We start from the raw sequence: 220,672 nt of genomic DNA on the forward strand, positions 1-220,672 counted from the left end.
ATCGGGGTGAAGTCACAGTCCGAGGAGATAAAGCACATCACGTCGATGTCTTTGGTGTACATCACATCCATCGCATCGATCACCAGCGCGATATCGGAGGCGTTCTTGCCCTTGGTCAGGTCATACTGCTGCACCGGCTGGATGGCGTGTTCGTGCAGCAGCTCTTCCCAGCCCCTGAGTGTGGGTGATTTCCAGTTGCCATAGGCCTTGCGGATGGTGACCACACCGTATTTGGCGACCTCGCTCAGGACATCTTCGAACTTGCCCGCGGGCGCATTGTCGGCGTCGATGAAAAGCGCAATTTTCTGCTTTGTTTCGTCCATTTTTCATCCATGGAATTATCGAGTAGGCGAAGATACTTGTGTCAAATTTATACTCTGACTCCAGCTATCTTTCTATTGATGTGTGGTATTTTTTGATTCCTTTAAAGTCCTTATTACTTCAGCTAGGAGTGCATCTAGATATTGAGAGTTGTTCACCTGCGTATAAGTCGGTAGTGACTCTGATTTTCTGATTGTTTGATGTATTAAATTGTCTGAAATTTTTCTGCAGCCATTCTCTAGATGTTGAAATACGGCTTTGAGCGATTTTCCTTGGTAATTTGAAGCAATCTCTTTGAATGTTCTAAATCCTAGGATGGGTGGGATGTGGTCTATTAATATCCGTTGTAGTGCTCCGAGGGCAATATAGTTTTTGTTTTGATAGTTTGAATTTATCTCTTCACATATTCTGATGAGCCGTGAAAGATCAAAGTCTATGTGTTTTATAACTTTTAATTCGCGTATTCTGTCGCTGCTTATGTAATACTGAGAAAATGCAATATGGCTCTCGTCGGAACTAAATAGGCTTTCGGATTGATGTTGTAAGAAAAAGTCGTCTATTGGGGCGGCGTCGGGTCTTTCAAACCTGGTGCTGGCTTCCCTGAAATTTTCGAACCTGAGTAGGTCTTCGGACGGAATAACCCATGCGTCATTTTTGGCTTGAAAGTCTGAGGTGTAGCCACTAAGTAGGCTTGACTGCGATATATAATATATAGCAGTGTTAATTTTTTCTCTTGAAAAATCTAATGATTTGCTGATGAATTCCAGTGAAATTCTTTCATCTTGATCATTGAAGTAAATGTTCTTTAGGAGCTGGAAAACTTTTTCGCAAACGTCAAAAATTTGTTCTATTTCGCCAGAATTTTTGTCAATTATTGATAGGGCGCGTAGGTTGATATGATAATTTTCTGCCCTTCGTTCAATGTAGCCACCGGATTCTAGTTGATCAATTTCATCCAAGTGTTGGTGGTTTTTGGCTCTAAATTGTTTTGCTTTTATACCTTCTGTGATTGTAGGTGTGGTTTTTAGAAGCTTAGAAAGTAAATCTATTTTCTGCTTTTCCATATTCTCAGGTGAAGTGCTATTTTTTATTGACAGTAGAGCGTTAGTTTTTTGCGCGCAGGCCAAACAGCTTTATCCAGAAAAACTGGGGTCAATGCAATATTTGGTGTTTGGGTCCTTTGAGGCTATGTACGCCATAACTTTACTCTGACCCCAGCAGTATTTCTGACCCCAGTATTTCTTTAGCCCAACTTGCTATCAACAAGCTTCCCATTTTTGAAAACGTAGGTTCCATTTTTGGAAGACATTTTGCCTTCACAGTTGGGGCAAGGTTCTTTTGAGGAAATTGCTCCATTAATAGTAATATCCATTGGGCCAATATTCGGAGTCATTTTCCCCTCAATGCCGCAATTTTCACATGTCAATGCTACAGAGGGCACATTTTTAGATTTTGTTGTGATGAACCCCCTAGCCTCTGGAATAACATAGTGACCTAAACAAGGCTGACCTCGACTAGTCGAAACTTCTCGATAGGTGTTGGTTACCCCACCGATAAATGCAAGAATCTCATCGAAGTCTTGACCATCCTTAAAACCTATCCAGTAATTCCCGTTATCGTACCAATATTCCTTTCCGGCAACACAAATGGCTCGTATATGTGCCGCATCTTCACCGTATAATTTTCGATATCGCTCGGCCTCATTTAGTTTATTACCACTAAGATCTGAGTGAAGAGCAAATACTACCGACCTTACTTTTTCAATGGTGTGATGCTTCTCTTTGCCATCTTCACCTTTTAAGCCAGGACGATAACTAAAATTCTGAGCTAAGTTTTTTGCGCTATCATGCGCCATTTTTAGCTCGGTAGCATTTAAAGTTGTTTTTACTTCGATGGTATAGAGAACAGATTCTATTGGAAAAATGCCAACTTTTTCATCCATCAGAATTGGGGGCAAGATGGCCTTATTATATAAAATAATGTCTATTTGGCCCGATAGTTTCCCACTATAGCTATCTATTATCTGCCCTGTGCCAACTCCGACGTCAGCTGGTAATAATGGTGTAAATAGCTGGCTAACTAATAATTCAAGAACTGTGCCCTTTACTCCTTGGTGTGAGAACCCTGCAGCTGCATTTGCTTGAGATATGGCAGATACAACTTTGGATCTTAGTAAGTCCTGGTACTGATTTTTTACAGCCATGTCCAAATTTCCGATAAGGGCTGCCCCCCGGAGGGCCGAAGGCCCGGAGCAAACTGCTTGGCTTTGTAAGAACTATTACTTGAAAAGGTTCTTAAACGTTGACTTAAGCTCCTTTTCCAACTCATTTTTGGCTAGTTCAACACCTTTTTCTTCAGCAATATCTAAGACTGAATCATAATCATTCGACTCACCACACTCGGAGCATTCGATCATATCTCCAGATTGATACTCTTTGCCTTCTTCAACCTTTAATGCCGCATCACAAAACAAGCAAACTACTTCAATAGTGTAATTTTTATCCATTGTCGGAACCCATTTTAAGGATGCTAATTATTAGACCTGCGATAGCAATAACAGAACCCAAGAGTAAAAAAAGGCCTTTATGATCTTCGATGTAGTCTGAAATTTTTTTGGGCAAAAGTCGGTTTTTACGCAACTCTTCTGATTTTCTTTTAGAAGTGGCAACGCCCATTCCCTTTTTAGTTAGCTTTAGCCCATTATGGCGACCGCTTCCAAGGTACGCATGCTCAAGCCATTCTCTAGAATAGCAACGGTCAACTATTTTTTTCAGCTCATCTATAGAAGGCTGCAATCCATATCTATCATAGAGTTCTTCAAGCAATTTATGGTCTACATCGAAGCGAACATGATCATGCCTATTCCCGCTCTCTTCGCAACACTCAAGAATATGTATTAGTAATTTATATTCATTCATAAATTGCCGATTTGCCGAATTTCAACGCTTGAATCAGCCGATGCGTTAGCGGTCGGCTGTATTTACTTGTTAGCAATTTCTCGCTTCATGTTCAATTTATGATTCATCAAAGTTTTCTTAACTAGATCCATCGCATAATTTTCGGGCATATCGTAATCAACTAAGGACGATGCCATTTCCTCTAATGAATAGTTACCCGACTCAATCATGTTAAGTATTTTTATTCTGGCCTTTTTGTCGAAATCGATATTTTTGAGGTTACGAGATTTGAAATGAACTTCCGACTCAAGATCTCTAATACGATGGGTCAGGCTTCGAGTATTATTAAGAATCTCAGACAAAATGTCTTGCTCTGACCGAGGAGGAACAACCTCTTCTGGAGGATTGTCATTCAACGCTTTTTGAAATTTCTCATTGAATTGAAGCCAGTATGTTTCAAATACTTGACTCAAAATTCGCTCATCTAGGGACTTTTCATCTAAACAGTCGTTGATTGTTCTGGTCAACTCCCAAACGCTACTTTTATCGGGGGTAGTGTGATTGAATTGGCCTAGAGGGTCTTGTAAGTCTTCGGGATTGAGGTCAATGAGAAATGTACAAACTCTATTTGTTGTTAGTCCTTTAGCCAGCGCCCCGGTTTCAAATAGTATCCAAGGCTTATTCTTATTCTCTTGCGTTAGGCAAACCACACCGACAGAAACATCTTTTAACTTGTCACTAATTTCAGAAAACCAAATTGCACCACGGTCGATGTCTCTTGTAGAAATCCAAGGCTGAGAAGCTTGGATTACACATTTAAGCCAGTCGCTCATTAATTCAGCGACGGCTTTACTTCTTTTCCCTGACCAGCTTACAAAAATTTTCATATACTCTCGATTCTAAAAACTTTCGGATTGCTAACAATTTTATTCAAAAACGTGTGCAGATGTGAGTGTCTAGATTTAGGAGCTCATATCCAAATATACACACAACCGTGTTATCGAGGTGGAAGTGACGGCTTCGCCAAGTCCTCTAATATAAAAAAAGCGGGCTTTCGCCCGCTTCAATACCTCTCTTCCTGTGAGCGACTCTTCATTGTAGTAAATCCCTTTCTACAGTCGATGCATAGTCAGTGCCTTACCACTGCAGCGCACCGCCAGTCTGGTATTCGATTACCCGCGTTTCGAAGAAGTTCTTCTCCTTGCGCAGGTCCATGATTTCGGACATCCAGGGGAAGGGGTTCTGGGCGCCGGGGAACTGTTCTTTCAGGCCGAGCTGGCTCAAACGGCGGTTGGCGATGAAGTGGAGGTATTCCTCCATCATGGCCGCGTTCATGCCGAGTACGCCGCGGGGCATGGTGTCGCGGGCGTAGGCGACTTCGAGTTCCATACCTTCCAGGATCATCTGGGTCACTTCCTGTTTGAACGCTTCGGTCCACAGGTGCGGGTTTTCCAGTTTGATCTGGTTGATGACGTCGATGCCGAAGTTCAGGTGCATGGACTCGTCGCGCAGGATGTACTGGAACTGCTCGGCAACGCCGGTCATTTTGTTGCGGCGGCCCATGGACAGGATCTGGGTGAAGCCACAGTAGAAGAAGATGCCTTCGGTCACCGCGTAGAACGCGATCAGGTTGCGCAGCAGTTCCTGGTCGGTTTCTACTGTGCCGGTTTTGAAGGTGGGATCGCCGATGGACTGGGTGTGCGACAGGCTCCACGCGGCTTTCTTGGCGACGCTCGGTACTTCGCGGTACATGTTGAAGACTTCGCCTTCGTCCATGCCCAGGGACTCTACACAGTACTGGTAGGCGTGGGTGTGGATGGCTTCTTCAAACGACTGGCGCAGGATGTACTGGCGGCATTCCGGGTTGGTGATGTGGCGGTAGATGGCCAGTACCAGGTTGTTGGCTACCAGGGAATCGGCGGTGGAGAAGTAACCCAGGGAGTATTCCACGATGCGACGCTCGTCCTCGGTCAGACCATTGGGGTCTTTCCACATGGACACGTCTTTGTTCATGTTTACTTCTTGCGGCATCCAGTGGTTGGCGCAGCCGTCGAGGTATTTCTGCCAGGCCCAGTCGTATTTGAACGGTACCAGCTGGTTGAGGTCGGCGCGGCAGTTGATGATGCGCTTTTCGTCCACCTGGATACGGGCGGCGCCCATTTCCAGTTCTTCGAGGCCCGGGGCCGGGTCCAGGTCGGCAACGGCGGCGCGCGCGGCTTCTACGGCGGAAGAGGGCGCTGCGGCAGTTGCTGAGGATCTGGAATCTGCATTTTCCTGGCTCTGGGCCGCGGTCGGTGCCGGGGCACTGCTGGCGCTGCCTGATTCATAGGCTGCGCCGGGTTCGGTGACTGCCTGCTGCTCGGATTGCAGTGCGCCCGGCACCGGTTGCGGTTCGGTGGTTTTGGCTTTTGGTGCTTCGAAATCGTCCCAGCTGAGCATGACTTCCCCTTATCTTTCCTGAGCAATTCCCGTGCCGTTTGTAGCGGCTGGGGATCTTCAATCTGTGTGTCGTGCGACCTGCGCCCGGACCGGGCCGTGACGCTGCGTGAGCGTTTCGGGTCCGGCGCCGGGGCGGCGCTTATGGTCTTGGTGCGCGAGTGCTGTTTGTGAAAAACAGGCTCGTGCGGTTGCTCTCCCCCGAGAGTCTTTTGGGTTCGTGCCGAGAGCCTTGGAGGCTCTCGGTTCGCCTGCGGGGCAGGCTCCTACATCTTTACCGGCTTATTGGCAGGCTTCGCAGTCTGGGTCGTCCAGGGAGCAGGCCTGGGGCACTGCGGCCGGGACTGGTTCTTGTTGAACCGAGGCTTGCGGAGCAGCCGGGGCGGCGCTGGCGGCGGGGGCGCCGCCAGAGCTCACTGCGTTCAGGGTGCCACTGGTCACGGTGGATTTTTCCGTGGTGGTGGCGGCCAGGGCGCGCAAGTAGTAGGTGGTTTTCAGGCCGCGGTACCACGCCATGCGGTAGGTCAGGTCCAGTTTCTTGCCGTTGGCGCCGGCGATGTAGAGGTTCAGGGACTGGGCCTGATCGATCCACTTCTGGCGGCGGCTGGCGGCGTCCACGATCCAGCGCGGCTCCACTTCAAACGCGGTGGCGTACTTGGCTTTCAGGTCTTCCGGGATGCGGTCGATCTTCTGCACCGAGCCCTCGTAGTACTTGAGGTCGTTGACCATCACTTTGTCCCACAGGCCACGGGCTTTCAGGTCGTGTACCAGGTAGGGGTTCACCACGGTGAATTCGCCAGACAGGTTCGATTTCACGTACAGGTTCTGGTACGTGGGCTCGATGGACTGGGACACGCCGGTAATGTTGGCGATGGTCGCGGTCGGGGCGATGGCCATCACGTTGGAGTTGCGCATGCCCTGGCTGGCGACTTTCTCGCGCACTAGGCTCCAGTCGAGGGTGCTGCTGGTGTCCTGATCGATAAACTGCTCGCCGCGGTTCTTGGCCAGAATTTCGATGGAGTCGATTGGCAGTATGCCCTGGCTCCACAGGGAGCCTTTGTAGCTGCTGTAAGCGCCGCGCTCGGCCGCCAGATCACTGGAGGTGGAGATGGCGTAGTAGCTGATCGCTTCCATGGTGATGTCGGCGAACTGTACGGCTTCATCGCTGGAGTAGGAGATGCCGGCTTTGTACAGCGCGTCCTGGAAGCCCATCAGGCCCAGGCCTACGGGGCGGTGGCGCATGTTGGACTGGCGCGCGGTTTCCACCGAGTAGTAGTTGATGTCGATGACGTTATCGAGCATGCGCACGGCGGTTTTCACGGTACTTTCCAGCTTGCCCATGTCGAGCTTGCCGTCTTCACCAATGTGCTGGGACAGGTTCACGGAGCCCAGGTTGCACACGGCGATTTCGTCGTTGGCCTTGGTGTTCAGGGTGATCTCGGTGCACAGGTTGGAGCTGTGTACCACGCCGGCGTGCTGCTGCGGGCTGCGCAGGTTGCAGGCGTCCTTGAAGGTGATCCAGGGGTGGCCGGTTTCAAACAGCATGCCCAGCATCTTGCGCCACAGGTCTACCGCGCGCACTTTTTTGTGCAGCTTCAGTTTGCCTTCGGCCACCAGTTGTTCGTAGTGGTTGTAACGCTCTTCGAATTTGTCGCCGAACAGGTCGTGCAGGTCCGGGGTATCGGCCGGAGAGAACAGGGTCCACTCCTTGTCTTCGAATACGCGCTTCATGAACAGGTCGGGCACCCAGTTGGCGGTGTTCATGTCGTGGGTGCGGCGGCGGTCGTCACCGGTGTTCTTGCGCAGCTCAAGGAATTCCTCGATGTCCAGGTGCCAGGTTTCCAGGTACGCACACACGGCGCCTTTGCGCTTGCCGCCCTGGTTGACCGCTACCGCGGTATCGTTGGCCACTTTCAGGAAGGGCACAACACCCTGGGATTTGCCGTTGGTGCCCTTGATGTAAGAACCCAGCGAGCGCACCGGCGTCCAGTCGTTGCCCAGGCCGCCGGCCCATTTGGACAGCATGGCGTTGTCCTGGATGGCACCGTAGATGCCGTGCAGGTCGTCCGGCACGGTGGTCAGGTAGCAGGAGGACAGCTGCGGGCGCAGGGTACCGGCGTTGAACAGGGTCGGGGTGGAACTCATGTAGTCGAAAGAGCTCAGCAGGTTGTAGAACTCAATCGCGCGGCCGTTCGGGTCTTCTTCGTTGATGGCGAGGCCCATGGCCACGCGCATGAAGAAAATCTGCGGCAGTTCGAAACGGATTTCGTCGGAGTGGAGGAAGTAGCGGTCGTACAGGGTCTGCAGGCCGAGATAGGTGAACTGGTGATCGCACTCGGGTTTGATGGCGTCGCCCAGGCGCTCCAGGTCGAAGCTGGCCAGGGCCGGGTCGAGCAGTTCCAGCGCGATACCTTTTTCCACATAGGCGGCCAGCGCCGGCTTGTAGAAGGTTTCCATTTCTTTCTGGGTGGCGGACTCGGCCACACCGAGGAAGCGCAGGGCTTCGGCGCGCAGTTTGTCGAGCAGCAGGAAGGCGGTGGCGTAGGTGTAGTTGGGCTCCTGTTCCACCAGGGTGCGCGCGGTGATCACCAGTGCGGTGTTGATGTCGGTTTCAGACACACCGTCGTACAGGTTTTTCAGGGCTTCGCGCAGGATCAGTTCGCCGTCGACGTCGGTCAGGCCTTCACAGGCTTCGCGCACGATGGTGCGCAGGCGCTCCATGTCCAGCGCTACCAGGGAGCCGTCTTCCCGTTTTACCCGAATAGAGGGGACGCGAATGCTCGGATGGGCATCGGCGGGTTCGGTGCCGGCGGTTTTCTGCTTTTCTTTCTCGGCGCGCAGGCGGGCGTGCTCTTCGCGGTAGAGTACGTAGTCGCGGGCGATCTTGTGTTCGCCGGCGCGCATCAGTTCCAGCTCTACCTGGTCCTGGATTTCCTCGATGTGGATGGTGCCGCCGGAAGGCATGCGGCGCTTGAAGGTGGCGCTGATCTGGGCAACCAGATCGGCCACGCGCTCGCGGATACGGCGGGAAGCGGCGGCGGTGCCGCCTTCAACGGCGAGGAAGGCTTTGGTAACGGCTACGGAGATTTTGCTGTCGTCGTAGGGGACAACAGTGCCGTTGCGTTTGATCACGCGGATCTGACCGGGGGCAGTGGCAGCCAGGGTGGTGTTGCTGCTGGCCTGGTCTGTTACCGAATCCTTGGTAGTGCCATTTGGCACAGACTGGGGGCGCCCTGTCTCTGTGTGCATGAATTTCTCCGTAGTTCTGTGTGCGCGTCGAGTGTGACTTGCCTGGTTTTTGCGTTGGTCTTTTGGATGTGTCGGCTTGTGGCCGGAAAATATCTGCGCTCGCTTACCAGTGCCGGGCCTTCCTGCTTTCCCGGGGTTCTTCAGACAACAGACACAAGCAGCGGCGGCGGTGCCGGGGCGCCGCTCGGGTAACTCTTGTTGGGGTACTGCTTGATACTGCGTCTGAAACTCAGGGGCACCCTGTTGCCGGATTGCCTGTGGATATGCCCGGCGCGCCGCCGGCAAGCACTTATCCACCGCTCCGGTGCCCTGACACGGGCTGTGTACAGGTCTGGCCTAGTTGGTGCGATAGCGGTCGGACACAATATCTTGTGGTGGGTCCTGGGCGCCCTGCGCCGCTTTCCCTAGAAGATGTTGGGGGCTGATTCGCCCTCAAACCCAATATATTGGGGTCCGATCTCGAATGACCAACAAGATAATGCGATTGGGAGGCTAATTCAAGGCGGATAACTTCGGGGTTACTTGTGGATAATTTGTGGGTAGGCGGTGCGGCGCGGTTTATTCCCGGCCTGCAGCGCCCGCCGTTACTGGGCGGGTATGAAAAGTGATCAGATTGGACGACCGCGCGGTTTTTCTAAGAATATTTTTTAATAGTAACGAGGCCCCAAATTAAGCGTGGCAATAATAATTTGGGCCTGGTTATTCCCTGTGCAAAGAGGTACCGACAGGTCGAAATTTGCGCGGCATTCGTGGTCAAAAAAGAGGCGCCGGTAGTATTCCGGCGCCTCTTCGCGCTGCTCGGACAATAACGGTCAGTTACTGTTGTCCAGCAGGAACTCCATCAGGGCTTTCTGTGCGTGCAGGCGGTTTTCCGCTTCGTCCCACACCACGGAGATGGATTCGTCTTCCAGCAGTTCACCACTCACTTCCTCGCCGCGGTGAGCGGGCAGGCAGTGCATGAAAACCGCGTCGCGGTTGGCGTGGCTCATTAGTTCGTGGTTCACCAGGTAGCCCGCAAACGCCTTCATGCGAATCCGCTGTTCGTCTTCCTGGCCCATGGAGGCCCACACGTCGGTGGCAACCCAGTCGGCACCGCGCACGGCATCTTCCGGTTTGCGCACCACGGTAACGCGGTTGCCGGCGGCGGCGACGATGGCCGGGTCCGGATCGTAGCCCTCGGGGCAGGCGATGCGCAGTTCGAAATCAAACTGGCGCGCGGCGCTGATGTAGGAGTTGCACATGTTATTGCCGTCACCCACCCAGGCCACCACCTTGCCCTCCGGGCTGCCGCGATGCTCGAAATACGTCTGCAGGTCCGCCAGCAGCTGGCAGGGGTGGTAGCTGTCGGACAGGGCGTTGATCACCGGCACCTTGCTGAACTCGGCGAAGCGCTCGAGGATCTCGTGGCCGAAGGTGCGGATCATGACCATGTCCACCATGCGCGAGATGACGCGCGCGCTGTCTTCAACCGGCTCGCCGCGGCCCAGTTGGGTGTCGCGCGGCGACAGGAACAGGGCGTGGCCGCCCATCTGTGCCATGCCGGCCTCAAAAGACACCCGGGTGCGGGTGGAGGCTTTTTCGAAGATCATCCCCAGCACCTTGTTGCGGAAAGGCTCGCTGGTAACGCCCTGGTTGCGCAGGGCTTTAAGTTCGATGGCGCGCTCGATGACCGCGCGCAGCTCTTCCTTGCTCAGATCAAGCAGGGTGAGAAAGTGTCTGACTGCCATAGGGGTTCCTCCGTAAATCAGGCGTCCTGTGGGGCAAAGTTGCGCACCAGTTTGGCGACGGTGGTGGCGATCTGGCGGCACTCGTCGTCCGTCAGGGTCAGCGGCGGCAACAGACGCACGACATTGCCGGCGGTGACATTGATCAGCATGCCCTCGGCGCGGGCCTGGTCCACCAGTTCCGCGCAGGGGCGATCCAGTTCGATACCCACCAGCAGGCCGAGGCCGCGCACGTCTTTTACCTGGGCGCAGCCCTCCAGCTCGCTTTTCAGCTGAGCCAGCAGGTCGCTGCCGAGCTTTTCCGCGCGCTCCAGCAGCCAGTGGCTCTCGAGGGTCTCCATTACGGCGAGGCCGGCGCTGCACGCCAGCGGATTGCCGCCGAAGGTGGAGCCGTGGCTGCCGGCGGTGAACAGTTCCGCCGCTTTGCCGCGGGCCAGGCAGGCGCCGATGGGCACGCCGTTGCCGAGGCCTTTGGCGGTGGTCACCACGTCCGGCAGCAGGTCGCCGAAGTGCTGGTAGGCGAACATTTTGCCGGTGCGGCCGTTGGCGGTCTGGATTTCGTCCAGCATCAGGAACCAGTCCTGCTGGTCGCACAGGGCGCGCAGGCGCGGCAGGTAGTCGGCGTCGGGAATGCGGATGCCGCCTTCACCCTGCACGGGTTCCACCAGAATGGCGACGATGTCGTTGTGCTCGGCGGCGAGTTTTTCGATGGCCGCCACGTCGTTATACGGCACCCGCAGGAAACCTTCCGTCAGGGGGGCAAAACCGATCTGCACCTTGGGGTTGCCAGTGGCGGTGAGGGTGGCGAGGGTACGGCCGTGGAATGCCCCCTCGGTCACGACAATTTTCGGGACGGCGAAGCCGCGCTCGTTGCCCAGCCGGCGCGCCAGTTTAATGGCCGCCTCATTGGCTTCCGCGCCGGAATTGGAGAAGAACACGTTGTCCATGCCGGACAGCGCCACAAGCTTCTCCGCTAGCTTTTCCTGGGGCGGGAGGTTGTACAGATTGGAGGTGTGCAGCAGGGTGTTGGCCTGTTGCTCGATGGCCTCGGTGACCGCCGGGTGGCAGTGGCCTAGGCCGCACACGGCGATACCGGAGAGTGCGTCGAGATAACGTCGGCCCGCATCGTCCCACACGTAATTGCCTTCACCTCTGACCAGGGTCAGGGTTCTGTTACCGTAGTTCTGCATAAGTGCGGGAGTGGCCACTGCGATATCTCCTCTGTCGGTGGGCCAAAGTAAGGGAAACCGCAGAAAATGCGTCGAAGACACACTCTGGCAGCAATTTCCCCGGAAAGCCGGCAATACTAGCACAGCCGCGCTACGGCACCACCAGTGCATTTGCGGGACGTGCGCGAAAAGGGGAATCGGGTACAATGCGCGCATTCAAGACGGCATGACGCCGGCTGAGGCCCGCGTCGGACATTTCCCAACCCGAGGTTAGCTTCCACTATGGATACTCTGGAAAACATCAAACAGCAGATCGCGGACAACGACATTCTGCTTTATATGAAAGGCAGCCCCAACGCGCCCCAGTGTGGCTTCTCCATGCGCGCCTCCCAGGCGATCATGGCCTGCGGCCAGCGCTTTGCCTACGTTGACATTCTGGCTAACCCGGACATCCGTCAGGAGCTGCCGAAGTACGCCAACTGGCCGACCTTCCCGCAGCTGTGGGTGAAGGGCGAGCTGATCGGCGGCTGCGACATCATCATGGAAATGTATGAAAACGGCGAGCTGAAGACCCTGATCGAAGAAGCGGCCAAAGGCGCGGAGCAGGGCGAGTAATCGTTGCTGTTACCCGGGGCTCGTTTCCGGGGCACAAAAAAACCGCGAGTTTTCGCGGTTTTTTTGTGCCCGGAATTAATCACCGGACTGTCTGTAGGAGCCTGCTTGCAGGCGAACCGGATTCTGCACCATTGGTTCGCCTGCAAGCAGGCTCCTACAAAATAAGGGCTATTCCTCGGAAGCTTTTTCCATCTGCGACTGCAGATAGTTCTGGATGCCCACCTTGTCGATCAGGCCCAGCTGGGTTTCCAGCCAGTCCACATGTTCCTCTTCGGAATCGAGAATGCGCTGCAGCAGTTCGCGGCTGCCGTAGTCGCGCACGGATTCGCAGTAGGCGATGCCGTCGCGCAGTTCCGGGATGGCCTTCTGCTCCAGCTTGAGATCGCACTTGAGCATTTCCTCGGTGTTTTCTCCGATCAGCAGTTTGCCCAGGTGTTGCAGATTGGGGATACCCTCGAGAAACAGAATCCGCTCGATCAGCCAGTCGGCATGCTTCATCTCGTCGATGGACTCGTGGTATTCCTTGTCGGCCAGCTCTTTCAGGCCCCAGTCCTTGAACATGCGCGAGTGCAGGAAGTACTGGTTGATGGCAATCAGTTCATTGCCCAGTGCTTTGTTCAGGTGCTCGATGACTTTGGGATCGCCTTTCATTGTTTTCTCCTTTCACCCCGGGGACACCCTGGGAACATTGTCTGAAACGGTCTGAGTACCGGTTGCGATTTGCGAAAATGCGAGTTGCGTGCCGGGCGTCTCAAACGATTCTCGACGTCCCTGTCTGCCCACAATTGTAGGGCCACAAATGGCTGGCGAGGTGAGTTTGCGTTGCGCTCTGTGGCAAGTCAAGGTTGCCGTGCCACTTATTTTGCAGGCAAAAAAGCACGAAAATTAACGGGAAAAAGGCCGAAAACTACAACGAGAATGATTGCCATTTGATTTGTTTGCGCGGTCGCAGACTGTAAGCAAAAAATGAAATTCTTTTGCCGCAACGAATTCATAAGGTGGGGAGAGCTGCTAAGAGGTGTGTATAAAGAACGGCGACAAAATTCATTTACTCCAGTGCCCGGCGCATGACTGACAGCTGTTTTTGGATGGTGGCGATATCAAATCTGTCGTCGATGCAATTTTCGCAGTCTTCCGCCAGTCGCTTGACCAAGGCGCTCAATGCTCTGCAGTCCTCCCGGCGGGAGCAGATTTCCGCCAGCTCAATGAGCGCGCCGATCAGGTGGCGCATAACGACGCCACTGGAGCGTCCGTACTCGCGGATTTCATCCAGTGCGGCCGCCAGCACGTCGGTGAAGTCCAGTTCATTGACCACCAGCCGCAATTGTTCCTGGTCATCGTGAAAACAGTTGGGCAGCTGTGGCCGTTGCAGCACAACGCCCATACCGTCCACCAGTCTGTCGATACAGGCGTAGGCGGTAAACGGATCGTTGATGCCGGGAGACAGCGCGCGCACCGCGATCTGCGCAAGCTGGCGAACAGAAAAAATGATGTCCTGCTCCGCGGTTGCCTGGGGGCCCAGAGTAATTGCGCTGAGAATTGCCCTGGCGATGTCCTGGCTGTCGAGATTGCGGGGTGGATCGTAAACCCGCGCGACGATACTCCAGTGGAAGGCAAAAATTCCCGGATGGCACAACAGCTGAATACGGCACTCGTGCTTGGTTGCCCAGTCGATCAGTGCCTGGCGGTCGATGATCTGCACATAGCCTTCTTTCTGTGTGCGCACACAGAGGCTGTCGTCGCCGAGTTGCAGTGTGCGCAGGTCGCAGCGGCTGTTGCGGCGATTTCTCGCTTCTTCGCGGGGGTAAATAGACTCAAGCGCAGAGCGGAACTCGCGGTTGATGTGATAGGTGATGTTGTCCACCTGGATGGATTGGGCAACGTTGTGGATGAAATAAATCAGAAAGGCGATACATCCGAGCGCCAGCAGCAGGGCAACCGTTACGGTCAAGGTGTGGCGATGTTCCGTGGTGTCTGACCCGATGCCGCGCATGCTCATCAGCGCATACACAAAGGTGCTGAGAAAAATGCCAAGGGAGGCCTGAGTGCCGCGGTCGCGGATGAAGTTGCGCACCAGGCGCGGGCCAAACTGGTTGGAGGCCAGGGTGAGGGCGACGGTGGTGATGGAAAACACCGTGCCGGCCACGGTGATGGTGGAGCTGGCAATGGCGCCCAGCAGGGCGCGCGCACTATCCGGGTCGCGCAGTCTGAGCCAGCCAAAGCCGGGCAGGTGGTCGATCTCCCATATGCGGTCGGCGGCGAGCAGACCCTGCGCCAGTAGCAGGGCGACAATCATCATCAGCGCCGGGACCACCCAGAAGCTGGCGCGGAGGCGTTCAGACAAATGCAGCAGCTGGTGTTTCATGGTCGGGATGTCAGGCTCGCGCAATCAGGGCCAATAAAAGCCTAGTCGGTCACGCGGAGAATGATCTGCAATCGGAGGAAAAGTTTATACGTCGGCGGACGGCGGTCCGGAAGAGTGGGGTGTCAGGGAGGGGGGCTACGTTGCGGGAGGGCTCGCTGTTGGCAGGTATCGAAGGCTAGCCGCCATAGCCCCTTGAAGCTGGAATCAGCCGGCGGAATAAAAGAGCGCGCTGTTGGCTGTGGCCATTACGCCGCCTGCCATGGTCTCGTCGATGATTTCCTGGGTCAGTTCTGCACAGCGACCGCACTGTGAGGATACGCCCAGATGACGGCGCAGGGCTTTGACCGAGGTGGAGCCGTCGTACACGGCCTCTTTGATCTGGCTGTCAGTGATGCCTTTACAGATACATACGTACATCGCGGTGACCCTGGCGCAAAAACAATCAACTCTTGAACGGATGTGGATCTTATTGGTAATGAGAATGTGTGTCAATAAGATTATGCGATCGCTCAAAATTTATTCTAGCCGGCGGTGCACAGTCTGGTAGGGGGGATTGGGGCTTTCGGCTGACTGAAGAGTCGGCACCGCTTTGGCTGGGCGGGAGAGAAACGCGCCGCAGGTGGTGAGGAGCGCCAGCTATTGGATTTATATAAAAATTTAATGGGACTGGCATAAAGCCCTGTGTAAGATAGCGGCCCACTATCAATCTTTAATCAATTTATAGCCATTGGTTATAAATTGACCATTTCCATAACGTTATACCCATCTCACTGAGGAGGTTCTCATGGCTGTATTAGTAGGCAAGCCCGCTCCGGATTTCACTGCGGCCGCGGTACTGGGCAACGGCGAGATCGTTGACACCTTCAACCTGGCCGAGGCAATCAAAGGCAAGAAGGCTGTGGTCTTCTTTTACCCGCTGGACTTCACCTTTGTATGTCCTTCTGAGTTGATCGCATTCGACCACCGCTTTGAAGAGTTCAAAAAGCGCGGTGTTGAGGTGATCGGTGTTTCCATCGACTCCCAGTTCTCTCACAACGCCTGGCGCAACACCCCGGTAAACGACGGTGGTATCGGCCCGGTTAAGTACACTCTGGTTGCCGACGTAAAACACGAAATCTGCCAGGCCTACGACGTTGAGTCCGAAGGCGGTGTCGCTTTCCGCGGCTCCTTCCTGATCGACGAAGAAGGTGTTGTGCGTCACCAGGTGGTCAACGATCTGCCGCTGGGCCGCAACGTTGACGAGATGCTGCGCATGGTTGACGCGCTGGCGTTCCACCAGGAGCACGGCGAAGTCTGCCCGGCTGGCTGGCAGGAAGGTGACAAGGGCATGAACGCCTCTCCGGCGGGTGTGGCTGCGTACCTGAGCGAGAATGCCGACAAGCTGTAAGTCTTGTTGCGAGCGCTACGCTGACCGGGAAGCCATGCGGCTTCCTCGGTCAAAGAAAACCGCCTTACGGCGGTTTTTTTTCGCCCGCAAATCGCCGCGTTCCGGAATCAGCCCGGGCAAACCCGGTGATACCGGTTGAAAAATCGGCTAATGTGCGCGTTTGTTCCAGTTTTATTACAATCCCGGCCAAGTCGGTGCGGTGGTCGTTTGATCCGTCCGATCAACCGGTGACGTTGTGAGAGGATTGAGGCGATGGCAAGTAAGGGTGCCGCCCGAGAATTTTTGTGCGGGCTGCTAGTCTTACATACAGGTTTTCCCACAACATCCGATAGCGTTTTTCACGGGGCTCCGGTCTGACCCGGGTTCGGGGGACGTCGTTGTCGCGGTGGTCTGCAGTACGGCATATGGTGTATTTCAAGGTGATTCAGGGCGTATCCAACCGTATTCGGGACATGTTCCAGCCTGTTGCTGGCGGACTGCTGCCGCCACTGGTGTTGCTGGTGCTGCTCTCCGTCGCACATACCGTGACCGCTGCGGACGCGACGGCAGGGGATAAGTCCGCGCGTGAGGGCGGCAAGTCCGTCAGCCGGAGCGTTGAGTCCAGTGCCCGCGAGTTTGATCGTTACTTCCGCCAGATACTGAAACAACACGGCATTCCCGGCGCCGCCTATGTGATCGTGGACCGCGACCAGGTGGTGGCGATGGATACCTTTGGTGTCCGCGTGAAGGGCAAGCAAGAAGCGGTCACCAACCATACCGTGTTCCGGCTGGCGTCGGTGTCCAAAACCTTTGCCGCCAGTATGGCCGCGGTGCTTGAGCACGAGCACAAGTTCAGCTGGGGCGACAAGGTCGTACGCTATGTGCCGGAACTCAGCTTCAAGACCCCGGCGCTGTCGATGAAGTTGCAGGTGCAGCACCTGCTGAGTCACTCTTCGGGGCTGACGCCCAACGCCTACGACAACTACCTGGAAGACAACCGGCCTCTGTCCAAGATCCTGCCGATGTTTTCCACCATCGACCCCAACTGCGAACCGGGCCAGTGCTACGGCTACCAGAATGTATTGTTCAGCCTGATTGAAGAGGTCATCCAGAAGGCCACCGGCGTGCCTTACAGCCGGCAGCTGAAAGACCGCTTTTTTGTCCCCTTGCAGATGGAGGACGCCTCCCTCGGCTGGGAAGCGTTTATGGCGGCGAGCAATCGCGCCGCGCCCCATGTACAGACCGGCAACGGCTGGCGCCCGGTAAAAGTAGAGAAAGAATACTATCTGGCGGCACCCGCGGCCGGAGTGAATGCCAGTATCAGCGACATGGCCCAGTGGCTGAAGGCGCAGATGGGATACTACCCCGAGGTGCTGTCGCGGGAGGTGATCAGCGACCTGACCACCGAGCGGGTGGAAACCCGCCGCCATATGCGGCACCGTATCTGGCGTGACTATATTGACCACGCCGGTTATGGACTCGGCTGGCGGCTCTACACCGTGGGTGACGATCGCATCGTGTTCCACGGCGGCTGGGTGGCGGGCTTCCGCGCGGCCGTTGCCTACTCAGAAAAACGCAAGGTGGGCATCGCGATCCTGATGAATGCGGAGTCCCGCGTTATTTCGGATCTCACCGGCAATTTCATCGCCGATATCACCGGCCGGGGCAAGCTGGTACACGCCATCGCCGCGGCGAAAAAGTAATCCCGCCGTTTCTTCCCCCAAATCCGTGTGCAGTCAATCACCGGCCGGCGCTTGAAAAGGTGCCGGCCGGCCCAATATCCCCAGTCTTGACGTTGATCTGATTTAGGGGAGAACTGACCCATGACTGTAGAGGCGCATAAAGAACGCCACGGTTTCCAGACCGAAGCCAAACAGCTGCTGCACTTGATGATCCACTCGCTCTACTCCAACAAGGAGATTTTCCTGCGCGAGCTGGTTTCCAACGCATCCGACGCCGCCGACAAGCTGCGTTTTGAGGCGCTCTCCAAGCCTGAGTTGCTGGAAGAGGACCCGGACCTGCGCATCCGTATCGAATTCGACAAGGATGCCCGCACCCTCAGCATCACCGACAACGGCATCGGCATGAGCCGCGATGAAGTGATTGAGAACCTCGGCACCATCGCCCGCTCCGGCACCGCCAATTTCATGCAGAACCTCTCCGGCGACCAGAAGAAAGACGCGCATCTGATCGGCCAGTTTGGGGTGGGTTTCTACTCCGCGTTTATCGTCGCCGACAAGGTGGACGTGTTCACCCGCCGCGCCGGGCTCGACGCCAGCCAGGGCGTGCATTGGGAGTGCAGCGGCGAGGCCGAGTACTCGGTGGAAAATGTGGAGTGGCCGAACCGCGGTACCCGCGTGGTGCTGCACTTGAAGGACGAGGCCCAGGAATACGCCGACGGCTGGCGCCTGCGCTCCATCATCAAGAAGTACTCCGACCATATCGCCATCCCGGTGGAGATGCTGAAAGAAGAGCACAACTTCGGTGAGGATGCGGACAAGAAAGAGGACAAGGCCCCGGAATTTGAAGCGGTCAATGCCGCCCAGGCCCTGTGGACCCGTCCGCGCTCGGAGCTGAAGTCCGAGGAGTACAAGGAGTTCTACAAGCACATCTCCCACGACTTCGACGATCCGCTCACCTGGAGCCACAATCGCGTCGAAGGCAAGCTGGATTACACCAGCCTGCTGTATATCCCTGCGCGCGCGCCGTTCGATCTGTACCAGCGCGACGCCGCCCGCGGCCTCAAACTGTATGTGCAGCGCACGTTCATCATGGACGACGCGGAGCAGTTCCTGCCGCTGTACCTGCGCTTCGTCAAAGGGGTGCTGGACTCCAACGATCTGCCGCTGAACGTCTCCCGCGAGATCCTGCAGAAAGACCAGAATACCGACGCCATCAAGAGCGCGCTCACCAAGCGTGTGCTGGACATGCTCGACAAGCTGGCGAGCAAGGATGCGGACGAATACCAGAAGTTCTGGGATCTGTTTGGTTCTGTGATGAAAGAGGGGCCGGCGGAAGATTTCGCCAACCGCGAGAAAATCGCCAAGCTGCTGCGCTTCTCCTCCACCCACACCGACAACGCCAAGCAGGACCAGTCGCTGGAAGCGTACGTTGGCCGCATGAAAGACGGCCAGAAGCATATTTATTACGTGTGCGCGGACAATTTCGCCACCGCTAAGTCCTCACCTTATCTCGAGGTCTTCCGCAAGAAGGGCATCGAGGTATTACTGCTCACCGACCAGGTGGACGAGTGGTTTGTCGGCCATATGCGCGAATTTGACGGCAAGCAGTTCCAGGACGTGGCCAAGGGCGCGCTGGATCTGGGCGATGCAGAAAATGCCGACGACAAGGCCGAGCGCGAAAAAGTCGAGAAAGAGGCTGGCGCTCTGGTAGAGCGGGTCAAAGAAGTGCTGGCGAGCCGCGTGGAAGAGGTGCGCGCGACCACCCGTCTGGTGGATTCTCCCGCCTGTCTCGTGGCCAGCGACAACGATATGGGCCTGCAGATGCGCCGTATCCTGGAGCAGGCCGGTCAGACCCTGCCGGATGCAAAGCCGATCTTTGAATTGAACCCCAACCATCCGCTGGTGCAGCGCCTGGATCAGGAGCAGGACGAGGACCGCTTTGCGGATCTCACCAACATCCTGCTGGATCAGGCCAATCTGGCGGCAGGCAACCAGCTGGAGGATCCGGCGGACTATGTGCGCCGTTTGAATGCACTGCTGCTGGAGCTCAATCGCTGAGTTTCCCGCGTTCGCACCGGCCGGGCACAGCGCCCGGCCGGTGCTGCCCCCTGATTGTCTTTCCCATCCCTCCTGCGCGGCAGACCCAACGCACTGCGCTATATTTGCTAATTGATTATCTGCTAACCACTTTTTTGCGCGAAATGACGCTGAAACGGTGACAAATCACGGTGAACTTGGCAAAAACGATCAAATTTCTCCTCGGTCGTTGGGTGCCGGCATCCGCCTCCGTATAATCCCCCGCTGCAAAGCAAGAATCACAGAGCGTTATGACCCAGAAAGAAGTAACTTCAAGCGCCCCTGAATCCCGCTACACCGTTGCGGTACTTGGTGGCGGCAGCTTCGGTACGGCGATTGCCAATATCGTCGCTGGTAACGGCCACGATACCCGGCAGTGGATGCGCGACGCGGAACGCGCCGAAGCCTGTATGGCCAATCGGGAAAACCAGTGCTACTTGCCGGGCGTTGCCCTCGATCCCGGGCTCAGGGTCACCAGTGACCTGGAGGCGGCCGTGTGCGGTTGCCAGATCGTGTTTGTCGCCATTCCCAGCGGGTCCTTCCGCGAGGTAATGCACCGTGCGGCACCCGTACTGGCACCCGGAACCATGCTGATTTCCCTGACCAAGGGCGTAGAGCACGACCGCTTTCATCTGATGAGCGATATCCTGCGGGAGGAAACCGAGGGCATGCGCGTGGGGGTGCTGAGCGGCCCCAATTTTGCCAAGGAGATCGTCGCCGGCCACTACACCGCCACCGTGATTGCGAGCGAAGACGAGTCTCTCTGTACCACCATCCAGAAAGTACTGCACTCGGAGACCTTTCGCGTCTATTCCAGCAACGATGTGTTCGGCGTGGAGCTGGCGGGGGCGTTGAAAAACATTTACGCGATTGTCACCGGTATGGCGGTCGCACTGGGGCGTGGCCAGAATACAATCAGCCTTCTGATCACCCGCGCACTTGCGGAAATGATGCGTTTTGCCGAAGCAGTGGGCGCAGATCCCATGACCTTTATCGGTCTTGCCGGCGTTGGCGACCTGATCCTCACTTGCTCGTCGGACCTGAGCCGCAACTACCGGGTGGGTTACCTGGTGGGCAAGGGCAAAAAACTGGATGACGCGGTGGCGGAGATCGGCCAGGTGGCCGAGGGCGTAAACACCGTTCGTCTGATTAAGGCGAAAGCGGACGAACTGGGCGTTTACATGCCCTTGGTTTCCGCAATTCACGCCATATTATTTGAAGGTACCCCGATCCCCACGGTCATTCGTGAACTGATGTCCGGGGCGCAGACCTTTGATGTGGCTTATTCGGCCAAACCCTGAGTGGATTTCCCGAGTGGAACCCCTGAATACGGAACTACCGATGGATAACGAACAAATAAAGCGCAACCTGACGTCGACCGATCACTGGCTGCGGCTGGTGTTCATGGTGATGTTTGTCATACTGCTGGAAGTGGCCGGGGTCGTAATGCTGGCGACCATCGTCCTGCAATTTCTTTTCGCGATTGTATCTGGCGGGCCGAACGACAACCTTCGCCAGCTCGGCAATCAGATTGCATCCTATATTTACCAGACCCTGCAGTTCCTGATTTACAACACGGAAGAAAAGCCTTTCCCGTTTTCGGAGTGGCCGCAGGACTGAAACGATACCGGACTACGGTGCTTCCTGATTGCCGGCCCGAGTGGCCGGCTGTCTTTGGTGTTGTATTTAACGTCGACTTTAACAATGGTGCCCAACAACGGACTGGTGAATGCCCATGAGCAATGAAGAACTGAAACGAAACCTGACCTCTACCAACCAATGGCTGCGCCTGGTTTATATGGTGCTGTTTGCGGTGCTGCTGGAAGTTGCCGGCTTTGTCATGCTGGCTGTGATTATTGCCCAATTCCTGTTCGCCATTTTCAGCGGGGGGCCAACGACAATCTGCGCCGTCTCGGCGACCAGATTTCCACTTTTATCTACCAGAGCCTGCAGTTTCTTATCTACAACACCGAGGAGAAGCCTTTTCCCTTCTCTGAGTGGCCGGAGTCTGAGGAGGAAGATCTCTCCTCTTATGAAAGCGCGGAGGAAATCGATGGCGAAGTGATCGGCAGTGACGATGTAGAGGTTACTGCGGAGTTTGAGGAAGTGGACGAAGCGCCGTCTGCCAGAGCTGAGCAGAAACCGCAGGAAAAGGCGGAAGAAAAGCCAGCGGAGAAAAGAAAGCCCAAGGCGGCGAAGTCCGGGGATGAAAGTGCGGAAGATGAAACCGTCATTGAACTCGGCAGTGACACCTCCGCAGATGTCGAAAAAAACACCGGCGACAAATAATCCCGGAGCGTGTCCACGAAGTCTGGCAGTCAGGATTTGACGGGAGAAAGTAGTGCTGTTGCTTGTCATGCGTCACGGCCACGCCGAGCCGTTCAGTAAGAGTGATGAAACCCGCGCACTCACGGAAGAAGGGCGCAAAGAAGTGGCCGCGGTGTGCGAGCAGCGCGCCTCGGAGCTGGCACAGGTGAAAACAATCTGGGCCAGCCCCTTCGTGCGCACCCGCCAGACGGCGAAGATCGTAGCGGAAACCTTCGAGCGCGAGGTGGAGATCCAGGAGGTATTGACCGGTGATACCCCGCTGGATGAACTGCTGGATGCACTGGCGGATGCGGATGAAGACCTCTTTCCACTGCTGCTGGTCAGCCATCAGCCGCTGGTGGGCAGCCTCGTCAACGGTCTGTGTGGCACCGGCGATGAGCATCCCATGGGTACCTCGAGTATCGCCTGTCTCAGTGCCGATGTGTGGGCCCGCGATTGTGCCGAACTCGAATGGTTGCAACATAAGCCATAGTCGGGCGTGAAGTGCGTTGTATTGGCCGTGGAAAAACGGCCATTGAGTCTGGCGCCTGCCGCCATTGAGCCGCGGTTTCCGGGCTGTCAGCATGAAGGGCCGATTTAGCGGAAGCTGCTGCCATGAGCCCATCCCCCCGAGAAATCATCCTGGATATTCAGGGCAACACCATCGCTGCGCGCCAGTGGGGCAATCCCGGTGGCGTGCCGGTCCTGGCGTTACATGGATGGCTGGACAACTGCGCCAGCTTCGATGCCATGGCGCCCCATCTGCTGAGTCAGAATCAGAGCCTCAATCTGGTTGCGGTGGATATGGCCGGGCACGGCCAGAGCTACCACCGTCACCGGGATGCCAACTACACCGTATGGACGGAAATTGAGGATGTGCTGGGCATGGCAGATGCCCTCGGTTGGCAGCGCTTTTCCGTACTGGCGCACTCCCGTGGTGCGGTAATCGGTACCATTGCCGCCGCCACTTTTCCCGAGCGTATAAACCGCCTCGCCCTGATTGACGGTCTTGTGCCGCCACCCACCACAGATTCCGAAGCCCCGGAAACCCTGCGCAAAGGCATTGAGCAGCGCGCGCGCTACCGCGACCGCCGCACCAAGGTATTTGCATCGCTGGATGTGGCCACGGCGGCACGCAAGAACGGCCTGTTCAAATTGAGCGACAGCGCGGCTCGCGCGCTGGTGGAGCGGGGCGTGCGTCCGTGTGAAGGCGGCTACACCTGGAGCAATGACCCGCAACTGCTGGCGAGTTCGCTGGCGAAACTGAATGAGGCGCAGGTGATGGCGTTTCTGTCCCGCGCCACCATGCCCATTCGTCTCGCATTGGGCAAAGAAGGTATTCAGGGCATGATCGAGCGTATCCGTCCCATTGCCGAACGCATACCGAATATAGAAATCCATGAATTTCCCGGTGGGCACCATCTGCACATGGAGGAGAGTGCGGAGACCATTGCCCGGTGGTTTCTGCCGTTTCTTGAAGCGAAAATCTAACCGGACTATCGTCGGCCGAAAAGCCAGGGGGGGGAGGGCGTAGCACTCTCGTCTCGTTGGCCGGCCGATTGACGCTGTGTGTTTTTTTCAATATTAAGACGTGGCGAAATCGTTCAGCCTGGCAATGATGACCGGCGTAATGGAGGCCCGGGAGCACCCCTGTGTGCCGCTGCACCTCGATGCACCGGTATTTCGCCGATAGCATCGAACTGGATCTAGACGATCTGGTTTGATTCAGCTCTATAACATCTCCCGGTACGGCGACCCCATGCAAAACCCCATCTACATCGGCAACTGGCTGCTCGACGTTCACGAGGGAACGCTGGTGGACGGCGACGTCGCACGACGGCTGGATCACACGCCGCTGCAGCTGCTGTTGTGCCTGATTCGCCACGCCGGAGAGGATGTCTCCAAGCAGCAGTTGCTCGACGAAGTGTGGCCCCGCAAGGTGGTGACGGAAGATGCGATTTCCGTGGCGATCAGCCAGGTCCGCAAGGCGCTGGGAGACAATGCGCGGCGTCCCGCATATATCAAGACTTTGCCTGGGTATGGCTATCGCCTGATTGCGGCCGTTGCCGAGGCCCCCTCACCACGCCAGCCCCGCACCGGTTGGCACTGGCGTGTGCCGGTGTTGCTGTCGCTGTTGCTGGGCGTCACGCTGGCTGCTTCCTGGTGGCTGATATCCGGCAAGGTGACGTCAACCCCCATGCCGGTGGAGACTGCTGGAAGCTCGGCGCCGCCGGTGATCGCCGTGCTGCCCATCGGCAATCCGGGCGGAGATGCCGACAGCGCGGCACTGGCCGAGGGGTTCGCCGAATACCTGGTCGCCGGGTTGGCGCGTCACACCGGTATCCGGGTCATTTCCCACACGTCTTCTATGGTCTACCGCGACACCGGCAAGAAGCTGCCGGAAATCGCCGAGGAACTTCATGCCAGTGCGCTGGTGGAAGGCAGCGTAGTGCGACGTGGGGAGCAGATCGAGTTCTCGCTCAGGCTGATCGATTCGGCCAGCGATCATCTGCGGTGGTCGAAGGTTTTGTTAATGGACAAAGCCGGGCGCAATGCCCTGGCGAACACTGCAGAGGAGGTTGCCACGCAGCTGGCGGCTGCCGTTGCTGGTGAGAAGGCATCGCTACAGGAGGCTGGGAGGGCGCCATACCTGCCGCCGGAAAAGGCCCTGGAGCACTATCAGCTTGGGCGCTACCTCCTGTTGCAGGCGGAGCCCGAGTATGGGCGACGGGCCGTCACTGCCTTCGAGCAGGCCCTGGTCGCGGCGCCGGACTTCGCTCCGGCCTATGTGGGGCTGGCCCAGGCGCGGATACGCAGCCTGGGCGATGATAGCGAAGTGCGGCGTGCTCTGCCGGAGCTGCGGCAGCTGCTGGAAAAGGCTTTGCAACTGAACCCGGTACTTGCTGATGCGCATCTGGAGCTCGCTAACCTGGTGTTCCTCTACGAGTGGGATTTCCCCAGCGCTGAACGTCATTTCAAGAGTGCCCTGGCGAGCAATCCCAGCCACGGTCTGGCCCACTTCCACTACTCGCAGTTCTTGTTGGCCATGGGGCGTTTTGACGAGTCGATGCACGAGGTGCGCGCCTACCGGACTCTGGACCCTTTTTCCTACTCGGTGCCCTCGGTGGCCTGGATCTACAACATGATGGGCGCTTATCCGCAGGCACTGGCCGAACTGGACAAGCGGATGCCGCTGCAGAAACCCTCTCTGGTGCACCTGTGGTCGCGGCAGGCGATTCTGGAGAATATGGGCCGGGAGGAAGAGTCCTTCCGGGCGTATCTGCAGGTGTTGGCAGAAATGGACTACGGCGAGCGGGAACTGGCCGCCGCCGAGCGGGCCTTCGCGGAGAGCGGTCTCCGTGGCTTCTACCGCTGGCTGGCGTTTGAGAAACGGGAGCTGCGCAATATCGGCCAGTATCAGGCACCCCTTTCCCTTGCCCGTTACGCGGTGGCAGCCGGCGAGCAGGAGCGCGCCCTGGAGTGGCTGCAACAGGCGCTGCAGGCCCGGCAGCTGGAGCTGCTGTGGGTTGCGGTCGATCCCAAATACGCACCACTGCGGGGCCGGCCGGAATTCACCGCGCTGCTGCGCCAAATAGGGCTGCCCCAGGGCGGCTCTTACCCCTCGAACCACCCCTGAAACCACCCCGGGTGCCGCGCCCTCCCGTCCCCGCGGCACCTGCAAACACTGCTTCTAACTTATTGATTCCATTGACATTTGGAACTCCTTGGAACGCCTTGGGCCGATTTCAGGACGCCCACGGTACCTATCCCTAGTCTCTGCTCCCGATTGCAACTGAACCCGGTGCCAGCCTTGCCCCAGCGGGCCTGGTCCGGGTTTCCAAACGGGAACGACTGATGCTCAAAAACATTCTGATGGCACTCGCCCTGGCAGCCAGCGGGCTGCTGCAGGCGGAGACCGACAGTGCCCTGGCCTGGCAGTTCGAGGCGCCGGATATGGTGATCGGCAAGCCGGTGCTGGACGGGGACACCATTTACACCTCCGCCGGTAAACACCTCTTCGCGCTGGACAAGTCCGGACACAAACGCTGGCAGTACGATGCGGGTGCGGCAATCGCCGCGGCAGTGGCCCTCGCCGGCGAGCGAATACTGCTGCACGCGGACAACGGTGTGCACGCCCTGGACCGGCACGGCCGCCGGCTGTGGTTCTTTGCCGCGCAAGACGCCGAAGCCACCACCGACGGAACCAGTTGGGGCTGGGGCGAGGGCCGGTTCTCCCGCACCTGGGCCTGGTACCGCTCGGCACCGCTGGTGGTGGGGGAGCGGATTTTTGTCGGCATCGGTGGCGGCGTGCAGGCGCTGTCTCTCAGCGACGGTAAACCGCTGTGGCGCCAGGAAACCGGGGTAGTGCATACGGACCCGGTGCACCACGAGGGAATTGTCATCGTCGGCAGTTGGGACAACCACCTCTACGGACTGGATGCGCAGAGCGGCGACATTGCGTGGCAGTTTGTCGGCAGGCTGCCCCAGGGCGCCATGGCCGGCTGGGACGGCTGGCCGGGCTTCAACCTGACACCGCAGCTGCACGGGGGGCGCGTCTATGTGGGCAGCCGCGGTGCTTATTTTTATTCCATTGATGCCCGCACCGGCGTCGAGCAGTGGAGCAGCAAGTACGCCAACTCCTGGATCGGTTCCCCCGCCACGATCAGCGGCGGCACCGTGTATTTCGGCCTGTCCGACGGCCTCGGTGTGATGGGCCAGGATCTCAACAATGGGCATCTGAAATTCTTTGCCCCCACCAACCACCTTGTATTCGCGCAGCCGGCCATTGCCGGCCGGGAACTGGTTGTCGGCACTCTGGCCGGTGAACTGTTCGCCGTCGACCTCGAGACTGGCGCGCGCCGCGCCCTGTTCCAGTCCACTCGCAGCCGGGCCAATCAGGCGATCTACGTGCGCCCTGAAGGGGGTATTCGCATGGACGAAGAGGCGGAGAAAGACGGCAGTCATGCCGGCAGCGTTGCCTACATGCGGCGCATGCTCTCGGGTCTGGACGCCATCCTCAATCTCACTACCGATGGTTCATACGTTTATGCAGGTACCGCCGGAGGCAAGCTGTACGCGGTTCGCCTGTAACACGACGAAGCCTCCTTCTTCACTCAGCAGATAAAAGCAAAACAACCAAAAAAGCACCATAAGGAGCTCATGCGATGTATGACAATAAAAAAAGACTGTTGCCGGCAGCGATCAGCTGTGCTGTCGCGGTTTCTGTAACGGCCTCTTACGGCGTCCAGGCGCAAGAGGAGAGCTACGATGCGTCACTCGAAGAAATAACGGTCGTCGGCTTCCGCAAAAGTGTGATGGACTCCATCAGCACCAAGCGCGATGCCAAGTCCGTAGTAGAGGTCATCTCTGCTGAGGATATCGGCAAACTGCCGGATTCCTCCATCGCCGAAGCCATCTCGCGCTTGCCGGGCCTGGCCACCCAGCGCCTGGATGGCCGGGCCAGCCGTGTGACTATCCGCGGCTTCGGTGAGAACGAGAGCGCCACTACCTTCAACGGTCGCGAACAGGTATCCATCGGCGACAACCGCGGTGTGGAGTTCGACCTCTATCCCTCTGAGATCATGAGCGGTGTCACCGTGCACAAAACCCCAACGGCCAACATCGAGGCCGAAGGGATCGCCGGTGTGATCGATATGCAGACCGTCAAGCCACTCGAGCGCGGCGAGCGCGTGGTCAAGTTCAACGGCCAGCTGGAGCAGACCGGCTTCGACAAGCTGAATCCCGATGGTGAAGATCAGGGGCACCGCGCCACCATTTCCTATATCGACCAGTTTGCCGACGACACCATCGGTGTGGCCTTCGCTTACAACACCATGAGTTCTCCGAACCAGGAAGAGCGCTGGCACGCCTGGGGCTACCAGAATGTCGATGCCGACGGCCAGTCCTATTCCGTCATGACGGGCGCCAAGCCCCTGGTCCGCTCCTCGGTGCTGGAGCGCGACAGCGCGATGCTGGTAGTGGAATTGCGACCGAATGAAAAGCTGCAGACTACCTTTGATGCGCTGTACGTGGACTTCTCCGATCAGAAAATCCTGCGCGGTTTCGATATTCCCGTTTACATCGCAACCGAGGGAATCGCCAACGAAATCGACCCAGAGAGTGGCTTTATCACTTCTGGAACCTTCGTGGATATGAAACCGCTGGTTCGTAACGAAGACGAACACCGTGAAGCTGAACTGAACTCCTTCGGCTTCAACCTCAAGTACGATGTCAGCGAAGAGCTACAGCTCGAGTTCGATGCCAGTCAGTCCAACGTCAAGCGCGAAATCTGGAGCTTCGAAAGCTATGCCGGCACCGGTCGCGGAGACAGCCAGGGATTGCGCGATACCGTGACCTACAATATGGGCGCCGGAAATTCGGGTGCCATTTTTGAGCATGAGCTCGACTATGGCGATTATGACTTGATCCAATTGGGCGGCCCACTGAGCTGGGGTGGGGCGCTGAACGACAGGTATGACCTTGTCGGTACTGAGTGGGAAAACACCGCGCAAGACGGCTTTATCAATGCGCCGGAAGTCGACGACGAGTTGACCTCGCTGAAACTGGCCGCCTCTCAGCTTATGGATGTCGGAATCGTAAACGAAATCAGCTATGGCGTTTCCTACCGTGAGCGGGAAAAAAACAGACGCACCAAAGGCTACTATGTGACCCTGGATGCGTTCCCGGGCCGGCTGGTCGTTCCGGAAGAATACCGCCTGGGCACTGCCTCCCTGGACTTTATCGGCATGGGAGACGTTATTGCCTATGATGCCGCTGGCCTACTGGCGGATGGTTACTACGACCTGACCACCGAATCGGATATCAACCTCAACCATGTAACCGACTCCTACTCCGTTAACGAAACGGTTACTGCCGCGTTTGCGCAGGCAGAATTTGAAACAGAGGTTGGCGGTCTGTCGCTGGCCGGTAATGCCGGCCTGCGCTATGTCTATACCGAACAGCGCTCCAAGGGCTTTGCCGGTCAGGTAATCGACGGACGTGTCGTCGCCGAACCCACGGACATCAGCCACGACTACAGCCACCTCCTGCCGAGCCTGAATCTGTCGTTGGCTCTCGATGAGCAGCAGACCGTGCGCTTCGGGGCCGCCAAAACCATTTCCCGTCCGCGCATGGATCAAATGAACGCGTCGCTCAGCGTTGGCTACAGAGATGTAGCGGATGCCAATGGTAACTACTGGGGCATCAGTGGAGGCAACCCGTTGCTGGAACCTAAGGAGGCTGTGGGGGTAGACCTTTCCTACGAAAACTACTTCAGTGACGAGGGTTACTTCTCCGTGGCCCTGTTCTGGAAGGACCTGGACCAGTGGGTCTTCAACGGCACCTATGAAGTGGACCTGGTCGGCGTCGCCGATCCTCTCACCGGTATGGTTCCGGAGAATTCCAGGGCTAGCGGCAGTGGTAGCGTAAATGGTGGCGGCGGCACCCTGCAGGGCTATGAGGTTTCCCTGACCCTGCCGTTCAATATCTTCAGCGAGAGCCTGGATGGTTTCGGCCTGCTGGCCAGCCACACCGGTGTCAGCTCCGATATCAAAGATCAGAATGGCAACGACTTTCAGCTGCCGGGACTGTCCGACAGTATCCAAAACCTGACGCTGTACTACGAAAACTACGGTTTTTCGGCACGTACCAGCCTGCGCAAACGCTCCGACTTCAACGGTGAGGTCTACGGTATTGGCTTTGAATCCACCCAGGTCGACGTGCTGGGTGAAACCATCGTCGACGCGCAGATCGGCTATGACTTTGCCGACGCTGGCATCGGTGGTCTGGAGGGTTTGTCCGTATTCCTGCAGGGCGTAAACCTGACCGAGGAACCGTTCACCACACTGAGCGGCGACAATGAACTGCAGGTTCGCGACTACCAGAGCTACGGCCGCACCTATCTGTTGGGCGTCAGTTACGAGTTCTGACGAGCAGCGAGGTAGCGGATGTGCCCCGCTGGATCGGCGGGGCACATCCCTTTCAACAGAAAGGGAAAAACAGCAATGCTTTATTTTCTAAAGATCGCTCTCCTGCTGCCGGCGGTCGGCAGAGGAATAACTACATGATCAGGTTGGACGCCGGCCGCCAGATCCTGTGCCGGGCGGATTTCCCGACGCTGTTGTCGGGATTGACCGCCAGAGAACAGACCGGCCATTGAAAGGATGTAGTTGTGAAGACTCATGCTCCGCTGAGAGCGTTGGCAATGTTCGAGCAGCTGCTCGCCGGCGATTCTTTCAGGTCCATAGGCGCCAAGTACGGCTTGTGCCCCGAACGCGTGCGTCAGATCGTCAACCAGGTGCGCTGGCAACTGGTGCACCGGGAGTGGCCCTGCGGGGAAAATGGAGGTGACGCCTGCTGGAAGATACCAAGTATGCGCAAGCAAAAGCACTACTGGATTGCCAGGGCAAAAGAACTGCGATTGGAATACGCGAACGAGGTGAGGCAAAAGGATGCCTATGAAATACAGGTAGATACGCCCGTTTTTCGTGAGGGAAAAACCTACTAATAAGCTCTTCTTCGCATGAAAAATATGAGTTCACCGCGCAATGCAAATGGCTGTATTCCAAAATGATAATAAGGACTGATCATGAATTTGAGTAACACCGCAACCATGTTGCGGCTCTCCGTTGCCCTCGTCCTGCTGCTCGGTTGCGGACAATTGGCGACGCAGGCGATGGCGCAGACTGCGGGGAAAGCGCCGTTGGAATTTTCCTGGGACAATGCCAGCGTCTACTTCCTGTTCGTAGACCGTTTTCGCAATGGCGACCCAGGCAACGACCAGAACTACAACCGCAAGACCGACTACGGTTCGGCGCAGAAGAACGCTGCCACATTTCACGGCGGTGACATCGCCGGGGTGATCGAAAAACTTGAGGACGGTTATTTCCAACGTCTGGGGGTCAGTGCCATTTGGGTTACCGGCGTCTACGAGCAGATGCATGGCTGGGTCGGCGGTGGCAGTCGCAACGATTTTCCTCACTACGGCTACCACGGCTACTACCCCATGGACTTCACCTCCATGGACCGAAACTTCGGCACTGTCGAGGAGTTTCGTCGCTTCGTGGATCTGGCTCACGGGCAGGGCATCCGTGTCATTATGGATGCCGGTCTCAACCACCCCGGCTACAACACCCTGCTAGACGCGGTGCAGTTCGGGTTTGGTGATGTGGGGCTCGACGAGGCCAGCGCCCGCGAACATCGCGAGGGCTTCGATTATCTGGAACTGTTCCAGCTGTCAGAAAAACACCAGCGCGACCGCTGGTGGGGTGACGACTGGACACGCGCGCCGGACGAGGTAGACAAGGACCTGCTGACCGAAAGCATCTACGGCCTGCCGGACTTTCGCACTGAAAGCACGCAACCGGTGGCCATCCCCGACTTCCTGCGTCGCAAGTGGCAGCAAGAGGGTGACGCCACGCCCTGGGTCAACCCAAGCGCTGTGCCCTACCGCCGCGATCAGCCACTGGCGCCAGCCGACTATGTCATCCAGTGGCTCGCCGCCTGGGTGCGGGAGTTTGGCATCGACGGCTTCCGCTGCGATGTGATCGACAATGTAGACGCGCAGCGCTGGCAACAGTTGCATCAGGCCGCGAACGCCGCGTTGAGTCAGTGGCGGCGCACGCACCCCGAATCGCCCGCGTCACAATGGCGCGACGACTTCTGGATGACGGGCGATGTCTGGGACTCGGATATCCGCTTCTATCCCCAATATGCCGAGTTGGGTTTCGATTCCATCGTCAATTTCACCTTTCCCAAGAGTGGCGACCTGAGCCGTATCGGTGACATCTGGCAGCAGTACGCAGATCAGCTCAACAACCGTGCCGACTGGTCGACATTGAGCTTTCTGAATAACACCTACAAGCGCGACACCAACCCGGCCGATAGTATCGACCTGGGTACCAGCCTGTTGCTGGCACCCGGCGCGGTACAGATTTTTTACGGCGATGAAGTGGCGCGCAAAGCCGACGACTTGGGCGATATTTCCGATCCCATTCAAAACTACCGCTCCGATTACAACTGGGACAACCAGGATCAGGCAGTGCTGGCGCACTGGCAGAAGCTCGGCCAGTTCCGTCGCCGGCACCTGGCGATAGGTGCCGGTGCGCAGATTCGTATCGCGCAACAGACCTTCGTGCGGGTGCATGCGGCCAGCGGTGACAAGGTAATTATCAAACTCAGCGACCGGGCGCACGACAAGGTCGCCGTCGGCGACACCTTCGCCGACGGCACGCGCCTGCGCAATGCTTACACAGGAGAAGTGCAGCCAGTGCGCGATGGTTACGCCAAATTCCGTGTATTGAACCGCGTGCTGCTGCTGGAAGCACTCCCGAGTAACACTCTGGGAATCGAAGAAAATACATTGAACATCTGACATGTTCTGGAAAAAGAGAATCAATAGATGCACTGTGAAATGACGAAAATTTGGCTGCTTGCGCTTTTGTTTGCGATTGTTAATGTGCCCAGAGTTTACGCCGAGGATGCACTGACATATCTCAACCGCAATGGAGTGGACCCGGAAAGTTACATCATCCAGAAATTTGATCGCAGCGATGTTGTCCTGCTGGCGGAAGATCACGCGGTGCAGAACAATCTGCTGTTCGTGCAAGGGCTGATTCCCAAGCTCTATGATGCCGGCGTTCGCAATCTCGGCATGGAGTTTGGGGCCTGGGAGGATCAGGAAACGCTCGATGCTCTGCTCTCTGCGCCGGCCTACGACCCGCAGGCGGCCCGTGATTTGATGTACTCATACAATGTCGCCTGGCCTTATCGGGAATATCAGGATATGTACCGGGCCGCGTGGGCATTCAACAGAGGGCTACCGGAAGGCGCAGAACCATTCAGGATCCTGAATCTCAGTTACCGGTATGACTGGCGCCACTTCGGTGTTGGTGACGCGAGAACCCCGGAGAATATGAATGCAGTCTTCGCGAAGGGGACGCCCGATATGTATAGGGCGGAGGTAATTGAAAGAGAAGTGCTTGAAAAGAACCAGAAAATACTCGTTCTTACCGGCACCGTTCACGCGTTCAGCAGATTCGAGATGCCGGTGTTTAACTCCTGGAGTGACCATTTTTGTGATGTCGTAACGTGGACACTCGGCAATCGTTTGTTTCAAAAGTATCCGGATAGGGTGCTTTCTATCGCACTTCACCAGCCATTTCCCGCCAGGGCAAATAGCGGCAGGCGCCTGGTATCTCCAGCCAATGGAAAAATCGAACGGCTGATGCACGCGTTGGGAGGTGGCCCAATGGGCTTTGACCTGGACTCTCCGGTGGGTGCACTGACCGATAGCAGCAGTTATTCGATATGTGATGCGGGGTTTACCCTCAGGAAGCTGTTCGACGGCTATATCTATCTCGCGCCGCTTGCTGATCTTGAGGGGGCAACCGTAGACCCGGAATTCTTCACCGGGCGAGACTGGGAGGATATCCGGCAACAGCTTCCCGATCCCGACTTCCGCGGGGAAACAGCATCACTCGATGCACTGAAAAAACATATCCACGATTATGTGAATCTGAAATGGAGATATGGTGACGTGTTGTCGGAGCACTGAACCGATAGCGCCAGCTTCAGAGACGAATTAAGCGCGCGGGATGCTGCTTTGGCGCGAGGGAGCCACGATTGATCACGGCGATCGGGTTCAGAACGGTACCCGCTTCGAGTAGCTCGCTTTCTGCATGTCCCGCACTTCCACGGAAATTTCCGGCACTTCCGGTGCGGATTTGCACAGGCTGTTGAAAATGGCCGCGCTCAGCGCCTCTTTCTGCTCGGTGGTGCGGCCTTCCAGTATTCGCACTTCTGCATGGATAAACGAATTTCCACCACCTTCATCATTGCCGAGCGCGAAATCCCGATAGGGTACGGCGCGCGTTTTTATCGCGCTGGCGTTGAATAGCCCGGTGTCGCTCATGGCCCGCTGGCCATTTCTCACCAGGGTTGCGATGGAAATGGCCTCTTCCAGTTGCTGGGAGTATTCGATTACCAGATGGGGCATCGCCGTGCTCTCCTCGCTGCGGTTATCGGATCAGGGACAAAAACTCGGTTCTGGTGGCCTGCTGGCTGCGGAAGGAGCCGAGCATGGCGGAGGTCTTCATCACCGAGTTCTGTTTTTCCACCCCGCGCATCATCATGCACATGTGCTTCGCTTCAATGATCACACCAACACCGGCAGCGCCGGTGACCCGCTGGATGGTTTCGGCAATTTCTACCGTTAGCTGTTCCTGGATCTGCAAGCGGCGGGCAAACATGTCTACAATGCGCGCCACCTTTGACAGGCCCAGCACCTTGCCGTCGGGAATATAGGCGACATGCGCCTTGCCGATAAACGGCAGCAGGTGGTGCTCGCACAGGGAATAGAGTTCGATATCCTTGACCAGCACCATTTCGCTGCAGTCAGACGGGAAGAGCGCGTCGTTGACGATTTCTTCCACCGTCTGCTGGTAGCCGCGGGTGAGATACTGCATGGCCTTGGCGGCGCGCAGGGGGGTATCTTTCAGCCCCGGGCGCTCCGGGTTTTCGCCAATGGCTTCAATGATGTGTGCGTAGTGTTCTTTCATCAGTATGCTTCCAACGTCTCGCCCACAGAGGTGCCGCGCCGTGTGGCTGCGGAGGGCCGATGTTCAGGGGCTCCAGAGGGTGCGCTACCCTAAGCCTTTGTGCTGCGGTAGTAAAGTGGCAAAGAACCAGGTGCCAGTAATTAAGGAATTTCGCCAATGATAGAGAAACGTGAGTCCACTTTGCAGGATTTGCACACAGTGTTGGACTACATCCGCTGGGGCACCAGCCGCTTTAATGAATCAAAGCTTTGGTTCGGTCATGGAACCGACAATGCCTGGGACGAAGCTGTCTTGCTGGTCACTCACGCGCTGTACCTGCCGGTAGACAGCAAGCCGGACATTCTCGCCGCGCGCCTGACCATGGATGAGCGCAACCGGGTGATGGATATGCTGGAAAAACGCATCAACCAGCGCCTGCCGGCCCCCTATATCACCAATGAGGCATGGTTCTGTGACATGCCGTTTTATGTGGATGAGCGGGTGCTGGTGCCGCGTTCCCCCATCGGCGAGCTGATCCGCCAGCGCTTTGAGCCGTGGCTTGTCGAGGAGCCGCTGGCGATTCTGGATCTGTGCTGTGGCAGCGGCTGTATCGGTATCGCCTGTGCAGAGACTTTTCCGGATGCGCGGGTGGATGTCAGCGATATTTCCGCGGATGCCATTGAGGTGGCGCAAATCAATATCAACCGTCACGATCTGAACGAGCAGGTGCGGGCGGTGCAGTCAGACCTGTTTGCCGGGCTCGCGGGCTGCAGCTACGACCTGATTGTCAGCAACCCACCCTATGTGGATGCGCGGGATCTGGCGGAGATGCCTGCGGAATATCACGCCGAACCGGGGCTGGCACTGGGGTCCGGTGACGATGGCCTCGATTTCACCCGCCGCTTGCTGTTGGAAGCGCCGGATTATCTGCAGCCCGAGGGAATTCTGATTTGCGAGGTGGGAAACAGCTGGCTGGCGCTGGAGGAAGCGTATCCGCAGGTGCCGTTTGTGTGGCCCGAACTCGAGGATGGCGGTCATGGGGTCTTTATGCTGACCCGTGAAGACCTGCTGGCCTGTCGTCCGTTTTTTGAAAAGGGTGCCGGTTGATCGTTCAACCGGACTGCCGCGCCCGGAATCCTGCGAGCCTGCTGCGGCATATTCCTCTATAATGCGCGGCTTTCATCGACAAATATCGCTGAAAGAAATCGAATAATTCACTGGGGTAGGGAATTCCGGATATGTCGGGCAACACATTTGGCAAGCTGTTCTGTGTCACCACTTTTGGCGAGAGCCACGGCCCGGCGCTGGGCTGCATCGTCGACGGTTGCCCGCCCGGGCTGGAAATCTCCGCGGAGGAAATCCAGCTGGAGCTGGACCGCCGCAAGCCGGGTACTTCCCGCTACACCACCCAGCGTCGCGAGGCGGATGAAGTCAAAATTCTTTCCGGTGTGTTTGAGGGCAAGACCACCGGTACGCCCATCGGTCTGCTGATCGAGAACACCGACCAGCGCTCCAAGGATTACGCGAATATCGCCGAGCAGATCCGCCCGGCCCATGCCGATTACACCTACTGGGCCAAGTACGGCCTGCGGGATTATCGCGGCGGTGGCCGCTCGTCGGCGCGCGAGACGGCCATGCGCGTTGCGGCCGGCGCTATTGCCAAAAAGTGGCTGAAGCAGCAGTTCGGGATCGAGGTTCGCGGCTATCTGTCGCAGCTCGGTCCGATCAAGGTGGAGACGCTCGACTGGTCCCAGGTCGATCAGAACCCCTTCTTCTGCCCGGATGAAAGCAAGGTGCCGGAGATGGAGGCGTATATGCAGGCCCTGATCAAGGAGGGCAACTCCATCGGTGCGCGTATCTCCGTACACGCCAGTGGTGTCCCCGCTGGTCTCGGCGAGCCGATTTTCGACCGCCTGGATGCGGATCTTGCCCATGCGCTGATGAGCATTAACGCGGTAAAAGGCGTGGAGATCGGTGCGGGCTTCGCGTCGGTGGAGCAGAAGGGCACCGAACACCGGGATGAGATTACCGCAGATGGCTTCCAGTCCAACAATGCCGGTGGAATTTTGGGTGGTATCTCCAGCGGCCAGGAGATCATTGCGCATATCGCGCTGAAGCCCACGTCCAGCCTGCGTATTCCCGGTAAAAGCCTGGATATCAACGGCAACCCGATTGAAGTGGTCACCACCGGCCGCCACGATCCCTGTGTCGGCATCCGCGCAACGCCGATTGCCGAGGCGATGATGGCGATCGTGCTGATGGATCATGTGCTGCGCCAGCGGGGGCAGAATGGGGATGTGGAATTTGGTCTGAAGATTCCGGCGGGTGAGCCAGCCTGATTTCCGGCCAGGCCGGTAGATACAAAAAAGGCGGAGCGTTTGCGCGCTCCGCCTTTTTTATTGACTGCCGCCTGAGAATCAGAGGTGCAGGTTCAGGCCCAGGTAGGGGCCCTTGATTTCCAGATCGCTCTGCAATGCATCCAGTTCTTTCACATCCAGGGTCATGGAGCGGTAACCGGCCTCAATGGCAAAGTCCAGCGCGGGTACGAAGTCCCAGCGGATTTTGGCGGTGAGGTCGGTGTGGCGGTCGCCTTTGTAGCTGGTGCCGTTGCCCTGAGCGATGATGGACCAGCCGGTGAAGGGCAGGTCGAAGCGGGCTACGCCGTAGACCATGGGCAGAACGCCGGAGAGTTCGATGGTTTCAGATTGCGTATCGCCGCAGGGGGTTGAGGGAACAGTGGGAATGCATACGATCCCGCCCTGACCGGTCGCGTTAAATTCACCATCATACATGCGGGCGGTTAAGCCCAAATCCAAATTCACCCAGTTGTCGAGAATCTCATAGTACAGGGTGGCGTCGGTGTGAGTCAGGCTCATGTTCGCACTCACGGTGGAATACGCTCGGAACGTCTCATCGTCGAAGGTAACTTCGTCAGTGATCTCTGTAGAGCCATTGGTTTCAATCTTGCTGTGTGCCAACAGGATGTTCGGGATCAGCGGGATCGGGTGTTCCAGTGCAGCCTGAATAAAGGTGACGTTATCTTCGGCGAGGGCAAACTCGTCCACATTGAAGTTGTTGACACCGATGGTGCCGCTATAGGCCGGCTTCCAGGCACCCAGGGTGGCATCAAAACCGAGAATAGTGTCGGCGCTGGCACCGGCGGAGGCCAGGGCGGCGCAGAAGGCCAGGGTTATTTTTTTCATTGGAGTCTCTCCCATTGGATTTTGCGACGCATTCTACCGGGTTTACATGAAGTTTCCCTGACCAGTTGGCGATTTTGAGATTTTTTTACTCTGCATCTGACTGACCATTACACCTCGGTCAGAGCCCCCGCGCCTCCTTGAACAGCAGTTGCTGCAGCGCGTTGGCGGCGTTGCTCAGGGTGCGGTTGCGGTGGTAGATGATGCCGAGGTTGCGCACGATGCTCAGTTGCGGCATGGGCAGCTCGGCGAGGGTCTCGTCCACCAGGGTTTTCGGCAGTACGCTCCAGCCGAGGCCGACGCCCGCCATCATCTTGATGGTCTCGAGGAAGTTGGTGGCGAGTTTGGCGGTGAGCTTGAGGCCGTGGGCGTCGAACTCGCGCTTGATCAGTCGCCCGGTATAGGTGTTCATGTCCGGCAGGATGGCCGGGTACTGGGCGAGAGCCGGCAGGTCGAGTTCGGGCATCTGCGCCAGCGGATGATCCGGGGCGGCCACCACTACACAGGGGTCGGGCCAGATGATCTGGGCGTTGAGGCTGGGATAGTCCTTCAGCGCCAGGGTCACCACGGCGAGTTCGTATTCGCCGGCCATCAGGGCCTCGTAGGCCTGCTCGGAATCGAGGAAGTCGATATCCAGGGCGACGTCCGGGTAGCGGGTGCTGAAATCCTTCAATACCGGCGGCAGGTGGTGCAGACCCACGTGGTGACTGGTGGCAATGCGCAGGCTGCCGCCGATGGTTTCGCCGAGGCTCCTGAGTTCCCGCTCCGCGTCGCTCACCTCGTTGAGAATATGGCGGGCGCGCGGCAGCAGGGCGCGGCCGGCGTTGGTGAGCTGGAGTTTGCGGCCGATGCGGTCGAACAGGGGGGCGCCCAGTTGCTGCTCAAGGGAGGCGAGGCGCTTGCTCACCGCGGGCTGGGTCAGATGCAGCTGCTCCGCGGCTTCCGACACGGAGCCCTGTTCTGCGATGGCGAGGAAGGCTCTAAGCCACTGAATTTCCATGGTATTTGCCTACCTTGTTGGCGTATTCCAAAAACGAATGCGCCATATAATAAATATAAATTGATGTTATTCAATGCCCCCCCTAGACTCCCGCATGTTATCCATAGAGGAGATGGGGCTATGGGCCACCCTGAAAATAAGAAGCAGACGCTCTACGACAAGCTCTGGCAAGACCACCTTGTCAAAAGCCGCGACGACGGCACCGCACTGATTTACATCGACCGTCACCTGATTCACGAGGTGACCTCACCACAGGCATTCGAAGGCCTGCGCCTGGCGGGCCGCAAGCCCTGGCGTACGGATTCCGTGGTGGCCACCCCGGACCACAACGTGCCGTCCGACGCTGCAGAGCGCGCCGGAGGTATCGAAGGTATCCAGGACGAAGTGTCCCGTATCCAGGTCAAGACCCTGGACGAGAACTGCAAGGATTTCGGCATCGTCGAGTTCGGTATCAACGATCCCGGTCAGGGCATTGTGCACGTGATCGGCCCTGAGACCGGCGTGACCCTGCCGGGTATGACGGTGGTGTGTGGCGATTCCCATACCTCTACCCACGGCGCGCTGGGCGCACTGGCCCACGGTATCGGCACCTCCGAGGTGGAGCACGTGATGGCCACCCAGTGCCTGATCCAGAAAAAGATGAAGAACATGCTGGTGCGCGTGGACGGTGAACTCGGCCCGGGCGTGACCGCGAAAGATGTGGTACTGGCAATCATCGGCAAGATTGGCACCGCCGGCGGCACCGGTTATGCCATCGAGTTCGGTGGTTCCGCGATCCGCGCTATGTCCATGGAAGGTCGCATGACCATCTGCAACATGGCCATCGAGGGCGGTGCCCGTGCCGGCATGGTGGCGGTGGACCAGATCACCCTGGACTACGTGAAAGGCAAACCCTACGCGCCCAAGGGCGAGCAGTGGGATCGCGCGGTGGAAAACTGGAGCCGGTTGCACTCGGACGACGGCGCGCACTTCGATGCGATCGTCGAGCTGAAAGCGGAAGAGATTGAGCCGCAGGTGAGCTGGGGTACGTCACCAGAGATGGTGGTGCCGGTAAACGCTGTAGTGCCCAATCCTGCGGACGAGAGCGATGCCACCAAAAAAGCCGGTATCGAGCGCGCGCTGGAATACATGGGGCTGAGCGCTGGCCAGAAGATTACCGACATCAATCTGGACCGCGTATTTATTGGCTCCTGCACCAACTCCCGTATCGAGGACCTGCGCGCGGCGGCGGAAGTGGCCAAGGGCCACAAGAAAGCCGACAGCGTGAAGCAGGTACTGGTGGTGCCCGGTTCCCAGTCTGTGAAAGCGCAGGCAGAGAAAGAAGGGCTCGACAAGGTATTTATCGAGGCGGGCTTCGAGTGGCGCGAGCCCTCCTGCTCCATGTGCCTGGCGATGAATGCGGACAAACTCGGCGCCGGTGAGCACTGTGCCTCCACGTCCAACCGCAACTTTGAAGGCCGTCAGGGTTACGGCGGCCGCACCCATCTGGTGAGCCCGAGTATGGCGGCGGCGGCGGCGATTGCCGGTCATTTTGTGGATGTGCGTGAATTTGGGGGGGTGAAATGAAAGCGTTTACTCGGGTAACCGGCGTTGTCGCGCCGATGGACCGCGCCAATGTGGACACGGATCTGATCATTCCCAAGCAGTTCCTGAAATCCATCAAGCGCACCGGCTTCGGCCCGAACCTGTTCGACGAGCTGCGCTACCTCGATGAGGGGCAACCCGGTCAGGATTGCAGTCAGCGTCCGCTGAACCCGGATTTCCCGCTGAACTTTCCGCGCTACAAGGGTGCCTCCATTCTGCTGGCGCGCAAGAATTTCGGCTGCGGTTCCAGCCGTGAGCACGCGCCCTGGGCGCTGGACGATTACGGCTTCCGCGCGGTGATTGCGCCGAGTTTTGCGGATATTTTCTTCAACAACTGTTTCAAGAACGGCCTGTTGCCGATCGTTGTTGACGAAGACACCGTCGAGCAGTTGTTCCAGGAGATGTACGCGGACGAAGGCTACCAGCTGACCATCGATCTGGAGAAACAGCAGATTATCAAACCTGACGGTGAAACCATTGCGTTTGAGGTGGATGAGTTCCGCAAACACTGCCTGCTGAACGGCCTCGATGATATCGGTCTCACTCTCGAGGATGCGGACGATATTCGCGCGTACGAAGCCAAACGCCGCGAACAGGCGCCCTGGTTGTTTGACGCGGTGAAGTGATCGCGCAAAGGAATAAAAGGAATACAGGAAACGCTGATGAGCAAGAAAATCATGATCCTTCCGGGCGACGGTATCGGCCCGGAAATTGTCGAGCAGGCAGTAGCGGTGCTGAAAACCGCCGATGAAAAGTTTGGCCTGGGCCTCGAATTTAGCGAAGGCCTGATCGGTGGTGCGTCTATCGACGCCCACGGTGAGCCGCTGACCGATGCCGAGCTGAAAAAGGCCGGCGAGTGCGATGCGGTGCTGCTGGGTGCGGTGGGTGGCCCCAAGTGGGACAAACTGGATCGCGCCATTCGCCCGGAAAAAGGCCTGCTGAAAATCCGCAGCGGTCTCGGCCTCTACGCCAACCTGCGCCCGGCCATTCTGTATCCGCAGCTGGCCGATGCTTCCTCGCTGAAACCGGAAGTGGTTTCCGGTCTCGACATCCTGATCGTGCGCGAACTTACCGGCGGTATTTATTTCGGTGAGCCGCGCGGTATTCGCACGCTGGAAAACGGCGAAAAGCAGGGCTTCAACACATACGTATATAAAGAGTCCGAAATCGAGCGCATCGCCCGCACCGCGTTTGAAGCGGCGCAGAAGCGCGGCGGCAAGCTGTGTTCCGTGGACAAGGCCAACGTGCTGGAAGTCACCGTGCTGTGGCGCGAGGTACTGGATCGCCTGGCACCGGAATATCCGGATGTGGAGCTTTCGCATATGTACGTGGACAACGCGGCGATGCAGCTGGTGCGCGCGCCCAAACAGTTCGACGTGATGGTGACCGGCAATATGTTCGGCGACATCCTGTCCGACGCCGCCGCCATGCTCACCGGCTCCATTGGCATGTTGCCTTCCGCGTCGCTGAACGAAAGCGGCTTCGGTCTGTACGAACCCTGCCACGGCAGTGCGCCGGACATCGCCGGGCAGGGTATTGCCAACCCGCTCGCTACCATTCTTTCTGCGGCAATGATGCTGCGTTACTCGCTGGATATGGGTGACGTTGCAGATGCGATCGAGGCGGCGGTGAGCAAGGTGCTGGATCAGGGGCTGCGCACCGCCGACATCTACACCGAAGGCTGCAAAAAAGTCTCCACCGCCGAAATGGGTGCCGCCGTCGTCGCCGCCCTCTGAGAGGCCTCATTAATTACGTCATCCCGGTCTCTTTATTCATGCGGCGCGGCCGCTCCGGGATCCAGTAAACAAACAGATTCAACAGGGTAAAGAAATGAACAAAGTAGGATTCGTAGGCTGGCGCGGTATGGTCGGCTCCGTTTTGATGGGCCGCATGCTGGAAGAAAACGACTTCGCGCACATCGCCGAGCCGGTATTTTTCTCCACCTCCAATGCCGGCGGCGCTGCGCCGGATATCGGCAAGGAAGTTGCGCCGTTAAAAGACGCCTACGATCTGGAAGCGCTGGCGGAGCTGGATGCGATCGTCAGCTGTCAGGGCGGTGACTACACCAAGGAAGTCTTCGGTAAATTGCGTGAAAGTGGCTGGAACGGTTACTGGATCGACGCCGCCTCCAGTCTGCGCATGGCGGACGACGCCATCATTGTACTGGACCCGGTGAACCGCGATGTCATCGACCGCGGCATCGAGTCCGGCGTGAAAAACTACGTCGGTGGCAACTGCACCGTCAGCCTGATGCTGATGGGCCTGGGCGGCCTGTTCAAGGCGGGCCTGGTGGAGTGGGTCAGCTCCATGACGTATCAGGCGGCCAGCGGCGCCGGCGCCAAGAACATGCGCGAGCTGATTTCCCAGATGGGTGCGATCCGCGACGGCGTGGCCGCGGAACTGGCGGACCCCGCCAGCGCGATTCTGGATATCGACCGCAAGGTGGTGGAAACCATGCGCGGCGGTGACTTCCCCACCGCGGAGTTCGGTGCACCGCTCGCCGGCAGTCTGCTGCCGTGGATCGACACCCAGCTGGAAAATGGCCAGAGCCGCGAGGAGTGGAAGGCGCAGGTGGAGGCCAACAAGATTCTCGGCACCAGCGCTACTGTGCCGGTGGACGGTACCTGTGTACGCATTGGCGCCATGCGCTGCCACAGCCAGGCGTTTACCGTGAAGCTGAAAAAAGATGTGCCGCTGGCAGAAATCGAACAGTTGATCGCCTCTGCCAACGACTGGGTCAAAGTCGTGCCGAACGACCGCGCCATCACCGTGAAAGAGCTGACTCCCACCGCGGTAACCGGCAAGCTGGATATTCCGGTGGGCCGCCTGCGCAAGCTGAGCATGGGGGGGGAGTACCTGAACGCATTCACCGTAGGTGATCAGCTGCTGTGGGGCGCCGCCGAACCGCTGCGTCGCGTACTGCTGATCCTGCTCGGCAAGCTGTAAGTCACCTTAAAAATCTACTGCGCGTGCGTCTGGCGGCACCCGGCGGTGCTCAGAATGCTCATGTATTACTCATACATTCCGTTTCTTGCGCTCCGGCGGGTACCACCAGACACCCGCTCGCGACGATTTTAAAGGCGCCTTGAGACTTTATAGCGCGCAATTCGCTGCCCCTGGCTGGGGGCGGCTTCCCTCCGTCCGCGTCACGCGTATAATCCCCGCATTTTTCACGCTGCTGAATTTATCGCCGAACTGGCGTAAAAGCAGACGAACCACCCAATGAGTACAGATATGACTGAATCCAACCGGGAACTGGTGATCCTTGGCGTCGGCAGTGCGCCGTTTGATGCATTGCTGGAAATCCTCGAGGAGCGCAATACCGTTACGCCCGCGCAGCTGAAGCTGGTCGTGGGCGATGAAGCGGAGGCCGACCCGCAGGTTTTTGCCAATCGCAGTATTCCGGTCGTGCCGCTGAAGGACTTTGTATTCACTCCGGAGCAGGTAGTGCTGCTGCTGACCGGCGGTGATGCGGCGATGGCTGCAATGGGCAAGGCGGAAGAGGCCGGCGCCTGGGTGGTGGATGCCGCCGGTATCAGTCGCGGCGATGAATCCGTTGCGCTGATTCATCCGCTGCTGAATGCGGAGGCGCTTCAAGCGGTGGAGCGCAGGGTGGTTGCGGTGCCGGGTGCCGCTGCGGCGATGGTTGCTGAGGCGTTGTTTCCGCTGAGGTCACAGCTGAAGTCTGTTGAAGTGGTGCTGAATCAGCCGGTATCGGCCCTCGGAAAATCCTGTGTGGACGCCACCGCGGCGCAGACCGCGCGCCTGTTCAATGGCCAGGAGCCGGATGTGGATGAAACTACCGGGCAGCGACTGGCGTTCAATCACCTGAGTTCTGCAGAAGCTCTGCTGGAAAGTGGTCACAGTGTCAGCGAGCTGGCGCTGGTGTTGGAACTGCGCCGCCTGCTTGGCGACTCCATAGCGATCGACACCACCATCAATACGGCGTCGGTATTTCACGGCCAGTTGGCGAACCTGAGTGTGCAACTGGAAGCGCCGGTGGAACTCGCCACGGTGCGCGGCCTGCTGGCCAATGGTGCACGCCTTGAAATGCGCGAGCGCCCTTCGGCGCAGGATGCCGTGGGCAGTGAGAACACCCTGGTAGGGCGCCTGCGCAGCGGACTGCTCGGGCCGGCGTGGATCAATTTCTGTGCAGCATCCGACAATTTGCGGAAAGACATCGCAATAAACTGTGTACAGTTTGTCCACTTGTTGCTAAAAACCCATTGATATTTAATACTTAGCGACCTTTCTGAAGGTTTCTTCTTAACATTGCCCAATGGGTTACCCCGGATAGGGCGCGGCACTGCCTGGGGGGTATTGCCGGAAAAATGTTTGAGGAAACCCGAGGGGCTGAGTCTTTATCGGGGGGCGGACTTTCGCTGGAGAGCTTCGCCGGAGAGTAGAGCCTGGTGTATGAACACTGGTTCTTTTGTTTAAAAAACGCGCGGTTTTTCGCGCGATCCGGCTTCTGTTTTTGGCGCTTTGGGTGGTGAACAGACAGATGCCGGAGTGATTCTAAAAATAAAGGGAATCGGTTATGCGTGTGCAAAAGCTGGCACTAGCAGTTGGTCTGGTCAGCGCACTGGGGGGTAATGGGGCTCTGGCGCTTGGTCTGGGTGAGATAAAACTGAACTCAACTCTGAACCAACCTCTCAATGCGGAAATCAAACTGCTGCAGACACGCGGCCTTGACGACAATGAAATCAAGGTGCGCCTGGCCAGTTCCGAGGACTTTGAGCGCGCTGGCGTCGATCGTACCTACCTGCTCAATGAACTGCAGTTCAGCGTGGATTACTCCGGCGGTGAGCCGGTGGTGCGTATCTCCAGCCGCGCGCCGATCCGCGAACCTTTCCTGAATTTCCTGGTGGAAACCCGTTGGCCCAGCGGCCGTCTGCTGCGGGAGTACACCCTGCTGATGGACCTCCCGGCCTTCTCCACCAATACCGCTGCCCAGCCGGTTCAAGCTGCCGAGCGCGAGCGCCAGCAGGTGCGCCGCGATGCACCAGTACAGAAGCCGCTGCAACCCACCGTGCAGAAGCGCCAGCCGGAGCCTGTACAGGCGCCGGTGCAGCAGCCCGAATCGGAATATCAGCCTCCCCAGGAGGCCGCACCCGCTGAACCGGCACCGCAAGTCTTTGATGAGCCCGCTGATCTGCAGCCTGCGCCGCAGAGTGGAAGCGCCGCGGATTCCGGCAGCCGCGTATACGGCCCGGTGGAAGCCAACAAAACCCTGTGGGAGATCGCGCGCGACAGCCGCGAAACCCGTGAGGTGTCTGTGCAGCAAACCATGCTGGCAATCCAGCGCCTCAATCCAGAGGCGTTCATCAACAACAATATCAACCTGCTCAAGAAAGGTGCGGTGCTGCGCCTGCCCACCACTGATGAAGTGCGCAGCCTGACGCGCACTGAAGCGGTTGCCCTGGTGGCGACCCAGAATGATTCCTGGCGCGAGCGGGTGGGCGATGCCGATGTTACCGGCGCGCCACTGGACGGACGCGCGGCAACGGAAGAAACCGTTGTAAGCGATACGCTGGAGGGCCGCGTGTCCCTCGCGGCACCCGGCGACAACGAATCCGTGCTGTCCGGCTCCGGCAGCGGCACCGGTGAAAGCGAGGCCCTTGAGGGCGAGCTGGCGGTGAGCGAGGAAGAGCTGGATAAATCCCGCCTGGAGAATGCCGAACTGCAGGAGCGCATCGGCGAACTCAACGAACAGATCGACACCATGGAGCGCATGGTGGAAGTCTCTAACGACGAACTGCAGGCGGTGCAGACCGCAGCGGAGCAGTCGCTCGAGAGCAGCGAGTCCGATGCCGTTGATGCTGGCATCGAGGATGTCGCCGCGGAAGACACCGCGGACGTCGCTACAGACAACGATAGTGTGGATGCCGTCCAGGAACCGGCCGCGATCAGTGAGCCGGAGACGGTTGAGGCGGCACCGGTAGAAGACGAATCGCGCAACCGCGTGGTGGTGCAGACCCGCCCCGAACCGACCCTGGTTGAGCGCGTAATGGATAATATTGTGCCCATCGGTGCCGGTGCCGGCGCTCTGGTAGTGGCGCTGTTCGGCTTCCTCGCCTGGCGTCGCCGCAAGGAAGAGGAGGAGGCCATCCGTCAGGTCGAGGCGGAAATGGCCGCGGAGCGCGCTCAGACGGAGTCTGTCGATTTTGCCGAAGAAGACGACAACCTGGCCGCCGTGGAAGAGCTGGAGGCCAGCGAAAGTTTCGACCTGGACCAGCTGGGCGAAGTGGAAACCGACGACCCGATCGGCGAGGCGGAAATCCACTTGTCCCTGGCGCAGTACCAGGAGGCCGAGGCCAAGTTGCTGACCGGTCTCAAGGCGGCACCCGCGAATGTGGATGCACGCCTGATGTTGCTGGAGGTGTACGCCCAGCAGAAGAGTGCCGAGCAATTTGACGATCATTACCGCCAGCTGCTGAGTTACAGCGATGGCCCTGCGGCAGATCGCGCCGCACGCCTGCGCGAAACCATTCCCGGCATAGCGCCCTTCGTGGCTCCGGAAATGGACTTCTCCAGCGAATCCCTGGAAGCCGCGCAGCTCGACGACATGAGCGACGATTTCGACGGTGCCGGCTTCGACCTCGAAGCGAGCTTCGATGACCTCGACGAATTCTCCGGCAGCAAGCATGCTTCATCTGCCGCTGCGGAAACGGCGAACGACGATAAAGACTTTGCGCTGGACGACCTGGGCGATCTGGACGATTTGTCATTGGATCTCGACGACGATACCGTCGAGACCGCGTCCCCGTCCGTCAAAGCCGACGATGACTTCTCCCTGGACCTGGATCTGGGCGATGATCTGGAAAGTGATTTCGGCAGTGCGCTGGAAGATTCTTCTCTGGATAGCGGAGAAGACACCGCGTTCGATTTCGATCTGAGCACCAGTGCCGAGCCCGAGACCAGGTCCGAGGCGGAAGGCGACGGGGAGCTTGAGGATCTGATTGCCGACGGCGAGCTGGATCTCGACAACCTGGATGACCTGGACAGCCTGGATCTGGATTCCGGCTTTGCGCTTGAAACGGAGCAGCCGGTTTCTGGTGCAGATTCTGCGGTGGAGGAAAGTGGTCTCGATTTCGAACTCGACCTGACCCCGATGGGCGAAGACAGCGAACTGACATTGGATGGTGACGATGCCTCCAACAATGCGGCCGCGTCCGCGAGCGACAGCATCGAACTCTCCGTTGACGATGGCGGTATGGATGGTCTGGATTTCGATTCCATCGACCTTGATGCCATCGACCTTGGTGAGCTGGATGACCTGGGTGATATAGAGCTGGATACTGGAAGCACTGGTACTGGCACCAGCCTGGATCTGGAAGAGGACCTGGATGTTGCGGTGGCCGAGGAATCCGCAAGCCAGAAAACGCCTGTTTCCAGCCCCGCCACTGATGGCGAAGCTCTGAGCGATCTGGGCTTTAATCTGGAAAACGATCTCGATTCCGAGCTGAACCTGCTGGAAGGCAGTGATGAAGTCAGCACCAAGCTGGAGCTGGCCCAGGCCTACCTGGATATGGGTGACAAAGACGGCGCCCGCGAGATTCTGGGAGAGGTGGTGGAAGAGGCCGCCGGTGAACATCAGCAGCGCGCCAAAGACATGCTCGCGCGCATGGGCTGATTCTCAGTACGATTTATTCACGCTATCTACAGCGACAACACTTTGACCCCGCTTTACGCGGGGTCTTTCTTTTTCGCTCAGGTGTAAACTCCGCTGCATGATGAACAAAATCTACGAATACAAAGCGAATGGTGAAGTGCCCGAGGGTGAATCCCTGCCGCCGGGATTGCGCCGTATTGCGCTCGGCGTGGAGTACTGCGGCTCGCGGCTGCGGGGGTTCCAGAAGCAGAGTCACGATCCGCTGACGGTGCAGGAAACCCTGGAAAAGGCGTTGTCTAAAGTGGCGGCGGAACCGGTCACTCTGGTGTGTGCCGGGCGCACCGATGCCGGCGTACACGCTACCGGGCAGGTAATCCATTTCGATACCAGTGCGGTGCGGCCGACCAAGGCCTGGATTCAGGGCGTGAACACCCAGATGCCGTTTGATGTGCGGGTGCACTGGGCGCAGGAGATGCCGGCGCAGTTTCACGCGCGTTTTTCTGCGCGCAACCGTACCTATCGCTACCTGATTCACAGTGCGCCGACACGCTCCGCGCAGGCGGCCACGGAAGTGACCTGGAGTGAGCGCACCCTGGATCTTGATCTGATGCGGGAGGGGGCTCAGCACTTGATCGGCGAACACGATTTCAGCAGTTTCCGCGCCGCCCAGTGCCAGGCCCGCTCCCCGGTGCGCCGGCTTACCAAGCTGGATATCGGCCGCGTCGGCCAGCTCATTGTGCTCGAGGTCAGCGCCACCGCGTTTCTGCACCATATGGTGCGCAATATTGCCGGCGTACTGATGGCAGTGGGGCGTGGCGACCGCGCACCGGAATGGGTGGCGGAAGTGCTGGGCGCACGGGATCGCGCCGCAGCGGGCGTCACCGCCCCCCCCCATGGGCTGTATCTGGTCAATGTGCAGTACCCGGAAGTGTTCACCCTGCCGGAGTGGCCGCCGGGGCCTTTGCTGGTGCCTCTGCCGCTAAATGCCATTGCCGGCACAGGTCGGTAACACCGCGTTTCGCCGGCCCCCCCGATCTGCTAGTATCCCGTGCTCTCCGATTTTCTCTGCTGCCAGCGCACGGGATTCGTGGCGGTTCCTGTAGCGGACGCCAGCTGGCCGCGTCAGCGGTGTATGGAATATGCGCGTAAAGATCTGCGGAATCACTAGTGTCGACGACGCCTTGCTCGCGGTGGATGCCGGTGCGGATGCGTTGGGCCTGGTGTTTTATCCCCCGAGCCCCCGCAATGTGGCCCCGGAACAGGCGGCGGAAATTGCCCGCGCGGTGTCGCCGTTTGTGGTGCTCACCGGGCTGTTTGTAAACGCGCACCCGGAACAGGTGGAGGCGGTGCTGCAGCAGGTGCCGCTGAATCTTCTGCAATTTCACGGCGATGAAAACGCGCCCTACTGCCGCCAGTTTCGTCGCCCCTATATCAAGGCCCTGCGCATGAGGCCGGAGCTGGATCCGGTCGAAGTTATGGCGGGTTTTCCCGATGCCCGCGGTATTTTGCTCGACGCCTATCGCAAGGGCGTTCCCGGCGGTACCGGAGATACCTTCGACTGGCAGCGGGTGCCCCGGGACAGCGGCCGCCAGATTATTCTTGCCGGCGGTCTCACGCCGGAAAATGTGGCCTCAGCGGTTGCCGCCGCGCATCCGCAGGCGGTGGATGTGAGTGGTGGAGTTGAGGCGTCTCCCGGGCGCAAAGATGCCGCCAAAGTAACCGCATTTATTCGCGCCGCCCGCGCTGCCTGTGCAGGCCAGACAGAATTGACACAAGGAGTTTGAGTAGTGACTAAAACCACTTCCCCCGTCGATTACGGGGCCTATCCGGATGCTCGCGGGCACTTCGGGGAATTCGGCGGACGCTTTGTGTCCGAGACCCTGATCAGCGCCCTGGATGAGCTGCAGGAAATGTACCAGCGTCTCAAGAACGATCCGGAATTCCAGGCCGCATTCGATTACGACCTGGCCCATTATGTGGGCCGTCCTTCGCCGCTGTATCTGGCTGAGCGGCTGACTGCCGACGCCGGCGGCGCGCGTATCTGGCTGAAGCGCGAAGACCTGAACCACACCGGCGCGCACAAGGTGAACAACACCGTTGGCCAGGCACTGCTGGCCAAGCACAGCGGCAAGTCCCGCGTGATCGCGGAGACCGGCGCCGGCCAGCACGGTGTGGCCACCGCCACCGTGGCGGCGCGCCTTGGGCTCAAGTGCGCGGTGTACATGGGCGCGGAAGACGTGAAACGCCAGTCGCCGAATGTCTATCGCATGAAGCTGCTTGGTGCCGAAGTGATCCCGGTGGAGTCCGGTTCCAAGACCCTGAAAGATGCCATGAATGAAGCCATGCGCGACTGGGTCACCAATGTGGACGACACCTTCTACATCATCGGCACCGTGGCTGGCCCGCACCCCTATCCGCAGCTGGTGCGGGATTTCAATTCCGTTATCGGTCGCGAGGCGCGCCGCCAGAGTCTGGAGCAGTTCGGGCAGCTGCCGGATGCGCTGGTGGCCTGCGTGGGCGGCGGCTCTAATGCCATCGGCCTGTTTCACCCGTTCCTCGCCGACGAGTCCGTAAAAATGTACGGGGTAGAGGCGGGGGGTGATGGCATCGAAACCGGTCGCCACGCCGCGCCGCTGAACAAGGGCATACCCGGTATCCTGCACGGCAACCGCACCTATCTGATGGAAGATGAGGACGGTCAGATTATCGAGACGCATTCGGTATCCGCTGGTCTCGATTATCCCGGTGTTGGCCCCGAGCACTCCTGGCTGAAGGATATCGGCCGGGTAGACTATGTGGCGATCAACGACGACGAAGCCCTCGCGGCTTTTCGCAAGCTGACCCGCACGGAGGGCATTATTCCCGCGCTGGAGTCCAGCCACGCGGTGGCCTACGGTCTGAAGCTCGCCGCTTCCATGCGGCCGGACCAGAACATCGTGGTGAACCTGTCTGGTCGCGGCGATAAGGATATCTTCACCGTCGCTGCCATCGACGGCATCAAGGTTTAAGGAGTGGCATGGTGACTGAAGCAAACAGAATTGATCGGCGCTTTGCCAGGCTGCGCAGCGAGGGCCGCAAGGGGCTGGTGACCTACATCGTCGCCGGTGACGGCGGTCTGGAAAATACCGTAGGCCTGATGCACCAACTGGTGGCCAGCGGCTCCGACCTGATTGAGCTCGGGGTGCCATTTTCCGACCCGATGGCAGAAGGCCCAGTGATTCAGAAAGGTCATGAGCGCGCGCTCGAGCAGAAGGTATCCCTGCGCAAATGCCTGGCACTGGTGAAGGAGTTCCGCGAAAAGGACGCCGAGACGCCAGTGATTTTAATGGGCTATGCCAACCCGATCGTGAGAATGGGCACCGAGGCCTTCGCCGATGGGCTGAAAGAGGCTGGCGCTGATGGTGCCTTGACGGTGGATCTGCCGGCAGAGGAGGCGGGCCCGCTGAACGATCTGTTGAAGGCGCGCGATCTGCGTAATATTTTCCTGCTGACACCGACCACCAGCGATGCGCGTATCGCTGAGATCACGCGTCTCGCCAGCGGGTTTGTCTACTATGTTTCCCTGAAAGGCGTCACCGGCGCCGGGCACCTGGATCTGGCGTCGGTGCACGAAAACCTTGCGCGCATCCGCCGTCACACGGATCTTCCCCTGTGTGTCGGCTTCGGTATCAAGGATGGTGCTTCTGCGAAAGCCGTGAGCGCTGATGGCGACGGTGCGGTGGTAGGCAGTGTGTTGGTATCCGCTGTGGGTGAATCCGCGGATGCGGCGGCGGCCAAGGATCGCATCGGTGCGTTGGTCGCTGAAATGCGCACGGCGCTGGATACTTGAGGCATCGGCGAAGTCCTGAACTGTTGGCCAGAAAGCCGGAGTGTGCGGCTTATCTGGCCAAGTGCAATTTTTTTTAAAGTGGTTTAATTCGCGGTTTTGGCGCTGCCGGTCATTTATCTTTGTCCCTCTAGTGAAGGGGTGGCCGTCCCCGGCAGTGAGAGAATTCAGCAAGCATCGGATTTTGGAAGCAAAATGAGCTGGTTAGAAAAAATTGTCCCCTCGGTGATCCGTACCGAGCGCCGTACCGGAGCCAGCAAGGTGCCGGAAGGGGTATGGAAGAAGTGCGTGAAATGCGATTCCACCCTGTACTTGCCGGAACTGGAGCGCAATCTCGACGTGTGTCCGAAGTGCGACCATCACTTCCGCATCGGCGCGCGCCGGCGTTTGGATATGTTCCTGGATAAAGAGCATCGCGAGGAGCTGGCCACCGACGTTGAACCGGTGGATCGCCTTAAGTTCAAGGATGTGAAGAAATACAAGGACCGCCTGACCCAGGCGCAGAAGGCGACTGGCGAGAAGGATGCGCTGATTGCAATGCAGGGCCTGCTGGAAGGCAAGCCGCTGGTGGCGGTGGCGTTCGAGTTTAATTTCCATGGTGGTTCGATGGGTTATGTGGTGGGTGAGAAGTTCACCCGCGCGGCTCAGCGTGCGTTGGAGGAGCGGATTCCGCTGGTGTGTTTTTCGGCGACCGGTGGTGCGCGTATGCAGGAGGCGTTGATTTCGCTGATGCAGATGGCGAAGACGTCGGCGGTGTTGGAGAAGCTGCGGATGGCGGGTGTGCCTTATATCTCCATCATGACGGATCCGGTGTACGGTGGGGTTTCTGCGTCGCTGGCGCTGCTGGGTGATATCAATGCGGCGGAGCCGGGTGCCCGCGCGGGTTTTGCCGGTCCGAACATCATTGAGCAGACCATTCGCCAGAAGCTGCCGAAGGGTTTCCAGCGCGCGGAGTTCCTGCTGGAGCACGGCGCCATCGATATGATCATTCCGCGTCACGATATGCGGAATACGGTTGGTCGCCTGCTCGGTAAGCTCTCCAATAACTGATGCGTATTTTCGTGCCTCAGGTGTCTTCAGTCTTGGTGCCTCAGGCACCTTAAGTGGCGGTGCCGCCACCGGGTACAGACTTGTGAAACACGCCGTGAACCCATCCATGGGGGCTCTTCCGCGAGGTCCCTCTCGCGGAAGGTTTCACAAGTCTGTCCCCGGCATCGACACCTTCGCATAAGGTCTTTCGCTTCGTCCCACCACGCTTTTGCTCTGTTTCCCTTCCGTCATCCTGACTAGAATCCCCTCTGCTTTATTTTTTGCCGGTGACCTCATGCGCGACCTCCAATCCTGGCTTTCCCGTCTGGAAAAACTGCACCCCACGGAAATCGAACTCGGCCTTGAGCGCGTCTCCTCCGTTGCCCGCACGCTTGATGTGGAAACACCGGCGCGCCGGGTGATTACGGTGGGTGGCACCAATGGCAAAGGCAGTTGCGTGCGCACAATGGAGGCGCTGCTGCTTGCGGGGAATCACACGGTGGGTGCCTACAGTTCGCCACATCTGCTGCGCTTCAATGAGCGGGTGCGGATTGGCGGTGCGGAGGTTTCCGATGCGGCGCTGATTGAGGCGTTTGAGGCGGTGGAGCGGGCCCGGGGGGAGACGAGTCTGACCTATTTCGAGTTCACTACGCTGGCGGCGTTTTGGCTGTTCAAGCGGGCGGGTGTGGAGTTTGCGCTGCTGGAAGTGGGGCTGGGTGGGCGTCTGGACGCGGTGAATCTGGTGGATGCGGATATCGCGATCATTACCAGTGTGGCGGTGGATCACGAGGCGTGGCTGGGCCGTGACCGGGAGGTGATCGGGCGCGAGAAGGCGGGCATTCTGCGGGCGGGTAAGACGTTTGTGTGCGCGGACCCGAAGCCGCCGGCATCGGTGGTGGATGCGGCGCGGGATCTCGGTTGCGAGAGTTTCTTTATCGGTCACGAGTTCTCGCTGCAGGACAACCACTATCAGTTGTATGCGGAGCCGGAGCTGAAGATTGGTGTGCCGGTGTTGCAGTTGCCACCTGCCAGTGTGGCGGCGGCGATTACCGCGCTGGCCATTGCCGGTGAGCTGCCGGGGGCGGATCGGGTGTGCGAGGTGCTGGAGCACCTGCGCATGCCGGGGCGTTGCCAGTCGCTGACTTGGCAGGGGCATCGGCTGGTACTGGATGTGGGTCATAACCCTGCGGCGGCGGAGTATCTGGCGGACTGGCTGGACCGCCATCCGGTGTCGGGGCGCACCCTGGCGCTGGTGGCGGTGATGGCGGACAAGGATATTGCCGGTCTGGTGCAGTCTCTCGCCGGGCGGATCGATCACTGGTATCCGGCGCTGCTGCCGGACAATTCCCGTGCTGCGGGCGCGGAGCAGCTGTTGGCGGGGCTCGCCGCCGGCGGTGTCGATGCGGGGCGTATTGAGGGGGGCTGCGAACCGGTCGCGGGGCAGCTGGCGCGGGCCGCGACGGATCTGGGCAGAGATGACAGGTTGCTTGTCTTCGGTTCTTTCTTTACCGTTGCGGAAGCCTTGAGCGTTATCGAGTAACTGCGCAAATACACTGAGAGAACACCAGCATGGCCAGTCGGGACAATGACTCCTACTCCGCTTCCCCCCGCCGCCTGAACGACGGGGTCAAGCAGCGTATTGTGGGCGCGCTGGTACTGGCCGCGCTGGCGGTGATCTTCCTGCCCAGCTTGTTTGACCGCGAGGGCGCGCGCTTCGTGGATGTGACCAGTCAGATTCCCCCGGCACCGGATATCAAGCCTATTTCCATTGCGGAGCCTGAACCGGTGGCGGACATTGAGCCGGCGCCTCCGGTCAACGACGTCTTCCAGCCGGAATTTGTCGAACAGAAATCGCCAGCGCCGGACCCGGAAGTCGTGACTCCGCAGCCGGAACCCAAGGCGGAACCTGAACCTGCGTCCGCGGTTGCGGAAACTAAGCCTGTTGCCGAGAAGCAGCCGCAGCTGCCGGCAGAGAAAACCCAGCTGGATGACAAGGGTTTGCCGGAGGGGTGGGTGATTCAGGTGGCGGCTTACAAGGATGCCGCCAGCGCCGAGCGCATGCGCGGCAAACTGCTGGACGCCGGCTTCCGCGCCTATACCCGGGCGGTCGATACCGGGAAGGGTCGTTTTGTGCGGGTCTTTGTGGGCCCCAAACTCAGCCGGGTGGATGCCCAGTCGGACAAGCAGAAGCTGGATAAACTGCTGAAGGCAGATACCCTGATCCTGCGCTACAAGGCCTGATACGGCGATTCCCCGCGGGACCTTATCATTCCTCCTCTTGTGCACTCCGGACCGGCGGTCGTCCCGACCGTCAGGTTCGCAATGTTCCACCCAATTTCACGGGATTTAGTGAACTGCTTCACTGGCCCCGGTCGGTACGTTAGAATGCGCGCTCTTCGCGGCGGCCGCCGCGTAGCAGGTAGGGTTGAATGAACTGGGCTGACTGGACCATTCTGGCAATTGTCGCCATTTCCACGCTGATCGGCTTGGGCCGAGGCTTCGTGCGCGAAGTCCTGTCGCTGCTCACCTGGGTGGCCGCATTCGTGGTGGCGATGATGTTCCGCGACGAGTTAGCACCACTCCTTTCCAACCTCGTCGATACGCCTTCACTGCAGGCCATAGCGGCCTTCGCCATTCTCTTTATTGCTACCCTGCTGGCAGGAGCCGGCCTGAATATGACCCTGTCCGCGTTCGTGGAGGCCACCGGCCTTTCCGGAACCGACCGGGTACTGGGAATGGTGTTTGGACTGTTCCGCGGTGCCATCATCGTGATGGCACTGTTGATCTTTGCCCCGGCGCTGGCGCCGGTGAATGAAGACAAGTGGTGGCAGGAATCGACGCTGATACCTCGCTTTCTAGAATTTGAGGACCGCGCGCGCGAAGCGGCTGGCGCGGTCAAGGATTTCTTCGCAGGGCAATTTGATTGATCGCAGATCTGCAGGAGGCAGTACCCGATCACCTTGACCATTTCGAAACGACTGGGGTTATCTGAAGTATGTGTGGCATCGTTGGAATCGTTGGCAAGAGTGACGTCAATCTGCAGTTGTATGACGCGCTCACCATGTTGCAGCACCGGGGCCAGGATGCCGCGGGTATCGTCACCTGTGACGGTGACCGCCTGAACCAGCAGAAGGCGAACGGCCTGGTACGGGATGTATTCCGCGCGCGCCATATGCAGCGCCTCACCGGCAACTTCGGTATCGGCCATGTGCGCTACCCCACCGCCGGCAGCTCTGGCCCCGCGCTGGCCCAGCCGTTTTACGTCAACTCCCCCTACGGCATCGCCATGGCCCACAATGGCAACCTCACCAATGTAAAAGAGGTGAGCGAGGAAATCTTCCAGCAGGACCTGCGCCACATCAACACCGACTCCGATTCCGAAGTCCTGCTGAACGTTTTTGCCCACGAGCTGCACAAGCAGCACAAACTCCAGCCCAAAGCCGAAGACATCTTCACCGCAATGCGCGCGGTGCACAAACGTGTGCGCGGCGGTTACGCCTGTGTGGCCATGATCGTCGGTTACGGCGTGGTGGCCTTCCGCGACCCCAACGGTATCCGCCCGCTGGTGTACGGCAAGCGCGATACTGACCAGGGCACCGAATATATGGTGGCCTCTGAGTCTGTGGCGCTGGACGTGCTCGGTTACACCCTGGTGCGCGACGTGGCGCCGGGTGAGTGTCTGTACATCGAGCTGGATGGCACCCTGCACTCCGAGCAGTGTGCGGAGAATCCGCAGTTGCGCCCGTGCATTTTCGAGCATGTGTACTTTGCCCGTCCGGACTCCATCATGGACGGTGTTTCCGTGCACAAGGCGCGCCTGCGCCAGGGCGAGCATCTCGCCGAAAAAATCCTGCGCGAGCGCCCGGATCACGACATCGATGTGGTTATCCCGATCCCGGATTCCTCCCGCTCCGCGGGCCAGATGGTGGCGCACCGTCTGGGCGTGAAGTTCCGTGAAGGTCTGGTGAAGAACCGTTATATCGGCCGCACCTTCATCATGCCGGGCCAGAAGCAGCGCAAGAAGTCTGTGCGCCAGAAGCTGAACCCGATCGAGCTGGAATTCCGCGGCAAGAATGTGCTGCTGGTGGACGATTCGATTGTGCGCGGTACTACTTGTAAGCAGATTATCCAGATGGCCCGCGATGCCGGCGCCAATAAGGTGTACTTCGCTTCTGCGGCGCCTGCGGTGAAGTTCCCGAATGTGTACGGTATCGATATGCCGTCTGCCACTGAGCTGGTGGCCCACGGTCGCACCACGGAAGAAGTACGTGAGGAGATCGGTGCGGACTGGCTGATTTACCAGGAGCTGGAAGACCTGATCGTGTCCTCTGGTGAGGGCAATACCGAGATCAAGCAGTTTGAGAATTCGGTGTTCGACGGTGAGTACATCACTGGCGATGTCACCGAGGAATACCTCAACAGCCTGCACGCGGCGCGCAATGACAATGCGAAGGAAACCAAGGGCAAGCAGAGCTCGATGTAATTCCCTAAGCGAATTACTCTTCATACATTCGGCCCACCAATCGGTGGGCCGAAGTGTTTACACAAGATGCGAAAGCGTCGATACCGATAGTTGCTTGCGAGACCTTCCGCGAGAGGGACCTCGCGGAAGAGCCCCCAGGGATGGGTTGAGGGGGGGCGCCTAGCTCGTGTCTCGCAAGCAACTATCGGTAGCGGCGCTGCCACCGGACGGGCTACGGAGTTCTCCCACCTCCGCCGGGCGCTTCGTAGTCCCCATTTGTGGCGGCAAAGCGCCGGGTATTCGTTTTCAAAACCGCTGTGAATACGTCCCTGTACGCTGCGTCGCAAACATCCCTGTTTGCGACGCTTTTGAAAACGAATCCCCGTCACTCCGCCTTCGCATTGAATTTTTGTACGTTTAGCCGATTGAGCTTCAGATCAATTTAGCTTCTTGTGCGAACACTCTTCGATTCATAGGTTAAGATTACCGGCTCAATCACACCAACCCGGGACGGTTAATCCATGTTTGAAGACGACGGCTACGCACTGGAAACGTTGGCGGTACGTGCAGGCCAGAGCCGGTCGGCGGAAGGCGAGCACTCAGAGCCGATCTACACCACCTCCAGTTACGTCTTTCCCTCCGCGGCAGAAGCCGCCGCGCGTTTCTCCGGGGAATCCCCCGGCAACGTCTACTCGCGCTACACCAACCCCACCGTGCGCATGTTCGAACAGCGCATCGCCGCGATGGAAGGCGGGGAGGCCGCAGTAGCCACGTCCAGCGGCATGGCCGCCATCCTGAGCCTGTGCATGGCGCTGCTGAAAAGCGGTGACAAAGTCATCTGTTCCCGCAGTGTGTTCGGCACCACCACAGCGCTGTTTACCCGCTATATGGTCAAGTTTGGCGTCAAGGTCAGCTTCGTCGACCTCACCGACCTGCAGGCGTGGAAGGATGCGTTGGATGGCGACACCAAGCTGCTGTTTATGGAGACCCCGTCCAACCCCCTGTGCGAAGTCGCCGACATCCGCGCCATGGCGGATCTCGCCCACAGCGCCGGCGCGCAGCTGGTGGTAGACAACTGTTTCTGTACCCCCGCGCTGCAACGCCCGCTGGAACTCGGTGCTGACATCGTCGTGCATTCCGCCACCAAATTCCTCGATGGCCAGGGCCGCTGTGTGGGCGGTGTGGTGGTGGGCAGGAAAGAGGTGATGGACGAAGTCGTCATCTTCCTGCGCACCTGCGGGCCGAGCATGAGTCCGTTCAATGCCTGGGTTTTCCTCAAAGGCCTCGAAACCCTCAACCTGCGCATGCGTGCCCACTGCAACAGTGCGCTGGATATTGCCTGGTGGTTGAAGGAGCAGCCGCAAGTGGAAAAGGTCAATTACGCGGGTCTTCCCAGCCATCCCAATCACCAGCTCGCCGCTGCCCAGCAGAGTGGTTTCGGCGCGGTGTTCAGCTTTACCGTCAAAGGTGGGCGCGAGGCGGCGTGGAAGGTGATCGACGCGTGCAAAATCTTTTCCGTTACCGCCAATCTCGGTGACGCGAAGAGCACCATCGTGCACCCGGCCACCACCACCCACGGTCGTCTGAGCGAAGAGGAAAAGGCGAAGGCGGGCATCACCGAAAACCTGATTCGCATCTCTGTCGGTCTGGAAAATGTCGAGGACCTGAAAGGGGATCTGACGCGAGGCTTGTCGTCACTCGCATAAAGCGGTCACAATGGCGCGAAATGTGACTTGCTGGATAGTGCCCGCTCACTGCGGGCCTATCATTAGTGGCTAGTGAAGAAAAACCGAGCAGTAATGGATTTGCCGTGCAAAAAATCATCTCCGCCATTGTCGCCGATATCGGCAAAGTCCTGCTGGGCAAGGAACATCAGGTAAAACTCGCGCTGGCCTGTCTACTGGCGCGCGGGCATCTGCTGATTGAAGACCTGCCGGGTATGGGCAAGACAACCCTCGCCCACGCACTCGCGCAGGTTCTCGGCCTTTCCTACAAACGGGTTCAGTTTACCAGTGACATGCTCCCCGCCGACATCCTCGGCGTCAGCATCTTCGAGCGCGAATCCGGGCAGTTCCGTTTCCACGAAGGCCCCGTGTTTAGCCAGCTGTTGCTCGCCGATGAAATCAACCGCAGTTCTCCCAAAACCCAAAGTGCCCTGTTGGAGGCTATGGAAGAGCGCCAGGTCAGTATCGACGGCGAGACCCGACCGCTGCCGGAACCCTTCTTCGTCATCGCCACCCAGAACCCGCTGCAGCAGTCCGGCACCTTCGTGCTGCCGGAATCCCAGCTCGACCGCTTTCTCATGCGCATCAGCCTCGGTTACCCCACCCGCGAAGCCGAGCGGGCACTGTTTCAGGGTGTAGACCCGCGCGCTCAGTTGGCCCAACTCAAACCGCGCATCAACAGCGAAGGTCTGAAAAAACTGCAGTCGCTGGTGGGGCAGGTAAAGGCCTCGGATTCACTGCTCGATTATCTCGAGCGACTGGTGCAACACAGCCGCCACAGCCCGGAGTGCGCCGTCGGCCTGTCACCGCGCGGTGCACTGGCGCTGCTGCATGCCGCCCGCGCCTGGGCGCTGATCCACAACCGCGGCCACCTGTTGCCGGAAGATTTGCAGGCCGTGTTGCCGGCGGTCGCCGGCCACCGCCTGCAGACCGATGGCGGTGACGGTGCGCAGTTGGTGGAGCGCATGATGCACCAGGTGGACATCATCGCCGCCTGACCCCGGCGGAGATGAACTTAGGGCGAACGCAGCGTGCTCGGGAAATTATCGGCCAATCGCGAAACCTCAAACAGCGGCGACCAGCCCCGGCGCCTGTTCCATAAGCACTGGCAGCGCTGGCTGGGTCGCCGCGCGCCAGCCGCCAACAGTGTCACCCTCAATCACCGCAAATTGTTCGTGATTCCCAGCCTCGCGGGTATGGGCTTCGTGCTGGTGATCGCGTTGCTGTGGCTGCTCGGCACCAACTACGAAAACAATCTGGTGTTTGCGCTCACCTTCCTGCTGGTGGGTTTGTTTGTGGTGTTGCCGGTGCACACCTTTGCCAATCTCTCCGGGCTGAAATTGCAGTTGGTGGAAGCCGAACCCACCTTCGCCGGTGACTACGGCCAGGCGCGGATTCGGCTCCATAAAAGCGGCAAGCGTTTCCACGAACGGGTGCGGCTCGCATGGCCCCCGGAAGAGGGCCTGCTCGTCGATGTCACCGAGGGGCGCGATGGCCGCGAGATTCGCTTGGACCTGCCACTGGTGCAACGCGGTCGGGTGCGCGCGCCGCGCATCCTGGTAGAGAGCCGTTTCCCCCTCGGTCTGTTCCGCTGCTGGAGCTGGGTGGATCTGGATGTGGAATTCCTGGTCTATCCGCAACCAAAATCCGCCGGGCCACTGCCGCTTGGCGCCAGTGCCGGCGACGGCGAGCGCGAGCTGGCACGCACCCAGAGTGGCGACGACTTCGCCGGCCTCAAGCACTATCAACCCGGCGATTCCCTGCGCCATGTGGCCTGGAAGCAGTACGCCGGTGGCCGCGACCTGTACAGCAAGGAGTACGCCTCGGGCAGCGACGCGCGTCTGTGGCTCGATTGGGATCTGCTGGCCGGGCGCGACGTGGAGACCCGTCTCAGCAACCTCTGTGCCTGGATTCTCGACGCCGAGCGCGCCCAGGTTCCCTACGGCCTGCGCCTGCCGGGGCAGACGGTCGCACCGGCACTTGGCAGTGCGCACAAAACGTATCTGCTGGGCCTGCTGGCGCTGTTCCCGGTGCAGGGAGTGCGTGCGTGATTCAGGGCTCCGCAAATCCTCACGGTCACAGCCAGCTGCAGACGCTGTTGCCGCGCGAGAGCCTGCTGTGGATTTTCGCCGCGCAATTGGCGGTGCTGCTGCCACACTTCGCCCATTTGCCCCTGTGGCTGCTGGGCGCCTGGACGGTTGCAGTCTACTGGCGGCTCGAGGTGTACCGCGGACGCCGCGAGATACCCGGGCGGCTGGTGAAACTGCTGGCGGTGTCCCTGGCGGTTCTGGGGCTGGTGTTCACTTACCGGCGCTGGTTTGCGCTGGAACCGATGGTGGCGCTGCTGGCGGTGTCGTTCACCCTGAAAAACATCGAACTGGTCAGCCGGCGCGATGCGTTGCTGAGCCTGATGCTGGCGTATTTCCTTGCCGCCACCCTGTTTGTATTTGAGCAGACCATTCCCTACGCCCTCTACGGCATGCTGTGCGTGGTGTTGATCACCGCGGCGTTGGCGGCACAGCAGGGGAAGGGCAGCGCGCGGCCCGGGCGGGCGCTGGGATTATCGGCGAAACTGCTGGCACAGGCGGTGCCGGTGATGCTGCTCCTGTTTGTGGTGATGCCGCGCCTCGGCCCGCTGTGGGCGGTGCCGCAGAACAGTGCCAAGGCCTCTACCGGTATCAGCGACTCTATGAGCCCGGGGGATTTCAGCGAGCTGTCCAAGTCGGACAAGCCCGCCCTGCGCATTTCCTTTGATGGCCCGCTGCCGCCACCGGAGCAGCGTTACTGGCGCGGGTTGGTGTACACCCACTTCGACGGCCGCCGCTGGAGCGAGCCGGATCTGGAACAGTATTACGCCAGCTGGCGTCGGGGACGTGGTCGGTCTCAGGGGGTGTCGGGCGCGGCAGAAAGTGAGCAGACACTACCGGCGGTGGGCCCGCGCTACCGCTATCAGGTAATCCAGGAGGCGAGTCACAGCCCCTGGCTGTTTTCACTGGCGCGACCGCATTCGGAAACCGAGGGTGTCAGCGCCACCGGCGACGACACCCTGGTGTACCGTATGCCGGTTGCCAGTCGTCTCGCCTACGACGTGCGTTCCTGGCCTCGGGAGAGCCTCGCCCGCGATGAACCGCTGAGTGCCGCCGAGGAGCGCCGCCATCTGCAGCTGCCCGGTTCCGGTAACCCGGAGGCGCGGGCCTGGGCTCAGGCGCGGCTCGCGGAGGGCATGGGTGCCGAGCAGATCTCCACGGCGCTGCTGGATCTGTATCACCGCAACTTCACCTATACCCTGCGCCCGCCGGCACTGGGCCGCGACAGCGTGGACGAATTTCTGTTCAGTACCCGCCAGGGCTTCTGTGAGCACTTCGCCAGCAGTTACGTGTTCACCATGCGCGCCGCCGGCGTGCCCGCGCGGGTGGTGGCCGGCTACCAGGGTGGCGAGTGGGTGGAACAGCAGGAATATCTACTGGTGCGCCAGTACGACGCCCATGCCTGGGCGGAAATCTGGCTGCCGGGCCGCGGCTGGGTGCGCGTTGACCCCACCGCCGCGGTGGCGCCGGAGCGTATCCGCGACGGGTTGCAGACCGCCGCGGCCGAGGAGTTCATGCAGGACGCACTGCTGCCCCTGCACAAGATCGCCCTGGTCACCCGCTTGCGCCTGCAGTGGGACATGATCAACTACCGCTGGTACCAGACCGTGGTGAGTTTTGACCGGGAGCGTCAGGACGGCCTGCTGACGCGGCTGCTCGGAGAGGTATCGCCCCTGCGCCTGGCGCTGTTGCTGGGGTTGCCTGTATTACTGGCACTGGCGGCCCTGCTGCTGTGGTTGCATCTCAGCAGCCGGGGGCCTGCGTTGCCCACGGTCAGCCGACTCTATTTGCGCTTTTGCCGGCGTATGGCGCGCGCGGGCTTTGCGCGCAATCCCGGCGAGGCGCCGGGGGATTACGCCCGTCGCATCGAGCGAGAGGTACCGCGGCTCGGCCCCATGGCCCGCCAGATCACCCTGGCCTACGAGCGCGCTGCCTATGGTGATAGTGGCAGCAGTGCGGCGGCAGAACGGCAGTTGCGACGCTTGCTGCGGGGCTTCTGGCCGCGGCGACGGGCCCGCCCCACAAGCGTGCAATCTGTGTGACAATAGCGCCCCCTCGGGCGGCTCCCTAGCAGCCCGAAACGCTGCACCGGCGTAGCGTGTAAACCCGATCCCGGATTCTGTAATGGCATTTCCCGCACTGGCGGCAAGACTGCGAACTTTTCTTTTCGGCTACAGCGGCACTTCCCTGGCCACCGGCCTGCAGGTGATTCTGCTGCCGTGGATTGCGGTTTCCCTGGTGGAGCTGCCGGCCCTGCAGCTGGGTTGGGTGCAGGCCTCGGTACTGCTGCCGAACCTTGTGTTCCTGTTGTTTGGCGGTGCGCTCGCCGACCGTTTCGACGCGGCGCGGGTGGCGGCGCTGTCCTGCGTGGGGCTGGCGTTATGCCACGCGCTGCTGGCCATATATCTGCTGGAGCGGTTACCGAACCTGGTGCTGTTGCTCGCCTATGGTGTCAGCCTGGGTATCTTCACCGCCTTCCTGCAGCCGGCGCGGGACAATCTGGTGCATCGCTGTGCGCGCACACCGCAAGATGGCACTGCCAGACTAAGCGAGGCCCGGGTCCAGCACACGGTTACCTGGATGATGCTGGCCCAGTACGGCGGGCAGGCGGTGGGCATGCTGCTGGCGAGTCGCTTCGACCTCTGGGGCGCGGAGCCGCTGCTGTTGATTCAGGTGGGCGCCCTCGCCATCGCCGCGCTGTTATTCATCTCCATCCGGCATCACGGCCCCGCGCCGGAATCCATTGCACAGAAACTGCCCTCGGCACTGCTGGAGGGATTTGCGGAAGTGAAAAAAAGCCGTGCGATCCTTGAGCTGGTTTTGCTGGTGGGTTTCAACGGCCTGGTGCATATCGGCGTATTCCTGGTAGTGCTGCCGCTGATGGCAGACAGTTACGGCCGCGGCGCCAGCTACTACGCGAGCCTGCAGATCGCGTTTGTGGTGGGTACCGTGATTGCCACCGTCGCCATGCTGCGGCGGGGGCAGGGGGACCAGCCCGGGCGCGGTGTGCTGATGTGCCTGCTCTACAGCGCGGCGCTGTTGATTGCCATCAGTTTTGGCCCCACGCCCTTCGGCCTGATGTTGCTGTGCGCCTGCTGGGGGGCGGTGGCCGCGGCCTCCGCCGGGCTTGGGCGTGCCATTGTCCAGCTGCTGGCGCCAGAGCAGGTGCGCAGCCGCATCATTTCCATCTACCAGTTGTCCCTGTTCGGCTCCGCCGCCATCGGCGCGCTGGCCGCCGGCGCCATCAGCGAATTTTCCGCGCCGCTCACCACTCTGTTGTGGGCGGGGATCTTCAGCCTCATCGCCTTTGCACTGGCCTGGTACAGCGGCGCACTGCGCGGACTGACGCTGCACCGCGACTCTCCCACAGAACACGACCCCCACTCACAACCCTAGGACGAGCCTCAAACCATGCTGAAGCCCCTCCAATGGCGCCGCCCTGAAATCCTGTTGCTGTTACTGGCACTCGCCATGCCGCTGTCTTTCGGTGTGTGGCAGGCGCTGCTGAACAATTTCGTGATCGAGCGCGCGCAGTTCACGGGAGCGGAAATCGGACTGCTGCAGAGCGTGCGGGAAATCCCGGGCTTTCTCGCCTTTACCGTGGTGTTCGTACTGCTGCTGGTGCGGGAGCAGCGCCTCGCGTTTATCTCACTGATTGCGACGGGCGCCGGGGTGGCGATTACCGGGTTCTTTCCCTCCACTCTTGGGCTGTTGTGCACCACGCTGCTGATGTCCGTGGGGTTCCATTACTACGAAGCGCTGAAAACCTCACTGGCGCTGCAGTGGTTGCCGAAGGAGACCTCGGCGATCTGGCTCGGGCGGATCATGGCCGCGGGTTCCTTTGCGTCGCTCGCGGCCTATGGCCTGGTGTGGCTTGCGGCGGAAAAACTGCAGCTGGATTACACCTGGATCTACCTGATCGGCGGCGGGCTTACCGTGTTGCTGGTGGCTGCGCTGTGGTTGGCATTTCCGGCGTTTCCGCAACCCCATGTACAGCACAAGAAAATCATCCTGCGCAAACGCTACTGGCTGTATTATGCGCTCACCTTTATGAGCGGCGCGCGCCGCCAGATTTTTGTGGTGTTTGCGGGCTTCCTGATGGTGGAAAAGTTCGGCTACAGCGTGGCTGAAGTGGCGCAGCTGTTTATTGCCAACCACCTGTTGAACCTGTACCTGGCGCCGAAGATCGGCCGCTTTATCGTGCGCTTTGGCGAGCGCCGCGCGCTGACGGTGGAATATATCGGCCTGATTGTGGTGTTCGGCGGTTACGCATTGGTGGAAACCGCCACCGCCGCGGCGGTGCTCTACATCATCGACCATTTGTTCTTCTCTATGGCCATCGCCATCAAGACCTATTTTCAGAAAATTGTCGACGAGCGGGACATCGCTTCATCGGCCGCCGTGAGCTTCACCATCAACCACATCGCCGCGGTGATTATCCCGGTGGCGTTCGGCCTGATGTGGCTGGTATCGCCGGCGGCGGTGTTCTGGTGTGGCGCGGCCATGGCCGCGGGCTCACTGCTGCTGGCCCAGAATATTCCGGCGTTGCCGGCGGCGGGCAATGAAGTGCGCTGGGGCAGGGTGGCTGCGCCCGGCGCGACAGCGTAAAAGAACCGGTTTTATGGGGGATTACTTGGGCTTTTTTCACGAGCTTCGCGCTTATCTCGGCATCGAGAGAAACAACACCAGCCACCGCGAAAAACTTATCTCCGCGCTGGGTGCGGCACTGGCGATTGCCTGTGTGTTCTGGGCCACCCAGCGCGCCCTGAGCGCGGGGCTGATCGACATATCCACCAGTTTTTTCATCATCGCCTCCATGGGCGCCAGCGCCGTGCTGCTGTTCGCGGTGCCCCACGGCGCCTTGTCGCAGCCTTGGGCACTGGTGGGCGGGCACCTGATTTCCGCGTTGATCGGTGTGATCTGCCACAAACTGATCGCTCACCAGACCCTGGCCGCCGGCGTTGCCGTTGGCAGTGCGGTGGCCGCCATGTACTACCTGCGATGTATCCATCCACCCGGTGGCGCCACTGCACTCACCGCGGTGACCGGTGGCGATGCGGTGTACCAGCTGGGGTTCAATTTTCTACTGGTGCCGATTTTCACCAATGTGCTGTTGATCCTGTTGGTGGCGGTGCTGTTCAACAGCCTGTTTTCCTGGCGGCGTTACCCGGTGCATCTGGGCCGACGCGCAAAGCCGGTCGTCACCGCAGAACCCTCCGACCGGGAAACGGAAATCACCCAGGAAGATTTTGCCGCGGCCATCCAGGAGCAGGACTCCTTTGTGGACATCACCGCAGAGGGTTTGACGGAGCTGCTTGAACTCGCCAAACAGCATGCGGAGCGCAATGTGGTGCACCCGAAAGAAATCATCGCGGGGCGCTGTTACAGCAATGGCAAACTGGGGCGCTTGTGGAGCGTGCGCCAGGTGGTGGACGAATCCATGGAGCCGCCGCCGGTGCAGGATCGGGTGATCTACAAGGTGCTGGCGGGTGACGGTTCCTACGATACCGGAATCTGCCTGCGCGACGACTTCCGCCGCTGGGCGCGCTTCGAAGTGACCCTGAGAAACGGCCACTGGGTAAAGTCCGCCGAAAGCATCGACGAGGAACACCCCGACTAAATTCTCAGGCCTTTTAATTTCGGAATACTTTCCGAGAAGGTGGCGATAGCGGGGACAGCTTTGCGAGACCTTCCGCGAGAGGGACCTCGCGGAAGAGCCCCCATGGATGGGTTCACGGCGTGTCTCGCAAAGCTGTCCCCGGTAACGTCACCGCCACTAAACTTTTTTTCTCTCTCACCACCGATTACTGATCCACATCGTCTGGTAAGGATCGAGCGTCACTGTCGCCAGCATATCGTCGAACACCGCGTTGCTGACGAGGTCTTTCCACTGATCCGTGCCGATCAGATTGATGGCATTGAGTGACACTGTCTGCGTCTGGTCGGAGATATTGTTGAGACAGAATATGCTCTGGCGGCGGTCCTGACTCTGGCGCCAGAAAGCGAAAATCTGATCCCCCAGATGCAGGGTGAACTGGGTGGCGTTGGGGTGAAAGGCGGGCTGCTCGCGGCGCAGCTGGATCAGCCGGCGCAGCTGGTGGAAAACCCGGTGGTGGTGGCTGTCCGGGTCCGCCAGTTTCTTATTCAATTCCAGTTCCTGCCACTGGCGGCGGTTGATGGCGCGGTTGTGGCCGTGTTCTTTCATGCGCTCGTAATCGTTGGTGGTACCCACCAGACTGTGCAGGTAAAACGCCGGAATCCCCTCCAGTGCGAGCATGATCGCGTGCGCGCAGATAAACCGCGGCAGCTGCCAATCGTCTTCCCCTGCGGTGGTGCCCTTCAACGCGTCAATCAGTGAAATATTGATTTCGTACGGTTTGCTGCTGCCGTCGTCCAGCGCGCGCCAGGAAATCTGTCCACCGAAATTTTCCATGGTCTGGATCAGCGCTTCCTGCTCACTGTCATCCAGTAAGCCTTCTACCGGGCGCAGGCCGATACCGTCGTGGGAGGCGATGAAATTGAAATAGGTGGTGCCGTTCTGGGCTGGCGGCATGCTCATCAGCCAGTTCTTCAGGTAGCGGCAGTTACCGGTCACCAGAGTGTTGACCAGCAGCGGCGGCAGCGAGAAGTTGTAAATACAGTGCGCTTCGTTGGCGTTGCCGAAATACGAGAGGTTTTCCCGGTTGGGAATATTGGTCTCGGTAATAATCACCGCGTTGGGGTTGGCGTGTTCGATCAGCGTGCGCAGCAGGCGCACGATCTCGTGGGTCTCCTCCAGGTTCAGGCAGTTGGTGCCGAGTTTTTTCCAGATAAACGCCACCGCATCCAGACGAAAAATCCGTACGCCCATGTCCAGATAGAGGCGGATGATATCGACGATTTTTGCCAGTACCTTCGGGTTGGCGAAATTGAGGTCGATCTGGTCGTGGCCGAAGGTACACCACACATGTTTGGTGCCCGTTGGGGTGGTGGTGGCGCGCAGCAGCGGCGTCACCCGCGGGCGCACCACCTTGCTGAGATCTTCATCCGGGTCTACCTCCACAAAGAAATCGCTGCCGGGGTCTGCACCCTGCTGGTAGTTGATAAACCAGTCGTGCTGTGCCGAGCAGTGGTTGATAACGAGATCCGCCATCAGGTGAAAGTCAGTGCTGATGCGCAGGATATCGCTCCAGTCTCCCAGTGCCGGGTCCACCTGCTTGTAGGCGGAGACCGCAAAGCCATCGTCACTGGTATAGGGGAAAAACGGCAGGATGTGCACGGTGTTGATCAGCATGGGGAAGTGCGCCTGCAGAAAGTGGTGCAGGGTCTTCAGCGGCGGCCGGTTGTCACTCAGGATGCTGTTGCCGTAGGTGATGACCGCGATATCCGTCTGGTCCCACAGATTCTTGTGCGCGAGCGGGTGCTGGCAGTCTTCGTCGAGGCGCATCAGACGGGTCAGCTCATGGGCAATGGGTTCCACTTCCATCTGCGGGTAGATGAAGCGGAGATGGTCCACCACCTTCTGGTGCAGCACTTCCCGGATTGGCAAATGCGTGTTGCTGTTGTTCATGGTCCCCCCTGGTCCAACTCTGTTCTTGTTCTACGGTGATTGATACGGAAGCGTCAGCTGTTGAATTCCTCGTAGTCGGCCTCTACCGCATGCACCAGTTGTTGCAGAAAGCCGGGCTCCGCGCTGGTGATGCGGTTCCAACTGGGAATAAACGGTGTTTCCATCGGGTTTTCCAGAAACGCCTGGCCGGCCTTCACCAGATTGCTGGCAAACAGCTCCACCGTTTGCTCTTCCTTGTGAATATCAAAATTCAGGCCATTGATGATGGCGTCGTTGCGATAGGTCTCGACGAAATCCAGCGCGACCCGGAAATAGGTGGCCTTGATACTGCGGAAGGTTTCCGAAGAGAACACCGTGCCCTGGGTGGCCAGTTTGCGGAAAAAGGACTTGGCGATGTCGATGGACATTTTCGACAGTCCGCCGTGTTCGTCGTCGAAGGACACATCCTGATGCTTGTGGTCGTATGCATGGGCAATGTCCACCTGGCACAGGCGATTGGTGGAGTAATTGCGGTGCATTTCCGACAGTACGCCGATCTCAAGCCCCCAGTCACTGGGAATGCGCAGATCGTTGATTACGTCGCGGCGGAAGGAGAATTCCCCGGCCAGGGAATAGCGGAAACTGTCCATGTATTCGAGATACGCGGTGTGCCCGTAGATTTTTTTCAGGGTGCGGATCAGCGGCGTGACCAGCAGGCGGCAGACGCGGCCGTTGATCTTGCCGTTGGCCACGCGGGAGTAAAACCCCTTGCAGAATTCGTAGTTGAAGTTGGGATTGGCTACCGGATAGAACAGTCGCGCCAGCATCATGCGGTCATAAGTGACGATGTCGCAGTCGTGCAGGGCGATGGCCTCGCCGCGGCGCGACGCCAGAATGTAACCCAGGCAGTACCACACGTTGCGGCCTTTGCCGGCCTCCTTGGGCGCGAGCCCGTCGCGCTGCAGTTGTGCGTCCAGTTCGCGCAGGCGGGGGCCATCGTTCCACAGCACACGTACATGCTGCGGCAGCACGCTGAACTGTTTGAGCGCGTCGCGGTACTGGGATTCGTCGGCGCGGTCGAGACCGATCACAATCTCGGACAGGTAGGGCACCTCGGCGAGAATTTCGAGGATACGCGGCAGTGCTTCGCCTTTCAGCTCCGAGTAAAGCGAAGGCAGTAGCAGTGACATGGGGCGCTGCTGTGAGAATCGCAGGAGGTCAGACTCCATATCCTCCAGGCTGCGGTTGGACAGGTTGTGCAGGGTCGTGATGTCGCCATTCTGAAAAAAGTCGGTCACGTTGTGCTTCCTATTTTGCGTGCGTTATTTCGGAATCTGAGCCCGGCGGGAGAGGATGTGCTGAATCGCTTCCGCCCAACCCTGTGGGCCGGTGTTGCGGCTGACGATGAGGTCCGGGTGCCCGGTCAGCTGCGGCGGCGGGTGGGCCGGGGAGCGCACCAGGACAGCGATATCCGCCGCCTTCAGCATGTCGAGATCGTTGGGACCGTCGCCGCTGGCAATCAGCCGGTACGCGCGCTCGCTGTAGCGCTGATAGATGTTTTTCAGCAAGGTCGTGGCCGCGCCCTTGTCGGTCTGGCCGAGCACATGCAGGAAGCGTCCGCCCTGCAGGGTGGAAAATCCGGCGGCGTTGGCGCGGGCGATAAATGCGCGCTTCTGCGACTCGTTCCCTTGCCACAGCAGCGGCTCGGAGTAGTCGCGCCGGTTGGCTTTTTCCGCCTGCGCGTATGTGAGGCCGGTGGCGGCAACAATGTCCGCCGGCGTCGCGGCGGCAAAATTCAGATAGGGCGCACCGTGCTGCTCGCTGTCCATGCGAATGAATTCGAGGATGCGACGTCGCGGTGCCCCGGGCTCGAGTACCCAGTAGCCGGAGTTTTCATCAGCGAGTTCCGGCTTGTGCGGGAAATAGCCCAGGGGAATAAAAATCGCCGAGCCGTTTTCGACAATGAACGGGTGGCGGTTGTGCAGGGACTGCCGCAGGTTGAGCATCTCATCGCGGGTTTTGCTGCTGTTCAAAATAACCGGAATACCGGCCGCTTCCAGTTGTCGCAGCGTACTGTCCGCCGCGCTGTGGGAATAGGTGTAGTGATCGAGCAGGGTGCCGTCCAGGTCGGTGGCGATCAGCCACTGCGCCTGAGACTGTTGTGCTTGCGTCATTCTTATCCGCGCGTTGGTTCATCGTCGACGCCGCGAAATTGTGCGTCGTTATCCTGGGGTAATCCAAAAATAGTGCCAGTCGCGGGAAAGTGAGCCACAGCGGTGCCTGCGGCGGGAGGATTGGCGTCGGATTTTTGCTTTCGTGCTTCAGTGTGGGGATGTTGTCAGGGCGGGATGCGGTCGGCGAACCAATCTGGTGCACCGTTTTGGGGGGCGGTCTACTGGGTGATAAATGGGCAAATCCGTGCCGTCGGCGCAGGGCCGGCGGCATGGATCAGGGATCAGTTGGCGCGAACCCAGGTTCCGTCCTGGCGTCGGCAGGCGACTCCCTGGGAGCTGCGGGAATCTCCGCTGGCAGCGTAAGCGGCGGTGAAGGAGCGGCAGTACTGGTCACCGCGCTGTTCCACGGCGCCGGGGATGACGGTGTAATTCTCGCCGCCCTGCGCGTTCTGCCAGCTGATCGTTTCCCCCTCCGGTGCAAACTCCAGTGCCTGCGCGAGGCAGGCCTGGTTGCGCTGGTCCATGCGGCGACCGACTTCGCCGCCGATCAGTACGCCGGCAATGGCGCCGCCGATAGTCGCCGCGGTATTGCCGCGGCCGTCGCCGATCTGATGGCCAATCACGCCGCCGATGAGTCCGCCGAGTACGCTGCCAACCTTGTTGCTGTTACAGCCGGTGCCGGAGGTTTGCGTTGTCGGGCGCCATTCCGGGCGGTATTCCGGTTCCGGGGCCTGCTGGTTGAACCAGGGGGGCAGAACCACGACGCGCGGCTGTCGGTCGTGGTGATGGTGGTGGTCGGCATAGCGTGGCGCCCGGCAGGTGCGCTCCTCTTTGTAGTCGCCCTTGCTATTCCACTTGCGCTCTACCTTGCAGTTGCCATCCCAGAACTCTTCCTTGTGTTCATGTTTGTGGTGCTTGTCGTGTTTCTTCCAGCCGCGGCCCTCGGGGGGATCGGCGTACAGTGACATGGACAGACTGCCGCACAGCAGGGCGGCGATGGCAGTGGAGAGTGCTTTCATTGTTGGTTTCCGGTCACGGTTACTTATCTAACTGGCGTGAATACTATCAATCGCCGTCTGAACCGTAAGTGAATCGGTCTACGTTCCGGATCATCGGTTACGGGAGTGTGAAAGAGGGGGGAGGTAATTGTGCACCCGCCGGCGCTGATGGCGGCAGCGGGTGCAAATTGGATGGGATCAGGGTGCGACGCAGCTCATGCAGCGCACATACAGTGCCCGCGGATCCCGGAAGGTTTTCAGTTCTGCAAAGGGTTGCAGCGCAGGTTGCAGGCTGCTTAGCCATGCGCCCAGCGGCAGATTCTGCTCCACGCTGGCGGCGATTCTCGCGTCCACATTCTCTGCCAGCGCGCGCATCAGCTTTTCACTCGGGGTCAGTTCGCGCTGGATTTCCAGCACCTCGTATTTTTCCAGGTTGGCGATCTGCGCGGCGTCGGCAATGGCGTCCTGCAAGTTACCAAGCTCGTCCACCAGCCCCAGTTCGTGCGCCATGCGCCCGGTCCATACCTGGCCCTGGGCGATCTTGTGGATTTCCTGCGGGGTGCTGTTGCGGGCTTCCGCCACCAGGCGCAGGAACTGCGCATAGGTGTGTTCCACCCCCTGTTGCAGAATGTCGGCAGCGGTTTCCGGCAGCGCGCGGTCGATGCGCATAGTGCCCGCGAGTTCGGTAGTACCGACGCCGTCATTAAAGATACCCAGATGTTCGAGAGATTCCTCGAACGTGGGGAAAGCGCCGAACACACCGATGGAACCGGTAATCGTGGAAGGCGATGCCCAGATGCGATCGCCGCCGGCGGAAATCCAGTAGCCGCCGGAGGCCGCCACGCTGCCCATGGAAATGATCACCGGGATGCCTGCCTCGCGGGTGGCGAGCAGTTCCTGGCGAATGGCCTCGGAGGCGAAGGCGGAGCCGCCGGGGCTATCGATGCGCAATACCAGCGCTTTCACTTTTTTCTCGCGCGCTTCGGCAATCAGCTTGCCCAGGGTGTCGCTGCCGATCTGCCCGGCGGGCGCTTCGCCATCCACGATGGCGCCGGCGGCACTGATCAGGCCGATCTTGTCGCTTTGCTTGCGTGGGTCCGGCAGGTTCGCCAGTTTGGTGTGACGCAGGTAATTCATGGCGTCGATGGATTTGTACTGGGTTTTGTCGGCTTCGCTCACACCCACCAGCTCCTGCACCTCGGCGACGGCGGCGCGGCGGGTGAGCAGCTTATCGACGAATTTGTTGGCGAGTGCAGCGTCCGCCCAGCTGCCACCTTCCGCGCGCATAAGCGAGGGCAGGTCGGCGATGTAGTTGTCGATGGACTCCGGCGGCAGGTTGCGCAGGCCGGTCACCTGCTCGGTGTACTCGGTCCACAGCTGGTGCAGCCAGCGGCTGTTGTTTTCCCGCGAGGCGGGGGACATGTCGTCGCGGGTGTAAGGCTCGATGAAATCCTTGTAGTCGCCCACGCGGAAGACATGGAAGTTGATCTTCAGCTTGTCCAGGGCGCTCTTGAAGTAGTTGCGGTAGCTGCCGAACCCCGTCAGCAACAGCGAGCCCATGGGGTTCATGTAGACCTTGTCGGCATAGCTGGCGAGGAAGTACTGGCCCTGGGTGAAGTTGTCGCCAATGGCGTAGACCGGCTTCTCGCTGGCCTTGAAGCGCAGGACGGCTTCGCCGACTTCTTCGAGCTTGCTGAGGCTGGCTCCACCCAGATAGTCGAGTTCCAGGACCAGTGCGGCGATACGGTTGTCGTTGGCGGCGTGGTCGATGGCGTCGACCAGGTCTTTGACGCGGGTTTCCGGTGGGGTGGATGGACCGCCGAGGAAGGCGGGCACGCCGCTGGGCTGGCTTAGCTCGTCCACAAGATAGCCGCCGGGTGCGACTTTGAGGGCGCCGCCCTGGGGAACGGTGATACGCTCTTCACCGCCGAAGATGGCGATGCCGATAAACAGCAACAGCAACAGGAACAACAGGTTGGTAAACACCCGGCGCAACCAGGTGATGCCACCGCCAATGGCACCGAAAAAGCGGCGCATGGGGCCGCGGCGATGTGTTGATTCAGTCAAACCTGAACTCCTTGTTGTCGGTCTGTTGTATTTTCATTGAGTCTTGTGGCGGTACTGCTACCGGGCTTTCGCATTTTGCAACTGCACTTGCCAGCGGCTGGCCATCATCGCGGAAACAAACAGGATAAGGCTGAGGGCGGTAAGTACGCCATGCTGCCAACCGCGTGTGGGCATCATTACGTCGACGATTCCGGCGGTGATGTACAGCAGCAGGATAAAGCACAGCCACAAATAGCTGCGCTGCCGGCGTTTGAGCATACCCGGCAATACCAGCAATAGCGGGATAGTCTGCAGCAGCCACCATTTCAGGGAACCGTCCAGAAAGAGATTCCACACCGCGAACAGTAGCAGAAGACCGCTGTAGCAGATCCAGTTGAGTTTTCTGGCAATGTCCAGTTTGCGCGCGACCTGCGCGATGTCGATGGTTTTGGGTTGTTTGGCCACGTTCAGTCTCCGAGTTTCTGTGCCAGATCGGCGACACGGGTACCGAGGGCGCGGCACAGGGCAACTTCGTCGCGGCTGAGGTCACTGGTGCCACTGCCCGCCCAGTGGGAGGCACCGTAGGGGGTGCCTCCGGTGGTGGTGTGCATGAGTGCGGCTTCGGAGTAAGGGATGCCGGCGATCAGCATGCCGTGGTGCAGCAGTGGCAGCATCATCGAAATAAGGGTGCTTTCCTGCCCGCCGTGCAGACTGCCGGTGGCGGTGAAGACCGCCGCGGGTTTGCCGGTGAGGCTGCCGTCGAGCCACATGTCACTGGTCTGGTCGAGGAAGTAGCGCAGAGGCGCGGCCATATTGCCGAAACGGGTGGGGCTGCCGAGCAGCAGGCCGGCGCAGTGGCGCAGGTCTTCGGCGCTGCAGTAGGTTGCGCCGCTGTCGGGCACTGGCGGCAGGCTGGCTTCGGTGTCCGGGGAAACCGGCGGCACAGTGCGCAGACGCGCGGTCAGGCCGGCTTCTTCTACGCCGCGAGCGAGCTCCGCCGCCATTTTGGCGGTGGCGCCATTGCGGCTGTAGTAAAGAATGAGTACATAGGGCTCAGGCGACATTAGATGAGTTCCAGCACATTTTCCGGTGGGCGGCCGAGCACCGCGGTATTTCCTTTAACCACGATGGGGCGCTCGATAAGTTTGGGATTTGCCGCCATGGCGGCGATCAGCGCATCGTCCCCAAGGCTGGTGTCGCCGAGGTTCAGTTCCTTGTAGGCGTCTTCGCCTTTGCGCAGCAGGTCGCGGGCACGGATACCGAGCTTTTTTAGCAGGGTCTTCAGGGTGTCGGCATCCGGCGGGGTTTCCAGGTAGAGCACCACCTCCGGTTCAATCTGGTTGTCCTGCAGCAGTTGCAGGGTTTGGCGGGATTTTGAACAGCGGGGGTTATGGTAGATCGTCCACATCGAAAGGGCATCCTGTTACGGTTTGGCGTATTCTAACAGCCTGCTGTTGGTCGTCTACGCTGAGGTATGGCGTACTTTCTACACAAATTGCGTGGTTTTCCCCGCAGGATTCAGCGAAGAATCCGGCGGTGGCCGCTTTATAACAATTGGTATAACAAGTCGTATAACAAACTGAGAAGACCCATGACTGAAATGGTGCACCGCTGGCGTCGCTTCTTTTTTTCCCTGTGGACGGTTTTCAACGAAAAGAATTGCCGACAGAACGCCGCCGCCCTCACATACATGACCCTGTTCGCCATCGTGCCGCTGGTAACGGTGAGCTACGCCATGCTGTCGCTGTTCCCGGATTTCGCCGGTCTCGAGAGCAGGATCCAGCAACAGATTTTTTCCCACTTCGTGCCCGAGAGTGGCCGCGAAGTGCAGGAATACATCAACAATTTTTCCGTGCAGGCCCAGCGGCTGACCGGCGCCGGGATCGCGATACTGCTGCTGACTGCGGGCTTCATGCTGAAGAACATCGAAAATACCTTCAACGCGATCTGGGATATCCCCCGTGGGCGCAAAGGCGTTTCCAGTTTCCTGCTGTACTGGGCCATCCTGAGCCTGGGGCCGATTCTGCTCGGCGCCGGTATGGCCGCCACCACCTACCTGTTCTCACAGAAAGTCCTCGCGCAGAACGACAGTCTCGGCGTGCTGCCCGTTGTGCTGCGGGTGCTTCCGTTCATCTTTACTGCGGTCGCTTTCACTCTGCTGTTTGTGGCGGTGCCCAATTGCCGGGTGCGACTGAAGCATGGGCTCGCCGGCGGTGTGATTACCGCAGTTGCGTTCGAGGCGGCGAAGTATGTGTTCGGTGCCATCGTGTCGCGCAGTTCGGTGCAGGCGATTTACGGTGCCTTTGCGTTTGTGCCGCTGTTTCTGATCTGGATCTACACCATGTGGATGATCGTGCTGGCGGGCTGTGTGCTGGTGCGCACGCTGTCGGTGTACCATGCCGCCGCGCAGGGCCGCAATTATTCAGATCTGGTGGCGACCCTGGCGCTGATGTCGAAATTTTTCAGCAATTACCAGAGGGGGCTGCCGGTGAGTGAGCAGGATATTTCCCGCGCGGGCATCCGCCCCGTGCAGTGGCGACGTATCCGCGAAATACTGCAGTCCCACAAGGTGATCGCGCAGACCGACCGCAACGACTACGTGCTGGTGCGGGATCTGGATTCCATTACCCTCGAACAGATGGTCGACTGGCTGCACCCTGCACCGGTGCCGGAGAGTGGCCACCGCGAACTGCAGGCGCGCGCCTGGTTTCGCGAAGTGGACGCTCGCTTTCGCGAGGCGCGGGACTACGCTCACGAGCATCTCTCCCAGAGCCTCGGCGATCTGTTTCGCGAGTCCATGGCCAAGGAAATGCTGGAGAAGTCCGTGGAACCGGTGGCGGATACCAAAGAGCTGCCGGCACCAGAAAACAACAAAGACAACCAATCAGCCAGCAAAGGAAACAGCCGCAATGTCCGCGCCAAGTCCTCGAGCCGTACCGCCAACTCGTAAACAGTTTTCCCTTGTGCTGATACTCGCACTCGCCGCGTCCTTTTTCGGCGGGTGTGAAAGTGGCCGCGACGGACTGCAGTCCCTCGACGGCAAGCCGCTGCGCACCGAGGGCAAGATCCTGCTGGTGAACTACTGGGCCGAATGGTGCGCGCCGTGCCGCGAGGAGATTCCCGAGTTGAATGCGTTCTATCGCGAACACAGCGATAAGGTGCTGGTACTCGGGATCAATTTCGATCAGCTGCCCGCCGAGCAGGTACAGCAACAGGCGGACAAATTTGCCATCGAATTTCCGCTGCTGGCAGAGGCTCCGGCAGGCCGCTGGGGCCAGGCCATGCCGCAGGTGCTACCGTCTACTTTTATCATCGATGCCAGCGGCCAGTGGCGGCGGACTCTGGTGGGACCACAGACGGCACAATCGCTCGCGGAGGCCGTCGCGCAAGTGCAGAACTGAGCCGGCAAAGCACGGCAGGGTTTCTTGTGCCGCACTAAGCTGGAATTTCACTTCTAGCGCTATAACCAAAGTGTCTTTTTGGGGGAAAGGTGCCGGCTGTTAGGATGCGGACAGTTTTCTGGCGGCAAATTCTGAAAATCCGGACTCAAATCCAATGCAATTGAGTGCACTGCTTCTCCTCGCATTCTACTTTCTCCTGATGTGGCCTCTTGCGCGCTGGCACCGCAGCCGCCATTCGCTGGCGCCGGCGGTATTTGCCGGTCTGCTGCTGGGGGTGTTGTTTGGCGGTTTCATGCATCTGGCGGAAGGCTGGGGGTGAACCTGCCATTTGTGCTCGACTGGATCAGTCTGGTGGGCGAGGGCTATGTGAATCTGCTGCACCTGCTGGTGATGCCACTGGTGCTGGTGTGTATTCTCTCGGCGGTGGTCAGGGTCAGCCATACCAGCGATCTTGGCAAGATCAGCGTATCGGTACTGGCGGTACTGCTCGGTACCACGGCCGTCGCCGCGCTGGTCGGTGTGGTGATTGCCCACCTGTTCGGCCTGTCGGCGGAAGGGCTGGTGGAAGGCGCACGCGAAGCCGCGCGGGTCGAAGTACTGAACGAGCGCATTGGCCGCGTCAGCGATCTCAGCCTTCCGCAAATTCTCACCTCGTTTATCCCGCGCAATATTTTTGCGGACCTCGCCGGCCAGCGCGACACATCAGTGATTGCCGTAGTGATTTTCGCGGTACTGCTGGGGCTGGCGGCGCTGGCGGTGCGCCGCGAAAATCCCCAGCAGGGGGCAGCCATCGAGCAGTTTGTCACCATCGCCCAGGTCTGGGTCATGAAGCTGGTGCGCCTGATCATGGCGTTCACGCCCTATGGTGTGATGGCGTTGGTGACGGCGCTGGTGGCCAAATCCAGTTGGGCGGATATCTTCAATCTGTTCAGTTTTGTTGCTGCCTCGTTTGTCGCCATTGCCCTGATGTTTGTGGTGCACGCGCTACTGTTGCTGGTGAACGGCATCAGCCCGCTGCACTATTTCGCCAAGGTATGGCCGGTACTGGTGTTTGCCTTCAGTTCCCGCTCCAGTGCGGCGACCATTCCGCTGAATGTGGAAACCCAGATCGACGAGCTGAAAAACTCCCCGGCCATCGCCAACTTTTCCGCCTCCTTCGGCGCCACCATCGGCCAGAACGGCTGCGCCGGCATTTACCCGGCGATGCTCGCGGTGATGGTGGCGGTGCCCATGGGGATCAACGTGTTTGACCCTATGTGGCTGGCATCGCTGGTGGTGGTGATTGTAATCAGCTCCTTCGGTATTGCCGGCGTCGGCGGCGGTGCTACCTTTGCCGCATTGGTGGTACTGCCTACCATGGGGCTGCCGGTACAGATCGCCGCACTGCTGATTTCCGTCGAGCCGCTGATCGACATGGCGCGCACCGCGCTGAATGTGAATGGGGCGATGACCGCCGGCACCCTGACCCAGCGCTGGCTGGGAAATGGCGCAGAGGTTGCGCCGGCCTGAGCCGCGCTTTTCCCGGAGTGAAGGCTCCACAGTGGTCGAAAAGCTTCCCCGAGTTCAGGAAGGATTCAGCCTGCCCATCCTAAAGTGCTCCCATAGGCCAAGAGGTCAAAAGGTCAATGCCAGATGGGTAACCACCCACCCGGTTCGGTCTCAGGGAGCACGTCACATGGTCAATATCCACAATCTCTGCAAGCAGCTGGGCCTTGTCGGCCTCACCGCCTGTCTGGTGGGCCTCAGCGCTCATTCCGCCGCCGGCGATAGCGGTTACTATCCGCACGACGGCTACGATTACGCCACCGTCACCGCCGTCACGCCGGTCTACAACGACATTCAGGTGGTTGAGCCCCGCACCCAGTGCTGGGATCAAACCGTCACCTATCGCCAGCCTTCCCCTGCGGGCGCCATTATTGGCGGCCTGATCGGTGCCGCGGTCGGGCGTGATGCGGCGCGGGGTTACCGCCATGGCTGGGGACGTCACAGCCACTACCACCGCGGCAATAAAGGCGCGGGGATGGTAGCCGGCGCCGCGGTGGGCGCGGTGGTCGGCAATGCCATCAACAGCCACAATGCGCCGGTGCAGTACGGTACCGAGCAGCGCTGCCAGGTGGTGGAACAGGTCAACACCCGCCGCGAGCTGGTGGGGTACGACGTCAACTACCAATACAACGGCCAGACATATCTGATTCGCACCAACCAGCATCCTGGGGATAGAATCCGGGTTCGTGTAGATGTGACGCCGGTGTTGTGATGGATGCTGACCGGCGTTCACACGTCATTGCTTTCGGAATAACAGGAGCTGCATTGTGAAACTTCCCGCTACCCCCAGAGCCTCAAAGGTAAAAGCGGCGATGCTATTGGTGACCGGCCTGCTGGCGGCGCTACTGGCCGCGCCGTTGTACGCCGGGCCGTCCGTTGGTGGTGTGCAGGTTGGCGGACACCCGGGGGAGCGCAATCCGCTGCCGCGGGTGCAGATGGAGCGCCACGCTGGCAAAGTACAGCCGTTGGCCAGTATTCGCATGCAGAACAAAGGCATCTCCCGCGACCAGGCGGCCTCCCTGGTGAAGCGCCGCTACGGCGGCAAGATCCTGGCGATCAGCGAAGTGCAGCGCAACGGTCGCACCATGTATCGGGTTAAGGGGCTTTCCGACAAAAGTCAGGTCTATGTGGTGTACGTGGATAAAGAGACCGGACAGATTTCGGGCTAATGCCGCTCGGACTCACACTCCGCACTCACGCTCCACACAATAGCAACAGAGGAATTTTTATGCGCGCACTGCTGGTGGAAGATGAATTCGCCCTGCGGGAGCAGCTGGCCGCTTCCCTGCGCAAGGCCGGTTACACCGTGGACGAAGCACCGGACGGCGAAGAGGCTCTGTACCTGGGGCGTGAATACCCCTACGACGTGGCCGTCATGGACCTCGGCCTGCCTAAAATCGACGGCATTGCCGTGATCGAGACCCTGCGCAAGGAGTCCCGTCATTTTCCCATCCTGATCCTCACCGCCCGCGGCCACTGGCAGGAGCGGGTGCGAGGTCTGGAAGCGGGCGGCGATGACTATCTCACCAAGCCGTTTCACACCGAGGAGCTGCTGGCGCGCCTCAACGCTTTGGTGCGCCGCTCCGCGGGATTCTCCTCCCCAACCATCAACGCAGGCCCCATTGAACTCGACACCAGCGCCCAGCGGGTAAAGGTCTCCGGCAGTGAGCTGGAACTTACCTCGTTCGAGTACAAGGTGCTCGAGTACCTGATGCTGCACCCGGACGAAGTGGTGTCGAAAACCACGCTCACCGAGCACATCTACGAGCAGGACTGCGACCGTGACAGTAACGTGATCGAGGTCTTCATCGGCCGCCTGCGCAAAAAACTCGACGCTGCCGGCGGGGTGAAACCCATCGAAACCCTGCGCGGGCGCGGTTACCGCTTTTCCGCTGTGAGCTGATGCGTTGCTGACCCGCTGGCTGCACTCTCTCTCTGGCCGTCTCTCGCTGATGGCCACGCTGGTACTGCTGGTGTTTCTGGTGGTGCTCTCCGGCGTGCTTGAGCGTGCCTACCGCACCTCACTGGACGAGGCCAAGGTGCGCGAGCTGCAAGCTTATATCTACACCCTGCTAGTAGTCGCGGAGCCCGACGGCGACAGTCTGCACCTGCCGTTCAACCTGCCCGAACAGCGCTTCAACCAGCCGGATTCCGGCCTGATCGGCGCGGTGATGGACTCCCGCGGCCGGGTGATCTGGCGCTCCCAGTCCGCGCTCAGCCTGCCCAACTTCTCCACCATGCCGCTGCCATTGCCTCTGCGCCAGGGGCAGCAGGCGTTTGCCGAGCTGCAGTTGCCGGGGCTCGACACCCGCTTCAGCAGTTTCCGCCAGGGCATTGCCTGGGGGCTCGACAGTGAGCTGCAGTTCACTTTTGTGATTCTGGAGGACGCGGCGCCGCTGCACGCCCAGGTGCAACAGTTCAGCGATACCCTGTGGCGCTGGCTCGGTATCGGCGCACTGGCGCTGATCGCGGTGCAGCTGTTGGTGCTGCGCTGGGGGCTGGCGCCGCTGCGGCGCGTGGCACACGCACTGAAAGACATGCAGCAGGGGGGCAGTGATACCCTGCAGGGCAACTTCCCGCGGGAACTGGTGCCACTTACCGACAACCTCAACCTGCTGATTGAGAACGAGCGCCGCCAACGGGAGAAAACCCGTCACACCCTCGGCGATCTCGCCCACAGCCTGAAAACGCCGCTGGCAGTCCTGAAAGGTATGGATCTGGCTGCCGATCCGCAATCCGCACAGATTGCGCTGGCAGAGCAGGTGCAGCGCATGGACAGCATCATCAGCTACCAGCTGAAGCGCGCCGTCGCCAGCTCGCCCAAGTCCATCCTGCGCGGGGTGGCGGTAAAGCCGCTTGCAGAAAAAATTCTCACCGCTCTCGACAAGGTCTACCGCACAAAGCACGTGGACGCAGAACTGCTGTGCGACGACTCGGTGCTGTTCTACGGCGACGAGGGCGACCTGATGGAGATGCTCGGCAATCTGCTGGACAACGGCTACAAATACGGCGGTGGAAAATTGCTGGCGAAAATCGCCAACACGGATGATCAGCGCGGGCTGGAAATCGTGGTGGCGGACAATGGTCCCGGGCTTACGGACGTCCAATGGCAACAGGTAATCCAGCGCGGCGTGCGTGCCGACCAGCAACAGCAGGGGCAGGGCATCGGACTTGCGGTAGTGGTGGATATTGTGGAGAGTTACCACGGCAGGATTGCCATAATGCCCGCACAGGAACGCGGTGATGTGGACCTCGGGGGACTCACCCTGCGGGTTACGCTGTAACGAATAGAACCAAACAGGCATCTCTCTACCTCGTCATTCCCGCGCATGCGGGAATCCAGAGGCTGGACCCCGCGCTCGTGGGGGTGACGCGAATGGCATTTCTGAGATAACTCAAAAAATAAAAAGGATGTTTTATGTTTTTACAACCATTCAGGAAATTCTCCAAAAGCGCGCTGCCGGCACTGGCCGTGATGCTGGCAGCCGTCGCCACCACACCCTCCGCCGCAGAAACCAAATCCCCCTGGCCGGGCGGCGCGGAAGTGGCGGTGGTGCTCACCTACGACGACGCACTGGACTCCCATCTGGATGTCGCCATCCCCCAGCTGAACGAACACAAACTGCCCGGCACGTTTTATTTAAGCGGCGCTCGCCCATCCATCCGCATGCGCCTGCACGAATGGCGCCGCGCCGCCCAGCGCGGGCATGAACTGGGCAATCACATGCTCTACCACCCGTGCCGCAAGTCCCTCTCCAACCGCAGCTGGGTAAAACCCTGGCAGGACCTGGATAACTACACCCTGGAACAGTTCGTGGACGAGGTGCTGGCCACCAACAGCATGCTCGAAGCCATCGACGGCAGGAAACAGCGCACCTTCGCCTATCCCTGTGGCGACATGACCGCCGGTGGTGAAGATGTGATCCCCGAATTGAAAAAGCTTGTACCCGCAGCGCGGCTGTTCTCCGACGATGGCCAGCACAAAATCAGTGACCGCGATTTTTACCGCATAGCGTCCTTCGACGGCGCGGAAAAAAATGCGGAAGAACTGATTGCCGTGGTGGAAGCCGCGCGGGAAAACCACAGTCTGGTGGGCTTTATGTTCCACGGCGTGGGCGGCGACTACATCACCGTATCGTCCGAGGCACACAAGGCGCTGGTGGAACACTTGGCGGCACACCCGGAGCGCTACTGGGTGGCCACCATGGAGGAGGCGGTTGCACACCTGAAGCGGGAGCAGGTGCGGCAGTCGTTGTAAGGTTGCAGGGTACAGCCTTCTCTGCGTTCGGGTTCTGTCTTTCGGTAGGTCGCAGCGGCCGATCGCCGCACCGCGTTGTGCAGGATCTGGCAGCGCTCGGGAGGTACAATGCGCCTTTTCCCGACTCCTGGAGTACCCTGTGAAATTCCGATCCAAAGTTGCGCGGATTACAGCTCCGCTGTTGCTCAGTCCGCTGGTTGCGGTGGCGAATGTTTCGCCGGAAGCGCAGAACACCGCAGACTATGCGGTAAAGCGCTACGAGACGGCGATGACCGATACCCTCGCCGAACTGGTGAAATTCAAGACCGTGGCGCGGGAAGACCTGCCGCTGGAAAAGAACCCCGAATTTACCGGTTTCAAAAGCACCTTGTGCGGTACCGCCAGGGACCTGGGGCTTGAGTGCGAGGACCACGGCTACGTGGTGATCGTGGCGCTGGGCCAGGGTGAGGAGAAAATCGGTATCGTCACCCACGGCGATGTGCAGCCGGCCAACCCGGCCAAGTGGAAGAAAAGCCCGTTTGAGCTGGATCGCACCAGCGAGCCCGGCAAGCTGATCGCCCGCGGCAGCGAGGACGACAAGGGCCCTATTGCCACCGCCCTCTTTGCGATGAAAGCGATCAAGGACAAGGGCGTGCCGATGCATCGGCGCGTGGAGCTGATTGTCTACCTGGGTGAGGAATCCGACTGGGGTCCGCTGGAGGCCTTCCTGAAAGATTACGATATGCCCGCCTACAACATCACCATCGATGCCAATTACCCGGTGGTGACCGCGGAGAAGGGTTGGAGTGAAGTGCGCACTACCTTTGCCGACACCCCGGTGGCGGACAACAACAAACCCTACCTGAGCGATTTCCACGGTGGCTATTTCCGCAGCCAGGTACCGGACGAGGCCCATGCCCGTATCGTCAACCCGACCGCGGAATTGGAGAAGGCGATCCGCGCGCGCGCAGCGGCACATCCGCAGGTGAAGTTCGAGTTCGCGCAAAACGACGGCGTGCTGCAAATCACCGCCCGCGGTGTGGCGACTCACAGTTCCGAGCCGGAACACGGCATCAATGCCATTGCTTTCCTGGCGGATGCGCTGGGTAGCTACGATTGGCCGGCCAATGCCGCCGGCGCCATGGTGCGCTATATCAACGACCTGATCGGCACCGGTATTGTCGCCGAGCAGTTCGGCGATATTGCCTACCGCGATGACTTTATGGGACCGATGACCGGTGCCCTGACCATGGTGAAGGCGGATGACAAAGGGCTGACCAGCCACTTGAACCTGCGCCGTCCCACCGGTAAGAGCGCAGAACTCCTGGACAAGCAGATCCGCAGTGCCCTCGATAACTGGCAGAAACAGACCGGAATCCGGATGGCGGAAGTGGGTGTGCATCTCGGTGAACCCTACCGCGCGGACGATGCGCCGCAGGTGGAACCGCTATTGAAGGTGTTCCGTCATTTCACCGGTATCAAAGATGCGGGCCCGGTATCGATTGGCGGTTCCACCAATGCCAAGCTGCTGCCGAATGCGGTCAGCTTTGGCCCGTCGATGCCGGGCAAAGCCTACACCGGCCACTCTGAGCACGAGTTTATCACCGTGGATCAGCTGCGCCTGAACCTGAAAATGTATACGGCGATGATGATCGAAATCGCTAATCTGTAGGTCTTCGCCAGAGTGTTTCCATCAATAAAAAAGGGACTGAAATTTCAGTCCCTTTTTTAATGGCTTTTTTTGCGGAGGCTGGCTCAGAACCAGTCCCGCTGCATCTCAAACGGCACGCGGTTGCCGGCTTCCAGCAGTGTCAGCTGCGGTTCTATCTCCGGTAATTCCCATTCGATATAGAAGCGCGCGGCCTGCAGCTTTCCGCGGTAGAAATTCTCTTCGTCCTCACTGAGGTCTGTGTTCAGTCGGCGCGATGCGATCAGCGCCTGGCGCAGCCAGATCCAGCTCACCACCACGCGGCCGAAGGCGTCGAGATAGAGTGCGGCGTTGGCGAGCCCCAGGTCGGCGTCCGCTGCCATCTGTCCCAGTAAACTTTCGGTTGTGCCGCTGAGCCGGGCGAGGCCGTCGCCGAGACGTTGCGCCAGTGCGTTCAGTTCGTCACTGTCGCCACAGGCGGCGAGGGTTTTGCCGATTTCTCCAGCGAGAAGTTGGTAACCGGCCAATCCTTTTGCGGGCACTTTGCGCCCCAGCAGGTCCATGGCCTGAATACCCTCGGTGCCCTCATGAATCGGGTTCAGGCGGTTGTCGCGGTAGAGCTGTTCGAGGGGGTATTCGCGAATATAGCCAGAGCCGCCGAGTACCTGAATCGCCAGGTCATTGGCTTTCAGGCAGTATTTCGACGGCCAGGATTTGACGATGGGGGTGAGCAGGTCCAGCAGTTCCGCGGCCTGCTGCCGCTCATTTTCGGTTTCCGCGCTGTGGGCATCTTCGAACAGTGAAGACGCGTAGAGGCAGAGAGCGAGGCCGCCTTCCACATAGCTTTTCTGCATCAGCAACATGCGCCGCACATCCGCATGCTGGATGATGGGGACCTGTTTCGACTGCGGATCGCGGTTGGAAGGCAGGCGCCCCTGCGGGCGCTCTTTTGCGTACTGCAAGGCGTGCTGGTAACCGCGGTAGCCGAGCACTGCCGCACCGGTGCCGACGCCGATGCGGGCTTCGTTCATCAGCTGGAACATGTAGCTGAGGCCCTTGTGCGGTTCTCCCACCAGGTATCCGACGGCGCCGCTGCTTTCGCCGAAGCTCAGCACGGTGGACGTAGTGTTGCGGTACCCCATCTTGTGCAGCAGGCCGGCGAGCTGCACATCGTTGCGGATCGGTGCTGCGCCGTCGGTCGCTGGAATAAATTTTGGCACCAGAAACAGGGAAATGCCTTTGACCCCGGGCGGCGCGTCCTTGATGCGTGCCAATACCATGTGCACGATATTTTCGGTGATGGACTGGTCGCCGCCGGAGATAAACATTTTCTGTCCGCGCAGGCGGTAGCTGCCATCTTCCGCTGGCGTGGCGGTGGTGCGAATGTCCGCGAGCGCCGAGCCCTGGTCCGGTTCGGTCAGTGCCATGGTGCCGGCGTAGCGGCCGTCCATCATTGGCGGCAGGTAGGTATTTTTGAGGTCTTCGCTGGCAAAACTGCGCACCAGGTTTGCCGCGCCCAGGGTGAGAAACGGGTAGGCGGCGGTGCCCACATTGGCGGCGTTGATGTAGGCCATGGCGGAGCGGAGGATGACTTCCGGCAGTTGCATGCCGCCCTCGTCGAAATCGTAGTGGGCGGCGAGGAAACCGGCCTCGGCGAACGCGTGCCAGGCTTTGTGGGTTTCTTCGATCAGGGTGACGGTTTCACCGTCGAACGTGGGTTCGCAAGCGTCGCCCTTGGTGTAGTGGTCGGCGAAGTATTTTTCCGCGATGGTTCTGGCGGTGTCGAGGGTCGCGTTGAACACCTCCCGGGAATGCTCGGCGTAGCGGGGGCGCTGCAGCAGTGCCTCGGTATCGAGAAATTCGTACAGCAGGAACTCGATATCCCGGTCTTTCAGATACTGCTCGCTCATAACCACTCCGCTTCTGGTGTTATAGGAAGCGGATCAGGGTAGGCAGTGGGAAGAGAGCGGGCAATGACATTTCAGGTAATGGTCACTGATCTATTGGAAATCAGTGACCATCCCTGAAAAGCCAGTCTGAAATGGAGTGCGGCGCTTGTCAGGTACCTTCGCTGCCCTTGATTCCGTCGATGTCCTGCACCGGTGGCGCGGGTCGGGTTTCCGGGGTGGTTTTCCTGCGGGTACCGGTGCGGTCGGGCGCCACCCCCGCCCACAGACGGGAGGACAGCTGTTGCGGGCTTTCACTGCGGCCATCGGCAATCCACTGCACCAGAGTGGCCGCCACGTCCGGCCAGTCGATGTGCACACCGCGCGGCTGGCCCTGCAGCCACTTGCCGATGGTGACCGCATCCATCTGATCCACCACGGTTGCCAGCTGCAGTTTTTGCAGGGCCATAGCATTAGCCTCCTGCTCGAACTGCCCTTTGAGCGGGCGGGAGAGGATCGGCTTGCCGAGTGTGAGAGTTTCCGCAATCAGCTCGAAGCCTGAGTTGCAGATCACCGCGCGGGAAGTGGCCACGTCACGGCGGAAGCCCTCCACGGAGGGTGCTTTCAACACGATATTGTCCGCCGCCGGCAGCGCTGTCGGCAGGCCGTAGACGATAAAGGAATGGGGCAGTTGCGCCAGCTGGTGCAATAGCGGTTCCGCATGCTCGAACGGCAGGTATACCAGCACGTGATCCAGTTGTTCCAACCCGCTCTGCCCGTGCGGTTCGGCGATTGGCGGCAGAATCGGGTGGCCGAAGTGGTGCCAGTGCATGCCGAGACTCATCTGCACCGGGGCGAACATTTTCATGATGGCGCGGGCCGTCCAGCCAAAGCGCGGGGTGGGGATCGCGAAGTTGAACGCGTACTGGTGGCCGAGGCCCAGGCTCGGATGTTTACGTTTTTTCGCAGCCCAGGCGGTGACCGGTTCGAAATCGCTGATCACCAGGTCGAAGTCCTGCACCGGTAGTTCGCGGATATCTTTCAGCAGGCGGCTGACATTCAATTGTCTGGCGGTGGCGATCTGGTTGATCTTTCCCTCTTGGTGCACAAAGGTGAGTCCCTCTCGCCACCAATACTCGCCGAACGCTTCCATGGCAAACAGCTTCTCCGGCGGGCGACCGCTGAACAGCCACTGGACGCTCACATCCGGGAACTGGCGGAAGGCCTCTGCCATGGCGCGCGCGCGAGTGATGTGGCCGTTGCCGGTGCCCTGAACGCCGTAGAGTATTTTCAAGGTGCTTCTCCGTTTGAGCAGGGGGAAGGAAATGTTCCGTTGGCCGCTTACAGCAGCGCGCCGCTGACCGCAAAGCCCACGCAGGTGCCGAGCAACGCGCCGGCGCACACGTCGGTGGGGAAGTGCACGCCGAGCCCCACCCGTGAGGTACCCACACCCGCCGCCCAGAAGTAACCCAGCGCCCACAGCGGGTTCAGGCACTGGCTGAGCATGGTCACAAACAGGAAGGCGCCAGAGGTGTGGCCGGACGGCAGACTGAAACGGTCATTGGCGATGATGATGGAGCGCAGCCCCGGAATGGTTTCCGGCGGGCGGTTGCGCTTGGTGGTGTTCTTGATGGTCCAGTAGAGCGAGCGCTCAATGGCGAAGGCGGCGCCGCAGGTGTAGAGAAACTGCAGTGCCATCACCGTGTCGATCAGCAGAATGGCCAGCGGCGACAGCAGATACAGCCAGCCATCGGCAGACCGGGACAGCAGCAGGTAATTCCTGCGCGATGTCGGTCGCGTCGCTCGCTGCGCCATGCGCAGAACCAGGGAGACATCGACCGTTTTCAGTGTGATAGGTAGGCTTCGCATGGGGTAAAAGTACGAAGCCAATATTGCGCGGACTTGACCGAAATATGTCAGATCCGTGAAATCTGCTCGGGATGGCGGGTATTAATTCGGGTGTTTCGTAAGGACTTGTAGGAGCCTGCCTTGCAGGCGAAGGTTCAGGCTCCGTAGCTTTTCGCCTGCGAGGCAGGCTCCTACAGGGTGTGGGTCGTCGGCGGGTAAATCAGTCGATCCCGATCTTGATGGCGCCGGAGCCCGGCAGTTTTTCCACCAGCTGGTGACCGCAGAGTTTCGAGGGCGTGAAGTAACCGCCTTTCCCCTCGTAATCCAACAGAAACTCCATTACTGCCAGCGAGCCGTGCACGGTCACATCGTAGCCATTGGCAGTGACCACGCGACCCACGCGGCGCTCGCCGCGGCGGTCGTTGCGCACCTCGCCCCACACCCAGGTTTTCTGCTCGGCGCGCTGATTCTCGGTTGGCCCCTGCACGTTCTTGTCTACCTTGCTTTTTAGCCACTTCTGTACCCACTGCATGCGCAGCAGCCAGCGGAATCTGTTGAGTCGCTGCATCTTCTTCGCGCGCCGCGGGCTCATGGGGACGTACACCTCGATATTCGGAATCTCGGTGGAGTAGTAGGCCGTGGCCACATCGCCCCAGGGAATGGCAACGGCAAACTTTTCGCCGCGGCCAAAGTTGATTGTGCGGGTCAGCCCGCCGTGGGGTATTACTTCGATCTTGCCGTTGCGGCGCACCGCACCGCCCACACCCAGGCTCTCGATGGAGGTTTTGGCCGTACCCGGGCTCAGGCCGGAATCGGAATCGAACCCCAGGGTCAGGTGAGTGGCACTGGTCATGGCCTTGCGCAACGCCGCCGCCAGGCAGTCGGTGGGGATTACATCGAAGCCGGTGCCGGGGCACAGCACCACGCCTGCGGCCTTTGCCTCGGCATCCATTGCGTGCGCCTGCTGGTATACCGCCATCTCGCCGGTGATGTCCTGATAGTGGGTACCGCTTTTGATGCACGCGCGCATCATCGGCTCGGCGGTGGCGGAGAAGGGGCCGGCGCAGTGGATGACCACCGCCACATCCTTCAGGGTTCGCGCCAGTACCTCTTCATCGTCGAGACCGACGGCAATGGCGGATAGCCCCAGTTCGTTGGCCAGCGGTTGCAGCTTGACGGCGCTGCGGCCCGACAGAATGGGTTTCAGGCCCCTGGCCACCGCCTTGCGGGCAATCAGCTCGCCGGTATAGCCGTACGCTCCGTAAATCAGGATCTGCTTATTGTTCACCTGTTGTCCTTATTGTGTGGTCGCGGGACCGTGTTTGTTCTGAGGTGGAATGGGCTGTGGGGGCGGTCAGTCGAGCGCTTTCTCCAGCGCAAAGCGCGGAATGCTCGTACCGTTTTTTTCAATAGTTTCCGAAAACATTGCCAGCGGGCGCGCCCACACGCCGAACTCATCATACAGAGCGCGGTAAATGGCCAATTGTTCCCCGGTTTCACTGTGGGTGGCGATTTCCATCAAGTGGTAGAGATTGCCTTTGTAGTGACGGTAGATGCCTTTTTGCATGGGAGTCCTCAGGGGATTTCACGCGAGGTGGAAGGGCGATAGCTGAATCTGGTTGACCCGTTGCCCGTGCAGCACGGCGATACCGCTGTAGCGGCGTTCGCCGGTGGAGGTGAATTCGAATTCATACTGGCGCAGCAGCCGGACCTGGCCGGTTTTATCGCGCTTCAGGCGCGTGCGTACCAGCATTACGGTGTCGTCCAGCAACTGGACACCTGACTCGGCGCAGTGCGCCTTGACGATACGACGCACCCGGTCTTTGGCGGCCATGCCGGCCCAGAAATACCAGGCTGCCAGGATCAGCAGGAACAGCCAGAACAAGTCGCCCAGTGAGTAGTACATAAAGATTCAGAATGTTTGCGTTCGTGCGCGCAAGAATACCACCAGAAAAAGGACTGTGCCTGAGGCGATTCTCACGTTCCGAATGCGGTTCGGCCACTAGGCAAGCTGCAGCAGCCCCAGGTGTTGGGCAATCTGGCTCAATGACATCAGCACACACATGGCGATGACCAGCGGGCGGATCAGCCGGGTGCCGCCCGCCAGCATGGTGTGACTGCCGATAATGGCTCCGATCATCTGGCCCGCCATCATGGTTGCGCCGATGGTCCAGATCACCTTGCCACCGGCGGCAAACAGTGCAACAGAGACCACATTGGTGGTGAGGTTGAACAGCTTGGCGCGGATGGTGGCTGCGAGCAGAGTCTGGCCGCGAAAGGCGACACCGGTGGCGGCAAAGAAGGTACCGGTGCCGGGCCCGAAGGCACCGTCGTAAAATCCCACCGCTGGGGCACAGGTGAGTGCCCACTGGGTTTCACTCTGGCGGGGATGGCTTTCATTGCTGCCCATGTTTGGTGTCAGCCATACATAAAGCGCCACGCAAAGCAGCAGAACCGGAATTACCCAGCTTAACCAGCTCGTATCGACACGTTGGATCAGCCAGGTGCCCAGCGCTGCACCGAGTGCTGCGGTGACAACCGGCAGCAGCAGCGCGCGCTCGCGCAGGTGACCCTTGGCGAACAACGTGGTGGTGGCTGTCAGGGTGCCAATCACCGCCTGGCTTTTGTTGGTGGCGAGTGCGGTGACCGGCGGCACGCCGGCGAGCAGCAGTGCCGGCAGGGTCAGCAATCCGCCCCCGCCCGCGAGGGTATCCACCCAGCCCGCGAACATGGCAACGGCAAACAACACCAGAAGCAGGGTGAGGGTGAGTTCCATGGGATTCCTTAGTCGAGGTATTGCGGTGGCGCGCATTGTATCAGCGGAAGCCCGGTGATCACCCCGCTGAATTTATTATTTTCCCCTGGTTCGGTCAGATAGGGCGGCTCCCGGTTTTATGTCGGAATCCCGCGGCGGCGCTGGCATTTGGTGATGCGATCATTGGTTTTGCGCTGCCGCGCCGGGCTCGCCATCGGGCGTTCCCTCCGCGAACCCGCTTACGCCGATTCGGGAGCAGGTGGCGCAGGGGGAAGCGCAATGTAGCCTGCAATCAACGCTTCCTTGCGCGCCTTGGGCCATTTCTTGATCTGTAATTCCAGCTTCAGCGCCTGCGACTTGTCCGCCACCGCCTGCTGAAATTCCAGCGTCAGTGGGCCGCGCCCGCGCAGTGCTTTGGCGGCCTTGGGACCGCCGTTGCTGTGCTCCCCAAAGCGGCGCGCCACGTCCCGGGTGATGCCGGTATACAGGCTGCCGGCGCGGGTGCGGATCAGATAAACAAACCAGTCAGACACTTTCTACCACTCGTGGAGTAATCGCTGTGACGGCGCATTGTATCAGCCCGCGGTTGCTTATTGTGTCTCGGTAAATTTACATATTCGAATATCCATATATAATGCCCGCAACCTGGCACCACCATTGTGAGGAACTGTGATGACTCCGGTGCAATTGTTCAAATGTCTGGCGGACGAGACCCGTCTGCGGCTGGTACTGCTGATGCAAGCGGAGGGGGAGCTGTGCGTGTGCGAACTGATGGCGGCGCTGGGGGAATCCCAGCCGAAAATCTCCCGGCATCTGGCGCAACTGCGCAACTGCGGCCTGCTGCAGGACACCCGTCGCGGCCAGTGGGTTTACTACAACATTCACCCGTCGCTGCCGGGCTGGGCGAGCAGCGTAATCGATACCGCGACCACTGCTGAAGCCGGTCGCTTATCGGCACTGCGGAGCAGCCTCAAGGCCATGGCCGATCGCCCCGTTTGTTGCTGAACAATCCCAAGGAAATGGATCAATGAACATTCTGTATATCTGCACCCACAATCGCTGCCGCAGCATCCTGAGTGAAGCGATCACCAATCATCTCGCGCAGGGGCGCATTAAGGCCTGCAGTGCCGGCAGCCAGCCCAGTGGCGAAGTGCACCCACTGTCGATCCGCTATCTCAGGGAGAAAGGCATAGATACCGCGGGGCTCGAGAGCAAATCCTGGGACGCCTTCGAACAGAATCAGCCGGATGTGGTGGTCACCGTGTGTGACAGTGCCGCCAATGAAAGCTGCCCGGTGTGGTTTGGCGATACCCTCAAGGTGCACTGGGGGCTGCCGGACCCCTCGAAACTGGAGGGCAGCGAAGAAGATATTCGCGAGGCGTTCTACCGTGTGATGGAAACCATTGAGCACCGCGTGCAGGGCCTGTTGTCCCTGCAGGAGAAGAACCTGTCGCGCGAAGAGTTGCGAAATGCACTTGTCAGCATCGCCGAGGTCAACTGATCGTGGGTCTGTTTGAACGGTATCTCTCGGTCTGGGTGGCACTGTGTATCGTCGCGGGCGTTTTGCTCGGCACCCAATTTCCCGCACTCTTCCACTGGTTCGCCGCGCTGGAAGTGGCCCGCGTAAATATTCCGGTAGCGATCTTCATCTGGTTGATGATCTACCCGATGATGGTGCAGGTGGACTTCAGTTCCATTCGCGATATCGGCAAAAAACCCAAAGGGCTGTTGCTCACGCTGGTGATGAACTGGCTGATCAAACCCTTCACCATGGCGGCCCTGGGTTGGTTGTTTTTCCGGGTGATTTTCGCCGACCTGGTGGACCCGCAGACGGCAACGGAATACATCGCCGGTATGATCCTGCTCGGCGTGGCGCCCTGTACCGCGATGGTGTTTGTGTGGAGCCAGCTGACCCGCGGCGATGCCAATTACACCCTGGTGCAGGTGTCGGTGAACGACGTCATCATGATTTTTGCCTTCGCCCCCCTGGCCGCATTTCTGCTTGGGGTCAGCGATGTGACCGTGCCCTGGGATACCCTGCTGCTGTCGGTCGTGCTGTATGTGGTGATCCCGCTGATTGCCGGCATCCTGACCCGCCGCGCACTGGATTCTCGAGCGGATCACTCGCGTCTGAACCATTTCCTCGAAACTGTAAAACCGATTTCCATTGCCGGCCTGCTGGCGACCGTGGTGCTGCTGTTCGGCTTCCAGGCGGAGACCATTCTCTCCCAACCGCTGGCCATTGTGCTGATCGCGATTCCACTGCTGATCCAGACCTACGGGATTTTTGCGATCTCCTACGGCGCGGCACGCGCCATGAAACTGCCGCACAATATCGCCGCACCGGGCTGCATGATCGCCACCTCCAATTTTTTCGAACTGGCGGTGGCGGTGGCCATCTCCCTGTTCGGCCTCAATTCCGGTGCCGCACTGGCAACCGTGGTGGGGGTGCTGGTGGAAGTACCGGTTATGTTGAGCCTGGTGGCCTTTGCCAATCGAACCCGCCACTACTTTGAGGAGTGAGTTGTGCCCCTGAACGATATGCCGAACATTGACGCCGACTGTCTGCAACCGATCGACGAGACGAAGCTGTTTTCTGTTGAGCGCTCACCGGCGCCCGTGAAAATCCTGTTGCTTTACGGCTCTCTGCGGCCGCGCTCTTTCAGCCGCCTGGCCACGGAAGAGGCCGCGCGTATTCTGGAATTCTTTGGTGCGGAAACCCGCACCTTCAACCCCTCCGGATTGCCGCTGCCAGACGATGCGGAGGAAGACCATCCGAAGGTTCAGGAGCTGCGCGCGCTGGCACAGTGGTGCGATGGCATGGTGTGGTGCAGCCCGGAGCGCCACGGCGCCATGACCGGCATTATGAAAGCGCAGATCGACTGGATCCCGCTGGCGATGCAGAGTATCCGTCCCACCCAGGGCAAGACCCTGGCAGTGATGCAGGTCAGTGGTGGTTCGCAATCGTTCAACGCCGTAAACCAGATGCGGGTGTTGGGACGCTGGATGCGGATGGTCACCATTCCTAACCAGTCGTCTATTCCCAAGGCGTGGTTGGAGTTTGACGACAACGACCGTATGAAGCCGTCATCCCTGTACGACCGCGTGGTGGATGTGATGGAGGAGCTGGTGAAGTTCACCCTGTTGCTGCGGGATCGCTCGGACTATCTGGTAGACCGTTACTCCGAGCGCAAGGAAAGTGCCGAGGAATTCCGCAAGCGGATAGACCAGCGCTCGATGTGAACCCTAGAACAGACTCTGCTGATCTCCGGCGCGCGGCGGCAGGGTAAAGCGGCTGGAGTCCAGTGCCAGTTTCCTTTCATTCAGGCCCAGCTTGCGGCAGTGCACCTTGAAACGTTGTCGCAGTAGTTGGGCGAATACGCCGGTGCCGCGCTGGCGCTCGCCAAATTCGCTTTGGTTGTCTTTTCCCCCGCGGCTTTGCTGCACCAGACTCATGACATGCGCGGCTCGCTGCGGATAGTGCTCCGCCAGCCATTGCCTGAACAGCGGCGCCACTTCAAACGGCAGCCGCAGCAGAATGTAGGCGGCCTGGATGGCGCCGGCTTCGCTGGCGCTGGTCAAGATATTTTCCAGCTCCGAATCGTTGAGCGCCGGGATCATCGGCGCTGCCATCACTGCGGTGGGAACCCCTGCGCCGCTCAGTGCCTCGATGGTGCGCAGGCGCGCGGCCGGCCCCGCGGTGCGCGGTTCCAGTCTGCGTTTCAGGTCGTTATCCAGCGTGGTTACACTGATGGCTACATGCACCAGGTTGTCCCGGGCCATCTCTGCCAGGATCGGCAGGTCGCGCACAATCAATTGGCTCTTGGTGACGATGGTCAGAGGATGGCGGTGGCGCTGCAGGGTTTCCAGTATCTGGCGGGTGATCTGCTTGTCTTTTTCCAGCGGCTGGTAGGGGTCGGTATTGGTGCCCATGGCGATGGGACTGCACTGGTAGCCCTTCTTGCGCAGCGCCTGTTCCAGTAGCTCTGCCGCATTGGGTTTGTAAAACAACCGTGTCTCGAAATCGAGCCCCGGCGATAGGTCCATATAGGCGTGGGCGGGGCGGGCGTAGCAGTATACGCAACCATGCTCACAACCCCGGTACGCATTAATCGACTGGGTGAAAGGAATATCCGGGGAGCTGTTGGTGGCGATAATGGATTTCGCCTTTTCCTCTATGGCCACGGTTTCAATCCGCTCAAGCGGTTCCAGCTCCAGCGCCCAGCCATCGCTCTCGCGGCTGCTGACCTGGTCCACAAAGCGCCCGGCCAGATTGCTGACGGCGCCGCGGCCCTTGTGCAAGCGGGTGGGGTTGCTGGGGGAGTCGTTGGCCACGCTGATGCTCTTCTGGGTACTGTATGTGTATACAGTTTATTGCCGCGTGCCGGACGGTGCAACCGGCGCGGACAACACTTACAATGACTGGGCAGTTTTGGCTATCGACCTATCAACAATCAGAGCAGGGGTCAGGGAATGGATCTTCAGGCAGTGGCCGCGATTTACGGCTTTGCGGTCAAGGTGTTGCAGCTGTTTGCAATGCTGTTCGCCTTCGGGTTAGTGGTGCTGGTGCTGTACGTGGTGTACCTGTACCTGTCGGATGTGAGCCAGACCAAGCAGGCGATCCGGCGCAACTTCCCGGTACTGGGTCGCTTCCGCTACCAGTTCGAGCATCTCGGCGAGTTTTTTCGCCAGTACTTCTACGCGCTGGATCGCGAGGAGATGCCGTTCAACCGCGCCCAGCGCAACTGGGTTTACCGCGCGGCGAAAAATGTGGATTCCACCCTCGCGTTCGGTTCCACCAGGCCGCTCAATCAGCCCGGTGATATCGTCTTCCTTAATCACCCGTTTCCGACCCTGAGCAAGGACGCAGTACCGCCGCGGGAAGTGACTCTGGGGGAAGGCGTGGCACGCAAGCCCTACACTACAAGGTCGATTTTCAATATTTCCGGCATGAGCTTTGGTGCTCTGTCGGTGCCCGCGGTGACGGCGCTGTCGAAGGGGGCAGCCAAGGCCGGCATCTGGATGAACACGGGGGAAGGGGGCCTTTCCTCGCATCATCTGGCCGGAGGTTGCGACATCGTGTTCCAGATCGGCACTGCCAAATACGGGGTGCGGGATGCGGAGGGCAACCTGTCGGACGACAAACTGCGAGAGGTGGCGGCCCACGAGCAGGTGAAAATGTTCGAGTTGAAACTGTCCCAGGGCGCCAAACCCGGCAAGGGCGGCATCCTGCCCGGTATCAAGGTCACGCCGGAGATTGCCCATGTGCGTGGTATTCCCGTTGGCATGGATTCCATCAGCCCCAATGGCCATCCGGAAATCCGCGACGTGGATGGGTTGCTGGATATGATCAATCATATCCGCGACGTCACCGGCAAACCGGTCGGCTTCAAGTGCGTTATCGGCGTCAGCGACTGGCTGCACGATTTGTGTGCGGCTATCCAGCAGCGCGGTATCGAATCCGCGCCGGATTTCATCAATATCGACAGCGCCGATGGCGGCAGCGGTGCCGCCCCCCAGAGTCTGATGGATTACATGGGCCTGCCGCTGAGTCGCAGCCTGCCGCTGGTGGTGGATTTGCTCGAACAGTACGGGCTGCGCGAGCGGGTGAAGGTTATCTGTGCCGGCAAGCTGCTCACCCCTTCCATGGTCGCCTGGGCGCTGGCGATGGGGGCGGATTTCGTAAACTGCGGGCGCGGTTTTATGTTCGCTCTCGGCTGCATCCAGGCAATGCAGTGCAACAAAAATACCTGCCCTACCGGCGTCACCACCCACAACCCGGATCTGCAGCAAGGGCTGGATCCGATGGACAAAGCGGAGCGCGTGTATCACTACGCGCGCAATATGGAATACGAGGTCGGCACCATTGCCCATTCCTGCGGCGTGCCGGAACCGCGCCTGCTGCGCCGCGCCCACGTGGAGGTGATCAACGAGCGCGGCGTGCCCGTGCCGCTGAACGATCTGGTACCCGAGATAAAACCCAAATCCGTGATCGCCAGCGACCGCAGTATGAATTGATGAGCTGAAGAGAAACAGGGAGAGCACCATGGAAGGCGTCACCACACTGGTCGGGCAAGGGCTGTATATGGCGCTTGCCGCCGTCGCGGGCCTTGGTATTGCGCGTCTGCTGAAACGCGACGATACCCTCGGCTGCCTGATTGCGGGCGTGCTCGCCGGAATGCTGTTGCCGGTTTTTGATTACAACACCGGCCTGCGCGCAGAGAACATCCACCAGTTGGTGTTTTTCATCATACTGCCGGTGCTGATTTTCCAGTCCGCCTGGAAGATCGATCCGGATGCTTTGTTCCGCTGGCTCGCGCCGGCACTGCTGCTGGCCACGGTGGGCGTACTGATCTGCGCGTTGATTACTGCAGTGCTGGTGTATTTCGGGGTCGTGCAGTCGGGTGGTTTTCCATGGATCGCCGCACTGCTCACCGGCACCATCCTCGCCGCCACTGACCCCGCCGCGATTGTTGCCCGCCTGCGCAAGACCGGCGCCAATAACGAACTGCTTACCTTGCTCGAAGGAGAAAGCCTGTTCAACGATGCGGCGGCGATTGTGCTGTTTTCCTTTGTGTTGGGTATCGCCAGTCACAGTGCCATGGAAGGTGCTGTTGCCACAGGCGAAGAAATCGCGGGCGCGGGCAGTTTCGCGCTGTATTTTGCCGTGGTTTTCTTCGGTGGGCTCGCGGTCGGTACCATCTGCGGCTTGTTGACCGCCATTACCATCCTGTTTCTCCGCTCCGCCGGTGCTGCACTGGTGGTGCTGGTGTTGGCGGCCTTTGGCAGCTTTTACCTGGCGGAACACGTGGTGGGTGTGTCCGGTATTCTCTCGGTAATGATCTGCGCGATTGTCGCCCGAGCTTGTCTGCGCGAGCAGGAGCAAACCTACCTTGCCCACGCGGCACCGACCTGGGAATGGTTGGGGCTGCTGTTCCATGCGCTGATCTTTGTGATGATGGGACTGGTGATTACAGTCGATATGTTTGTTAATCACTGGCTGGCGATGATTGTTGCCATTGTGGCGGCGATTGGCGCCCGCGGGTTGGCTGTGTTTTTGGTGGCACCAATGGCGCGCTTTGTGGGGCCGCCGATCACAAAGAACTGGCGATTGATTCTGAGCTGGGGCGGTTTGCGCGGGGTGATCGCGGCGGCACTGGTGCTGTCGCTACCGGTGGATTTGCCGTACTGGGAAATGGTACAGGCAATGGTATTTGGGGTGGTGCTGTTTTCGCTGTTGGTGCAGGGAACTACGAGTACACGCCTGATTCGGAAGCTCGAGCCCTAAGGGGTTGTGCAAAGTGGTAGGCGGGAATTGTTTGCTGGTAACTGGTTTCTTCTTCTCCGGCTTTGCGGGAATAGAACAGGTGGGCTGCTATGGCCAACAGCAGCAGGGCAAAGAGGAGTACACCGATGACTCTGAGCATTGTTGGCCCTCGCAGTATTTTGGGTGCTATTGATTACTCGTCAGTGCGTTCATGCAGCGTTGTTTTAATATAGCTTCCGCGCGGCTGGTAGTAGTGGGAAACGGTGGAGGCATATTTTCCAACTCTGCCCAGATGCCCCGCCAAAGGTTTGAACAGCAGTTCGTCCAGATTGAACCCAATGCCCACGAAGAACTCAGTGCTTCGCTCGGGAAAATACGGCGCATCCTCAGCCTTGAATCCCTGGGCCATATAGCCGAGGTTGAGCTCCAGGTATTTGAACGGCGTGTCCTGTAGTGCGGGTATCCCGGCTGCTTTTACCGCCAGTAAATAGCGCATGCCACTGTAATCGGTGACCGGATGGAAACCCTTCATTCCCTTTGAGGGACGGTAATCCAGGCGATAATCGAGCAGGTTCTTCAGCTCCGGGTTGCGTGTTCTCAGGTAGGACAGGGCAATACCGGTAGTGTTGAAAATGACGTCTTCGTAAGAAAAGCCGTGATCGGCGGAGTATCCGTCGAACATCTCGACGTAGAGCATCAGGCTGCTGGCCCAGAGCGCGCTGTACGTTGCCGCGAATTCCGGTTCATTCTCGCGGGAAAGGCCATTGCCGATGGCCTCGGCGATCAGGTAGGACGAGTACATATGCCCGAGTTTGTCCATGCCGCCGCTCCCCGTGTCCATGCCAAACCAGCCCTCATCGTTGAACCGGAATGAGGAGCTGCCCCAGTTCCATTCCTTGACGCCCAGGTAGGTAATGCCGCCGCCAACCGCGGCAATTTCATATTTGGCATCCAGCAGGGACTTTTGGGTGCCTTCCCAAGTGATCGCGGCGGCACTCAGTGGTGGTGAGAGCAAGAAGCACAGTGACAATACCAGGCAGCGCAAAGTTGAGATCGGTTGCATGCAGTGAAGCCTTTTTGGGTGCGGGCGAGAATGGCGTGCGAGCCAAATTTTTGGCGGAAGATACAAGTCCGGCGGATGAAATACAAATGCACCAACGGCCAGGATTAGCTGGCGAATAATAATAGTGGCGGCGGTTTCTCGCCCAGACTGCGAAATTGTTCCGCTACAACTACGCTTCTCTGGTAGTTGATGTCAGGGAGGAACCGCTTTGTTGTATTTGAGGGGAAGATTGGCAGTACTGGGAGTTTTTGCGCTGACCTCCCTTGCCTGCCTTGGCAGCGAGGAACATCCATCCTTCCCGACACCCTCGGGGGCGACCGCAGATGGCGCAGGTGAGTGTGTCGTTAACGAGTCGTTGCAGGAGTTGACGATCACCGAGGGAGAGGGCGACGCAACGGCGCCCAAACGGTCGCGAGCGGAAGACGCCCAGGCAAACAGCGCGCCCGAGCCCTATCACAGCGAACGCATACAGGCAATTCGCCAAGCTATCGACAATCCATTTTCACTGATCGGTTACCGGGCGAATTACCTGCTGCCTGTGGCCTATCGCCATTTCCCGGAGGAAGACAGTTCGATAGCGGCGGCTCGCTACAGTGTGCGAGGCTTGAAACCCTCGGAAATGCAGTTCCAGCTCTCGCTACAGTTGCCCGTATTTAGCGGGTTTTGGGGGGAGAACTCGTTTCTCAGTTTTGCCTACACCAATCGGAGTTTCTGGCAGGCGTATGCACCCTCCTCCCCCTTTCGGGAAATCAATCACGAGGTGGAACTGTTGGCGACATGGGTCGGTGATTGGGAGGCTTTCGGCTTTCGAAACATTCCCATGCGGATGGGAATCAGCCATCAGTCCAACGGCCGTGGCGATATATACTCGCGCGGATGGAACCGGATTTATGCGGATTTTACCTTTGAAAAAGGCCGTTACTTTCTCAATCTCAAGCCCTGGTACCTAATTTCGGTTGATCGCGAAGTCGGGCGCAGCAGTGAATTTGGTACCTATTTCGGTAACTTTGAGGTCACAGGTGGGTACAGTGCCGGCGGGTATACTTCGTCGATCATGTTGCGCAACAACCTGAAATCAGAAAATTTTGGCGCTGTGGAGCTGTCCTGGGGATTTCCCATTGCGCCACGTGTGCGCGGGGTGGTGAAATACTTTGACGGTTACGGCGAGAGTCTGATCGACTATTCAACGCGAGTGCAAATGCTGGGGATAGGTGTGATGCTCGTGCCGGGTCTCTAAGGGTATTGAGCTGGCGGAGCGAGGCTCCGCCAGCTCGGCTCAGGCCCAGTTCAGTATCACTTTTCCGGATTCCCCAGATCCCATGGTCTCAAACCCTTTCTGGAAGTCATCCACCGGGAACTGATGGGTGATGATGGGCGAAAGGTCGAGGCCGGACTGGATCAGGCTTGCCATTTTGTACCAGGTCTCGAACATCTCGCGGCCGTAGATACCTTTAAGGATCAGGCCTTTGAAAATAACCTGGCTCCAGTCGATTGCCATCTCGCCGGGAGGGATTCCCAACATCGCGATCTTGCCGCCGTGATTCATAGCCGACAGCATATCGCGGAAGGCCACAGCAACACCGGACATCTCCAGGCCGACGTCGAACCCCTCGGTCATGCCGATGTCTTTCATCACATCTTTGAGATGTTCCCGAGCCACGTTCACGGTGCGCGTCGCGCCCATCTTTTTTGCCAGATCCAGGCGGTAATCGTTGATGTCGGTGATCACCACATGGCGCGCACCCACATGGCGCGCGACCGCTGCAGCCATGATGCCGATGGGACCGGCACCGGTGATCAGCACATCTTCGCCGACCAGATCAAATGACAGCGCGGTGTGCACCGCGTTACCAAACGGATCGAAGATGGAAGCCAGCTCATCGGAGATATTATCCGGGATCTTGAATGCGTTCAGTGCCGGGATTACCAGATACTCGGCAAATGAACCCTGACGGTTTACGCCCACACCGTAGGTATTGCGGCACAGGTGGCGGCGGCCGGCGCGGCAGTTGCGGCAGTGGCCGCAGGTGATGTGGCCCTCGCCACTCACTCTATCGCCTACTTTGAATCCGGCCACTTCCTGGCCCATGCCCACCACTTCGCCCACGTATTCGTGGCCCACTACCATGGGTACCGGAATGGTCTTCTGCGACCACTCGTCCCAGTGGTAGATGTGCATGTCAGTGCCGCAGATGGCGGTCTTGCGGATCTTGATGAGCAGGTCGTTGTGACCGGGCTCCGGAATTTCGACATCGGTCATCCAGATGCCGGGCTTTGAATGAAGTTTGGATAGTGCTTTCATAAAACGACTTAAATAATTTCCAGCTCTTTGCCGACTTCGATAAACGCATCAATACAGCGGTCCAGTTGCTCGCGGGTGTGCGCGGCAGACATCTGGGTGCGGATACGGGCCTGACCTTTTGGCACTACCGGGTAGAAGAAGCCCACCACATAAATCCCTTTTTCCAGCATGCGATCTGCCATCTTCTGCGCGAGTGCCGCGTCGCCGATCATCACCGGAATGATCGCGTGGTCAGCGCCGGCGAGGGTGAAGCCCGCTTCGCTCATACGCTTGCGGAAATAGGCCGAATTTTCCTGCAGTTGTGTGCGCAACTCGCCGCCTTCGATCAGCATATCCAGCACTTTCAGTGACGCGGTGACGATGGCCGGCGCCACGGAATTGGAGAACAGGTAAGGGCGCGAGCGCTGGCGCAGCAGCTCGATAATTTCCTTGCGGCCGGAGGTAAAACCGCCGGAGGCACCGCCCAAGGCCTTGCCCAGGGTGCCGGTAATAATGTCGACGCGTTCGATCACATCGCAGTACTCGTGGGTGCCGCGGCCGTGTTCGCCGAGGAAGCCCACTGCGTGGGAGTCGTCCACCATTACCAGCGCGTTGTATTTGTCGGCCAGATCGCAGATGCCCTTGAGGTTGGCAATCACGCCGTCCATGGAAAACACGCCGTCGGTGGCGATGAGTTTGGTTCTTGCGCCGGCGGCATCGGCGGCTTTCAGCTGTTCTTCCAGGTCCGCCATATCGTTGTTGGCGTAGCGGAAGCGCTTGGCCTTACACAGGCGTACACCGTCGATGATGGAAGCGTGGTTCAACGCGTCGGAAATGACCGCGTCCTCCGCGCCCAGTAGTGTCTCGAACAGACCGCCGTTGGCATCGAAGCACGAGGTGTAAAGAATCGTGTCTTCGGTCTGCAGGAATTCAGACAGCTGAAATTCCAGCGCCTTGTGAATATCCTGGGTGCCGCAGATAAAACGCACGGACGCCATGCCAAAGCCGTACTGGTCGAGGCCCTCTTTGGCCGCCTGGATCAGCTCCGGGTGGTTGGCGAGCCCGAGGTAATTGTTGGCGCAGAAGTTCAGCACCTGGGTGTCGTTGTTGACCTGGATCTCAGCACTCTGCTGCGAGGTGATGATGCGCTCGCGCTTATAGAGGCCATCGGCCTCAATCTGTTTCAGTTCGTCGCGCAGGTGCTGGAAGAAGTGCTCGGGCTTTGACATGGCGTTGTTATTGGCTCCCTGAGTCTATAGGGCTATGTAAGGTAGACGTGTGTCTCGTGGCACAAGTCTAGTGGTCACACGGCCAGTTCACAGGCTTTGTGGGCCGTGACTGGTGCGTCGCTGGCGCGGCAATGGGTGGCAAAGGCCAGCGCGTCTTCCGTCGAGTCGAACAGCAATTGCCACAGCAGTTGTCGATCGCTGCGTTTGACTGCCCGGACTGCCGTGCGGCTGCGCTGGGGGGCAATCTGGATTTCGATAACGTCGGTGGTGGATAGCGTGAATTCGGACATGTTCCCTCCAAATAAATTGTCTGGAGGGCTGACGGCGGAAGCGGCGATTCGTCCGCAGACAAACCGCATCCGGTTGGATTGCACAGCTGGGCCGAATTTCTCGGTTGCCAGCAAGAGCCCCATCCCCTGCACAGCTGCACCCAAAAGGCGCATTCCGTGAAGAGAAACCACCTTGCCCCGGTAGGCAGGTTGGCGTTGGCGTCAGCCACTCTCTTGATGTCGCGGGCAAAGATAGCGAGGGGAAAACGGCCAGTCAACCGCGCCGCCCATAAAGGCAGCGCGGCAGTTTTTTATGCGGGAAGCTGCACGGATTTCAGTTCAATAAACTCGTCCAGTCCGGCATTGCCGAATTCGCGCCCATTGCCGGAACGCTTCACGCCGCCGAAGGGAGCGTCGTAATTGAACTCGGCGCCGTTGACGAAGCAGAGCCCCGCCTCCAGTCGACGCACGATGGGCATCGCCGCCTCGGCGTCTTTCGCCCACACGCCACTGGAGAGGCCGTACTGGGTGTCGTTGGCGATGGCAATGGCCTCGTCCAGATCCTTGTATGGAATCATGCAGGTTACCGGGCCGAAGATCTCCTCGCGGGCAATGGCCATATCGTTGTTCACATCCGCAAACACCGTGGGGCTGACATAGAAACCCCGCTGGCAGCCTTCCGGTGCTTGGCTGCCGCCGGCCACCAGGCGCGCGCCTTCCTTCACCCCTTTGTCGATGTAGCCGCGCACGATCTCGCGCTGGCGCGCGGAAGACAGCGGGCCCATAAAGTCGTCGGCGCCGGTGCCCATGGCGATTTCTTCGGCCACCTTTTGCGCAATGGCCACGGCTTCCTCGTAGCGCTCCGCCGGTACCAGCATGCGGGTCAGCGCGGTGCAGGTCTGGCCACTGTTGATGAACACGTCCTCGCAGCCCCAGCGCACTGCCGCTTCCAGATCGGCGTCCGGGGTGATGATGAACGGCGACTTGCCACCGAGCTCCTGGGTTACGCGCTTGACCGTGGGCGCCGCCGCGCGGGCCACCTCGATGCCGGCGCGGGTGGAGCCGGTGAACGAGACCATGTCGATATCCACATGGCTGGACAGCGCCGCCCCCACAATCGGGCCGGCACCGGGCACCAGGTTGAAGACCCCGGCGGGCACGCCGGCGGCGTCGATGATTTCCGCCATCACGTAATCCTGCAGCGGTGTGATTTCCGACGGCTTCTGGATCATGGTGCAACCCGCGGCCAGTGCCGGTGCCACCTTGCCAACAAACTGGTGCAGAGGGTAGTTCCAGGGTGTGATGAAGCCGCACACGCCCACCGGCTCTTTCAGTACCAGTGAATGGCCGGCCTTTTCCGTTTCTTCCATTACCGCCGCACGGTCGGCGTAGTAGCGCATGGCGTAGATCGGGCCGTCGACATGCAGCCACTCGGTGATGTGTGGCGGGCAGCCCAGGGCCAGGGAAACGGCAGCGATCAGATCCTGCTTGCGCGCTTCCATGCCGTCGGCAATGGCGTGCATCAACGCCTGGCGTTTGGCGGCGCGGGTGTGGCGCCATTCCTTAAAGGCGGCTTTCGCCGCGGCCACGGCGTCGTCCACATCGTCGAGGGTACCCTGGATGACCTCGCACAGGACTTCTTCGGTGGCTGGGTTGATCACCGGGTGCAGGTTGCCGCCCTTGGAGTCGCGCCATTCACCGTTGATGTAGAGTTTGTCTGTGGGCAGTTTGCGGATTTCTGTCATGGATTTGTTCCAATATCTTTTTTCTGTATTTCTGTTGTAGGAGCCTGCCTGCAGGCGAACGGCAGTTGAGTTTGGCTCAATTTCGCCTGCAGGCAGGCTCCTACAGCGTGTCTATTCAGGGTGCGGTGATCTCGATCAGGGTTGGGCCTTTGCGCGCAAATGCCTCGGCCACCACTGGTCCCAGTTGCTCCGGTTTGTCGATACGGCAACCCTCGGCGCCGAAGGCGCGGGCCAGGGCGACGAAGTCCGGCGCGTGCAGGTTGACGCCTTCCTGTTCCACCTCGGCGGCATCCATGAAGTCGCGGATCTCGCCGTAGCCACTGTTGTTCCACACCAGAATCGGCAGGGCCAGTTGCTGTTCCACCGCTGCCGCCAGTTCGCCGAGGGTGAACATGATGCCGCCGTCGCCGATCAGCCCGATCACCGGGCGCGGGCTTGCCAGCGCCGCGCCGATCGCGGCCGGCAGCGCAAAACCCAGGGTGCCATAACCGGTGGTACAGGTGATATGGCTGCGTGGCTGGAACAGGCGCAGGGCGTGGTTGGTGTTGTAGGCCAGTTGGGTGGAGTCGGTGACGAGAATACCGTCTTCCGGCAACACGTCGCGCAGCGCCTGCACCCAGGGGTAGCGTTCTTCGGAGCCTGGCCACCATTCGCTGCGGCATTCGCGCAGCAGTTCATCTACCTCGGCGGCACTGTGCCGCTGGCGCTCGCTGTCCACCGCGGGCAGCGCATCGTTTAACTGCGCAAGGGTGGCCCTGGCATCCGCGCAGATGGCGAGGTCGGGGTTGGCATTACACACCAACTGCGCGGGGTCCAGATCCACGCGGATCAGTTTGCCGTGGAACTGGTAGTTTTCCCGCACCAGATTGCGGTCGGTTTCCGCCAGCTCTGTGGCTACCGCCAACACCACGTCCGCGTTTTCTATGCGCGCGCGCACCTTGCTGAAACTGAGATTGGCGCCGCCACACAGCGGGTGGCGTTCGTCGACGATACCCTTGGCGGCGAGCGACAGAAACACCGGTGCCGCGAGCTTCTCCGCCAGTGCGGTGGCCTCTTTACCGGCGGCTTGTGCGCCGCCGCCCAACAGGATGACTGGGGACCTGGCCTCCGCCAGCCACTTCGCTGCCGTGGCAATACTTTCCGTTGGAGCCATGGGCAGGGCGGTGGGTTTGACCGCGCGATATTCCGCCAGCGGCATCTGCATGGGTGCGGGAAACAGATCGATGGGAACTTCGATATGCACCGGGCCCGGACGCGGTGCGTGCATCACCTGGAAGGCGCGCGCCAGTACTTGCGGCAACTGCTCGGCGCTGGTGAGTGCGTGCTGCCAGACACAGAAGCCGCGGGTCACGTCCTGCTGGCGCGGCAGTTCGTGCAAACGCCCGCGCCCGGTGCCGAGATCCTCGCGGCGATTGACCGCGCTGATCACCAGCATGGGGATCGAATCGGAATACGCTTGGGCCATGGCGGTGGCAGCGTTGGTGACGCCGGGGCCTGTGATCAGGAAGCACACGCCGGGCTTGCCACTGGCGCGGGCGTAACCATCGGCCATAAACGCGGCACCCTGTTCGTGACGCGGTGTGATATGGGTCAGTCCACTGCCGGGCAGGCCGCGGTAAAGTTCGATGGTGTGTACGCCGGGGATGCCGAACACTGTGTTTACGCCATATTGGCGCAACAGGTACATCAATGTCTGAGCGCAACTGGGAAAAGTCTGTGAAGGGCTGTTGACCATTCTTAGTTCCTGTTGTTTTTTTCACTTCGTGTCGCACGGCGTGTTCGCTGCACGCTTTGCGCCATTGCTGGTCGGAGCCTAGTCGCGCGCCGCGAGGGCTGCAAGCGCCCGCAGAGTCTGCATCCCAGTGGGTGAAAACGCAGGAAAATTGAGCCACAGCGGTGTGGGCGGCAGGATATTTGTGTTTTTGGCGGGCGTCGTCACTGGTGGTGAGATAGACCCGCGCACCTGTTGCCCATAGGTGCCCCGGTGCGCAGTGGCGTAGTTCCCGCTGTGGAATCTATGCTTCAATACGCGCCTGCAAAAATAACAAACAGCTGGTTTTAGGTTCAGGGGGAACAATGGCCATTGTCGGGATAGATCTGGGAACCACCAACAGCGCCTGTGGCGTCATGACGGAAGAGGGGATCAAACTGATCCCGAATCGTCTCGGTGAAGTGCTTACACCTTCGGTGGTGGGGCTTGACGACACCGGTGAGCTGGTGGTGGGGCGCACCGCCAAGGAACGCCTGATCAATCACAGCAATCGCACCGTCGCCGCATTCAAACGCCTTATGGGCACCGATCACAAGGTCAAACTCGGCCGCCAGCTGTTCAGTGCCACCGAACTCTCCGCATTGGTACTGCGCGCACTGAAGGAAGACGCTGAGGCGTTTCTCGGAGAAACCGTCACCGAAGCGGTGATCAGCGTGCCCGCCTACTTCAACGACAACCAGCGCCATGCCACCAAGCTTGCCGGGGAACTCGCGGGCCTGAAAGTGGAGCGGCTGATCAACGAGCCCACCGCCGCTGCCATCGCCTATGGCCTGCACGATAAGCGCGAGGGCAATTTCCTGATCCTGGATATGGGTGGCGGCACCTTTGATGTGTCCATTCTGGAGTTTTTCGACGGCATCATGGAGGTGCACGCCAGTGCCGGAGATAACTTCCTCGGCGGCGAGGATTTTGTCGAGGCCATGATCGAAAGCGTGCTGAAAGAGTCCGGTATCGATCGCGCCGCACTGTCGCCACGCCAGCAACAGAATCTGTATATGCAGATGGAGAGTGCCAAACGCCGCATTGGCCAGCAGGCGGAGCAGCAGCTGGAACTGGAGCTCGGCAAGGAACAGGTTCACTGGCAGGTAAATTCCGCGTGGTTTGAAAAAGTCGCCACGCCACTATTGCTGCGCGCCAAGCGCCCGATCGAGCGCGCCATGCGCGATGCGGATATGCCCCCCCAATCCATCGACGAGGTGGTGCTGGTGGGTGGCTCTACCCGCATGGGGCTGTTCCGCTCCATGGTGGGACGCATGTTCGGGCGCCTGCCATCGTGCCATCTGGACCCGGATACCGTGGTCGCCATGGGCGCGGCGATTCAGGCCGGGTTAAAGTCCCGCAATGCCGCGCTGGATGACATCGTACTCACCGACGTCTGCCCGTACACCCTCGGCACCGGCATCATCAATGAAGACAGCCCGGACCAGGGCGAGTATTTCCTGCCGATCATCGAGCGCAATACCGTGGTGCCGGTAAGTGTGGTGCGCTCCGTGTGCACCGCCAGCGACAACCAGACGGAACTGCGGATCGATGTTTACCAGGGGGAAAACCGCCTGGTGAAAAAGAACGTATACCTCGGGGAGTTGAGCGTGCCGGTGCCGAAAGGTCCACGCGGCAAGGAGTCGGTGGATATCCGCTACAGCTACGACATGAACGGCCTGCTGGAAGTGGACGTCACCGTGGTTTCCACCGGCAAGACCTACAACAAGCTGATCGAGTTCGCTCCCGGCGCGTTAAATGACAAGGAAAAGGCCGCGGCACTGGAAAAGCTCGCGGCGCTGAAATTCCATCCGCGCGAAGACGAGGTCAATCGCGCGCTGATCGCCCGCGGCGAACGCCTGTACGAGGCGAGTCTGGGGCAACAGCGCGAGATCATTTCCCGCGCCCTGGGTGAGTTCGACCGGGTACTCAACGGACAGAATCCTGCGGAAATCAAAAAGGCCCAGACGGGCCTGCGGGAATTCCTCGACCGCTTCGACAGTGAGGACTGGATCTGATGAGCCCCTGGGCGATTCTTGGCATTGAGCCGTGCGATGACCCGAGGGCGATCAAGCGTGCCTATGCCGTACAGCTGAAGCAGAACCGGCCGGATGAAAAGCCGGAGGCATTTCAGCAGTTGCACAGTGCCTACAAACACGCGTTGAAACTGGCCGAAGCCGGGGCGTCTCGGCGGGAAGTCAGCGCGGAAAAACCGGTCGAGCCGCTGCTGGATGTCGCCACCGCTGAGACGACCGATGCTACTGTGCCGGATTCCGAGACGCGTCCCTCGGTGGTAGCGGATGAACCGCCAGTATTGCCGGTCCGTTCCGAGACCGACACTCTCTCCGCGCCGGAGCCGGAGCCGGAGCCGGAGCCGGAAGCTCCAGCGCCTGTTGTTGGGGAAGTGGCTGTGGCGGCACCGGACGACGGGGATGAGGATGCTGCCCGGCAGTTGCGGATCGACGGCTACCACCGGGTGCTCGAGCAGGTGGAGCAGACGCTGCAAGACCCTCTCAGGGTCCATCTCGAAAGCCGCTGGCATTTTCTCGCGGAATCGCCCTATATGCTGGAGGAGGAGTACAACTGGAACCTCGGCATCGCGGTGTTCGAGCGTTTCGCCCGCTTTAATCAGGCCGCGTTGGAAGGAAAGGGAAAAGGCCGGGAAAAAAACCGCACCGTCATCACCGACAATGTGCTCGCCTGGTGTGACCAATTGTTCGGCTGGTCGGGCAGCGCGGAATCCTATTACGAGCGCTTCGATGAGACGCTGGCGGATAGCATATTCGACCGGTTGCAAACCGATGCCGGTGACCGCGACCCCACTTCGGCCATTCGCGGCGGCGGCAAACTGGTGCGGCAGAAAGCGAGGGTGGTGCAGGAGCGGCTGGAGCACTATTTTTTCGGTGGTCTGCTCGGCCGCGCATTGGCAGTGATTCTGGATATCGGGCTGATTCACCTTTTGATTGGTGTGTTGGCAACGGCAGTGATCATGAAGGTAACCGGGCAGACGGAATCGGATGCCACCTTTTTCGGGGTGCTGTTCTCTGGTGGCGCTTACCTGTTGTTGTCGTGGCTGGCGGAGTGCTCGCAGTGGCAGACCACACCGGGAAAATGGCTGCTGGGCTACCGGGTGATGGACCGGAATTTCCAGCGGGTGGGTTATCTGCGCGGCCTGTGGCGTACGCTGAGCTTCCTGCTCACCGTGCCGACCTTGAAGGTTGGCTGGTTTATCAATTGCTTCCTCGGCGGCAACCTGCTGCATGACCGTATGAGCCGCACCTACGTGGTGAACTACCGCAAGAGCCGCGAGGAATATCTGCGCCGCCAGGCGTGATGGCCGCGAGCGGACGCGGCTGGATTGGGATTGGCAGGGTAACTTCGTACACTTGCCGGAGTTATCCGTTTCGAATGTTGCACTAGAGGTAAGGGAAGGATTATGACAGCGATGGAAATAGGTCAGTGGCGGCGCGAGTATCTGCAGGGTGGCCTGCAGCGCGGTGATCTGGCGGACGACCCGATCAGCCAGTTTCGCACCTGGCTGCAAGAAGTGGTGAAGGCGGATATTTCCGACCCGAGCGCCATGTGCCTCAGCACCGCCGACGCCAGCGGTCAGCCGTCCCAACGGATCGTATTGTTGAAAGGGTTCGATGAGCGCGGATTTGTGTTTTATACCAACCTGAGAAGTCAGAAGGCGTGGGACATCACCGCCAACCCCAAGGCGTCGCTGCTGTTTCCCTGGCATTTTCTCGAGCGCCAAGTGATCGTGCGTGGGGACGTGCAGTTGGTAACGGACGCCGAGGCCGATGGTTATTTTCGCACCCGCCCGCGGGACAGCCAGATTGCGGCCTGGGCATCGCACCAGAGTGATGCCATTGTGTCCCGCCAGGTACTGGAAGACAGTTTTGACGCCTTCCGCAAAAAGTTTGATGGCCAGGATGTGCCGCGCCCGGAATTTTGGGGCGGCTACCGCGTGATCCCTCACGCGGTGGAATTCTGGCAGGGGCGCGCCTCCCGCCTGCACGACCGTTTTGTCTACCGCGCCATCGGTGATGGCCAATGGCAGATCGAGCGGCTGAGCCCCTGATCGATATTCACCCTATAAACCGCTGCGTGTGGTAATCGGTGCTGCCGAACAGATATTGGATGCTGGTAAGACGCTTGAACAGGTGCGCCACATCCAGTTCGTCGGTGACGCCGATACCGCCGTGAATCTGCACCGCTTCCTGCCCCACCTTGCGCGCGGCCTTGCCGATGCGGCTCTTGGCCGCAGACACCGCTCTCGGAGCCACGCCGTTACCCGCATCCAGTTGCATGGCTGCCATCATCAGGATGGAGCGCGCCTGTTGGCACTCGATAAACATGTCCGCCATGCGGTGCTGTAATGCCTGGAAACTGGAGATGGTGGTGCCAAACTGCTTGCGGGTCTTGGTGTATTCCACCGTTTTCTGCAGTGCGCTTTCCATCGCACCCACCGCTTCGGCGCAAATGGCCAGCGTGGCGCGGTCGATAATTTTTTCGACGGCCGGCAGGGCTTTGCCCTCGACACCCAACAGGTTGGCGCGCGGCACGCGCACCGCGTCGAAATAGATCTCCGCCGCGTTGTGGCCGTCCACCGTTTTATAACTGTTGCGGGTAATGCCCGGGGTGTTGCTGTCCATCGCCAGCAGGCTCACACCTGTCCCCGAGCGCACCGAGACCACTAATGTGTCGGCGGCCCCGCCGTTCAACACCACGGTCTTGTGACCGCGCACAACAAAGTGCTCGCCATCCGCTTCCGCGCGGGTGGCCACATTGGCGAGGTCAAAGCGACTCTGGGGCTCCGCAAAGGCGAAGGCGAGCTGCAACCGGCCGTCCATCAGTGGCTGCAACCAGTCATTCTTTTGCGCGGCACTGCCGGTTTCGGCAATGAGCCCACCGGCGAGAATGGCGCTGGCCAGCAGTGGCTCCACCACCATGCCCTTACCGAACTCCTCCATCACCACCATGATATCCACGGCGGAGCCGCCGAGACCGCCGTCGTCCTCACCAAAGGGCACCAGCAACCAGCCCAGTTCGGCGAAGGTTTGCCAGTAGTGGCGGTTAAAGGGGGCGCTGCTGGTGACGGTTTTCTGGCGGATGTCAAACCCGTAGTCCTGGCGGATAAACCGGATCACGCTGTCGCGCAGCAGTTGTTGTTCTTCGCTGAATGAAAAGTCCATGTCCGCTTCCTCCGGTTATAGGCCCAGCACGGCCTTGCAGATGATGTTTTTCTGGATCTCGTTGCTGCCGCCGTAAATGGACGATTTGCGGTTGTTGAAATAGCGCAGCCAGCTGTTGATGGCGCTGTCGGATCCGACCTTGTCACCTTCAAAGTCGTCTTCCAGTTGCCACGGCACGTACGGCAGGCCGCCGCAGGCGGCAATCTCGGCGTGCAGCTCGTCAATACTCTGGGCCAGTTCCGTACCTTTGATTTTGAGGATGGAGGATTCCGGGCCGGGCGCCTGGCCGGTGCGCACAGCGTCCAGGGTGCGCAGCTCGGTATACTCCAGCGCCAGCAACTCGATTTCGATTTCCGCGAACTTGTGCGCAAACACCGGATTCTGCATCAGGGTGCCGCTGCCATCCGGCGTGGCGCTGGCCAGTTCGCGTGCGCGCTGCAGCTGGCAGCGGGAGTGGGCGACACGGGCAATGTTGGTGCGCTCGTGGGTGAGCAATACCTTGGCGTAGGTCCAGCCGTGGCCTTCTTCGCCAATGCGGTTCTCCACCGGTACCCGCACATTGTCGAAGTGCACTTCATTCACTTCGCGATAGCCGTCCAGGGTCAGGATTGGCGACAGGCTGATACCGGGGCTGTGCATGTCGATCAACAGGAAGCTGATGGCCGTCTGGTTTTTTTCCTGCGGGCCACCGGTGCGCACCAGGCAGAAAATCCAGTCCGCATGCTGCGCGAGGGTGGTCCAGGTCTTGGTGCCGTTCACTACATAGTGATCGCCGTCGCGGTAGGCGCTGGTTTTCAGGGAGGCGAGATCTGAGCCCGCATTGGGTTCCGAATATCCCTGGCACCACCACACATTGCTGGCGAGGATGTCTGGCAGAAACCGATGCTGCTGTTCTTCGTTGCCATAGGTAAAGATGACCGGCGCCACCATCTTCATACCGAAGGGGATTACCTCCGGTGCGCCGGCCAGCGCGCACTCGGTTTCAAATATACTTTTGCGGGTGGCGTCCCAGCCGGTACCGCCATGCTCCACCGGCCAGTTCACTGCAGCCCATCCCTGTTTGTGCAGGATTTTTTGCCAGCGCACACAGTCGTCCTTGGTCAGGTGCATGCCCAGTAGTGTTTTCCTGCGGATATCTTCCGGCAGCTTCTCCCTCAGGAACTGTCTGACCTCGTCTCTGAAGTGCAGCTCTGCCTGCGTATACTCGCTGTTCACAATCCGATTACCTCCGGTTTCATACCGATTTGACAGTGACGTCAATTTAATGACTGATCGGGAAAAGAGTGCGCTGTGTGGCGCAGGCATACCACTACCGCGGGGGTAATGGTGTGCAGGAGGGCGGAGTAGGAGTATTTCCCCGAGGCCGTTGCTGCCGGTATCCTGCGGCGAATTTTTACCGGGCGGGTGCCGCATTACCGATGAGGTTATGGTACGGGCGCGGCAGGGAATCCACACTCGATACACGCTGCCGGTGCATTCGTGAAATGGATATCTGCTATTACTTCGCGCAATGTGGCGGGGTGCAGAGGCTGTTACCAATGGAATCAACGGATATCCAAATTGCTACAGCGGCTGGAGAGGGGAGAATTTAGGAAACAGATTCTCGCGGTCCCAAGAAGTGACGATAGAGTCATTTATTCTTGTGTATTTCCATGGCTGGGGTTCCATCGCTCCGGGAATAAATAGAATGAATTACTCAGAAAAATAAACTTTTGTAACGGAAAAACCTCTTGTAGTCTTTCCTCTGCCAGTGTGCCGTTTTACGGTGCGGGCGGAAAACAGCGCGGTTGCTGATCGGATCGTGATAAATGAGCGTCACGAAGTAAGCAGTACCGATCGCGGTGGTTCTGTTGCTGGAAAATACATAAAAATAACTCGGTGCAATGGAGAGAAAACATGGGAAGCCCATCTGACGCTTTCACCTCAAAATCCTTTCGTTTGACTTACGCCAGTGGTAGAGGCAGGAACCTGGTGCTGGCTTCCGCCTGCTCCGTGGCCGCCATGTCGCTGGCCTGTGGTGTGGGAACCGCCCACGCCATGGAAAATTCCATCGACACCCTGCTGGAAGAAGTGCAGGTTGTCGCGCGCAAACGCGGTGACGCGGAGCGCCTGCAGGACGTGCCGGTAGCGGCCACAGCCTATTCCGGTGACCAGCTGGAAGCGCTGCAGACCCGCGACCTGGAAAGCCTGGCATTCAAGATGCCCAATGTGCAGATGGACGATGCCGGTACCATCAAAAGCACCGCCAACTTCACCGTGCGCGGCCTTGGGGTAAACAGCTCCATCCCCTCCATCGACCCCACGGTCGGTGTGTTTGTGGATGGCATGTACATGGGGATCAACGCCGGTGTGATTCTGGATCTGTTCGATCTGGAGGGGATTGAGGTATTGCGCGGTCCGCAGGGGCTGCTGTTCGGTCGCAACGTGACCGGCGGCGCAGTGGTCGTGAAAACCGCCAAGCCCACCGAGGAGTTCACCAGCAAGGTGCGCTTCTCCACCACCGCCCAGCAGGAAACCAATCTTGCGGGCACCATTTCCGGCAAGATCAGCGACAGCGTTAACGGACGCCTGACTGCCTACTACAGCGATGACCAGGGTTGGTTCGAAAACAAGGCCACCGGCAACGACAACTTCGGTGCCTCAGAAACCTGGTTTGTACGCCCGAGCTTCACCGTCGACCTGAGCGAGACCGCAGACCTGATTGTGCGCCTGGAAAAAGGGCATGTGGATGCCGATGGTATTACCGGTATCAACCGCGGCGAAGGCGCCAAAGCGCTGGCCGCATCCGTCGGTATTACCGACTGGGACAACAGCGAAGACTCGTTCGAACTCGCCATCGACGAAGAGGGTTATGCGAAAACCGACTGGAGCCAGGCGATTGCAGAATATAACCAGGATGTGGCCTTCGGTAACGGTACCATCACCAATGTGCTGGCGTGGCGCGATTACGAAACCATTGGCGATGGCGACATCGACTCTACGCCGCTGCCGCTGTTCCACTCCAGCAGCCTGATCGAGCAGGACCAAATCAGTAATGAGCTGCGTTACGCCGGTCGCTTTGGCTCCACTTCCGTTACCTCCGGTCTCTACTGGTTCAGCCAGGACCTGAAATATATGGAAGGTCGCCAGATCCTGGGGGTGTTGGCCGCATTTGGTATTCCCGGATTCCCGCAGCTGCAAAACGGCGGCGGTCTGCAGGATCACGAAGCCAGGGGCGTATTTACCCAGGCGGATATCGACCTGAACGAATCCTGGGTGCTGACTCTGGGTGGTCGCTACTCCTGGGAAGAGAAAGAAGTACAGATCGCCTCCATCCAACAGAATAATGGCTGTGACCTATACGGCTGCGAAGTCTACGAGTTCAACGACAGTGAAAAGTGGAGCGCGTTTACGCCGAAAGTTGGCCTGCAATGGGTGATGAGCGATTCCGCCCAGAGCTACGCTGTGTGGACCAAGGGCTTCCGCAGTGGCGGTTACAACATGCGTAATACCGTCCCCGGTGAATCCCCTGGGCCGACCGACCAGGAAGAGCAGAACAGCTTTGAGCTGGGTGCCAAGGTGCAGTGGCTGGGTGGCCGCGTCAAAACCAATATGGCGCTGTTCCACAACACCATCGACGACATGCAGCGGGAAGTAAACCTGCCGAGCCAGGATTCCGGTGTGGCGCAGCTGATCCGCAACACCGCCAACGCCACCATTCGCGGCGCCGAGTTTGAGCTGATGGCGGCGGCCACCGACAATTTGCTGCTGACCATGAATCTGGGTTACGTGGATGGCAAGTACGACGATATCTGGCTGGATATCAGCGGCGACGGTGTGGTGGATGGCGCGGATTACGCGCTGGAAATTCCGCGTCTTGCCCCCTGGACCTACGGGGTCGGCATGGTGCACGACCTGCAGCTGGGCAGCTGGGGTGCGCTCACCTCCCGTATCAACTACAACCACCGCGATGCCTCCGCCTATACCGACAACAACCTCGGTATGCTGAGCGAGGTGGAAATGGTGGACTTCAGCATCGGCATCGAACCGGACGGCGGCAACTATCGCATAGCGCTGTTTGGCAAAAACATGCTGGACGAAGTCAGCGAGGGCAACGATACCCAGTTGCCATACGCTTTCACCGAAACACTGGTTCTGGGTCCGGGCGCCAGCTTCACCCCGCTCAACCGCGGACGTATTGTGGGCATCGAGCTGAACTACGAAATCTAACCGGACACTTACCTCCTCCAGTCTTGATTGGCCCGGCTCTGCCGGGCCTTTTTTGTTGTAGGATTTACGCATCGCACACAGGGAACAGAGGTTATAACCAATGCGCTATATCGACTTGCCTGAATGTGGTGGCCCGGAAATGATGCAACTTGCAGACGGCGAGATACCGGAGGCGGGTGCTGGCGAGGTACTGATCCGCGTGGCTGCCGCCGGTGTAAACCGCCCGGACCTGATCCAGCGCGCGGGCTTTTACCCGCCACCACCGGGCGCGTCACCGGTGCTTGGGCTCGAAGTGGCGGGTGAAGTAGCCGCTGTCGGCGACGGTGTGAGCCGCTGGCATGTGGGTGATCGGGTATGTGCGCTCACCAATGGTGGCGGCTATGCGGAGTTTGCACTTGCTCCCGCCGCGCAGTGCCTGCCGATTCCCGATGGGCTGACTGCGGTGGAGGCCGCGGCCCTGCCAGAGACTTTTTTTACGGTGTGGAGCAATCTCATGCACCGCGCGCAGCTCAAGCCCGGAGAGGTGCTGCTGGTACACGGCGGCTCCTCCGGTATCGGTACCACCGCGATTCAGGTTGCGGCCAGCCTTGGGGTGCGGGTACTTGCCACCGCTGGCAGCGCGGACAAATGCGCGGCCTGTGAAAAGCTCGGTGCCGAGCGCGCAATCAATTATCGCGAGCAGGATTTTGTGGCGGAGGTCCTGGCGGCCACCAGTGGCCGGGGGGCAGACGTTATTCTCGATATGGTGGGCGGCGACTATGTGGATCGAAACATCCAATGCGCGGCCCGCGACGGGCGCATCGTCAATATCGCATTTCTCGCCGGTGCCAAAGTTGAGGTCAATATGCTGCCGGTGATGGTGAAGCGCCTGACCTTGACCGGCTCCACCCTGCGGCCGCAACCGCCAGAGGTAAAGGCGGCTATCGCGCGGGACCTGGAGGCGCGGGTGTGGCCGTTGATTGCGGCCGGCAAAATCCGTCCGCAGATTGCCGCAACATTCCCGCTTGCAGAGGTCGCGGCTGCGCATCGCCTGATGGCCTCAAGTAGCCATATTGGCAAGATAGTACTGACGATCTGAATGGTGGAATCGGTGCGCTGTGGCGAGGTTGTGTGGTCTGCGGATAGTACAGCAGACGTATCAGCGCCACCTCGCCGGGCGTCAGGGCGGTATAGGCGCGGTAGAGCTTGCTGATATTGCGCACATACTGCACCGGCTCCGCGCCTCGCACAAAACCATACCGGGCGTTCTTGAAATAGCGCGGTTCCGACAACTTGAGCATGGCGACCTCAACGTTGTCGAACCAGACGTTAGGGTCCAGGTTCAGCGCTTTTGCTGTGCGCTGTGCGTCGTACAAGTGGCCGATGCCGGCATTGTAGGCCGCAAGCGAAAACCACAGCCGGTTCTCCAGATTGACATTCCCCGGGAAGCGATTGCGAATCCAGTCCAGATATTTCACACCAGCTTTGATACCGCGTACCGGTTCGAACAGCGGCGGTGGATAGCCGACTTCTTCGGCGGTGCGGGGCATGACTTGTAGCAGACCCTGGGCACCAACGGGGGACTCTGCCTTAGGGTTAAAGCTGCTTTCCTGCCACATCTGGGCCACGATAAGGCGCCAGTCAAATTCATGTTCACTGGCAGACTGCTTCACCAGTTTGTCATACGGGGATAGGGCCTCCCCGGGGCGTAGTCTTGCCAGTATCTTTTCTGTGCCTTGTTTGTTCGGTTTGAAATAGAAGCCGACTTTCTTGGCGTACTCGCTGGATTTTTTATAGCGAGTCAGAAAGGCGTTCATTTTTTTCAGTAGCGATTCATTGCCCTTGATCACCATCCACCCCTGGGGAAGCGGGCCGCTGACCAGTGGCCCCGCCAGCAGTTCGTCGCGCAAGGAGGCGCTGACCTCCGCCGCACTGGCGTCGACAATCGTAGCATCGGCTTCTCCTTCGGCTACCATGTTGACGATGCGTTCGTAACTTACCTCGGGGGCAGCGATTTCAATCTTCACCTGAATACCGCTTTTCTGCAGGCTTTTGGCGATGTCTTCAAATATGGTAAAAGCGCGAAGTGTGAGCGTGCGCCCATTCAGATCCTGCAGGCTATGGATGGGTGGCTTGCTACTGCTACTCAGTATTTGTTCTGGCATTGCGATGTAGGGGATGCTGAAGTCCACTCCCTGTGATTTACGCTGATCGGTAATGGTGGTGGAGGCCCCGGCGAAATCGCCTCGCCCGGCCTTCAGCCAGTCGATCAGTGCTTCGTCGTGCGGCACTACGACCAGCTCCAGCTCCAGGTCGTGCTTGTCGGCAAATTTCTTTGCCAGATCGTAATCAAATCCCATTAGAACGCCTTTCCACATGAAATAACTGGTGGGGCCGTTGTAGGTGAGGAAGCGGATTACTCTGGATTTTTTAATAGTCGCCCAATCCGCTTTTCGCTCTTTGGGCACGGTTACCATTTTTCTGGTGAGAAAGTTGTTGATGCGCAACTTGAGCTCCGGTGAGTCCTTGCGCATCGCCCACACAATATCTTCTTCTTCACTGACGAAGGCGCCTGTTTTGAAATCATCGCGGTAGCTTTTCACCCCTTCGACGATATTGCTGTCGATTACCGTTACTAGATTATTACTCTGGTTCAGACTGTCGAGAATATTGTCGACGGTGTCGTCCGGCTGCAGTGCCCGCATCTCCATGCGTGCCGTGGGATTTTTTCTCTGCAGCTCTTCGGCTGTGGCTGCATAGGTACTACCTTCCATGACGGAAATAATGACGTCCCCAAGTTTGGAAGGGTTGCTGATGTCGGGGCCGTTTACTCCGCTTACCAGTTGCTGCCGGGATCTGGTAATGGTCTCTGACAACGCAAATTTCTGCTCGCGCTGTTTAGTGCGGGTGAGATTGCCGGTGAAGACATCGGCTCGCCCACTCTGAATCATCTGCAGGGCCTGTTCCGGCGAGGCCGCGGCCAGCCAGCGAGGGGTGAGCTTGAGTCTCTTGGCGAGATCTGTCGCCAGCTCGTAGTGCAGTTGGGTGACAATAGCGGCGCGGGGAAGCAGATCTCCTTCGTTCGCGGCGAGCGTGATAAAGCGGATAGTTCCCCGTTTTTTAATGGCCTTTAGATCGCCGGACTCGGTGTAGTTTTCGAAGCGGGTATCCTTTTCCACGTGGTATTCCCGCGGTGTCTTCAGGGCCCGTGCTCCGGTCTTCTCGCTTTTGGGGTCTCTGTTGTCGCACCCGGCAGTGAACAGTAGGGTGATTGCGGCGACGGTAATTGTGAACAGCAGAATCGAATGGGAGTGCTTTTCGACCATGGATTACTCCGCTCTCTCCGGCAGAAGCGACGGTGTAATCCTAAGGTGCCGGCGGAGCGGATGGTTGCTGGAAAAAAACGGTGGTTTTACTCAACCACCGCGGTAATTTCCCCTTCTGCGAGTTTGGCGTGGATTCTCTGCCCGGAGTAGGTGTCCTGGGCGCGTCGGAGGACCTGATTGTGGTCATCCCGGACAATGGCGTAACCGCGCTCCAGTATCGCCAGCGGGCTGACGCTGTGCAGCAACTGGCCGGTGTGCGCAATCTGCTCCTGTTTGTGTTGCAGCAGTGCCAGCGCGGATTTGCGCAGGCGCTGTGTATGCTGTTTCAGCTGGACCTGCGCACGCTCGATACGGTGGCGGGGGTGTACCTGGGCAAGCGCGCGTTCCAATTGTGCCAGGCGTTGTGCATTGCCGCTTGTGCGCAGCCGAATGGCCGCGCGCAAGCGCATTTCCAGGTGGTCCAGTTGCTGCGCACGGTTCTGCAGCTGCTCGCGCGGGTGGCGCAAGCGATTGCTCACCAGTTGCACCTGCTGGCGCAGATGGCGCAGCTGCAGTTCCATGGTGCGCGTCAGCCGCCAGCGGATCCCGTCGATCTCTTCGCTGAGCGCGGCGGCATTGGCACTGGCGATCTCAGCAGCAGCGGACGGGGTGGGTGCGCGCACGTCGGCCACGAGGTCGGCAATGGTGGTATCGGTCTCATGGCCCACCGCGGAGATGGTGGGGATGGGGCAGGCTGCCAGCGCGCGCGCGACAATCTCTTCATTGAAGGACCACAAATCTTCCAGCGAGCCACCACCGCGTCCCACAATCAACAGGTCGTGCCGCTGCAGACGGCCTGCGAGCTCAATAGCGCGTGCGATCTGCTGTGCGGAGCCCTGTCCCTGCACCTGCACCGGGATCAGTTCGATCTTTGCCGCCGGGTAGCGCCGCCCCAGCACCTGGATCATGTCCCGCACCGCGGCTCCGGTGGGGGAGGTGATGATGCCAATCGTGGCGGGCAGGTAGGGCAGGGGCTTTTTGCGTGCGAGGTCGAACAATCCCTCCGCCTGCAGCTTGGCCTTCAGCTCCTCCAGCTGGCGCATCAGGGCGCCGAATCCCGCCTCTTCGAGGTGCTCGATGATCAGCTGGAATTCCCCGCGGCCCTCATACAGGCTGACACGGGCGCGGGCGAGCACTTCGCGGCCATTAGCCGGCCGGAACCGGACCATCTGGTTGCGCCCCCGGAACATGGCGCAGCGCACCTGGGCGCGGGCATCCTTGAGGGTGAAATACCAGTGCCCGGAACTGGGCGCGGCGAAATTGGAGATCTCTCCGCTTACCCACAACAGCGGTACACTACCCTCCAGCAGTTGCTTCACCTCCCGGTTGAGATCGCTGACCGTCAGGACGGGCCGCCCGTCGGTGGGCAGCGGGGATCGGGAAGTGGGCATAACTGGTGGGAAATCTGGCATTTCATTCTCATGGGGTGTGATCTGGGCGGCCAATATTGCAAGTAAGTCCTTTCGGGTAAAGAGTTTTGCCCATCCACGGCAAATAGTCTTTTGCTTCCGGGCGCAATGTGGCTATAATCGCGCCGATACCCATTCCCGCTCAGTTTGAGGTTTGAGTGTCCATGTCTGAATCTCTGCGCATCGCGCGCGAAGCCCTCACTTTCGACGACGTCCTGCTTGTGCCCGGTTACTCCGAGGTCACCGCCAAGGATGTTTCCCTGAAGACCAAGCTGTCTCGCAACATCACCCTGAATATTCCGCTGGTGTCCGCCGCCATGGATACCGTGACCGAATCCCGCCTGGCCATTGCGCTGGCCCAGGAAGGCGGTATCGGCATCATCCACAAGAGCATGTCCATCGAGGAACAGGCTCTGGAAGTGCGCGCGGTGAAAAAATTCGAGGCCGGGGTGGTGAAAGATCCCATCACCATCGAAGCCGACGCCACGGTGCGCGAGCTGATCGCGCTCACCACCCACCACAATATTTCCGGCGTGCCGGTGATGAACAAGGGTGACCTGGTGGGTATCGTCACCAGCCGCGACGTGCGCTTTCAGACCAATCTGGACGTTTCCGTTGCCAGTATCATGACGCCGAAAGAGCGGCTCGTAACCTGCGATGAAGGTGCCGCTCCGTCTGAAGTGCGCGAGTTGCTGCACAAGCACCGCATCGAAAAGGTGCTGGTGGTGAACGACCAGTTCCACCTCAAGGGCCTGATTACCGTCAAGGATTACAACAAGGCCGAGAAGTATCCGAATTCCTGTAAAGACAGCGACGGCCGCCTGCGCGTGGGCGCCTCTGTCGGCACCAGCCCGGACACCGACGACCGCGTCGCGGCGCTGGTGGAGGCGGGCGTGGACGTGCTGGTGGTGGACACCGCCCACGGCCACAGCAAGAACGTGATTGACCGCGTGCGTCGCATCAAGGAAATGCATCCGCAGGTGGATGTGATCGGCGGCAACATCGCTACCGCGGAAGCAGCCATCGCCCTGGCGGAAGCCGGTGCGGATGCGGTCAAAGTGGGTATTGGCCCCGGCTCCATCTGTACCACCCGTATCGTTACCGGTATCGGCGTGCCCCAGGTCTCCGCCATTGCCGAAGTGGCTAAGGCGCTGGAAGGCACCGGCGTACCGCTGATTGCCGACGGCGGTATCCGCTTCTCCGGCGATATCTCCAAGGCAGTGGCCGCCGGCGCCTACGCCGTGATGATGGGTTCCATGTTTGCCGGTACCGAAGAGGCGCCGGGTGAGGTGGAGCTGTATCAGGGGCGTACCTACAAGTCCTACCGCGGCATGGGCTCCCTTGGTGCCATGTCCCGCACTCAGGGTTCTTCCGACCGCTATTTCCAGGACGCCAGCAAGGGCGCGGAAAAACTGGTACCGGAAGGCATCGAAGGTCGCGTGCCGTACAAAGGCCCGATTTCCGCCATCGTGCACCAGATGATGGGTGGCCTGCGCTCCGCCATGGGTTACACCGGCAGCGTGGATATGGAAACCATGCGCACCAAACCGCAGTTTGTGCGGGTAACCGCCGCGGGCATGGGCGAGTCCCATGTGCACGACGTGCAGATCACCAAGGAAGCGCCGAACTACCCCGTGGGTGGCCGCTGATAAGACGATTCCCAGCCGGGGCCCGGTCTCGGCCAAAAGACTAGAAGTGCACTTTCAAGTGAACCGCAAACGGACCTCTCATGGTCCGTTTGCCGTTTATAAAACCGTTACGAGTAAGCCATGAGCCAAGATATCCATTCCAGCCGAATCCTGATCCTCGACTTCGGTTCCCAGTACACCCAGCTGATCGCCCGTCGCGTGCGCGAACTGGGTGTGTTTTCCGAGATCCGTGCCTTCGACATGAGCGACGAGGAAATCCGTGAATACGCGCCCAAGGGCATCATCCTGGCCGGCGGCCCGGAATCCGTGCCGGAAGAGGGCTCCCCGCGCGCGCCGCAGGCCGTGTTCGAGCTGGGCGTACCGGTGCTGGGTATCTGTTACGGCATGCAAACCATGGCGCACCAGCTGGGCGGTGCGGTGGAAGGCAGCAACGTGCGCGAATTCGGTTACGCGCAGGTGACCGTGGAAGGGCAGTCCGCACTGTTGCACGACATAAAGGACCATCTGGACGACAGCGGCAAGGCGCTGCTGGACGTGTGGATGAGCCACGGCGACAAGGTGGTGAAAATGCCAGAGGGCTTCGCGCTGATGGCTTCCACCCCGTCCTGCCCGATCGCCGGTATGTACCACGCAGAAAAGAATTTCTTCGGTGTGCAGTTCCACCCGGAAGTGACCCACACATTACAGGGCACCCGCATTTACGAGCACTTCGTCATCGAACTGTGCGGCTGCGAAAAACTGTGGACCCCGGAGAACATCATCGAGGACTCCATCGCCAAGGTGCGCGCGCAGGTTGGCAGCTCGAAAGTACTGCTGGGCCTGTCTGGTGGTGTCGACAGCTCCGTAGTGGCGGCACTGCTGCACAAGGCCATCGGTGACCAGTTGACCTGTGTGTTCGTGGACAACGGCCTGCTGCGCAAAAACGAAGGCGACCAGGTGATGCAGATGTTCGCCGATAACATGGGCGTGCGCGTTATCCGCTCTGATGCGGAAGAGGCCTTCCTGTCCCGCCTCGCCGGCGTCGACGAGCCGGAAGCCAAGCGCAAGATCATCGGCAACACCTTTATCGAAATTTTCGACAAAGAAGCCTCCGCACTCCAGGACGTGAAATTCCTGGCTCAGGGCACCATCTACCCGGATGTGATCGAGTCCGCCGCCGCCAAAACCGGCAAGGCGCACGTGATCAAATCCCACCACAACGTAGGCGGCCTGCCGGAAGACATGGCGTTTGAACTGGTGGAGCCGCTGCGCGAACTGTTCAAGGACGAAGTGCGCAAGATCGGCCTTGAGCTGGGCCTGCCTTACGACATGGTCTACCGTCACCCCTTCCCGGGCCCGGGCCTCGGTGTGCGCATCCTCGGTGAAGTGAAAAAAGAGTACGCGGACATCCTGCGCGAAGCGGACGCGATCTTTATCGAGGAATTGCACAATGCGGACTGGTACCACAAAACCAGCCAGGCCTTCGTGGTGTTCCTGCCGGTCAAGTCCGTGGGCGTGGTGGGCGACGGCCGCCGGTACGAGTACGTGGTGGCACTGCGCGCGGTGGAGACTGTGGACTTTATGACCGCACGCTGGGCGCACCTGCCGTATGAGCTGATCGAGAAAGTGTCCAACCGCATCATCAACGAGATCGAGCACATTTCGCGGGTCACCTACGACGTTTCCAGCAAGCCGCCGGCGACGATTGAGTGGGAGTAATTGGCACTGGTTGGCATCGCAGCTGAGGCTTCTGCCTGAGCTGCTGCACAGCGACAGCAATTTACTTGGGGGCGGCAAATCCCTAGCAGCTCAGGCTCAATCCCAACAACAGTACTGTTATGCGCCGGCACCGGGAACTTGAAGGAACTCCAGCACCGCTTTCATAAATTCCGCCGGCCTCTCGATGTTGGAGAGGTGCACGGCGGGAAGCACCAATATCTGCGCGTTCGGAATCGCGGTTGCCATCGCTTCACTGTAGCTGGCCGCGGTAACGGTATCGTGCTCACCCGCAATAATCAGTGTTGGCCGATCGATTAGGGTGATAGTCCGCCGCATGTCCGTATCGCGGACAACCGCAAAGTTGCCCGCAAGCCCCTCCGGGTTCATTGCCAGCAATGTCGAACGGAATTCCTCAACCACAGGCGTGCCATTCTCAAGCATTTGTGCCGGAAACCAGTTGTGCAGAAACATATTTGCGGTCTCTTGCATGTCCTCGGCCTGCAATATCGAACTGATGGCCTCGTCCCACTGTTCCGCCGGCCCTAAATAGGGGGCTGTATTACTGAGAATCAAACGATCAATGCGTTCGGGTGCATGGATACCCAGCCACTGCCCAATAAAGCCTCCGAGCGAAAGGCCGAGGAAGTGAGCGCGTTCCACCTCAAGTTTATTCAGTAGTTCTATTACGTCCCTCCCGAGTCGGCCTATCGAATAGGCCCCCGCCGGAACATCCGACGCGCCGTGTCCGCGCGTGTCGTATCGCAGTACCCGAAAATGCTTGGTCAGCTCCGGAATCTGGCGGTCCCACATCCGCATCGTTGTGCCGATGGAGTTCGATAGCACGAGCACAGGCTTGTCATCGGGGCCATCCAGACGGTAGGCGATGCGCGTGTTATCCCCGATGGTAATGAATGATAGGCCCGAGTCACCCGACGCCACCGACTTGCTGGCGACAGGATCGGATTGTGTGTCTGCGTGGGCAAACATGGGAAGAAAAGACGACATCAGCGCCAAGCCGGTCAGTACCTGCAGTGCTTTACCGCCGTCGTCCGCGAAGGGGGATTTGAGGCAGCGGCGCAGGTGTTGCACCGTTACTTCCCGCGAGTTCCTCTCCTGAAACTTGCCTGACGGCCGCCGGTGCACTGTGGCGTGGCGCAATCAGCGGCTCTTTGGCAACCGTTAACCAAAGCAACCCTTCATCTTCTTACTCCAGCCAACCTATTGCGGTTTGCCGTTAAGCAGCGAAACAGGGGCAACTCATCCGCATCGCAGTGTTCTGTAAAGGTGCAGACCGCATCATGAATATAACTAATGATTGGGTGAGATATATTCAATTTTATTCAACTACGACCCGGCATAGAATGCGCGCATCCCTTAGCGGTGACCGATAGAAAGGCCGCCAAGAGAAAGCCAGAAACGTTGTAAAACTCTGAAAGACAAGAAATGAATTCAGGTTTTATCGCAGGAACCAGGATACCGGATCGCAATGAGTAAAGAGTTTACATTCACCATCAAGAGCATTTGTTTCGACGAAAACTACCATCCATCGGACAACTCGCGCATCACCACCAACTTCGCCAATCTGGCTAGAGGGGAGCGCCGTCAAGACAACCTGCGCAACGCCTTGAGGATGATCGATAATCGTTTCAATACCCTGACGCATTGGGACAACCCCAAGGCAGATCGCTATTCCGTTGAACTCGAAATCATATCTGTTGATATTGATGTTGAAGGTAATGGTGAGACCTTCCCCACGATTGAAATACTGAAAACGAATATTGTTGACCACAAGAGTAATAAGCGCATTGAAGGCATTGTGGGAAACAATTTTTCCTCATATGTGCGGGATTATGATTTCAGCGTATTATTGCTGGAACACAACAAGAATCAGTCCCAGTTCAGCCTCCCGCAGGGCTACGGCGATCTTCACGGAAAAATATTTAAGTCTTTTCTGAACTCTAAGGCTTATCAGGATAATTTCAGCAAGCCACCTGTTATTTGTCTCAGTGTCTCAAGTAGCAAGACGTATCATCGGACTGAAAATCAGCATCCGGTGTTGGGTGTTGAGTACCAGCAAGATGAATATTCTTTGACTGATGAATATTTCGCTAAAATGGGCCTGCAGGTCCGCTATTTTATGCCACCCAATAGCGCTGCACCTCTGGCATTTTATTTTCAAGGTGATTTGCTTGGCGATTACACGAATCTTGAACTTATCAGTACCATCAGTACGATGGAAACCTTTCAAAAGATCTACCGACCTGAAATTTACAATGCGAATTCTGCAGCGGGGAAACTCTATCAGCCGAGTTTGAAGAATCAGGATTATTCGCTGACGCAGGTTGATTACGATCGAGAAGAACGAAGCCAGTTGGCAATCAAGCAAGGGAAGTTTACGGAAGAGCAGTTCATCAAGCCATATAAAGACATTCTCGAACAATGGGCTGCGAATTACGCCGCTTGATATAGGCAATATAGATAAGATTATTTGTTATGAAGAAATTGTTTCCGACTTCAAGCGCTGGCAGCTTGCCTAAACCGTCCTGGCTTGCAGAGCCCGAGAAGCTCTGGTCGCCCTGGAAGTTGCAGGATGATCAGTTGGTTGAGGGCAAGCAGGATGCTTTGCGTTTGGCGTTGCAAGAGCAACAGCAGGCCGGTATCGATATCGTCAGTGACGGCGAGCAAACACGCCAACATTTTGTTACTACGTTTATTGAACACCTCAACGGCGTTGATTTCGAGAAGCGTGAGACAGTCAGAATTCGTGACCGCTACGATGCGAGTGTGCCCACGGTCGTTGGTGCCGTGTCTCGCCAAAAGCCGGTTTTTGTTGACGATGCCAGGTTTTTGCGTCAGCAAACCACGCAACCTATCAAGTGGGCCCTGCCAGGTCCCATGACAATGATCGATACGCTCTATGATGGTCACTATAAGAGCCGTGAGAAGCTCGCCTGGGAGTTTGCCAAGATTCTCAACCAGGAGGCCAGAGAGCTGGAGGCCGCAGGTGTTGATATTATCCAGTTTGATGAGCCTGCGTTTAATGTGTTCTTTGATGAGGTAAATGACTGGGGTGTCGCCACCTTGGAGAAAGCCATTGAAGGGCTGAAGTGTGAAACTGCTGTCCATATTTGCTATGGCTATGGCATCAAAGCCAATACAGATTGGAAAAAAACTCTGGGTTCAGAGTGGCGGCAATATGAAGAGGCGTTTCCAAAGCTGCAGAAATCCAATATCGATCTGATCTCGCTGGAATGTCACAACTCTCGTGTTCCGATGGATCTGCTTGAACTCATTCGAGGTAAAAAGGTAATGGTGGGGGCCATTGATGTGGCAACCAATACCATTGAAACTCCTGAGGAGGTGGCCAATACGCTACGAAAAGCACTTCAGTTTGTAGATGCTGATAAGCTCTATCCTTGTACCAACTGCGGTATGGCGCCTTTATCTCGTCAGGTCGCAAGAGGCAAGCTGAATGCTCTAAGTGCAGGTGCAGAAATCGTCCGGGAAGAACTCTCGCTCTAGAATTTGAAACTGCATCTAATATTCAGGACCTACCATGTCACTTCCTAATACTGCTATTGAGACGTCCATCGAGCCAGTGCGCTTTCGTGAAGCGCTCGGGCACTATGCATCCGGTATCACGGTGATTACATCACATATTGGTGATGAGCCGATTGGCTTCACTTGCCAGTCGTTCTATAGCGTGTCGATGAGCCCGCCTCTGGTATCATTCAGCGTTATGTCCAGTTCGTACAGCTATCCGAAAATTCGCCGGGCAGGGCGGTTCGCGGTCAATATCCTGTCAGGAGAGCAGGTCGGGATTTCCAACCAGTTCGCACGGCAGGGCGCGGACAAGTGGCGGGGCGTTGAATGGCGGAAGTCGCCGCTGGGCAATCCGATTATTGGCGGCAGCCTGCACTGGCTTGACTGCGAAATTCACGCCGAACACGCGGCAGGCGATCATATGATCGTGATCGGTGAAGTGAAAGCCTTAGACCTGAAAAAAGCTGCTGCAGTGCAGCCACTGCTGTATTTTAAAGGGCAATATTGCAGTCTTACCGCACCTGGCGTGGTTTGAGGGTCGGCGGGAATCATGCTCTCCACGATGGCAGCCGAGACTGCCACCCGTGAGAATAGTGTCGGTTGTTATCGCCGCTACCGTCCAGAGTCCCTTTCCTTGCCAGATCGTTGAGCAAGGCTAACCCGCGTTGGCTGTAGCCACGCAGGTAGGTCCAATGACTTAGCGCCCAGGTGGCGTAGATTTTCCTCTGCCGTTCGTACCATCACGGATTTTTCATTTAGGGATTTGAGGTTTGGCATCTAAGTAAACTACGCCTCACTCTTTCACCTCTCCCCCCCTCGGAGCAGGGGGGATTCCCTTCTGCTTCCCTCTATGTAGCTTGCCCAACTGTCCCAAACGGGATATTTCCTGAGATGTTTGTTGTTCAGGCTCGGGCTCAAAAGTTAACTGATAATAACTGGGCCTTTCACTTAAAAATCCGAATAACAAGGTGATTAGAATGAAACCCATAAAAGCGATGGTGGGATCACTGTTACTTGCGTCTTCTTGTGCCGCAGTCAGTGCCGATACACCAAGGACAGCGTTCGTTCATTTGTTCGAATGGCAGTGGGAAGATATTGCATCAGAATGCGAAAATGTGCTCGGTCCCAAAGGATTTAGCGCGGTCCAGGTTTCGCCTCCTCAGAAGTCTATCAGTGGAACCCAGTGGTGGACTCGTTACCAACCAGTGAGTTACCAGATTGAAGGCAGATCTGGAAACCGTTCGCAGTTTTCTGACATGGTAAGTCGCTGCAAGGCCGTAGGCGTCGATATCTATGTGGATGCAATTATTAACCATATGGCAGCGTGGGATAGAAATTTCCCTGAAGTTCCTTATAGTTATGAGCATTTCAACAGCTGTACTTCAGATATTGATTACGGTAATGCCTGGTCTATTCAACACTGCGACTTGGTTGGGTTGAATGACCTGAAAACCGGATCCGCCTACGTACAGCAAAAGATCGCCGACTACTTGAATGACCTCACCAGTCTCGGTGTCGCCGGCTTCCGGATTGACGCAGCAAAACATATTCCTGCGGAAGATATTAATGGAATAAAAAGCCGGCTGACAGGAAACCCGTATATTTTCCAAGAGGTAATCGGCGCTGGTGGAGAACCCGTTCAGCCCGGTGATTACAGCTGGATCGGTGATGTCACTGAATTTAATTTTACCAATACAATGGGGCACTATTTTAAACTTCGTGGACCGTTGCGGGAAATTAGTAACATCGGTACATGGTCAGGTTGGCTGCCGAGCGAGGACGCTGTCGTCTTTGTTGCCAATCACGACAACCAGCGCCAAAAAACCGCAGACATTATTACCCACAAAGATGGTAACTACGCAAATAATCTGGCACACGTATTTATGCTGGGTTGGCCTTATGGCTATCCCAAAGTAATGTCAAGCTATGATTGGCACGATCATGATCAGGGGCCGCCCTCATCCGGCGCAAGCAGTTGCAGCAATGGCTGGTTATGCGAACACCGCAACCGTGAAATTGCAAACATGGTGGGATTCCGCAACCATACTGCCGCGCACTGGGGCGTCACTGACTATTGGGATAACGGCAGCAATCAGATGGCGTGGGGGCGTGGCGGACTGGGCTTTGTCGTGCTCAACATGGAGGGTTACGACCTCCGCCGTAGTTTCCAGACGGGAATGCCTGAGGGGCAGTACTGCGACATTATTCAGGGTGATTTCAACAGGATCACCGGTGAATGTAGTGGGTCAACCGTTACTGTGGATAGTAACGGTAATGCCAACTTCAGTGTCTATTACCGCAATGCTTCCGCCATTCATGTGGGAGCGCGCGTTGGCGAACCCTGCATCGACGATTGCAACACCTCAAGCAGTAGCTCATCGGGTGGTGGTTCCAGTAGCAGTTCTTCCGGTAGTAGTTCCAGTAGTGGTTCCGGTGGTAGTTCCGGCGGGAGTCGCATCGATACTCACTTTACCTGCTACAACGGTTACTCCTACTGGGGGCAGAGCGTATACGTGGTCGGAAACGTAGACGAGCTTGGCAGTTGGGACCCCGCCAGGGCACAAAAGCTCAATCCAGATGGCTATCCTACCTGGAATGGGCTGATCAATTTACCATCCAATCAGCCTATTGAGTGGAAATGCCTGAAACGGGAGGAGCAAAATCCCAATGGCGGTATCGAATGGCAAAATGGTTCCAATAACTTCTTCAGATCGGGAGATAACACTTCTCCACGGTCAGGTTTTTGATATCCGCTGACTTTGGAATTTGGGGCTGCGAATTTCACTCTAGTAGAACTGAACTAGAGAGTAATTGGAGTTTGCAGTTCCCCTCTCACTTTACTCTCTCAAAACACCTGCAGCGGCCCGGAATCAGTGCCTACGTAGGGCTCGCGGTCGCGATTTTCCCCGCTCTGGAAATGGGTATCCTCGGTGGGAACATGGGAGAACGGCATACAATACTGAAAATTCATTAGGGGTAATCCGCCATTTTTGGTATTTTTTCGCTTTCGCACAAACGCATAAGAAGGGATTTTTCATGAAAAGCTTGCAGAAGGCGACCTTGTGGCTGGTATTCGGTTTGATGCTGGGCTGCGTGGTAAGTGGATGTGGTCACGGTGACCGAAATTCAGAAGATATTGTCGATGAAGAAACGGTCGAACAGGATTTTTCCGATGACGAAGAGTTCGTGGATGAAGAGGTTCCAGAGCCGCACCTTGGTGACAACGCCTGTGATCTTGTGAGTCTGGCCGAGGTTTCGACGGTTTTCGGCGGTGAGCCCGCGCGCATCACAGATCGCGTTGACGTCGGTCAAGCAGGGTGGCAGCTGTCTGACGCCACAAGTTGTATCTGGCGGGAATCGCCCGGTGGTGTCATGTCCATCTCGCTACCCGTGTACTATGAATATCCTCGCCCACTTTTTGAGGGTGTGTTTGCCGAGGCCTTGAAAAACGCTGAGGCCATCCCGGGAATTGGAGAAGAGGCTCACCTGACTGTAGATAGCGATTCGCAGATCAACCTGTTTATTTACGATGAGCCAATGTTGCTCATTGTCAAATACGGTGATGACACGAACCTGCCTGCAGCGCGTGTTCGCGATGAATTGATCGCACTTGGCGCAGCGGCTTTCCAGCGCGCAGCGCTGTCTGCCCAGCCTGTGACTTCGCCCTGAGGCATTATTTGTGTGCCTGATTTCCCATGGGCGGCGATCTGCTCCGCGGGCCATAAGATCTGCTGAGCAGTGCTTCACTGGCTGTCGGGGCGGCGGGAAAGGTTGCCTTCGCGACAACCGACTGTCCGTATACTCCCAACCCTATTGTTGAGCGCTGCCCGGTACCGTAGCGCCGCTCGGGCACAAGAGCGAGTAAAAGCTTGATAAGTGGTTTTGGGGACTTGTGCTACAATCGCGCCGGTGAAAACCACGGTATGCATTGCAGCGCATCCTAGGGAGATTTACGGTGGGCAAAACCTCGCGACAAGCAGAGACAATCGATTATTACCAGCCGGAGAAGGGGCGAGCGCTGAATACCTTCAACAGGATTCTGGAAATTTCCCTGGACGTCATCACAAGGGAAGGGGTTGAGGCGCTGAATACCAATCGTATCGCACTCGACTGCGGTATTAATATCTCGACCCTCTACCACTATTTTCCCAATAAGGATTCGATACTTCACGCCCTGTATACTCGGTGGTTCGAGCAATTGAGCACCGTGGCGGAAAAGCACCGTGAAGACCGTCATAAAGCGCATAAGCTCAGGGCGGCCTATACGCGCTATGTACTGGATTTATTGCGTATCGACGGCTTTCCACCCCGGGCCGCGGTGGAATTGGAACGCGCGATAAAAACGCGGAAAAATCTCCTGGCACTGGACAATGACATCGTCGAACGTTCAATCACTGCCTATGCCGAGGATATCCTCGCACATCGGCCCGAGACGGAAGAATCCCGCCTGCCGATACCATCCGCCTTTATGCTGGTCAGTATTTGGGGTGCGATCAGCATCGCGGCGGATATGGACGAATCCGAATACCCGGCCATTGCCGAGCATTGTGCGGAAATGATGGTCGCCCTAATTCGGCAGTGACCTCACCCAACTATCTACCTGGTCGATAACGCGCTCGTCATTTTCCTTCCGCCGGGTAGGTCAACTCTCCGCTGAGTTCGGTGCCGTGCCAAGGGTTGATGAACTTCACTTGGACGATATTGTATAACCTTTCACTGGGCTCCTGCGGGCGGGGAACCAGTTTGAACAGCAGTTCATCGAACATGGAGCTGCAGGATGCCAGTAATCCGGCGAATGGCAAAATAATCCATCTGTATCGACTTTTCCTCACGGTCGCTTCCTCAGTTACTCAAGATTTTTCCAGTCGCTGTTTGATGGTCGTTGCCCCACGCTCAATTCGTTGTCGATCACCGGGGATAGTTCGAGGCTGAGCCAGTCCAGGAGGTAGTTTTGATAGATCTTCCACGGGTGCTTGTTGCCCTGCCTTGGCAGCAGGTGCTTGCCCCGCAAAATATATCCTGCGGACAGCGGCATAATATCCTGCTCGGCGACGGTTGAATCTGGCTGGTTGGGTTTTGCGTAGTGGTAACCCTTTTTGTCCAGGTGCTTGATCAATCGGCAGGCGTAGCGCGCGGTGAGATCGGTTTTCAGGGTCCAACTGGCGTTGCTGTAGCCCATGAATAGGAAAAAGTTGGGAATGCCGGAGAGCATCATGCCCTTGTAACTCGTACAGTCCGATGCCGGGATGTCCCGGCTGTCCACCTGCAGAGTCACGCCACCCAGCGCCTTCAGTTTGAGCCCGGTGGCGACGACGATGATATCGGCTTCAAGGTTTTCGCCGGATGTCAGCAGAATGCCATCGGGTGTGAAGCGCTCGATGTGGCCGGTCACAACAGAGGCCTTTTTCTCCTTGATTGCCAGGAAAAAGTCGCTCTCCGGCACCACGCAGACCCGCTGGTCCCAGGGGTTGTAATGTGGCCTGAAATGTCGGTCGACATCGCAGTGCCCTGCGAGGGCCTCGCGCACGCCATTGATTAATATTGTCGCGGACTGCTCGGGAAAGGCTTTGGCCAGTTGGTAGAGGACGATCGACAATGAGATATGCTTCCACCGCAGTATGCGATGCACCAGCGATTCAGGCAGAAACTTTGATAGCGGGTCTACCCACGGATCCTTTGAGGTGGTGCTTGCCACGTAACCCGGTGATCGCTGCAACATGACCACTTCCTTTGCTTCCTTGGCCAATGCTGGCACCAGAGTAATGGCGGTGGCTCCCGAACCAATTACTACGATGCGTTTGTCACGCCAGTCCAGTGCGGGATCCCAGTCCTGCGTGTGAACGACCGGGCCGGAAAATTTTGCCTCGTTAGTGAAGTCCGGTTTATAGCCACTCTCATAGTCGTAATAGCCCGAACATGAGAAGAGAAAGCGCGCTTCATATATCGTGGACATGTTCTCGCCTGTATCGACATTCACTTGCCACAGGCACTTCTCACTGTGCCAGTTCGCAGCCAGCACTTTGTGCCGATATCGAATGTGCTGTTCCACTCCCACCTCCCTGGCGGTATCGCGAATATAGCGCTTGATATCCTTGCCCTCGGCGATTGCCTTGGGTTCGGACCAGGGTCTGAACGAATACCCGAGTGTGTACATGTCGGAGTCGGAGCGGATTCCGGGGTAGCGAAAAAGGTCCCATGTGCCGCCCAGATCGGAGCGCATTTCCAAGATGGCGAACGTCAGGTTTGGGCATCGGCGGCGCAGGTGACAGGCGGCGCCGATGCCGGAGATTCCGGCGCCGACAATAAGTACGTCGAAATGCAGGGGTGACTGCGTCATCTTGATCATTCCTCTTTAGTGAGCACCACGAGAACGCCGCTCTGAATGCCGTGCGCTAGGATAATCTCCGCTTTGAATTATTATCAAGTAAAAACTTGAAAATAATATTTCCCATCCCTAACATGCAGTTCACTCCAGCGTGAGGAAGGGTAATCTATGAAAATTCTGGCTTTGGGCGGTTGCGGTGATATGGGCAAGGTAGCGGTGCGTGAAATCATCGGCCAGCCGAAGGTATCTGAGGTGGTGATAGCGGATATCGACTTCGTCAAAGCGAAGCTATTCGCGAAATCCCTGGGGCCAAAGGCCAGGGCTATTGAGGTTGATGTGCGCAGCGATCAGTCACTGGCTGCGGCATTGCGAGCTTGCGATATCGTGGTGTCAACGGTTGGGCCTACTATCTGTTCGGTCCCCGTGTACTGTCCGCGGCGATTGATGCCGGTGTTCACTATATCGATATCTGTGACGACCCGGAGCCAACGCTGGAGATGTTGTCGCTGGACGATCAGGCGAAGGCAGCGGGGATCACCGCGATTATCGGCGCAGGGGCGAGTCCGGGGACTTCCAATCTGCTGGCGGCGAAAGCGATGCAGCTACTGCCACAGGCAACGGAGATTTATACCTTCTGGGGAAGTGGTGGCCCCCTGCGCGACGATGAAGGGACCGAGCTCGGAAGCAGTGCCTCCGGGCCGGCGGCGGCCACGCTACACTGGGTCCAGCAGGTATCAGGACAGGTCAAGGTATACAGGAGTGGTGGTATCTGCGAGGTTGAGCCTTTGCAAGCGGTTAAGCTGGAATTTCCGCGCAGAGGCGCTGATCGCTGCCATATCCTGGGCCACCCGGAACCCATCACTCTCCCGCGGACTTACCCCGGTATCAAACAATCCTATAACCTGATGAATATGCCGGGCTACGTCATTTACGCTCTGGAAAAGGCGGCGGCAAGGGTGGTGGAGGGCGATCAGCAGTCGATCTACGATGCCAGTGTCGAGTTGACACGCATGCTATCCGATAACGGGCAGGGGTTGGGGGATATTGCCCAGTATTTCGCGCACGGCGCGAAGGACGTACTTCGCAGTTTCTTGCCGTCACTCGGCGCGGTAGCCAGGGGGGCGGGGCGGTATGGGAAGACGAGTCTGGTAGGGGTACATCTGCGGGGCAAGCCCAAGGCGGACGACATGGCGCATTCGACCTGCGTACCCACGGCGATCATTGTCGGGATGCTGTTGGACGGCCAGATTCAACGGCGTGGTGTTATGGCTCCTGAAGCCTGCGTCGATCCTGACGATTTCTTTCTGCGCCTGGCCGATCACATCCATATGGAGCAGGGATTTGATAAAAACAATTACGTCGAGTGCCTGTTGAGCCACACACGGCAGGCCTATCGTCCTCTGTAGGTGTGGAGTACTCCAGTGCAACGGCGCCTGCAGCCTTGGATAAGCAGGGGGGGCGCGCTATTAGCTCACGCCTCTGTGCCTTGTTACCGCGTTCGCCATGCTGTTGGAATTGCTGGAACAGTTGCTCCACGCTGTTATTTTTTGACTCGCTCACTCTTGTTCGAAGAAGGCGTGAATGTGGGCCACAAGGTTCTGGTGCAGTGCTGAGTCGATGCAATCCCGCGCCATGTCGCGCAGAAACCGTTGTGCCAGGCGATACGCTGAGCGCCGAGACCGTGCACCAGAAGCACCGCTGGGTCGGCATCATGACCAAACTGGTCATAGCGCGTGCGTATTGATTGAAGGTCAATAACTGCGCTGCGGTAAAGCTTGTTTGGTTGGGTAGATTCCGTCTGATTGTTCATGCCACACTCTGGTCTACATTTAAATCAAGTATATACTTGATTTAAATGCCTGTTCAATTGTAGATTGACCGTACTGAGTCGCACACCGGTGAAACATCAACAAGGAACGCGTGGCATGTGGAATATTAAGAACAGTAACTGCTCAATTGGCGGTACGGCGTCTTTTCTGATCGTCTTACTTTTGATTGCACCGCTGGCGATATTGCCCGCGAAAACGTTGGCTGAAGGATGGCGCTATGAGTACGACTTCTATCTCGATGGCGATATCGTCGGTACTGTGTCCCGGCAGGTCGATAAGTTAGGCAGCAGTACTGAGGTACAGGAAACGGTTGTATACACTGAGCCTGCTATTGATAAAGATGTCGAAGTGAGCATCTCACGCAGCGAACGCTACGGCCCTTTGGGCCGACTACAGTTGGCGGATACAAAACAGCAACGGGGAAAGGCTGCCTATTGGTCGCGTATCGAATCGGTCGGTGGTGAACTCTGGGCCATCCGTTCGCCGGTGGAAAGCCTGTCCGAAAAGGAAGATGCACAGTTTGTTGGATTTGCCTTCGCAGCTGTTGCGGATGCCGTTCCACTGGTGGGGCAGGTGGTGTCTTACTCCAGTATTTTGCTGGGCGATAGTGAAAACGCCGAGGGCAATAATCGCCTCCCGGACAGCGGCTATGATTCGACTCTGCATTTTTTGCCTGAGTTCTGGCAACTGGCCAGCGAATCGTTGCCGGAACAAGTCAATATCCTCGATATTTCCGGGCACCGGGTCTGGCGTGCGAATGTGGTCGCCGTTGAGAATCTTGGTCGTGCGGGCAGCTGCTACCGCATGGATTCCGATGAACTGGATAGCCTGGAATTCTGCCTGGACACGGGAGAAAACGGGTGGCCGCATTATTCGATGCTGCGCCAGTCCACCGTCAGCGGTAGTTTCGAATTGCGCTTGCGATCGCTTGCGGTCGACAGCGGTGCGGTTTTGGGGAGTGAAGGATGAAGGCGCGCGTTGCTGCCATAGTACTATTCTTGCTGCTTTGTGGTTGCGGTCTGGGTGCGGAGGACATTACGTTTCACAGCGGCGGGAACCGGCTCGCAGGAATTTTTCTCCCTCCTGACACAAACACCCAACCCTGCGGCGTGATTGTGACCGTGCACGGTGACGGCCCGCTCGATAGGGAGGCCTTTGGCTACTATCCGCTGATCTGGGAATTGTTGCGGGCCCGGGGTTACGCCGTGCTCTCCTGGGATAAACCGGGAATAGGCGGTTCCACCGGCAACTGGCTGCATCAGAGCATGGAAGACCGCCAGCGGGAGGTGTCGGCGGCCATCGAATATATCGAGCGGCGTTTCGCGCCGAATCAGCTGTCAATCGGCCTGTTGGGCTTCAGTCAAGCCGGCTGGGTTGTGCCCGCGGTGGCGAACCAAAACCCCAGTGTGGATTTTGTTATCGGTGTGGGCTTTGCTATCAATTGGATAGAGCAGGGCTGGTATCTGACATTGTCTCGCCTGCAAGGGGAGGGCGCCAGTGAATCCGAAATCGATGAAGCCAGAACACAATATATTGACGATATGGCTTTTTTGGCGACCATGCCGACCTACGAAGCTTATCTGGCCTCAGTGGACGCGGGTGAGAAGCCTATGTCCCGGGATCGCTACGGCTTTGCGCTGAAAAACGTTCAGGCCGACGCGATGGATGACTACCGGCAATTGCACAAGCCCCTGTTAATGTTACTGGGTGAGGACGACCTGAATGTGGATATTGTCGACACCCGGGACAGGCTGGCGGCACTTTCGGCAACCCATCCCAGCTTCCGCACGGTAGTTTTGCCCGCAGCGACGCACTCGCTGCTCAAGAGTCGCCAATTCAACACACAGAGTCCCGGTTTGCTATTTCTTGCCAAGCTCCACCTGTTTGGCGATAGCGCCGTGTCACCGCAGCTGGAGCCGGTTCTAGACGAGTGGTTGTCCGATAGGGTTTGTTCAGGCTGAATTGGTTGCAGTTGCATTGTTCGACTCAGCGTGAGTCCGTCGTTTCTAGGAGAAACCGATGAAAGTTCCACGATTGGCAACTCTCTTTCTTTTTATTTTTCTCACGTTGTCGTCGGCGCTACAGGCTGGTGAGGAGAAAATGACCTGGCGACTGGTCTTATCGCAGACTTCTGGAGGATGTAGCCTGACGCTGTTTGCGGATGGTTCCGGCAAACTTTCCTATGGCGCCGCGCCTTACATGGTTCGCGTTGCCGCGCGTACCTTTGATTATGAATATATTAATCGTTCTGCCCGGTTGCGTGCCCTGCCCAGACGAGCCGATGCCCGCAGTGATATAGAGCCTGCCAGCGTCGTTTTCTACGAGTCCAGTGTGGTGCGGTATCTCAACGATACGCAATGGGTTCGCGGTTTGCTGGAGCAGGGCTGGGAGTCACGCTTGCCGCCCCGCGCGGGCTTGGGTGAGGAAGACGAGCATGCCTCGATAGCGCGGACCTGTGGCTTCCGTTGAGTCGCGGGACTGTTCTGGAGCCGTGTCCGTGCCGAGTGACACCTGTTCTTAATCCGGCAGTCTGAAAACTGTATAGATCGCCGAGTATCTGAAAGGACAGCTGGTTGTTATCCACAACGCCAGTTATGACTGGCCAATCTTGCTGGATCATGTGGGTAGATACCACTTAGTGGCTCCCGAAATTCAAGGTGTGTTTTGTAGCCAGAAAGCTGCTATTCCCTGGGCACAGGCGATGAAATTACCCTGCAGTGATAGAGGACCGTCGTTGGATACATTGACGAAAGCACTCGGCGTCGAAAATCTCAGGGCTGAGGGCAATAGGCTTCATGGATCGGAAAAAGACAGTCGACAAACCGCCGGAGTGGTGGAGGCGTTGAGGCGGTTGTGGGGTAGGACGGCATGAACGACAGCCCTGTATAGTTGTTGGTTCAAGTTTTTGGCAATTTGTGGGTGATGGCTTTCTCACGATATTTGCCGCAACAATCTGCTCTGCGGACCACAAGGCCGCGCAGAGCAGTACTTCAGTTCAACTTACTGATTGCTGTGCATGGCTTCAATCAGTTCGCCATTGCCGGTATCACCACTCAGTTCCCAGAAGAAAGACCCGCCGAGGTCCTGATCTGCGATGTACTGCATCTTGCCGGCGATGGTAGAGGGGGTGTCGTAGCTCCACCAGTTGTTGCCGCAGAACGCGTAGGCGGTGCCGGCGACGAGTCCGGTTGACGGGCAGGTGTTCTTCAAAACCTTGTAGTCCTCGATGCCGGGCTCGTAGGTGCCGGCGGCGGCACCGGTTGCGGAGCCACCCGGGGCAGACTGACTGACGCCGGTCCAGCCGCGGCCATAGAAGCCAATGCCCAGGTTGAGTTTACTGGCCGGTACACCCTTATTCTTCAGTGCCTGAATGGCTCTGTCGGAATAGAAACCGGCATTCGGAATTCCCGGGTAGTCGTACAGGGCCGAATGCGGCGCGGTAGGGCCATCCGCGTCGAATGCGCCGAAGAAGTCGTAGGTCATGACGTTATAGAAATCGACGTACTGCGAGGCGCCGGCGTAATCCGCCGCATCGATCTTACCGCCGGCCGTCCCGTCGGCGGTAATGGCCGCAGTCACCAGTTCATCGCCGAAGCGCGCGCGCATGGCCGCCATGACGTTGGTCAGTGATGAATAGCCGCTGCTGTCGCAGCTGAGACCGCAGGCATTGGGGTATTCCCAGTCGAGGTCGATACCGTCAAACACGCCGTCCCAGCGCGGGTCGTGCAGCAGGTTGTAACAGGAATCCGCGAATGCCTGCGGGTTCTGCGACGCCTGGCCGAAGCCGCCGGACCAGGTCCAGCCACCAAAGGACCACAGCACTTTGATGTGCGGGTACATCTGCTTCAGTTTGCGCAACTGGTTGAAACTGCCGCGCAGTGCGCCGGCATCCCAGGTATCCGCCTGGCCATCCACACTCTCTGCCGCACTGTAGAAACGGTCGTAATCGGCATAGGAATCGCCGATGGTGCACTGGCCGTTCTGCACATTGCCGAAGGCGTAATAGATGTGGGTCAGTTTCTCTGCAGACCCACTGGTGACAATGTTTTTCACATGGTAGTTGCGCTGGTAAACGCCCCACTGAACAAAGTAGCCACCCAGTCGGCTCCCGCCACTGGAGGAGGCGCCACTGGATGAGCTGCTGGACGAGGAGCCGCCGGACGAACCGGATGAGCTGGAACTCGAAGAGCTGGAGGAGCCGCCCGAGCAGTTTCCGTCGTTGCGCCAGACGCCGTATTCGCCGCTCTCGCTCGGATTGTCTCCCTGGGTCCACCACTTGGCGGTGTATTTTGCGCTCGAGTGCTGCACGGCGTTGCCACCGACATAAACTGTTGCCGCATCCCACACCGGTAGACCAGCGCAGCTGGTGGACGATCCGCTGGAGCTTCCGCCGGAAGAGGAGCTGCTGGATGATGAGGAAGAAGATGAAGACGAACTGGACGACGAGCTGCCGGTACAGGTACCCAGATCGGACCAAGCCTCAGTCCATGCCCAGCCTTCACCGGGCGCGTAGGGCCCCCCGACGGTACACCAGCCACCAACCTTGCAGCTGTAGGCCACAGAGTTGTTCTGTACTGTGTCGCCCGTGCTGTAGGTGCTGCCATCCACGTATACCTGCAGGCCGCCACAGTCGTACGCATACACCTGTGCGGCCAACAGGCTGAGCAGCGTTGCCGCCGCCAGCCGTAAACAAGTCATTATTTTCATTGTGATCACCGTTTATTGGTTTGAATTTTCTGGAGTGAAACCGAAAAGGCCAATGGCGGATCAATGCGCAAACCCCACGAATCTCCGCCGCGACCTCACTGCTGCCTTTGTCCCTACTGCTACAGCGAGATTGTTCACACGAATGTGCAAGTCGTTGCGCTGGCCGCCCGGCGGGGTACTGCGGTGATCTCCCCCTATGCCGGGCCAGCGAGAAACAGCGCTGTCATTTAAAATGATAGCGTTGTCATTCGTGTGCAGTTGAAGATACGCCCAATTGTTATTTGATACCAGCGGCAAACTGGGCATATATGCTTAGATTTTCTCAAATGTTGGTGGAAATTCGCGACACTCAATGTTTCCGTAAATTTTTATGCTGAACTCGGCCGGGTGACTCGGCTCGACAATAAGTTGCGAACGGTAAAATCTGGACTGCCCTGCGGCGGCAGCCTATGGTGCTGGCCTTTGGCATCGGGTAGTTATCCATGAGCAACCGTTGGGACATTTTTTGTCGCGTAGTGGACAACTACGGTGACATCGGCGTGACCTGGCGCCTGGCCAGGCAACTGGCCGCCGAGTACGGACTGGTCGTACGCCTGTGGGTGGATGAACCGGCCGCCTTCCTACGCCTGTGCCCTGCTGCTGAAGCGCCGTTGTCCGGGCAGTGCATTGAGGGCGTGGAAGTGCGGCATTGGCCGGTGGTGTTCCCGCCGGTGGAGGTGGCGGACGTGGTTATCGAGGCTTTCGCCTGTCACCTGCCGATGCGCTATGTGGAAGCCATGGCCGCGCGACAACACAAGCCCTTGTGGCTAAACCTGGAGTACCTCAGCGCTGAGGCGTGGGTCACTGGCTGTCATGGACTCCCTTCGCCGCAGGCCGGCGGTTTGCCGAAGTTCTTTTTTTTCCCGGGGTTTGTCGATGGCACCGGCGGTTTGTTGCGCGAGCGCAATCTGCTGGCGCAGCGGCGCGCGTTTCAGGCGGCGCCCGGAGCGCGCGGTGAGTTCCTTGCGCACCTCGGGGTCAGACCGGCGGGCAACACCCGGCTGATATCTCTGTTTGCCTACGAGAATGCGTCGCTGGCAGGTTGGCTGACGGCGCTGGCGGCGGATCGGCAGCCGACACTGTTGCTGGTGCCGCGGGGGCGTATCGAAGGCGAGTTGCAGCGCTGGTTTGGGGCGCAATCGTCGCCGGGACATTGCTGGCGGCGAGGGAACCTGCAGGTGCAATTACTGCCATTTCTCCGTCAGCAGGACTACGACCGGCTGCTGTGGAGTTGCGACGTCAACGCGGTGCGCGGCGAGGACTCGTTTGTGCGGGCACAGTGGGCTGGTCGGCCGCTGCTCTGGCACATCTACCCGCAGGAGGAGGGGGCTCACTGGACCAAACTGGATGCTTTCCTCGACCTGTACTGTAGCGGGCTGTCGCCACAAGCCGGTGCGGCGCAAAAGTCGCTGTGGCATGCCTGGAACGGCCGGGGAAACATGCACACCGCCTGGGTTGCGGCGCAGCCACAAATGGCGGCACTTTCTTCCCGTGCCGAGGGCTGGTGCCGGGAGCAGGCCAAGCGTCCGGATCTTGCGTTGGCACTAGTGCGTTTTCACCGAAATTGGCTATTATGCGCCGCCTGAAAAAGGTATCCCCATCCCTATCCGGATACTCCAAATGAAAACCGCACAAGAAATGAAGGCCAACAGCGTGGCCTTGATCGACGGCCACCCCTGGCTGGTTCAGAAAGCTGAGTTCACCAAGTCCGGCCGCAACAGTGCCATCGTCAAGATGAAACTGAAGAACCTGGTCAACGGTTCCAAAACCGAGACCGTGTACAAGGCCGACGACAAGATGGAACCGGTCATCCTCGATCGCAAGGAAGTGACCCTGTCTTACATCAATGGCGAGGACTACGTCTTCATGGACCCGGAGTTCAACTCATATGAGCTGCGCGCCGAAGACCTGGAAAGCGTCCTGCCGTTTATCGAAGAGGGCATGACCGACATCTGCGAAGCTGTATTCTTCGATGGCAAAGTAATCTCCGTCGATCTGCCGACCACCATCGTTCGCCAGATCACCTACACCGAAAACTCCGCCCGTGGCGACACTTCCGGCAAGGTGATGAAACCCGCCAAGCTGCGCAACGGCACCGAAGTCAAGGTGGCGGATTTTTGCGAAATCGACGACTGGATCGAAATCGATACCCGTGACGGTTCCTACAAAAACCGCACCCAGGCGCCCACGGCCTAACGTCCGTTGCCCTGCAGTCTGGAGCCCGGCCAAGCGCCGGGCTTTTTTGTGGCCCGCCCCCGCGGAACCCGCCAAGGTGCGAGGGATCAACCCCCGCTACAATGTGGGCGGGTTCGCCGAATGCCGCTGGACAGCATCTGTTCGCGGGAATACATTGCCGCGGAAAATACGCGGCCACAAACCACCAACAAGTTCCTTACAACCCATCCGGAGAGAGAGCATGCGCTTCCAGTTCCCCATCATCGTGATCGACGAGGATTTCCGTTCGGAAAACTCCTCCGGGTTCGGTATCCGGTCGCTGGTGACCGCGATCGAGGCCGAGGGGATGGAAGTGCTGGGGGTGACCAGTTACGGGGATCTGACCTCCTTCGTGCAGCAGCAGAGCCGCGCCTCCTGCTACATCCTCTCCATCGACGACGACGAGTTTAGTGAAGCCAACCAGGACGAGACCCTGGCACGGCTGCGCGCGTTTGTGGCGGAGCTGCGCTTCCGCAACTCGGATATCCCGATCTTCCTCTATGGCGAGACGCGCACCTCGCACCACCTGCCGAACGACATCCTGCGGGAGATGCACGGCTTCATTCATATGTTTGAGGACACTCCCGAGTTCATCGCGCGCTACGTGGTGCGCGAGGCCCGCGCCTATCTGGAAAACCTGGCGCCGCCGTTCTTCCGCGCGCTGGTGCACTACGCCTCCGACGGCTCCTACTCCTGGCACTGCCCCGGCCACTCCGGCGGCGTCGCATTCCTGAAGAGCCCGGTGGGGCACATGTTCCACCAGTTCTTTGGCGAGAATATGCTGCGCGCCGACGTGTGTAACGCGGTGGATGAGCTTGGCCAGCTGCTGGACCACACCGGCCCCATTGCTGCCAGTGAGCGCAACGCCGCGCGCATCAGCCACGCAGATCACCTGTTCTTCGTCACCAACGGTACCTCCACATCCAACAAGATTGTGTGGAACTCCACTGTGGCACCGGGTGACATCGTGGTGGTGGACCGCAACTGTCACAAGTCGATCCTGCACTCCATCATCATGACCGGCGCCATCCCGATCTTCCTGATGCCGACGCGCAACAACTTCGGCATCATCGGCCCGATTCCGCGCAGCGAGTTCGACTGGGAGAGCATCCAGAAGAAGATTGCGCAGAACCCGTTCATTACCGACAACGGCGCCAAGCCACGGGTGCTGACCATTACCCAGAGCACCTACGACGGAGTCCTGTACAACGTCGAGGAGATCAAGGAGGCACTGGACGGCAAGATCGATACCCTGCATTTCGACGAGGCCTGGCTGCCACACGCCGCCTTCCACGATTTCTATGGCGACTACCACGCCATCGGCGAAGGCCGTGTGCGCTGCAAGGAGTCGCTGGTGTTCTCCACCCAGAGCACCCACAAACTGCTGGCGGGCATCTCCCAGGCGTCGCAGATCCTGGTGCAGGATTCCGACAGCCGCAAACTGGACCGCGACCTGTTCAACGAGGCCTACCTGATGCACACCTCCACCTCGCCCCAGTACGCGATCATCGCGTCCTGCGATGTGGCGGCGGCAATGATGGAGCCGCCCGGCGGCACCGCGCTGGTAGAGGAGTCCATCACCGAGGCGATGGAATTCCGCCGCGCCATGCGCAAAGTGGATGAGGAGTGGGGCAGCGACTGGTGGTTCAAGGTGTGGGGCCCGGACCATATTGCCGAAGAGGGCATGGGCGAACGCGAGGACTGGATGCTGCGCGCCGGTGACAACTGGCACGGCTTCGGCGATCTGGCCGAGGGCTTCAACATGCTCGACCCGATCAAGGCGACTATTGTTACCCCGGGCCTGGATCTGGACGGCAATTTCGACGACTGGGGCATCCCCGCGGCCATCCTCACCAAGTATCTGTCCGAGCACGGCATCATCGTCGAGAAGTGCGGCCTTTACTCCTTCTTTATCATGTTCACCATCGGCATCACTAAGGGCCGCTGGAATACCCTGGTGACCGAACTGCAGCAGTTCAAGGACTGCTACGACAGCAACAGCCCGCTGTGGCGCTGCATGCCGGAATTCCTGGCGAAGAACAAACACTACGAGGGCTGGGGCCTGCGCGATCTGTGCAACGCGATTCACAATGTGTACGCGCAGCACGACGTGGCCCGGCTGACCACGGAAATGTATCTGAGCAACATGGTGCCGGCGATGCGCCCCGGGGATGCCTGGGCGAAGATGGCGCACCGCGAAGTGGAGCGGGTGGATATCGAGGAGCTGGAAGGCCGCATCACGGCGATGCTGGTGACTCCGTATCCGCCCGGTATTCCACTGCTGATCCCGGGGGAGCGCTTCAACCGCACCATCGTCAATTACCTGCGCTTTGCGCGCACCTTCAACGAGCAGTTCCCCGGCTTTGAAACCGACTGCCACGGTCTGGTGAAGGAAGTGAAAGACGGAAAAGCGCGCTACTGCGTGGATTGTGTCAAGGACTGAAGGCCGTCAGGGTGAAGTGCCTGCGGGCGCCGACAGGGCCCGCAGGTTTTCCAGTACTTTCTCCGCGCGGGCAATATTGCCCAGCAATTCGACGTTGTCCGGGTCCAGCGCATTGGCCTCGCGCCACACCTGCAGGGCCCGCTCGATCTCGCCCTGGCTGTACAGGTGATTGCCGCGGGTGAGGGCGGTGTCGACGCGGGTATTCAGCTGCATCCGGAAGCGCGATTGCAGCGGCAGCAGTTGCGGGTGCTGCGGCGAGTGTTGCTGCAGCCAGTTCAGTTGTTGGCGGGCACTGGGCAGGTCGCCGCTCTCCAGCGCACGTTGCAGTTCCGCGACATGGTTCTCGTCCGGTTTTTGCTGTGGGGCTCTGGCGGGGCGCGGGCTGGCCCGGCGCAAGTGACGATTGGCGGCAGCCAGATCCTGTTCGAGGCTTTGGCGCAGTACGTCATCCTGTTGCAGGTCGTCGCCGTACAATCCGCGAGCGATCGTCAAGGCTTTCCGCGCCAGTGCAATATCTTCCGGTTTTTCTCTCAACAGTGCCTTTTGTGCAGACTCCTGCAGTGCTCCGGCCGACGCGCGCCGTTGGCGATCGTAATTCTTCAGTTCCAGCCATGTCAGGGCACCGGGCTCTTTGAGCTGCTGCAGGCGCCGGTAGGCCTCGGCATCTTTCAGCAGCTGCTCGCCGCGGTGAATCTCAAGCTCCATACGCACGCGCGCTTCGTGTAATTGCCGCCGCGCCGCCAACTGCTGCTGAGCACTCTCTATTGCCGCGCTGTGGGGCAGCACGCGTGCGGCGCTCTGCAAAACCTGTTTGGCCGCGCGCCAGTCGTCCTTCTTTTCCAACCGGTTTGCGGTGCGAATGGTGTCGCGCTCGAACTGTTGCAGATTGCGTCGCACCCTCTGGATATGTTGTCGCTGGGCCGGGGTTGCGTCGTCCAGTTTCTGCAGTTCCCCCAGCTCGGTTACCTGCTGGCGGATTTCCTGCAGCGTTCCGGGTGGAAAACCTTCCAGTGACTGGGGAGCCTGCACCAGGCTGCAGGCCGGCAGCAGCGGCAACAAAAGCAGCCACGGAAGAGCGCGCAGAAATGTTAACCGGCGATCACGCATGATCGGCCGCTCGCAGATTTTGCTGCACGGTTTTGCTGTTCAGAACCATGCGCAGATTGGTTGCGAGCTGCGGCCGCGCGTCGCCGTGGATATCCTGCACCGAGTAGATCTGCACTGGTGCGGATTTGCCGCGGATCGGCAGCGTTTGCCCGGCCTGCGCGACGATGCGCGGCTGCAACAGCGTAAACAGCTGCTTGCGGATAATGATCTGGTCCGGCTCCGCCTCGCAGCACAGACGGGACGCGAGATTGACCGCGTCGCCCACCACCGTGTACTCCATGCGTTCGTCGGAGCCGAGGTTGCCGGCGAGCATCGCGCCGCAGTTGATACCGATGCGGAAATGGACTTCGGGCCGGCCGTCGGCCCGGCGCTGTTCATTGAGCTGCGCTGCCAGTTGCTGGATCAATACCGCACAGCTGACGGCATTGAACGCGTGGTCGGTATCGTCCTCGAGTACGCCGAACACCAGCATCGCGCAGTCGCCGATAAATTTATCGACGACGCCGCCATACAAGGTGCAGGCGCGCGAAATATAGGAAAAGTACTCGTTCAGCAGCTCCGAGACCTGCTGCGGCTCCAGCTTTTCCGACATGGCGGTAAAACCGGTGATGTCGGCGAACAGTACTGTCGCCTCGATCGGTCGATCCACCAGCCGGACCTCGTCCAGATTGGCCAGCACCTTGTCGGCCACACTTTTCGACACATAGCGGGAAAAGACCTGCTCGACCTGGGACTTTTTCAGCAGTCCGGCGGCCATATTGTTGAATCCTTCGAACAGAAAACCGATCTCGTCGTTGCGCCGCTGGTCGATGCGGATCGCCAGGTCACCGCGGCCAATGGCCTGGGTGGCCTCCATCAGGTGGTGGATGGGCAGCGACAGGCGCCGACTCAGCCAGTAGGCCAGCAGGGAGGCCAGTACTGTCATGGCCAGGGTGGCGTAGATGATCGCATCGCGGGCATTAAGCGCCGCCCGGTCCATCTGGGAGGCGGACAGGGTTACCACCACTGAGCCGACCCGCACATCCTGATAGGTGGCTGGGGCAACAAAGCTTATCAACCGCTCCGAAGACCCGTCTGCCGCACGCCGGAACCAGGGAAGTGCCGCAACCTTGCCAGAGCTCACAAGTGGCGAGGCAATATCGGGCTGGAGACCGGTTGCCGACAGCAATTGGCCATCATGGGCGTAAATCCCCGCGCCGAGGATCTTCTCATCCTGGCCGAGATTGGTAGTGAGCATCCGCAGGTTCAGGTTGTTTTCCGACAGGATCGGTTCACTGGCCAGTTTCGCCAGCTGCAGCGCCATGGTATTGCCGAAATCATGCAACTGGGCTCGCATCAGTTGATTCTGGTTATTGCTGATAAACATACCCAGGCTCGTCATCCCGAGTACCAATAGCAGGGTCATGACCAGCGCCAGTTTGAAGGCAATGGGAATGTGGCGCGGTAGCAGCCGAGCAAGGCGCACTTGTAGACCATCAGCGATGTGCCGCAAGGTGGCTTTGGTCTTGGTGGTCAACGGTGATACTCCATCGGCGGCATTATGAGCTGGGGGGGGGTGAATAGGTAGGGGACTATATCAGTTATTGGATCAGTTATTGAGCACCACCTGAGCAGTTCTTGCCTTGGTCGTGTGTCGCATCACCTGGAGGGGGGGGGAAGATCTTTGATCCGACGCCCCAGCGGAGTCGGTGTTGATTTCCGAACCCGCAATGTGCGCCAGCATCTCTTGTAATGTGCAGATGATGCAAAACACCGCGAAGCGTATTTCCGCGGAATACCTGTGGATGAACCTTGGCTACTTGCTCAACTCTCGCCACCGGAAAACTGTGACACTAAAAAACATGGTGGTCGCGACGAACATCCTGCGGGTGCGGGCGGAATAAAAGTCTCCTTGGTCACGCATAAAATTTCTGGCGTCGCGGCGGGGTGTTGTCTGCAACAAATTGCAGATGAGTTTGCAATTTTTCGGCGCGCTATACAAAGAGGGCGGTTCTGTCCACGCTCGTTCAAACGTAATGCAAACTGCCGGAGATATATCCGCTACAGTCAGGGGTGCCCGCGAGTTGCCGTTAAAAGCCAGACCCGCCAACTATGGAGGCTTGTTATGCCGTATAAGTCCATCGACGACCTGCCGAAGAATGTCCGCAATCCCTTGCCGAAACACGCACAGGAAATCTACAAGAGTGCCTATAACAGTGCATATGAGCAACACAAGAGCGAAAGCGATAAGGAAGAGCGTGCAGCAAAGATCGCTTGGAGTGCTGTGAAAGAAAAATATGAAAAAGGCGATGACGACAAGTGGCACAAAAAAGACTGAATTAGGCGCTGATACAAAAAATCCTTTGTCCTGATTATGTGTGATGGGAGTCATAAATCGCTGCGTAATGTTCCACAGCTGTCTGTGTGAATTGCTGGTGCTCGCAATGGTAATCATGAATTGATGGTTGCTTTAAAAGCTGTGAGCATCCGGAATTCTATGATCGGTTTTTTATTTAGAAAAAATGTCCGAAAAAAATAGGTCCGAGAAAATATGTATTCCTATACTCTGGGGGTTGTACCTGAGGTTTAATCAAAGGGGCCGCTTGTATAGCGTAAACGTACTATTTTTATTTTTTATAGGGAATATTGTCATGGCTAATCATACATTGCTTTCTGCTTCATCTCTGGAAGGTGATCAGGTCAAGAATCGTCAAGGCGAGGATCTTGGCGAAATTAAAGAGATCATGATTGATACTGAAACCCATAGCGTCGCCTACTACGTTCTTTCATTTGGTGGTGTTATGGGTATTGGCGATGATCTGTTCGCAATTCCTCCAGAAGCAATGCGCGTGGATACGGCGGAGAAGTGCTTCATTTTGAATGTTGATAAGAAGCTATTAAAAAGTGCTGAAGGTTTTGATAAAAACAATTGGCCAGATTTGACCGATCCCAAGTTCCGTCAAGATCTCTATGGTCATTACGGAATTTCCCAATCTGCGCAACAGCGTCACTGAGCAGTAATTGCCCCTCTCTGTCGAGAGGGGGTATCAACAATATGGTGGCGATAAATGTCTTTTAGCATCCTAAAAGGTTGGGGGATCGTTACTTTTTTTAGACTGCTTTCCTTCCTGTTGTTTTTTTCATTTTTCGCCGCCTGCGATCAAATTCCCAAAGATCCTCACGATACGCTTGAAAAGGTTCTGCGCGACAAGAGGATCAGGGTCGGTGTGATACACAATCCACCCTGGACCGACATCCGCTCTGATGTGCCGCGGGGGTTGGAGATTGAGTTGGTACAGCAATTCGCCTCGGAGTTGGGGGCGTCACCGAAGTGGAGCATTGTAGATGTGGATTCCGCCATGCAACAGTTGCAGCGCGGAGAACTGGATATCGTGGTCGGCGGTCTACTCAAATCGTCACCCTATCGCGAAGTGGGATTCACCCGCCCTTATGTCGAGTTCACACCTGAGGAGGGTGAGCAGCGAGCACAGGTCATGGCTGTCCGTCGCGGTGAGAACCGCTGGCTGGTGACTCTGGAGCGATTTCTCAAAGGTGCGTCCTTCAGAATTCAACCGGGGCCAACCTCATGAGACTGGCACCGGAACACGAATTTTCCACTACGCAGGAAAAGTATCTTGGCCGTGCGGTGTGCCTGGAGTGGCTGACTCTCGCTTATCTACTGAGTGTCGCGGTGTTGATGTATCTGGTGATGGGAACCTCCCAAGCGATGCGCACAGCGTGGATTGAAGATTTGCTCAGTATGATTCCGCCGGTGGTATTCCTGATCGCCAACCGCGTGCGCAAACGGAAACCCGATAATCACTTTCCCTACGGACTCCACTCTGCGACATCGCTCGGGTACCTGGTGGCGGCGCTGGCGCTGCTTATTGTTGGTGGCTATCTCGCAGTGGATGCCCTGCTAAAACTGTTGCAACAGCATCACCCCACCATCGGCTTGCAGTCGTACTTTGGTGTGGATATCTGGCTCGGCTGGTGGATGCTGCCAGTGCTGGTATGGGCTGTAATACCGCCGGTGATTCTCGGGCATGCCAAGGCAAAACTGGCAAAGCCACTTTACGACAAGATTCTCTATACCGATGCTGAGATGAATAAGGCCGATTGGCAAACCGGTGTGGCGGCTATGGTGGGCGTAATTGGTATTGGTGTCGGCTTGTGGTGGACGGATGCGGCGGCTGCGCTGTTTATTTCGGTAAGCATCCTGAAAGATGGCTTGCGTCAGACATCGGACGCACTGAATGGTTTGCTGAGTCGTGCCCCAAAAGAGCTGGGCGGTAAATTTAGCGATACGCCGGAGAAGATCCAGCGAGAGCTGGCGAAAATGGAATGGGCGGAATCGGTGCAGGTACGACTTCGCGAAGAAGGGCATCTCTTTTTCGGCGAGGGCTTTTATTGCAGCCGCTCCGGCTGCGCACCGACCGACGACGATTTGCGCCGTGCCTGCGAGATCGCCGTAGCGCTGGACTGGCGGCTGCTGGACTTTGTGCTGACACCGCTTCCTCGCGAGGCCAAGAGTGGTCAAGCGGAATAGCGGTGAGCCCGGATTGCCTGGCAATAAACGTTCATAGATATCCTTATATGAGGAAATTCATTACAACAGCTGCGGGGTACCTTTGCCTCGAACTTGCTTGACATTTTCGTTTTCATCAGGACGGCGCTGAATCACCTGCCTGATGATGGCGTGGTTCTCGATACCATATTGGTGCCTGTCTACCCCGGTACTGAAGATGTGATTCCCACCTGTTGTCGCTCGTCGTAAAGAGGAAAAGGGTGAAATGCCCGTCCCGGGCTGGTAGCATCCTGCCGCAATAGAGAAGGTGGATAGATTATCGTTTCCGCCAGTACTCGCAGTAACACAACCCCATTGATCTGATTTTCCGGCCGCGCTCGCCAGTGTTCTGATCTGCCAACAGGGCCCAGGCCCGTAAGATGAAGGACGAAGAGGTGATTGCGCTTTATCTTCGCTTTGATAATGAATATCATTTGCGGGGATCAGATATCAGGAGTGACCATGCAATCTCTAAACATCGTACGGAAGCACCGCGGCCTGGGCTTCGCTTTTGGCCTTTTTGCCCTGCTGACAGCCGGTCAGGTTTCCGCCAATGGCGCCATTGGCGACCATGTGAATGACCTTAAGGCTCATATCAGCTCCTATAGCGAGGAGGTGAACTGGCTGGTGAGCAAGTTCGACGAGGTGGTCGATACCTACGAGAAGAAAGGGCAGAAGGGTACCGATACCAAGGTCATGGTGGAGTACTGGGAAGAGGTAGACTTCCATTCCGCGATCGAAACCAATTATGTCCCGGTCTATGCCAATATCTGGCAGGGCATTTTCGGGGTGAAGCAGGCGATTGAAGCCGGTGCCCCCGTCGCCAAGGTGCGTGAAGAGCAGGCCAAACTGAACCAGGCACTGTGGCAGGGACTGGGTGCGGTGAAGCTTGCCGCCCAGTTCCAGGAGAAAGGTCTGCTGGCCAAGGTGCAAACCACTGAAGCCGAGCCCACCACCATGCCGGAGACCCTCGACGACATCAAGCATCGCCTGGATCGCGTGGTGGCCAAGTATGCGGAAAAGTTGCCGGAAGCGGCGACTTCCATCGTGCACGACACCTATCTGCACCGCTTTGAAGGTGTCGAGGGCGCGCTGATCGAGCAGGACGCGGCATTGGTCGAGGATCTGGAAAAAGACTTCAACGTGACCCTGCCCCAGGCACTGGATGGCAAAACCAGCGTTGATGACGTACGCAAGGTGGTAGAAGCCATGCAGGTGAAGCTGGACAAGGCCAAGAGCCTGCTGCTGGAAGCAGAAAAGAAACGTAAAGACGTCTTCTAAGGTTCCGCCGGCATCGGTATGTTGCCGGCTCCGCTCTTTATTTTCAGTAAGGAATCATCGTGCAGCGCAGAGCTTTTTTGCATAGCCTGGCTGCGGTTGGCGCGCTGGGTTGTCTGCCGGCAGCCCGCGCACTGGCTGCGAGCCCCATGGCCAATTCCGGGGAAGGTGCCGTCTCCGTCGATCAATTGCCGAAGCTGGAAGGTGACCTCACCCTGTATCTCGGGCGCGGGGAGGGTGGGCTTTACGAGAATGTTCTCGAAGCCATCAAGAAGCGCAATCCCAAGCTGAATCTGCAGATCCGTCGCGGTGTTACCGCCGCGCTGGCGAATACGATTGTGGCCGAAGCCAAGGCCGGAGTGCGCCGTGCTGACGTGTTCTGGGCGGTAGATTCCGGCGCTATTGGCCTGGTCGCGGATGCCGGCCTGGCGCGCTCCCTACCTTCAGATCTGATCGCGCAGCTGAAACCCGGCTTCCGCTATCCGCAGTGGGCACCGGTTACCGGCCGCATCCGCACCGTGCCCTACAATACCGAGCGTCTGACCGCGGAGCAGATCCCCGACAGCATTATGGCGCTGGCGGACAGCAACCTGAGCATCGGCTGGGCGCCGGCTTATGCCGCGTTTCAGTCTTTCGTTACTGCCATGCGCCTGCTGGAAGGCGACAAGGCGACGGGCGAGTGGCTGCGGGCGGTTAATCAACGCGCCAAAAACTACGCCGGTGAGCTGGGCGTGGTGATGGGCGTTGAGCGTGGTGAAGTGGACGTCGGCCTTGCCAACCACTACTACACCTTGCGTCTGAAAAGCGGAAAACCCGACGCTAACGTGGATCTTGCGTTCACCAGAAACGATGCCGGATGCCTGGTGAATGCGGGCGGAATCCTGGCGCTCAGTGAGGGCGATCTGCCGATCAATTTCATCCGCTACCTGCTGTCCCGCGAAGTGCAGTCTTACCTCGCCTCCGAGGCCTATGAAATTCCGCTGGTCAGCGGTGTAAAGCCGCCGGAAGGTCTGGTGCCCCTGAGCAGTATTTCCCCGCCCAAAGTGGATCTCACCCAGCTGGCTGACCTGCGTCCGACACTCAACCTCATGCGCAGTGTTGGCGTTCTATGACGCCAGGGTCTCTGCTGCGCTGGCCGGTGTCCTATCCGCTGGCACTGATCGTTGCGTTGATGGCGCTGGTGCCGGTGGGGGTGCTGTTCGGGCTTGCCTCCGATGATGTGCAACTGTTCGATGCCCACAACCTGAAGGTTCTGACCAACACCCTGCTGTTGATGGTGTTCACGGTGCTTGGGGCAATCCTGATCGGGGTGCCACTGGCGCTGCTGACCGCCTATGCGCAGATGCCGGGCCGCCGGCTGTGGCTGATTTTGCTCGCCGCGCCGCTGGCGATTCCCAGTTACATCGGTGCCTTCACGCTCTATGCGGCATTTGGCCGCGGCGGTGAGATTGAAAACCTGCTGGGCCTGCCGGTACCCGCAATGGATGGGCTGATGGGCGCCACTATCGTGATGATCCTGTATTCCTATCCGTTTGTGATGCTCACCACCCGGGCATCCCTGCTCAGCCTGGATGCCAGCCTGGTGAACGCCGCCCGCACCTTGGGAATGAGCCTTGGGGCGAGTCTGTGGCGGGTGGTTCTGCCCCGCGTCGTTACCGGTATCGCCGCCGGCGGCTTGCTGGTGGCCCTGTATACGCTGTCGGATTTTGGTACTCCGGCGATCATGCGTCTGGATACGTTCACCCGGGTGATCTTCGTTGAATACAACGCGTTTGGTCTCAGCCAGGCGGCAATGCTGTCACTGCAACTGCTGGTGATTGTCGGTCTGGTGCTGTTTCTGGAATCCCGCGTGCGCGGCAGCCGCGAACGGCCGGGGCGCCACCTCACCCTCTGGCCCGGGCGCGGCCAGCAGTTTGCCATTGTGCTTTCGGTGGTGCCGATCCTGATGCTCGCGATTGCGCTGCCGCTGGCGGTGTTCGGGATCTGGCTGGTACGCGAGGGTAGCGAAGGATTTGAATTCAGTTACGCATGGAACTCAGCACACGCTTCTTTTTTGGCGGCGATATTTGCGGTAATTCTTGCCATTCCGGTGGCCCATGCGGCTATTGCGGGCCGCGCCGGGCGCCTGATGGAGCGTATGACCTATTTCGGTTTTGGCGTGCCGGGTATTGTGATGGGTACGGCGCTGGTGTACGTCGGTCTGCAGTTGCCGTTCCTGTACCAGACGTTGGGACTGTTGGTGCTCGCCTACGTGCTGCGTTTTCTGCCGCTGGCGGTGGGTTCAGTGCGCTCCACAGCCGAGGGGCTGGACCCGAGCCTGGTAAAGGCCGCGCGCGTGCTGGGCGCCAGCCCCCGCGAGGCCTTCCAGCGGGTGACTCTGCCGCTTACGGTGCGCGGAATGGTCGCCGGCGCGGCGCTGGTGTTCCTGGAGGCCATGCGTGAACTGCCTGCAACGCTGATGCTCGGTCCCACGGGATTCGAAACTCTGGCCACTTACTTGTGGCGGGTATATGAAGCGGGGTATTTTGGCCGCGCTGCGATTCCCGGCTTACTGCTGGTTCTGATGTCCGCCCTGGGGCTTGCGCTGATGTTGTCCGGTGAGCGCCGGGCTGAAATTGATGTTACTGAGACTCCCCAATCCTGATGCTGAAGGTTAGTAATCTGTCGGTACATTACGGCGCGACTGCCGTCGTAAAAAATCTCAATCTGGCCTTGGCGGAAGACGAAGTGCTGATGCTGGTTGGCCCCACAGGCTGTGGCAAGACCACGATCCTGCAGGCGCTGGCTGGGCTGATTCCCATTTCCAGTGGAGAGATCGAGCTGGGTGCGTGGCGCGCGAGCGCCACCCGGATCGTGCCGCCGGAAAAACGCAATGTGGGCATGGTGTTTCAGGATTTCGCGCTCTTCCCGCATCTCACGGTTGAGCAGAATGTCTGCTTCCGCCTCACCGATACGACACTTGCGGATCACTGGCTGAATCTGCTGGGGCTCGACAGCTTCCGTCATGCCAAACCCGCGCGGCTGTCCGGCGGGCAGAAACAGCGGGTGGCGCTCGCACGCACCCTGGCCCACCAGCCGGCATTCGTGCTGCTGGATGAGCCGCTGTCAAACCTGGACGCAGCGCTCAAAGACAACCTGCGCTGGGAGATCCGCGAGGCACTGAAGGCAGCCGGCGTGCCCGCCATCTGGGTGACTCACGATCAGGAAGAGGCGCTGTCGGTCGGGGATCGCGTTGGTATTCTCAAAGGGGGAGTGCTGGAGCAGCTGGACACGCCGGAGATTTGCTTTGCGGAGCCCGCGAGCCGTTTTGTGGCCGGATTTCTTGGGGAGGCAAGTTTCCTGCCTGGTGAACTGCGCGCGCACCAGGTATCCACCGCACTCGGTCCGGCGCCGGGGATCCCCATCGATACCAGCGAAGGCCCTGTGGACCTGTTGTTGCGTCCAGACGACCTCTCGCTGGTGCCATCGTCGATCGGTAACGGTGTCATTGACTGGGTCCGCTATGAGGGCTGCTCCCGACTTTATGCGGTGACCGTGGAAGGCGGCGCCCAGCTGCGGGTGAGAACCAGTCACGAAGTACACGGCAAGCCCGGTGACCGCGTACAGATGGCGATTACCACGACACACCCGCTGGCGGCTTTTTCCCGCACAGGCTGAACCTTCCCCTGATCCATTCGCGGTGAGTAATCCGGCGCGAAGCGCCTGTGGCGGGCCGCGGATTTTGCTGGCCAATTGGTCAGCCAATGCGCCGCGCTGGGGCGCGCCCGCTATAACCCGCTCTCATACTGTGCAACTCTCCCTTCACCGCCACTTCTCCTGCTTCTAGCGCCAAATTCAGTAGCCAGGAAGGGCTACACCAAAAAGCTTTCCACAGCGGGTGAAGAACGAATGTGGTGTTTCAGTTACATCGGAAATTTGTCAAGATTGATTTGAAGTTAATTGCAACCATCTGATTTACAAGGAAAAAATCATTTTGGTTAAAATTTCTTCACATTGTTGTCACGACGAAGTAATGGGGCCTGGCGGCGTTTTCCCGTTGGTTGCTCACAGACATATCCACAGATTCTGTGGATTGTGAATAAAAAAAGCCGGCGAATGCCGGCTTTTCTGCTATCCGGGGATTTGCGTCCCCGGAAGTGATTTGGTCATACCTCCCGAGCGCGGCGTTTCTCCCATCGCTACAGCCTCGCTCGGACGATTGACCCGACTCAGCGGAAGGTGAGTTCCACCCGGCGATTTTGCGCCCGGCCTGCCTCTGTCGCATTGGATGCGATTGGTTTGGTTTCGCCGTAGCCACGGGCGGTGATGCGCGCGGCGTCGATTCCACTTGCGATCAGGTAGCGACGAACGGACTCTGCTCGCTGGCCCGAGAGGCGCAGGTTGTAACCGTCATTGCCCTGGCTGTCCGTGTGGCCCGCCACTTCCACTTGGGTGTTGGCCTGGTCGCGCAGCGATTGAACCACCTTGTTCAGTGAGGCCTCCGCTCTCGGGGTCAGCTTGGCGGAGTTGAACTCGAACTGGATGTTTTCCAGGGTGATGGTCTGGTCTTTGATTACACAGCCATATTCGTCGACCTTGGCACCTGGCAGGGTGTTGGGGCAGCGGTCGTTCTGGTCCAGCACACCGTCGCCATCACTGTCGATATTGACGATTTCAGGTTTCGGCTCCGGTGGCGGTGCCATGACGACGGGGGCAGGCGCCGGCGGCTGGCTAAGCGGAATGCTGACGCCGACGCCGAACTGCCAATCGTCGAAATCCTCTGCAAAAAAGTCACGCATATAACGGACCTCGGCGCGGACTTTCAACCCATTCTGGCTGATGGCACCACTGGTGATACCGGCGCCGAGATTAACGAACGCATTGGTTTCCTGCACACCGTAATCGAACTTGGTGTTGTTGTGGGAAACCCCCAGGCCACCGAGCAGAAATGGGCCGTAGCCATTGCGCCCGCTGAAGCTGTAGACGACATCCATACCAAGGCCGGCCAGGTCATCTTCACTGCTAGGAATAAGCTTGCCGGTATACACATAGGGGCTGGGCACAACCGGCGGAGACTGGAATCTGTTTGATCTCCTGTCGAGCTGGGTGCCGAAAAGCTGTACCTCGGTAAACCAGTTGCCGCTGGTCTGCCATCCATAAACCGCGCGCAGCCCGGCGGACTGGCGGTCGGTATTGCGATCGGAGTCTACGCGCGTGACGAACGGCATAATGTCGACATAGCGGTCTTCCTGTGCCATCACGTGGGTGCTGGCGATCATGGAGGTCGCCAGCACGATCCCCAGTTTGTTTGCGATGGACATGGATTTAAAAGGCATAAATTTCATCCTTGGTTTTATGGTTTATTTGCTCAGCGCGCCGCAGCATATTCGTGTGTCTGGAAAGTGCCGGCGTCAAATCTCTGGTTGGTACTTGTGTACACCTTTGTGACCGGATGGCGGAATCCGTCGTTATACCCGTTACTTTTTAGTTGATCCCGGCGACTTTTCCAGTAGGGCCGAGATAAAAAGGCGAATTAATGGCGCAAAATTTCTTTTTCGTGGCTGCTGTTCTGAGGAACACAAGCGAATGGCGGGAATTTCCTTGCGACCTGGGCTCAGTGCTGGTGACGAAAGCTGATCAGCGCCGCAGTGATGGCAACATTCAGGCTTTCGACGCCATTTTGCATCGGGATGCGCAAGCGCTGGGTGCAGGCCTTTTCCACCGCCGGGCTGACACCGTGGGTCTCGTTGCCGAGCACAAAGATTGTTGGTTCCCGGTCGTCGACGGTGCGGAGAGTGTCGCTGGCATGGGAGGAGAGGGCGTAGACGCGTGTGCCCCGTTCGGAGAATTTCTGCAGAACCGGCGCCAGTTGGTCGCAGCGCAGAATCCGGGTTTTGAACAGGGTGCCGACACTGGCCTTGATCACCAGCGGATCAATCTGTGCACAGCCCTTGCGTGGCAGGATTATGCCGTCAATACCACCGGCACAGGCGGAGCGGATGATCATGCCCAGGTTCTGAGGGTTGGTGATGCCGTCCAGTGCCAGTAACTCGAAATGCTGTTGGCGGTTTTCCTTCAGGAAAGTTTCCGCATCGCCGTAGTGGGGCAGCGCCAGGTCCAGCGCTACCCCCTGATCCTGTTTCGCATTTTTGGAAATACGCGAGAGCGCTTTCCTGTCGCAGTGTGCGACTTCAATTCTCCGTTCGGCTGCCAGCTGCTCGATGCGACTGATCAGCTGGTCTTTGCGGTTGCTGTCTGCCAGGTGCAGCTTGTGCACGGGTAGATTGTTGTCTTCCAGCGCCTCAAGTACAGGTTTGCGCCCGTAAATAGTGAGCAGGCTGTCGAAAAATGCGCGTTTTTTCAGATATTCGGGGGAGTCGGTCACGGTGTTGTGTCGTTGCGGTGGGCAGAGAATAGTGCAGCCAGTTGGCGGCGCGCAGTTTCGCTCAGTCCCGCGCGTTTTGCCAGTGGCAGCGCGGCCTTGCCGAGGGTGCGGTACGCCTCCGACGGTGCGGAGTGCTCCGGTTCGCGCTGTGCCAGCGCTTCCAGGGCCTGGAGTTGGCGGGCCACGGTCCCAACGTCGCCGCGCACCAGTGGCCCTGTGAGGGCGCGTTCTGTGCCGAGGGCAAAATTATTGCGCGCGGTCTGCAGCACAATGGGCGCCAGCAGTTCTTTGGCCGTTTCGTTGTCGATACCGGCAGCGGCGAATGTCTGCAAGCTGATATCCATCAGTACCGTGAGGTAATTGCACGCCATTACCGAGCCGGTGTGATACAGCACTTTCTGTTCCGGGGTAAGGGAAAGGCAGTGGCAATCCAGAGCGTGAAAAGCGTGCTGCAGTCGTGCTACGCCGGCTTCGTCGCCCTCCAGTGCTACGGTGGCACCGGGCAGCTCGTCCAGCGAGCGCTGTGGGTCGGCGAAGCTGTGGACGGGGTGGGCGCTGACGAGGAGCGCGGGAGTGCACGCGGCGAGCGCATTGGCGGGGAGGGCGCCGCTGCAGTGGAACACCAGCGCCTGTCCGTTCGCAGGCAGATGTGGCGCAAGAGTTTCCGCGGTGGCCGCGATCTGGTCGTCGGGGACGGCGATCAGCCACGCATCAGCCGGCGGCATGGCATGGAGCTTGTCCACGGCGTTGCCGGCACCGATGAATTCCCGGGCACTGGCGCTGCTTTCGATGCTGCGATTGCAGATTCCGCCGATGGCAAACACCCCGCGCCGGTACCACAGGCGCGCGAGGGTGCGTCCCAGGCGGCCGGCGCCAATGATATTCAGCGTGGGGAGTTCTGGGGTTTGCAATTATTTGCCTGCCAGACAGTTAACGTAGGCCGCCACTGCGTTGGCCATCCCCATGCTGATGGCGTCGACCGTCAACGCGTGGCCGATGGAGACTTCCTGCAGGCCGGGCAGGGTGCGGTAGCGGGGCAGGTTGATCAGATTGAGATCGTGCCCGGCATTGACGCCCAGGCCCATGTGCAACGCGTGTTCCGCGGCGGCGCAGTGGGCGGCGAAAATCTTTTCCAGAGCTGGGCTCTGATTGCTGACCGCTTCGGCGTAGGGGCCGGTGTAGAGTTCAATGCGATCCGCGCCCACTTCTCTGGCGAGACTGATCTGGGCTTTGTCCGGGTCCATAAACAGGCTGACGCGTATGCCCGCGTCGCGCAGTTCGCGAATGATGGGTTCGAGGCGCGCGCCGTCCTTGTTCAGATCGAAGCCGTGGTCCGAAGTGAGTTGGTCATCGCTGTCGGGAACCAGCGTGCACTGCTGCGGGTGGGTCTCCAGTACCAGTGGCAGCAGACCCGGGTAGCTACCCACGGCGCCGGCAAAAGGGTTGCCTTCCACATTGAACTCCACCTGGCGGCTGGCGCAGAGGGCGGATAGATCGCGCACGTCCTGGGGGCGGATGTGTCGCTGGTCCGGGCGCGGGTGCACGGTGATGCCGTGGGCGCCGGCATCCAGGCAGGTGCGCCCATGGGCGACCACGTCCGGGTAGTTGCCTTCGCGGGAATTGCGGATCAGGGCGATCTTGTTGAGATTGACGCTGAGTGCAATCACTGGCTGTTGCCTCCGATGCTGTCGGTGGTGGGGTTGGCGTCGCTGGCGCTGTCTGCGCGTCTGGCTTTCAGTATACGCACTGGGGTGTTGGGGGCATCGGGAAAGCTTGCGTACTGGCCGCGGGGCTCAGCGGCAATCTGTTGCACCACCGCCATGCCCAGCAATACCTTGCCGAATACGGTGTAGCCGGCCTTGTTGGCACTGCCATCGAGGCGGCTGTTGTCCACCAGGTTGATAAAGAACTGGGAGGTGGCGCTATCGGGATCGTTGGTGCGTGCCATCGCGATGGTGCCACGCGCATTGGAGAGGCCATTGGCCGACTCATTGGCGATGGCGTCGCGGGTCGGCTTTTCCTGAAAGTCGAAGGTGTAACCACCGCCTTGAGCCATAAAACCGGGGATGACGCGATGGAAAATGGTGCCGTTGTAAAAGCCGCTGTCTATATAGGCGAGGAAGTTCTCTACGGTTTTTGGCGCCTTATCGGCATACAACACCAGTTCCACATCGCCGAGGTCGGTTTCCAACACGACCCGTGGGTTTTCACTGAGGGCGGAGGCGAAGCATGACAGGCAGGCCAGCAGTGTGGCGGCGAGTGATTTGAGCAGCGACAGGCGTGTCATATCGGTTATCCCTGTTTGAATAGTTTTTCGAAACGCAAAACAAAAAAGGCCCGGTCGCTGACCGGGCCTTGTGAGCCGGTTTCTGGATTCTAACCGCAGCTCATGACGACGGAAACAAGGACGAAATCAGTTGGCCCACTCCGAGTGCCGTTTACGCGGACGGAAATGTGGGGCGATCATCGCGAGGAAGGCGCCGAGAAACACCGAAAGGGCGCCGTACATATACCACTTGCGGGTCTCACTGCTGGCGAGACGCTGGATTTCCGCTTTGTCCATGGTTTGTTGCTGCTTCAGCAGCTCGTGCTGGTTGAGCAGTTTCTGGTGGCGCTGGTTGAGCGCCACTGCATCAGACGACAGGGACTTCAGCTCTTTCAGTTCGCGTTCCAGGGCGTCGGCACGCTCCAATGCGGCGTGCAGCTCGGAACTCAGCTTGCTGTTGGATGCTTCCAGGCGGCGCACTTCACCGCCGAGATCACCTTGCATGCTCTCGACATGGCTCAGGCGCGCTTCCGCCTGGGCCAGCTTGATTTTTGCTACCGGCTCGTCTTCCAGGTACTGGCGGCGAACCCACCCCTCTTCACCGCCGGGCGTGCGCACCTTGGCCCAGCCGGTATCGGGGGCGTCCTCCAGCAGGGTCAGTTTGGTACCGCTCGGCAGGCCGCGGTGCAGGATGCGGAACTCGTTGCCCTGACCGGAGCGCATGGGCACGTGCAGCTCGTCTGTTATGTAGCGGTCGGAGCTGATGGCCTGGGTGTGGCTGGCGCCGAGTGCGATCAGGGTGGCGGCGAAGATGTTGCGGAGTCTGTTCATGGTCTGGGATAAGTCGGGTCGGATAATTGTTATCGTGGCGGTAATTTTTCGGCAATTCATCGGTACCAAATGCCGGGGATTCAGGGCAATACCAGTTTGTAGGGTTTGACGGTTACCGCCGCGTAGACGCCGGCGGCTACATAGGGGTCGGCGTCTGCCCAGGCTCTGGCATCTTCCAGTGAAGGAAAGTCGGCCACCACCAGACTGCCGGTAAAGCCCGCTTCGCCGGGGTCTTCGCTGTCTATAGCCGGGTGTGGCCCGGCGATCAGCAGACGGCCCTGTTCCTTTAGGTCATTGAGGCGCGCGATATGTTGCGGGCGTGCGGACTGGCGCAGGGGCAGGCTGTGGTCAACATCCTGGCTGATAATGACATACCACATAGGCGGGTTCTGTTTCCTGTGTTCTGTTTTTGCGGGTTCAAATTTTTTCTGATGCAACGGTCAGGGGGTGATTACTGTTGTACCAGTATCTCTTCCAGTGTCAGCCCGGTCAGTTTACCGATTCGGCGAAACAGGAATACTAATACCAGCATCAGGATTACCGTGGCGGGCAAGGCGATTACCGGGAAACTGAGCGCGGTCATTTTTCCCAGTTCTTCGTTGAATGCCTCGGTGCCGGGGGGGCTTTTCAACAGGACTTCGGCAAGAATGTAATTCAGCGCAGACGACAGGAAAAAAGATCCGGCAATCATCCACGAGGCCTGTTGCAGAGTGCGGTCAAATGCGGACTCGGTGCCGCGGGCTGTCAGGCGGCGGGCCACTTTACCGGTATCGAGTATGCGATCGTTGTAGATCAGGGTGCGCACCAGTGGCCAGCGGGTGTAGAGGCTTGCAATAGTGGCGATGCCCAGAAGACCGGGAATGGCGGCTTCCTTGATGGCGATGTATCTGGCTTCGAACTCAAGCAGGCTCATGCCGCCGGTCAGCAGGATGCTGATGATGCCGAGTGCGGAAAAGAAGTTCACCTTGCCGGAGCGCTGCAGGTCGCGCAGGCCATAAAGCAGCGGAAATGCCAGTGCCACCACGATGGCCCACTTGGTACCAAGCCAGCTGTCTCCGGACAGCTTGGACAGGATGACGGTAGGAATGACGATATTGAGCAGCAGATTAGCCAGCAGGCTTTCTTTCTGCGGCTTTGTCTCGGCGATCTGTTTGTCGGAGCCCGCGGCCGTCGGAGCCTGCTCCGGTTGGCGGGTAGGGTTTTGATTGGTATCAGTCATCGTCTGTTCCGGTGATAATGCCCGCTGGCTGACGGTACAGCTGTCAGTGGCGATGGTGATTCCCCCGCTTGCGGGGCGTTATCCCTGAAACCGGTGAGCCGGTCCGCTGGGCAACCGGCTTCCTGAGGTCGCAATTACGAACTTAAGACAGCGGTAGTTAACGGCGGTTCCTTCAAAATGGCCACCCGGTGTCGGATTGGCAAAGCAGGCCGAAAAACAGAGGGATTGTTCCATTAATCGGACACTTTTCAGAACACAGTTTTTGACTTCGCGGGCAACCCACTATGAATCCTGAATATGGACCCTGACATGCCGTTATCACAACGCCTGCTGACCGCTGAGGCAGTGGCTGGTCAGGTCGACCTGCACTGCCACAGTAGCGCGTCCGACGGTATTTTAAGCCCTGAAGCGCTGGTGTCGAGGGCGAAATTGGCCGGTGTGACACTGTTGGCACTCACCGATCACGACACCGTGGCGGGCTTCGCCGCGGCTCAGGCCGCCGCCGACCAGGAAAACATCGTCCTGCTGCCCGGCATTGAACTGACGGCGCGTTGGGGGCGGCAGGTGGTGCATATCGTCGGTCTCAATATCGACCCGGCGTCCGCGGCCATGGGCGTGGCCATTGATACGCGCGACCAGCTGCGCGACCAGCGCGCGCGGGAGATTGCCGCGAGGTTGGAGAAGCGGGGATTTGTCGGTGCCCTGGAGGGTGCCAGGCGGCTCGCAGGAGCGGGGGTCATCGGCCGTCCCCATTTCGCCCGCTGGTTGGTGGAAGCTGGGCATCTGCCGGATGAAGGCAAGGCATTCAAGCGATACCTGGGCAGCGGTAAAGCTGGCGATGTCGCTGTGGCGTGGCCGGACATGGCGGACACCATAGGCAGTATTCACGCCGCCGGTGGTGCCGCGGTACTGGCTCATCCCCTTAAATACGGACTTACCCGCATGCGTCTGCAGTCACTGCTGGGTGAATTCCACGGTGCCGGTGGCGACGCGGTGGAGGTGGTGTGCGGGCAGCAGAACCCTGTGCAGACCCGGGAAATCCTCGCGCTGCTGGAGCGGGTCGGCGCTGTGCGGGAAAAGGGCAAGCCGCTGCTGGCCTCCCTCGGCAGCGACTTTCACCAACCGGATCAGCCGTGGCGCGAGCTGGGCAGTGTGCGCCTGCCGGAGGGCGTCGAGCCTGTTTGGGCTCTTTGGCGCACTTAACTCTTTGGCACACTTAATAAGCACCGCTCGCGAATACATAGAGCCGCTGGGCCGACGACGGCCTGGCGGTAGCTCCGTGGGCGGCTGCTTGCCCGAGGTCTTTGTGGCAAACTGGCGCCACTTCAGATTAATGAAAATTACCGTCTCAGGGGGTATGAATGGCGCAGTTCTTCCAGATTCATCCGGATAATCCACAAGCGCGTCTGATCAGTCAGGCAGCGGAGATCGTCTCGTCCGGCGGCGTGATCGTTTTTCCCACAGACTCTGCCTATGCCATTGGCTGTCGCTTGGGGGAAAAAGTGGCGGTGGAGCGCATCCGCGCCCTGCGCCAACTGGACAAGGACCACAATTTCACCTTGATGTGCCGGGATCTGTCAGAACTGGCGAGTTACGCCAAGGTAGACAACCAGATGTTTCGCCTGCTGAAGAATCACACCCCGGGGCCATACACCTTTATCATGCCCGCTACTTCCGAGGTCCCGCGGCGCCTGGCGCACGCGAAGCGCAAGACCATTGGCCTGCGGGTGCCGGACAACGCCATTGTGCAGGCGCTGATCAGCGCCCTCGGCGAGCCGTTGATGAGCTGCAGCCTGATCATGCCTGGCGACGATCAACCCCTCACCGACCCGTACGACATCCGCGACACCCTTGAGCACCAGGTGGAGCTGGTGATCGACGGCGGTTTCTGCGGTCTCGAGGCTACCACAGTGGTCGACCTGACCGGCGACGAGCCGGTGCTGGTGCGCCAGGGCTGTGGTGCGATTGATGAAATTCTCGGCTGACGCTGATGTATAATCGCCCGTTTGGTTTTGGCTTAGGACGGCAGTGTGTCCAGTGACGACGTAGAAGAAGCGACCGGTGTCGCATCCGGCGAGGCTGAGGTGGCGGAATCCACGGCGGCCGGGACCGACCTGGACCCCGCGCCCGTGGCGGAAGTGACCTATTCGGTAGAGGTGCTCGAGGACGAGCCCGCAGCCGGAGACGCCGATGCGCAGGCCGTGGATGCCGAGCCCGCTGCTGGCCCCCGTCAGGGGGAGATGCCCTTCGCGATGGTTGCCGGCAAGGCGTTCACCGACTTGCCCAGCGACCTGTATATCCCGCCGGACGCCCTCGAAGTCATTCTCGAAGCCTTCGAGGGGCCGCTGGACCTGCTGCTGTACCTGATCCGCCGCCAGAACCTCGACATCCTCGAGATCAACGTTGCGGATATCACCCGCCAGTACATGTCCTACGTGGAAATGATGACCGCGATGCGCTTTGAACTCGCGGCGGAGTATTTGGTGATGGCCGCGATGCTGGCGGAGATCAAGTCGCGTATGCTGCTGCCGCGCCCGCCGGAAGCGGAGGAAGAGGAGGGCGAGGATCCGCGCGCCGCACTGATCCGCCGCCTGCAGGAATACGAGCGCTTCAAAACCGCGGCGGAAGATATGGACGAGCTGCCGCGCATGGGCCGCGACATCCACCAGGCCAGCGCTGCGGGGCCGGACCGCAAACTCACCCGCCCGGAGCCGGAAGTGGACCTGAAGGAGGTTCTGCTGGCTCTGTCTGAGGTGCTGCGTCGCGCCGACATGTTCGAAAGCCACCAGGTGGAGCGGGAAAAGCTCTCCACCCGCGAGCGTATGACCCAGGTGCTGGACAAGATCCGCCACCGCCAGTTCGTGCCTTTCGTCGCCCTGTTTCGCGCCGAAGAAGGTCGCCTGGGGGTCGTGGTCACCTTCCTCGCGGTGATGGAGCTGGTCAAGGAATCTCTGGTGGAGCTGGTGCAGAACGAGGCTTTTGGCGCGATTCACGTACGCTCCCGCGGCGAGGTGCAGCGGTCTCCTGACGAAGGCGATTTTGACCGTGACTTTGACGACGACGATGCTGGCGATCTCCTTGCGGCGGATGACGAATTCTCCGGCGACGACCATGGTGCGTCGCCGGCATTGAGCGATCCCCATGACGATGCCCCCGAGGTGGCGCAAGTGGGCAACCTGGACCATGACGGCGAAACCGTTGATCAGGAAAAAGCCGGACAAGAAACAGAACAAGAGACAGGCGCGGCGACAACGCCGTCACTGTTCAGCTGAAAGCGAGTGAACACCAGACCATGAGCATTACCCCGGAATTACTCAGCCGGATCCTGGAAGGCGCACTGTTGGCGGCGGCCCAGCCCATGTCGGAAGACCGCCTGCTCGCTCTGTTCGAGGAGGGTGAGCAACCCGAGCGCGGACAGCTGCGCGAAGCGCTCGAGCAGATCGCCCAGCGCTGCGAAGGCCGCGGTTTTGAGCTGCGCCAGGTGGCCAGCGGTTGGCGCTTCCAGGTGCCGGAAGATCTGGCTCCCTGGGTCAACAAGTTGTGGGAGGAAAAGCCGCAGCGGTATTCCCGCGCCACCCTGGAAACCCTGGCCATCATTGCCTATCGCCAGCCGATCACTCGCGGCGATATTGAGGAAATCCGCGGCGTCGCGGTCAGCTCCCAGATTGTGCGCAGCCTTGCGGATCGCGGCTGGATCAAGGTAGTGGGGCAGCGGGACGTGCCTGGCAAGCCGTCGCTTTACGCCACCACCCGCGAGTTCCTCGACTACTTCAACCTGAAGAGCCTGGACGATCTGCCAACCCTGGCGGAGATCCGCGATATCGACAGCCTGAATGCGGTGCTGGATCTGGGTGTTGACGCAACCGGTGCCGATGACGACGAGCCGGAAGCGGACGCGGCTGGCGAAGCCCCCCAGGCAGGCGCCGATACTCGCTCTTCTGAATCCGAAGACGAGCAGCTGGAAGAAGGCCTGCAAGAAGCTGGATCCGATCAACAGACATTGGAGACGGCGCCGGAAGAAACAGAACTGGCCGATGAAACAGGTGCAGCGGTGGAACTAGCGTCGGAAAGCTACGCTGAAGAAGCGCTGACTCCGGAAACTGAGGCAGGTAATGACGACGCCGAGCCGCAGAGCAATGCGGATGAGGCTGACCACGAGACCGGTGCTGACGAACCGGTAACTCCCGACCATCCAACCGCTGAAGCGCTGGATGAAGATGACAACAAATCCCCGGAAAATCTCAATTCATGAGTGAAGACGCAGCGCCAGCGGGCGAAAAACTGCAAAAAGTACTGGCCCGAGCGGGCCTCGGTTCGCGCCGAGAAATGGAGCGGGCCATCGAAGCGGGCCGTGTCACCGTTAATGGTGAAGTGGCGGGGCTGGGCGAGCGGGTAACTGACGACGACCGCGTCGAATTCGACGGCAAGCGTGTCGCAGACGGCGATGAAAACCGCTTGCGGGTCATTCTTTACAATAAGCCCATCGGCGAAATCTGTTCCCGCCACGACCCGGAAGGTCGCCCAACGGTGTATGACCGCCTGCCGCGCCTGGGTAGTGGTCGCTGGATTTCCGTCGGCCGTCTGGATTTTAATACCAGCGGCCTGCTGCTGTTTACCAACAGCGGCGAGCTGGCCAACAAACTGATGCACCCCTCTTCGGTGATCGACCGCGAATACCTGGTGCGTATTCAGGGCCAGGTGGACGATGAGATGAAGAAACGCCTGGTAAAAGGCGTGCAGCTGGAGGACGGCGAGGCACGTTTCACCGATATCGTCGAGAGCGGTGGCGAGGGCAGTAACCGCTGGTTCTACTGTGTGGTGATGGAAGGCCGCAATCGCGAAGTGCGCCGCCTTTGGGAGTCCCAGGGCGTGCGTGTGAGCCGCCTGAAGCGCGTGCGCTATGGCAGCGTATTCATCCCCTCCCACGTGCGCGTGGGGCAGTGGATCGAGATGGAACCGAAGGAAATCGACGATCTGTGTATCACCGCCGGATTGCCGAAACTGGGCCAGCGCCCGTTGACCCAGGCGGAGAAAGAAAACCTTCAGCGCCAGCGACGCAAGCTGCGCAAAGCGCCGACGTCCGCACCGGTTCGTGCGCCGCTGAAGCCGACTGCGGGCAGCTCCGTGGTTGGCAAAACCGCGACACCCGCAAAGGGCGCGGCGGTGAAAAAATCTCCAGGGAGAAGCGGGCCGAACAAGGGGGGCGCCTCCGGCAAGAGCGGCGGTGTTAGAAACACGAACGGGCGCTCACGTCCTGGTCCCGGATCGCGCAAGTAAGCGCCGAACAATTTTGTCCGCACAAAAAGAAAAGGCAGCTTTGGCTTAATGCTGTTCACTTAGCAAATTATCGGGCGAAGGTGGCGATGCCGGGTGCGCTCTTGTGAGACCTTCTGCGAGAGGGACCTCGCAGAAGAGCCCCCATGGATGGGTCTACGGCGTGTCTCACAAGAGCGCACCCGGTAGCGGCACCGCCACAGAGCTGCTTAAGTGAACACCATTACAGCTTTGGCTGCCCTTTCTTATTCGGTCCCGGTGTATCAGCTCAGGGCTGTTTGTCTCGCTCAGGGCTGTATTTTCCCGCTCAGGGCTGTTTGTCTCGCTCAGGGCTGTTTGTCTCGCTCAGGGCTGTTTGTCTCGCTCAGGGCTGTTCCCGCTCAAACTCTTCCAGCGCGTCTCCGTCGGTATCCGGCTCCTCTATCTCATCTTCGTCGATGATCTCGTTTTCCATACCGGGATCAATCGCCTCCGGTTCGACAGTGCCGGGGCCGGCGGGAACTGCGTCGTCAGCACCGCTGGGCGAGCCCGGGGAGCCCGCCGATTCCACCACCGTTTTCAGTTTTTGCAGCCCCTCTTCGTAGGACTTGCCCACCATTTTTGACACCATCAGCCCCATCCAGCGGGCGATGGGGCTGCCACCCATTTCCGCCGAGAAGGACCAGGTTACGTTGGTGCCGCTGCCCTGGGACTGCAACTGGAACTCGGATTTCGCCTTGCCCTGGGTGCCGAAATCCAGGTCCATGGCAACGTGGGAGTAGGGTTCACTGGCGGTGATAGTTTGCGAGCCAGTGCCCACACTGGGATTGTCGCTCTGCCACTTCATCACCGCACCCGTGCCCTCCGGAAAGCCCTCGTAGCTGTATTCGGTATCGGGATCAATCTGGTACCAGGGCGACCACTGGTTGAAATTGCGGAAGTTGTTCAGGTAGGGAAAAACCACTTCCGGCGGCTCGGTGATGTACACGCTGCGCTCGGTGGTGGCGACCCGCGGAAAGAGAAAGCCCGCAAGCACCAGCAGGGCGAGAAAAACCAGAATGTACAGTATCCAGCGCATAGTGGATGTTCCCCAGAGGTTGACCCCATGGTTGTCGGTCTGCTTGCCAGCGAACTGAGGCATGCAGCCTGGCCGGACCCGCGCAGGCGGATCTGGCCCCGGGTGTTACTTCTCACTCGAGTTTACCGTTGGGAAATTGGCTTCGCCAGTACGGTGATTTATGGAACAAGCGCCCCTGGGTTAGAAACTGGTTTCCAGCAGTGGCAGTGTGACACAAACCGCGAGGCCGGCAATTGGCGCATTGAATGCCTGAATACTGCCGTTGTGCTGGGCCACCGTGCGCTGGGCGATGGCCAGGCCTAGACCAAATCCCCCGCTTTCGCGGCTGCGCGCTTCATCAGTACGGTAAAAGGGGCGGAAAATTGCTTCCAGCTCGGCCTCGGGAACACCGTCTCCGCTGTCGGTGACCTGAATCTGGCAGCGTTCCCCCTGGTGGCGTATAACGACATCGATATGACCACCCACCGGGCTGTATTTGATCGCGTTGCGCAGGATGTTCTCCAGTGCCGCGGTGAGCGAGCTGCCGCGGGTCGCCACAAGCAGCTCACGATCATCGGTGCGCACTGCGAAGTGCGCCTGTTTGGCGGCGGCTTCTTCCTTCAGGTCATCGGTGAGCGCGGTGAGCAGGCTATTGATCTCTACCACATCGTCAAGGGCGCGCTCGTCGCCACCGCTGACCGGCAGCGACAGAATATCGCCGATGATATCTTCCAGGTAATCCGCTGCCTTGCCGATCTTATCCAGCTCCGGGTCAAGCGCCTGCACATTTTTCTGCCGGGCGATGCCCAGGGCCACTTGCAATCGCGCAAGTGGTGAGCGCAACTCGTGAGATACGTCTTTGATCAGGCGTCGCTGTTCCGCCATGGATTCCTGCAATTGCGCGGTCATGGAGTCGAAGTCGGCGGCCAGTTCCCCCAGCTCCCGGCTGTGGCCCCGCAGTATCGGGCTTACCCGGTAGCTGAGGTCCCCGGCCGCCACCCGGCGGGTAGCAGTACGCAGATTGTCGAGCGGTTTGCTCAGGTATCGCGCGAGCAGATAGCAGGCGAGGCCCGAGGCCAGCGTCGCCAGCACCAGAATCGGCCAGAAGTTGCGCAGGATAAACCGCAGCAGCAGTTCCTCCTTACTCTTGCCGGCGATAAACACAACACGCAGGCTTTCGCCGTCCCGCTGAGGTACGAAAAAACCGACGCTGGGCTTTTTGTCTACCAGCGCGTGGGACTCCCGATTGCGAAAGCTGAGTGATTCGAGCAGCGGAGCCATGGACGGGGGAACCGGGCGGTTGAGGATTTCCTCTCCGCGGCGGTCGACGGCAAAAATCCGCCTCTGGGTTTTGGCGGGCTGGTCCTCGAGCCAGTGGCGGAAATGGTCGGGGTCGTGACGGCGGGCCATGCGCAGATTGTGGGTGACTTCCCGAAACAGCTCCGGGCCCTCCCAGCGGTCCTTCTGCCGTGGATCGCCAAACTCCCGAAAGTGGGTGATATATACCGCCACGAGCACCATGATCACTGCAGTGAGCCAGGCGCCGATGAACACTCTGCCGAACAGACTCATGGGTTTTCTCTCATCCCTGGGGACTGGTGAGCATGTAGCCCGCGCCGCGGATATTGATGATCAGCTCGCGGCCCGCACCCCGTTCCGCCAGCTTCTTGCGGATATTGCTGACATGCACGTCGATGGAGCGGTCGTAGGGCATGAGTTTCCTTCCCAGGGCTTGTTCCGTAAGTACTTCTTTACTGACCACCTCACCGGTGTGCTCCACCAGGACCTTGAGCACCGAAAACTCGGCGCCGGTCAGATTGACAGGCTGCTCCAGCCACAGGCATAGATGCTCCCTCGGCAGCAGGTGCAGAGCACCACTGCTGAGCTTGTCGTCGGAACTGCTCGTTTCAGAGCGGCCGCGACGCAAAATCGCCCGCAGCCTCGCCGCCAGCTCCCGCGGGTTGCAGGGCTTGGGTAGATAGTCGTCGGCTCCCATTTCCAGGCCCACGATGCGGTCCACGGTGTCGCCCTTAGCGGTCAGCATGACCACCGGCAGCGAGTGCCCCGGACTGGCGGCGTCTTCCCGCAGTTTTCGCAGTACGTCAAAGCCGTTGTGGATTGGCAGCATCACATCCAGCACCAGTGCGTCAAAAGAGCGGCTGCGGGCCAGTTCGAGGCCGCGCCCGCCATCGTTGGCGACAGTTACCTCAAATCCCTCGCCGCGCAGGAACTCCTCCAGCAGTTCGGTGAGCTCGGTGTCGTCGTCGACCAGCAGGATGTGGCTCATAGGGCCTCCGTCATACATTCATGGCTGTTTCGATGTGAGGGGATTATATGCGCATGGCGATGCTGCAAAGGGGAACGGTTTTGCCTGTTTTACCGTTCTTAACATTTGTTTACCGCGCTTAGCCCCTGTTTACAGAGCGCCGGCCTACTATGCACCTACCGAATCGGGAAACACAGAAAGCAATTTGCAGTTTGAACCTATCGCCTGGCGATAACGCCACGAAGCATCACTAGAGGATGAAAGTTATGAACAAATGGAAAGCACTTGCAGGCAGCCTGATTATTGGTGGCGCACTCACCACCTCCGGGCTAGTTATGGCCTTCCCCGATGGGGATCACGGTCCCCGCGGTCACCATAAGGGTGGCTTCCACCGGGAGCACATGTTTGACCGACTCGCGGATGAGCTGGACCTGACCGAAGGCCAGATTGCTCAACTGGAAGCCAATCGCGAAGCTGGCAAAGAGAACCGCAAGGCGGACCGAAAAGCGATGCGTGAAGTGCACAAGCAGTTGCGTGAGGCTATCGAATCCGGCGCCGACCAGGCTGCGCTTGACACTCTGGCGGTGAAGCTCGGGCAGCTCGAAGTCAAGAAATTCCAGCGGATACACGAGCAGCGCGCGCAGTTCGAATCTATTCTGACGCCCGAGCAGAAGACCAGGCTTGGCGAGCTCAAGGCCAAGCGCGAAGCGCGTCATGAGAAGCGCATGCAGCGCTGGAAGGACAGTCAGAACGACGAGTGAGTCTGCCTGTCGGGGCAGCACCCGCGTCGAACACCCCCCCTCCCTCTTGAGTCAGTAATCCGTGGCCTGCCGGTGCCCACCCCAACAGCCGGCCGACCATCCTTTGACGCCCCTGTATTACAGGGGCTTTTTTTTTGCGCAAATATCCGCTGCGTCCATTTTTCGCGCCTTGCCGTACCAGCCCAATGTTGGGAAAATGCCCGCCCACCGGGCGATCTCCGGACCCGTTTCAGTGCGGCTCCGGGGTCAGAGTGCCCCGAAACCGTTGAGGAGAGAGTGTGAGCAAGATCGGCCTGTTTTACGGAAGTGACGAAGGCAACACAGAGAGCGTTGCCCACCGCATCGTTGCCCGCCTGGGTGAGGAACGGGTTGACCTGCACGATATCGCCGACGTTACCCAGCTTGAGATCGAGAGTTACGAGCAGCTGATTTTTGGTATCCCCACCTGGGATTTTGGCCAGATTCAGTCCGACTGGGAGGATTTCTGGGAGGACGTCAAGGAAATCGACTTCAGCGGCAAAACCGTGGCGCTGTTCGGGCTTGGCGACCAGTTCGGCTACGGCGATTATTTTCTTGACGCCATGGGGATGCTGCACGATGTGATTGTGGCCAACGGCGCAGCAATCGTCGGTCACTGGCCCACGGCGGGCTACGAGTTCGAAGCCTCCAAGGCGCAGGTGCCTGGGCAGGATATCTTTGTCGGCCTCGCCATAGATGAGGACCAGCAGGAGGAGCTGACCTGTGCGCGCCTCAACGACTGGTGCGAGCAGATCGCCGAAGAGTTTGGCCTGGAAGGCGGCGCTGACAGCATTGCCCTGTTGGAGGATTGACGCTGCTATGACCCATCCCGATACCCTTTCACTGCAGGATTTCTGGCCTTGGCTTGCGGATCACTGCAACTGCATCCTGCGAGCGGGCACGCCGGACTCCATCCTTTATGACGATGACGACTTTTTCTGGCGCTTCACCCATGAAAACCCCAACACTCTCCTGGTTCAGGTAGTGAAGGGCAAGCGGCTGGTCGGTGAGGTATTCATAGAGCCGGACCTGGTCAGCTCTGTGCGTATCACGCCGGGAGAGAAGGAGGAAGTGATCTTCGACCTGATGGCGGACGCCGATGGTGAGGAGCAGGTGCTGTACTATTTTGTAATGGCCCATGGCTACGATGTCCACGAACCACCCGCCGCGGTTACCCGCCACGGCAGGCTGCATTGAATGCTCACTCCAAACAAAAAACGCGGCTTTAAGCCGCGTTTTTTGTTTGGAGTTGGAGTCGCCGGTTATTCAACCGGTGAATCGACCAGCAGGCCCACTAGGATTTCCCGATACATGTCCTTGATCAGGTCGAGGTCGTCGGCCTTAATGCACTCATCGACTTTATGGATGGTGGCATTCACAGGGCCGAGTTCCACGACCTGCGCGCCGGTCGGTGCGATAAAGCGACCATCGGAAGTGCCGCCGGCGGTAGAGAGTTCGGTTTCGCGGCCGGTAACTTTGCGTATGGCGGCCTGGGCAGACTCTACCAGCGGGCCTTCGGCGGTGAGGAAGGGGTGGCCCGAGAGGTTGAAGTTGGCTTCGTATTTGAGTCCGTGCTTGTCAAAAATGGCACGCGCGCGGCGCTCCAGATCTTCGGCGGTGGTCTCGGTGGAGAAGCGCCAGTTACATATAACTTTGACGTCGCCGGGTATCACATTGGTGGCGCCGGTGCCGCCGTTGATATTGGAAACCTGGAAGCTGGTAGCCGGGAAGAAGTCGTTGCCTTGGTCCCATTCTTCCGCGGCCAGTTCGGCGAGTGCGGGTGCGAGTTTGTGCACCGGGTTTTCCGCCAGGTGCGGGTAGGCTACGTGGCCTTGGATGCCGAATACGGTGAGCTCAAGGCCGAGGGAGCCGCGGCGGCCGTTTTTGATCACGTCGCCGGCGAGGGTAGTGCTGGACGGTTCGCCGACGAGACACCAGGTGATTTTTTCGTTGCGCGCTTCCAGCCATTCGACCACTTTCACGGTGCCGTGTTTTGCTGGGCCTTCTTCGTCGCTGGTGATGAGGAATGCAATGCGGCCCTTGTGGTCGGGGTGGGCAGCGACGAATTCTTCGCAGGCGACGACCATGGCGGCGAGTGAGCCTTTCATGTCGGCGGCGCCACGGCCATAGAGCATGCCATCGATGATTTTGGGCTCGAATGGCGGGTTTTGCCAGTTGGCTTCTGGGCCGGTTGGCACTACGTCAGTGTGGCCGGCGAAGGCGAAAATCGGGCCTTCTTCGCCGCGCACGGACCAGATGTTGTCGGTGTCGCCGAAGCGCAGGTGTTCAGTTTTGAAACCGATATTTTCCAGGCGCTCGAGCATGAGTTCCATACACCCCGCATCTTCGGGGGTGACGGATTGGCGACGGATGAGGTCGCAGGTGAGTTGTACTGTTGGGGTCATCTTGGGTTGATCTGGCTTCGTGGGTTTTTGTCGAAGCACTGTTCCTGTTTTGTGGCGGCCTGCCTGCCGGTGGCTGTTCGCGAGACACGGACTAGGCGTCCCCCCTCAACCCATCCCTGGGGGCTCTTCTAAAACATCCCTGTTTTAGAAGGTCTCGCGAACAGCCCCCGGCAGGCAGGCCTTCGCGTTGAAATTAATCACACTGAATTAATTAAGTAGTACGACCAATTTGTTGTAATCGAAGTGCAAAAGGTCGAGTAAGGCAAAGCGCTGGGTGGAGCCTTTCGGAACCGTCGGTGCCATGGATGGCACCGACGGAGCGTACAGGGATGTATTTACAGCGATTCCGAAAGGCTCCACCCAGTGATTTGCCGCCACCGGACCCGCTTCAAGCGGACCCCGCGGCGGAAAAGCACTCATAGCTCTAATTAATTGCTATGCAGTTCCGCATTCAATTCAACCGCACTCTTGTTGGTCAAACACTCAACAGCACCGGTAGAGGAGTTGCGGCGGAACAGCAGATCAGACTTGCCCGCCAGATCGCGGGCTTTCACGGATTCAACCACCGCACCCTTGTCGTCCAGCACCGCAACCTTGGTGCCGGCAGTGATGTACAGGCCGGATTCTACCGTGCAGCGATCGCCCAGCGGAATGCCGGTGCCGGCGTTGGCACCGAGCAGGCAGCCTTCGCCGAGGGAAATCACGATGTTGCCGCCGCCGGACAGGGTACCCATGGTGGAGCTGCCGCCGCCGAGATCGGAACCGGCGCCCACGAAAACGCCCGCGGAGATGCGGCCTTCGATCATGCCCGGGCCTTCGGTGCCCGCGTTAAAGTTGACGAAACCTTCGTGCATGATGGTGGTGCCTTCGCCCAGGTAAGCGCCGAGACGCACACGCGCGGTGTGGGCGATACGGACGCCCTTTGGCACCACGTAATTGGTCATTTTCGGGAACTTGTCCACGCAGGAAACTTCCAGCACTTCGCCGTTGAGACGCGCTTCCAGCTGGCGCGCCGGCAGCTCGGTCAAGTCGATGGCGCCCTTGTTGGTCCAGGCTACGTTCGGCAGCTGGCCGAAGATACCGTCCAGCCTGATTTCGTGGGGCTTTACCAGGCGGTGTGATAACAGGTGCAGTTTCAGGTAAGACTCGGGCACAGACTGCGGCGCGTCGTCGCTGTGCAGCACTACCGCTACCAGCGGACGCTGTCTGTTGGCGAATTGGCGCAGAATGGCGGCCTGCGCGGTGGAGCCAGCGCTTTCCAGCTGGTTTGCCAGTGGTTCCAGCTGTGCTTCATCCAGCGCTACCGCGACGTTGCCGCCGCTGATGTCGAGAACACTGGTAACCGCTTTGGCTACGCCTTCGGAGGGGTAGAGCATGGGCTGGGGGAAATACACTTCCAGCCACTCGCCCTTTTCATTGCAGGTGCCTACACCGAAGCCGATGCTAAATACTTTACTCATGTTGGTTTCCTTTTCTTTCATCTGAATTTTCGGTCAAGCCGCTGGGCGTATTGGCTATTTGGTAAAAGCAGCGTAACTGTCGGCCTTGAATCCGAACAGAGTGTCATTGCCGCGCGTCATTACCGGGCGTTTGATCAGCGTTGGCATGTCATTGGCCAGCACTTGCGCACTCGCATTGTCGAGTGCATTTTTCTGTGCATCGCTGAGTTCGCGCCAGCTGGTGGAGCGGCGGTTCAATACCTGCTCCCAGCCGAATTCACCCAGCCAGTCCGCCAGCGGCACGCCGTTCATGCCGTCTTCGCGGAAGTCGTGAAAGGTGTAATCCACGTTGTTTTGTTCGAGCCACTGGCGGGCCTTTTTTACGGTGTCGCAGTTCTTGATGCCGTAAAGGGTAATCATCGGATTTCCTGTGAAGTTTGGGGCCGTCGGAATCAGGCCTTTTTGACTTTTTTCGGATTCTTGCGCGCGGGATAACAAGTGGTGCAGATCTCGCACACGGTGCCGTCGCAGCCGCGGGCGGAGCAGTATTCGCGGCCATAGAAAATGATCTGCAGGTGCAGCTTGTTCCATTTGTCTTTCGGGAACAGGCGCTTCAGGTCTTTTTCGGTCTGCACCACGTTCTTGCCGGAGGTGAGCCCCCAGCGCTGCGCCAGGCGGTGGATGTGGGTGTCCACTGGAAATGCCGGGTGGCCGAAGGCCTGGGCCATCACCACGCTCGCGGTTTTGTGTCCTACCCCGGGCAGGGTTTCCAGTGCTGCCATATTTTCCGGTACTTTGCCGTGGTACTGGTTCACCAGGATTTCCGAGAGCTTCTGTATTGCCTTGGATTTCTGTGGCGACAGGCCGCAGGGACGGATCACTTCGCGGATTTTCTCCACCGGCACCTGCGCCATATCGTGGGGGTTGTCCGCGAGTTTCCACAGTGCCGGTGTGATCTGGTTAACGCGCTCGTCGGTGCACTGTGCGGACAGCAGTACCGCCACCAGCAGGGAGTAGGCGTCGAAGTGGTCGAGGGGGACCGGGGTTTCCGGGTAGAGTTCTTCCAGGCGGTTCTGGATGTAGTCTACGCGTTCCTGTTTTAAGAGATTTTTTGCGGTCATTGGTTCGCCTGCAAGCAGGCCCCTACATACGGAAGTGGCGAATGCGCTTCGCGGCTTCGATGCACTCTTCCAGGGTGGCAACTAGGGCCATGCGCACGTATTCCGCACCGGGATTCACACCGTTGGCTTCGCGGGCCAGATAGGCGCCGGGGAGTACGGTGATGTGTTGCTGGCGGAACAGCTCGCGGGCAAAGGTCTCGCCGTCGCCCACCTTGGGCCAGAGGTAAAAGCTCGCTTGCGGTTTTTGCACTTCCAGGCAGCCGTCGAGAATGTTCAGCACGGCATCGAACTTCTGCCGATAGAGTTCGCGGTTTTCCTGTACGTGCTGCTCGTCCTGCCACGCGGCGATGGATGCGTATTGGGTGGGCACTGGCATGGCGCAGCCGTGGTAGGTGCGATACAGCAGAAATTTTTCCAGGATCTCGCCGTCGCCGGCGGCGAAACCGGAGCGCAGGCCCGGCAGGTTAGAGCGCTTCGACAGGCTGTGGAAGACCACGCAGCGGCGGTAATCATCGCGGCCGAGTTCCGCGCAGGCCTGCAGTAGACCGGCCGGTGGATTATTCTCGTCGAAATAGAGCTCGGAATAGCACTCGTCGGAGGCGATGGTGAAATCGTACTTATCCGCCAGTGCAATCAGCTGTTTCAGTTCGTCGAGATCCAGCAGGGCTCCGGTGGGGTTGCCGGGGGTGCACAGATAGAGCAGGTCGCAGGATGCCCAGGCGGATTCCGGTACGCTGCTGAAGTCCGGTTTGAAGCCGGTTTCCGCGCTGCAGTTGATAAAGTGCGGTATCGCACCGGCGAGAAATGCCGCGCCTTCGTAGATCTGGTAGAAGGGGTTCGGCATCAGCACTGTGGCGCCGGGAGAGACTACGGCCTGGGCGAAGGCGAACAGCGCCTCGCGGGTGCCGTTGACCGGAATTACCTGGGTGTCGGGGCATACGGCATTTAACTGAAAGCGATTGCGCAGCCACTGCGCGATGGTCTCCCGCAGTGGGTCTATACCCTTGGTAAGCGGGTAAGCGGCGAGCTTGTCGAGATTGTCGATCAGTTCATCGCGCACAAATGTTGGCGGTGTGTGCTTGGGCTCGCCGATGGACAGCGCGATATGAGCGAGATCCTCGGGGCCCTCAATGCCCGCTTTCAGTTTTGCCAGTTTGGCAAAAGGGTAGGGCTGCAGTTGTTGCAAATTTGGATTCATCGTCTTTTCTGCTTATTCGCGTGTTCTTTTCTTCGGCTCTGACATTTACGGCTGCGGTGGCAGCGTCGCCTGGTGCGCATCCAGTTCCTGACAGATGGCCTGTTCCAGTAATTCGATCAGTGCCGGGTCCGTGAGCGGTTCGTCGTTGGCGTCGGTGATATGGAAAATGTCCTCGACCCGCTCCCCCAATGTGGAAATCTTGGCGTTGTGCAGGCGCAGATCGTGGGTGATGAAAATCCGCGCAATACGCGCCAGCAGACCGGGGCGGTCGGCGCTGATGATTTCCAGCGTGCTGTAAGTGTCTTCCGGCTCGGTGGAGATATGGGCCTGGGTCGAAAGGTGGAACATCTTCAGGCGGCGCGGGGTGCGGCGCTTGATCACCTTGGAGTAGTCGCCCACCAGCTTCAGTTCTTTCTGCAGGGTATTGCGGATCTGCTCCAGCCGCTGGGGCTCGTCCAGCAGCGGCTGTCCGGTTTCGTCCAGCACATAGAAGGTGTCCAGCGTGTAACCGCCGGCGGAACTGTACAGACGCGCGTCGTGAATATTCAGGTTCAGCATGTCGAGACCGGTAACCACTGCCGCAAACACGTTGGGCCTGTCCGGGGTATATACGAACACTTCTGTGGCACCGTCGTGTTCGCCGGGGCCGGAGTTGCGGGTAAGGACCACCGTGTCGCTGTCGGCGTCGCGCTTTGGGTCTTTCTGCAGTTGATAAATGGCGGCGGTGTGCCAGGTAATGTTGTCGGCGCTCTCGCGCACGAAATAATCCTCGCCCATTTCACACCAGATATCTTCCACAGCATTGCTGGGTATCCCCATGGCGCGCAGCATGTTGCGCGCCTGTGCCTGGGTTTCCTCGTAGACTTCGTCGCGGTCGATGGGGTTTTCGAGGCCCCGGCGCAGCGCGCGCTGGGTGTACTGATACAGCTGGCGCATCAGGCTAGCGCGCCAGCTGTTCCACAGATCCGGGTTGGTGGCGTTGATGTCGGCCACGGTCAGCGCGTAGAGATAGTCCAGGTGCTCGCGGTCGCCTACTTCCGCGGCGAAGGCGTGCACCACTTCCGGGTCGGTGATGTCCTGCTTCTGGGATACCGCACTCATCAGCAGATGCTTCTCCACCAGCCAGCACACCAGGCGGGTGTCGCGAGCGGAGAGACCATGGCGTTGGCAGAAGGCTTCCGCGTCCACTACGCCCAGTTTGGAGTGGTCGCCGCCGCGGCCCTTGGCGATATCGTGATACAGGCCGGCGATATACAGCAGTTCCGGCTTGCGCATGCGCGCAAGGATTTCCGCTGCCAGCGGGAATTTCTCCCAGGCGTCGTCGCCGCGGAACGCGCGCATATTGCGCACCACCTGCAGGGTGTGGGCGTCCACGGTGTAGATATGGAAGAGATCGTGCTGCATTTGCCCGGTAACGCGGCCGAACTCGGGTAAATAGCGGCCGAGAATACCGTAGCGGGTCATGCGCGTGAGTTGCGTGGACAGCCCACGGGGGCTGCGCAAAAGTTGCATGAACAGGCGCGCGTTGGTGGGGTCGGCGCGGAAGCGCTCGTCGATCAGGTAGCGATGCTCGCGGATCAGGCGAATGGTGGAGGCGCGCACGCCCTGAATTTCCGGGTTTTTCGCCATCAGTACGAAGATTTCCAGCAGCGCCGAGGGGTTCTCGGTGAAGGTGCGGGTGACCGCGGCTTCGATGGTGTTGCCGCGCAGCTGGAAGCGCTCGTTGATGGTGGTGACCGGCAGGTGCTTGCCGCGCTGCAGAATCACTTCGTCGAGGAACTGCAGCAGCACATCGTTCAGCTCCCGCAGGGCCATCACGATGCGGTAGTAGGTGTGCATGAACTGCTCGACCGCGAGGTGCGCCTCGTTGTCCTTGTAGCCGAACTCCCGTGCCAGTTCGCGCTGGTAGTCGAACAGCAGCCGCTCTTCGGGGCGGCCCGCCAGTAAGTGCAGGCCGTAGCGTACCCGCCATAAGAAATCTTCGCCGGATTGCAGGATGGCGAATTCCTGTTCGGTGAAAAACCCCTTGCCCTGCAACTGCTTCAGGGTGCGCACCTGGAAATAGCGCTTGGCTACCCAGTTGATGGTCTGGATATCCCGCAGGCCACCGGGGGCGTTCTTGATGTTGGGCTCAAGGTTGTACTCGGCACCGCGCTGTTTGCGGTGGCGCTCTTCCTGCTCCTCAAACTTGGCCTGGAAGAACTTGTCCGCCGGCCAGATGGCGTCTGGTGTCATGCGCTCGGCCAGCGCCTCGCACAGCGCCGGGTTGCCCACCACGGTGCGGCACTCCAGCAGGTTGGTGGCCACGGTGATGTCTGCTGCCGCCATCTCCACGCAGTGTTCAATGGTGCGCACCGAGTGGCCGATGTCGAGTTTCAGGTCCCACAGGAAAGCTACAAGACGCTCGATGTTGTCGACTACCGTCGCATCGGGCTTGTCGTCGCTAAGGATCAACAGGTCAATGTCGGACTTGGGGTGCAGCTCGCCGCGGCCATAGCCGCCTACTGCCAGCAACGCGATGTTCTGTGGCCACTGGTACTGGTGCCATGCGTAGTGCAGCAGGCAGTCTACGAACAGTGCGCGCTCGTAGACCAGGGTGCGCACGTCCTCGCCTTCGCGAAAGCGCCGTGCCATCTGGGTGTTGGCGGCGCCCACTGCGTCGCGGAAAATCTCCAGGCGCGGGCGGGCTCCCTCTTCGAGATCGCGACGGAAGCGCGACTGGTCGAAGAAAAACAGGGGTTTTTCAAAATGCGGGATTTGGGCCAGCTGCATGGAATTCATCTGTTTAGATTCCGGGTTCGGCACGGAGCTCAACTCAGTGCCGGTTGTTCCTTCCCTGGCCGCTACAGGCCATGTTCGCGCGGTTGCGACGCCTCCGATTGAGGCCGCTTAGAAAGACTCCTCCTTGCGCGCGGTCAGGATTTCCACGCCGGTGCTGGTCACCGCCATGGTGTGTTCCCATTGGGCAGACAGGCGGCGGTCTACGGTGACGGCGGTCCAGCCGTCGCGCAGTACGCGGCTGCCGGGCTTGCCGGCATTGATCATGGGCTCGATGGTGAAGGTCATGCCTTCCTCCAGCACCTGCCCGGTGCCGGGCTTGCCGTAGTGCAGGATCTGCGGGTCTTCGTGGAAGACGTCGCCGATGCCGTGGCCGCAGAAGTCTTTCACCACCGAGTAATAGTTGCTCTCCGCGTGCTGCTGGATCACATGGCCGATATCGCCGAGAGTGGTACCCGGACGCACGATTTCAATGGCCTTGTACAGACACTCCTGAGTGATTTTCACCAGCCGCTCGGCGTGGGGGAGCGGGGCACCTACGAAGAACATTTTCGAGGTGTCGCCGTACCAGCCATCTTTGATGACCGTGACATCGATATTGATGATGTCGCCCTTTTTCAGCACCTTGGACTCAGACGGAATGCCGTGGCAGATGACCTCGTTGACTGAGGTGCAGATGGACTTGGGGAAGCCGCGATAGCCGAGACACGCGGGGATGGCCTGCTGCACATTGACAATGTGGTCATGGCAGCGGCGGTCGAGCTCCTCCGTAGTGACGCCGGGAACCACGTAGTCACCAATCATTTCCAACACTTCGGCAGCCAGGCGGCCCGCGGTACGCATTTTGGCGATCTGTTCCGGTGTCTTTACAGCATTGGTCATGAAGCTTTCCAGGTAACTCGTTCGTGTCTCTATGGCGTGTCCGCCGGGCTGATGCGCGCGGCGGGCGGTTGCGGCGCGGTATTGTAGCGGAATTGGTGCCCGGCGGCATCAGAGCGCCGCTGAGGCGATTTTTCGCCCGCTCTCGGTCGGGTGGTCGGGATGCAGGGCGCGCGCGCCGGGTATCTGGCGGGGTTTGCGCTTCCCGCAACCCTGTGGATGTGGTATAAAGCGCGCCGCTTTGGGCATGTCCCGGGCGAAAACTATTATCTGGAAGCGTGGCTTGCGCCTGCTTCTTATACAAACGCCGCACATATACCGGCACATTCGCCTGGGTGTCTCCGCGAGCGTGGCTTCGGCTGCCGCTGTCGGAGATTGGTGAATGGGGTATGTGGAGGATGCAACCCGGGAAGTGATCGGTATGTTTGAAACCGCCGCTTCCGTCTGATTTTGAGGTTTATTATGCCGCAAGTAAGCATGCGCGATATGCTGCAGGCTGGTGTCCACTTCGGTCACCAGACTCGCTACTGGAACCCGAAGATGGGTCAATACATCTTTGGTGCCCGCAACAAGATTCACATCATCAACCTGGAGCACACTGTTCCGGCCTTCAACGAAGCGCTGCAGATCATCAAGGGTATGGCTGCGCAGAAGAAGAAGGTTCTGTTTGTTGGCACCAAGCGCGCTGCGCAGAAGGCCATTCAGGAGCAGGCAGAGCGTTCAGGTCAGCCCTACGTCAGCAACCGCTGGCTGGGTGGTATGCTCACCAACTACAAAACCATCCGCGCCTCCATCAAGCGTTTCCGCGATCTGGAAGCCCAGTCCCAGGACGGCACTTTCGAGAAGCTGACCAAGAAAGAAGCGCTGATGCGTACCCGCGCGATGGAGAAGCTCGAGCGCTCCATCGGTGGTATCAAGGATATGGGCGGCCTGCCGGACGCGCTGTTCGTGATCGATGTTGACCACGAGCGTATCGCCATTCAGGAAGCCAACAAGCTGGGTATTCCCGTGATTGGTATCGTCGATACCAACAGCAGCCCGGAAGGTGTTGACTACGTTATCCCCGGTAACGACGACGCGATCCGCGCGATCAAGCTGTACACCACCGCTGTGGCCGACGCCGTACTGGCCGGCGCCGCGAATGCGGGTGGCAGCGCTGCTCCGAGCGAGTACGTCGAAGCCAGCGACGATCAAGCCGCTGCGCAATAAGCCGTAAGGCTACTGGCGGTGTAACACATCTGAGTTACGCTGCAGGGAAAAGGGGCCTCCTATCTGGCCCCTTTTTTTCAAATCCATCAAAGAATTTGAATCTGAACCCGAGGATTGAATCATGGCGATTACCGCGTCAATGGTAAAAGAACTGCGCGAGCGCACCGGTCTGCCGATGATGGAGTGCAAAAAAGCACTGACTGAAGCCGATGGCGATATCGAAAAAGCGATTGAAGACCTGCGCAAGGCATCCGGCCTGAAGGCCGCCAAGAAAGCTGGTCGCACCGCCGCCGACGGCGTTGTTGCTGCCAAAGTTGCCGAAGATGGCAGCTACGGCGTTCTGGTTGAAGTGAACTCCGAAACCGACTTCGTCGCCCGCGATGAAAACTTCCTGAACTTCGTTGGCAAAGTAGTAGACAAGGCATTTGCCGAGCGCCAACAGGATGTCGCCGCGTTGATGGACGGTGCGCTGGAAACCGACCGCGAAGCACTGGTGCAGAAAATCGGTGAAAACATCGGCGTGCGCCGTATTCAGCTGGTCGAAGCTCCGGTTGTTGGTGCTTACGTGCACTCGAATAACCGCATTGCGGTACTGGTTGCCCTGAGCGGCGCTGACGTGGAAACCGCACGTGATATCGCGATGCACGTCGCTGCCGTGAATCCGCAGGTTGTGAAGCCGGAAGATATGTCTCCGGAAGTGGTGGAGAAGGAAAAGGAAATCATCCGTGCCCAGCCGGATATGGAAGGCAAGCCTGCAGAGATCGTCGAGAAGATGATGGGCGGCCGTATCAACAAGTTCCTGAAGGAAAACAGCCTGGTGGAGCAGCCTTTCGTCAAGAACCCGGACGTGACCGTTGGCAAACTGGCCAAGGACGCGGGCGCGGATGTTCTGGGCTTTGTGCGCTTTGAGGTAGGCGAAGGTATCGAGAAGGAAGTGGTTGACTTTGCGGCAGAGGTTGCCGCTCAGGTCAAATCCAGCTCCTGATGCCTTGACAGCCGGTGGCCGCAGGCCGCCGGCACCAGCGGGGTGTTCCCGGTGAGTTCATCAGAATGTCACCGGGGCACCCCGCGCTGGTATCTGGCTTGTAGCAACCTGCTGGTTGCGGAGTGAGTGAGCGGTTGCGTGAGTAGCCGAATCTGGCCTTCCGGAACCCCCGCGCAGGGCAAGCCATAGGTAAAGCGCCGATTTTGTTGTAATGTTCGGCGGGCGTAACCCGGAATAGGGTAGCGTCTCAACAATGAATTTTGCCCGTAACAGTTGAGGAACAAGGGATGCCAGGTATTAAAGACCGTAAGTACAAGCGAATCCTGTTAAAGCTCAGCGGAGAAGAGCTGATGGGCGAACAGGGGTTTGGAATAAGCCCCAAAGTACTGGACAAGATGGCGCTGGAAATTGGCCAGCTGGTGGGAATCGGTGTGCAGGTCGGCCTGGTGGTCGGCGGTGGCAACCTGTTCCGCGGCGCGGCCCTGAATGCCGCTGGCCTTGATCGCGTGACTGGCGACCATATGGGAATGCTGGCGACGGTCATGAATGCGCTGGCGCTGCGCGATGCGCTGGAGCGCTCGAATATTTCCTCGCGGGTCATGTCGGCGATCCAGATGAGCGGTATCGTCGACCACTACGACCGCCGCGCGGCCATCCGTTACCTGGAGCGGGGCGAGGTGCTGATCTTTGCCGCCGGTACCGGTAATCCGTTTTTCACCACCGATTCCGCCGCCTGTCTGCGTGGGATCGAGATTGAAGCCGAGCTGGTGCTCAAGGCCACCAAAGTGGACGGCGTCTACTCTGCGGACCCGAAACTGGTGCCCGATGCCACCCGCTACGACCGCCTCACCTACGACGCGGTGCTCGACAAAAAGCTCGGGGTCATGGATTTAACCGCAATCTGCCTCTGTCGCGAACACAATATGCCGGTGCGCGTATTCCGGATGGACAAGACCGGTGCACTGCTGAACATCGTTGTGGGTGGCGAAGAGGGCACACTTATTGAAGAGGACCTGAACCAGTGATCAATGACATTAAAAAAGACGCCGAAGGGCGCATGAAAAAATCCATCGAAGCGCTGGGAACCAACTTCAACAAGATCCGTACCGGCCGTGCGCACCCGAGTATCCTCGACGGTGTGATGGTTTCCTACTACGGCTCTGACACTCCGCTGTCCCAAGTGGCCAACGTGAATGTGGAAGATGCGCGCACGCTTTCCGTAACGCCCTGGGAAAAGAACCTGGTTCCGGATATCGAAAAAGCAATTATGAAGTCCGACCTCGGTCTGAACCCGAGCACTGCCGGTAGCGTGATCCGTATCCCGATGCCCATGCTGACGGAAGAAACCCGCAAGAACTTCATCCGCCAGGCCAAGGGTGAGGCGGAAAACGCCCGCGTGGCCATCCGCAATGTGCGCCGCGATGCACTGGCGGAAGTGAAGGCGCTGGAGAAAGAGAAGGAAATTTCCGAAGACGACGAGCGCCGCGCGGCGGACGAAATCCAAAAACTGACCGATAAGTACGTTGCCGAAGTGGAAAAAGCGCTGGCGGCAAAAGAAAAGGATCTGATGGAAATCTGATGTCTGAGCGCGGTACGGATGTGACGGGACGAGAAGCTGCAGGACCGCGTCATATTGCCATCATCATGGATGGCAATGGTCGCTGGGCCGCGCGCCGGGGCCTGTCGCCGTCCGCCGGACACAAGGCGGGGGTGGAGCGGATCCGGGATCTGATCGAGGCCTGTAAGGAGCTCGGTGTCGAGGTCCTCACGCTGTTTGCGTTCTCCAGTGAGAACTGGCAGCGTCCGCCGAAAGAGGTGGAGCTGTTGATGACCCTGTTTCACTCCTACCTGCGGCGCGAAGCGCGGAGGATGCAGGAGCAGGGTGTGGAGCTGCGGGTGATCGGTCGTCGCGACCGCTTCTCCCCGCGGCTGCAACGCGCTATCGCGGAAGCCGAGGCAATGACCCGCGGCGGCGTGCACGGCACGCTGGTGATAGCGGCGGATTATGGTGGCCAGTGGGATATCGCGCAGGCGGCCCGCGCTCTGGCCGAAGAAGTCGCCAGCGGCCGGCGCTCTGTCGAGTCAATAGATGAGGCGGCGCTCGCGGAGCGGGTGCAGTTGGCAGACCTGCCGCCAGTGGATCTGCTGATCCGCTCCAGTGGGGAGCAGCGAATCAGCAACTTTGTCCTATGGCAGGCGGCTTATAGTGAATTTTATTTTACCGATACGCTGTGGCCGGATTTCGGGGTTGATGCGCTGAATGAAGCTATAACGGCTTTTTGCCAGCGGGACCGCCGCTACGGCGGTCGCAGTGAGGATGGACGGGAGGTGCAGGCCCGATAGCGGATGCGAACACAGGTTTCGGCGGATGCTTCAGGCGTGCTCTTCTGGCTGCCAGATTGAACTGATCAAGGGTTAAACGGTGCTAAAACAAAGAATAATTACCGCGCTGGTGTTGGTTGCTCTGTTCCTCGGGTTGCTGTTCTTTGTGCCCATGCAGTGGTTTGCGATCGCGGTAGCGGCAATCATTCTGCTAGGGGGCTGGGAGTGGGCGAACCTTTCAAACCTGAACCGTGCGCTGCGCTTTGTATTCCTCGGTGCCCTCGGTGCCGCACTTATCGGTACTGCCCGTTACGTTTTCAACTTCGAGTTCACAAGTCCGGATATCGACCGCGCGCGCCAGATTCTTGCGGTGGCCTGTGGCTGGTGGGCACTGGCATTTCTCTGGGTGCAGGGATATCCCGCCAGCGCCATGCTTTGGGGTAATCGCTGGGCACGCGGACTGATCGGGCTGGTGGTGCTGGTGCCGGCATGGCTATCGGTTGTAATTCTCCAGGGACTTGAGCACGGCGCCTGGCTGGTACTGTTTGTTGTGGCAGTGGTGGTGGCTGCCGACGTAGGGGCCTATTTCGTCGGCCGCAAGTATGGCAAGCACAAACTCGCCCGAGAGGTGAGCCCGGGTAAATCCTGGGAGGGTTTTTTCGGGGGGCTGGCCGCCTGTCTGATACTCGCGCTGGTGGTGTCTTTTGCGTTTGACCTGCCGGCGAAAAATACTGTGCTGTTCACCTTCGGTGTGCTGGTTACCGCGCTAGCATCCGTGATCGGCGATCTGGTGGAGAGCATGTTCAAGCGCCACCGTGGGATCAAGGACAGCAGCCGGATTTTGCCCGGACACGGCGGTATTCTGGATCGGCTCGACAGTCTCACCGCAGCCCTGCCTGTATTTACCATGGCGGCGTTGGCCAGCGAACTGCCCAAGTACCTGTGATTGGATATCTGTGCGTGGCATCTGCTAAGCGGGGCAAGCGTTTGTCTGTAGATCCCAGGCAGCCATCCCCGCCGACGAGATTCGGCTCCACACTGGCAGTGTCAACCACTGTCCGGTCGGGCCGCTGAGGTTATTCGTTCAATGTATTCCACCCTTCCGCAACCTGTCTGTGTTCTCGGGTCAACCGGTTCCATCGGCGTCAGCACTCTGGATGTGCTGGCGCGTCATCCGCAGAAGTACTCGGTGTACGCGCTCACCGCCCGCGACCGTATCGAGCAGTTGGCGCAGCAGTGCCGGCGTTTTTCTCCGCGCTATGCGGTCGTGCTGGACGATGACAAGGCCGCGCAGCTGCGTCTTGCATTGCAGGCCGACAATCTCGCGACCGAAGTCCTGAGCGGCGTTGACGCCCTTTGCCGGGTAGCGTCAGACGATGCGGTGGCGATTGTAATGGCGGCCATCGTGGGGGCCGCCGGCTTGCAACCGACGATGGCGGCAGTGCGCGCTGGCAAGAAAGTTCTGCTGGCAAACAAAGAATCCCTGGTCATGGCTGGGCCGCTGTTTATGGCGGCCCTGGAGGAGAGCGGCGCCCAACTGCTGCCCATCGACAGTGAACACAACGCGATATTCCAGTGCCTGCCTTACCCCTTCGACGGCCTTGGCGGCGCCGGTGTGGAGCGGATTCTGCTGACTGGCTCCGGTGGACCTTTCCGCACCACGGACCTGGCGGCACTGGATTCCGTGACGCCGGAGCAGGCATGCCGGCATCCGAACTGGTCCATGGGGCGCAAGATTTCCGTGGATTCCGCCACCATGATGAACAAGGGGCTGGAATTTATCGAAGCCTGCTATCTTTTCCACGCCACTCCCGCAGAAATCCAGGTGGTGGTGCATCCGCAGAGTATTGTGCACTCCATGGTGCAATACCGGGACGGTTCGCTTCTGGCGCAGATGGGCAACCCGGATATGCGCACGCCGATTGCGCACGCGCTGGCATTTCCAGAGCGTATCGACAGCGGGGTTGCCGCGCTGGACCTGATTGCTCAGGGGCATCTGGATTTCGAGGCACCGGATGAGTCCCGGTTCCCATGCCTGAAGCTGGCGCGCGAAGCCATGGAGGCCGGCGGTAGTGCGCCGACCACCCTGAATGCCGCCAATGAAATTGCTGTAGACGCTTTCCTTGCCGGCGAACTACCGTTTACCGGGATAGCGCGGCTCATCGAAAAGGTCATGAAAACCACGCAAGTGGTTGAACTGACAGACCTGGATGCAGTCGAATTGGCTGATCAGAGTGCTCGTAAACGGGCAGTGGAAGTGTTGGCAGAGTTGTACGGCGCCCATGGGGGCGCACCGAGCCCGCAAACGAGATCAAAGTAAACTGACACCATGCTAGATTTCTTACAGACTGCAGTCTGGGCCCTGGTAGCCCTCGGCGTACTGGTGAGCTTTCACGAGTTTGGCCACTTCATCGTGGCGCGCTGGTGTGGCGTCAAGGTGCTGCGCTTCTCTATCGGCTTCGGTCGCCGGTTGGTTTCCCGCTACGATCGCCATGGCACTGAATTCACTATTTCCGCGATTCCCCTCGGCGGCTACGTCAAAATGCTGGACGAGCGCGAGGGGGCAGTGGCACCGGCGGAACTGGATCGGGCCTTCAATCGCAAAAGCGTGTGGGCGCGTATGGCCATTGCGGCGGCGGGCCCCATTGCCAATTTTCTACTCGCAATTGTGCTGTTCTGGGGCGTGTTCCTCGGCGGCACTTCCGGCCCGGTACCGGTGGTTGGCGATGTGGAAGCCGGCAGCCTGGCGGCGGTCGCCGGTCTGGAGCCGGGGCAGGAAATCCTCGCAGTCGACGACGAGCCCACACCCACTTGGCAGGCGTTGAACTGGCGCCTGGCTAACCGCCTTGGTGACAGCGGACATATCAAGTTTTCCGTGCGCTATCCGGATTCCTCCCTGGAATACCACATGTATGCGGATATCGACCGCTGGCTGGCAGGGCGCGAGGTGCCTGACCCGCTGGAAGAGATCGGTTTGTCACTGTGGGTGCCTGAGGCCAGTATGAAACTGTCTCAGGTGATGCCCGGCAGCCCAGCGGAGCAGGGTGGCTTGCGGGTGGGTGATGAGATTGTGGCCACAGACGGGCAGGCGTTCTCCACCTGGGATGACTGGACCAGTTACATCAAGGCGCATCCGCAGCAGCCGGTTCAGGTGACCGTGGTGCGGGATGGTGTGGAACAGGCGCTGACTGTCACTCCTGATTTGGTCGAAGTGGATGGCGGCGAGACGATCGGGCGTGTTGGTGTGGCTCCGGTCGCTGCATCTTGGCCGGAAGAGAAGGTGCGTCGCTATCACTATGGTGTATTGAGTGCGCTCAACAAGGGCCTGAAGGAAACCTGGGACAAAACACTTTTCACCCTCGACAGCCTGAAAAAATTGCTGTTCGGGCAGCTTTCGACCCGCAACTTGAGTGGCCCAATCACGATTGCTAAAGTGGCCGGCACTTCGGCGGACGCCGGTTGGCAGTCATTCCTGTCTCTGCTGGCATTGTTGAGCATCAGTCTCGGAGTGTTGAACCTGCTGCCCATTCCGGTACTGGATGGCGGACATCTGCTTTACTACGGCATCGAAGCCGTCAAAGGCTCGCCAGTTTCCGAGCGGGTGCAGATGATTGGCCTGCAGGTGGGCATGGCCATGGTGTTGGGCATCATGGCGTTGGCGTTGTACAACGACATTCTTCGACTTTAGTTGTCATATACGGGTGCCTGAAGGCACGCGAGAAATGAACGGGCCCGACGCCCGGCTGGAATTGCGAATAAAAACTCGGAATTAGTAGATGAAAAATTTCCTGAAAGCGGCTTCGCTCGGCCTGGCTCTGCCAATTACTGCCTATGCCCAGTCGTTTGTGGTCAACGATATTCGCGTAGAGGGTCTGCAGCGGGTTTCCGCCGGCACCGTGTTCGCGGCACTCCCGGTACGGGTGGGCGATCAGGTCGAGAGCGTGGAGATTCAGAGTGCTACCCGCGCGCTGTTTCGCACCGGATACTTTCAGGATATCCAGATTGGCCGCGAGAACGGGGTGCTGGTTATCACCGTGCGCGAACGCCCGGCCATTTCCAAGATTGAAATTACCGGTAACAAGGCGATCAAGACCGAAGACCTGCTGAAGGGCATGAATGATAACGGTCTTGCGGAAGGCCAGATATTCAAGCGTGCGACGCTCGAGGGTCTGGCCCAGGAGCTGCAGCGCCAGTATGTCGCCCAGGGTCGCTATGGCGCCAGCGTTACCACCGAGGTGAAGGAGCTGCCGCGCAATCAGGTAGAGCTGAAAGTGGTGGTGGACGAGGGTTCTGTTGCCGCAATCAAGCACATTAATGTGGTGGGCAACCAGGCTTTCTCCGATGACGAGCTGGGTGAAATTTTCGAGCTGCAGACCACTGGCTGGTTGTCATGGTTGAACAGCGACGACAAATACTCGCGGGAAAAACTGACCGGCGACCTTGAACGGCTCGAATCCTACTATCTCGACCGTGGCTATCTCGAGTTCAAGATCGACTCCACCCAGGTGTCGCTGAGCCCGGACAAGAAAAGTGTTTTTATCACCGTTAATATCACCGAGGGCGATGTCTACACCGTTTCCGATGTGGAGCTTGCCGGTGACCCGGTGGTGTCAGAAGAAGAGATCCGCCGCCTGCTGCTGGTGCGCAAGGGGCAGACCTTTTCTCAGGTATTGATGACCACCACTTCGGATTACATCACCAAGCGCTTGGGTAATGAGGGTTACACCTTCGCAGAAGTGAACGGTATGCCCGAAGCCAACGAAGAAGACAAAACCGTCAAGGTTACCTTCTTTATCGACCCGGGCAAGCGCGCCTATGTGCGCCGCATCAATTTCCGCGGCAACACCCGGACCTCTGATGATGTACTGCGCCGGGAAATGCGGCAGATGGAGTCCGCTTCTGCATCCTCCGCACGTATTGAACAGTCCAAGGTGCGCCTCGAGCGCCTTGGCTACTTCAAAGAAGTGCAGGTGGAAACCACCGAGGTACCCGGCACCTCTGACCAGATCGACGTGGAGTACACCGTAGAAGAGCAGCCCTCCGGCTCTATCGGTGGCACCGTGGGTTACGCCCAGGGCAGTGGCCTGGTGCTCGGGGCCAATGTGCAGGAAAACAACTGGCTGGGCACCGGTAAATCCGTCGGTTTTGCGGTAAACACCTCCAAGTACCAGACGGTGCTCAACTTCTCCTACACCGATCCTTATTTTACGCCCGACGGCGTCAGCCGCGGCTTCAACGTGTTCTACCAGGAGCGCGACTACTCCGAGATCAACCTGTCCAGCTATAACACCACCACTTATGGCGCGGGGTTGAGCTTCGGTTACCCCATTTCGGAAATTTCCCGTATCGGTCTGAATATCGGTTTCAACCATTTGGAGTTGAGCACCCATAGCAGTTCGGTGCAGGAGATTGTGGCCAGCCCTCGTCCGCTTAGCGGTGTGACTGCTGAAGTGGCTGGGAGTAGGGAGGCAATTTTAGCAGAGCTTGCTGAGGCCGATGCTGATGATGTTGCGCTCGACCTGAGTATGCCGTTGGGCCCTGATCTGTTGAATACGAACTTCGATGGCTTTGTTGATCTGTACGGCGATGAATTTGACTCCTGGTCACTCACCACTTCCTATGCACGTTCGACCCTGAACCGCGGTATTCTCGCCACCCGCGGTGCGTCGCAGCAGGCGTCGATGGAGATTGCATTGCCCGGCGGGGATCTGGAGTATTACAAGTTCATTTATACCGCGCAGTATTTTCGCCCGCTGACCAAGGATCTGACGCTGCGGCTGCGCACTCGCCTGGGCTACGCGAACGGTTACGGGGACACCGGCGAGTTGCCGTTCTTTGAAAATTTCTATGGCGGTGGTTTCGGCTCGGTGCGCGGCTTCGAGCGCAACACACTCGGACCGCGCTCTACTCCGGCAGAATTTTATGATGAGGTAGCCTGTGCGATTGATGCTGAGGGGGCTGTGACCAAGAGCTGTTATTTGCTCGATGAGACTACCGGAGAACTGAAAACTTATTCCTCTAATCGCCGCCCCGATCCATTCGGTGGCAATATCCTGGTGGAAGGCAGCGCTGAGGTGATCTTCCCGATTCCTTTCGTGAAAGATCAGCGCTCCATGCAGTCGGCGTTTTTTATCGACGCGGGTAACGTATTCGATACAAGCTGTGGCGCCACCCAGCTTAACTGTTACGATATCGACGTCGATCACCTGAATGTCTCGGCGGGTATCGGCCTGACCTGGATTACCGGGTTCGGCCCTCTCACCTTCAGCCTGGCCAAGGCGCTGCGTGAGAACGAAGACGACGATGTGGAAGTGTTCCAGTTCTCGCTGGGTAACAGTTTCTGATAAGGGGGTGCCGCTGTCCCGCTTGGGGTTTTGTGTGGGGCGGCCGGCGGTTCTGATAATAATGTGCGCCTTTTTGTGCACCTAAATTTATAAGTTACGGAGAGTAAACGTGTTCAAATTTGCAAAAGCTGGTGCAATTCTGTTGGTCGGTCTGCTGTTTGCTGGTGCTGCGTCTGCGCAAACCAAGGTGGCGGTAGTCAACATCCAGGCCGCGATCATGAGCACAGAAAAGGCGAGCGCGAAAATCAATGCCCTCAAGACCAGTTCCGAGTACTCTCAGCTGCAGAACAGTGCGGAAAACATCCGCGCAGAGGTGCAGAAAATGGCCGAAGACGCACAGAAGAATGGCGTGACCTGGTCTGAGGAGAAAAAAGCGGAAGAGCAGCGCAAGATGAACTTCAAGCGCTCAGACTTTGAAACTGCGGTTAAAAAGTTGCGCGCAATGGAAGGGCAGGCGGTGCAGGATCTGCAAAAGGATCTCCTGCCGAAGGCCAAGGAAGCACTGGAAGCCGTGATCAAAGAGCGCAAACTGGATCTGGTGCTGGATGCCAGTGCGGCCGTTTATGCGGGTGATGGTGCCAACCTGACCGAAGAGCTGGTCAAGCGTCTGAACGCTGCGAAATAATTTCCCATCGGTGAAAAAATCCATGAGCGAACAGCCAACGCTGGCTCAGTTGGCTGAAATACTGGGCGCCGAGCTGCGTCTGGCTGCTGGAGTCAGTGGTGATCTGGTGCCCGCAGGCCTCAGTACGCTGCAGGATGCCAGTCAGTATGAAGTCAGCTTTCTGGCTAGTGCCAACTACCGGCGTTTTCTCACCAGCACGCGCGCCTGCGCGGTGCTGGTGTCACCTGAGCACGCGGAATCCTGCCCGGTAACGGCGCTGGTGGTGGCGAACCCGTATCACGCATTCGCACGTGCAACGGCGATTTACGACAGTACCCCGCAATATGCCGCCGGTATAGATACAAGTGCCAGCGTACATCCCAGCGCGGAAGTACACAGCACCGCATTTATTGGTCCGGGTGTGGTTATCGAAGCCCATGCGAAGGTCGCCGAGTACGCGGTGATCGGCCCCGGGTGTGTGGTGGGTGAGGGCAGCGAAATCGGTGCCCGTTCACGGCTTTACCCCAATGTTGTCATATATCATGGCTGCTTTATCGGTGCCGACTGTAGTGTGCACAGCAACACTGTTATCGGCGCCGATGGTTTCGGTTTTGCACCGAGCGAGGGGCGCTGGGTCAAGATCCACCAGCTCGGCGGTGTGGAAATTGCCGATGAAGTGGAGATTGGGGCCTGCACCTGTATCGACCGCGGCGCGCTGGGAAATACGGTGATCGGGCGCGGGGTGAAGATCGACAACATGGTGCAGATCGCGCACAATGTGCAAATTGGTGACTATACAGCCATGGCGGCATGCTCCGCCGTTGCGGGTAGTGCCGTTATCGGCAAACACTGCACCATTGCTGGTGGCGCCGGTATTGTCGGCCACGTCACTATTGCCGATCATAGTCATGTTAGTGCCCGCACACTGGTGACCAAGTCCATAGATGAGGCCGGCTCCTACTCGAGTGGCACGCCATTTTCCGATAGTCGCTCATGGCGGCGGAATGCGGTGCGCTTCGGGCAGCTGGATCAGATGGCCCGGCGTCTGGGTGAGCTCGAAAAGACGCTTGCGGGCAGCCTCGACCATAAGGCGGGCAGTACACCGCCAGGTGACAGGAATTAGAATCCGGATTTTTTGCCGGTTTCAAACAATCAGATTTTTTAGCAGATTCGGGGCGTTCGGCGCCCCGAAGTGGTTTCTGGGGACAATTCGTCATGATGGACGTTCAGGAAATTCGTCAATACCTTCCGCACCGCTACCCTTTTCTTTTGGTAGATCGTGTCGTCGAGCTGGAGGAAGGCAAGTCGATCAAGGGCTATAAAAACATCTCAATCAATGAAGAGGTCTTCAATGGCCACTTCCCGGCAATGCCAATTTTCCCGGGTGTAATGATTGTGGAGGCTCTGGCTCAGGTTTCCGGCATTCTCGGGTTTAAAACATTGGGGCAGAAGCCGGAAGACGGTTATCTGTACTTGTTTGCCGGTATCGACAATGTGCGTTTCAAGCGTCAGGTCGTACCGGGGGACCGCCTGCAGCTGGAATCGGAAGTGGTTTCCGAGCGTCGCGGTATCTGGAAGTTCTCCGGAAAGGCGAGTGTAGATGGCGAGCTGGCGGCAGCCGCAGATATTCTGTGCGCAGTTAAAAAAATCTGAGCTGCTGCCAGTGAATGACGGGTTGCGATAAAACAGCGATTTGCGCGGACAGATTTTACGATGTTGCGCGGCCCAAATCGGTGAGGAGATAACCACAGAATGCAGACGAGTATTCATCCGACCGCCATCGTCGATGACTCGGCAAAAATTGGCGAAGGTGTGCACATCGGCCCCTACAGTGTGGTCGGGCCGGATGTCGAGATTGGTGATGGGTGTGAGATTGCCTCCCACGTCGTGCTCAGTGGGCCGACAAAATTGGGCAAAAACAATCGCATTTACCAGTTTGCCACTGTGGGGCAGGACACCCCGGACAAGAAATATCAGGGAGAGCCCACCACACTGGTGATTGGTGATGACAATGTGATTCGCGAAGGCGTCACTATTCACCGCGGTACAGTGCAGGACCGAGGTGAGACTACAATCGGTGACGGCAATCTGCTGATGGCCTATGCGCATATTGGCCATGACAGCGTGATCGGCAATCACACCATCCTCGTCAACAATGTGGCGCTTGCGGGGCATGTGCATGTAGGCGACTGGGCTATCCTCAGTGGTTATACCCTTGTTCACCAGTACTGCACCATTGGTGAGCACGCATTTACCGGAATGGGATGCGGTGTTGGCAAGGATGTGCCCGCCTATGTGATGGTGGCAGGCAATCCCGCGGAGGCCAAGACGATCAATTCTGAAGGCCTGCGGCGCCGGGGATTTAGTCGTGAGGACATCGCGCTGATCAATCGCGCTTATAAAGTCGTTTACCGCCGCGGTTTGACCACCGATGAGGCATTGGAGTCTTTGCTGCAGTTGCGGCAGGAATCCGCGGTGATCCAGCCATGGATAGATTCTCTGCAAAATTCTACGCGCGGAATAGTCCGTTGAAGGTGCCAGGGTCGGAAGCGCGCACATTGCGGGTTGGTATTCTGGCCGGAGAGGCTTCAGGCGATATTCTCGGTGCGGGCCTGATTGCGGCGCTCAAGAAACGTTTTTCCGCCGTGGAGGTGCGCGGTATTGCCGGCCCTCGTATGCTGGCACTGGGCGCGGAATCCCTGTTCCCGATGGACCGGTTGTCTGTCATGGGGCTGGTGGAGCCGCTGAAGCGTCTTCCCGAGCTGCTCCGTATTCGCCGCACTCTGCGCGAGAATTTTCTCGCCGATCCTCCTGATGTTTTTATCGGTATTGATTCACCGGATTTCAATCTGGGGCTTGAGGAGGCGCTGCGCTCCGCGGGCATCCCCACGGTGCATTATGTCAGCCCATCCGTGTGGGCCTGGCGTCAGGGGCGGATAAAGAAGATCGCCCGCGCCGTGGACCATATGCTTACGCTGTTGCCGTTTGAAGCGGATTTTTATCGCGAACATCAGGTACCGGTAACGTTTGTCGGCCACCCGTTGGCCGATGAGATTCCGCTGGATGTCGATGTGGCGGCAGCGAGACAGGCGCTCGGGTTTGCTCCGGAAGATGAGGTCGTCGCGCTACTGCCCGGCAGTCGCGGTGGCGAGGTCCGGTTGTTGGGGCCGTTGTTCCTGCAGGCGGCACTCTGGTGTTCTCAGCGGCGCCCTGGTCTGAAGTTTGTGCTGCCGGCGGCGAGCCCGGATCGCAAGGCGCAAATTGAGCAGCAACTGTCGCAGTTGGCAGGTATCGAGGCGCTTCCGCTAACCGTACTGGATGGCAACTCCCAGCAGGCATTGGCTGCCGCCGACGCGGTATTGATTGCGTCGGGTACCGCCACTCTTGAAACCATGTTGATGAACAAGCCAATGGTGGTGGCCTATAAAATGGCGCCGCTCACCTATGCGATTTTTTCGCGAATGCTGCATACCCCTTGGGTTTCTCTGCCGAATCTGTTGGCGCAGCGCGAGCTGGTACCGGAAATTCTTCAGGACGATGCGACTCCGGAAGCACTGGGGGCGGCGCTGTTGAACTATTTTGATGACCCCCTGCTCGGCGATCGCCTGCGTCGGGAGTTTAGCGAGCTGCATCAGCAACTGCGTCGCGACGCTTCAGAAAAAGCGGCGGATGCCGTCTGTAAATTGCTGCACGGCTGACTCTCAATCCAGTGCATTACCCCTCGCGGAAACATTCCCTATGAAGAACAGTGCATCCCTGCCTCCGTATGTTTGCTCCTACACCGGCACGCTGCTGGCCGGTGTCGATGAGGTCGGGCGCGGTCCACTGGCGGGGGATGTGGTGGCTGCCGCGGTGATACTCGACCCGGCGAATGCAATTGAGGGCCTGGCGGACTCGAAAAAACTCAGCGAGAAACGGCGCGAAGTATTGTTCGATGAAATCCGAGAGAAAGCGCTGAGCTTCTCCATTGCTCGCGCGACCGTCGAGGAAATCGACCAGCTAAACATTCTGCATGCCAGTATGCTGGCAATGAAGCGTGCGGTTGAGCAACTGTCAGTGCAACCGGAATTCGTGCTGGTGGATGGCAATCGCAAACCCAGTTGGCGCTATGCTTGCGATGCGGTGGTAAAAGGAGATGATCGGGTTGCCGCGATTGCGGCAGCGTCGATTCTCGCCAAGGTTACGCGGGACCGGGAAATGGTTCTGTTGGATCAGAAGTATCCGGGGTACGGTCTTGCCGGCCACAAAGGCTATCCGACCAAGGCACATATGGCAGCTCTGGCGGAGTTGGGTGTAACACCGATACACCGTAAGAGTTTTGCGCCAGTGCAGCGGCAGCTGGCGCTGGTGTAGCGCGGAAATTTTACCGATGTCAGCCGTGGACTTTCCTGATTCGCGCGCTGGTGATCATCTTGTCTGACACTTCCACGATTTCTATCAGATAGTTTTGGATATACAGGCTGATATTGCCTTCCGGAATGCTTTCCAGATGCTCCATGATCAGGCCGTTGAAGGTTTTCGGCCCATCGGTGGGGAGGTTCCAGTGCAGGGTGCGGTTGATGTCGCGTATCGAAGTTCCGCCATCCACCAGGTACCAGCCATCCTCCTGCTCAACGATTTCCTCATCGTCACTGGGCACCGGGCTCGCGGTAAAGTCGCCGACAATCTCTTCCAGCAGGTCTTCCAGGGTCACAATCCCCATTACCTCGCCGTACTCGTCCACGACCAGCCCCATGCGCCGCTTCTTCTGCTGAAAATTCATCAGCAGTGTGGGTAGGGGAGTGGCCTCGGGTACGAAATAGGGTTCATCTAGGTGTGACTTCAGCGTTTCTGCCGTGAGAGTTTCCGGGCCGTCGCGCAGGATTTGTGCGGCGCGCCGCAAGTGCAGAATGCCCACCACATGATTGATATCCCCGCGGTATACCGGAAGACGGGTGTAACTGCTTTCCGCCAGCTGCTTCAGGATCAACTCGGCAGAGCTGTCGAGATCCAGGCCGATGACTTCGTTGCGGGGAATCATGATGTCTTCCACCGTGGCCTGATCCAGATCCAACACATTTAGCAGCATACCCTTGTGTTTTGTGGGCAGCAGCGCGCCGGATTCGAATACCACGGTGCGCAGTTCTTCCGGTGCCAGATGCTCGGCTTCGGACTCTTTGCCAGCTTCCACACCCACGAGCCGCGCCAGGCCGTTGGAAATACTGCCTACCAGCCACACGAAAGGTGCCATCAGCCACATCAGCGGGCGCAGCGCCAGGCTCGCAGGAAAGGCAACTTTCTCCGGGTGGAGGGCGGCGATGGTCTTCGGTGTCACCTCTGCGAAGATCAGGATGACGAGCGTGAGTGCCGCGGTAGCGTAGGCGACACCTGCCTCGCCGTAGAGGCGGGTGAACAGCACGGTGGTAATGGCGGTGGCGAGAATATTGACCAGGTTGTTGCCGATCAGGATCGCACCAATCAGCTTGTCCGGACGCGACAGCAGATCCACGGCGCGCTTGGCACCGCGATGGCCGCTCTTGGCCTGGTGGCGCAGGCGGTAGCGGTTCAACGCCATCATGCTGGTTTCAGAACTGGAAAAAAAAGCGGAAATAACTATCAGCAGGCCTATCAGCGCAAACAGTAGGCCGGGGGGCATCTCGTTCAAGGGGGAACTCTTTTTATGGAATCAGGGCGATATTGGAACAGTTTGCCAGTGCTCGCAAGTTTGCTGCGGTCAGTGTCGGGCGAAAATGACTTCCAGCGCCAGTTTGCTGCCAAAAAACGCCAGCATCAGCACCGCAAAGGCAGACAGTGTCCAGCGCACGGCGGTATTGCCGCGCCAGCCTTTTTGCCAGTGTCCCCACAGAAGAATGCTGTAGAGAATCCAGGCGAGAATAGACAGTGCGGTTTTATGCACCAGATGTTGTGCAAACAGGTCGTCGACAAACAGCGCGCCGGTCACCAGTGATGCGGTCAGCAGCATCTGGCCGAAGGCGATCAGCCCGAACAGTAGGCTTTCCATGGTCTGTAGCGGTGGCAACTGGCGACTGATACCCGACGGGCGGTGGTTATGCAGCTGCTGATTCAGCCAGTAAAGGTAAATCGCCTGAAGGGTGGCGAGGGTCAGCAGCGAGTAGGCAGAAATGGAAAACAGGGCGTGCGCGGCAATACCCGGGGAGATCTGCGCGCGCGGCGGCACCCCGCCCCAGGCGTGAACAGCGGCCATCTCTGTCAGGGCCGCTAGTGGGGCTATGGCGAGGATCAGCAGGTTGAGCCGGTGGCGCAGTGACAGGAAGAGAAGCAATACAGCCACCGAGCAGGTGATCAGGGATAGCACCGCTGCGAGATCGAAGCGAAACCCCTGGTCTGAAAGCAGGGTGAATTTCAGAGATACTGCATGGGCAATGATCGCGCAGGCGAACAGCCCCAGCAGCAGAGGCCGTCGGGAAGTGGAAGATGGGCGAGACAAGGACGCAACCGCTACAACGGTAGTGGCTATATAAAGTGCGATTGCTATCCAGTGGGCCAGAGCCGCCATCGGGGTAGATCCGTCGTCTTTTATCTTGAAGTTCCGGGCCAGCAGTGTGTCACAGCGCGCCTGTGCTGGAAAGCCCGGCTGGGCTATACTGCCGCGTTTTCGGGGACCGGTAGCACCCGGGCCATCAGGCTTTTACGATTTGAGAAGGTGATATGTTCGATAACCTGAGCGACCGTCTGTCGTCGGCACTGAAGAAAGTCACAGGCAAGGCACGCCTGACGGATGACAACATCCGCGACACCCTGCGGGAAGTGCGCAAGGCGCTGCTGGAGGCGGATGTGGCACTGCCGGTGGTCAAGGCCTTTGTGCAGCAGGTGCGCACCGCTGCGGTGGGGCAGCATGTCAGCAAGGCGCTGAACCCTGGGCAGCAGTTCGTCAAAATCGTGCAGGATGAGCTGGTCAAGGTCATGGGGGAGGCGGCCACACCGCTGAACCTCGCGGTTCAGCCTCCAGCTGTCATTCTGATGGCGGGCCTGCAGGGTGCGGGTAAAACGACCAGCGCGGCGAAGCTCGCCAAGTACCTGCAGGAGCGGGAAAAGAAAAAGGTGATGGTGGTCAGTGCGGACGTCTACCGCCCGGCAGCCATCAAGCAGCTGGAAACTCTCGCTGGTGAGGTCGGAGCCATTTTTTACCCCTCCGAACCGGACCAGAAGCCGTTGGATATCGCCCGCGGCGCGGTGACTGCCGCGCGCAAACAGTTTGCCGATGTGCTGATCGTGGATACCGCTGGTCGCCTGCATATCGATGAGCAGTTGATGGACGAGATCCGCGAGCTTCACGGCGAACTGACGCCGGCGGAAACCCTGTTCGTAATCGACGCCATGATTGGTCAAGACGCGGTGAACACCGCCAGTGCGTTCAACGATGCGCTGCCGCTGACGGGGGTTGTGTTGACCAAGGCCGATGGTGACGCCCGCGGCGGCGCCGCGCTTTCGGTGCGTCACGTTACCGGCAAGCCGATCAAGTTTATCGGTGTCGGCGAAAAGACCGATGCGTTGGAAACCTTCCATCCCGACCGTATTGCATCGCGTATTCTCGGCATGGGCGACATTCTCTCCCTGATCGAGCAGGCCGAGCAGAAGATCGACCGCAGCAAGGCGGAGAAGCTGGTCAAGAAGGTGCAAAAGGGCAAGGGCTTTGACCTGGAAGACCTGCGCGACCAGTTGCAGCAGATGCAGAACATGGGTGGTCTCGGCGCGCTGATGGACAAACTCCCCGGCATGGGAGGGCTCGCTCAGGCAGCGCAACAGGCGGATATGGGCAAGGAGTTCCGCCGTATGGATGCCATTATCGGATCCATGACCCCGGAGGAGCGTCGCAACCCGGATATACTGACCGGTTCCCGCAAGCGCCGCATCACCGCAGGCTCCGGCACCCAGATTCAGGATCTCAATCGCTTGCTCAAACAGCATAAGCAGATGGGCAAAATGATGAAGAAGCTGAAAGGTGGCGGCATGAGCAAAATGATGCGCGGTCTCGGCGGTTTGCCGGGGTTGGGCGGCGGTGCAGGCGGAGTAGGTGGTGGTTTGGGCGGAATGGGCGGCGGCCTGCCGCCGGGTTTCCGCAAGAAGTAAGCGCAGTATCGGCGCTTGGCGGCGGGTTTATTCGCGCTATACAAACCGGGATCGGTACATTAGAATACGCCGCCTTTCAGCTGGCCCTTGGCCGCTGAACATTGATTTAGTAACAGAATTTTGCTCCGGCAAAATCTGCAATACCGCCGTGAGGCGGAATGTTCCGGTCACCCTGGTGACTGGTTGGTGTTGAAACTACAGGATAGCTACATGGTAACCATTCGTTTGGCTCGTGGCGGTGCGAAGAAGCGCCCTTTTTATCACCTGACTGTGACTGACAGCCGCAATTCCCGCGACGGTCGTTTCATCGAACGTGTTGGTTTCTTCAACCCGGTTGCCCGCGGTCAGGAAGAGCGTCTGCGCGTTGACCGCGAGCGCGTTGAATTCTGGGTGGGTCAGGGCGCTCAGCTGTCTGACCGCGTCAGCAAGCTGCTGAAAGAAGCCGCCTGATATCTCTCCTGACTGGCTGTAACCGGGGGTATGTCCGTGGCTGAGCGTTCGCTAGTAAACGAAGATCTGGTCACTGTTGGGCGTATCACCGCGGTCTACGGTGTGCGCGGCTGGGTGAAGGTGCACTCCTATACCGAGCCGATGGAGAATATTCTGCAGTTTTCCGGCTGGTGGCTGCAGGCTCCCTGTGAGGGAGGTAAGGCGAGCTGGCAACCTCTTGAGATCGACGACGGCAAGCGCCACGGCAAAGGCCTGATCGTACATATCAAGGGTGTGGATGATCGCGACATCGCGGCCACCTTCTGCCAGCGGGATATCGCGGTTGACGGCAGTGAAATGCCGCAACTGGATGACGGTGAGTACTACTGGCATCAACTGCAGGGGCTGCAGGTGATCAGTCAGTTCGAAGGTCGCGAATACCGCTTCGGTGAGGTGGTGCGGCTGATGGAAACCGGTGCCAACGACGTGATGGTGGTCCGCGGTGGTGAAGATGGGCGCGAGCGCCTGATTCCCTATCTGCCCGGCCAATTCATTACGCAGGTTGACCTCGACGCTGGACAGATGATCGTCGACTGGGATCCCGAGTTCTGATGGCGGCCAGGCGCATTGCTGTGGTGAGTATCTTTCCGGAGATGTTTGCTGCACTGACCGATTACGGCATCAGCGGCCGTGCGGTAAAAGATGGTCTGCTGGAGGTACGCTGCTGGAATCCGAGGGATTTCACCAGCGACAGACACCGCACCGTAGATGATCGGCCCTATGGCGGCGGTCCCGGCATGGTCATGCTGGCAGAGCCGCTGTCGCAGGCGCTCCGCGAGGCGCGCAGCTGGGCGGAAGAGACCGGCACTGCGCGCTCGATCTATCTGTCCCCTCAGGGGCGGCAGTTGGATCAAGGCGGGGTGGAGCACCTCGCACAATCCGGCAACCTTGTGTTGCTGGCGGGTCGTTACGAGGGCGTCGATGAGCGTATCGTCGAGTCCTGGATCGACGAGGAGTGGTCCATTGGCGACTACGTGCTCAGTGGCGGTGAGCTTGCGGCCATGGTGATGGTGGATGCCATCACGCGGCTGATTCCCGGAGCCCTTGGGCATAACCAGTCCGCGGTGGAGGATTCCTTTGCCCAGGGCTTGCTGGACTGCCCGCATTACACTCGCCCTGAAGATTATCAGGGCAGTCGGGTTCCGGAGGTTCTGCTTTCCGGGAACCACGAAAGAATACGCCGCTGGCGTCTCAAGCAGGCCTTGGGGCGCACGCAACAGCGCCGGCCAGACCTGTTGGAAAAGCTGGCGCTTACCCCGGAACAGAGGCAACTGCTGGATGAATTCCTGCAGGAGTCTTCGGTCGGGGGCGAGAATTAATATCGGATTCGCCGTGAGGCGAGAGTAATTCGGTGATCTAGCCGTGAGGCTACACAAACCCTTTTGGAGGCTTCCAAATGACCAACAAAATCATCCAGCAGCTGGAGCAAGAGCAGCTGAAAACCGAACTGCCTGAGTTCGCCCCCGGCGACACCGTAGTGGTGCAGGTAAAGGTAAAAGAAGGTAACCGCGAGCGCCTGCAGGCGTTTGAAGGCGTGGTGATCGGCAAGCGCAACCGCGGCCTGAACTCCTCCTTCACTGTGCGTAAAATCTCCCATGGTGTTGGCGTTGAGCGTACCTTTCAGACGCACAGCCCGCTGGTAGAGAGCATTGCTGTGAAGCGTCGCGGTGACGTTCGCCAGGCCAAGCTGTACTACCTGCGCAGCCTGACTGGTAAAGCCGCTCGTATCAAAGAGAAGCTCAACTGAGTCTTTCTTATGCAAAAAAACCGGAGCTTGTCTCCGGTTTTTTTATTTTGGGGTCAGGTCCTGGCAAAGTGTTCCCCTAGTGCGACCGGGGTTGTGGAACCGCAGGTCAGTCTGTAGTAAAACGCGTCCTGGTGGTCCGTATACTGGAGACAGGTGCCATACTGGCGGGAACTGGTGTCCGCATTCGCGGTCAGAACAACGAATAATCTGGAGCAAACCGAATCATGACCTTTCTTGCCAAACCGCTGACGGCGCTTGTTGCCGCAACCTCCCTTTTGCTCGGGCAGGTTGCCTTTGCCGCGGTGGACGACGCTGTCGCCAAGCAGATCAAGGCCAAGCTTTCCGCTGGAAATCCCAATGCCACGTTCGGGGATGTGCGTGAAAGCCCGCTGTCAGGGCTGTACGAAGTGGAAGTGAATGGCGGGAATGTCCTGTTTGTGTCCAAAGATGGTGGGCATTTCATTGCCGGCGACCTGTTTGAGGTCGGCGCCGAGCAGGTGGTCAACCTGTCCGAGCAGCGTCGCGGTCGCCACCGTGCGGAAGTGATGGACCAGCAGGATCTCAAGGACATGATCGTGTTCTCTCCCAAGGGCGAGACCAAGGCGCACATCTATGTATTCACCGACGTAGACTGTGGTTACTGCCGCAAGCTGCACGACGATGTGCCAGAACTGAATCGCCGCGGAATCGAGGTGCGCTACCTGGCTTTTCCCCGCGCCGGGCTCAACTCCGTGGGATACCGTAAAATTGCCACTGCCTGGTGTGCGGATGACCCTAACAAGACGCTCACCGACCTGAAAAGTCGCAAGGACGTTCCGCTCAAGGTGTGCAACAACAACCCGGTTGCTGCGCAGTACAAGCTGGGCAACGAAGTCATTGACGTGCGCGGCACGCCCACCATTGTGATGGAAGACGGTACTGTGGTGCCTGGGTATCTGCCGCCGGATACTCTCGTCAAGGCGCTGGGTATCTGACCCGGTCACACAGATGTATGCGAGGCCGGCAATAGCCGGCCTCGCTGTATCTGGAGTAAGCGAGTTGCAGGTGGGCGTGTCGGTATCCGGCGCGGCGGTTGTAATTTGATCGCCTCGCGCAATTTAATTGACAATTTCACCCGGATCTCAGTAAGGTTGTCGACCTTTTTTTGATTTATACGCCAGTTATTGCGCAGTGTTCCAGTGAGTCATGCGCGGAGGGAAGTTGTGAGCGCATTTGCCGACGAAGCTATCAAGGTATCGGAAAAATCCTTAACTGCGGGCGCACTGCCCCCAGTGCGTATTGGTATCTGTGGTCTTGGGACCGTGGGTAGCGGTACGGTCAATGTCATGGCGCGCAATTGCGACGAAATCGCCGCCCGTTGTGGCCGCAGGATTGATATCGTCCAGATCGGTGCCCGCCGCGACAACCCCAATTGCGATACCAGCCACCTGAACGTAACCCGCGAAATTTTCGATGTGGCGAATAACCCCGATGTGGATGTGGTGGTGGAGCTGATCGGTGGAACCACGGTGGCCAGAGAGCTGGTGTTGACGGCTATTGCCAATGGCAAGCACGTGGTTACCGCCAATAAGGCGTTGATCGCCGAGCACGGCAACGAACTGTTTGCCGCCGCGGCGGAGCAGGGTGTGACCATTGCTTACGAAGCCGCAGTTGCCGGCGGTATCCCGATCATCAAGTCCTTGCGAGAAGGGCTCGTCGGCAACCGCATCCAGTGGTTGGCGGGGATCATCAATGGTACCGGCAACTACATTTTGACGGAGATGCGCGAGAAGGGCCGCAGCTTTGCTGAGGCGCTCTCGCAGGCGCAGGCGCTTGGTTATGCCGAGGCCGATCCTACCTTTGATGTTGAGGGCATAGATGCCGCGCACAAGCTGGTGATTATGGCGTCGCTGGCGTTTGGTATGCCGCTGGCGTTCGACAAGGTATACACCGAGGGTATCAGTGGTGTGGCGCGGGAGGATATCCAGTATGCCGATGAGCTGGGCTATCGCATCAAGCACTTGGGTATTGCCCGACGTACAGAAGACGGTGTCGAGCTTCGGGTGCACCCGACCCTGATCCCCCAGCGTCGCTTGATTGCCAACGTCAATGGCGTGATGAACGCGGTACTGGTCTCTGGCGATGCGGTGGGGCCGACCCTGTATTACGGCGCCGGCGCCGGTGCCGAAGCCACCGCTTCCGCGGTGATTGCCGATATCGTGGATGTGGCGCGGACGCTCAATGTGCGTCCGGATCAGCGGGTGCCGCTGGCCGGTGTAACTCAAGACAGTCAGGGCAATCTGGATGACGTGCTGCCCATGGGCGACACCGTCACCAGCTATTACATGCGCATTTTCGCCCACGACAAGCCGGGTGTAATGTCGCAAGTGGCGAAGATCTGCAGTGACCAGGGCATCAGTATCGAGGCGCTGATCCAGCACGAGCCGGCGGAAGACGAAGAGCTGGTACCGGTTGTGCTGCTCACCAGTCGCGCCCGCGAGTCCCAGCTGCAGGAGGCGGTCAACCAGATCGAGGCTCTGAGCACAATTCAGGCGCCGGTGGTCCGCATTCGGGTTGAATCCCTCGGCTAATTGCACTTAGAAGGACGGCAGGCGCTCAAGGCCTGCCGAACCCGTTTTAATCAAAACCCATCTATTTCCGAATCCAATCGAACAGAATACACCGTGAAATTCATCAGTACCCGCGGCCGCGCGCCGTCTCTCAGCTTCGCCGACACTGTACTCACCGGACTCGCCAGCGATGGCGGCCTGTATGTCCCGGAAAATCTGCCCAAGTTCAGCCAGCAGGAAATCGCCGATATGGCGGGCCTGGATTACCGCGAGCTGGCCTTTCGCATCATGTGGCCGTTTGTTGCCGAGGACCTGAGCGAAGATGAAATGCGCGGTATTATCGAGCGCGCCTATACCAGTTTCCGCCACGCGGCCGTTGCACCATTGGTGCAAACCGGCCACAACGAGTGGGTGATGGAGCTGTTTCAGGGGCCGACACTGGCGTTCAAGGATTTTGCCCTGCAATTCCTCGGTCAGTTGTTCGATCTGTTGCTGAAAAAGCGTGGCGAAAAAGTGGTGGTGCTGGGCGCGACCTCCGGTGATACCGGCTCGGCCGCCATCGAGGGCTGTCGCCACTGCGAGAACATCGACATTTTTATCATGCATCCGCACAACCGGGTGTCGGAGGTGCAGCGCAAGCAGATGACCACCGTGGTGTCAGACAACGTCTTTAATATTGCGCTCGAAGGCAATTTTGACGACTGTCAGAACATGGTGAAAGCCAGCTTTGCGGATCAGTCGTTCCTGCCGGACGGGCGCCGTCTTGTCGCGGTGAACTCGATCAACTGGGCGCGGATCATGGCCCAGATCGTGTACTATTTTCACGCGGCACTGAGCCTCGGCGGCCCCCACCGCGCGGTTAATTTCTCCGTGCCCACAGGCAACTTTGGCGACATTTTTGCCGGTTATCTGGCTCGCGGTATGGGGCTACCGATCAATCAGCTGGTGATCGCCACCAACGCCAACGATATTCTGCACCGTTGTATCAGCGCCAACGACCACTCGCCGCAGCCGCTGGTACACAGCCTGTCGCCGAGCATGGACATCATGGTATCCAGCAACTTCGAGCGCCTGTTGTTCGACCTCTACGATCGCAATGGTCCCGCCGTTGCCGAGCTGCTGGCGGACCGCAGCGCGCCAATGAAGCTCGACGAGCGGGTGCTCGCCAAAGCGCGCGGCCTGTTTTCGTCCGAACGGGTGGGCGACGAGCGCACCGTGCAGGTGATACGCGAGGTGTTCGAGTCCACCGGATATCTGCTGGATCCGCACACCGCTATTGGTATGGAGGCCGCGCGCCGCGCGCGCAAGTCTTCCGCCGAGCCCATGGTCTGCCTGGCCACGGCGCACCCGGCCAAATTTGCCGAAGCAGTGGACAAAGCGCTGCCGGGCACCAGTGTGCCACTGCCACACCATATGCAGGACCTGTTGCAGCGCGAAGAGCGGTTGCAAGTCCTGCCAAACGACCTTTCCGCGGTACACGATTTCATCTCCCGCGCATTGACCTGAATCCGGGTTGAGTCGCGCCCGTGGGGCGGTAGAATGGCGTTTTGCCGGTTTGGCCGGCAGCGACAGGATTCGGATACAAGCGGACGCGATGAACGCCATTATTCAGAGACGGCCAGTGGATTTGTCCACTGGCCGTTTTACTTCCTCCACACCGGAGATTCTTCAGCGGGTACTGTTGGCGCGCGGGGTTGACAGCGACCAGGCTCTCGACCACCAGCTTGCCCGGCTGCACAGTCCTGAATCCATGCGCGGGGTGGATGCTGCGGTCTCGCTGTTAACGGAAGCCGTGCGTCAGCAGCACAAGATCCTGATCGTTGGCGACTTCGATGCGGATGGCGCCACCAGCAGCACCCTGGCGGTGCTGGCGCTGGGAGCGCTCGGCGCCGGTCCGGTGGATTTTCTGGTGCCGAATCGCTTCGAATTTGGCTATGGCCTCACGCCTGAGATCGTCCAGGTCGCGCGTGAGTATCAGCCGGATCTGCTGATCACTGTCGACAACGGCATCAGCAGCATCGATGGCGTGGCCGCTGCCAGGGCTGCGGGTCTTAAAGTCATCGTAACCGATCACCACTTGCCCGGCAGTGAATTGCCGGACGCGGATGCCATTGTTAATCCCAATCAGCCGGGTTGTGACTTCCCCAGTAAGAATCTTGCGGGGGTAGGGGTGATCTTCTATTTGCTGAGCCGACTGAAAAGCGCACTGCAGGCATCAGGCTGGTTTGAGGAATGCGGTATTCCCGCGCCCAATATGGCCGAATATCTGGACCTGGTGGCGCTCGGCACGGTGGCGGACCTGGTGCCGCTGGATCACAACAACCGGGTGCTTGTGCACCAGGGAATCGCGCGGATGCGTGCCGGTCGCTGCCGCGTGGGAATCCGGGCGTTAATGGAGGTTGCGGGTCGCGAGATTTCCCGGCTTTCGACTACGGACATAGGGTTCATTCTCGGTCCGCGGATCAATGCCGCCGGGCGCCTTGATGACATCAGCACCGGAATCCGCTGTCTGCTCACTCATGACCCCGAAGAGGCGCGCGAACTTGCGGTGGAGCTGGACGGCCTGAACCGGGATCGCAAGTCCATCGAGGCCGGTATGCAGCGGGAGGCCATGGCGGCACTGGAGCAGTTGCAGCTGGCGAATGACGAATTGCCGTGGAGCCTGTGTCTGTATGACGCCGCTTGGCACCAGGGCGTGGTGGGTATTCTCGCCAGCCGCATCAAGGAAAAATTCCATCGCCCGGTGATCGCCTTCGCCGACGGCGACAACGGTCTGGTAAAGGGCTCGGCGCGCTCGATACCCGGGTTGCATATCCGCGACGCCCTGAGCGATGTGGCTGCCGCCCACCCGCAATTGATCAGTAAGTTCGGCGGACACGCGATGGCCGCCGGGCTCAGTTTGCCGGCGGGCAATCTGCCGGCCTTTACCGCGGCGTTCGAGCATGCCGTACGCAACCGGCTCACGCTTGCGCAGCTGCAGGCCGTGATCGAGACTGATGGCGAACTGCGCGCTGACGAGTTCACCATGGAGACTGCTGCGATGCTGCGCGCATGCGCGCCCTGGGGGCAGGGTTTCCCGGAGCCCGAGTTCGATGGTGAGTTTGTACTGCAGCAGCAACGGATTGTCGGTGAGCGCCATCTGAAAATGGTGGTGGCGCCGGCGGCCGCGCCGCGACAGTCGTTGGACGCTATCGCTTTCAATATCGACACGGATTTCTGGCCGGCTCCTGTGGAAAAGGTGCAGCTGGCGTTCAAGCTGGATATCAATGAGTTCCGTGGTCGGCAGTCATTGCAGTTGCTGGTGAGTCATATCATTCCGCGGTGACGCGTTTTTACGAATCAAATTTTTCTTTTTCGCGACGGAGGCCGAGAGGTCTCTGCTCGCCAGGTGGGCGGTATGAAGCAAAAGCAGGCGAAGGCTGAAGTGTTGTTGCTGCTGGCAGCATTGTTCTGGGGCGTGGCGTTTGTTCCCCAGAAAATAGCCATGGCGCATATCGAGCCGCTGGCGTTCAACGCGTGGCGTTTCTTTCTCGGCGGCCTGTTGCTGATCCCGATCGTTTACTGGTTGTCTTCCCGGCGGGACCTGAACCCACAGGAAGCAGCGGGCGCGATCATCCATCACCGTTGGCGCAAATGTCTGCCTGGTGGCGCGATACTCGGCTTTTGGTTGTTTCTCGGCGCGGCGCTGCAGCAGGCGAGCCTGGTCTATACCACCGCCGGTCGCGCGGGCTTCATCAGTGGTTTTTACCTGCTGCTGGTGCCGATTATCGGCCTGTCCCTCGGTCATAAAACCAACCGCTGGACCTGGGGCGGCGTTGCCCTGGCGTTGCTCGGTCTCTACTGGTTGGCGGATTTTTCCGAGCAGGCGCAGCTCATCGGCGACTTGATGGTGTTTGCCAGTGCCTTCGTGTTTGCGATTCAGGTGTTGTCCGCAGACTATCTGGTGCACCGGTACGATGCCTTGCGTCTGGCGGCGATCCAGTTCCTGGTGTGCGGAGTGTTGTCGGCAGTGGCGTCATTCGTCGTAGAGCAGCCGACCTTGCAGGCGGCGTGGCACGCGGCCTGGCCGATTGCCTACATGATGGTGTTTTCCACCGCGATCGCATTTACGTTTCAACTGCTCGGGCAGCGCAATGCGGCGCCGTCTCACGCCACGGTCATTATGAGTCTCGAATCGGTGTTCGCCGTTGCCGCCGGTTGGTTGTTCCTGAATGAGTTGTTAAGCGCGAAAGAGCTGATCGGTTGCGGGTTGATGCTGGCCGGCATGTTCGTCAGCCATTACGGCAACCACAGTGTCGCGCACCACTGAATGTTCGATTGCATCTGGATGTTGTTATGCTCGATTGGTCTGTTCTGGCGCTGTTTGTACCGACATTTTTCTTTGTCTCTATCACCCCGGGTATGTGTATGACCCTGGCGCTGACCATGGGGATGACGTACGGGGTGCGCCGCACGCTGTGGATGATGCTGGGGGAGCTGTGTGGGGTGGCAACGGTGGCTATCGCGGCGGTACTCGGGATTGCCGCGTTCATGCTGAAGTACCCCACCGCGTTCCAGGTGTTCAAATATTGCGGCGCGGCCTATCTCGCTTATCTCGGTGTGCAGATGTGGCGTGCCCGTGGACGCATGCTACTGGTGGAGCCGAGCACGCAAGGCATGCCGATGATGTCTGTGTTTTCGATGATGACCCAGGGGTTTGTTACTGCTGTGGCGAACCCCAAAGGTTGGGCATTCTTTATCGCGCTGCTGCCGCCGTTTATTCAGCAGGACAGGGCTCTGTTGCCGCAGATGAGTGTCCTGTTGGCGATTATCCTGCTTCTGGAACTCGTGTGCCTGCTGATCTATGCCAGTGGCGGCCGAACCTTGAGTCGGCTGCTGCGCCGGGGCGAGAATGTGCGCCTGATGAATCGAATGGCGGGAACCTTGATGTTGGGCGTGGGCGTTTGGCTCGCGCTAAGCTGACAGGGGCGGCACACGGTTTTGCACCGTGTCCGTCAGCCAGAGACCGGAAAAGCAGAGGAGCAGACAATGGACTTCAGAAAGTGGATGGTGGCGATAGCGGCTCTTGCGGTGCTGGCGCTCGCAGGCTGTGGTGATCGCGACACCAAATCGGTTGACCCGAGGAATGCGGGAGGCGACACGATGTCGACAGAATCGGAGGACAGCGAAAGCGGCGCGGCGCCCTCTGCACCGGAAGCACAACAGGGTACCGGTCCTCAGGGGCAGGTGACAGACACCCTGTGGGTGATGGAGTCGCGCGGTACCAAACAGTGTGAAGGTGGCGGTCTGACTGTGGAGCAGAGTCGCGGTAAGCTGGCAGATGGCGGCATTCAGGTGGTTGAATCCCGCTGCGGGGTGCGCACGGATCGCATGTACCCGTCGGTGTGTGGTGGTGCCACCGGTGACATTCTGCTGCATCGTATTCCCACAGCTATGCTGGATGCGGCTCTGGAGCTGGGCTTCGATCCGGTGGGCAATGTAGCCTATCAGTTCTCCAGTTGCGCGCCGAAGCAGGGATCAGGGTCTGGCGCCAGCGATATCTGATGCACTGCGACTGATCAGGAGGGGTAAATTGGTCGATCTCGATATTCAAGGCCTGGCGGAGACGCTGGGTAGTGAGCTGCAGAGGCTGAAGTGGCGGGTGACGTCAGCTGAGTCCTGCACTGGGGGCGGCATTGCCGCCGCCATTACGTCGGTTGCGGGGGCATCTGCCTGGTTTGATGGCGCCGTGGTCTCTTATGCAGACCGTATCAAGCGGGATTTTCTCGGCGTGGACCAACAGGACCTGGATCGGTTTGGCGCTGTCAGTGAGCCGGTGGTGCGACAGATGGCGGTGGGTGTACTGAACCGACTGGATGCCAACATTGCGGTCGCGGTCAGTGGCATTGCCGGACCGGACGGCGGCAGCGATGAGAAACCCGTGGGTACCGTCTGGATTGCATGGGCGCACGGCGTGGGGCAGGAACCGCTACAGGCGGATGCGCGCTGCATGCACTTTCATGGCACGCGTGCCGAGATTCAGGCGCAGACGGTGGCCGAGGCGCTGCGCGGTCTGCTGTCGATTGCCGAGTCCCACCGCAAGTAATTCCTCCGTTCGAACTCCCGGTAGATTTTGCCGACCGGGAACCGCTGATTCCAGATTACTGGTTGCTTATACAGTAATTTTTCTCTAAGCTCCCTCCCAATAACCAATCTTCACGTACACGGGAAAGGTCATGGATTCCAACAAAGACAAGGCATTACAGGCGGCGCTGTCTCAGATCGAGCGCCAGTTTGGCAAGGGCACCGTCATGCGCATGGGGGAGAAAGGGCGCGAGCGTATTCCCGCCATTTCCACCGGCTCACTGGGGTTGGATGTGGCTCTCGGTATTGGCGGTCTGCCCCGCGGCCGTATTGTCGAGATCTATGGCCCGGAGTCTTCCGGTAAAACAACCCTGACCCTGCAGGTGATTGCCGAGGCCCAGCGCAAGGGCGGTACCTGTGCCTTCGTGGATGCGGAACACGCGCTCGACCCGATTTACGCGGAGAAGCTCGGCGTCAATGTGGATGAGCTGATCGTCTCCCAGCCGGACACCGGCGAACAGGCGCTGGAAGTGGCGGACATGCTGGTGCGTTCCGGTGCGGTGGACGTGCTGGTTGTGGACTCCGTGGCGGCGCTGACCCCGCGTGCGGAAATCGAAGGTGAAATGGGTGACTCCCACGTCGGCCTGCAGGCGCGCCTGATGTCCCAGGCACTGCGCAAACTGACCGGCAATATCAAGAACACCAACACCCTGTGTATCTTCATCAACCAGATCCGTATGAAGATCGGCGTGATGTTCGGCTCTCCGGAGACCACCACCGGGGGGAATGCGCTCAAGTTCTACTCTTCTGTGCGTCTGGATATCCGCCGCATCGGCTCGGTGAAAGATGGCGAGGAAGTGGTCGGTAATGAGACCCGCGTCAAAGTGGTCAAGAACAAGGTGGCGCCACCGTTCAAGCAGACCGAATTTCAGATCATGTATGGTGAGGGTATCAACCTGCTGGGTGAAATCGTCGACTATGGCGTGAAGCATGGTCTAGTGGACAAGGCTGGTGCTTGGTACAGCTACAAGGGCGACAAGATCGGTCAAGGCAAGGCTAATGCGGTCAAGTTTCTGCGAGAAAACGCAGATATCCGCAACGACATCGAGTCCCAGCTGCGTGCGTTGCTACTGGGTGATGCTGGTGCCGGCGCTGCCCAACCGGCAGTGGAAGCTGCGGAAGACTGACTTTGTCTGTGCCAGGATACGTTTCCGGCGGCCCCGAAGGTGGGCTGTCGGAGACTGCTTTCTCTACCAGTCCTACAGCTGCGGTGGATTCCACCGAATTCTTTCAGGCGCTGTTCACCAGCGCACTCGATCTCCTCTCCCGCCGCGAGCACTCCTGTCAGGAGCTGCGCCAGAAACTTCGTTCCAAGTACCCTGATGGGGATTTCGAGGCTACGTTCGACAGGGTGCTAGTGCGTTTGCAGGAGCTTAATTACCAGTCCGACAAACGCTTTGCGGAAGTATTCTGTCGCTCCCGTGTACAGCGGGGGCAGGGGCCGTTGCGCATCCGCCAGGAACTGCAGCTGCGGGGGGTGGAATCCGCGCTGGTGCAGGGCGCCATGGATCAGATGCAGGAGGAGGTCGATTGGTACCAGCTCGCACTGGACCTGCTGCAGCGTAAGTTCCACCGCCCCATAGACTCTGCGGCAACCCGGGAAGAACAGATGAAAGAGCGCGCCCGCCGACAGCGTTACCTCGCCTACCGGGGCTTTTTTTCCGATGCAATCCAGTTTGCGCTGGCCGAGTTAGACGCCGGGCGAAGCCAGTAGCAAAGTTGATTGCGGGCAGTGTGGCTCCTGAGTGGTAAACATCTGGGCTGCCCCAGGGCTGTTTACAGCGTATATACTGCCCGGGTGAGCAACAGCACCCACCCCGGTGGGTCGACCGGCTGTAGAATAACCAGAAGCGAGCCGCGATGATCCTCTCTCTCGACCAGGGTACGACCGGTACCACCGCCTTTATTTTCGATGCTGACGGCCAGCTGCGTGGTCGCAGCTATTCTGAATTCCCCCAGTACTACCCTCGTCCTGGCTGGGTTGAGCACGATGCTGAGGAGATCTGGCAGGTGACACTCAAGGTGAGTGCTGCCGCCCTGCAGCGTGCCGGAATTGCCGCCACAGACCTGACCGCCATGGGAATCACCAATCAGCGCGAAACTACGGTTCTCTGGGATCGGAAGACCGGTGAGCCCGTACATCGCGCCATTGTCTGGCAATGCCGTCGTTCTGCGGGTATCTGCACAGAACTTAAGCAGGCCGGTGCCGAAGCCATGGTGCGGGCGCGTACGGGACTACTGCTTGATGCCTATTTTTCCGCCAGTAAATTGAGCTGGATTTTCCGTCGATTTCCTGAACTCCATCACCGTGCAAGAGCCGGAGAACTCTGTTTTGGTACCGTGGACAGCTGGCTGATCTGGCGCCTGACTGGCGGCCGGGCGCACCTTACCGATCACACCAATGCCAGCCGGACCTTGCTCTACAATCTCGATCGCCGTCAGTGGGATGAGGATCTGTTGGGCCTGTTCGACTGTCCAGGCTCGATTCTCCCTGATATCGCGCCCTCTGCCGGTATCTTCGCGCGGACTGCGGCGGATGCTTTCCTCGGTGCCGAGGTGCCTATCGCCGGTGTCGCCGGCGACCAACAGGCCGCCCTGTTCGGGCAGGGCTGTATCCAGCCCGGCAGTCTTAAGAATACCTACGGTACTGGGTGCTTTATGCTCGCCAGTGCGGGGAAGCGCCGGCCGCTGGTACCGGAAGGTCTACTGACAACGATTGCCTGTGACCGCTCTGGGCAACCGCAATTTGCCATTGAGGGCTCGGTGTTTAATGCTGGCGCTGCGGTGCAGTGGCTGCGGGATGATCTGGGTATCATTCAAAGAGCGGCGGATACGGAGTCAATTGCGCAGACAATTCCTGACACGCGTGGTGTTTATCTGGTACCTGCATTCAGTGGTCTCGGCGCCCCTCATTGGGATGCAGCAGCGCGCGGGTCAATTTTTGGCCTGACCCGTGGGGCCGGGCGCGCGGAACTGGTGCGGGCAACGCTTGAGTCCATTGCCTATCAGAGTCATGAGCTGGCGAACCTGATGGCGCAGGCGTTAGGCGTGGAACTGCGATGTCTGCGGGTAGACGGTGGCGCCAGTGCTAACAACTTTCTGATGCAGTTCCAGTCGGATATTTCCCGCTTGCGGGTCGAACGGCCGCGTCAGATTGAGTCCACCGCGGTGGGGGCTGCGCTTCTTGCGGGGATCGGTGTCGGTATCTGGGAAAGTGAACGCTTTCCCGAATCCCTGCAGGATATCGAGCAGGATTTCCTGCCCCAGATGGGCGAACTTCAGCGCCGCGCCTTACTTGATGGTTGGGGGCGGGCGGTGGCGGCCTGTCGCAGTTATCGCGCAGATGGACGCGAATGATGAGATGACATCAACCAATAGGGAGTGCTCGGCCTGTGGTGCGGTCGGCACAAAGCCCTTTTCGGAAATACTTCGATAACATCGAAGTGGCAGTATCCGTACATAAGCATAAGAAAAGGAGTGCCATGTATTTCGAATCCAGAGAAATCCGGTTGCACTACCGGCGATGGTGGGTGGAATGCGCGCTGGGTGTCGTAGTCGTTTCCCACGGTCTCGGTGAACACAGTGGTCGCTATCGACGGTTGGCGGGCGAGTTGAACGCCCGAGGCTATAGCGTGTATGTCCTGGATCACTACGGGCACGGGCAGTCTCCAGGCCGCCGCGGAGATGTTGGCGATTTTTTCGACTATTCTCGGGATCTGTGTCGATTTGTCCGCCTGGTAAGGCATGAAAACCCGGGATTATCGCTTCATCTGCTGGGCCACAGTATGGGTGGGGTGATTGCCTGTGCGAGTGTGGTATACCCGATGGACGACTGCGCCGTTGAGAGTCTTGTGCTTTCGGCGCCCGCATTCGTCGGGGCTAACGAACCGAGTGGCGTTGAGTTCGGGTTACTGAAACTGTTGGGTCATATATGCCCGGGGCTGCCACTGTCAAATCGCCTGCAGACCCAGTGGATCAGTCGCGATCCCGACATTGTTGAGGCCTACCGCGGCGACGAGCTCGTGCACGGAAGGATAACCCCGCGGTGGTATGCGGGTTACCGACGGGTGCGGGAGCAGCTGCTGGCGCAACCCGAAGCGCTAAAGATCCCCTGCCTGCTGCTGTTGCCTGAGCAGGATATGCTGGTCGATGTATCTGCCAGTCACCGCTGGTTCAATGGCCTGTCGGGCAGTGTGCATCGACTTTGCCGCTTTCCCGGTGCCTACCACGAGATTTTTAACGAACCGGAAGATGGTGATAAAGCCCTGGATCTGTTGGTTGGCCACCTCAATGCGCTCTCCCGGTCCCCCTCTCCAGCCCTGCGCGATGCAGTCAGCCCTTGAGGCCGGCTGTAATCCCGCGATTTCTGTTACTGCAATTCCTCCGACGGCCGGTGAAAACCCCCGAAAAGCGTTGTACCATACGCGGTCATTTTTGACCTGAGGCCCGGTCATCCCGGGCTTCGGGCCTGCGCAGAGTGAATCATGGACAAGAAACTGTTGAGTCTGCTGGTCTGTCCCGTCAGCAAGGCACCGCTTGAATATCGTGAAGAAACCCAGGAACTGGTGTGCAAAGCCAGTGGTCTTGCCTACCCGATCCGGGACGGCATCCCGGTCATGCTGGAGACGGAAGCCCGTCAGCTGACAACGGACGAAAAGCTGGAAAAGTAAATCCGCAGCGAATACGGCCTTACCAGGGAGGTGGAAAATGGCGGAAAGTAGTGTGTTCACCCGGATCATGGCCGGGGAGCTACCGGCTCGGCGGCTATACGACGATGATCAATGTATCGTCATAGAAGATCGCTCACCTCAGGCGCCGACACACCTTCTGATCATTCCCCGCAAGCCGCTGGTCAGTCTCGCGGAGGCGCAGGTAGAAGACGCGCCGTTGTTGGGGCACCTGATGTGGGTGGCCGCTGAAATGGCACGGCGCCTCAAACTGGACGATGGTTTCCGCCTGGTGGTCAACAACGGCCGCGGCGCGGGGCAGACCGTGTTTCACCTGCACATCCATTTGTTGGCTCAACGCAAGATGCCTGAAGCTGGGCTGGCCGACGGTCTGCAGGGCTGAGCAGAGATTTCGAAGAATGGTACCGATCGCCGGTACCGATGTTTACTACTGACGATGTGGAAATTGGCTGGATGAAGAGCGCACAGATACGCGAAGCATTTCTCAACTATTTTGCCGAGCAGGGGCACACCCGTGTGGCGTCCAGCTCTCTGGTACCGGGCAATGACCCGACCCTGCTGTTCACCAATGCCGGCATGGTGCAGTTCAAGGATACATTCCTCGGGCAGGATCCGCGCCCCTATGTGCGGGCGACCAGCTCGCAGCGCTGTGTGCGCGCCGGCGGCAAACACAATGATCTGGAAAACGTCGGCTATACCGCGCGCCATCACACCTTTTTCGAAATGCTGGGCAATTTCAGCTTCGGTGACTACTTCAAGCGTGAAGCGATTCAGTTTGCCTGGGAATTTCTGACCAAGGTGCTGAATCTCCCGGAAGAGCGCCTGTGGGTTACCGTTCACATTAGCGACGATGAAGCTGCTGATATCTGGCTGAAAGAAGTTGGGGTCAGCGCGGACAGATTCTCCCGTCTGGATGAAGACAACTTCTGGCAGATGGGCGACACCGGTCCCTGTGGTCCCAGTTCAGAAATTTTTTACGATCACGGTGAGGATGTTCCCGGTGGCCCGCCCGGTTCGGAAAATGACGATCTGGATCGGTATATCGAGATATGGAACCTGGTATTCATGCAGTTCGAGCGTTCCGCCGACGGTGAACTGCACCCGCTGCCCAAGCCTTCCGTAGATACTGGTATGGGCCTCGAACGTATCGCCGCAGTCATGCAGGGAGTGCATTCGAATTATGAAATTGACCTGTTCCAGGCCTTGTTGAAGGCGGCTGGAGAGATCGTCGGTTGTACCGATACCGAAGAAAAGTCCCTGCGCGTGATTGCCGACCACATCCGCTCCTGCTCTTTCCTGATTGCTGACGGTGTCATGCCGTCCAATGAGGGGCGCGGGTTTGTTTTGCGCCGCATTATTCGCCGCGCGATCCGCCACGGTCACAAACTCGGCCACAACGAGATTTTCTTCTACAAGCTGGTGCCGGCGCTGGTGCAGGAAATGGGGGAGGCCTATCCCGAACTGCGTGAAAAGCAGTCCATCATCGAGAACGCTCTGCGTAAAGAAGAAGAGCAGTTTGCTAAAACGCTCGACAAAGGACTGGCGCTGCTGGATGAGGCTCTGGAGACGCTCGAAGGTACCGAAGTGCCGGGTGACCTCGTTTTCACTTTGCATGATACCTACGGTTTCCCGACAGATCTGACGCAGGATATTGCCCGTGAGCGCGGCCTGACTCTGGATATGGCCGGTTACGAAACCGCCATGGAAGCGCAGCGTCAGCGCGCTCGCGCGGCGGGCAAATTCAAGCAGGACTATACCGGCAGTTTGAATATCGAAGGTACAACAGAGTTCCTCGGGTACAGCGGCACTTCTGCAGTTGGTAAAGTTCTGGCCATTGTCAAAGATGGCGAGCAGGTTGAGCGCCTGGAGGAGGGCGAATCGGGAGCCGTGGTTCTGGATCGCACGCCGTTTTACGCGGAGTCTGGCGGCCAAGTCGGCGACAGTGGTTACCTGCAGGGAGCGTCTGGTCGTTTCGAGGTTTCCGATTGCACCAAGCTGGGTGGCCACCACCTGCATCACGGCAAACTCCTGTCCGGAAGCATTGTGGTAGGTGACGAGGTTGAAGCCGATGTAGCGGCAGAGGTGCGCCAGTCCACCGCACTCAACCACTCGGCTACTCACCTGCTTCACGCCGCCTTGCGTAAAGTGCTTGGTGAGCATGTCACCCAGAAAGGTTCGCTGGTGGATTCCGAACGCTTGCGTTTCGATTTTTCTCATCCCGAAGCTGTGACTACCAAGCAACTGCGTGCGATTGAGGCGCTGGTCAATAGCCAAATCCGCGCGAACACACCGGTAGAGACTGAAGAAACCGATATCGAAAGCGCTAAAGCGAAAGGAGCCATGGCGCTATTCGGTGAAAAGTACGGGGATACCGTTCGCGTTCTGTCCATGGGTGAACACAGTAATTCCGGAACCTTCTCTGTGGAGCTTTGCGGTGGCACCCACGTAAAGCGCACCGGTGACATCGGTTTGCTGCGCATCGTGGGGGAGAGCGGTATTGCATCCGGACAGCGACGTATCGAAGCTGTTACCGGCGCGCATGCGCTCGCTCTTTTTGACCAGGCCCAGCAGCGACTGGATCACACGGCGGCGCTGCTGAAAGCCCGACCGGAAAATCTGGCGGAGAAGGTGGAGCAGCTGCTGGCTAACAATCGCAAGCTGGAAAAAGAGCTGGCGCAATTGAAAACCAAGCTTGCCAGCGGTGCTGGCGGCGACCTCAGCAGTGAAGTGGTTGAAGTTGCTGGTGTGAAACTGCTGGCGACCTCTATCGAAGGTGCGGATGCGAAGTCCCTGAGGGACCTGGCGGATCAGCTGAGAAGCAAATTGGGCAGCGGAGTGTTGCTGCTGGCTGCGCCAGGTGAAGGCAAGGTTGCGCTGGTTGCCGCGGTAACCAAGGACCTGACCGGTCGATTGGCGGCTGGCGATCTGATGCGTTTTGCCGCTGGTGAGCTGGGCGGCAAGGGCGGTGGTCGCCCGGATATGGCGCAGGGCGGCGGTGTGAATGTCGACGCACTGCCGGCACTGCTCGAAGCAGTGCCAGAGTGGGTGAAAGACAATATCAAGTGAAACCAATCAGCCGATTATATCGGCGATCCGGGAATCGCAAGCTTCGCTTCAGCACTAATTGCGTCGTTGCAGTTGATTTGCCTCGGGTTTGGTGATTAAGTGCGCGACACGCGCGATTTGGG

The 220,672-nt window shown here is 58.9% G+C and carries 196 protein-coding genes, 5 pseudogenes and 1 riboswitch (1 of these 202 cut by a window edge); of the genes and pseudogenes, 129 read left to right on the forward strand and 72 right to left on the reverse strand.

Annotated elements, in window-relative coordinates; genetic code table 11:
• From GNX18_RS01505 to GNX18_RS01550, 10 genes are all read right to left on the reverse strand, one after another.
• Positions 1 to 323, reverse strand: partial view of an NYN domain-containing protein gene (locus GNX18_RS01505; protein WP_166215019.1) — the 5' end (the start) only. It extends 394 nt beyond the left edge of the window; the window shows 323 of its 717 coding nt (coding positions 1-323); its start codon is at positions 321 to 323; its stop codon lies off the left edge, out of view.
• 72 nt (positions 324 to 395) lie between these two features.
• Positions 396 to 1,385, reverse strand: coding sequence for a hypothetical protein (locus GNX18_RS01510; RefSeq protein ID WP_166215021.1), 990 nt, complete (start codon positions 1,383 to 1,385; stop codon positions 396 to 398).
• Positions 1,386 to 1,564: 179 nt separating this feature from the next.
• Positions 1,565 to 2,524 (reverse strand): DUF6602 domain-containing protein, encoded by a 960-nt coding sequence (locus GNX18_RS01515; protein ID WP_166215023.1) that lies wholly within the window; start codon positions 2,522 to 2,524, stop codon positions 1,565 to 1,567.
• 75 nt (positions 2,525 to 2,599) lie between these two features.
• Positions 2,600 to 2,827: a hypothetical protein gene (locus GNX18_RS01520; RefSeq protein WP_166215025.1), complete on the reverse strand. Its 228-nt coding sequence runs from the start codon at positions 2,825 to 2,827 to the stop codon at positions 2,600 to 2,602.
• On the reverse strand, positions 2,820 to 3,239 hold the full coding sequence (locus tag GNX18_RS01525; protein WP_166215027.1) for a hypothetical protein: 420 nt from the start codon (positions 3,237 to 3,239) through the stop codon (positions 2,820 to 2,822). The genes GNX18_RS01520 and GNX18_RS01525 overlap by 8 nt, the downstream gene beginning before the upstream one ends.
• Positions 3,240 to 3,301: 62 nt before the next feature.
• Positions 3,302 to 4,105 carry a toll-Interleukin receptor gene (locus tag GNX18_RS01530; RefSeq protein ID WP_166215029.1) on the reverse strand — a complete coding sequence of 268 codons (804 nt, stop codon included), beginning with the start codon at positions 4,103 to 4,105 and terminating at the stop codon, positions 3,302 to 3,304.
• Between the two features lie 250 nt (positions 4,106 to 4,355).
• The gene (locus tag GNX18_RS01535) at positions 4,356 to 5,657 is read right to left on the reverse strand and encodes a ribonucleotide-diphosphate reductase subunit beta (RefSeq protein WP_166215031.1); all 1,302 of its coding nucleotides are present in this window, start codon (positions 5,655 to 5,657) and stop codon (positions 4,356 to 4,358) included.
• Between the two features lie 279 nt (positions 5,658 to 5,936).
• The gene (locus tag GNX18_RS01540) at positions 5,937 to 8,903 is read right to left on the reverse strand and encodes a ribonucleoside-diphosphate reductase subunit alpha (RefSeq protein ID WP_166215033.1); all 2,967 of its coding nucleotides are present in this window, start codon (positions 8,901 to 8,903) and stop codon (positions 5,937 to 5,939) included.
• 812 nt (positions 8,904 to 9,715) lie between these two features.
• The gene (gene argF / locus GNX18_RS01545) at positions 9,716 to 10,630 is read right to left on the reverse strand and encodes an ornithine carbamoyltransferase (protein WP_166215035.1); all 915 of its coding nucleotides are present in this window, start codon (positions 10,628 to 10,630) and stop codon (positions 9,716 to 9,718) included.
• 17 nt (positions 10,631 to 10,647) lie between these two features.
• The gene (locus GNX18_RS01550) at positions 10,648 to 11,835 is read right to left on the reverse strand and encodes an aspartate aminotransferase family protein (RefSeq protein ID WP_205828035.1); all 1,188 of its coding nucleotides are present in this window, start codon (positions 11,833 to 11,835) and stop codon (positions 10,648 to 10,650) included.
• A gap of 243 nt (positions 11,836 to 12,078) precedes the next feature.
• On the opposite strand from GNX18_RS01550, the gene grxD reads away from it, so the two are divergent.
• Complete coding sequence (gene grxD, locus GNX18_RS01555) at positions 12,079 to 12,411, forward strand: Grx4 family monothiol glutaredoxin (protein WP_105101507.1); 333 nt, start codon at positions 12,079 to 12,081, stop codon at positions 12,409 to 12,411.
• Between the two features lie 168 nt (positions 12,412 to 12,579).
• On the opposite strand, the gene bfr is transcribed toward grxD, so the two are convergent.
• The 3 genes from bfr to GNX18_RS01570 form a co-directional block, all read right to left on the reverse strand.
• Complete coding sequence (gene bfr / locus GNX18_RS01560) at positions 12,580 to 13,062, reverse strand: bacterioferritin (protein WP_138236393.1); 483 nt, start codon at positions 13,060 to 13,062, stop codon at positions 12,580 to 12,582.
• Between the two features lie 397 nt (positions 13,063 to 13,459).
• Positions 13,460 to 14,776, reverse strand: a complete 1,317-nt coding sequence (locus tag GNX18_RS01565) for a DUF2254 domain-containing protein (protein WP_166215036.1) — start codon at positions 14,774 to 14,776, stop codon at positions 13,460 to 13,462.
• Positions 14,777 to 14,980: 204 nt separating this feature from the next.
• Entirely contained in the window at positions 14,981 to 15,193 is a 213-nt protein-coding gene (locus tag GNX18_RS01570; protein WP_138236395.1) for a bacterioferritin-associated ferredoxin, read from the reverse strand.
• Between the two features lie 367 nt (positions 15,194 to 15,560).
• Here GNX18_RS01570 and GNX18_RS01575 point away from each other — a divergent pair, with 367 nt between their 5' ends.
• The 15 genes and pseudogenes from GNX18_RS01575 (at position 15,561) to GNX18_RS01640 (ending at position 33,761) form a co-directional block, all read left to right on the forward strand.
• Positions 15,561 to 16,163: a peroxiredoxin gene (locus GNX18_RS01575; protein ID WP_138236396.1), complete on the forward strand. Its 603-nt coding sequence runs from the start codon at positions 15,561 to 15,563 to the stop codon at positions 16,161 to 16,163.
• A 404-nt stretch (positions 16,164 to 16,567) separates the two neighbouring features.
• Complete coding sequence (locus GNX18_RS01580; RefSeq protein WP_240914154.1) at positions 16,568 to 17,845, forward strand: beta-lactamase family protein; 1,278 nt, start codon at positions 16,568 to 16,570, stop codon at positions 17,843 to 17,845.
• 120 nt (positions 17,846 to 17,965) lie between these two features.
• Positions 17,966 to 19,882, forward strand: coding sequence for a molecular chaperone HtpG (gene htpG / locus GNX18_RS01585; RefSeq protein WP_166215038.1), 1,917 nt, complete (start codon positions 17,966 to 17,968; stop codon positions 19,880 to 19,882).
• Positions 19,883 to 20,151: 269 nt separating this feature from the next.
• Positions 20,152 to 21,201, forward strand: a complete 1,050-nt coding sequence (locus tag GNX18_RS01590) for an NAD(P)H-dependent glycerol-3-phosphate dehydrogenase (protein WP_138236398.1) — start codon at positions 20,152 to 20,154, stop codon at positions 21,199 to 21,201.
• 40 nt (positions 21,202 to 21,241) lie between these two features.
• The gene (locus tag GNX18_RS01595) at positions 21,242 to 21,520 is read left to right on the forward strand and encodes a DUF4389 domain-containing protein (RefSeq protein WP_138236399.1); all 279 of its coding nucleotides are present in this window, start codon (positions 21,242 to 21,244) and stop codon (positions 21,518 to 21,520) included.
• Positions 21,521 to 21,698: 178 nt separating this feature from the next.
• Positions 21,699 to 21,835, forward strand: a pseudogene (locus GNX18_RS19520) (DUF4389 domain-containing protein); the annotation flags it as partial.
• Positions 21,836 to 21,961: 126 nt separating this feature from the next.
• Positions 21,962 to 22,189: a hypothetical protein gene (locus tag GNX18_RS19525; protein WP_240914392.1), complete on the forward strand. Its 228-nt coding sequence runs from the start codon at positions 21,962 to 21,964 to the stop codon at positions 22,187 to 22,189.
• A 52-nt stretch (positions 22,190 to 22,241) separates the two neighbouring features.
• Positions 22,242 to 22,700 carry a phosphohistidine phosphatase SixA gene (gene sixA, locus GNX18_RS01605; RefSeq protein ID WP_138236401.1) on the forward strand — a complete coding sequence of 153 codons (459 nt, stop codon included), beginning with the start codon at positions 22,242 to 22,244 and terminating at the stop codon, positions 22,698 to 22,700.
• A gap of 122 nt (positions 22,701 to 22,822) precedes the next feature.
• Entirely contained in the window at positions 22,823 to 23,698 is an 876-nt protein-coding gene (locus GNX18_RS01610; protein ID WP_166215040.1) for an alpha/beta fold hydrolase, read from the forward strand.
• Positions 23,699 to 23,966: 268 nt separating this feature from the next.
• Complete coding sequence (locus tag GNX18_RS01615) at positions 23,967 to 25,844, forward strand: winged helix-turn-helix domain-containing protein (RefSeq protein WP_166215042.1); 1,878 nt, start codon at positions 23,967 to 23,969, stop codon at positions 25,842 to 25,844.
• 218 nt (positions 25,845 to 26,062) lie between these two features.
• Positions 26,063 to 27,298: a PQQ-binding-like beta-propeller repeat protein gene (locus GNX18_RS01620; RefSeq protein WP_138236404.1), complete on the forward strand. Its 1,236-nt coding sequence runs from the start codon at positions 26,063 to 26,065 to the stop codon at positions 27,296 to 27,298.
• 74 nt (positions 27,299 to 27,372) lie between these two features.
• Positions 27,373 to 30,135: a TonB-dependent receptor gene (locus GNX18_RS01625; RefSeq protein WP_166215044.1), complete on the forward strand. Its 2,763-nt coding sequence runs from the start codon at positions 27,373 to 27,375 to the stop codon at positions 30,133 to 30,135.
• 242 nt (positions 30,136 to 30,377) lie between these two features.
• Complete coding sequence (locus GNX18_RS01630) at positions 30,378 to 30,713, forward strand: hypothetical protein (RefSeq protein ID WP_166215046.1); 336 nt, start codon at positions 30,378 to 30,380, stop codon at positions 30,711 to 30,713.
• An 81-nt stretch (positions 30,714 to 30,794) separates the two neighbouring features.
• Positions 30,795 to 32,579, forward strand: a complete 1,785-nt coding sequence (locus GNX18_RS01635) for an alpha-amylase family glycosyl hydrolase (RefSeq protein ID WP_166215048.1) — start codon at positions 30,795 to 30,797, stop codon at positions 32,577 to 32,579.
• 27 nt (positions 32,580 to 32,606) lie between these two features.
• Positions 32,607 to 33,761, forward strand: coding sequence for a hypothetical protein (locus GNX18_RS01640; RefSeq protein ID WP_166215050.1), 1,155 nt, complete (start codon positions 32,607 to 32,609; stop codon positions 33,759 to 33,761).
• An 87-nt stretch (positions 33,762 to 33,848) separates the two neighbouring features.
• On the opposite strand, the gene GNX18_RS01645 is transcribed toward GNX18_RS01640, so the two are convergent.
• Positions 33,849 to 34,202, reverse strand: coding sequence for a 5-carboxymethyl-2-hydroxymuconate Delta-isomerase (locus GNX18_RS01645; protein ID WP_138236409.1), 354 nt, complete (start codon positions 34,200 to 34,202; stop codon positions 33,849 to 33,851).
• 22 nt (positions 34,203 to 34,224) lie between these two features.
• Positions 34,225 to 34,764 (reverse strand): GTP cyclohydrolase I FolE, encoded by a 540-nt coding sequence (gene folE, locus GNX18_RS01650; protein WP_138236410.1) that lies wholly within the window; start codon positions 34,762 to 34,764, stop codon positions 34,225 to 34,227.
• Positions 34,765 to 34,920: 156 nt separating this feature from the next.
• Here folE and prmB point away from each other — a divergent pair, with 156 nt between their 5' ends.
• Both prmB and aroC read left to right on the forward strand, forming a co-directional pair.
• Entirely contained in the window at positions 34,921 to 35,850 is a 930-nt protein-coding gene (gene prmB / locus GNX18_RS01655; RefSeq protein ID WP_166215052.1) for a 50S ribosomal protein L3 N(5)-glutamine methyltransferase, read from the forward strand.
• A gap of 131 nt (positions 35,851 to 35,981) precedes the next feature.
• Positions 35,982 to 37,082, forward strand: coding sequence for a chorismate synthase (gene aroC, locus GNX18_RS01660; RefSeq protein WP_138236412.1), 1,101 nt, complete (start codon positions 35,982 to 35,984; stop codon positions 37,080 to 37,082).
• Between the two features lie 78 nt (positions 37,083 to 37,160).
• Here aroC and GNX18_RS01665 read toward each other — a convergent pair whose 3' ends face one another.
• Entirely contained in the window at positions 37,161 to 37,946 is a 786-nt protein-coding gene (locus GNX18_RS01665; RefSeq protein ID WP_166215054.1) for a TIGR04219 family outer membrane beta-barrel protein, read from the reverse strand.
• Between the two features lie 118 nt (positions 37,947 to 38,064).
• Positions 38,065 to 38,943 (reverse strand): LysR family transcriptional regulator, encoded by an 879-nt coding sequence (locus GNX18_RS01670; protein ID WP_105101491.1) that lies wholly within the window; start codon positions 38,941 to 38,943, stop codon positions 38,065 to 38,067.
• 120 nt (positions 38,944 to 39,063) lie between these two features.
• Here GNX18_RS01670 and leuC point away from each other — a divergent pair, with 120 nt between their 5' ends.
• The 22 genes from leuC to GNX18_RS01780 all read left to right on the forward strand — a co-directional run bounded on the left by leuC (position 39,064) and on the right by GNX18_RS01780 (position 66,890).
• On the forward strand, positions 39,064 to 40,509 hold the full coding sequence (gene leuC, locus GNX18_RS01675) for a 3-isopropylmalate dehydratase large subunit (RefSeq protein ID WP_166215056.1): 1,446 nt from the start codon (positions 39,064 to 39,066) through the stop codon (positions 40,507 to 40,509).
• Complete coding sequence (gene leuD, locus GNX18_RS01680) at positions 40,506 to 41,153, forward strand: 3-isopropylmalate dehydratase small subunit (protein WP_166215058.1); 648 nt, start codon at positions 40,506 to 40,508, stop codon at positions 41,151 to 41,153. Before leuC ends, leuD begins: the two co-directional genes overlap by 4 nt.
• A 36-nt stretch (positions 41,154 to 41,189) precedes the next feature.
• Entirely contained in the window at positions 41,190 to 42,263 is a 1,074-nt protein-coding gene (leuB, locus tag GNX18_RS01685) for a 3-isopropylmalate dehydrogenase (protein ID WP_138236416.1), read from the forward strand.
• A 94-nt stretch (positions 42,264 to 42,357) separates the two neighbouring features.
• The gene (gene asd, locus GNX18_RS01690) at positions 42,358 to 43,473 is read left to right on the forward strand and encodes an aspartate-semialdehyde dehydrogenase (protein ID WP_166215060.1); all 1,116 of its coding nucleotides are present in this window, start codon (positions 42,358 to 42,360) and stop codon (positions 43,471 to 43,473) included.
• Positions 43,474 to 43,761: 288 nt separating this feature from the next.
• Positions 43,762 to 44,757: an Asd/ArgC dimerization domain-containing protein gene (locus GNX18_RS01695; protein WP_166215062.1), complete on the forward strand. Its 996-nt coding sequence runs from the start codon at positions 43,762 to 43,764 to the stop codon at positions 44,755 to 44,757.
• Positions 44,758 to 45,067: 310 nt separating this feature from the next.
• The gene (locus GNX18_RS01700) at positions 45,068 to 48,163 is read left to right on the forward strand and encodes a FimV/HubP family polar landmark protein (protein ID WP_166215064.1); all 3,096 of its coding nucleotides are present in this window, start codon (positions 45,068 to 45,070) and stop codon (positions 48,161 to 48,163) included.
• Between the two features lie 97 nt (positions 48,164 to 48,260).
• A complete protein-coding gene (truA, locus tag GNX18_RS01705) occupies positions 48,261 to 49,151 on the forward strand; it encodes a tRNA pseudouridine(38-40) synthase TruA (RefSeq protein ID WP_138236420.1) in 891 nt (296 codons plus the stop codon).
• Positions 49,152 to 49,281: 130 nt separating this feature from the next.
• Complete coding sequence (locus tag GNX18_RS01710; RefSeq protein WP_166215066.1) at positions 49,282 to 49,926, forward strand: phosphoribosylanthranilate isomerase; 645 nt, start codon at positions 49,282 to 49,284, stop codon at positions 49,924 to 49,926.
• A 3-nt stretch (positions 49,927 to 49,929) separates the two neighbouring features.
• Positions 49,930 to 51,150, forward strand: a complete 1,221-nt coding sequence (gene trpB, locus GNX18_RS01715; RefSeq protein WP_138236422.1) for a tryptophan synthase subunit beta — start codon at positions 49,930 to 49,932, stop codon at positions 51,148 to 51,150.
• 8 nt (positions 51,151 to 51,158) lie between these two features.
• Complete coding sequence (trpA, locus tag GNX18_RS01720) at positions 51,159 to 51,971, forward strand: tryptophan synthase subunit alpha (RefSeq protein ID WP_138236423.1); 813 nt, start codon at positions 51,159 to 51,161, stop codon at positions 51,969 to 51,971.
• 192 nt (positions 51,972 to 52,163) lie between these two features.
• Positions 52,164 to 53,018, forward strand: a complete 855-nt coding sequence (accD, locus tag GNX18_RS01725) for an acetyl-CoA carboxylase, carboxyltransferase subunit beta (protein WP_138236424.1) — start codon at positions 52,164 to 52,166, stop codon at positions 53,016 to 53,018.
• 274 nt (positions 53,019 to 53,292) lie between these two features.
• The gene (gene folC / locus GNX18_RS01730) at positions 53,293 to 54,537 is read left to right on the forward strand and encodes a bifunctional tetrahydrofolate synthase/dihydrofolate synthase (protein WP_166215068.1); all 1,245 of its coding nucleotides are present in this window, start codon (positions 53,293 to 53,295) and stop codon (positions 54,535 to 54,537) included.
• Between the two features lie 29 nt (positions 54,538 to 54,566).
• Entirely contained in the window at positions 54,567 to 55,238 is a 672-nt protein-coding gene (locus GNX18_RS01735; protein WP_138236426.1) for an SPOR domain-containing protein, read from the forward strand.
• Positions 55,239 to 55,426: 188 nt separating this feature from the next.
• Positions 55,427 to 55,924: a CvpA family protein gene (locus tag GNX18_RS01740; protein ID WP_138236427.1), complete on the forward strand. Its 498-nt coding sequence runs from the start codon at positions 55,427 to 55,429 to the stop codon at positions 55,922 to 55,924.
• Positions 55,925 to 55,992: 68 nt separating this feature from the next.
• Positions 55,993 to 57,480, forward strand: coding sequence for an amidophosphoribosyltransferase (purF, locus tag GNX18_RS01745; protein WP_138236428.1), 1,488 nt, complete (start codon positions 55,993 to 55,995; stop codon positions 57,478 to 57,480).
• 500 nt (positions 57,481 to 57,980) lie between these two features.
• The gene (locus GNX18_RS01750; protein ID WP_138236429.1) at positions 57,981 to 59,165 is read left to right on the forward strand and encodes an O-succinylhomoserine sulfhydrylase; all 1,185 of its coding nucleotides are present in this window, start codon (positions 57,981 to 57,983) and stop codon (positions 59,163 to 59,165) included.
• A 104-nt stretch (positions 59,166 to 59,269) separates the two neighbouring features.
• Positions 59,270 to 60,181 (forward strand): MoxR family ATPase, encoded by a 912-nt coding sequence (locus GNX18_RS01755; RefSeq protein ID WP_138236430.1) that lies wholly within the window; start codon positions 59,270 to 59,272, stop codon positions 60,179 to 60,181.
• A gap of 33 nt (positions 60,182 to 60,214) precedes the next feature.
• Positions 60,215 to 61,234 carry a DUF58 domain-containing protein gene (locus GNX18_RS01760; RefSeq protein WP_166215070.1) on the forward strand — a complete coding sequence of 340 codons (1,020 nt, stop codon included), beginning with the start codon at positions 60,215 to 60,217 and terminating at the stop codon, positions 61,232 to 61,234.
• Positions 61,231 to 63,312, forward strand: coding sequence for a DUF3488 and transglutaminase-like domain-containing protein (locus GNX18_RS01765; protein WP_240914156.1), 2,082 nt, complete (start codon positions 61,231 to 61,233; stop codon positions 63,310 to 63,312). Before GNX18_RS01760 ends, GNX18_RS01765 begins: the two co-directional genes overlap by 4 nt.
• An 82-nt stretch (positions 63,313 to 63,394) precedes the next feature.
• A complete protein-coding gene (locus tag GNX18_RS01770) occupies positions 63,395 to 64,666 on the forward strand; it encodes an MFS transporter (protein WP_166215072.1) in 1,272 nt (423 codons plus the stop codon).
• Between the two features lie 15 nt (positions 64,667 to 64,681).
• On the forward strand, positions 64,682 to 65,878 hold the full coding sequence (locus tag GNX18_RS01775; protein WP_166215074.1) for an MFS transporter: 1,197 nt from the start codon (positions 64,682 to 64,684) through the stop codon (positions 65,876 to 65,878).
• Between the two features lie 13 nt (positions 65,879 to 65,891).
• Positions 65,892 to 66,890 (forward strand): HPP family protein, encoded by a 999-nt coding sequence (locus tag GNX18_RS01780; protein WP_138236434.1) that lies wholly within the window; start codon positions 65,892 to 65,894, stop codon positions 66,888 to 66,890.
• 174 nt (positions 66,891 to 67,064) lie between these two features.
• On the opposite strand, the gene GNX18_RS01785 is transcribed toward GNX18_RS01780, so the two are convergent.
• The 8 genes from GNX18_RS01785 to arsC form a co-directional block, all read right to left on the reverse strand.
• On the reverse strand, positions 67,065 to 68,819 hold the full coding sequence (locus GNX18_RS01785; RefSeq protein WP_166215075.1) for a sugar phosphorylase: 1,755 nt from the start codon (positions 68,817 to 68,819) through the stop codon (positions 67,065 to 67,067).
• Positions 68,820 to 68,872: 53 nt separating this feature from the next.
• The gene (locus tag GNX18_RS01790) at positions 68,873 to 70,096 is read right to left on the reverse strand and encodes a glycosyl transferase (RefSeq protein WP_166215077.1); all 1,224 of its coding nucleotides are present in this window, start codon (positions 70,094 to 70,096) and stop codon (positions 68,873 to 68,875) included.
• 24 nt (positions 70,097 to 70,120) lie between these two features.
• The gene (locus tag GNX18_RS01795) at positions 70,121 to 70,972 is read right to left on the reverse strand and encodes a mannosyl-3-phosphoglycerate phosphatase (RefSeq protein ID WP_166215079.1); all 852 of its coding nucleotides are present in this window, start codon (positions 70,970 to 70,972) and stop codon (positions 70,121 to 70,123) included.
• 281 nt (positions 70,973 to 71,253) lie between these two features.
• A complete protein-coding gene (locus GNX18_RS01800) occupies positions 71,254 to 71,991 on the reverse strand; it encodes an RT0821/Lpp0805 family surface protein (protein ID WP_166215081.1) in 738 nt (245 codons plus the stop codon).
• A gap of 177 nt (positions 71,992 to 72,168) precedes the next feature.
• Entirely contained in the window at positions 72,169 to 74,037 is a 1,869-nt protein-coding gene (gene sppA / locus GNX18_RS01805; protein WP_166215083.1) for a signal peptide peptidase SppA, read from the reverse strand.
• 57 nt (positions 74,038 to 74,094) lie between these two features.
• Complete coding sequence (locus GNX18_RS01810) at positions 74,095 to 74,481, reverse strand: DUF2069 domain-containing protein (protein ID WP_240914157.1); 387 nt, start codon at positions 74,479 to 74,481, stop codon at positions 74,095 to 74,097.
• 2 nt (positions 74,482 to 74,483) lie between these two features.
• Positions 74,484 to 75,080 (reverse strand): NAD(P)H:quinone oxidoreductase, encoded by a 597-nt coding sequence (wrbA, locus tag GNX18_RS01815; protein WP_166215085.1) that lies wholly within the window; start codon positions 75,078 to 75,080, stop codon positions 74,484 to 74,486.
• A complete protein-coding gene (arsC, locus tag GNX18_RS01820; RefSeq protein WP_138236441.1) occupies positions 75,080 to 75,424 on the reverse strand; it encodes an arsenate reductase (glutaredoxin) in 345 nt (114 codons plus the stop codon). The genes wrbA and arsC overlap by 1 nt, the downstream gene beginning before the upstream one ends.
• A gap of 183 nt (positions 75,425 to 75,607) precedes the next feature.
• Between arsC and GNX18_RS01825 the strand changes: the two genes are divergently transcribed.
• The 10 genes from GNX18_RS01825 to GNX18_RS01865 all read left to right on the forward strand — a co-directional run bounded on the left by GNX18_RS01825 (position 75,608) and on the right by GNX18_RS01865 (position 84,871).
• Positions 75,608 to 76,966: a YihY family inner membrane protein gene (locus tag GNX18_RS01825; RefSeq protein WP_166215087.1), complete on the forward strand. Its 1,359-nt coding sequence runs from the start codon at positions 75,608 to 75,610 to the stop codon at positions 76,964 to 76,966.
• Positions 76,967 to 76,979: 13 nt separating this feature from the next.
• The gene (locus tag GNX18_RS01830; protein WP_166215089.1) at positions 76,980 to 77,417 is read left to right on the forward strand and encodes a TlpA disulfide reductase family protein; all 438 of its coding nucleotides are present in this window, start codon (positions 76,980 to 76,982) and stop codon (positions 77,415 to 77,417) included.
• A 154-nt stretch (positions 77,418 to 77,571) separates the two neighbouring features.
• Positions 77,572 to 77,736, forward strand: a complete 165-nt coding sequence (locus GNX18_RS19530) for a hypothetical protein (RefSeq protein ID WP_240914158.1) — start codon at positions 77,572 to 77,574, stop codon at positions 77,734 to 77,736.
• Entirely contained in the window at positions 77,733 to 78,926 is a 1,194-nt protein-coding gene (locus tag GNX18_RS01835; RefSeq protein ID WP_240914159.1) for an L-cystine transporter, read from the forward strand. The genes GNX18_RS19530 and GNX18_RS01835 overlap by 4 nt, the downstream gene beginning before the upstream one ends.
• A gap of 166 nt (positions 78,927 to 79,092) precedes the next feature.
• On the forward strand, positions 79,093 to 79,674 hold the full coding sequence (locus GNX18_RS01840) for a glycine zipper 2TM domain-containing protein (RefSeq protein ID WP_166215091.1): 582 nt from the start codon (positions 79,093 to 79,095) through the stop codon (positions 79,672 to 79,674).
• A gap of 55 nt (positions 79,675 to 79,729) precedes the next feature.
• Complete coding sequence (locus tag GNX18_RS01845) at positions 79,730 to 80,131, forward strand: PepSY domain-containing protein (RefSeq protein ID WP_138236446.1); 402 nt, start codon at positions 79,730 to 79,732, stop codon at positions 80,129 to 80,131.
• 59 nt (positions 80,132 to 80,190) lie between these two features.
• Positions 80,191 to 80,865, forward strand: coding sequence for a response regulator transcription factor (locus GNX18_RS01850; RefSeq protein WP_138236447.1), 675 nt, complete (start codon positions 80,191 to 80,193; stop codon positions 80,863 to 80,865).
• 4 nt (positions 80,866 to 80,869) lie between these two features.
• A complete protein-coding gene (locus GNX18_RS01855) occupies positions 80,870 to 82,246 on the forward strand; it encodes an ATP-binding protein (RefSeq protein WP_240914161.1) in 1,377 nt (458 codons plus the stop codon).
• 134 nt (positions 82,247 to 82,380) lie between these two features.
• On the forward strand, positions 82,381 to 83,220 hold the full coding sequence (locus GNX18_RS01860; RefSeq protein ID WP_166215093.1) for a polysaccharide deacetylase family protein: 840 nt from the start codon (positions 82,381 to 82,383) through the stop codon (positions 83,218 to 83,220).
• A 61-nt stretch (positions 83,221 to 83,281) separates the two neighbouring features.
• Positions 83,282 to 84,871 carry a dipeptidase gene (locus GNX18_RS01865; protein WP_256367385.1) on the forward strand — a complete coding sequence of 530 codons (1,590 nt, stop codon included), beginning with the start codon at positions 83,282 to 83,284 and terminating at the stop codon, positions 84,869 to 84,871.
• A gap of 83 nt (positions 84,872 to 84,954) precedes the next feature.
• On the opposite strand, the gene GNX18_RS01870 is transcribed toward GNX18_RS01865, so the two are convergent.
• The 8 genes from GNX18_RS01870 to GNX18_RS01905 form a co-directional block, all read right to left on the reverse strand.
• Positions 84,955 to 86,757, reverse strand: a complete 1,803-nt coding sequence (locus GNX18_RS01870; RefSeq protein ID WP_166215095.1) for an acyl-CoA dehydrogenase — start codon at positions 86,755 to 86,757, stop codon at positions 84,955 to 84,957.
• 148 nt (positions 86,758 to 86,905) lie between these two features.
• Positions 86,906 to 88,027: an MJ1255/VC2487 family glycosyltransferase gene (locus GNX18_RS01875; protein WP_166215097.1), complete on the reverse strand. Its 1,122-nt coding sequence runs from the start codon at positions 88,025 to 88,027 to the stop codon at positions 86,906 to 86,908.
• 47 nt (positions 88,028 to 88,074) lie between these two features.
• Positions 88,075 to 88,602 carry a phosphatase PAP2 family protein gene (locus GNX18_RS01880; protein ID WP_138236452.1) on the reverse strand — a complete coding sequence of 176 codons (528 nt, stop codon included), beginning with the start codon at positions 88,600 to 88,602 and terminating at the stop codon, positions 88,075 to 88,077.
• A 199-nt stretch (positions 88,603 to 88,801) separates the two neighbouring features.
• Positions 88,802 to 89,869, reverse strand: coding sequence for a trans-acting enoyl reductase family protein (locus tag GNX18_RS01885; RefSeq protein ID WP_166215099.1), 1,068 nt, complete (start codon positions 89,867 to 89,869; stop codon positions 88,802 to 88,804).
• A gap of 66 nt (positions 89,870 to 89,935) precedes the next feature.
• The gene (locus tag GNX18_RS01890; protein WP_205828036.1) at positions 89,936 to 90,148 is read right to left on the reverse strand and encodes a DUF1653 domain-containing protein; all 213 of its coding nucleotides are present in this window, start codon (positions 90,146 to 90,148) and stop codon (positions 89,936 to 89,938) included.
• Positions 90,149 to 90,166: 18 nt separating this feature from the next.
• Positions 90,167 to 90,487: a DUF3301 domain-containing protein gene (locus GNX18_RS01895; RefSeq protein ID WP_138236455.1), complete on the reverse strand. Its 321-nt coding sequence runs from the start codon at positions 90,485 to 90,487 to the stop codon at positions 90,167 to 90,169.
• Between the two features lie 96 nt (positions 90,488 to 90,583).
• Positions 90,584 to 91,357 (reverse strand): TSUP family transporter, encoded by a 774-nt coding sequence (locus GNX18_RS01900; RefSeq protein ID WP_138236456.1) that lies wholly within the window; start codon positions 91,355 to 91,357, stop codon positions 90,584 to 90,586.
• Between the two features lie 218 nt (positions 91,358 to 91,575).
• A complete protein-coding gene (locus GNX18_RS01905; RefSeq protein WP_166215101.1) occupies positions 91,576 to 91,869 on the reverse strand; it encodes a GIY-YIG nuclease family protein in 294 nt (97 codons plus the stop codon).
• 139 nt (positions 91,870 to 92,008) lie between these two features.
• Between GNX18_RS01905 and GNX18_RS01910 the strand changes: the two genes are divergently transcribed.
• Genes GNX18_RS01910 through arsH form a run of 4 tightly spaced genes read left to right on the forward strand, consistent with a single transcriptional unit; the run spans position 92,009 to position 94,579 of the window.
• The gene (locus GNX18_RS01910; protein ID WP_166215103.1) at positions 92,009 to 92,341 is read left to right on the forward strand and encodes a metalloregulator ArsR/SmtB family transcription factor; all 333 of its coding nucleotides are present in this window, start codon (positions 92,009 to 92,011) and stop codon (positions 92,339 to 92,341) included.
• 22 nt (positions 92,342 to 92,363) lie between these two features.
• Positions 92,364 to 92,837, forward strand: a complete 474-nt coding sequence (locus GNX18_RS01915; RefSeq protein WP_166215105.1) for an arsenate reductase ArsC — start codon at positions 92,364 to 92,366, stop codon at positions 92,835 to 92,837.
• Between the two features lie 2 nt (positions 92,838 to 92,839).
• A complete protein-coding gene (arsB, locus tag GNX18_RS01920; RefSeq protein ID WP_138236460.1) occupies positions 92,840 to 93,859 on the forward strand; it encodes an ACR3 family arsenite efflux transporter in 1,020 nt (339 codons plus the stop codon).
• An 18-nt stretch (positions 93,860 to 93,877) separates the two neighbouring features.
• Entirely contained in the window at positions 93,878 to 94,579 is a 702-nt protein-coding gene (gene arsH / locus GNX18_RS01925) for an arsenical resistance protein ArsH (protein ID WP_166220287.1), read from the forward strand.
• Positions 94,580 to 94,582: 3 nt separating this feature from the next.
• On the opposite strand, the gene GNX18_RS01930 is transcribed toward arsH, so the two are convergent.
• On the reverse strand, positions 94,583 to 95,671 hold the full coding sequence (locus GNX18_RS01930; RefSeq protein ID WP_166215106.1) for a PA0069 family radical SAM protein: 1,089 nt from the start codon (positions 95,669 to 95,671) through the stop codon (positions 94,583 to 94,585).
• Positions 95,672 to 95,809: 138 nt separating this feature from the next.
• Between GNX18_RS01930 and GNX18_RS01935 the strand changes: the two genes are divergently transcribed.
• Both GNX18_RS01935 and GNX18_RS01940 read left to right on the forward strand, forming a co-directional pair.
• The gene (locus GNX18_RS01935; RefSeq protein WP_166215108.1) at positions 95,810 to 97,354 is read left to right on the forward strand and encodes an FMN-binding glutamate synthase family protein; all 1,545 of its coding nucleotides are present in this window, start codon (positions 95,810 to 95,812) and stop codon (positions 97,352 to 97,354) included.
• A 28-nt stretch (positions 97,355 to 97,382) separates the two neighbouring features.
• Positions 97,383 to 98,624, forward strand: coding sequence for a sodium:proton antiporter (locus GNX18_RS01940; protein ID WP_138236463.1), 1,242 nt, complete (start codon positions 97,383 to 97,385; stop codon positions 98,622 to 98,624).
• A gap of 172 nt (positions 98,625 to 98,796) precedes the next feature.
• Here GNX18_RS01940 and GNX18_RS01945 read toward each other — a convergent pair whose 3' ends face one another.
• On the reverse strand, positions 98,797 to 99,666 hold the full coding sequence (locus tag GNX18_RS01945) for a DUF2279 domain-containing protein (RefSeq protein WP_138236464.1): 870 nt from the start codon (positions 99,664 to 99,666) through the stop codon (positions 98,797 to 98,799).
• A gap of 229 nt (positions 99,667 to 99,895) precedes the next feature.
• Here GNX18_RS01945 and GNX18_RS01950 point away from each other — a divergent pair, with 229 nt between their 5' ends.
• Positions 99,896 to 100,903: a phospholipase A gene (locus tag GNX18_RS01950; RefSeq protein ID WP_166215110.1), complete on the forward strand. Its 1,008-nt coding sequence runs from the start codon at positions 99,896 to 99,898 to the stop codon at positions 100,901 to 100,903.
• Between the two features lie 39 nt (positions 100,904 to 100,942).
• On the opposite strand, the gene tdh is transcribed toward GNX18_RS01950, so the two are convergent.
• The 5 genes from tdh to GNX18_RS01975 all read right to left on the reverse strand — a co-directional run bounded on the left by tdh (position 100,943) and on the right by GNX18_RS01975 (position 106,925).
• On the reverse strand, positions 100,943 to 101,968 hold the full coding sequence (tdh, locus tag GNX18_RS01955; protein WP_138236466.1) for an L-threonine 3-dehydrogenase: 1,026 nt from the start codon (positions 101,966 to 101,968) through the stop codon (positions 100,943 to 100,945).
• Positions 101,969 to 101,976: 8 nt separating this feature from the next.
• Complete coding sequence (locus tag GNX18_RS01960; RefSeq protein ID WP_166215111.1) at positions 101,977 to 103,176, reverse strand: glycine C-acetyltransferase; 1,200 nt, start codon at positions 103,174 to 103,176, stop codon at positions 101,977 to 101,979.
• A gap of 74 nt (positions 103,177 to 103,250) precedes the next feature.
• Positions 103,251 to 103,466 (reverse strand): hypothetical protein, encoded by a 216-nt coding sequence (locus GNX18_RS01965; protein WP_138236468.1) that lies wholly within the window; start codon positions 103,464 to 103,466, stop codon positions 103,251 to 103,253.
• Positions 103,467 to 103,556: 90 nt separating this feature from the next.
• Positions 103,557 to 103,691, reverse strand: a riboswitch (SAM-I-IV-variant riboswitch).
• 65 nt (positions 103,692 to 103,756) lie between these two features.
• Positions 103,757 to 105,190 (reverse strand): aldehyde dehydrogenase family protein, encoded by a 1,434-nt coding sequence (locus GNX18_RS01970; protein ID WP_166215113.1) that lies wholly within the window; start codon positions 105,188 to 105,190, stop codon positions 103,757 to 103,759.
• Positions 105,191 to 105,305: 115 nt separating this feature from the next.
• Entirely contained in the window at positions 105,306 to 106,925 is a 1,620-nt protein-coding gene (locus tag GNX18_RS01975; RefSeq protein ID WP_166215115.1) for a 5-guanidino-2-oxopentanoate decarboxylase, read from the reverse strand.
• A 341-nt stretch (positions 106,926 to 107,266) separates the two neighbouring features.
• Between GNX18_RS01975 and GNX18_RS01980 the strand changes: the two genes are divergently transcribed.
• From GNX18_RS01980 to pdxH, 3 genes are all read left to right on the forward strand, one after another.
• Complete coding sequence (locus tag GNX18_RS01980) at positions 107,267 to 108,958, forward strand: molecular chaperone HscC (protein ID WP_166215117.1); 1,692 nt, start codon at positions 107,267 to 107,269, stop codon at positions 108,956 to 108,958.
• Positions 108,958 to 110,274, forward strand: coding sequence for an RDD family protein (locus GNX18_RS01985; RefSeq protein WP_166215119.1), 1,317 nt, complete (start codon positions 108,958 to 108,960; stop codon positions 110,272 to 110,274). Before GNX18_RS01980 ends, GNX18_RS01985 begins: the two co-directional genes overlap by 1 nt.
• Before the next feature lie 111 nt (positions 110,275 to 110,385).
• On the forward strand, positions 110,386 to 111,024 hold the full coding sequence (gene pdxH, locus GNX18_RS01990; protein WP_138236568.1) for a pyridoxamine 5'-phosphate oxidase: 639 nt from the start codon (positions 110,386 to 110,388) through the stop codon (positions 111,022 to 111,024).
• Between the two features lie 7 nt (positions 111,025 to 111,031).
• On the opposite strand, the gene GNX18_RS01995 is transcribed toward pdxH, so the two are convergent.
• Complete coding sequence (locus GNX18_RS01995; protein WP_166215120.1) at positions 111,032 to 112,138, reverse strand: acyl-CoA dehydrogenase family protein; 1,107 nt, start codon at positions 112,136 to 112,138, stop codon at positions 111,032 to 111,034.
• A gap of 15 nt (positions 112,139 to 112,153) precedes the next feature.
• The gene (locus GNX18_RS02000) at positions 112,154 to 113,353 is read right to left on the reverse strand and encodes an acyl-CoA dehydrogenase family protein (RefSeq protein WP_138236474.1); all 1,200 of its coding nucleotides are present in this window, start codon (positions 113,351 to 113,353) and stop codon (positions 112,154 to 112,156) included.
• Between the two features lie 681 nt (positions 113,354 to 114,034).
• On the opposite strand from GNX18_RS02000, the gene GNX18_RS02005 reads away from it, so the two are divergent.
• Complete coding sequence (locus GNX18_RS02005; protein ID WP_166215122.1) at positions 114,035 to 116,347, forward strand: TonB-dependent receptor; 2,313 nt, start codon at positions 114,035 to 114,037, stop codon at positions 116,345 to 116,347.
• A 100-nt stretch (positions 116,348 to 116,447) separates the two neighbouring features.
• Positions 116,448 to 117,425, forward strand: coding sequence for an NAD(P)H-quinone oxidoreductase (locus GNX18_RS19535; protein ID WP_240914165.1), 978 nt, complete (start codon positions 116,448 to 116,450; stop codon positions 117,423 to 117,425).
• A gap of 256 nt (positions 117,426 to 117,681) precedes the next feature.
• On the opposite strand, the pseudogene GNX18_RS02010 reads toward GNX18_RS19535, so the two are convergent.
• Positions 117,682 to 119,652: pseudogene (locus GNX18_RS02010) on the reverse strand (transporter substrate-binding domain-containing protein); the annotation flags it as partial.
• An 86-nt stretch (positions 119,653 to 119,738) separates the two neighbouring features.
• Positions 119,739 to 121,082 (reverse strand): exodeoxyribonuclease VII large subunit, encoded by a 1,344-nt coding sequence (gene xseA / locus GNX18_RS02015; RefSeq protein ID WP_138236478.1) that lies wholly within the window; start codon positions 121,080 to 121,082, stop codon positions 119,739 to 119,741.
• Between the two features lie 182 nt (positions 121,083 to 121,264).
• Between xseA and guaB the strand changes: the two genes are divergently transcribed.
• Together guaB and guaA are read left to right on the forward strand one after the other, a co-directional pair.
• Positions 121,265 to 122,749, forward strand: a complete 1,485-nt coding sequence (guaB, locus tag GNX18_RS02020) for an IMP dehydrogenase (protein ID WP_138236479.1) — start codon at positions 121,265 to 121,267, stop codon at positions 122,747 to 122,749.
• Between the two features lie 120 nt (positions 122,750 to 122,869).
• Entirely contained in the window at positions 122,870 to 124,447 is a 1,578-nt protein-coding gene (gene guaA / locus GNX18_RS02025) for a glutamine-hydrolyzing GMP synthase (RefSeq protein WP_138236480.1), read from the forward strand.
• A gap of 117 nt (positions 124,448 to 124,564) precedes the next feature.
• Here the strand turns inward: guaA and GNX18_RS02030 are convergent, their stop codons facing one another.
• The gene (locus GNX18_RS02030) at positions 124,565 to 125,536 is read right to left on the reverse strand and encodes an alpha/beta fold hydrolase (protein WP_205828037.1); all 972 of its coding nucleotides are present in this window, start codon (positions 125,534 to 125,536) and stop codon (positions 124,565 to 124,567) included.
• A gap of 397 nt (positions 125,537 to 125,933) precedes the next feature.
• On the opposite strand from GNX18_RS02030, the gene GNX18_RS02035 reads away from it, so the two are divergent.
• From GNX18_RS02035 to GNX18_RS02050, 4 genes are all read left to right on the forward strand, one after another.
• Complete coding sequence (locus GNX18_RS02035) at positions 125,934 to 126,911, forward strand: DUF1852 domain-containing protein (protein ID WP_166215126.1); 978 nt, start codon at positions 125,934 to 125,936, stop codon at positions 126,909 to 126,911.
• Positions 126,912 to 126,940: 29 nt separating this feature from the next.
• Positions 126,941 to 127,969, forward strand: coding sequence for a methionine synthase (locus tag GNX18_RS02040; RefSeq protein ID WP_138236483.1), 1,029 nt, complete (start codon positions 126,941 to 126,943; stop codon positions 127,967 to 127,969).
• Between the two features lie 34 nt (positions 127,970 to 128,003).
• A complete protein-coding gene (locus GNX18_RS02045; protein WP_166215128.1) occupies positions 128,004 to 128,525 on the forward strand; it encodes a flavin reductase family protein in 522 nt (173 codons plus the stop codon).
• 442 nt (positions 128,526 to 128,967) lie between these two features.
• Positions 128,968 to 130,737, forward strand: a complete 1,770-nt coding sequence (locus GNX18_RS02050; RefSeq protein WP_166215130.1) for a carbohydrate-binding module family 20 domain-containing protein — start codon at positions 128,968 to 128,970, stop codon at positions 130,735 to 130,737.
• Between the two features lie 98 nt (positions 130,738 to 130,835).
• Here the strand turns inward: GNX18_RS02050 and GNX18_RS19740 are convergent, their stop codons facing one another.
• Entirely contained in the window at positions 130,836 to 130,961 is a 126-nt protein-coding gene (locus GNX18_RS19740; protein ID WP_256367356.1) for a hypothetical protein, read from the reverse strand.
• Positions 130,962 to 131,026: 65 nt separating this feature from the next.
• Between GNX18_RS19740 and GNX18_RS02055 the strand changes: the two genes are divergently transcribed.
• Entirely contained in the window at positions 131,027 to 131,659 is a 633-nt protein-coding gene (locus tag GNX18_RS02055; protein WP_166215132.1) for a hypothetical protein, read from the forward strand.
• A 286-nt stretch (positions 131,660 to 131,945) separates the two neighbouring features.
• Positions 131,946 to 132,572 carry a TetR/AcrR family transcriptional regulator gene (locus tag GNX18_RS02060; protein ID WP_166215134.1) on the forward strand — a complete coding sequence of 209 codons (627 nt, stop codon included), beginning with the start codon at positions 131,946 to 131,948 and terminating at the stop codon, positions 132,570 to 132,572.
• A 37-nt stretch (positions 132,573 to 132,609) separates the two neighbouring features.
• Here the strand turns inward: GNX18_RS02060 and GNX18_RS02065 are convergent, their stop codons facing one another.
• Positions 132,610 to 132,756 (reverse strand): hypothetical protein, encoded by a 147-nt coding sequence (locus GNX18_RS02065; RefSeq protein ID WP_166215136.1) that lies wholly within the window; start codon positions 132,754 to 132,756, stop codon positions 132,610 to 132,612.
• Positions 132,757 to 132,836: 80 nt separating this feature from the next.
• Entirely contained in the window at positions 132,837 to 134,327 is a 1,491-nt protein-coding gene (locus tag GNX18_RS02070) for an NAD(P)/FAD-dependent oxidoreductase (protein ID WP_166215138.1), read from the reverse strand.
• Between the two features lie 189 nt (positions 134,328 to 134,516).
• On the opposite strand from GNX18_RS02070, the pseudogene GNX18_RS19800 reads away from it, so the two are divergent.
• Both GNX18_RS19800 and GNX18_RS19540 read left to right on the forward strand, forming a co-directional pair.
• Positions 134,517 to 134,672, forward strand: a pseudogene (locus tag GNX18_RS19800) (hypothetical protein); the annotation flags it as partial.
• A 17-nt stretch (positions 134,673 to 134,689) separates the two neighbouring features.
• Positions 134,690 to 135,721 (forward strand): saccharopine dehydrogenase family protein, encoded by a 1,032-nt coding sequence (locus GNX18_RS19540; protein WP_240914166.1) that lies wholly within the window; start codon positions 134,690 to 134,692, stop codon positions 135,719 to 135,721.
• Between the two features lie 134 nt (positions 135,722 to 135,855).
• Here GNX18_RS19540 and GNX18_RS02085 read toward each other — a convergent pair whose 3' ends face one another.
• Positions 135,856 to 136,125, reverse strand: coding sequence for an alpha/beta fold hydrolase (locus GNX18_RS02085; protein WP_166215144.1), 270 nt, complete (start codon positions 136,123 to 136,125; stop codon positions 135,856 to 135,858).
• Between the two features lie 115 nt (positions 136,126 to 136,240).
• Between GNX18_RS02085 and GNX18_RS02090 the strand changes: the two genes are divergently transcribed.
• Genes GNX18_RS02090 through GNX18_RS02100 form a run of 3 tightly spaced genes read left to right on the forward strand, consistent with a single transcriptional unit; the run spans position 136,241 to position 138,613 of the window.
• Positions 136,241 to 137,113, forward strand: coding sequence for a hypothetical protein (locus GNX18_RS02090; protein ID WP_166215146.1), 873 nt, complete (start codon positions 136,241 to 136,243; stop codon positions 137,111 to 137,113).
• Complete coding sequence (locus GNX18_RS02095) at positions 137,110 to 138,105, forward strand: S9 family peptidase (protein WP_166215148.1); 996 nt, start codon at positions 137,110 to 137,112, stop codon at positions 138,103 to 138,105. Before GNX18_RS02090 ends, GNX18_RS02095 begins: the two co-directional genes overlap by 4 nt.
• Positions 138,106 to 138,163: 58 nt before the next feature.
• Positions 138,164 to 138,613, forward strand: coding sequence for a hypothetical protein (locus GNX18_RS02100; protein WP_166215150.1), 450 nt, complete (start codon positions 138,164 to 138,166; stop codon positions 138,611 to 138,613).
• A 531-nt stretch (positions 138,614 to 139,144) separates the two neighbouring features.
• On the opposite strand, the gene GNX18_RS02110 is transcribed toward GNX18_RS02100, so the two are convergent.
• The gene (locus tag GNX18_RS02110) at positions 139,145 to 140,842 is read right to left on the reverse strand and encodes a glycosyl hydrolase family 18 protein (protein ID WP_166220291.1); all 1,698 of its coding nucleotides are present in this window, start codon (positions 140,840 to 140,842) and stop codon (positions 139,145 to 139,147) included.
• Positions 140,843 to 141,333: 491 nt separating this feature from the next.
• On the opposite strand from GNX18_RS02110, the gene earP reads away from it, so the two are divergent.
• From earP to GNX18_RS02125, 3 genes are all read left to right on the forward strand, one after another.
• A complete protein-coding gene (gene earP, locus GNX18_RS02115) occupies positions 141,334 to 142,476 on the forward strand; it encodes an elongation factor P maturation arginine rhamnosyltransferase EarP (protein WP_166215152.1) in 1,143 nt (380 codons plus the stop codon).
• Positions 142,477 to 142,510: 34 nt separating this feature from the next.
• Entirely contained in the window at positions 142,511 to 143,086 is a 576-nt protein-coding gene (locus tag GNX18_RS02120; protein WP_138236495.1) for an elongation factor P, read from the forward strand.
• Between the two features lie 220 nt (positions 143,087 to 143,306).
• The gene (locus tag GNX18_RS02125; RefSeq protein WP_166215154.1) at positions 143,307 to 145,547 is read left to right on the forward strand and encodes an arginine/lysine/ornithine decarboxylase; all 2,241 of its coding nucleotides are present in this window, start codon (positions 143,307 to 143,309) and stop codon (positions 145,545 to 145,547) included.
• 6 nt (positions 145,548 to 145,553) lie between these two features.
• On the opposite strand, the gene GNX18_RS02130 is transcribed toward GNX18_RS02125, so the two are convergent.
• The gene (locus tag GNX18_RS02130; protein WP_166215156.1) at positions 145,554 to 146,654 is read right to left on the reverse strand and encodes a tetratricopeptide repeat protein; all 1,101 of its coding nucleotides are present in this window, start codon (positions 146,652 to 146,654) and stop codon (positions 145,554 to 145,556) included.
• Positions 146,647 to 148,170 (reverse strand): adenylate/guanylate cyclase domain-containing protein, encoded by a 1,524-nt coding sequence (locus GNX18_RS02135; RefSeq protein WP_166215158.1) that lies wholly within the window; start codon positions 148,168 to 148,170, stop codon positions 146,647 to 146,649. Before GNX18_RS02135 ends, GNX18_RS02130 begins: the two co-directional genes overlap by 8 nt.
• Before the next feature lie 264 nt (positions 148,171 to 148,434).
• On the opposite strand from GNX18_RS02135, the gene GNX18_RS19545 reads away from it, so the two are divergent.
• From GNX18_RS19545 to GNX18_RS02175, 8 genes are all read left to right on the forward strand, one after another.
• Positions 148,435 to 148,971, forward strand: a complete 537-nt coding sequence (locus GNX18_RS19545) for a ChaB family protein (protein WP_240914168.1) — start codon at positions 148,435 to 148,437, stop codon at positions 148,969 to 148,971.
• A 313-nt stretch (positions 148,972 to 149,284) separates the two neighbouring features.
• Positions 149,285 to 149,647, forward strand: a complete 363-nt coding sequence (locus GNX18_RS02145; RefSeq protein WP_166215159.1) for a PRC-barrel domain-containing protein — start codon at positions 149,285 to 149,287, stop codon at positions 149,645 to 149,647.
• Positions 149,648 to 149,701: 54 nt separating this feature from the next.
• On the forward strand, positions 149,702 to 150,223 hold the full coding sequence (locus GNX18_RS02150; RefSeq protein ID WP_166215161.1) for a transporter substrate-binding domain-containing protein: 522 nt from the start codon (positions 149,702 to 149,704) through the stop codon (positions 150,221 to 150,223).
• Positions 150,220 to 151,182, forward strand: coding sequence for a cation transporter (locus GNX18_RS02155; RefSeq protein ID WP_166215163.1), 963 nt, complete (start codon positions 150,220 to 150,222; stop codon positions 151,180 to 151,182). Before GNX18_RS02150 ends, GNX18_RS02155 begins: the two co-directional genes overlap by 4 nt.
• A 480-nt stretch (positions 151,183 to 151,662) precedes the next feature.
• The gene (locus tag GNX18_RS02160) at positions 151,663 to 152,481 is read left to right on the forward strand and encodes a hypothetical protein (RefSeq protein ID WP_166215165.1); all 819 of its coding nucleotides are present in this window, start codon (positions 151,663 to 151,665) and stop codon (positions 152,479 to 152,481) included.
• A 59-nt stretch (positions 152,482 to 152,540) separates the two neighbouring features.
• Entirely contained in the window at positions 152,541 to 153,590 is a 1,050-nt protein-coding gene (locus tag GNX18_RS02165; RefSeq protein WP_138236499.1) for a substrate-binding domain-containing protein, read from the forward strand.
• Positions 153,587 to 155,122, forward strand: a complete 1,536-nt coding sequence (locus tag GNX18_RS02170; protein WP_240914170.1) for an iron ABC transporter permease — start codon at positions 153,587 to 153,589, stop codon at positions 155,120 to 155,122. Before GNX18_RS02165 ends, GNX18_RS02170 begins: the two co-directional genes overlap by 4 nt.
• Positions 155,122 to 156,135 carry an ABC transporter ATP-binding protein gene (locus GNX18_RS02175; protein WP_138236500.1) on the forward strand — a complete coding sequence of 338 codons (1,014 nt, stop codon included), beginning with the start codon at positions 155,122 to 155,124 and terminating at the stop codon, positions 156,133 to 156,135. Before GNX18_RS02170 ends, GNX18_RS02175 begins: the two co-directional genes overlap by 1 nt.
• Positions 156,136 to 156,686: 551 nt before the next feature.
• On the opposite strand, the gene GNX18_RS02180 is transcribed toward GNX18_RS02175, so the two are convergent.
• From GNX18_RS02180 to GNX18_RS02215, 8 genes are all read right to left on the reverse strand, one after another.
• Complete coding sequence (locus GNX18_RS02180; protein WP_166215167.1) at positions 156,687 to 157,793, reverse strand: OmpA family protein; 1,107 nt, start codon at positions 157,791 to 157,793, stop codon at positions 156,687 to 156,689.
• 278 nt (positions 157,794 to 158,071) lie between these two features.
• A complete protein-coding gene (rlmB, locus tag GNX18_RS02185) occupies positions 158,072 to 158,842 on the reverse strand; it encodes a 23S rRNA (guanosine(2251)-2'-O)-methyltransferase RlmB (protein WP_166215169.1) in 771 nt (256 codons plus the stop codon).
• Positions 158,839 to 159,753 (reverse strand): Rossmann-like and DUF2520 domain-containing protein, encoded by a 915-nt coding sequence (locus GNX18_RS02190; protein ID WP_166215171.1) that lies wholly within the window; start codon positions 159,751 to 159,753, stop codon positions 158,839 to 158,841. The genes rlmB and GNX18_RS02190 overlap by 4 nt, the downstream gene beginning before the upstream one ends.
• A complete protein-coding gene (locus GNX18_RS02195; RefSeq protein WP_166215173.1) occupies positions 159,754 to 160,509 on the reverse strand; it encodes a pyridoxine 5'-phosphate synthase in 756 nt (251 codons plus the stop codon).
• Positions 160,506 to 161,129 carry a peptidylprolyl isomerase gene (locus tag GNX18_RS02200; protein ID WP_166215175.1) on the reverse strand — a complete coding sequence of 208 codons (624 nt, stop codon included), beginning with the start codon at positions 161,127 to 161,129 and terminating at the stop codon, positions 160,506 to 160,508. Before GNX18_RS02200 ends, GNX18_RS02195 begins: the two co-directional genes overlap by 4 nt.
• A gap of 126 nt (positions 161,130 to 161,255) precedes the next feature.
• On the reverse strand, positions 161,256 to 161,939 hold the full coding sequence (locus tag GNX18_RS02205) for a TIGR04211 family SH3 domain-containing protein (RefSeq protein ID WP_138236506.1): 684 nt from the start codon (positions 161,937 to 161,939) through the stop codon (positions 161,256 to 161,258).
• Positions 161,940 to 162,019: 80 nt separating this feature from the next.
• Positions 162,020 to 162,319, reverse strand: coding sequence for a YciI family protein (locus GNX18_RS02210; protein WP_166215177.1), 300 nt, complete (start codon positions 162,317 to 162,319; stop codon positions 162,020 to 162,022).
• 71 nt (positions 162,320 to 162,390) lie between these two features.
• On the reverse strand, positions 162,391 to 163,158 hold the full coding sequence (locus tag GNX18_RS02215) for a VC0807 family protein (protein WP_371808082.1): 768 nt from the start codon (positions 163,156 to 163,158) through the stop codon (positions 162,391 to 162,393).
• Between the two features lie 309 nt (positions 163,159 to 163,467).
• Here GNX18_RS02215 and GNX18_RS02220 point away from each other — a divergent pair, with 309 nt between their 5' ends.
• From GNX18_RS02220 to rluB, 5 genes and pseudogenes are all read left to right on the forward strand, one after another.
• Positions 163,468 to 164,361, forward strand: a complete 894-nt coding sequence (locus GNX18_RS02220; RefSeq protein ID WP_166215179.1) for a PHP domain-containing protein — start codon at positions 163,468 to 163,470, stop codon at positions 164,359 to 164,361.
• 158 nt (positions 164,362 to 164,519) lie between these two features.
• Positions 164,520 to 165,143 (forward strand): L-threonylcarbamoyladenylate synthase, encoded by a 624-nt coding sequence (locus GNX18_RS02225; protein ID WP_166215181.1) that lies wholly within the window; start codon positions 164,520 to 164,522, stop codon positions 165,141 to 165,143.
• Positions 165,144 to 165,359: 216 nt separating this feature from the next.
• A pseudogene (locus GNX18_RS02230) lies at positions 165,360 to 166,169 on the forward strand (ScpA family protein); the annotation flags it as partial.
• 281 nt (positions 166,170 to 166,450) lie between these two features.
• Positions 166,451 to 167,410, forward strand: coding sequence for an SMC-Scp complex subunit ScpB (scpB, locus tag GNX18_RS02235; RefSeq protein ID WP_166215183.1), 960 nt, complete (start codon positions 166,451 to 166,453; stop codon positions 167,408 to 167,410).
• Positions 167,407 to 168,240 (forward strand): annotated as a pseudogene (gene rluB, locus GNX18_RS02240) (23S rRNA pseudouridine(2605) synthase RluB); the annotation flags it as partial. The gene scpB and the pseudogene rluB, both read left to right, overlap by 4 nt.
• Positions 168,241 to 168,796: 556 nt before the next feature.
• On the opposite strand, the gene GNX18_RS02245 reads toward rluB, so the two are convergent.
• From GNX18_RS02245 to GNX18_RS02255, 3 genes are all read right to left on the reverse strand, one after another.
• Positions 168,797 to 169,552, reverse strand: coding sequence for an SRPBCC family protein (locus tag GNX18_RS02245; RefSeq protein WP_166215187.1), 756 nt, complete (start codon positions 169,550 to 169,552; stop codon positions 168,797 to 168,799).
• Between the two features lie 117 nt (positions 169,553 to 169,669).
• Entirely contained in the window at positions 169,670 to 171,040 is a 1,371-nt protein-coding gene (locus GNX18_RS02250) for an ATP-binding protein (protein ID WP_166215189.1), read from the reverse strand.
• 10 nt (positions 171,041 to 171,050) lie between these two features.
• Positions 171,051 to 171,755: a response regulator transcription factor gene (locus tag GNX18_RS02255; protein WP_166215191.1), complete on the reverse strand. Its 705-nt coding sequence runs from the start codon at positions 171,753 to 171,755 to the stop codon at positions 171,051 to 171,053.
• Positions 171,756 to 172,000: 245 nt separating this feature from the next.
• Between GNX18_RS02255 and GNX18_RS02260 the strand changes: the two genes are divergently transcribed.
• The 3 genes from GNX18_RS02260 to GNX18_RS02270 all read left to right on the forward strand — a co-directional run bounded on the left by GNX18_RS02260 (position 172,001) and on the right by GNX18_RS02270 (position 173,710).
• Positions 172,001 to 172,495, forward strand: coding sequence for a Spy/CpxP family protein refolding chaperone (locus GNX18_RS02260; protein WP_166215193.1), 495 nt, complete (start codon positions 172,001 to 172,003; stop codon positions 172,493 to 172,495).
• Between the two features lie 278 nt (positions 172,496 to 172,773).
• Positions 172,774 to 173,325, forward strand: coding sequence for a flavodoxin (locus GNX18_RS02265; protein ID WP_138236516.1), 552 nt, complete (start codon positions 172,774 to 172,776; stop codon positions 173,323 to 173,325).
• 7 nt (positions 173,326 to 173,332) lie between these two features.
• The gene (locus GNX18_RS02270) at positions 173,333 to 173,710 is read left to right on the forward strand and encodes a hypothetical protein (protein WP_166215195.1); all 378 of its coding nucleotides are present in this window, start codon (positions 173,333 to 173,335) and stop codon (positions 173,708 to 173,710) included.
• A gap of 65 nt (positions 173,711 to 173,775) precedes the next feature.
• On the opposite strand, the gene dapE is transcribed toward GNX18_RS02270, so the two are convergent.
• The 7 genes from dapE to map form a co-directional block, all read right to left on the reverse strand.
• Complete coding sequence (dapE, locus tag GNX18_RS02275) at positions 173,776 to 174,918, reverse strand: succinyl-diaminopimelate desuccinylase (protein WP_166215197.1); 1,143 nt, start codon at positions 174,916 to 174,918, stop codon at positions 173,776 to 173,778.
• 428 nt (positions 174,919 to 175,346) lie between these two features.
• Positions 175,347 to 176,378: a 2,3,4,5-tetrahydropyridine-2,6-dicarboxylate N-succinyltransferase gene (dapD, locus tag GNX18_RS02280; RefSeq protein ID WP_166215198.1), complete on the reverse strand. Its 1,032-nt coding sequence runs from the start codon at positions 176,376 to 176,378 to the stop codon at positions 175,347 to 175,349.
• Positions 176,379 to 176,432: 54 nt separating this feature from the next.
• Positions 176,433 to 176,777 carry an ArsC family reductase gene (locus GNX18_RS02285; RefSeq protein WP_166215200.1) on the reverse strand — a complete coding sequence of 115 codons (345 nt, stop codon included), beginning with the start codon at positions 176,775 to 176,777 and terminating at the stop codon, positions 176,433 to 176,435.
• A gap of 32 nt (positions 176,778 to 176,809) precedes the next feature.
• Positions 176,810 to 177,478 (reverse strand): endonuclease III, encoded by a 669-nt coding sequence (gene nth / locus GNX18_RS02290; RefSeq protein ID WP_138236521.1) that lies wholly within the window; start codon positions 177,476 to 177,478, stop codon positions 176,810 to 176,812.
• A gap of 22 nt (positions 177,479 to 177,500) precedes the next feature.
• Positions 177,501 to 178,676 carry a succinyldiaminopimelate transaminase gene (gene dapC, locus GNX18_RS02295; protein ID WP_166215202.1) on the reverse strand — a complete coding sequence of 392 codons (1,176 nt, stop codon included), beginning with the start codon at positions 178,674 to 178,676 and terminating at the stop codon, positions 177,501 to 177,503.
• A gap of 45 nt (positions 178,677 to 178,721) precedes the next feature.
• On the reverse strand, positions 178,722 to 181,457 hold the full coding sequence (locus GNX18_RS02300) for a [protein-PII] uridylyltransferase (protein ID WP_166215204.1): 2,736 nt from the start codon (positions 181,455 to 181,457) through the stop codon (positions 178,722 to 178,724).
• 108 nt (positions 181,458 to 181,565) lie between these two features.
• Complete coding sequence (gene map / locus GNX18_RS02305) at positions 181,566 to 182,336, reverse strand: type I methionyl aminopeptidase (RefSeq protein WP_138236524.1); 771 nt, start codon at positions 182,334 to 182,336, stop codon at positions 181,566 to 181,568.
• Between the two features lie 459 nt (positions 182,337 to 182,795).
• Between map and rpsB the strand changes: the two genes are divergently transcribed.
• The 15 genes from rpsB (at position 182,796) to rnhB (ending at position 198,150) form a co-directional block, all read left to right on the forward strand.
• The gene (gene rpsB, locus GNX18_RS02310; protein WP_138236525.1) at positions 182,796 to 183,542 is read left to right on the forward strand and encodes a 30S ribosomal protein S2; all 747 of its coding nucleotides are present in this window, start codon (positions 182,796 to 182,798) and stop codon (positions 183,540 to 183,542) included.
• Between the two features lie 121 nt (positions 183,543 to 183,663).
• The gene (gene tsf / locus GNX18_RS02315) at positions 183,664 to 184,527 is read left to right on the forward strand and encodes a translation elongation factor Ts (protein WP_138236526.1); all 864 of its coding nucleotides are present in this window, start codon (positions 183,664 to 183,666) and stop codon (positions 184,525 to 184,527) included.
• A gap of 287 nt (positions 184,528 to 184,814) precedes the next feature.
• Positions 184,815 to 185,552 (forward strand): UMP kinase, encoded by a 738-nt coding sequence (gene pyrH / locus GNX18_RS02320; protein WP_138236527.1) that lies wholly within the window; start codon positions 184,815 to 184,817, stop codon positions 185,550 to 185,552.
• Positions 185,549 to 186,106, forward strand: a complete 558-nt coding sequence (gene frr / locus GNX18_RS02325) for a ribosome recycling factor (protein WP_138236528.1) — start codon at positions 185,549 to 185,551, stop codon at positions 186,104 to 186,106. Before pyrH ends, frr begins: the two co-directional genes overlap by 4 nt.
• On the forward strand, positions 186,106 to 186,870 hold the full coding sequence (uppS, locus tag GNX18_RS02330) for a polyprenyl diphosphate synthase (RefSeq protein WP_138236529.1): 765 nt from the start codon (positions 186,106 to 186,108) through the stop codon (positions 186,868 to 186,870). Before frr ends, uppS begins: the two co-directional genes overlap by 1 nt.
• A 79-nt stretch (positions 186,871 to 186,949) precedes the next feature.
• A complete protein-coding gene (locus tag GNX18_RS02335) occupies positions 186,950 to 187,795 on the forward strand; it encodes a phosphatidate cytidylyltransferase (RefSeq protein ID WP_138236530.1) in 846 nt (281 codons plus the stop codon).
• A 141-nt stretch (positions 187,796 to 187,936) separates the two neighbouring features.
• Positions 187,937 to 189,169, forward strand: a complete 1,233-nt coding sequence (ispC, locus tag GNX18_RS02340; protein ID WP_166215206.1) for a 1-deoxy-D-xylulose-5-phosphate reductoisomerase — start codon at positions 187,937 to 187,939, stop codon at positions 189,167 to 189,169.
• A gap of 9 nt (positions 189,170 to 189,178) precedes the next feature.
• Entirely contained in the window at positions 189,179 to 190,537 is a 1,359-nt protein-coding gene (rseP, locus tag GNX18_RS02345; RefSeq protein WP_138236532.1) for an RIP metalloprotease RseP, read from the forward strand.
• 88 nt (positions 190,538 to 190,625) lie between these two features.
• Positions 190,626 to 193,193: an outer membrane protein assembly factor BamA gene (gene bamA, locus GNX18_RS02350; RefSeq protein ID WP_166215208.1), complete on the forward strand. Its 2,568-nt coding sequence runs from the start codon at positions 190,626 to 190,628 to the stop codon at positions 193,191 to 193,193.
• A gap of 109 nt (positions 193,194 to 193,302) precedes the next feature.
• Positions 193,303 to 193,818, forward strand: coding sequence for an OmpH family outer membrane protein (locus GNX18_RS02355; RefSeq protein WP_138236534.1), 516 nt, complete (start codon positions 193,303 to 193,305; stop codon positions 193,816 to 193,818).
• Between the two features lie 22 nt (positions 193,819 to 193,840).
• Positions 193,841 to 194,920, forward strand: coding sequence for a UDP-3-O-(3-hydroxymyristoyl)glucosamine N-acyltransferase (lpxD, locus tag GNX18_RS02360; RefSeq protein ID WP_166215210.1), 1,080 nt, complete (start codon positions 193,841 to 193,843; stop codon positions 194,918 to 194,920).
• Positions 194,921 to 195,012: 92 nt separating this feature from the next.
• On the forward strand, positions 195,013 to 195,450 hold the full coding sequence (fabZ, locus tag GNX18_RS02365) for a 3-hydroxyacyl-ACP dehydratase FabZ (RefSeq protein WP_138236536.1): 438 nt from the start codon (positions 195,013 to 195,015) through the stop codon (positions 195,448 to 195,450).
• Positions 195,451 to 195,549: 99 nt separating this feature from the next.
• Positions 195,550 to 196,329, forward strand: coding sequence for an acyl-ACP--UDP-N-acetylglucosamine O-acyltransferase (lpxA, locus tag GNX18_RS02370; RefSeq protein WP_138236537.1), 780 nt, complete (start codon positions 195,550 to 195,552; stop codon positions 196,327 to 196,329).
• Positions 196,326 to 197,495: a lipid-A-disaccharide synthase gene (gene lpxB, locus GNX18_RS02375; protein WP_240914172.1), complete on the forward strand. Its 1,170-nt coding sequence runs from the start codon at positions 196,326 to 196,328 to the stop codon at positions 197,493 to 197,495. Before lpxA ends, lpxB begins: the two co-directional genes overlap by 4 nt.
• A gap of 40 nt (positions 197,496 to 197,535) precedes the next feature.
• Positions 197,536 to 198,150 carry a ribonuclease HII gene (gene rnhB, locus GNX18_RS02380; protein ID WP_166215214.1) on the forward strand — a complete coding sequence of 205 codons (615 nt, stop codon included), beginning with the start codon at positions 197,536 to 197,538 and terminating at the stop codon, positions 198,148 to 198,150.
• 19 nt (positions 198,151 to 198,169) lie between these two features.
• Here the strand turns inward: rnhB and GNX18_RS02385 are convergent, their stop codons facing one another.
• On the reverse strand, positions 198,170 to 199,441 hold the full coding sequence (locus GNX18_RS02385; protein ID WP_371808083.1) for an HlyC/CorC family transporter: 1,272 nt from the start codon (positions 199,439 to 199,441) through the stop codon (positions 198,170 to 198,172).
• A 69-nt stretch (positions 199,442 to 199,510) separates the two neighbouring features.
• Positions 199,511 to 200,245, reverse strand: coding sequence for an inner membrane protein YpjD (locus GNX18_RS02390; RefSeq protein WP_240914173.1), 735 nt, complete (start codon positions 200,243 to 200,245; stop codon positions 199,511 to 199,513).
• Positions 200,246 to 200,466: 221 nt separating this feature from the next.
• Between GNX18_RS02390 and ffh the strand changes: the two genes are divergently transcribed.
• The 20 genes from ffh to alaS all read left to right on the forward strand — a co-directional run bounded on the left by ffh (position 200,467) and on the right by alaS (position 220,550).
• Complete coding sequence (ffh, locus tag GNX18_RS02395; protein WP_166215218.1) at positions 200,467 to 201,888, forward strand: signal recognition particle protein; 1,422 nt, start codon at positions 200,467 to 200,469, stop codon at positions 201,886 to 201,888.
• A 210-nt stretch (positions 201,889 to 202,098) separates the two neighbouring features.
• Positions 202,099 to 202,338 carry a 30S ribosomal protein S16 gene (rpsP, locus tag GNX18_RS02400; RefSeq protein ID WP_138236542.1) on the forward strand — a complete coding sequence of 80 codons (240 nt, stop codon included), beginning with the start codon at positions 202,099 to 202,101 and terminating at the stop codon, positions 202,336 to 202,338.
• A gap of 30 nt (positions 202,339 to 202,368) precedes the next feature.
• Positions 202,369 to 202,929: a ribosome maturation factor RimM gene (rimM, locus tag GNX18_RS02405; RefSeq protein ID WP_166215220.1), complete on the forward strand. Its 561-nt coding sequence runs from the start codon at positions 202,369 to 202,371 to the stop codon at positions 202,927 to 202,929.
• Complete coding sequence (trmD, locus tag GNX18_RS02410) at positions 202,929 to 203,696, forward strand: tRNA (guanosine(37)-N1)-methyltransferase TrmD (protein WP_166215222.1); 768 nt, start codon at positions 202,929 to 202,931, stop codon at positions 203,694 to 203,696. The genes rimM and trmD overlap by 1 nt, the downstream gene beginning before the upstream one ends.
• A gap of 77 nt (positions 203,697 to 203,773) precedes the next feature.
• Complete coding sequence (gene rplS, locus GNX18_RS02415; protein WP_166215224.1) at positions 203,774 to 204,124, forward strand: 50S ribosomal protein L19; 351 nt, start codon at positions 203,774 to 203,776, stop codon at positions 204,122 to 204,124.
• Between the two features lie 224 nt (positions 204,125 to 204,348).
• Positions 204,349 to 205,098 (forward strand): DsbC family protein, encoded by a 750-nt coding sequence (locus GNX18_RS02420; protein ID WP_138236546.1) that lies wholly within the window; start codon positions 204,349 to 204,351, stop codon positions 205,096 to 205,098.
• Positions 205,099 to 205,386: 288 nt separating this feature from the next.
• Entirely contained in the window at positions 205,387 to 206,694 is a 1,308-nt protein-coding gene (locus GNX18_RS02425) for a homoserine dehydrogenase (protein ID WP_138236575.1), read from the forward strand.
• 93 nt (positions 206,695 to 206,787) lie between these two features.
• Positions 206,788 to 208,179 carry a threonine synthase gene (gene thrC, locus GNX18_RS02430; protein WP_166215226.1) on the forward strand — a complete coding sequence of 464 codons (1,392 nt, stop codon included), beginning with the start codon at positions 206,788 to 206,790 and terminating at the stop codon, positions 208,177 to 208,179.
• An 88-nt stretch (positions 208,180 to 208,267) separates the two neighbouring features.
• The gene (gene recJ, locus GNX18_RS02435; RefSeq protein WP_138236548.1) at positions 208,268 to 209,998 is read left to right on the forward strand and encodes a single-stranded-DNA-specific exonuclease RecJ; all 1,731 of its coding nucleotides are present in this window, start codon (positions 208,268 to 208,270) and stop codon (positions 209,996 to 209,998) included.
• Between the two features lie 72 nt (positions 209,999 to 210,070).
• Positions 210,071 to 210,982, forward strand: coding sequence for a DMT family transporter (locus GNX18_RS02440; protein ID WP_138236549.1), 912 nt, complete (start codon positions 210,071 to 210,073; stop codon positions 210,980 to 210,982).
• Between the two features lie 26 nt (positions 210,983 to 211,008).
• On the forward strand, positions 211,009 to 211,635 hold the full coding sequence (locus tag GNX18_RS02445; RefSeq protein WP_166215228.1) for a LysE family translocator: 627 nt from the start codon (positions 211,009 to 211,011) through the stop codon (positions 211,633 to 211,635).
• Between the two features lie 66 nt (positions 211,636 to 211,701).
• Positions 211,702 to 212,217 (forward strand): hypothetical protein, encoded by a 516-nt coding sequence (locus GNX18_RS02450; protein ID WP_166215230.1) that lies wholly within the window; start codon positions 211,702 to 211,704, stop codon positions 212,215 to 212,217.
• Between the two features lie 28 nt (positions 212,218 to 212,245).
• Positions 212,246 to 212,758, forward strand: coding sequence for a CinA family protein (locus GNX18_RS02455; protein WP_138236552.1), 513 nt, complete (start codon positions 212,246 to 212,248; stop codon positions 212,756 to 212,758).
• Between the two features lie 130 nt (positions 212,759 to 212,888).
• A complete protein-coding gene (gene recA, locus GNX18_RS02460; protein WP_138236553.1) occupies positions 212,889 to 213,923 on the forward strand; it encodes a recombinase RecA in 1,035 nt (344 codons plus the stop codon).
• Between the two features lie 8 nt (positions 213,924 to 213,931).
• Positions 213,932 to 214,510, forward strand: a complete 579-nt coding sequence (locus GNX18_RS02465; protein WP_240914338.1) for a regulatory protein RecX — start codon at positions 213,932 to 213,934, stop codon at positions 214,508 to 214,510.
• A 146-nt stretch (positions 214,511 to 214,656) separates the two neighbouring features.
• Positions 214,657 to 216,153 carry a glycerol kinase GlpK gene (gene glpK, locus GNX18_RS02470; protein ID WP_138236554.1) on the forward strand — a complete coding sequence of 499 codons (1,497 nt, stop codon included), beginning with the start codon at positions 214,657 to 214,659 and terminating at the stop codon, positions 216,151 to 216,153.
• Positions 216,154 to 216,278: 125 nt separating this feature from the next.
• A complete protein-coding gene (locus GNX18_RS02475; RefSeq protein WP_138236555.1) occupies positions 216,279 to 217,139 on the forward strand; it encodes an alpha/beta hydrolase in 861 nt (286 codons plus the stop codon).
• Positions 217,140 to 217,277: 138 nt separating this feature from the next.
• Positions 217,278 to 217,466: a Trm112 family protein gene (locus GNX18_RS02480; RefSeq protein ID WP_138236556.1), complete on the forward strand. Its 189-nt coding sequence runs from the start codon at positions 217,278 to 217,280 to the stop codon at positions 217,464 to 217,466.
• Positions 217,467 to 217,503: 37 nt separating this feature from the next.
• Positions 217,504 to 217,866 (forward strand): histidine triad nucleotide-binding protein, encoded by a 363-nt coding sequence (locus tag GNX18_RS02485; protein ID WP_138236557.1) that lies wholly within the window; start codon positions 217,504 to 217,506, stop codon positions 217,864 to 217,866.
• Positions 217,867 to 217,937: 71 nt separating this feature from the next.
• A complete protein-coding gene (gene alaS, locus GNX18_RS02490; RefSeq protein ID WP_166220300.1) occupies positions 217,938 to 220,550 on the forward strand; it encodes an alanine--tRNA ligase in 2,613 nt (870 codons plus the stop codon).
• Positions 220,551 to 220,672: the final 122 nt, after the last annotated feature.

Origin of the sequence: Microbulbifer sp. SH-1 (assembly GCF_011326135.1) — a bacterium.
GTDB classification, from domain to species: Bacteria; Pseudomonadota; Gammaproteobacteria; order Pseudomonadales; family Cellvibrionaceae; genus Microbulbifer; species Microbulbifer harenosus.

Bases quoted from the DNA above. Each gene is read 5' to 3' on its own strand.
- GNX18_RS01510 (WP_166215021.1), bottom strand. From the start codon at position 1,385: ATGGAAAAGCAGAAAATAGATTTACTTTCTAAGCTTCTAAAAACCACA.
- GNX18_RS01515 (WP_166215023.1), bottom strand. From the start codon at position 2,524: ATGGCTGTAAAAAATCAGTACCAGGACTTACTAAGATCCAAAGTTGTA.
- GNX18_RS01520 (WP_166215025.1), bottom strand. From the start codon at position 2,827: ATGGATAAAAATTACACTATTGAAGTAGTTTGCTTGTTTTGTGATGCG.
- GNX18_RS01525 (WP_166215027.1), bottom strand. From the start codon at position 3,239: ATGAATGAATATAAATTACTAATACATATTCTTGAGTGTTGCGAAGAG.
- GNX18_RS01530 (WP_166215029.1), bottom strand. From the start codon at position 4,105: ATGAAAATTTTTGTAAGCTGGTCAGGGAAAAGAAGTAAAGCCGTCGCT.
- GNX18_RS01535 (WP_166215031.1), bottom strand. From the start codon at position 5,657: ATGCTCAGCTGGGACGATTTCGAAGCACCAAAAGCCAAAACCACCGAA.
- GNX18_RS01540 (WP_166215033.1), bottom strand. From the start codon at position 8,903: ATGCACACAGAGACAGGGCGCCCCCAGTCTGTGCCAAATGGCACTACC.
- argF (WP_166215035.1), bottom strand. From the start codon at position 10,630: ATGGCAGTCAGACACTTTCTCACCCTGCTTGATCTGAGCAAGGAAGAG.
- grxD (WP_105101507.1), top strand. From the start codon at position 12,079: ATGGATACTCTGGAAAACATCAAACAGCAGATCGCGGACAACGACATT.
- bfr (WP_138236393.1), bottom strand. From the start codon at position 13,062: ATGAAAGGCGATCCCAAAGTCATCGAGCACCTGAACAAAGCACTGGGC.
- GNX18_RS01565 (WP_166215036.1), bottom strand. From the start codon at position 14,776: ATGAAACACCAGCTGCTGCATTTGTCTGAACGCCTCCGCGCCAGCTTC.
- GNX18_RS01570 (WP_138236395.1), bottom strand. From the start codon at position 15,193: ATGTACGTATGTATCTGTAAAGGCATCACTGACAGCCAGATCAAAGAG.
- GNX18_RS01575 (WP_138236396.1), top strand. From the start codon at position 15,561: ATGGCTGTATTAGTAGGCAAGCCCGCTCCGGATTTCACTGCGGCCGCG.
- GNX18_RS01580 (WP_240914154.1), top strand. From the start codon at position 16,568: ATGGTGTATTTCAAGGTGATTCAGGGCGTATCCAACCGTATTCGGGAC.
- htpG (WP_166215038.1), top strand. From the start codon at position 17,966: ATGACTGTAGAGGCGCATAAAGAACGCCACGGTTTCCAGACCGAAGCC.
- GNX18_RS01590 (WP_138236398.1), top strand. From the start codon at position 20,152: ATGACCCAGAAAGAAGTAACTTCAAGCGCCCCTGAATCCCGCTACACC.
- GNX18_RS01595 (WP_138236399.1), top strand. From the start codon at position 21,242: ATGGATAACGAACAAATAAAGCGCAACCTGACGTCGACCGATCACTGG.
- GNX18_RS01610 (WP_166215040.1), top strand. From the start codon at position 22,823: ATGAGCCCATCCCCCCGAGAAATCATCCTGGATATTCAGGGCAACACC.
- GNX18_RS01615 (WP_166215042.1), top strand. From the start codon at position 23,967: ATGCAAAACCCCATCTACATCGGCAACTGGCTGCTCGACGTTCACGAG.
- GNX18_RS01620 (WP_138236404.1), top strand. From the start codon at position 26,063: ATGCTCAAAAACATTCTGATGGCACTCGCCCTGGCAGCCAGCGGGCTG.
- GNX18_RS01625 (WP_166215044.1), top strand. From the start codon at position 27,373: ATGTATGACAATAAAAAAAGACTGTTGCCGGCAGCGATCAGCTGTGCT.
- GNX18_RS01635 (WP_166215048.1), top strand. From the start codon at position 30,795: ATGAATTTGAGTAACACCGCAACCATGTTGCGGCTCTCCGTTGCCCTC.
- GNX18_RS01640 (WP_166215050.1), top strand. From the start codon at position 32,607: ATGCACTGTGAAATGACGAAAATTTGGCTGCTTGCGCTTTTGTTTGCG.
- GNX18_RS01645 (WP_138236409.1), bottom strand. From the start codon at position 34,202: ATGCCCCATCTGGTAATCGAATACTCCCAGCAACTGGAAGAGGCCATT.
- folE (WP_138236410.1), bottom strand. From the start codon at position 34,764: ATGAAAGAACACTACGCACACATCATTGAAGCCATTGGCGAAAACCCG.
- prmB (WP_166215052.1), top strand. From the start codon at position 34,921: ATGATAGAGAAACGTGAGTCCACTTTGCAGGATTTGCACACAGTGTTG.
- aroC (WP_138236412.1), top strand. From the start codon at position 35,982: ATGTCGGGCAACACATTTGGCAAGCTGTTCTGTGTCACCACTTTTGGC.
- GNX18_RS01665 (WP_166215054.1), bottom strand. From the start codon at position 37,946: ATGAAAAAAATAACCCTGGCCTTCTGCGCCGCCCTGGCCTCCGCCGGT.
- GNX18_RS01670 (WP_105101491.1), bottom strand. From the start codon at position 38,943: ATGGAAATTCAGTGGCTTAGAGCCTTCCTCGCCATCGCAGAACAGGGC.
- leuC (WP_166215056.1), top strand. From the start codon at position 39,064: ATGGGCCACCCTGAAAATAAGAAGCAGACGCTCTACGACAAGCTCTGG.
- leuD (WP_166215058.1), top strand. From the start codon at position 40,506: ATGAAAGCGTTTACTCGGGTAACCGGCGTTGTCGCGCCGATGGACCGC.
- leuB (WP_138236416.1), top strand. From the start codon at position 41,190: ATGAGCAAGAAAATCATGATCCTTCCGGGCGACGGTATCGGCCCGGAA.
- asd (WP_166215060.1), top strand. From the start codon at position 42,358: ATGAACAAAGTAGGATTCGTAGGCTGGCGCGGTATGGTCGGCTCCGTT.
- GNX18_RS01695 (WP_166215062.1), top strand. From the start codon at position 43,762: ATGACTGAATCCAACCGGGAACTGGTGATCCTTGGCGTCGGCAGTGCG.
- GNX18_RS01700 (WP_166215064.1), top strand. From the start codon at position 45,068: ATGCGTGTGCAAAAGCTGGCACTAGCAGTTGGTCTGGTCAGCGCACTG.
- truA (WP_138236420.1), top strand. From the start codon at position 48,261: ATGATGAACAAAATCTACGAATACAAAGCGAATGGTGAAGTGCCCGAG.
- GNX18_RS01710 (WP_166215066.1), top strand. From the start codon at position 49,282: ATGCGCGTAAAGATCTGCGGAATCACTAGTGTCGACGACGCCTTGCTC.
- trpA (WP_138236423.1), top strand. From the start codon at position 51,159: ATGGTGACTGAAGCAAACAGAATTGATCGGCGCTTTGCCAGGCTGCGC.
- accD (WP_138236424.1), top strand. From the start codon at position 52,164: ATGAGCTGGTTAGAAAAAATTGTCCCCTCGGTGATCCGTACCGAGCGC.
- folC (WP_166215068.1), top strand. From the start codon at position 53,293: ATGCGCGACCTCCAATCCTGGCTTTCCCGTCTGGAAAAACTGCACCCC.
- GNX18_RS01735 (WP_138236426.1), top strand. From the start codon at position 54,567: ATGGCCAGTCGGGACAATGACTCCTACTCCGCTTCCCCCCGCCGCCTG.
- GNX18_RS01740 (WP_138236427.1), top strand. From the start codon at position 55,427: ATGAACTGGGCTGACTGGACCATTCTGGCAATTGTCGCCATTTCCACG.
- purF (WP_138236428.1), top strand. From the start codon at position 55,993: ATGTGTGGCATCGTTGGAATCGTTGGCAAGAGTGACGTCAATCTGCAG.
- GNX18_RS01750 (WP_138236429.1), top strand. From the start codon at position 57,981: ATGTTTGAAGACGACGGCTACGCACTGGAAACGTTGGCGGTACGTGCA.
- GNX18_RS01770 (WP_166215072.1), top strand. From the start codon at position 63,395: ATGGCATTTCCCGCACTGGCGGCAAGACTGCGAACTTTTCTTTTCGGC.
- GNX18_RS01775 (WP_166215074.1), top strand. From the start codon at position 64,682: ATGCTGAAGCCCCTCCAATGGCGCCGCCCTGAAATCCTGTTGCTGTTA.
- GNX18_RS01780 (WP_138236434.1), top strand. From the start codon at position 65,892: ATGGGGGATTACTTGGGCTTTTTTCACGAGCTTCGCGCTTATCTCGGC.
- GNX18_RS01785 (WP_166215075.1), bottom strand. From the start codon at position 68,819: ATGAACAACAGCAACACGCATTTGCCAATCCGGGAAGTGCTGCACCAG.
- GNX18_RS01795 (WP_166215079.1), bottom strand. From the start codon at position 70,972: ATGACGCAAGCACAACAGTCTCAGGCGCAGTGGCTGATCGCCACCGAC.
- GNX18_RS01800 (WP_166215081.1), bottom strand. From the start codon at position 71,991: ATGAAAGCACTCTCCACTGCCATCGCCGCCCTGCTGTGCGGCAGTCTG.
- wrbA (WP_166215085.1), bottom strand. From the start codon at position 75,080: ATGTCGCCTGAGCCCTATGTACTCATTCTTTACTACAGCCGCAATGGC.
- arsC (WP_138236441.1), bottom strand. From the start codon at position 75,424: ATGTGGACGATCTACCATAACCCCCGCTGTTCAAAATCCCGCCAAACC.
- GNX18_RS01825 (WP_166215087.1), top strand. From the start codon at position 75,608: ATGACTGAAATGGTGCACCGCTGGCGTCGCTTCTTTTTTTCCCTGTGG.
- GNX18_RS19530 (WP_240914158.1), top strand. From the start codon at position 77,572: ATGCAATTGAGTGCACTGCTTCTCCTCGCATTCTACTTTCTCCTGATG.
- GNX18_RS01840 (WP_166215091.1), top strand. From the start codon at position 79,093: ATGGTCAATATCCACAATCTCTGCAAGCAGCTGGGCCTTGTCGGCCTC.
- GNX18_RS01850 (WP_138236447.1), top strand. From the start codon at position 80,191: ATGCGCGCACTGCTGGTGGAAGATGAATTCGCCCTGCGGGAGCAGCTG.
- GNX18_RS01860 (WP_166215093.1), top strand. From the start codon at position 82,381: ATGTTTTTACAACCATTCAGGAAATTCTCCAAAAGCGCGCTGCCGGCA.
- GNX18_RS01870 (WP_166215095.1), bottom strand. From the start codon at position 86,757: ATGAGCGAGCAGTATCTGAAAGACCGGGATATCGAGTTCCTGCTGTAC.
- GNX18_RS01880 (WP_138236452.1), bottom strand. From the start codon at position 88,602: ATGCGAAGCCTACCTATCACACTGAAAACGGTCGATGTCTCCCTGGTT.
- GNX18_RS01890 (WP_205828036.1), bottom strand. From the start codon at position 90,148: ATGCAAAAAGGCATCTACCGTCACTACAAAGGCAATCTCTACCACTTG.
- GNX18_RS01895 (WP_138236455.1), bottom strand. From the start codon at position 90,487: ATGTACTACTCACTGGGCGACTTGTTCTGGCTGTTCCTGCTGATCCTG.
- GNX18_RS01900 (WP_138236456.1), bottom strand. From the start codon at position 91,357: ATGGAACTCACCCTCACCCTGCTTCTGGTGTTGTTTGCCGTTGCCATG.
- GNX18_RS01910 (WP_166215103.1), top strand. From the start codon at position 92,009: ATGACTCCGGTGCAATTGTTCAAATGTCTGGCGGACGAGACCCGTCTG.
- GNX18_RS01915 (WP_166215105.1), top strand. From the start codon at position 92,364: ATGAACATTCTGTATATCTGCACCCACAATCGCTGCCGCAGCATCCTG.
- arsH (WP_166220287.1), top strand. From the start codon at position 93,878: ATGCCGAACATTGACGCCGACTGTCTGCAACCGATCGACGAGACGAAG.
- GNX18_RS01935 (WP_166215108.1), top strand. From the start codon at position 95,810: ATGGATCTTCAGGCAGTGGCCGCGATTTACGGCTTTGCGGTCAAGGTG.
- GNX18_RS01940 (WP_138236463.1), top strand. From the start codon at position 97,383: ATGGAAGGCGTCACCACACTGGTCGGGCAAGGGCTGTATATGGCGCTT.
- GNX18_RS01945 (WP_138236464.1), bottom strand. From the start codon at position 99,666: ATGCAACCGATCTCAACTTTGCGCTGCCTGGTATTGTCACTGTGCTTC.
- tdh (WP_138236466.1), bottom strand. From the start codon at position 101,968: ATGAAAGCACTATCCAAACTTCATTCAAAGCCCGGCATCTGGATGACC.
- GNX18_RS01960 (WP_166215111.1), bottom strand. From the start codon at position 103,176: ATGTCAAAGCCCGAGCACTTCTTCCAGCACCTGCGCGACGAACTGAAA.
- GNX18_RS01965 (WP_138236468.1), bottom strand. From the start codon at position 103,466: ATGTCCGAATTCACGCTATCCACCACCGACGTTATCGAAATCCAGATT.
- GNX18_RS01970 (WP_166215113.1), bottom strand. From the start codon at position 105,190: ATGACAGAAATCCGCAAACTGCCCACAGACAAACTCTACATCAACGGT.
- GNX18_RS01975 (WP_166215115.1), bottom strand. From the start codon at position 106,925: ATGGTCAACAGCCCTTCACAGACTTTTCCCAGTTGCGCTCAGACATTG.
- GNX18_RS01980 (WP_166215117.1), top strand. From the start codon at position 107,267: ATGGCCATTGTCGGGATAGATCTGGGAACCACCAACAGCGCCTGTGGC.
- GNX18_RS01985 (WP_166215119.1), top strand. From the start codon at position 108,958: ATGAGCCCCTGGGCGATTCTTGGCATTGAGCCGTGCGATGACCCGAGG.
- pdxH (WP_138236568.1), top strand. From the start codon at position 110,386: ATGGAAATAGGTCAGTGGCGGCGCGAGTATCTGCAGGGTGGCCTGCAG.
- GNX18_RS01995 (WP_166215120.1), bottom strand. From the start codon at position 112,138: ATGGACTTTTCATTCAGCGAAGAACAACAACTGCTGCGCGACAGCGTG.
- GNX18_RS02005 (WP_166215122.1), top strand. From the start codon at position 114,035: ATGGGAAGCCCATCTGACGCTTTCACCTCAAAATCCTTTCGTTTGACT.
- GNX18_RS19535 (WP_240914165.1), top strand. From the start codon at position 116,448: ATGCGCTATATCGACTTGCCTGAATGTGGTGGCCCGGAAATGATGCAA.
- xseA (WP_138236478.1), bottom strand. From the start codon at position 121,082: ATGCCCACTTCCCGATCCCCGCTGCCCACCGACGGGCGGCCCGTCCTG.
- guaB (WP_138236479.1), top strand. From the start codon at position 121,265: ATGTCTGAATCTCTGCGCATCGCGCGCGAAGCCCTCACTTTCGACGAC.
- guaA (WP_138236480.1), top strand. From the start codon at position 122,870: ATGAGCCAAGATATCCATTCCAGCCGAATCCTGATCCTCGACTTCGGT.
- GNX18_RS02035 (WP_166215126.1), top strand. From the start codon at position 125,934: ATGAGTAAAGAGTTTACATTCACCATCAAGAGCATTTGTTTCGACGAA.
- GNX18_RS02040 (WP_138236483.1), top strand. From the start codon at position 126,941: ATGAAGAAATTGTTTCCGACTTCAAGCGCTGGCAGCTTGCCTAAACCG.
- GNX18_RS02045 (WP_166215128.1), top strand. From the start codon at position 128,004: ATGTCACTTCCTAATACTGCTATTGAGACGTCCATCGAGCCAGTGCGC.
- GNX18_RS02050 (WP_166215130.1), top strand. From the start codon at position 128,968: ATGAAACCCATAAAAGCGATGGTGGGATCACTGTTACTTGCGTCTTCT.
- GNX18_RS19740 (WP_256367356.1), bottom strand. From the start codon at position 130,961: ATGAATTTTCAGTATTGTATGCCGTTCTCCCATGTTCCCACCGAGGAT.
- GNX18_RS02055 (WP_166215132.1), top strand. From the start codon at position 131,027: ATGAAAAGCTTGCAGAAGGCGACCTTGTGGCTGGTATTCGGTTTGATG.
- GNX18_RS02065 (WP_166215136.1), bottom strand. From the start codon at position 132,756: ATGTTCGATGAACTGCTGTTCAAACTGGTTCCCCGCCCGCAGGAGCCC.
- GNX18_RS02070 (WP_166215138.1), bottom strand. From the start codon at position 134,327: ATGACGCAGTCACCCCTGCATTTCGACGTACTTATTGTCGGCGCCGGA.
- GNX18_RS02085 (WP_166215144.1), bottom strand. From the start codon at position 136,125: ATGAACAATCAGACGGAATCTACCCAACCAAACAAGCTTTACCGCAGC.
- GNX18_RS02090 (WP_166215146.1), top strand. From the start codon at position 136,241: ATGTGGAATATTAAGAACAGTAACTGCTCAATTGGCGGTACGGCGTCT.
- GNX18_RS02095 (WP_166215148.1), top strand. From the start codon at position 137,110: ATGAAGGCGCGCGTTGCTGCCATAGTACTATTCTTGCTGCTTTGTGGT.
- GNX18_RS02100 (WP_166215150.1), top strand. From the start codon at position 138,164: ATGAAAGTTCCACGATTGGCAACTCTCTTTCTTTTTATTTTTCTCACG.
- GNX18_RS02110 (WP_166220291.1), bottom strand. From the start codon at position 140,842: ATGACTTGTTTACGGCTGGCGGCGGCAACGCTGCTCAGCCTGTTGGCC.
- earP (WP_166215152.1), top strand. From the start codon at position 141,334: ATGAGCAACCGTTGGGACATTTTTTGTCGCGTAGTGGACAACTACGGT.
- GNX18_RS02120 (WP_138236495.1), top strand. From the start codon at position 142,511: ATGAAAACCGCACAAGAAATGAAGGCCAACAGCGTGGCCTTGATCGAC.
- GNX18_RS02125 (WP_166215154.1), top strand. From the start codon at position 143,307: ATGCGCTTCCAGTTCCCCATCATCGTGATCGACGAGGATTTCCGTTCG.
- GNX18_RS02130 (WP_166215156.1), bottom strand. From the start codon at position 146,654: ATGCGTGATCGCCGGTTAACATTTCTGCGCGCTCTTCCGTGGCTGCTT.
- GNX18_RS02145 (WP_166215159.1), top strand. From the start codon at position 149,285: ATGGCTAATCATACATTGCTTTCTGCTTCATCTCTGGAAGGTGATCAG.
- GNX18_RS02150 (WP_166215161.1), top strand. From the start codon at position 149,702: ATGTCTTTTAGCATCCTAAAAGGTTGGGGGATCGTTACTTTTTTTAGA.
- GNX18_RS02155 (WP_166215163.1), top strand. From the start codon at position 150,220: ATGAGACTGGCACCGGAACACGAATTTTCCACTACGCAGGAAAAGTAT.
- GNX18_RS02160 (WP_166215165.1), top strand. From the start codon at position 151,663: ATGCAATCTCTAAACATCGTACGGAAGCACCGCGGCCTGGGCTTCGCT.
- GNX18_RS02170 (WP_240914170.1), top strand. From the start codon at position 153,587: ATGACGCCAGGGTCTCTGCTGCGCTGGCCGGTGTCCTATCCGCTGGCA.
- GNX18_RS02175 (WP_138236500.1), top strand. From the start codon at position 155,122: ATGCTGAAGGTTAGTAATCTGTCGGTACATTACGGCGCGACTGCCGTC.
- GNX18_RS02180 (WP_166215167.1), bottom strand. From the start codon at position 157,793: ATGCCTTTTAAATCCATGTCCATCGCAAACAAACTGGGGATCGTGCTG.
- GNX18_RS02200 (WP_166215175.1), bottom strand. From the start codon at position 161,129: ATGACACGCCTGTCGCTGCTCAAATCACTCGCCGCCACACTGCTGGCC.
- GNX18_RS02205 (WP_138236506.1), bottom strand. From the start codon at position 161,939: ATGAACAGACTCCGCAACATCTTCGCCGCCACCCTGATCGCACTCGGC.
- GNX18_RS02210 (WP_166215177.1), bottom strand. From the start codon at position 162,319: ATGTGGTATGTCATTATCAGCCAGGATGTTGACCACAGCCTGCCCCTG.
- GNX18_RS02215 (WP_371808082.1), bottom strand. From the start codon at position 163,158: ATGACTGATACCAATCAAAACCCTACCCGCCAACCGGAGCAGGCTCCG.
- GNX18_RS02220 (WP_166215179.1), top strand. From the start codon at position 163,468: ATGCCGTTATCACAACGCCTGCTGACCGCTGAGGCAGTGGCTGGTCAG.
- GNX18_RS02225 (WP_166215181.1), top strand. From the start codon at position 164,520: ATGGCGCAGTTCTTCCAGATTCATCCGGATAATCCACAAGCGCGTCTG.
- scpB (WP_166215183.1), top strand. From the start codon at position 166,451: ATGAGCATTACCCCGGAATTACTCAGCCGGATCCTGGAAGGCGCACTG.
- GNX18_RS02245 (WP_166215187.1), bottom strand. From the start codon at position 169,552: ATGCCTCAGTTCGCTGGCAAGCAGACCGACAACCATGGGGTCAACCTC.
- GNX18_RS02250 (WP_166215189.1), bottom strand. From the start codon at position 171,040: ATGAGTCTGTTCGGCAGAGTGTTCATCGGCGCCTGGCTCACTGCAGTG.
- GNX18_RS02255 (WP_166215191.1), bottom strand. From the start codon at position 171,755: ATGAGCCACATCCTGCTGGTCGACGACGACACCGAGCTCACCGAACTG.
- GNX18_RS02260 (WP_166215193.1), top strand. From the start codon at position 172,001: ATGAACAAATGGAAAGCACTTGCAGGCAGCCTGATTATTGGTGGCGCA.
- GNX18_RS02270 (WP_166215195.1), top strand. From the start codon at position 173,333: ATGACCCATCCCGATACCCTTTCACTGCAGGATTTCTGGCCTTGGCTT.
- dapE (WP_166215197.1), bottom strand. From the start codon at position 174,918: ATGACCCCAACAGTACAACTCACCTGCGACCTCATCCGTCGCCAATCC.
- dapD (WP_166215198.1), bottom strand. From the start codon at position 176,378: ATGAGTAAAGTATTTAGCATCGGCTTCGGTGTAGGCACCTGCAATGAA.
- GNX18_RS02285 (WP_166215200.1), bottom strand. From the start codon at position 176,777: ATGATTACCCTTTACGGCATCAAGAACTGCGACACCGTAAAAAAGGCC.
- nth (WP_138236521.1), bottom strand. From the start codon at position 177,478: ATGACCGCAAAAAATCTCTTAAAACAGGAACGCGTAGACTACATCCAG.
- dapC (WP_166215202.1), bottom strand. From the start codon at position 178,676: ATGAATCCAAATTTGCAACAACTGCAGCCCTACCCTTTTGCCAAACTG.
- GNX18_RS02300 (WP_166215204.1), bottom strand. From the start codon at position 181,457: ATGAATTCCATGCAGCTGGCCCAAATCCCGCATTTTGAAAAACCCCTG.
- map (WP_138236524.1), bottom strand. From the start codon at position 182,336: ATGACCAATGCTGTAAAGACACCGGAACAGATCGCCAAAATGCGTACC.
- rpsB (WP_138236525.1), top strand. From the start codon at position 182,796: ATGCCGCAAGTAAGCATGCGCGATATGCTGCAGGCTGGTGTCCACTTC.
- tsf (WP_138236526.1), top strand. From the start codon at position 183,664: ATGGCGATTACCGCGTCAATGGTAAAAGAACTGCGCGAGCGCACCGGT.
- pyrH (WP_138236527.1), top strand. From the start codon at position 184,815: ATGCCAGGTATTAAAGACCGTAAGTACAAGCGAATCCTGTTAAAGCTC.
- uppS (WP_138236529.1), top strand. From the start codon at position 186,106: ATGTCTGAGCGCGGTACGGATGTGACGGGACGAGAAGCTGCAGGACCG.
- ispC (WP_166215206.1), top strand. From the start codon at position 187,937: ATGTATTCCACCCTTCCGCAACCTGTCTGTGTTCTCGGGTCAACCGGT.
- rseP (WP_138236532.1), top strand. From the start codon at position 189,179: ATGCTAGATTTCTTACAGACTGCAGTCTGGGCCCTGGTAGCCCTCGGC.
- bamA (WP_166215208.1), top strand. From the start codon at position 190,626: ATGAAAAATTTCCTGAAAGCGGCTTCGCTCGGCCTGGCTCTGCCAATT.
- lpxD (WP_166215210.1), top strand. From the start codon at position 193,841: ATGAGCGAACAGCCAACGCTGGCTCAGTTGGCTGAAATACTGGGCGCC.
- fabZ (WP_138236536.1), top strand. From the start codon at position 195,013: ATGATGGACGTTCAGGAAATTCGTCAATACCTTCCGCACCGCTACCCT.
- lpxA (WP_138236537.1), top strand. From the start codon at position 195,550: ATGCAGACGAGTATTCATCCGACCGCCATCGTCGATGACTCGGCAAAA.
- rnhB (WP_166215214.1), top strand. From the start codon at position 197,536: ATGAAGAACAGTGCATCCCTGCCTCCGTATGTTTGCTCCTACACCGGC.
- ffh (WP_166215218.1), top strand. From the start codon at position 200,467: ATGTTCGATAACCTGAGCGACCGTCTGTCGTCGGCACTGAAGAAAGTC.
- rpsP (WP_138236542.1), top strand. From the start codon at position 202,099: ATGGTAACCATTCGTTTGGCTCGTGGCGGTGCGAAGAAGCGCCCTTTT.
- rimM (WP_166215220.1), top strand. From the start codon at position 202,369: ATGTCCGTGGCTGAGCGTTCGCTAGTAAACGAAGATCTGGTCACTGTT.
- trmD (WP_166215222.1), top strand. From the start codon at position 202,929: ATGGCGGCCAGGCGCATTGCTGTGGTGAGTATCTTTCCGGAGATGTTT.
- rplS (WP_166215224.1), top strand. From the start codon at position 203,774: ATGACCAACAAAATCATCCAGCAGCTGGAGCAAGAGCAGCTGAAAACC.
- GNX18_RS02420 (WP_138236546.1), top strand. From the start codon at position 204,349: ATGACCTTTCTTGCCAAACCGCTGACGGCGCTTGTTGCCGCAACCTCC.
- recJ (WP_138236548.1), top strand. From the start codon at position 208,268: ATGAACGCCATTATTCAGAGACGGCCAGTGGATTTGTCCACTGGCCGT.
- GNX18_RS02440 (WP_138236549.1), top strand. From the start codon at position 210,071: ATGAAGCAAAAGCAGGCGAAGGCTGAAGTGTTGTTGCTGCTGGCAGCA.
- GNX18_RS02445 (WP_166215228.1), top strand. From the start codon at position 211,009: ATGCTCGATTGGTCTGTTCTGGCGCTGTTTGTACCGACATTTTTCTTT.
- GNX18_RS02450 (WP_166215230.1), top strand. From the start codon at position 211,702: ATGGACTTCAGAAAGTGGATGGTGGCGATAGCGGCTCTTGCGGTGCTG.
- recA (WP_138236553.1), top strand. From the start codon at position 212,889: ATGGATTCCAACAAAGACAAGGCATTACAGGCGGCGCTGTCTCAGATC.
- glpK (WP_138236554.1), top strand. From the start codon at position 214,657: ATGATCCTCTCTCTCGACCAGGGTACGACCGGTACCACCGCCTTTATT.
- GNX18_RS02475 (WP_138236555.1), top strand. From the start codon at position 216,279: ATGTATTTCGAATCCAGAGAAATCCGGTTGCACTACCGGCGATGGTGG.
- GNX18_RS02485 (WP_138236557.1), top strand. From the start codon at position 217,504: ATGGCGGAAAGTAGTGTGTTCACCCGGATCATGGCCGGGGAGCTACCG.
- alaS (WP_166220300.1), top strand. From the start codon at position 217,938: ATGAAGAGCGCACAGATACGCGAAGCATTTCTCAACTATTTTGCCGAG.